This is a genomic window from Mesorhizobium sp. W067 (assembly GCF_054719525.1).
In genome coordinates, this window is sequence record NZ_JBTTII010000001.1 from 3,048,925 (window position 1) to 3,276,139 (window position 227,215).

General features: G+C 62.4%; 214 protein-coding genes, 1 tRNA gene and 5 pseudogenes (2 of these 220 running past the window's edge). 104 read left to right on the top strand and 116 right to left on the bottom strand.

Annotated elements, in window-relative coordinates; translation table 11 throughout:
* From ACYG97_RS14880 to ACYG97_RS14890, 3 genes are all read left to right on the top strand, one after another.
* Positions 1-291 carry the end of an ABC transporter substrate-binding protein gene (locus ACYG97_RS14880; RefSeq protein WP_023733232.1) on the top strand. It extends 909 nt beyond the left edge of the window, so 291 of the gene's 1,200 nt are visible here — the last part of the coding sequence; the start codon falls outside the window, past its left edge; it ends in the stop codon at positions 289-291.
* A 13-nt stretch (positions 292-304) separates the two neighbouring features.
* Entirely contained in the window at positions 305-1,018 is a 714-nt protein-coding gene (locus tag ACYG97_RS14885; RefSeq protein WP_245260769.1) for a thermonuclease family protein, read from the top strand.
* Between the two features lie 165 nt (positions 1,019-1,183).
* Positions 1,184-1,936 carry a GGDEF domain-containing protein gene (locus tag ACYG97_RS14890; protein WP_023733234.1) on the top strand — a complete coding sequence of 251 codons (753 nt, stop codon included), beginning with the start codon at positions 1,184-1,186 and terminating at the stop codon, positions 1,934-1,936.
* Positions 1,937-2,253: 317 nt separating this feature from the next.
* Here the strand turns inward: ACYG97_RS14890 and ACYG97_RS14895 are convergent.
* Positions 2,254-2,930: pseudogene (locus ACYG97_RS14895) on the bottom strand (hypothetical protein).
* A 932-nt stretch (positions 2,931-3,862) separates the two neighbouring features.
* Positions 3,863-4,084, bottom strand: a complete 222-nt coding sequence (locus ACYG97_RS14900) for a hypothetical protein (RefSeq protein ID WP_023733235.1) — start codon at positions 4,082-4,084, stop codon at positions 3,863-3,865.
* A gap of 96 nt (positions 4,085-4,180) precedes the next feature.
* On the opposite strand from ACYG97_RS14900, the pseudogene ACYG97_RS14905 reads away from it, so the two are divergent.
* Positions 4,181-4,315, top strand: a pseudogene (locus ACYG97_RS14905) (SOS response-associated peptidase family protein); the annotation flags it as partial.
* Between the two features lie 20 nt (positions 4,316-4,335).
* Here the strand turns inward: ACYG97_RS14905 and ACYG97_RS14910 are convergent.
* Complete coding sequence (locus ACYG97_RS14910; RefSeq protein ID WP_023733236.1) at positions 4,336-4,533, bottom strand: hypothetical protein; 198 nt, start codon at positions 4,531-4,533, stop codon at positions 4,336-4,338.
* Between the two features lie 437 nt (positions 4,534-4,970).
* Between ACYG97_RS14910 and ACYG97_RS14915 the strand changes: the two are divergent.
* Positions 4,971-5,305 (top strand): annotated as a pseudogene (locus ACYG97_RS14915) (sunset domain-containing protein).
* Here ACYG97_RS14915 and ACYG97_RS14920 read toward each other — a convergent pair.
* From ACYG97_RS14920 to ACYG97_RS14935, 4 genes are all read right to left on the bottom strand, one after another.
* The gene (locus ACYG97_RS14920; RefSeq protein ID WP_023733238.1) at positions 5,233-5,424 is read right to left on the bottom strand and encodes a hypothetical protein; all 192 of its coding nucleotides are present in this window, start codon (positions 5,422-5,424) and stop codon (positions 5,233-5,235) included. The pseudogene ACYG97_RS14915 and the gene ACYG97_RS14920 sit on opposite strands and share 73 nt — an antisense overlap.
* 1,146 nt (positions 5,425-6,570) lie before the next feature.
* A complete protein-coding gene (locus ACYG97_RS14925; RefSeq protein WP_023694084.1) occupies positions 6,571-6,816 on the bottom strand; it encodes a hypothetical protein in 246 nt (81 codons plus the stop codon).
* Positions 6,817-6,914: 98 nt separating this feature from the next.
* Positions 6,915-7,148 carry a hypothetical protein gene (locus tag ACYG97_RS14930; protein ID WP_023733242.1) on the bottom strand — a complete coding sequence of 78 codons (234 nt, stop codon included), beginning with the start codon at positions 7,146-7,148 and terminating at the stop codon, positions 6,915-6,917.
* Positions 7,135-7,557, bottom strand: a complete 423-nt coding sequence (locus ACYG97_RS14935) for a hypothetical protein (RefSeq protein WP_245260770.1) — start codon at positions 7,555-7,557, stop codon at positions 7,135-7,137. The genes ACYG97_RS14930 and ACYG97_RS14935 overlap by 14 nt, the downstream gene beginning before the upstream one ends.
* Positions 7,558-7,610: 53 nt before the next feature.
* Between ACYG97_RS14935 and ACYG97_RS14940 the strand changes: the two genes are divergently transcribed.
* A complete protein-coding gene (locus ACYG97_RS14940; RefSeq protein ID WP_245260771.1) occupies positions 7,611-8,123 on the top strand; it encodes a response regulator in 513 nt (170 codons plus the stop codon).
* Between the two features lie 1,075 nt (positions 8,124-9,198).
* On the opposite strand, the gene ACYG97_RS14945 is transcribed toward ACYG97_RS14940, so the two are convergent.
* Entirely contained in the window at positions 9,199-9,684 is a 486-nt protein-coding gene (locus ACYG97_RS14945; protein ID WP_155923887.1) for a hypothetical protein, read from the bottom strand.
* Between the two features lie 549 nt (positions 9,685-10,233).
* Here ACYG97_RS14945 and ACYG97_RS14950 point away from each other — a divergent pair.
* Positions 10,234-11,664: a coiled-coil domain-containing protein gene (locus ACYG97_RS14950; RefSeq protein WP_023733245.1), complete on the top strand. Its 1,431-nt coding sequence runs from the start codon at positions 10,234-10,236 to the stop codon at positions 11,662-11,664.
* A gap of 288 nt (positions 11,665-11,952) precedes the next feature.
* On the opposite strand, the gene ACYG97_RS14955 is transcribed toward ACYG97_RS14950, so the two are convergent.
* The 9 genes from ACYG97_RS14955 to ACYG97_RS14995 form a co-directional block, all read right to left on the bottom strand.
* The gene (locus ACYG97_RS14955) at positions 11,953-13,248 is read right to left on the bottom strand and encodes an HlyD family type I secretion periplasmic adaptor subunit (RefSeq protein ID WP_348524295.1); all 1,296 of its coding nucleotides are present in this window, start codon (positions 13,246-13,248) and stop codon (positions 11,953-11,955) included.
* A gap of 71 nt (positions 13,249-13,319) precedes the next feature.
* Positions 13,320-15,032, bottom strand: coding sequence for a type I secretion system permease/ATPase (locus ACYG97_RS14960; protein WP_023733247.1), 1,713 nt, complete (start codon positions 15,030-15,032; stop codon positions 13,320-13,322).
* A gap of 334 nt (positions 15,033-15,366) precedes the next feature.
* Positions 15,367-16,281: a class I SAM-dependent methyltransferase gene (locus ACYG97_RS14965; protein ID WP_245260773.1), complete on the bottom strand. Its 915-nt coding sequence runs from the start codon at positions 16,279-16,281 to the stop codon at positions 15,367-15,369.
* A 71-nt stretch (positions 16,282-16,352) separates the two neighbouring features.
* On the bottom strand, positions 16,353-17,612 hold the full coding sequence (locus ACYG97_RS14970; protein ID WP_023733248.1) for a polysaccharide biosynthesis/export family protein: 1,260 nt from the start codon (positions 17,610-17,612) through the stop codon (positions 16,353-16,355).
* On the bottom strand, positions 17,599-18,876 hold the full coding sequence (locus ACYG97_RS14975) for a hypothetical protein (protein WP_023733249.1): 1,278 nt from the start codon (positions 18,874-18,876) through the stop codon (positions 17,599-17,601). Before ACYG97_RS14975 ends, ACYG97_RS14970 begins: the two co-directional genes overlap by 14 nt.
* Complete coding sequence (locus ACYG97_RS14980) at positions 18,873-19,877, bottom strand: SDR family NAD(P)-dependent oxidoreductase (RefSeq protein WP_023733250.1); 1,005 nt, start codon at positions 19,875-19,877, stop codon at positions 18,873-18,875. The genes ACYG97_RS14975 and ACYG97_RS14980 overlap by 4 nt, the downstream gene beginning before the upstream one ends.
* Before the next feature lie 44 nt (positions 19,878-19,921).
* On the bottom strand, positions 19,922-20,596 hold the full coding sequence (locus tag ACYG97_RS14985) for a sugar transferase (RefSeq protein WP_023681043.1): 675 nt from the start codon (positions 20,594-20,596) through the stop codon (positions 19,922-19,924).
* On the bottom strand, positions 20,593-21,744 hold the full coding sequence (locus ACYG97_RS14990) for a DegT/DnrJ/EryC1/StrS family aminotransferase (protein WP_023711225.1): 1,152 nt from the start codon (positions 21,742-21,744) through the stop codon (positions 20,593-20,595). Before ACYG97_RS14990 ends, ACYG97_RS14985 begins: the two co-directional genes overlap by 4 nt.
* Positions 21,745-21,793: 49 nt before the next feature.
* Complete coding sequence (locus ACYG97_RS14995; RefSeq protein ID WP_023681041.1) at positions 21,794-22,522, bottom strand: nucleotidyltransferase family protein; 729 nt, start codon at positions 22,520-22,522, stop codon at positions 21,794-21,796.
* Positions 22,523-23,157: 635 nt separating this feature from the next.
* Here ACYG97_RS14995 and ACYG97_RS15000 point away from each other — a divergent pair.
* Positions 23,158-23,835 (top strand): LuxR C-terminal-related transcriptional regulator, encoded by a 678-nt coding sequence (locus ACYG97_RS15000; RefSeq protein WP_023670902.1) that lies wholly within the window; start codon positions 23,158-23,160, stop codon positions 23,833-23,835.
* Between the two features lie 101 nt (positions 23,836-23,936).
* Here ACYG97_RS15000 and ACYG97_RS15005 read toward each other — a convergent pair whose 3' ends face one another.
* The gene (locus ACYG97_RS15005) at positions 23,937-25,655 is read right to left on the bottom strand and encodes a PAS domain S-box protein (protein ID WP_023733251.1); all 1,719 of its coding nucleotides are present in this window, start codon (positions 25,653-25,655) and stop codon (positions 23,937-23,939) included.
* Positions 25,656-25,909: 254 nt separating this feature from the next.
* On the opposite strand from ACYG97_RS15005, the gene ACYG97_RS15010 reads away from it, so the two are divergent.
* Together ACYG97_RS15010 and ACYG97_RS15015 are read left to right on the top strand one after the other, a co-directional pair.
* Positions 25,910-26,587 carry a helix-turn-helix transcriptional regulator gene (locus tag ACYG97_RS15010; protein ID WP_023706589.1) on the top strand — a complete coding sequence of 226 codons (678 nt, stop codon included), beginning with the start codon at positions 25,910-25,912 and terminating at the stop codon, positions 26,585-26,587.
* A 160-nt stretch (positions 26,588-26,747) separates the two neighbouring features.
* Positions 26,748-27,884, top strand: a complete 1,137-nt coding sequence (locus ACYG97_RS15015; protein ID WP_081726095.1) for an NAD-dependent epimerase/dehydratase family protein — start codon at positions 26,748-26,750, stop codon at positions 27,882-27,884.
* A gap of 49 nt (positions 27,885-27,933) precedes the next feature.
* Here ACYG97_RS15015 and ACYG97_RS15020 read toward each other — a convergent pair whose 3' ends face one another.
* The 6 genes from ACYG97_RS15020 to ACYG97_RS15045 form a co-directional block, all read right to left on the bottom strand.
* On the bottom strand, positions 27,934-29,139 hold the full coding sequence (locus ACYG97_RS15020; RefSeq protein ID WP_084023711.1) for an acyltransferase family protein: 1,206 nt from the start codon (positions 29,137-29,139) through the stop codon (positions 27,934-27,936).
* Between the two features lie 215 nt (positions 29,140-29,354).
* Positions 29,355-31,523, bottom strand: coding sequence for a polysaccharide biosynthesis C-terminal domain-containing protein (locus ACYG97_RS15025; protein ID WP_031262074.1), 2,169 nt, complete (start codon positions 31,521-31,523; stop codon positions 29,355-29,357).
* A 69-nt stretch (positions 31,524-31,592) separates the two neighbouring features.
* Positions 31,593-33,794, bottom strand: a complete 2,202-nt coding sequence (locus ACYG97_RS15030; RefSeq protein ID WP_023733255.1) for a GumC family protein — start codon at positions 33,792-33,794, stop codon at positions 31,593-31,595.
* A gap of 1 nt (position 33,795) precedes the next feature.
* Entirely contained in the window at positions 33,796-35,793 is a 1,998-nt protein-coding gene (asnB, locus tag ACYG97_RS15035; RefSeq protein WP_023733256.1) for an asparagine synthase (glutamine-hydrolyzing), read from the bottom strand.
* Position 35,794: 1 nt separating this feature from the next.
* Positions 35,795-37,054 carry an O-antigen ligase family protein gene (locus tag ACYG97_RS15040; protein ID WP_023733257.1) on the bottom strand — a complete coding sequence of 420 codons (1,260 nt, stop codon included), beginning with the start codon at positions 37,052-37,054 and terminating at the stop codon, positions 35,795-35,797.
* On the bottom strand, positions 37,051-38,277 hold the full coding sequence (locus ACYG97_RS15045; RefSeq protein WP_023733258.1) for a glycosyltransferase family 4 protein: 1,227 nt from the start codon (positions 38,275-38,277) through the stop codon (positions 37,051-37,053). The genes ACYG97_RS15040 and ACYG97_RS15045 overlap by 4 nt, the downstream gene beginning before the upstream one ends.
* A gap of 1,006 nt (positions 38,278-39,283) precedes the next feature.
* Between ACYG97_RS15045 and ACYG97_RS15050 the strand changes: the two genes are divergently transcribed.
* Entirely contained in the window at positions 39,284-40,762 is a 1,479-nt protein-coding gene (locus tag ACYG97_RS15050) for a M10 family metallopeptidase C-terminal domain-containing protein (RefSeq protein ID WP_023701115.1), read from the top strand.
* An 88-nt stretch (positions 40,763-40,850) separates the two neighbouring features.
* The gene (locus tag ACYG97_RS15055) at positions 40,851-41,063 is read left to right on the top strand and encodes a DUF768 domain-containing protein (protein ID WP_023733260.1); all 213 of its coding nucleotides are present in this window, start codon (positions 40,851-40,853) and stop codon (positions 41,061-41,063) included.
* A 79-nt stretch (positions 41,064-41,142) separates the two neighbouring features.
* Here the strand turns inward: ACYG97_RS15055 and ACYG97_RS15060 are convergent, their stop codons facing one another.
* The gene (locus ACYG97_RS15060) at positions 41,143-41,868 is read right to left on the bottom strand and encodes an AAA family ATPase (RefSeq protein ID WP_023670888.1); all 726 of its coding nucleotides are present in this window, start codon (positions 41,866-41,868) and stop codon (positions 41,143-41,145) included.
* A 341-nt stretch (positions 41,869-42,209) separates the two neighbouring features.
* On the opposite strand from ACYG97_RS15060, the gene ACYG97_RS15065 reads away from it, so the two are divergent.
* The 5 genes from ACYG97_RS15065 to ACYG97_RS15085 are packed head-to-tail and all read left to right on the top strand — an operon-like array spanning position 42,210 to position 49,839.
* Entirely contained in the window at positions 42,210-44,960 is a 2,751-nt protein-coding gene (locus tag ACYG97_RS15065; RefSeq protein WP_023733261.1) for a non-ribosomal peptide synthetase, read from the top strand.
* On the top strand, positions 44,957-45,937 hold the full coding sequence (nadE, locus tag ACYG97_RS15070) for an NAD(+) synthase (protein ID WP_280790677.1): 981 nt from the start codon (positions 44,957-44,959) through the stop codon (positions 45,935-45,937). Before ACYG97_RS15065 ends, nadE begins: the two co-directional genes overlap by 4 nt.
* 6 nt (positions 45,938-45,943) lie before the next feature.
* Positions 45,944-47,971, top strand: coding sequence for an asparagine synthase (glutamine-hydrolyzing) (gene asnB / locus ACYG97_RS15075; RefSeq protein WP_023733262.1), 2,028 nt, complete (start codon positions 45,944-45,946; stop codon positions 47,969-47,971).
* Positions 47,961-49,517, top strand: a complete 1,557-nt coding sequence (locus ACYG97_RS15080) for a class I adenylate-forming enzyme family protein (protein WP_023753026.1) — start codon at positions 47,961-47,963, stop codon at positions 49,515-49,517. Before asnB (ACYG97_RS15075) ends, ACYG97_RS15080 begins: the two co-directional genes overlap by 11 nt.
* Positions 49,518-49,572: 55 nt before the next feature.
* On the top strand, positions 49,573-49,839 hold the full coding sequence (locus ACYG97_RS15085; protein ID WP_023670883.1) for an acyl carrier protein: 267 nt from the start codon (positions 49,573-49,575) through the stop codon (positions 49,837-49,839).
* Positions 49,840-49,893: 54 nt separating this feature from the next.
* Here ACYG97_RS15085 and ACYG97_RS15090 read toward each other — a convergent pair whose 3' ends face one another.
* Positions 49,894-50,586, bottom strand: a complete 693-nt coding sequence (locus ACYG97_RS15090) for a N5-glutamine methyltransferase family protein (RefSeq protein WP_023689767.1) — start codon at positions 50,584-50,586, stop codon at positions 49,894-49,896.
* Between the two features lie 486 nt (positions 50,587-51,072).
* On the opposite strand from ACYG97_RS15090, the gene ACYG97_RS15095 reads away from it, so the two are divergent.
* A complete protein-coding gene (locus ACYG97_RS15095) occupies positions 51,073-51,444 on the top strand; it encodes a response regulator (RefSeq protein ID WP_023670881.1) in 372 nt (123 codons plus the stop codon).
* Between the two features lie 371 nt (positions 51,445-51,815).
* A complete protein-coding gene (locus tag ACYG97_RS15100; protein ID WP_155921622.1) occupies positions 51,816-52,019 on the top strand; it encodes a hypothetical protein in 204 nt (67 codons plus the stop codon).
* 173 nt (positions 52,020-52,192) lie between these two features.
* Here the strand turns inward: ACYG97_RS15100 and ACYG97_RS15105 are convergent, their stop codons facing one another.
* From ACYG97_RS15105 to ACYG97_RS15135, 7 genes are all read right to left on the bottom strand, one after another.
* Positions 52,193-52,378 (bottom strand): hypothetical protein, encoded by a 186-nt coding sequence (locus tag ACYG97_RS15105; RefSeq protein ID WP_023681021.1) that lies wholly within the window; start codon positions 52,376-52,378, stop codon positions 52,193-52,195.
* A 1,064-nt stretch (positions 52,379-53,442) separates the two neighbouring features.
* Positions 53,443-54,156 carry an NAD(P)H-dependent oxidoreductase gene (locus ACYG97_RS15110; RefSeq protein WP_348626124.1) on the bottom strand — a complete coding sequence of 238 codons (714 nt, stop codon included), beginning with the start codon at positions 54,154-54,156 and terminating at the stop codon, positions 53,443-53,445.
* A 9-nt stretch (positions 54,157-54,165) separates the two neighbouring features.
* Positions 54,166-55,221, bottom strand: a complete 1,056-nt coding sequence (locus ACYG97_RS15115; protein WP_023733265.1) for an aldo/keto reductase — start codon at positions 55,219-55,221, stop codon at positions 54,166-54,168.
* Between the two features lie 20 nt (positions 55,222-55,241).
* A complete protein-coding gene (locus tag ACYG97_RS15120) occupies positions 55,242-56,189 on the bottom strand; it encodes an ABC transporter ATP-binding protein (RefSeq protein WP_023701121.1) in 948 nt (315 codons plus the stop codon).
* On the bottom strand, positions 56,167-57,165 hold the full coding sequence (locus ACYG97_RS15125) for an ABC transporter ATP-binding protein (protein ID WP_023733266.1): 999 nt from the start codon (positions 57,163-57,165) through the stop codon (positions 56,167-56,169). Before ACYG97_RS15125 ends, ACYG97_RS15120 begins: the two co-directional genes overlap by 23 nt.
* A 2-nt stretch (positions 57,166-57,167) precedes the next feature.
* On the bottom strand, positions 57,168-58,166 hold the full coding sequence (locus ACYG97_RS15130) for an ABC transporter permease (RefSeq protein ID WP_023733267.1): 999 nt from the start codon (positions 58,164-58,166) through the stop codon (positions 57,168-57,170).
* Positions 58,167-59,153, bottom strand: a complete 987-nt coding sequence (locus ACYG97_RS15135; RefSeq protein WP_023733268.1) for an ABC transporter permease — start codon at positions 59,151-59,153, stop codon at positions 58,167-58,169. It abuts the gene before it with no gap.
* 313 nt (positions 59,154-59,466) lie between these two features.
* Here ACYG97_RS15135 and ACYG97_RS15140 point away from each other — a divergent pair, with 313 nt between their 5' ends.
* The 5 genes and pseudogenes from ACYG97_RS15140 (at position 59,467) to ACYG97_RS15160 (ending at position 65,881) form a co-directional block, all read left to right on the top strand.
* Entirely contained in the window at positions 59,467-61,077 is a 1,611-nt protein-coding gene (locus tag ACYG97_RS15140; RefSeq protein WP_023733269.1) for an ABC transporter substrate-binding protein, read from the top strand.
* Between the two features lie 63 nt (positions 61,078-61,140).
* Positions 61,141-62,325 (top strand): LLM class flavin-dependent oxidoreductase, encoded by a 1,185-nt coding sequence (locus ACYG97_RS15145; RefSeq protein WP_023733270.1) that lies wholly within the window; start codon positions 61,141-61,143, stop codon positions 62,323-62,325.
* A gap of 9 nt (positions 62,326-62,334) precedes the next feature.
* Positions 62,335-63,374, top strand: a pseudogene (locus tag ACYG97_RS15150) (ABC transporter substrate-binding protein).
* Positions 63,375-63,389: 15 nt separating this feature from the next.
* On the top strand, positions 63,390-64,610 hold the full coding sequence (locus ACYG97_RS15155) for an acyl-CoA dehydrogenase family protein (RefSeq protein WP_023733271.1): 1,221 nt from the start codon (positions 63,390-63,392) through the stop codon (positions 64,608-64,610).
* An 8-nt stretch (positions 64,611-64,618) separates the two neighbouring features.
* Positions 64,619-65,881, top strand: a complete 1,263-nt coding sequence (locus ACYG97_RS15160; RefSeq protein WP_023733272.1) for an FAD-dependent oxidoreductase — start codon at positions 64,619-64,621, stop codon at positions 65,879-65,881.
* Between the two features lie 33 nt (positions 65,882-65,914).
* Here ACYG97_RS15160 and ACYG97_RS15165 read toward each other — a convergent pair whose 3' ends face one another.
* Together ACYG97_RS15165 and ACYG97_RS15170 are read right to left on the bottom strand one after the other, a co-directional pair.
* Positions 65,915-67,006, bottom strand: a complete 1,092-nt coding sequence (locus ACYG97_RS15165) for a rhodanese-like domain-containing protein (protein WP_023733273.1) — start codon at positions 67,004-67,006, stop codon at positions 65,915-65,917.
* The gene (locus tag ACYG97_RS15170) at positions 67,003-68,361 is read right to left on the bottom strand and encodes an LLM class flavin-dependent oxidoreductase (protein WP_023733274.1); all 1,359 of its coding nucleotides are present in this window, start codon (positions 68,359-68,361) and stop codon (positions 67,003-67,005) included. Before ACYG97_RS15170 ends, ACYG97_RS15165 begins: the two co-directional genes overlap by 4 nt.
* 185 nt (positions 68,362-68,546) lie before the next feature.
* Here ACYG97_RS15170 and ACYG97_RS15175 point away from each other — a divergent pair, with 185 nt between their 5' ends.
* Complete coding sequence (locus ACYG97_RS15175; RefSeq protein ID WP_050590372.1) at positions 68,547-70,001, top strand: FAD/NAD(P)-binding protein; 1,455 nt, start codon at positions 68,547-68,549, stop codon at positions 69,999-70,001.
* Positions 70,002-70,081: 80 nt separating this feature from the next.
* Here the strand turns inward: ACYG97_RS15175 and ACYG97_RS15180 are convergent, their stop codons facing one another.
* Together ACYG97_RS15180 and ACYG97_RS15185 are read right to left on the bottom strand one after the other, a co-directional pair.
* The gene (locus tag ACYG97_RS15180; RefSeq protein ID WP_023733276.1) at positions 70,082-71,677 is read right to left on the bottom strand and encodes an ABC transporter substrate-binding protein; all 1,596 of its coding nucleotides are present in this window, start codon (positions 71,675-71,677) and stop codon (positions 70,082-70,084) included.
* Positions 71,678-71,771: 94 nt separating this feature from the next.
* The gene (locus ACYG97_RS15185; protein ID WP_023733277.1) at positions 71,772-73,367 is read right to left on the bottom strand and encodes an ABC transporter substrate-binding protein; all 1,596 of its coding nucleotides are present in this window, start codon (positions 73,365-73,367) and stop codon (positions 71,772-71,774) included.
* A gap of 336 nt (positions 73,368-73,703) precedes the next feature.
* Here ACYG97_RS15185 and gcvA point away from each other — a divergent pair, with 336 nt between their 5' ends.
* Positions 73,704-74,714, top strand: a complete 1,011-nt coding sequence (gene gcvA, locus ACYG97_RS15190; protein WP_352757612.1) for a transcriptional regulator GcvA — start codon at positions 73,704-73,706, stop codon at positions 74,712-74,714.
* A gap of 6 nt (positions 74,715-74,720) precedes the next feature.
* On the opposite strand, the gene ACYG97_RS15195 is transcribed toward gcvA, so the two are convergent.
* The 9 genes from ACYG97_RS15195 to ACYG97_RS15235 all read right to left on the bottom strand — a co-directional run bounded on the left by ACYG97_RS15195 (position 74,721) and on the right by ACYG97_RS15235 (position 84,611).
* A complete protein-coding gene (locus ACYG97_RS15195; RefSeq protein ID WP_023733278.1) occupies positions 74,721-75,581 on the bottom strand; it encodes an NADPH-dependent oxidoreductase in 861 nt (286 codons plus the stop codon).
* Between the two features lie 51 nt (positions 75,582-75,632).
* A complete protein-coding gene (locus tag ACYG97_RS15200) occupies positions 75,633-76,727 on the bottom strand; it encodes an LLM class flavin-dependent oxidoreductase (RefSeq protein WP_023727407.1) in 1,095 nt (364 codons plus the stop codon).
* 74 nt (positions 76,728-76,801) lie between these two features.
* Positions 76,802-78,157, bottom strand: coding sequence for an LLM class flavin-dependent oxidoreductase (locus ACYG97_RS15205; RefSeq protein ID WP_023733279.1), 1,356 nt, complete (start codon positions 78,155-78,157; stop codon positions 76,802-76,804).
* Entirely contained in the window at positions 78,154-79,335 is a 1,182-nt protein-coding gene (locus tag ACYG97_RS15210; RefSeq protein ID WP_023733280.1) for an acyl-CoA dehydrogenase family protein, read from the bottom strand. Before ACYG97_RS15210 ends, ACYG97_RS15205 begins: the two co-directional genes overlap by 4 nt.
* Positions 79,336-79,339: 4 nt before the next feature.
* A complete protein-coding gene (locus ACYG97_RS15215) occupies positions 79,340-79,681 on the bottom strand; it encodes a DUF3088 domain-containing protein (protein WP_023733281.1) in 342 nt (113 codons plus the stop codon).
* Between the two features lie 10 nt (positions 79,682-79,691).
* Positions 79,692-81,047 (bottom strand): LLM class flavin-dependent oxidoreductase, encoded by a 1,356-nt coding sequence (locus ACYG97_RS15220; RefSeq protein ID WP_023733282.1) that lies wholly within the window; start codon positions 81,045-81,047, stop codon positions 79,692-79,694.
* Between the two features lie 13 nt (positions 81,048-81,060).
* The gene (locus tag ACYG97_RS15225) at positions 81,061-82,236 is read right to left on the bottom strand and encodes an acyl-CoA dehydrogenase family protein (protein WP_023733283.1); all 1,176 of its coding nucleotides are present in this window, start codon (positions 82,234-82,236) and stop codon (positions 81,061-81,063) included.
* A gap of 24 nt (positions 82,237-82,260) precedes the next feature.
* Positions 82,261-83,700: an NAD(P)-binding domain-containing protein gene (locus tag ACYG97_RS15230; RefSeq protein ID WP_023733284.1), complete on the bottom strand. Its 1,440-nt coding sequence runs from the start codon at positions 83,698-83,700 to the stop codon at positions 82,261-82,263.
* 835 nt (positions 83,701-84,535) lie between these two features.
* Positions 84,536-84,611 (bottom strand) — tRNA-Ile (locus tag ACYG97_RS15235).
* 134 nt (positions 84,612-84,745) lie between these two features.
* On the opposite strand from ACYG97_RS15235, the gene ACYG97_RS15240 reads away from it, so the two are divergent.
* The gene (locus tag ACYG97_RS15240) at positions 84,746-85,456 is read left to right on the top strand and encodes an SIMPL domain-containing protein (RefSeq protein ID WP_023733285.1); all 711 of its coding nucleotides are present in this window, start codon (positions 84,746-84,748) and stop codon (positions 85,454-85,456) included.
* A gap of 259 nt (positions 85,457-85,715) precedes the next feature.
* On the opposite strand, the gene ACYG97_RS15245 is transcribed toward ACYG97_RS15240, so the two are convergent.
* Positions 85,716-86,060: a hypothetical protein gene (locus ACYG97_RS15245; RefSeq protein WP_023672466.1), complete on the bottom strand. Its 345-nt coding sequence runs from the start codon at positions 86,058-86,060 to the stop codon at positions 85,716-85,718.
* A gap of 220 nt (positions 86,061-86,280) precedes the next feature.
* On the bottom strand, positions 86,281-86,727 hold the full coding sequence (locus ACYG97_RS15250) for a YcgN family cysteine cluster protein (RefSeq protein ID WP_023672465.1): 447 nt from the start codon (positions 86,725-86,727) through the stop codon (positions 86,281-86,283).
* Between the two features lie 202 nt (positions 86,728-86,929).
* Between ACYG97_RS15250 and ACYG97_RS15255 the strand changes: the two genes are divergently transcribed.
* Together ACYG97_RS15255 and ACYG97_RS15260 are read left to right on the top strand one after the other, a co-directional pair.
* Positions 86,930-89,125: an OmpA family protein gene (locus ACYG97_RS15255; protein WP_023733286.1), complete on the top strand. Its 2,196-nt coding sequence runs from the start codon at positions 86,930-86,932 to the stop codon at positions 89,123-89,125.
* A gap of 324 nt (positions 89,126-89,449) precedes the next feature.
* Entirely contained in the window at positions 89,450-89,965 is a 516-nt protein-coding gene (locus ACYG97_RS15260; RefSeq protein ID WP_023733287.1) for a TIGR00645 family protein, read from the top strand.
* Between the two features lie 132 nt (positions 89,966-90,097).
* Here the strand turns inward: ACYG97_RS15260 and ACYG97_RS15265 are convergent, their stop codons facing one another.
* The 3 genes from ACYG97_RS15265 to ACYG97_RS15275 all read right to left on the bottom strand — a co-directional run bounded on the left by ACYG97_RS15265 (position 90,098) and on the right by ACYG97_RS15275 (position 92,687).
* Positions 90,098-90,964, bottom strand: a complete 867-nt coding sequence (locus tag ACYG97_RS15265) for an SDR family oxidoreductase (protein WP_023733288.1) — start codon at positions 90,962-90,964, stop codon at positions 90,098-90,100.
* 119 nt (positions 90,965-91,083) lie between these two features.
* Positions 91,084-91,806, bottom strand: a complete 723-nt coding sequence (locus tag ACYG97_RS15270) for a helix-turn-helix transcriptional regulator (protein ID WP_156937171.1) — start codon at positions 91,804-91,806, stop codon at positions 91,084-91,086.
* An 8-nt stretch (positions 91,807-91,814) separates the two neighbouring features.
* Positions 91,815-92,687, bottom strand: coding sequence for a S1C family serine protease (locus ACYG97_RS15275; RefSeq protein WP_023713891.1), 873 nt, complete (start codon positions 92,685-92,687; stop codon positions 91,815-91,817).
* A 169-nt stretch (positions 92,688-92,856) separates the two neighbouring features.
* Here ACYG97_RS15275 and ACYG97_RS15280 point away from each other — a divergent pair, with 169 nt between their 5' ends.
* Entirely contained in the window at positions 92,857-93,807 is a 951-nt protein-coding gene (locus tag ACYG97_RS15280; RefSeq protein ID WP_023713892.1) for a S1C family serine protease, read from the top strand.
* 13 nt (positions 93,808-93,820) lie between these two features.
* Here ACYG97_RS15280 and ACYG97_RS15285 read toward each other — a convergent pair whose 3' ends face one another.
* Both ACYG97_RS15285 and ACYG97_RS15290 read right to left on the bottom strand, forming a co-directional pair.
* A complete protein-coding gene (locus tag ACYG97_RS15285) occupies positions 93,821-94,723 on the bottom strand; it encodes an arginase family protein (RefSeq protein WP_023733289.1) in 903 nt (300 codons plus the stop codon).
* A 94-nt stretch (positions 94,724-94,817) separates the two neighbouring features.
* Positions 94,818-95,243, bottom strand: a complete 426-nt coding sequence (locus ACYG97_RS15290) for a VOC family protein (protein WP_023672457.1) — start codon at positions 95,241-95,243, stop codon at positions 94,818-94,820.
* A 66-nt stretch (positions 95,244-95,309) separates the two neighbouring features.
* Here ACYG97_RS15290 and ACYG97_RS15295 point away from each other — a divergent pair, with 66 nt between their 5' ends.
* A complete protein-coding gene (locus ACYG97_RS15295; protein ID WP_023672456.1) occupies positions 95,310-95,936 on the top strand; it encodes a TetR/AcrR family transcriptional regulator in 627 nt (208 codons plus the stop codon).
* Here the strand turns inward: ACYG97_RS15295 and ACYG97_RS15300 are convergent.
* Entirely contained in the window at positions 95,869-96,825 is a 957-nt protein-coding gene (locus ACYG97_RS15300; protein WP_023683802.1) for a LysR family transcriptional regulator, read from the bottom strand. The two genes, ACYG97_RS15295 and ACYG97_RS15300, sit on opposite strands and share 68 nt — an antisense overlap.
* A 109-nt stretch (positions 96,826-96,934) precedes the next feature.
* Between ACYG97_RS15300 and ACYG97_RS15305 the strand changes: the two genes are divergently transcribed.
* From ACYG97_RS15305 to ACYG97_RS15315, 3 genes are all read left to right on the top strand, one after another.
* Positions 96,935-97,570 (top strand): FMN-dependent NADH-azoreductase, encoded by a 636-nt coding sequence (locus tag ACYG97_RS15305; protein WP_023672454.1) that lies wholly within the window; start codon positions 96,935-96,937, stop codon positions 97,568-97,570.
* A gap of 110 nt (positions 97,571-97,680) precedes the next feature.
* The gene (locus ACYG97_RS15310) at positions 97,681-99,114 is read left to right on the top strand and encodes a 3' terminal RNA ribose 2'-O-methyltransferase Hen1 (RefSeq protein WP_245260775.1); all 1,434 of its coding nucleotides are present in this window, start codon (positions 97,681-97,683) and stop codon (positions 99,112-99,114) included.
* Positions 99,111-101,687 carry a polynucleotide kinase-phosphatase gene (locus tag ACYG97_RS15315; RefSeq protein ID WP_023733291.1) on the top strand — a complete coding sequence of 859 codons (2,577 nt, stop codon included), beginning with the start codon at positions 99,111-99,113 and terminating at the stop codon, positions 101,685-101,687. The genes ACYG97_RS15310 and ACYG97_RS15315 overlap by 4 nt, the downstream gene beginning before the upstream one ends.
* Position 101,688: 1 nt before the next feature.
* Here ACYG97_RS15315 and ACYG97_RS15320 read toward each other — a convergent pair whose 3' ends face one another.
* The gene (locus ACYG97_RS15320) at positions 101,689-101,982 is read right to left on the bottom strand and encodes an HlyU family transcriptional regulator (RefSeq protein ID WP_023701148.1); all 294 of its coding nucleotides are present in this window, start codon (positions 101,980-101,982) and stop codon (positions 101,689-101,691) included.
* Between the two features lie 101 nt (positions 101,983-102,083).
* Positions 102,084-102,761, bottom strand: a complete 678-nt coding sequence (locus ACYG97_RS15325) for a PadR family transcriptional regulator (RefSeq protein WP_023733292.1) — start codon at positions 102,759-102,761, stop codon at positions 102,084-102,086.
* Between the two features lie 272 nt (positions 102,762-103,033).
* On the opposite strand from ACYG97_RS15325, the gene ACYG97_RS15330 reads away from it, so the two are divergent.
* Complete coding sequence (locus ACYG97_RS15330) at positions 103,034-103,291, top strand: DUF2798 domain-containing protein (RefSeq protein WP_023683797.1); 258 nt, start codon at positions 103,034-103,036, stop codon at positions 103,289-103,291.
* Positions 103,292-103,335: 44 nt separating this feature from the next.
* On the opposite strand, the gene ACYG97_RS15335 is transcribed toward ACYG97_RS15330, so the two are convergent.
* From ACYG97_RS15335 to ACYG97_RS15355, 5 genes are all read right to left on the bottom strand, one after another.
* Complete coding sequence (locus ACYG97_RS15335; protein WP_023733293.1) at positions 103,336-103,716, bottom strand: thiol-disulfide oxidoreductase DCC family protein; 381 nt, start codon at positions 103,714-103,716, stop codon at positions 103,336-103,338.
* A gap of 69 nt (positions 103,717-103,785) precedes the next feature.
* Positions 103,786-104,079: a GYD domain-containing protein gene (locus tag ACYG97_RS15340; RefSeq protein WP_023733294.1), complete on the bottom strand. Its 294-nt coding sequence runs from the start codon at positions 104,077-104,079 to the stop codon at positions 103,786-103,788.
* Positions 104,080-104,269: 190 nt separating this feature from the next.
* Entirely contained in the window at positions 104,270-106,294 is a 2,025-nt protein-coding gene (gene rpoD / locus ACYG97_RS15345; RefSeq protein WP_023672446.1) for an RNA polymerase sigma factor RpoD, read from the bottom strand.
* Positions 106,295-106,706: 412 nt separating this feature from the next.
* Complete coding sequence (dnaG, locus tag ACYG97_RS15350; RefSeq protein ID WP_023683795.1) at positions 106,707-108,647, bottom strand: DNA primase; 1,941 nt, start codon at positions 108,645-108,647, stop codon at positions 106,707-106,709.
* A 170-nt stretch (positions 108,648-108,817) separates the two neighbouring features.
* Complete coding sequence (locus ACYG97_RS15355; RefSeq protein WP_023672444.1) at positions 108,818-109,186, bottom strand: RcnB family protein; 369 nt, start codon at positions 109,184-109,186, stop codon at positions 108,818-108,820.
* A gap of 388 nt (positions 109,187-109,574) precedes the next feature.
* Between ACYG97_RS15355 and ACYG97_RS15360 the strand changes: the two genes are divergently transcribed.
* Together ACYG97_RS15360 and ACYG97_RS15365 are read left to right on the top strand one after the other, a co-directional pair.
* On the top strand, positions 109,575-111,239 hold the full coding sequence (locus ACYG97_RS15360) for a Na/Pi cotransporter family protein (RefSeq protein ID WP_352497543.1): 1,665 nt from the start codon (positions 109,575-109,577) through the stop codon (positions 111,237-111,239).
* Between the two features lie 95 nt (positions 111,240-111,334).
* On the top strand, positions 111,335-112,516 hold the full coding sequence (locus tag ACYG97_RS15365; protein WP_023733295.1) for an MFS transporter: 1,182 nt from the start codon (positions 111,335-111,337) through the stop codon (positions 112,514-112,516).
* 7 nt (positions 112,517-112,523) lie between these two features.
* On the opposite strand, the gene ACYG97_RS15370 is transcribed toward ACYG97_RS15365, so the two are convergent.
* Both ACYG97_RS15370 and ACYG97_RS15375 read right to left on the bottom strand, forming a co-directional pair.
* Positions 112,524-113,081 (bottom strand): GNAT family N-acetyltransferase, encoded by a 558-nt coding sequence (locus tag ACYG97_RS15370; protein ID WP_023672441.1) that lies wholly within the window; start codon positions 113,079-113,081, stop codon positions 112,524-112,526.
* Positions 113,082-113,190: 109 nt separating this feature from the next.
* The gene (locus ACYG97_RS15375) at positions 113,191-113,640 is read right to left on the bottom strand and encodes a GatB/YqeY domain-containing protein (RefSeq protein ID WP_032888139.1); all 450 of its coding nucleotides are present in this window, start codon (positions 113,638-113,640) and stop codon (positions 113,191-113,193) included.
* Positions 113,641-113,900: 260 nt separating this feature from the next.
* Here ACYG97_RS15375 and carA point away from each other — a divergent pair, with 260 nt between their 5' ends.
* The 3 genes from carA to ACYG97_RS15390 all read left to right on the top strand — a co-directional run bounded on the left by carA (position 113,901) and on the right by ACYG97_RS15390 (position 115,828).
* Positions 113,901-115,118: a glutamine-hydrolyzing carbamoyl-phosphate synthase small subunit gene (carA, locus tag ACYG97_RS15380; protein WP_081726027.1), complete on the top strand. Its 1,218-nt coding sequence runs from the start codon at positions 113,901-113,903 to the stop codon at positions 115,116-115,118.
* 325 nt (positions 115,119-115,443) lie between these two features.
* Entirely contained in the window at positions 115,444-115,704 is a 261-nt protein-coding gene (locus tag ACYG97_RS15385; protein ID WP_245260143.1) for a hypothetical protein, read from the top strand.
* A gap of 4 nt (positions 115,705-115,708) precedes the next feature.
* Complete coding sequence (locus ACYG97_RS15390; protein WP_245260145.1) at positions 115,709-115,828, top strand: helix-turn-helix domain-containing protein; 120 nt, start codon at positions 115,709-115,711, stop codon at positions 115,826-115,828.
* Here the strand turns inward: ACYG97_RS15390 and ACYG97_RS15395 are convergent.
* The 3 genes from ACYG97_RS15395 to ypfJ form a co-directional block, all read right to left on the bottom strand.
* On the bottom strand, positions 115,825-116,757 hold the full coding sequence (locus ACYG97_RS15395; protein ID WP_460221594.1) for an aldo/keto reductase: 933 nt from the start codon (positions 116,755-116,757) through the stop codon (positions 115,825-115,827). The two genes, ACYG97_RS15390 and ACYG97_RS15395, sit on opposite strands and share 4 nt — an antisense overlap.
* Entirely contained in the window at positions 116,754-118,019 is a 1,266-nt protein-coding gene (locus tag ACYG97_RS15400) for a TCR/Tet family MFS transporter (RefSeq protein WP_023733296.1), read from the bottom strand. Before ACYG97_RS15400 ends, ACYG97_RS15395 begins: the two co-directional genes overlap by 4 nt.
* 176 nt (positions 118,020-118,195) lie before the next feature.
* On the bottom strand, positions 118,196-119,131 hold the full coding sequence (gene ypfJ / locus ACYG97_RS15405) for a KPN_02809 family neutral zinc metallopeptidase (RefSeq protein ID WP_023733297.1): 936 nt from the start codon (positions 119,129-119,131) through the stop codon (positions 118,196-118,198).
* A gap of 186 nt (positions 119,132-119,317) precedes the next feature.
* Here ypfJ and ACYG97_RS15410 point away from each other — a divergent pair, with 186 nt between their 5' ends.
* Entirely contained in the window at positions 119,318-121,384 is a 2,067-nt protein-coding gene (locus tag ACYG97_RS15410; protein ID WP_031262086.1) for a hypothetical protein, read from the top strand.
* 28 nt (positions 121,385-121,412) lie between these two features.
* On the opposite strand, the gene ACYG97_RS15415 is transcribed toward ACYG97_RS15410, so the two are convergent.
* Both ACYG97_RS15415 and mntR read right to left on the bottom strand, forming a co-directional pair.
* A complete protein-coding gene (locus tag ACYG97_RS15415; RefSeq protein ID WP_023672434.1) occupies positions 121,413-121,601 on the bottom strand; it encodes a hypothetical protein in 189 nt (62 codons plus the stop codon).
* A gap of 91 nt (positions 121,602-121,692) precedes the next feature.
* Positions 121,693-122,148, bottom strand: a complete 456-nt coding sequence (mntR, locus tag ACYG97_RS15420) for a manganese-binding transcriptional regulator MntR (RefSeq protein WP_023672433.1) — start codon at positions 122,146-122,148, stop codon at positions 121,693-121,695.
* 257 nt (positions 122,149-122,405) lie between these two features.
* Between mntR and ACYG97_RS15425 the strand changes: the two genes are divergently transcribed.
* The 3 genes from ACYG97_RS15425 (at position 122,406) to ACYG97_RS15435 (ending at position 125,519) form a co-directional block, all read left to right on the top strand.
* Positions 122,406-123,764 (top strand): Nramp family divalent metal transporter, encoded by a 1,359-nt coding sequence (locus tag ACYG97_RS15425; protein ID WP_023733299.1) that lies wholly within the window; start codon positions 122,406-122,408, stop codon positions 123,762-123,764.
* A 124-nt stretch (positions 123,765-123,888) separates the two neighbouring features.
* Positions 123,889-124,746 carry a protein-L-isoaspartate O-methyltransferase family protein gene (locus tag ACYG97_RS15430; RefSeq protein ID WP_023733300.1) on the top strand — a complete coding sequence of 286 codons (858 nt, stop codon included), beginning with the start codon at positions 123,889-123,891 and terminating at the stop codon, positions 124,744-124,746.
* A 122-nt stretch (positions 124,747-124,868) separates the two neighbouring features.
* Positions 124,869-125,519: a dihydrofolate reductase family protein gene (locus ACYG97_RS15435; RefSeq protein ID WP_023733301.1), complete on the top strand. Its 651-nt coding sequence runs from the start codon at positions 124,869-124,871 to the stop codon at positions 125,517-125,519.
* 61 nt (positions 125,520-125,580) lie between these two features.
* Here the strand turns inward: ACYG97_RS15435 and ACYG97_RS15440 are convergent, their stop codons facing one another.
* Complete coding sequence (locus ACYG97_RS15440) at positions 125,581-126,450, bottom strand: LysR family transcriptional regulator (protein ID WP_023733302.1); 870 nt, start codon at positions 126,448-126,450, stop codon at positions 125,581-125,583.
* Positions 126,451-126,546: 96 nt separating this feature from the next.
* Between ACYG97_RS15440 and ACYG97_RS15445 the strand changes: the two genes are divergently transcribed.
* Positions 126,547-127,146, top strand: coding sequence for a LysE family translocator (locus ACYG97_RS15445; protein ID WP_023683785.1), 600 nt, complete (start codon positions 126,547-126,549; stop codon positions 127,144-127,146).
* A 159-nt stretch (positions 127,147-127,305) separates the two neighbouring features.
* On the opposite strand, the gene ACYG97_RS15450 is transcribed toward ACYG97_RS15445, so the two are convergent.
* A complete protein-coding gene (locus ACYG97_RS15450; protein ID WP_023683784.1) occupies positions 127,306-128,100 on the bottom strand; it encodes an SDR family NAD(P)-dependent oxidoreductase in 795 nt (264 codons plus the stop codon).
* Between the two features lie 181 nt (positions 128,101-128,281).
* On the opposite strand from ACYG97_RS15450, the gene ACYG97_RS15455 reads away from it, so the two are divergent.
* Positions 128,282-128,746, top strand: coding sequence for a MarR family winged helix-turn-helix transcriptional regulator (locus ACYG97_RS15455; RefSeq protein ID WP_023689742.1), 465 nt, complete (start codon positions 128,282-128,284; stop codon positions 128,744-128,746).
* 29 nt (positions 128,747-128,775) lie between these two features.
* Here ACYG97_RS15455 and ACYG97_RS15460 read toward each other — a convergent pair whose 3' ends face one another.
* The gene (locus ACYG97_RS15460) at positions 128,776-129,954 is read right to left on the bottom strand and encodes an MFS transporter (RefSeq protein ID WP_023683782.1); all 1,179 of its coding nucleotides are present in this window, start codon (positions 129,952-129,954) and stop codon (positions 128,776-128,778) included.
* A 199-nt stretch (positions 129,955-130,153) separates the two neighbouring features.
* Between ACYG97_RS15460 and ACYG97_RS15465 the strand changes: the two genes are divergently transcribed.
* Positions 130,154-130,510: an ArsR/SmtB family transcription factor gene (locus ACYG97_RS15465; RefSeq protein ID WP_023683780.1), complete on the top strand. Its 357-nt coding sequence runs from the start codon at positions 130,154-130,156 to the stop codon at positions 130,508-130,510.
* 23 nt (positions 130,511-130,533) lie between these two features.
* Here ACYG97_RS15465 and ACYG97_RS15470 read toward each other — a convergent pair whose 3' ends face one another.
* On the bottom strand, positions 130,534-131,004 hold the full coding sequence (locus tag ACYG97_RS15470; protein ID WP_023733303.1) for a nucleoside deaminase: 471 nt from the start codon (positions 131,002-131,004) through the stop codon (positions 130,534-130,536).
* 179 nt (positions 131,005-131,183) lie between these two features.
* Between ACYG97_RS15470 and ACYG97_RS15475 the strand changes: the two genes are divergently transcribed.
* The 3 genes from ACYG97_RS15475 (at position 131,184) to carB (ending at position 136,998) form a co-directional block, all read left to right on the top strand.
* Positions 131,184-131,960: a metallophosphoesterase family protein gene (locus ACYG97_RS15475; protein WP_023705854.1), complete on the top strand. Its 777-nt coding sequence runs from the start codon at positions 131,184-131,186 to the stop codon at positions 131,958-131,960.
* 246 nt (positions 131,961-132,206) lie between these two features.
* Positions 132,207-133,259, top strand: a complete 1,053-nt coding sequence (locus tag ACYG97_RS15480; RefSeq protein ID WP_245260778.1) for an SH3 domain-containing protein — start codon at positions 132,207-132,209, stop codon at positions 133,257-133,259.
* A 235-nt stretch (positions 133,260-133,494) separates the two neighbouring features.
* Entirely contained in the window at positions 133,495-136,998 is a 3,504-nt protein-coding gene (carB, locus tag ACYG97_RS15485) for a carbamoyl-phosphate synthase large subunit (RefSeq protein ID WP_023733305.1), read from the top strand.
* Positions 136,999-137,025: 27 nt separating this feature from the next.
* Here carB and ACYG97_RS15490 read toward each other — a convergent pair whose 3' ends face one another.
* The 5 genes and pseudogenes from ACYG97_RS15490 to ACYG97_RS15510 form a co-directional block, all read right to left on the bottom strand.
* The gene (locus ACYG97_RS15490) at positions 137,026-137,766 is read right to left on the bottom strand and encodes a thymidylate synthase (protein ID WP_156937172.1); all 741 of its coding nucleotides are present in this window, start codon (positions 137,764-137,766) and stop codon (positions 137,026-137,028) included.
* On the bottom strand, positions 137,732-138,436 hold the full coding sequence (locus ACYG97_RS15495) for a hypothetical protein (protein ID WP_023733306.1): 705 nt from the start codon (positions 138,434-138,436) through the stop codon (positions 137,732-137,734). The genes ACYG97_RS15490 and ACYG97_RS15495 overlap by 35 nt, the downstream gene beginning before the upstream one ends.
* A 382-nt stretch (positions 138,437-138,818) precedes the next feature.
* Complete coding sequence (locus ACYG97_RS15500) at positions 138,819-139,211, bottom strand: Rid family hydrolase (RefSeq protein ID WP_023683775.1); 393 nt, start codon at positions 139,209-139,211, stop codon at positions 138,819-138,821.
* 238 nt (positions 139,212-139,449) lie between these two features.
* Positions 139,450-139,913: pseudogene (locus ACYG97_RS15505) on the bottom strand (cupin domain-containing protein).
* 300 nt (positions 139,914-140,213) lie between these two features.
* Positions 140,214-140,765, bottom strand: a complete 552-nt coding sequence (locus ACYG97_RS15510; protein ID WP_023733307.1) for a DUF4142 domain-containing protein — start codon at positions 140,763-140,765, stop codon at positions 140,214-140,216.
* A gap of 325 nt (positions 140,766-141,090) precedes the next feature.
* On the opposite strand from ACYG97_RS15510, the gene ACYG97_RS15515 reads away from it, so the two are divergent.
* Positions 141,091-141,429, top strand: coding sequence for a hypothetical protein (locus ACYG97_RS15515; protein ID WP_023733308.1), 339 nt, complete (start codon positions 141,091-141,093; stop codon positions 141,427-141,429).
* Between the two features lie 287 nt (positions 141,430-141,716).
* On the opposite strand, the gene ACYG97_RS15520 is transcribed toward ACYG97_RS15515, so the two are convergent.
* Together ACYG97_RS15520 and ACYG97_RS15525 are read right to left on the bottom strand one after the other, a co-directional pair.
* Positions 141,717-142,205 carry a GNAT family N-acetyltransferase gene (locus tag ACYG97_RS15520; protein WP_023733309.1) on the bottom strand — a complete coding sequence of 163 codons (489 nt, stop codon included), beginning with the start codon at positions 142,203-142,205 and terminating at the stop codon, positions 141,717-141,719.
* 5 nt (positions 142,206-142,210) lie between these two features.
* Positions 142,211-143,140, bottom strand: a complete 930-nt coding sequence (locus ACYG97_RS15525; RefSeq protein WP_023733310.1) for a lytic transglycosylase domain-containing protein — start codon at positions 143,138-143,140, stop codon at positions 142,211-142,213.
* A gap of 177 nt (positions 143,141-143,317) precedes the next feature.
* Here ACYG97_RS15525 and ACYG97_RS15530 point away from each other — a divergent pair, with 177 nt between their 5' ends.
* Complete coding sequence (locus ACYG97_RS15530) at positions 143,318-143,899, top strand: methylated-DNA--[protein]-cysteine S-methyltransferase (protein WP_023711185.1); 582 nt, start codon at positions 143,318-143,320, stop codon at positions 143,897-143,899.
* Positions 143,900-144,061: 162 nt separating this feature from the next.
* Here ACYG97_RS15530 and ACYG97_RS15535 read toward each other — a convergent pair whose 3' ends face one another.
* Positions 144,062-144,388 carry a hypothetical protein gene (locus ACYG97_RS15535; protein ID WP_023689728.1) on the bottom strand — a complete coding sequence of 109 codons (327 nt, stop codon included), beginning with the start codon at positions 144,386-144,388 and terminating at the stop codon, positions 144,062-144,064.
* A 298-nt stretch (positions 144,389-144,686) separates the two neighbouring features.
* Here ACYG97_RS15535 and ACYG97_RS15540 point away from each other — a divergent pair, with 298 nt between their 5' ends.
* Positions 144,687-144,899 (top strand): cold-shock protein, encoded by a 213-nt coding sequence (locus tag ACYG97_RS15540; RefSeq protein ID WP_015316174.1) that lies wholly within the window; start codon positions 144,687-144,689, stop codon positions 144,897-144,899.
* A gap of 230 nt (positions 144,900-145,129) precedes the next feature.
* Positions 145,130-145,330, top strand: a complete 201-nt coding sequence (locus ACYG97_RS15545; protein ID WP_023671961.1) for a hypothetical protein — start codon at positions 145,130-145,132, stop codon at positions 145,328-145,330.
* Between the two features lie 100 nt (positions 145,331-145,430).
* Here ACYG97_RS15545 and ACYG97_RS15550 read toward each other — a convergent pair whose 3' ends face one another.
* Positions 145,431-146,291 (bottom strand): EAL domain-containing protein, encoded by an 861-nt coding sequence (locus tag ACYG97_RS15550; RefSeq protein WP_023733311.1) that lies wholly within the window; start codon positions 146,289-146,291, stop codon positions 145,431-145,433.
* Positions 146,288-147,187: an EAL domain-containing protein gene (locus tag ACYG97_RS15555; protein WP_023733312.1), complete on the bottom strand. Its 900-nt coding sequence runs from the start codon at positions 147,185-147,187 to the stop codon at positions 146,288-146,290. Before ACYG97_RS15555 ends, ACYG97_RS15550 begins: the two co-directional genes overlap by 4 nt.
* Before the next feature lie 275 nt (positions 147,188-147,462).
* On the opposite strand from ACYG97_RS15555, the gene ACYG97_RS15560 reads away from it, so the two are divergent.
* Positions 147,463-148,665, top strand: coding sequence for a pyridoxal phosphate-dependent aminotransferase (locus ACYG97_RS15560; protein ID WP_023733313.1), 1,203 nt, complete (start codon positions 147,463-147,465; stop codon positions 148,663-148,665).
* A 59-nt stretch (positions 148,666-148,724) separates the two neighbouring features.
* Here the strand turns inward: ACYG97_RS15560 and ACYG97_RS15565 are convergent, their stop codons facing one another.
* Together ACYG97_RS15565 and ACYG97_RS15570 are read right to left on the bottom strand one after the other, a co-directional pair.
* Positions 148,725-149,120, bottom strand: coding sequence for a (R)-mandelonitrile lyase (locus tag ACYG97_RS15565; RefSeq protein WP_023733314.1), 396 nt, complete (start codon positions 149,118-149,120; stop codon positions 148,725-148,727).
* Between the two features lie 48 nt (positions 149,121-149,168).
* Positions 149,169-149,720 (bottom strand): methyltransferase family protein, encoded by a 552-nt coding sequence (locus tag ACYG97_RS15570; RefSeq protein ID WP_023733315.1) that lies wholly within the window; start codon positions 149,718-149,720, stop codon positions 149,169-149,171.
* Positions 149,721-149,866: 146 nt separating this feature from the next.
* Between ACYG97_RS15570 and ACYG97_RS15575 the strand changes: the two genes are divergently transcribed.
* From ACYG97_RS15575 to ACYG97_RS15585, 3 genes are all read left to right on the top strand, one after another.
* Positions 149,867-150,727, top strand: coding sequence for an alpha/beta fold hydrolase (locus tag ACYG97_RS15575; RefSeq protein WP_023733316.1), 861 nt, complete (start codon positions 149,867-149,869; stop codon positions 150,725-150,727).
* 247 nt (positions 150,728-150,974) lie between these two features.
* Entirely contained in the window at positions 150,975-153,026 is a 2,052-nt protein-coding gene (locus ACYG97_RS15580) for an elongation factor G (protein ID WP_460221595.1), read from the top strand.
* A 725-nt stretch (positions 153,027-153,751) separates the two neighbouring features.
* A complete protein-coding gene (locus tag ACYG97_RS15585) occupies positions 153,752-154,249 on the top strand; it encodes a methyltransferase family protein (RefSeq protein ID WP_023733317.1) in 498 nt (165 codons plus the stop codon).
* A 22-nt stretch (positions 154,250-154,271) separates the two neighbouring features.
* On the opposite strand, the gene ACYG97_RS15590 is transcribed toward ACYG97_RS15585, so the two are convergent.
* The gene (locus ACYG97_RS15590) at positions 154,272-155,168 is read right to left on the bottom strand and encodes a LysR family transcriptional regulator (protein WP_023671970.1); all 897 of its coding nucleotides are present in this window, start codon (positions 155,166-155,168) and stop codon (positions 154,272-154,274) included.
* Positions 155,169-155,248: 80 nt separating this feature from the next.
* The gene (gene trxB, locus ACYG97_RS15595) at positions 155,249-156,223 is read right to left on the bottom strand and encodes a thioredoxin-disulfide reductase (RefSeq protein ID WP_023733318.1); all 975 of its coding nucleotides are present in this window, start codon (positions 156,221-156,223) and stop codon (positions 155,249-155,251) included.
* A gap of 258 nt (positions 156,224-156,481) precedes the next feature.
* On the opposite strand from trxB, the gene ACYG97_RS15600 reads away from it, so the two are divergent.
* Positions 156,482-156,961: an Lrp/AsnC family transcriptional regulator gene (locus ACYG97_RS15600; protein WP_023733319.1), complete on the top strand. Its 480-nt coding sequence runs from the start codon at positions 156,482-156,484 to the stop codon at positions 156,959-156,961.
* A 5-nt stretch (positions 156,962-156,966) separates the two neighbouring features.
* Here the strand turns inward: ACYG97_RS15600 and ACYG97_RS15605 are convergent, their stop codons facing one another.
* The 4 genes from ACYG97_RS15605 to ACYG97_RS15620 all read right to left on the bottom strand — a co-directional run bounded on the left by ACYG97_RS15605 (position 156,967) and on the right by ACYG97_RS15620 (position 160,438).
* A complete protein-coding gene (locus tag ACYG97_RS15605) occupies positions 156,967-157,614 on the bottom strand; it encodes a D-glycero-alpha-D-manno-heptose-1,7-bisphosphate 7-phosphatase (RefSeq protein ID WP_023733320.1) in 648 nt (215 codons plus the stop codon).
* Entirely contained in the window at positions 157,607-158,179 is a 573-nt protein-coding gene (locus tag ACYG97_RS15610; protein ID WP_023701614.1) for a D-sedoheptulose-7-phosphate isomerase, read from the bottom strand. Before ACYG97_RS15610 ends, ACYG97_RS15605 begins: the two co-directional genes overlap by 8 nt.
* 8 nt (positions 158,180-158,187) lie before the next feature.
* A complete protein-coding gene (gene rfaE1 / locus ACYG97_RS15615) occupies positions 158,188-159,681 on the bottom strand; it encodes a D-glycero-beta-D-manno-heptose-7-phosphate kinase (protein WP_023733321.1) in 1,494 nt (497 codons plus the stop codon).
* 124 nt (positions 159,682-159,805) lie between these two features.
* The gene (locus ACYG97_RS15620; protein WP_023733322.1) at positions 159,806-160,438 is read right to left on the bottom strand and encodes a LysE family translocator; all 633 of its coding nucleotides are present in this window, start codon (positions 160,436-160,438) and stop codon (positions 159,806-159,808) included.
* Positions 160,439-160,572: 134 nt separating this feature from the next.
* Between ACYG97_RS15620 and rfaD the strand changes: the two genes are divergently transcribed.
* Genes rfaD through waaC form a run of 3 tightly spaced genes read left to right on the top strand, consistent with a single transcriptional unit; the run spans position 160,573 to position 163,474 of the window.
* Positions 160,573-161,523: an ADP-glyceromanno-heptose 6-epimerase gene (gene rfaD / locus ACYG97_RS15625; protein ID WP_023691545.1), complete on the top strand. Its 951-nt coding sequence runs from the start codon at positions 160,573-160,575 to the stop codon at positions 161,521-161,523.
* Positions 161,496-162,503 (top strand): lipopolysaccharide heptosyltransferase II, encoded by a 1,008-nt coding sequence (gene waaF / locus ACYG97_RS15630; RefSeq protein WP_023733323.1) that lies wholly within the window; start codon positions 161,496-161,498, stop codon positions 162,501-162,503. The genes rfaD and waaF overlap by 28 nt, the downstream gene beginning before the upstream one ends.
* A complete protein-coding gene (gene waaC / locus ACYG97_RS15635; RefSeq protein ID WP_023733324.1) occupies positions 162,500-163,474 on the top strand; it encodes a lipopolysaccharide heptosyltransferase I in 975 nt (324 codons plus the stop codon). Before waaF ends, waaC begins: the two co-directional genes overlap by 4 nt.
* Positions 163,475-163,498: 24 nt before the next feature.
* Here waaC and greA read toward each other — a convergent pair whose 3' ends face one another.
* Together greA and ACYG97_RS15645 are read right to left on the bottom strand one after the other, a co-directional pair.
* Positions 163,499-163,972: a transcription elongation factor GreA gene (greA, locus tag ACYG97_RS15640; RefSeq protein ID WP_023671981.1), complete on the bottom strand. Its 474-nt coding sequence runs from the start codon at positions 163,970-163,972 to the stop codon at positions 163,499-163,501.
* A gap of 287 nt (positions 163,973-164,259) precedes the next feature.
* The gene (locus ACYG97_RS15645) at positions 164,260-164,796 is read right to left on the bottom strand and encodes a tetratricopeptide repeat protein (protein WP_023733325.1); all 537 of its coding nucleotides are present in this window, start codon (positions 164,794-164,796) and stop codon (positions 164,260-164,262) included.
* Positions 164,797-165,042: 246 nt separating this feature from the next.
* Here ACYG97_RS15645 and ACYG97_RS15650 point away from each other — a divergent pair, with 246 nt between their 5' ends.
* From ACYG97_RS15650 to ACYG97_RS15660, 3 genes are all read left to right on the top strand, one after another.
* Positions 165,043-165,468 carry a DUF3775 domain-containing protein gene (locus tag ACYG97_RS15650; RefSeq protein WP_023683751.1) on the top strand — a complete coding sequence of 142 codons (426 nt, stop codon included), beginning with the start codon at positions 165,043-165,045 and terminating at the stop codon, positions 165,466-165,468.
* Between the two features lie 687 nt (positions 165,469-166,155).
* On the top strand, positions 166,156-166,743 hold the full coding sequence (locus ACYG97_RS15655) for an extensin-like domain-containing protein (protein ID WP_460221596.1): 588 nt from the start codon (positions 166,156-166,158) through the stop codon (positions 166,741-166,743).
* A gap of 117 nt (positions 166,744-166,860) precedes the next feature.
* Positions 166,861-167,652 (top strand): extensin-like domain-containing protein, encoded by a 792-nt coding sequence (locus ACYG97_RS15660; protein WP_023733327.1) that lies wholly within the window; start codon positions 166,861-166,863, stop codon positions 167,650-167,652.
* A gap of 20 nt (positions 167,653-167,672) precedes the next feature.
* Here the strand turns inward: ACYG97_RS15660 and ACYG97_RS15665 are convergent, their stop codons facing one another.
* Positions 167,673-168,392 carry a gamma-glutamylcyclotransferase gene (locus ACYG97_RS15665; RefSeq protein ID WP_023705875.1) on the bottom strand — a complete coding sequence of 240 codons (720 nt, stop codon included), beginning with the start codon at positions 168,390-168,392 and terminating at the stop codon, positions 167,673-167,675.
* A gap of 112 nt (positions 168,393-168,504) precedes the next feature.
* Here ACYG97_RS15665 and ACYG97_RS15670 point away from each other — a divergent pair, with 112 nt between their 5' ends.
* Positions 168,505-169,212 carry an LssY C-terminal domain-containing protein gene (locus tag ACYG97_RS15670; protein ID WP_023728212.1) on the top strand — a complete coding sequence of 236 codons (708 nt, stop codon included), beginning with the start codon at positions 168,505-168,507 and terminating at the stop codon, positions 169,210-169,212.
* A gap of 70 nt (positions 169,213-169,282) precedes the next feature.
* Entirely contained in the window at positions 169,283-170,593 is a 1,311-nt protein-coding gene (locus ACYG97_RS15675; RefSeq protein ID WP_023733328.1) for a hemolysin family protein, read from the top strand.
* Positions 170,594-170,621: 28 nt separating this feature from the next.
* Here ACYG97_RS15675 and ACYG97_RS15680 read toward each other — a convergent pair whose 3' ends face one another.
* Complete coding sequence (locus tag ACYG97_RS15680) at positions 170,622-171,500, bottom strand: DMT family transporter (RefSeq protein ID WP_050588054.1); 879 nt, start codon at positions 171,498-171,500, stop codon at positions 170,622-170,624.
* Between the two features lie 258 nt (positions 171,501-171,758).
* Here ACYG97_RS15680 and ACYG97_RS15685 point away from each other — a divergent pair, with 258 nt between their 5' ends.
* A complete protein-coding gene (locus tag ACYG97_RS15685; RefSeq protein WP_023733329.1) occupies positions 171,759-173,054 on the top strand; it encodes a glucoamylase family protein in 1,296 nt (431 codons plus the stop codon).
* A gap of 165 nt (positions 173,055-173,219) precedes the next feature.
* On the opposite strand, the gene ACYG97_RS15690 is transcribed toward ACYG97_RS15685, so the two are convergent.
* Positions 173,220-173,825 (bottom strand): NADPH-dependent FMN reductase, encoded by a 606-nt coding sequence (locus tag ACYG97_RS15690; RefSeq protein ID WP_023671992.1) that lies wholly within the window; start codon positions 173,823-173,825, stop codon positions 173,220-173,222.
* An 89-nt stretch (positions 173,826-173,914) separates the two neighbouring features.
* On the opposite strand from ACYG97_RS15690, the gene ACYG97_RS15695 reads away from it, so the two are divergent.
* Positions 173,915-174,283, top strand: coding sequence for a winged helix-turn-helix transcriptional regulator (locus ACYG97_RS15695; protein WP_023683744.1), 369 nt, complete (start codon positions 173,915-173,917; stop codon positions 174,281-174,283).
* 500 nt (positions 174,284-174,783) lie between these two features.
* Here the strand turns inward: ACYG97_RS15695 and ACYG97_RS15700 are convergent, their stop codons facing one another.
* Positions 174,784-175,179 (bottom strand): acyl-CoA thioesterase, encoded by a 396-nt coding sequence (locus tag ACYG97_RS15700; RefSeq protein WP_023671995.1) that lies wholly within the window; start codon positions 175,177-175,179, stop codon positions 174,784-174,786.
* 223 nt (positions 175,180-175,402) lie between these two features.
* Here ACYG97_RS15700 and ACYG97_RS15705 point away from each other — a divergent pair, with 223 nt between their 5' ends.
* Genes ACYG97_RS15705 through ACYG97_RS15715 form a run of 3 tightly spaced genes read left to right on the top strand, consistent with a single transcriptional unit; the run spans position 175,403 to position 179,144 of the window.
* Positions 175,403-177,019, top strand: a complete 1,617-nt coding sequence (locus tag ACYG97_RS15705) for a GMC family oxidoreductase (RefSeq protein ID WP_023701603.1) — start codon at positions 175,403-175,405, stop codon at positions 177,017-177,019.
* Positions 177,016-178,230, top strand: a complete 1,215-nt coding sequence (locus tag ACYG97_RS15710) for a mandelate racemase/muconate lactonizing enzyme family protein (RefSeq protein ID WP_023671997.1) — start codon at positions 177,016-177,018, stop codon at positions 178,228-178,230. The genes ACYG97_RS15705 and ACYG97_RS15710 overlap by 4 nt, the downstream gene beginning before the upstream one ends.
* Positions 178,227-179,144, top strand: a complete 918-nt coding sequence (locus ACYG97_RS15715; RefSeq protein WP_023733331.1) for an NAD(P)-dependent oxidoreductase — start codon at positions 178,227-178,229, stop codon at positions 179,142-179,144. Before ACYG97_RS15710 ends, ACYG97_RS15715 begins: the two co-directional genes overlap by 4 nt.
* Before the next feature lie 92 nt (positions 179,145-179,236).
* Here ACYG97_RS15715 and ACYG97_RS15720 read toward each other — a convergent pair whose 3' ends face one another.
* Complete coding sequence (locus ACYG97_RS15720; protein WP_023733332.1) at positions 179,237-180,175, bottom strand: diacylglycerol/lipid kinase family protein; 939 nt, start codon at positions 180,173-180,175, stop codon at positions 179,237-179,239.
* 658 nt (positions 180,176-180,833) lie between these two features.
* On the opposite strand from ACYG97_RS15720, the gene ACYG97_RS15725 reads away from it, so the two are divergent.
* Positions 180,834-181,070, top strand: a complete 237-nt coding sequence (locus ACYG97_RS15725) for a hypothetical protein (RefSeq protein ID WP_023733333.1) — start codon at positions 180,834-180,836, stop codon at positions 181,068-181,070.
* A gap of 118 nt (positions 181,071-181,188) precedes the next feature.
* Here ACYG97_RS15725 and ACYG97_RS15730 read toward each other — a convergent pair whose 3' ends face one another.
* Positions 181,189-181,821: a hypothetical protein gene (locus ACYG97_RS15730; protein WP_023733334.1), complete on the bottom strand. Its 633-nt coding sequence runs from the start codon at positions 181,819-181,821 to the stop codon at positions 181,189-181,191.
* Between the two features lie 283 nt (positions 181,822-182,104).
* Here ACYG97_RS15730 and ACYG97_RS15735 point away from each other — a divergent pair, with 283 nt between their 5' ends.
* Positions 182,105-182,620 (top strand): hypothetical protein, encoded by a 516-nt coding sequence (locus ACYG97_RS15735; RefSeq protein ID WP_023733335.1) that lies wholly within the window; start codon positions 182,105-182,107, stop codon positions 182,618-182,620.
* Between the two features lie 100 nt (positions 182,621-182,720).
* Positions 182,721-183,215: a YegJ family protein gene (locus ACYG97_RS15740; RefSeq protein ID WP_023705888.1), complete on the top strand. Its 495-nt coding sequence runs from the start codon at positions 182,721-182,723 to the stop codon at positions 183,213-183,215.
* Positions 183,216-183,331: 116 nt separating this feature from the next.
* Here ACYG97_RS15740 and ACYG97_RS15745 read toward each other — a convergent pair whose 3' ends face one another.
* Positions 183,332-184,300 (bottom strand): DUF3137 domain-containing protein, encoded by a 969-nt coding sequence (locus ACYG97_RS15745; RefSeq protein ID WP_023733336.1) that lies wholly within the window; start codon positions 184,298-184,300, stop codon positions 183,332-183,334.
* Positions 184,301-184,346: 46 nt separating this feature from the next.
* A complete protein-coding gene (locus ACYG97_RS15750; protein WP_031262090.1) occupies positions 184,347-185,393 on the bottom strand; it encodes a CapA family protein in 1,047 nt (348 codons plus the stop codon).
* 146 nt (positions 185,394-185,539) lie between these two features.
* Between ACYG97_RS15750 and ACYG97_RS15755 the strand changes: the two genes are divergently transcribed.
* From ACYG97_RS15755 to ACYG97_RS15770, 4 genes are all read left to right on the top strand, one after another.
* Entirely contained in the window at positions 185,540-186,805 is a 1,266-nt protein-coding gene (locus tag ACYG97_RS15755) for a hypothetical protein (protein ID WP_023733338.1), read from the top strand.
* A 122-nt stretch (positions 186,806-186,927) separates the two neighbouring features.
* Positions 186,928-190,086 (top strand): excinuclease ABC subunit UvrB, encoded by a 3,159-nt coding sequence (uvrB, locus tag ACYG97_RS15760; protein ID WP_023733339.1) that lies wholly within the window; start codon positions 186,928-186,930, stop codon positions 190,084-190,086.
* A gap of 340 nt (positions 190,087-190,426) precedes the next feature.
* Positions 190,427-191,953, top strand: a complete 1,527-nt coding sequence (locus ACYG97_RS15765) for an ABC-F family ATP-binding cassette domain-containing protein (RefSeq protein WP_023733340.1) — start codon at positions 190,427-190,429, stop codon at positions 191,951-191,953.
* A 148-nt stretch (positions 191,954-192,101) separates the two neighbouring features.
* Complete coding sequence (locus ACYG97_RS15770) at positions 192,102-192,275, top strand: hypothetical protein (RefSeq protein WP_023733341.1); 174 nt, start codon at positions 192,102-192,104, stop codon at positions 192,273-192,275.
* A gap of 49 nt (positions 192,276-192,324) precedes the next feature.
* On the opposite strand, the gene ACYG97_RS15775 is transcribed toward ACYG97_RS15770, so the two are convergent.
* Complete coding sequence (locus ACYG97_RS15775; RefSeq protein WP_023695782.1) at positions 192,325-192,939, bottom strand: glutathione S-transferase; 615 nt, start codon at positions 192,937-192,939, stop codon at positions 192,325-192,327.
* A gap of 216 nt (positions 192,940-193,155) precedes the next feature.
* Between ACYG97_RS15775 and ACYG97_RS15780 the strand changes: the two genes are divergently transcribed.
* Entirely contained in the window at positions 193,156-193,584 is a 429-nt protein-coding gene (locus ACYG97_RS15780; RefSeq protein WP_023691563.1) for a VOC family protein, read from the top strand.
* A gap of 71 nt (positions 193,585-193,655) precedes the next feature.
* Entirely contained in the window at positions 193,656-194,009 is a 354-nt protein-coding gene (locus ACYG97_RS15785) for a DUF1428 domain-containing protein (RefSeq protein WP_023733342.1), read from the top strand.
* A gap of 7 nt (positions 194,010-194,016) precedes the next feature.
* Here ACYG97_RS15785 and ACYG97_RS15790 read toward each other — a convergent pair whose 3' ends face one another.
* Both ACYG97_RS15790 and ACYG97_RS15795 read right to left on the bottom strand, forming a co-directional pair.
* On the bottom strand, positions 194,017-195,651 hold the full coding sequence (locus ACYG97_RS15790; RefSeq protein ID WP_023733343.1) for a tetratricopeptide repeat-containing sulfotransferase family protein: 1,635 nt from the start codon (positions 195,649-195,651) through the stop codon (positions 194,017-194,019).
* A 203-nt stretch (positions 195,652-195,854) separates the two neighbouring features.
* Positions 195,855-196,037: a hypothetical protein gene (locus ACYG97_RS15795; protein WP_023733344.1), complete on the bottom strand. Its 183-nt coding sequence runs from the start codon at positions 196,035-196,037 to the stop codon at positions 195,855-195,857.
* Positions 196,038-196,360: 323 nt separating this feature from the next.
* Between ACYG97_RS15795 and ACYG97_RS15800 the strand changes: the two genes are divergently transcribed.
* The 3 genes from ACYG97_RS15800 to ACYG97_RS15810 are packed head-to-tail and all read left to right on the top strand — an operon-like array spanning position 196,361 to position 197,068.
* Positions 196,361-196,630 (top strand): hypothetical protein, encoded by a 270-nt coding sequence (locus tag ACYG97_RS15800; protein WP_023672014.1) that lies wholly within the window; start codon positions 196,361-196,363, stop codon positions 196,628-196,630.
* Positions 196,627-196,893 (top strand): hypothetical protein, encoded by a 267-nt coding sequence (locus ACYG97_RS15805; RefSeq protein WP_023728230.1) that lies wholly within the window; start codon positions 196,627-196,629, stop codon positions 196,891-196,893. Before ACYG97_RS15800 ends, ACYG97_RS15805 begins: the two co-directional genes overlap by 4 nt.
* Before the next feature lie 37 nt (positions 196,894-196,930).
* Positions 196,931-197,068, top strand: a complete 138-nt coding sequence (locus ACYG97_RS15810; RefSeq protein WP_023689689.1) for a hypothetical protein — start codon at positions 196,931-196,933, stop codon at positions 197,066-197,068.
* A 542-nt stretch (positions 197,069-197,610) separates the two neighbouring features.
* On the opposite strand, the gene ACYG97_RS15815 is transcribed toward ACYG97_RS15810, so the two are convergent.
* Positions 197,611-198,024, bottom strand: coding sequence for a Kazal-type serine protease inhibitor domain-containing protein (locus ACYG97_RS15815; protein ID WP_023733345.1), 414 nt, complete (start codon positions 198,022-198,024; stop codon positions 197,611-197,613).
* 473 nt (positions 198,025-198,497) lie between these two features.
* Between ACYG97_RS15815 and ACYG97_RS15820 the strand changes: the two genes are divergently transcribed.
* The 3 genes from ACYG97_RS15820 to ACYG97_RS15830 all read left to right on the top strand — a co-directional run bounded on the left by ACYG97_RS15820 (position 198,498) and on the right by ACYG97_RS15830 (position 199,893).
* Complete coding sequence (locus ACYG97_RS15820; RefSeq protein WP_006202520.1) at positions 198,498-198,710, top strand: cold-shock protein; 213 nt, start codon at positions 198,498-198,500, stop codon at positions 198,708-198,710.
* Positions 198,711-199,062: 352 nt separating this feature from the next.
* Positions 199,063-199,275: a cold-shock protein gene (locus tag ACYG97_RS15825; RefSeq protein ID WP_023672019.1), complete on the top strand. Its 213-nt coding sequence runs from the start codon at positions 199,063-199,065 to the stop codon at positions 199,273-199,275.
* 192 nt (positions 199,276-199,467) lie between these two features.
* Entirely contained in the window at positions 199,468-199,893 is a 426-nt protein-coding gene (locus ACYG97_RS15830) for a BA14K family protein (RefSeq protein ID WP_023672020.1), read from the top strand.
* A 66-nt stretch (positions 199,894-199,959) separates the two neighbouring features.
* Here ACYG97_RS15830 and ACYG97_RS15835 read toward each other — a convergent pair whose 3' ends face one another.
* The 3 genes from ACYG97_RS15835 to ACYG97_RS15845 all read right to left on the bottom strand — a co-directional run bounded on the left by ACYG97_RS15835 (position 199,960) and on the right by ACYG97_RS15845 (position 202,182).
* Positions 199,960-200,598, bottom strand: a complete 639-nt coding sequence (locus ACYG97_RS15835) for an MBL fold metallo-hydrolase (RefSeq protein WP_023695789.1) — start codon at positions 200,596-200,598, stop codon at positions 199,960-199,962.
* A 230-nt stretch (positions 200,599-200,828) separates the two neighbouring features.
* A complete protein-coding gene (locus ACYG97_RS15840) occupies positions 200,829-201,143 on the bottom strand; it encodes a hypothetical protein (RefSeq protein WP_023672022.1) in 315 nt (104 codons plus the stop codon).
* Positions 201,144-201,288: 145 nt separating this feature from the next.
* Positions 201,289-202,182 carry a branched-chain amino acid aminotransferase gene (locus ACYG97_RS15845; protein WP_023695790.1) on the bottom strand — a complete coding sequence of 298 codons (894 nt, stop codon included), beginning with the start codon at positions 202,180-202,182 and terminating at the stop codon, positions 201,289-201,291.
* Between the two features lie 243 nt (positions 202,183-202,425).
* On the opposite strand from ACYG97_RS15845, the gene ACYG97_RS15850 reads away from it, so the two are divergent.
* The 4 genes from ACYG97_RS15850 to ACYG97_RS15865 all read left to right on the top strand — a co-directional run bounded on the left by ACYG97_RS15850 (position 202,426) and on the right by ACYG97_RS15865 (position 206,414).
* Complete coding sequence (locus ACYG97_RS15850) at positions 202,426-202,959, top strand: MarR family winged helix-turn-helix transcriptional regulator (protein WP_023683723.1); 534 nt, start codon at positions 202,426-202,428, stop codon at positions 202,957-202,959.
* Positions 202,946-203,665 carry a response regulator gene (locus ACYG97_RS15855; RefSeq protein WP_023672025.1) on the top strand — a complete coding sequence of 240 codons (720 nt, stop codon included), beginning with the start codon at positions 202,946-202,948 and terminating at the stop codon, positions 203,663-203,665. Before ACYG97_RS15850 ends, ACYG97_RS15855 begins: the two co-directional genes overlap by 14 nt.
* Before the next feature lie 88 nt (positions 203,666-203,753).
* Positions 203,754-205,169 carry an ATP-binding protein gene (locus tag ACYG97_RS15860; protein ID WP_023672026.1) on the top strand — a complete coding sequence of 472 codons (1,416 nt, stop codon included), beginning with the start codon at positions 203,754-203,756 and terminating at the stop codon, positions 205,167-205,169.
* 222 nt (positions 205,170-205,391) lie between these two features.
* Positions 205,392-206,414 carry a glycosyltransferase family 4 protein gene (locus ACYG97_RS15865; RefSeq protein ID WP_023733346.1) on the top strand — a complete coding sequence of 341 codons (1,023 nt, stop codon included), beginning with the start codon at positions 205,392-205,394 and terminating at the stop codon, positions 206,412-206,414.
* A gap of 10 nt (positions 206,415-206,424) precedes the next feature.
* On the opposite strand, the gene ACYG97_RS15870 is transcribed toward ACYG97_RS15865, so the two are convergent.
* The 3 genes from ACYG97_RS15870 to ACYG97_RS15880 all read right to left on the bottom strand — a co-directional run bounded on the left by ACYG97_RS15870 (position 206,425) and on the right by ACYG97_RS15880 (position 207,909).
* Positions 206,425-206,784 carry a tRNA-binding protein gene (locus ACYG97_RS15870; protein ID WP_023672028.1) on the bottom strand — a complete coding sequence of 120 codons (360 nt, stop codon included), beginning with the start codon at positions 206,782-206,784 and terminating at the stop codon, positions 206,425-206,427.
* Positions 206,785-206,790: 6 nt separating this feature from the next.
* Positions 206,791-207,291 carry a type III secretion system chaperone family protein gene (locus ACYG97_RS15875; protein WP_006202532.1) on the bottom strand — a complete coding sequence of 167 codons (501 nt, stop codon included), beginning with the start codon at positions 207,289-207,291 and terminating at the stop codon, positions 206,791-206,793.
* 315 nt (positions 207,292-207,606) lie between these two features.
* The gene (locus ACYG97_RS15880) at positions 207,607-207,909 is read right to left on the bottom strand and encodes an accessory factor UbiK family protein (protein WP_023672029.1); all 303 of its coding nucleotides are present in this window, start codon (positions 207,907-207,909) and stop codon (positions 207,607-207,609) included.
* Between the two features lie 396 nt (positions 207,910-208,305).
* Here ACYG97_RS15880 and ACYG97_RS15885 point away from each other — a divergent pair, with 396 nt between their 5' ends.
* The 9 genes from ACYG97_RS15885 (at position 208,306) to ACYG97_RS15925 (ending at position 216,146) form a co-directional block, all read left to right on the top strand.
* Entirely contained in the window at positions 208,306-208,545 is a 240-nt protein-coding gene (locus ACYG97_RS15885) for a BrnA antitoxin family protein (RefSeq protein ID WP_023683720.1), read from the top strand.
* A 103-nt stretch (positions 208,546-208,648) separates the two neighbouring features.
* Positions 208,649-209,533 carry a prolipoprotein diacylglyceryl transferase gene (lgt, locus tag ACYG97_RS15890; RefSeq protein ID WP_023672032.1) on the top strand — a complete coding sequence of 295 codons (885 nt, stop codon included), beginning with the start codon at positions 208,649-208,651 and terminating at the stop codon, positions 209,531-209,533.
* A complete protein-coding gene (locus tag ACYG97_RS15895; RefSeq protein ID WP_031262093.1) occupies positions 209,530-210,594 on the top strand; it encodes a class I SAM-dependent methyltransferase in 1,065 nt (354 codons plus the stop codon). The genes lgt and ACYG97_RS15895 overlap by 4 nt, the downstream gene beginning before the upstream one ends.
* Before the next feature lie 151 nt (positions 210,595-210,745).
* Positions 210,746-211,540, top strand: a complete 795-nt coding sequence (gene pgeF, locus ACYG97_RS15900; RefSeq protein ID WP_023695793.1) for a peptidoglycan editing factor PgeF — start codon at positions 210,746-210,748, stop codon at positions 211,538-211,540.
* Entirely contained in the window at positions 211,540-212,691 is a 1,152-nt protein-coding gene (locus ACYG97_RS15905; RefSeq protein WP_023733348.1) for a M24 family metallopeptidase, read from the top strand. Before pgeF ends, ACYG97_RS15905 begins: the two co-directional genes overlap by 1 nt.
* Before the next feature lie 55 nt (positions 212,692-212,746).
* Positions 212,747-213,343, top strand: coding sequence for a hypothetical protein (locus tag ACYG97_RS15910; protein WP_023686118.1), 597 nt, complete (start codon positions 212,747-212,749; stop codon positions 213,341-213,343).
* Positions 213,344-213,484: 141 nt separating this feature from the next.
* Entirely contained in the window at positions 213,485-214,420 is a 936-nt protein-coding gene (locus ACYG97_RS15915) for a ribose-phosphate pyrophosphokinase (protein ID WP_023686119.1), read from the top strand.
* 92 nt (positions 214,421-214,512) lie between these two features.
* Entirely contained in the window at positions 214,513-215,028 is a 516-nt protein-coding gene (locus tag ACYG97_RS15920) for a hypothetical protein (protein ID WP_023733349.1), read from the top strand.
* A 146-nt stretch (positions 215,029-215,174) separates the two neighbouring features.
* The gene (locus ACYG97_RS15925; RefSeq protein WP_023695796.1) at positions 215,175-216,146 is read left to right on the top strand and encodes a Bug family tripartite tricarboxylate transporter substrate binding protein; all 972 of its coding nucleotides are present in this window, start codon (positions 215,175-215,177) and stop codon (positions 216,144-216,146) included.
* A gap of 35 nt (positions 216,147-216,181) precedes the next feature.
* Here ACYG97_RS15925 and ACYG97_RS15930 read toward each other — a convergent pair whose 3' ends face one another.
* Positions 216,182-217,054: an AraC family transcriptional regulator gene (locus ACYG97_RS15930; protein WP_023733350.1), complete on the bottom strand. Its 873-nt coding sequence runs from the start codon at positions 217,052-217,054 to the stop codon at positions 216,182-216,184.
* Positions 217,055-217,257: 203 nt separating this feature from the next.
* Here ACYG97_RS15930 and ACYG97_RS15935 point away from each other — a divergent pair, with 203 nt between their 5' ends.
* Together ACYG97_RS15935 and ACYG97_RS15940 are read left to right on the top strand one after the other, a co-directional pair.
* Positions 217,258-218,502 (top strand): MFS transporter, encoded by a 1,245-nt coding sequence (locus ACYG97_RS15935; protein WP_023733351.1) that lies wholly within the window; start codon positions 217,258-217,260, stop codon positions 218,500-218,502.
* A gap of 141 nt (positions 218,503-218,643) precedes the next feature.
* Positions 218,644-219,558: an alpha/beta fold hydrolase gene (locus ACYG97_RS15940; protein WP_023691576.1), complete on the top strand. Its 915-nt coding sequence runs from the start codon at positions 218,644-218,646 to the stop codon at positions 219,556-219,558.
* Positions 219,559-219,657: 99 nt separating this feature from the next.
* On the opposite strand, the gene ACYG97_RS15945 is transcribed toward ACYG97_RS15940, so the two are convergent.
* A complete protein-coding gene (locus ACYG97_RS15945) occupies positions 219,658-220,500 on the bottom strand; it encodes an alpha/beta fold hydrolase (protein ID WP_156932425.1) in 843 nt (280 codons plus the stop codon).
* A gap of 150 nt (positions 220,501-220,650) precedes the next feature.
* Here ACYG97_RS15945 and ACYG97_RS15950 point away from each other — a divergent pair, with 150 nt between their 5' ends.
* On the top strand, positions 220,651-221,082 hold the full coding sequence (locus ACYG97_RS15950; protein WP_023670043.1) for a MarR family winged helix-turn-helix transcriptional regulator: 432 nt from the start codon (positions 220,651-220,653) through the stop codon (positions 221,080-221,082).
* Between the two features lie 22 nt (positions 221,083-221,104).
* Here ACYG97_RS15950 and ACYG97_RS15955 read toward each other — a convergent pair whose 3' ends face one another.
* The 4 genes from ACYG97_RS15955 to ACYG97_RS15970 form a co-directional block, all read right to left on the bottom strand.
* Positions 221,105-221,866, bottom strand: coding sequence for a glutamine amidotransferase (locus tag ACYG97_RS15955; RefSeq protein ID WP_023733353.1), 762 nt, complete (start codon positions 221,864-221,866; stop codon positions 221,105-221,107).
* A gap of 79 nt (positions 221,867-221,945) precedes the next feature.
* Positions 221,946-222,947: a rhamnose ABC transporter substrate-binding protein gene (locus tag ACYG97_RS15960; RefSeq protein ID WP_031203833.1), complete on the bottom strand. Its 1,002-nt coding sequence runs from the start codon at positions 222,945-222,947 to the stop codon at positions 221,946-221,948.
* Between the two features lie 46 nt (positions 222,948-222,993).
* The gene (locus ACYG97_RS15965; protein ID WP_023733354.1) at positions 222,994-223,983 is read right to left on the bottom strand and encodes an ABC transporter permease; all 990 of its coding nucleotides are present in this window, start codon (positions 223,981-223,983) and stop codon (positions 222,994-222,996) included.
* Positions 223,980-226,541, bottom strand: a complete 2,562-nt coding sequence (locus tag ACYG97_RS15970) for an ATP-binding cassette domain-containing protein (protein ID WP_023733355.1) — start codon at positions 226,539-226,541, stop codon at positions 223,980-223,982. The genes ACYG97_RS15965 and ACYG97_RS15970 overlap by 4 nt, the downstream gene beginning before the upstream one ends.
* 240 nt (positions 226,542-226,781) lie before the next feature.
* Between ACYG97_RS15970 and ACYG97_RS15975 the strand changes: the two genes are divergently transcribed.
* A protein-coding gene (locus tag ACYG97_RS15975) for an ROK family transcriptional regulator (RefSeq protein WP_245260780.1) crosses the window boundary here: on the top strand, positions 226,782-227,215 show its 5' end (the start). 799 nt of this gene lie beyond the right edge of the window; the window shows 434 of its 1,233 coding nt (coding positions 1-434); its start codon is at positions 226,782-226,784; its stop codon lies off the right edge, out of view.

Genomic DNA, 227,215 nt, shown 5'->3' on the forward strand with positions numbered 1-227,215 from the left:
GACCCAACCGAAACCGGCCCGATCGCCGACCGCTTCAAGACGACCTACAATTATCCAGCCGACGCCAATGTCGCCTACGCCTATGATATGGTCGCCCTGACAGCAGGAATTGCAAGTTCGGCCGGGCCGGACGGCTTCAGCAAGCAGGTGCTCGAAAATCGGAGCGGATTTCGCGGATCGACCGGCCTGTTCCGGTTTCGGGCGGATGGCTCCAGTGAGCGATCCATGCCCTTCTATCAGGTTCAAAAAGGTGCACTCAAGCTGGTCGCCAAATCGACATCGGGGTATTGAGGGGCAAGGAACCTTGCTTGAGTTGATGGGCTGGCCGAGGCACAATCGCTTGATAGCGCTCGGAAGCCTGCTCCTCCTGGCCGGGGTCTTGTTGATCATCCGGGCCGCCGATCTGCTTCCGAACAATCGGCCGGCGCCAGCGCCACGTCAATCCATCGATCATAGCCAGCCAATGCGACCACCTGCGACCGCCGCCAATACGCCATGGCGAGGACGGGCACGCAAGATTGCTCAGGACCTTATCGCGCCGCCACAGCTTGATCCGGCGCAAATCCAACGGGTCGAGCCGCGCCCGCCGCTCAGCGACCTTGGCCTGGCCGCGCCTGCAGGGATGCGAATGCCAAAGGATTGGAAAGAGGTCCTGCTGTACCAACCGGTTGCCACCTCGTCGGCAACCTTCGAATCCATGGGGCGCAAGATAGCCATCAGCGGGATCCAAGGCATTGACCTGGATGAGACCTGTTCCTTTCGCGGCGTCGCCTGGCCTTGCGGCCAGCGTGCGCGCGCGGCGTTCAATTCCTGGCTGCGCGGCCGGGCGCTGAAATGCGTCGTGCCGCCGGAAATCGATCGTTTTGCCATTGCGGCACCGTGCAGCTTGGGCAAGCAGGATGTCGGCGCCTGGCTTGTTTCCAATGGCTGGGCGACGGCCCTGGCGAGTGGCATCTATGGCAAGGCGGAGGCAGTGGCCAGAGACGCGGAGATGGGGATATTCGGCCCGCCACAATAGCCGACAATTCGGTGTCTTTGCTTTTGCCGCCGTAGCCTTGCTTTTGAAGGCCTGATTTCAGGCCAATGGTAGGTGATTGCGCCATTACTAAAATTGTATGTTTCCTCGAAACTGAAAGTGCAGCACCTTGGCCTTATGACAGCCGATCAGGCGGGAGATTGGCTAATGATGACACCAATGGCGAATAGCTCGCCCCGGCAATGGAAAGATGTCGCATGGCTGACTGCCCTGGGATCGGCGGGAATTCTGCTCCTCTCGGTTGGCCTAAATTATCTGCTTCTGTTCTCGGAAGCCTTGACGCCGTTTGGCCGCAGCATGGTCACAGCGATCCTGTTGCCGGTCATCGTCGGTGGCCCGCTTTTGCTGTTCATTGGCCTGCAGCGGACCGAGCTCGTCCGTTATCGAAGGGAACTCAACAAGTCGGCGACCTTTGACAGTCTGACAGGCTGCCTCAACCGGACGGTCTTCACGTCGATGGTCGAAAGGAGAGCAACCAGGCCAAAATCGTCTGGTCCAAGATCTGGCGCCTTCCTGGTCATTCATCCCGAACACATCAGGTCCATCAATCTGCGCTTCGGCCTTGGCTGGGGTGACGAAGCCTTGCGGCTCATAGCCTCGACCATCCAGTCATCGGTACGCAAGGAAGATCTGGTGGGCCGGATCGGAACCTCCATGTTCGGGGTCTTTCTGCCCGGTGCGACAGAAGACGACGCCAGGGAGATCGGCGACCGTATCCGGGCGCGCGTGGCCCAAGCCTATTTCGCGCCAAAAGGAACCGCGGACACGCTGACCATCAGCGTCGGCGGCGTGGTGTTTGAAAACGAGTTGGAATTCGAGGACATGTTCCGATCGGCGGAATCGCTGTTATCCGGCGTCGAACGCCAGCCCGGATTTCAATTGTCGCACCTCCACAACTAGCTGAAACAAGTCGTTGCCGGAGGAACACCGCCGCAAATGTCTTGCCGCACGGCTGCGGCAGCGATCATCTTGGCCCTTGTTGCCAAACCGGACGATTGACCCATGGGCGGTTTCAACCCGTGGGAGGTCTGGTTCCTGACGGTGCTGACGGCATCGCCGCGCATCGCTGGCAGTATTTGCCGGACCGACCAAGTTCTGGTTGCCGCTGGTTGCAGCAACCTTGATCGCCTTGATGGCCGGCTATCGGACCATGCTGCTGCCGCCGAACTCCTGACAGGTCGAGACACCCGCCGCGCGAGTAGCATCAGGTTCGGCGCTCAGGGCACGAGCGACAAAGCTTGAGGGCGCACAGATAGCAGCTGGATCCCCACGGCTCTCTCTTCATCCGTGGGGATCACAAGCACGTCGACGTCGGAACCAGCAAGGCTGATGACCTCGTCGCCTCGTCCATTCAGCTTGTGGTCGATATTAACCGCAAGCCAGCCGGCCACAGCCCCGGCCCTCTCTCGAATATATTGGGCGTTTTGGCCTAGGCCTGCCTTGAACACCAGCGTGTCCAGTCCGCCTATCGCAGCGGCCAGCGACCCGATCTCGCGTGCGATACGATAGACGAAGAGATCGACTGTTTCGGCGGCAAGAGGATCATCGGAGTCGATTAGCGTCCGCATATCACCGGATATCCCTGACACTCCGAGCAGGCCGGATTGCTCGTAGAGAAGGGTGACCAATCGTCCGTCTGCAGCTTCCGGTCATTCAGCAAATGGAGGGTGACGCCAGGATTGAGCGCGCCGCAACGCGTGCTCATGACGAGGCCGTCCAATGTCGAAAACCCAACACTTATTCCAGCATTCATGGCGCACAGACTGGCACCGCTGCCGAGATGGGCGACGATCACCTTGCCGCCAGCTGCGGGTCCGTAGCGGGTCCGAAGCTGCGAAGCGATATGGCTATAGGTAAGCCCGTGAAACCCATAGGAAATGCCGGCATCGGTCATCGCATGCGGAAGGCCATAGATCTTGGCGATCCGAGGCCGAGCGTATTCTTATGGATGACGATCTGGATGCGCCCAGGTAGTCGTCTTCATACGTGTCCTCGCCATACGGAGTTCAGAACCCGCCTAATTGCACGTGGTTGCCGCCGATTACCGCACGCATCGTTGCAGGTTCTTTCGAGACCGGGAGGCTTAGCTACTGTGACAGGCGCCAACGAAAGACCGACAAATTGACGAACAGGCCCAAAGCCATTTCACTCTAGCGGAAAGACTTAGCCAATAACGCTCAATTCAAACTTTGAGAATTAAGCGTAATCCATTGATGTAGTAAGTTTGTGGGCCCGGAGGGTCAGCGTTTTCTACAGGAAATCAGTACGTCAGTGGTTGGTTCGCCAAGCCGTTTCTCTCGTATTCTCTCGTATGGTCTGGCGAACCAAAGGCCAAGAAGACAACTAGTTCCATGAGAGCTGTATTTGACCATGGTAGTATGAGCGCTGCCGCATTTGGCCGGAAGCTGACTGGCCGCTTCTGGCGCAAAACGATAACGGACGTTTAACCTGGTCTGGTTCAAGCACCGTTGTCGGGTTCAAATCGCGTGACCACGCCAATGCTACTCCAGTATGGCGCTTCGGAACCTCCAGGTTGCGGGGCCTTGTGATCGCAAGTAAACAGTCGCGGAATTTGGTCACACGAAATGGCCAATGACCGGTTTCGAACGTCCGCAATTCGTGGCGTCAACGATATATTGCACACCGACGGGACCTTACTGACCGATGCCGGCCTGCTCGCCTGGAGGCTGGGGAGGAGCGGCCCGGGGAGTCTCTGGGCCGGCATCGGTCACCGCTGGCATTACGCTGTTGCCGGCGGAAGCTGAGAGTCATTGTGATAAGGGCAATTCGCCCACCTCGTCGTCAAACTGCGCGGCCGTGAATGACCTACTGCATTCCGCGGAGGGAATTCACGTCGGCGCAGAACTCGGCGTAGGGCTTGCTCATTGCCGCGTCATTGCATTCGCGCATGATCATTTCGCGCATGGGCTTTGGCTCGGCCATGAAGACCGCCTTGAACTCGGGCATGGACTTCAGTGTCTTCATCGAGGCATCGGTGTAGAATGGCACGATATTGTCGACGACATCAACCGCGCCGGCAACTGCCATGCTCCCTAGATTGCCGGCCGAGCACCCGCCGCGTGAACGTGCTGCTCAGGGAGAACAATAGCGAACGCGCTCATTGCCTCTCCTTCGCTGCGCGTTTTGCCCCAGCCAGGCCACGCGCCTTTCTCGTTCGCCGGACTTTGGGCTTACAATTCCAATCTCGACATAACCAGCTGCACCATCATCACAAAGCCTGCCGCAGAACCGATGAAGCAGTTGCATGATCAACAGCCTCTCATTCTCTACCAGGCATACTATGACGCCTGGCTGGACCAGGGGACCAAAGGACCAGCCTCAAGGACATTCTCAGCCACGACATCGACGGTCAGCTGCAGTTCAACCGCGTTGGACGTGAAGTGAACACGAGCGCCGTCAACAAATTTCCCAACGACCATCCCGGCCTGGTCGGGCGGAGCCGGCGACTTTTTCTGTTCGCCGAAATCGTCAAGCATGCCCCTGCTGGGGCGAAGCTTTCTAAAGCACGCTCCGACCACATATTTAGGAGGGCGGGATGACAGAGCGTCAGCAAGAGATCGTCGCGAATGCATGGGCACTGGCTACGGGCGCACAACAAATCCTAGAGGCGCTTCTCATCATGCTGAAAAAGTCGGGAACGTCGCGCGACCTTCGATTGCCGGGTAGCCGGGAAGTGGACCATCAGTTAGGGTCCGTAGCCAGAGCGTGATAAAGCAGCAAACACACTATCATAGAAACGGCGCTGCCTAGCAGCTGGTCTGCCGTCAGGCCGGAAAAATAGACAAGATGAAACGCCACCAACGCTCTACCAATCACGGTTCGGAACACTGCCGAACTAACCGTTAGTCGGCGCTAATGTTCCGGTCTGGACTCGCTACCGCTTTGGAAGCATTCTGCACTCGGGGGAGAGGGCGTGGGCAAAGTCCAGCGTCATCAAGGTGCGGATCAGGCCGACCGCTGGCGCAAAAACGCAAAGGGGCGGTGGATGTGGCGACGGCAATATCTGCCGGCGCTGGTGATGGTTCCCTGACCGGCTCATCCCAGCTGGCTGGCTGAGTGGCACCCGCACGGCCGGCGCGGGGAGCTGCGATATCAAGGGCAACATTTCCACCAGTACCGATGAGCGATTTATCACGTTCCAGGGCAGGAGCATTACTGGAAGACGACGATCAGTTTCAGTACAGCGAGCGCTGGCTGTGCAGCGAGGCAGAGGCATGGGCCGCCGGCTGGCGCAAAGCAAGGCGGTAGCGCGGTAGCCACCACCATGTGCAGGCCAACCAGCCCGTCATCATGGTCCGAACCTGATCGCACCCGCCGACCTTGGTCTCAACGTCGTTGATTGGCACTGCCACGCGGCTTTCCTTCATTCGCATGGTTCGCAGACATTATCATGATCGCATACTCTCATCATCCGGCGTCGTCTCCCTCACAAAGCAGCGCCGGTAAGGCTCGGCGCCCTTCTTGTTTGTCCCGTGTGCCAAAGGAGGTCGCCGGGCCTGCCGTTGCTCATCTTTGCGGGTTGCTCCTGATGGCTCCGCTTGGCGCCGTGGCCCTGCGTCTTCCTTCGGGTAAGGCCGGCGAGGCGCTTGTCAGACGGCCTGGCATGTAGGATTATGGTCCTCGTTGCGGCGACGCCCTCAATGGAGAGCGCCAATGGCCAGAACAAACCTTCCGAACAGCTTTCCCGGGCTGAAATCGAGCGCTTCCTGGCGGCAGCCGAAGCGCTGCACAAGAGCATCGCCGGGCCGCTCCTGGCGTACCACAGGGAGCACTGCCAAGCTCTACCTGAGGCCCATGGACCCCTGTTGAAGTCGATTGAGACGGTCACCGGCCAGAAGGCGCAGTTCATCCGCTGGAACGGGACAGGACCGGCACAGCCCCGGAGAAGCCTCCGGGCTGGTTCTCCTCGCGCAACTCTCGCGCCGCATCACCTCTAAGAGCAGTTCGAAGACGCTTTCGATTTCGCCGTTGATTTGGTCGGCAGGGATGCCAGGCTTCTCGGCCGCTGTCGTCAATTGGTCTGCTAAGTCGCTGGCGGCGATCGGATCGCCCCGCGTCACAATCGCGGCGCGGAGGGGTTTTATTAGCTCCCCCTCATCTTGACGCCGGTGCCGGCTGCTCCAAAGTGTTGGGCATGGCTCGGGGAAGTATCAAAGTTGGCGACGAGGTCGCAGTCACGGCGATTGTGCGCAGCCGGGTGACGCCCGATCGCATAAGCGTGACGATCCCCTCCTACGACTTCCCGCATTCTGTTGTCGATTCGACTTCGAAGGCTGTAATTGGCCAGCATATGGAATTGATCGGCCCTGTCACACGCATCGACGGGGACAAGGTAACCGTCAGCCTCCGGCCATTGGTGACTGTCGACGCCGAGCACGTGCGCCTGGTCGAAAGCCACGTGGCACTTCCGCGAGCGCGAAAAAGGCCGCTCGTTGACAAAGTTTAACTTGCCTGCCCACCCAAGGAACGGCCAGTGAAACTTTCCCCATCACATCGGCTCTGGTCGCCTCCCGCTAGCTGCCGGCGCGTTGCGATATCGGCGCAGTAGACGGGTCGGCATTTTCCGAACTTTCCGACATCTCGTCGCGATGACGTTGGCGAAGGCGCTTCAGCAGTTCGCGTGAGGCTTGGATCGCCCTGCGCGATTGATCCATGTTCTGGCGAAACGTGGCGCGTTCCTCCATGGACTTCTGCCACTTCAGCAAGGTGGCCGTAGTCGCAGTAGCGGCTTGAGCGATTTCTATGGGCGTTGCAACCATCGCATTCTCCCTAAAAAGGCAATGGTAAACGCAATCTTTATAGGCCCAACGAAACCCTTCTCCAATTAAAAACGACCATACGGCATACGGCAAAATGGCTATTCGTCGGGGCGCTCGACGGCAGCTTCGTCGACCTCGGCCTCCATCTCGTCGTTGACGGTTTTGGTCTTGCCAAAACCGTCCATCGCCACACCGTCAAAGCCCCGCTGCCACGCGTCGGCATGTTCCTGCCAGTAAGCTGGCACCTCACGCTCCTTGCCATCCTTGCGCGCTTGGGCGCCGTACATCCAGGCGTAGGTGGCGCGTTCCTGATCTTTCTTAGGCATGGCCATTTGCATCATCCTCCCGGAAATCCAGCAGCCTTGCGTGCCGCAGCTTCTCTTCGCCTTTGAGGGTCTCGACCCAGCCAACCAGTCCGGGCTTCAGCCACTCGGCCTTTTCCTTTTTATGTCCCTTCGGGACCGGGCCGCCAACCTTGCCCTGGACACGATCCCAAAGCGCTTGCCGCTCAGCGGCATTGAAGTTGACGAGTGCGCCGCCTTTGTAGAGGCCCTTTTCAGCCATGATCACGTGGGTAGCTTTGCCGCGCTCGCGCTGTGCACCGATGATTTGCATTTCCTTTTCCTCAAAGCACTTGATCTTGCGCCAAGCGCTCGTTTGCCGCTGCGATATGGACTGCCCTTGAGCTTCGAGACCATGCCTTCTAGCCCGTCTCGTCGACCAGGTGGCAAACGGCGTCACCAGTGCGGCATCGCTCCGCTGAATTGAATGCGCCCGCCGGCAGGGATCATTTCGTGCAGGATCTCGCCGCGATCTTCGGTCGGCATCCCGCGCAGGTCATGATGCGTGGAACCCTGCCGGTTGCTGACCGTTCTCCGTCAATGGAAGCCCCGGACCAACAGAGCCAAACGATCCTCGTGGTTGACGGCGACGTCATCGCCCGATGCGTCATCGCGGACTATCTCCGCCACTGTGGCTACAGGGTGATTGAGGCCCATTTCGCACGTGAGGCGCAACAAGCGTTGAACTATGCGGAGTTCGGTGTGGACACCGTCTTGTGTGACGTTGACCTGCCGGGCAACATGAACGGGTTCCAACTGTCGAAGTGGGTTCGCGAGAACAAGCCCGAGGTCAAAATAGTGCTTTCTGCCGCAGTAGAACGAACTGCGATCGCGGCGGGCGACCTTTGTCAGGAAGGCCCGCACCTTGCGAAGCCGTATGAGCCGGCCAACGTAGTGGACCATATTAGGCGACTGCAGCGTGTTTGGAGCTTACGATCCAGGAACCCTGGTGCAAAGCGCAATTGATCTCTGTCCAGACGCCGAGAGGCTCGTCTGCATACCAATGGTGATTTAGCCCTGCGAACTGGACGCCGCTCAAAGGAAGAACGGCGTATAAGCCGCAGTCCTGCGTGCGGCCGCAACAGTGGACGGTTGTCCCGCGCAGGACGGAGGAAATTCGCCCTCCTGCCGCGGGCGGTGAACGGGATACCGTAGGAGCGTCAGCATAGCGCCGGCCACAGGACGGGACGCGGCACCGACTGTCCCCGTCCGGTAGTCCGCATGTTTTGGTCGAAGCCGACCGGCTGAGATCGTGCGCATTTTGGTTCTCGACGGTACGGCCGCTGATCGGCGATGATGCGAGGACCGAGTTGCCCGGAAGAAATCGATCTGGTCTTGCACCTTTTTTGCTTCCTCATTCGCGGGGCAGCTTGTGATTTTCCAGCCTGACAGACCCTCCCCTGTCTATAAGAAATTTCCCGACGCATGAGCGCACGTCCAACACAGTGCGGGCTCCAATGCTCACCGGCAGCGCGAGAATGGTAACCACCTATCTTGAGGGGAGCGCCACGTGCGTAATCAACGATGCAGGCGCTGCCAACCTCGGCATCCCCGGGAATAGCAGGCTTATAAATGAATATATCGTTGATCAACGCTATCGCCGCAGCCGCCGGGAGATGGACAGACCGCGTTCCAGCTAGGGGGATCGATGTTCCAGGCTAAAGGCATTGGCATGCCCGAATTAGAAAAAAGACCTGAATCCCGTAAAGCAGCAACAAAATGCCGAAAGCTATCCAGAAGCCCGGTCGCGTAAGCAATGCCAGATCTTTTCTTAGCTGCTCCATTCACATCAACTAACATGGCCAAGCGTCGTTCCCGTCCGCTGGGGACAAATTTCAACTAAGCTGATCGGCTTCGTCGCATAATGGCCGTGCCACTGCGGATCGAGACACCTCAGCGCCCCGCATGAGCACGCGCAACTCGATCGGAGGCGCAAGGAGAAAGTTCGGAACGGTTCCAAGAGCCCCATGCAAACTGAGCGCCGCAGCGGACGATAAGGTTCACGGATATCCCGGCGAACATCCGCACAGCAATGGTCAAATCAGCGGCAGAAGGGCGTCCGAAAAGGGCTGCCGGCGGCTCTGTCGTCGGAACTAAAAAAGAAAAGAAGCAGAACTTTCGTGTGCGATCGCGCACATGATCGCGTCTGCGCTTCAGTTCGCTTGAGAAAAACGCATCTCTTCGTCACCGCCTCATCGAGAGCCACCGCTGCGGCATCCTGAATACAGGTCGGCGATCCGAAAAGCATGCATTGCGCAAGAGTTTCCAAACTGATGCCAAGACCGGCCCAAGCGTCCATCCTAGCCTGCAGATGCTGTTGAGAGGAACTCGCCGTTGAATATTGTGCTGCGGTAAACCTCATCGCTGATGATCCATAGATTGTGCCGCTCGGCAATGTCGCAATGGTTTCCAGATCCTCCTTGCCGAACACATATACGCCGGGATTGTTTGGGAGTTCAGCAAGATCGCCCGCCTTCGATCTCATACCGCTGATTGGACAATATTCTCGGATATCTCTGCCGCGCATTTTGCAGCGCTAGTTTGACGGGTCGGGCCACTGCTCCGCCGGCGCGTATTGCCGCTTCGTATGTAGCATACCAAGGCTCAAGGCAAAGCACCTCGTCGCCAGCTCCGGCAACGGAAGCTTAGTGTGATTGAGCGGCCAGGCGGCCGGTCCCCAATTCGTTCGAATGATGCGCTTGCCTCGCCAATGTCGCATGGTGAGTCAGCCGGCAAACCAAAACACTCAACCGCCGGTTAGGCCCGGCCGCCTGATGCGCCCCACAAGAGGCTGTGCCGGGCCGTTCGTCGGGGCTTCTGCACCTGAGCGTTAATGTGCCCAGGCAACACACCATTGACGCCAAGACGATGGCAAGAAGGGGAGCCGCGCAGTCCTCAAGTCAGCAGGCACCTAGACCGATGTAGGGCCTTCCAATCGCAGCTCTCGGCTCCTCGCGGCGCCGGCGCCCTGGCATCGTTTGATTGAACGAAGACGCTGAGTTGAGCTCTCGATACAAAAGCATCTCAGTCCTCATGCCTCAATCGTTCCGGGCATGCGGCTGCAGGGGATGAAGTCATGAAGTTCAGGGATTTGATCAGACGCGCCGAGGACAATGTGGAGAGGTCGTTCGACGATCTCGAAGCTGACTTGGCTAACGCTGTCGACCAGTGCCTCGATTTGGAGGATGTCGCCGACGTGCCAAACATGGCAGGCGACAACAACGAACAGGATGACAGCGTACCAAGCGAGGACGGTGCCGGCGACGACGATGATAGCTCGCCGATACCAGCGCATCGGATGACCTCACACACGCAGAGCCGAATTGCTGCCGTGAGCTCGTTTAACGGCTTGTTCCACGATGCCAAGCTCCATTTCGAGGAGATCAACGCAAAAATCTCCGAAATTACAAGCACATGTCAACTGACGTTCGAGTTTTTTCACATCCTTCACGCGGACATTCTCCGTGCGAACGAACTGGAGTTGGCGAATCAAAATCTGATCGCAGATCAAAGGAGCTTGTCGGAAACACTCAATGACCTGAACAGACGGTACTGTGAGCGTCAAGGCACGGTCGAGACATTGCAGCAGCGCCAGGCAAGCCTTGTTCAGGAGTGCGAAGTGCTCCGTGGCGCATTGGCCGCGGCAAGGCTGGAGCTGGTCGAAGCGGCGAACAACACCACAAAGAACGAAGCGGAATTTGGCGACCTCACGAACATGCTTGCCGCCGCAAATGTCGAGGCCGACAGGCGCTCCCGAGAGAACAAACAGCTGCGTGAAAAGAATGTGAGCCTGTCTATTGACCTGGAAAAGGCCATGAAGCGGGAGGAAGAGGCACGGCATAGGCTGGATGCATTCTCGACGATCCATGCCAACGAAGCTGCGCGAAATTCCGAAATGCTGAGTGCGCTCGGCAAGAGCGAAAAAGAGGCAATCAAATTGCACACCTCACTCGAGGTTGCGCAGGCGAAGTTATGGGAGGTGACCGAAGCAGCCAGGATTATGCAGGCGGACATGGATGGCGAGCTTAAACGCTGCCAGGCTGAGAACCGAGGATTGCGCTCAGAAGTTCAAAGCCTCCAATCGCGCTTCGAACTCGCCTCAATCGCAAACAACGAGGCCGCGGCCGAGATCGCCAGGCTCCAGCTACAATGGAGCGACGCCCTGGCGGAAAAACAGGTGACCGACGAAAGGTTGGCCGCACTCACCGAGGAGGCCGAAATCAACAAGGTGAACCTTTCCAAGATCGCCGCAGATTTTGCACAGCTGTCCATGCAGCAGGCGTCCGATCAGATTGAACTCGATGTGAGACGGCAGGAATGCGAGGACTTGCGGGTCGAAATTGCCTCGGTCAATGCTCGGGTCAGGGAATTGCTGCCCTACAAGAGGTCGCATGGAAGCGCGAACGCCTTGCCGCATACGTCTGACGTGGCAAATGTAGCGGTGACTGCAGACCGAACGGTGCATGCCGCACGCCGTGTCCGCCGCAGGGCCCTCGCCGCGTCGTAGGAAGCAAAGAACCTCTCCTCGTGAGGCAATTGCCCATGTTGATGATCGTGGAACGGTATGCGCTGTTTGTTGCGCAAAAGATGACAGGACCCTAACGCTGTTGTCGGGGCAGGACTTGGTGAGGCGGCCAGGAAAATCCTGTTGGGGCCTTGTAGCCGGGACAATGTCCCAGACGAGCCTCGCGCGTCGGCCGCAGGCGTCACCCCTGTCGGCATCACGTCGCCTACCCTAATATGTCAGCAAGCACGCCTGCCGTGTTCCCGCGGTCGACCGCTCACAGCCGCCATGTCATTGCCGGAAAGCCCTCGACATCTGGTCGGTAAGCGGCTTCAGCAGATAAGACCAGACGCTGTGTTCGTCCGTACTTATGTGAACCTCCGCTGGCATACCGGGTTTGAGCACTTTGGCATCGGTCAGACAGGTGGACTTGTCTTCGACATTGATGCGCGCCGAGAAATAAGAAAGCTGGCGCTGTTGATCTTTTATCAGGTCCGCCGAGATGCGCTTGACAGACCCTTGGCAGGCAGGCGTGGTGCCGGCGTCGAAAGCCGGAAACCGGATCGAGACCCGCTGACCTGGACGAACGTCATCTATGCGCGACGGCGCAATCAGCGCGTCGACCACAAGGTTGCCGGTGTCAGGGACGATCATCATCAGAACTTCGCCCGCGGCAATCACGCCGCCGATCGTGTGAATGGAAGATTCCTGTACCGTTCCCGATTGCGGAGCGCGGATGGTGGTTTTGGCCAGTTCGTCTTGTGCCACAACCTTGCGCTCGCTGAGTTCGGTTTGCTTGGCTTCCGTTTCACGAAGTTCGCTCGTTACGTCACTACGCCTTTGTTCATCGAGCTGAAGAATCTGCAATTCGGTCTCGCTGATCCGGGCCTGCGCCTCGGCAACTGCCGCTGCGAGGCGCCCCGATTCTCCGTGCGCCCGGGTGGCATCCAGCCTGATGTTGCTAAGTCGCTCTTTGGACACCAGCTTCTTTGTAAAAAGCGCCTGTACATCGACAAGATCGCCATCCAGCAGGACCACGGATTGTTCTTCCGCGGTCTGTTGCGCCTTGAGGCCCTCAACTTGGCGTTCGAGTTGCTTTGAGCGGCTTTGCAATTGTGCCTTCTGCCCGTTGAGGGCCGTAGCGCGGCTTTCGAACAGCGTGCGCTCACCGTTCACCAGGGCAGCCAGTTCCGGCTCGCCCATTCGCGCTTGAAGGCTGAACGGAAGCTGCATCTCCGACAGGCCTTGCCGCTCTGCCTCCAGCCGCACAAGCCGAACCGTTGCCCGATCAAGATCCTTGCTAATTATCTGCAGATTGGCCCGTGTCAGTGTGTCGTCCAACCGTGCCATCACATCGCCGGCCCGTACATGATCCCCGTCTTGCGCGAAGATGCCACCTATCGTGCCGCCCGTCAGATGCTGCACCTTCTTTATGTTGCTCTCGACCACCACGGTCGCCGGCGCAATTACCGCGCCAGCAATCTTGGTCAGACCGAGCCAGAGCCCGCCGCCGGCAATTAACGTAACCGTGACCGCCGCCCCCAGGATCAGGTTGGCCCTGATTCCATCGCGCGTGCCCGAAATCATCGCGTTGCGCCGGCTCCCATTGCCGATCGGGGCCGATGGAGCCATCGTCGCCTCAGACAAAAAAATATCCCTCATGCATGACCGCTCACCCCTTTGTGCATCGCGACGGCCGCTGCCGGGCGTTCAACAGGCGCAGCAAAGGGGCGGATGACGTTGGCCAGGACCTCCTCGCGTGAGCCGAAGGCGTGAAGCATCCCATTGGACATTACGAGTACCCTGTCGATGTTGGTAAGGGCAGAAGGACGGTGCGCAACTACGATGACGATGCCTCCACGTCTGCGCACTGCCAGGATCGCGCCGGCCAAGGCGGTATCGCCATCGACGTCCAGATTTGAATTCGGCTCGTCCAGAACGACGAGAAACGGATCGCCGTAAAGTGCCCTGGCAAGCCCTACGAGTTGCCGCTGTCCAGCCGACAACGCTGTTCCTCCCTCGCCCATGCGAGTTTGAAAACCGTTCGGCAATCGCAGGATCATTTTGTCGACGCCCGCTGCCTTGGCAGCTGCAAGCACGCCCTTGGCGTCGCCCTTCCCGCCAAATCGCGAAATGTTATCGGCAACCGTTCCATCAAACAGTTCGACGTCCTGGGGCAGGTAGCCAATATGTGCGCCAAGACGTTCTTGGTCCCATTGGTCAAGCGAGGCGTCGTCCAGCCTCACCGTGCCGCGAAGTGGCTGCCAGACGCCCACCAGCGCGCGCACAAGCGTGCTTTTGCCAGAACCGCTCGGGCCGACAACGGCCATTCCCGTCCCTGCAGCCAGGCGGAAGCTGACATTGGCTACCGTCGGTTTTTGCTGGCCCGGTGGCGCTATAGTCAGGTCCTCGACCGCAAGCTCCGCTTGGGGGCGCGGAAGTTCCATATGTTCGTCCCGGTCAGGAAAAGCGGCCAGGGCCGTTGCCAGTTGCGAATAGCTTTGCCGGAACGCGGCGAAGCCTCGCCAGTTCGCGATAGCGGCGTCAACAGGAGCCAATGAGCGGCCCAGCAAGATGGAGGATGCGATGATCACGCCTGGCGAGGCTTCGCCTCCTATCACCAGGTAGGCACCCAGTCCAAGAACGCAGGACTGCAAGGCCAAACGCAGTGCCCTAGAGAGTGCCCCGGTGGCGCCGACGACGTCGGAAAGCTTCTCTTGGTGCCTCAGATATGCGTTATTGATCTCGCCCCAGCGGTGGGCAAGCCGTGCGGAAAGGCCCATCGCGCGTACGATCTCCGCGTTGCGGCGTCCGGATTCGGCGAGATTGCGCTGCGACACCAGCGTCTCGGACGCGCGTGTCACCGATGTGCGGCCAAGAACTTCCGCCATGACCGTGAGCAGCACGACAATGATCGCACCGCTTGTGGACAACACACCGAGCGCGGGATGCAGGAAATAGATGATCAGCAGGTAAAATGGAATCCACGGCGCGTCGAAGATGACAGTCGGCCCCATTCCGGAAAGGAAGCCGCGTAGCTGATCGAGATCACGGAGGGGCTGTATCCGGTTCGCATCCTGCCCGCCAATGAGCGGCAAGGACAGCGAGAGGCCGAACACCCTCTGCTTCAAATTCCTATGGACACGATTGCCCACTCGAACCAGCAGGCGCAGCCGCACGAAATCCAGCAGCCCGTAGACAGCGTAAAGACCCAGCATTCCGATGGTGAACCCGACAAGCGTCGGAACGCTCTGCGAAGGTAAAACGCGATCGTAAATTTGCAGCATATAGACCGAGCCGGTCAGGGCGAGAAGGTTTATGACTGCCGAGAAGACGCCGACGCCTACCAGGCCAGGCACGGTCCCAAGCATTGCGCCTCGCAGATCCGACGAACTCCTTCCACCAGGGTTCATGGGTTTCGACCTCCCGTGAGAGATCGTTGCGCAAGCTCACTGGCCCCACTGGGCACGGACAATCTCTTGCTGTTCAGGAGCGTATCCCCTTAGCCTTCTAATATTACGCCCCACTAACATGATTGGACTTTAGTCAAAATGTAGCAAAATCGTGGCGCTGACCCGAGAAACCCGGAACCCACATATTAAATCGGGGGAAAACTGCCGTTCCACCGTATTTAGACGGGGTTTCATGCCGGGCGAGCCACCCCAAGAAAACCGCTGCCTGCCGTTTTCGGGGCTTTCTCGGGATTTAGCGCTTCCTCGCAACAACCAGGAAGTGTTGCGCCAGCTGGCCAGGAACGCAAAGCCTTCTGCAGGCCTTCTCGACAGGCTGCATCATCATTTCACAGAACCCTGGCAACAGGTTTCCCGGCCGAGGCAGGTAACCGTACGGTATCGTCTGCTCGACGGTGAATCCCGAGGCAGTCAGGAGGGCCTTGAACCTCGCTGCGCTCAGCGTGTGGCGAATTGTGCGTCCAGACACTCGATTGAGCAGCCGGCACGCCAGGCCGACGGGCGACGTCGCATTCATGTGAACGTTGCACACAAGCCGCCCGCCATCTTTCAGGTGCTCATTGATCGCTTTCAGTGCATGCCATTTCAGTTCATCCTCTGCGTTCAGGAAAAAACGAAATGCGGTTACCACATCGAACGTCATACCCAAATTCTCCCTTGTCACGTCGACGTGACGCAAACTCACATTGGGCGGTACTTGAGCGCTGTCGAGCATAGTTCTGGAAACGTCGGCGCCAACCACCTCGCTGAAGAGGCCGGCGGCTACCTCGGCGATGCGACCTGTTCCGCATGCGAAATCGAGGCAGTTTCGGCTCGCTCCGCTCAAGGGGCGAAGAACGTCGAGGATCAGGGGCTTTTCGATGTTCTCCCAAAGCGCGCCATAATAGCCGAAACTGTGCGTTTTGTTGTAATGTAGGCCGTAGCCGGGCGCGCAATGGCTGGTCCTATAGCCGTCCGACACCCAGCCGCCCTGCGCATTGCTCTCCTTGCTGGACGTAAATTCCTGCCAATTTCCGGACTCACCGGCGCGCGACCTGGACCGCACAATTCGCGCTGACGGCATATGGGAAGCATAACTTGCAGACTGCGTCATCTGATCCGCGTTCGTTGAGGGTGTCAGGGTCGCTCCCTGGTTGAAAATGCGCCTCACCTTGGATCTCCGTTCAGTTGGGTTCGCCCCCCCGATAGAACAGTAAGCTCCGCACGGACTGCGCTGACGCCCTATTGGACTGCCACACTTTGCAGTTCACTGCTGAATCTGGCTTCGAGAGTATCCCCCGGCAGCACAATCGCATCTTCGTCAACCAACAGCTTGCGCCATTCATTGCCGATCTTGCGCACGATGGTCACCTGGGCCCGTACCGTTTCGCCGGCAATCGGCAATGGCTGTGTGGATGCTCCGGTCGGCTGCAGCTTCTCGCTGGCGGCATGGAGCCTGGCGGTGACATCCGCTAGCCGAGCGTTGGTGTCCTTCAGATCCGTCAGCAAGCCAATCCTTCTTTGATTGTCGTTGCGTTCGTGCTGTCTGACAAAGTCCTCCTGCTGGCGTCGCGCCCTCATCAGTTCGACCGAGGTTTGAAGCGCGCCGCTTGAAGATAAAAGCAACGCGCGCCTGACATCCGCGAGCCGGGTGTTGGTCAGATTGCCTGCATCGAATGCCTTCGTCACTCGCGCCAAATCTTGCTCATCCGCCTTCACGCTCTCGCCCTCGACTCGTTCGCGTTTCTGCAAAACGCCAATTTGCTCGGCAGCGTCCGTCCGGCCCTTCTCCAGAAAATCCTGCTCTTGCCGGAAATCACTCAGCGCAACCTTCAGCGCCTCTGCTTCAGCCTGTGCCATCGCGGCTACAACGCTCGGCGAAAGAGGTGATCCCTGTGGTGTCTTCTTGTCGAAATCCGCCTGGCCCTGAAGCTCGGCGCGAATGCGGGCGGCGTGAAGGTATTCTTTCGTGTAATCTCCCCAGAGCATTTCGTAATCGCGCTTGAGATCAACCGGATCAGGCCCGGCCTGGCCTGCCCGTGATCGCAAAAGACTGAAGCCGCCGGAAACGGCCAGCGCCTGCCGTACAGTCATGAGCGGACGGTAGGCCTGTTGTCCCGGGGTGAGCACATCGCCCGTTACATAGATCGGGCGATAGTCCGCTATGATCGCTGTGACATCGTCGGGCTCGACAGTAACTGTCTGCTCCCGCCCATCAGTCAGACGCACGTGAAAAATCTTGCTTGGCAAGACCTCTTGCATGCGCCTTTGCAGTTGGGACGCCGTCAGGCCTGCGACCATGATCATTCCAGCCTCCGGAAGGGCGATATTGCCATCCATCTGGACTACGGCGCGCTGCGTCCGATCAGGGATCGGCGCTATTCCTATCTCGACCGTATCGCCAGGTGAGAGTTGATAGGGCTCGACCTCGCCTGCGCAAGCCATCGAGGTTAGCGACATCATCACGACTGCGCCAAGAACGTATCGTCTACTGAAGGTCATTTGCGACAATCTCCTTCCGGTCGAACACCGGCTTCAAAGGCCATTCAACACGACTAACGAAATCGTATACCGGGCCACCGGGCACGCCCCAGTTGCTGGACCAGACCACCTGGGAGCCGTCCGGAGAGGGAGAGGCATGCGTCTCGCTCCAGTAGTCGAAGGGCGCGTTGTGCGTGTCTGCGACACGGCGGACCTCTCCACTGCCGTCTAGACGCAGAGCAATGACTTGCTGAGCGTAAGGCGCCCAATCCGGGTGCTGCGATAGTTCGGCTGGCGTGCCGCCATAACTCAGAAACACCCAACCGGGCCTGCCGAGCGACCTGAGTGACGCATGCATGGCCTCGCCATATTTCATCAGCGAGGTAGCCTTGCCATCAGCCAAGCGGCGCTTGATCACCTGATATTTGTCAGGATCCGATTTGCTGATCCCGACATAGATTTCGCTTCCGTCGGAATCGACCGTCATGTCGCCATGGCCCGGTCGATGGTGCTCCATCCACTTCTGGCCCAATATGCCGTCGATGGAGAAGACGAAACTCGCTTCGATTCCGTCCGGTAATTGCTGGGAACACACTATGTTGATTCCGAGAGGTGAGATCGAGCAGGAGCCGGTCGTTCCCGGGAATTCGGCAAGATCGATATCCGGGAATTTCCGCCGTTGCTTGAGATCGTAGCCAAAAACCACCGCTCGGCCGTCATTGTTCGTTGCACGCACCGCAATCCGGCTGCCGTCGCGGCTCGGATTGCCTTTGTTGGGTCCAAATTTGAGGTTGGAGTACGCTCCGGAGGCGAACACGACGTCCTCATGATCGGTACGTGGGGCCCATGTCGCAATCTGCCGGCCCCCGACGCAGATCATCAACTCGGGATCAGTGGGATGCCATTCGCATTCGGTCGCGCGGTTGCGGTGGAACAAAGGCAAGTAGGTTTGTCCGTCGAGAAAGCACAGGCCACCGCAGCCATTGGCGATCAGGAGCAGGCTCTGGTCGGCATTCCAAGCCTGTGCGCTTGAGTAACGGTGGGTGCAGTACTTCTTCCCGCATACACCCGCCCGGCCGAGAACGCCCGGTCTGGTGATCCGTGCGAAAACCATGCCAGACCAAGGATCCCTTGTTTGGCGCACATAGCCCGGCAGGTTGTTCACGACCGCTGTGGCCGCCACCTCCGCTGCCTTGCTTTGACGGCCGCCGGCAACATAGATGTTGGGAGATATGGCACCGGCAGCCAGCAACAGCGCCAACGCATGACGGCCGCCCAGGGTCATGTCATGTAACCCACTTCGCGCCGTACCCGGCCTTCACTAAGGCGCTCGCGCCACCACGTGATTGTTCGCTCCAGCCCATCGCGCAGGCTGGTCTGTGTCCGCCATCCAGTCTCGCGTTCAAAGCGCGAGGAGTCGGCGAGCAAGGCGCGAACTTCGGAATTTTGCGGCCTCAGGCGCCTTTCATCACGACGGACCGGCTTTTTGCAATCGGTCAACTCAAGAACAATGGCCAATACGTCCGAGACGGTCGCAGCGCGTTGGCTGCCAGCGTTGTAGGCGTGGCCGAACTCGAGCTGGGCGAGACCTGCGGTCAGGAACGCTGTCGCGGTATCTTCGACATAGGTCAGGTCGCGGATCGGGCTGGTATCCCCGATCATGATTGCAGGACATTTCGGGTCGAGGACCTGCCGGATAATGGTCGGCACGATGGCGCGTTCACTCTGGCGCGGGCCATACGTGTTGAAGGGTCGCATGATGACCACAGGGACATCGAACGACCTGGCGTAGGACTCCGCCATCATGTCAGCGCCGATTTTGGACGCCGAATACGGTGACTGTCCCTGCAGGGGGTGTGTTTCGCTGATCGGCATGGTTTGGGCAGTTCCATAGACCTCGCTCGTCGAGGTATGGATCACCCGCTCCGTCTCCCATAGGCGCGCCGCTTCGAGGACGTTCACCGTGCCTAGGATGTTGGTTTCCACATAGGATTGTGCAGCGGCGTAGGAGTATGGAATCGCAATAAGCGCAGCCAGATGAAAAACCGCGGCTTGGCCGCGCATGATCCGGTTAAGGAACGCACTGTCGCGGACGTCACCACGGACGAGCCTCAACTGGCTGCTGATGGTGTCTGGCAGATCGTCTAGCCATCCATGGCTGTCAAAGGAATTGTAAAGGGCAAGGGCTGTGACATCTGCCCCGTTGCGAACGAGCGCCTCGGTGACATGCGAACCGATGAATCCGTCCGCGCCCGTCACCAGGACTTTTTTTCCGTTGTAGCTCATCACTGCGCATTCCCTTGGCTGTTTGGAACGCTTCCCTTGGATATTCAAACGTCGATCGGCGGTACGGGAACCCAACCGACCACTGCCAGCACTCCCCGCACCATCCACGCGAGGTCGGAGACGATGGTGCGTCGCGGATAATATGAGAGGTCCAGTGTTGCCTTGGCGGGGAACATGACCTCCCGGTAGAACACGATCGGATCCACGGATTGGGGGAAGTAATGTGCTTCGTGCCGAAAAACGACCTGGGCTGGACCCAGCAGGCCTGGCTTGTATTGCAGCACGGCCCTAAGCTCGCCCCGGAAACAATCGGCGAAAGCCAGGCTCTCGGGTCGTGGACCGACGATCGCCATTTCGCCTTTGAGGACATTCCACAGCTGCGGTAGTTCGTCCAGCTTCGTCGCTGCGAGAAAGCGGCCAACGGTGGTCATGCGTGTATCGCCCACGACCGTCAGCGCAAGGCCTTGAGAGCCGCAGTTCACACCGAATTTGCGAAATTTGTACATGCGGAAGGTTCGGCCGCCGGCCCCGATGCGGGTCTGAGCGAACAAGATCGAGCCACCGCCCTCGAGCAGAAGCGCTCCGGCGATCAGCAGCATCAATGGCGCCAATGCGACGGTAGCGATGCCCGCCACCGCAAGATCGATTGCGCGTCTCGCAAAGCCGTGATCAGGATTTGGAACGAACATCCGGTGAAAGGCAGGGTCTAACGCATTCATGCAGCAGTTCCTCTTTGGGCGCCTGCTTTGAGCGCGCCTGTTTTGAGCGCGGCTGCCAGGGCAGCCACGACTGATTCGGCGGCGGCGGAAGTGACCTGGGGGTGCAGCGGAATTGTGAGCTCTCGCTGAGCGAAATCCTCTGTGTGGGGCAAACTCACGCCGGGAAGGCGCTCGCGGTAGAACGTCATTTGGTGCACCGGCGGGTAGTGGATGGTGGTTTGTATGCCCTGTGTCCGCAACTCGTCGATGACATCCTGCCGGCTCACGTAGCGCGGCAGGACGATCGGCATGATGTGGTAAGCCGACGTCCGGGGTTCGCTAAATGGAATGACAATAGCTGGGCAACGGTCCGCGATCAGGCGTCGGTACAAGACAGCTATGATACGCCTGATTTCGTTCCACTCTTGCAGGTTCTGCAGCTGAACCAGGCCTATAGCCGCTCGCATCTCGTCCATTCGGTAGTTGAACCCAAGCATCGTGACATCATATTGCGGCGTACGACTGTTCAGCCGCTGATGCGTCCCCGTGGTCATTCCGTGCCCGCGAGCCAGGCGAACCCTGTCGAGCAGATCGGGGTCACGTGCAATCACGGCGCCCCCTTCGGCCGTTGTCATGTTCTTGTTGCCATAGAAGCTGAACGCGGCCGCGGCGCCGAAGGTCCCGACTTCCCTAAGCCCGGGCGCGTGCGCAGCGTCCTCGATGATATGCAGCCCGCGAAGCCGGGCGAACCGCTGCCATTGTTCCCGATCGGGGAGATACCCGGCGAAGTGAACGAGAATGACCGCTTTCGTGCGCGTCGTGCACCGCGCTTCGGCTTCCGCAACCGAGATCAACGGCACGTCGACGGACTCGATATCGACGAAGACCGGCGTCGCCCCTACATACAGCACCGCATTCGCCGTCGCCACGAACGTCAGCGAAGGAACCAGTACTTCGTCGCCAGGGCCGATGCCCAAAGCATGGAGGAGAAGATGGAGCGCTGCGGTGCAGGAACCAACCGCGACGCAATCTCGCGCGCCATGCATGCTGGCAAAGGCCTGTTCGAACTCTCGTACCCTGTCCCCCATCGTAAGCCAGCCGCTATCAATCACCTGCGACAGGGCTGCCTTCTCTGGCACGCCTAGGATCGGGGCGCTCACCAAGAGCATCTTGACCTCCTGAAAGCCTTGTTAGTGGCTAGACCTCTGCATCAGACTTTCATGCGGCTGCAGCGGCAGCCGCGACCTCGATTGAGGACGACTGATCTTCCCAGGCAATTGCCTGTGCATTCTGGAAGTCATCGACACGACCGATGTCGAGCCAAAGACCGTCATGCTTGTAAACATGCACGGTCGTGCCGCCCTGCATCATCTGCAGCATCAGGTCATCGAACCCAAATGGGATCCCGGACGGAATGAACCGCAGGACATCTGGGTTCATGCAGTAAATCCCCATGCTGACGAGATGGGAAAGCGTCGGCTTTTCCCGGAAGAGCTGGACGGTATTGTCGATCTCGTCGATGACCCCGAAGTCCATCTTGATATGACGGCACGCCGTGGCGATCGTAACGGGATCTCTATGCAAGCGGTGCGCGGCTACAAACCGGCTCAGGCTTAGATCTGTGAGGACATCGCCGTTCAGAACGACAAATGTTTCGTTCAGTTCATCCCTAATCAGAGAGAGAGGTCCGACGGTGCCGAGTGGCTCCATTTCCTGGGTATATTTGATCTTCAAGTTCCATTGCGATCCGTCGCCGCAGACGCTCCGGATCAAATGTCCTAGATACCCTGTCGTAATATATACCTCTTCAATGCCGTTGCGCCGCAGCCACTTCAAAAGCAACTCAAGAACAGGCCGGGCCCCTATCGGCATTAATGGTTTCGGCAGGACCGATGTAAACGGTCGAAGGCGCGTACCCATCCCACCACATTGAATCACCGCTTTCATTCGATCCTCCTGATCTGCAGTTGGCTTTGTTCGGGATCGGTGTTCCATTGTCCGGCCAGGGCACACCCTCAAATCCGGCCAAACCTCGGCGGCAATCCGAACATCATATGCGAAAAGGTATGTGACAGCCGGGGCGGCTGTCGTCGTGCATTCGAATGGTAGGGATCCAAAACGTTCAAGGTATTAGATGGCCACGAGATCAACAGCCGATAGAAGCGCGATTGGGCACTGATCATGACGCCGATAAAAACGAAAGCAGTTGCTTTCAAGAAAGCTGCGATCCGCCAGGGCCGGACCGGCCTACAGGTCCGGCGACAGCGGGTGGCGACATAACAGATGCCACATGATTACGATGGTCCTGAACAGCTGGCTTTGGACCCAGAGATGGGAAACCGGCATCGTTTTGCCGACAGGCACCGCACGCCAGGGTTAAAAATCTATGGATGAGCTTCGCAATTTAGTATTATATTAGACGTTCTGGATGTGCGTGGATGGGACGCTGCGGACATCACTGTGATGCGTTGACCAGTGGATGGCCGCCATTTTAGGACCACCACGGATTGTCGATCATAGGCGAATGGGAGGTTCCAGCGGGTTTTCTCGTCGGGAACCGAGTAACGCGTTGGGGTAGTTGCATGGCTCGGATCGTCATTGCCGACGATCACGGCTTATATCGGCGTGGTCTCCGGCTGGCACTCATGGCTGGAATTCCAAGCGCCGAAATATTCGAAGCTTCGTGTTTCGATGCCGCGGTCAATCTTTTAGAGGAGCAGGCGTCCATCGATCTTGCGATCCTCGATCTGAACATGCCTGGGCTGTTCCATCAGGAAGTGCTCAGCGACTTTATGGCTGCCTATCCTGACACTCGCTTTGCGATCGTTTCCGGGGATGATTCCCGCTCGGAGATACTGACCGCGCTTTCGATCGGACTTCACGGGTATATCGTCAAATCGCAGAGCGACGAAGAAGTCGTGCTGGCTGTAAACGAAATCCTCGCTGGCCGGATCTATGTGCCATCTCTGCTATCTCGAACGTCTGCCGACCAGAGATCGCATGCCCCCCCACCTCCGGTTCAAAATCCCAGCCGCCGGCACGAGGGCTCGGGCGACGTCGCTAGGCTGACGTCTAGACAGAAGGACGTCCTCAAGCTGATGGCAGAGGGGTACTCGAATAAGGAGATTGCCCGTAATCTGGACATTGCCGAGGCGACAACGAAAATCCATGCCGCAGCCGTGCTGCGTGAGCTTGGGGTTAGAAACCGTACCGAAGCAGCTGTGTTGCTCCAAAGCTGGCTGACGAGACAGGCGAGTTGACGTATGCCCCTCGGACCGGCCCGAGTTTGCTTGCAGGAAATCGCAGCAAAGGGCCCACACCATCGGTTAATTGGCCAATTCGGCTTCGACTTGTAGGGGCTCTATTGCAATCCAAATTCCTCAATTTCTTTGCGCGATACACGCAGCGAATATCGAAGGCCATCTTCGGTTATTTCCATATTCGGGGAATGCCCGACAAGCGGCGTGCTGTCCACACCGATTATCAGTGACCCGAACCCGCGGCGTACGACTTTTGAACTCTTCCGTCGGCCCGATTCCACCCAATCGAACACGAGGTCGTCACCTTCGTCCTCGGATGCAAATCGCCACTTAACTTCGACCTTGCCATTCGGGTCACCCAGCGCACCATGTTTCACCGAGTTTGTCGTCAACTCGTGAAGGATCATCGCCAAGCCCTCGGCGGCGCCGCTTGGCACAGTGAGGGAAGGTCCACTGATCGTAATGTCGCGTGTCTCCTTGAAGGGCTGCAATTCCCGGTCCACGAGTTCATGGAGCATCCCTGACAGGTTGGCATGACGAGAAAGGATGCGATGGGTCGCCTCCAGTGTTCGAATCCAATCGATCAACATCTCCTTGTATTTGGCAACATCATTGTCGGGAATATCGATCATGTTGACCAGAGCTCTAATCACTGGAAACACATTGCTGAACCGATGGCGCTCTTCGCGCATTATGCGCTCGCGTCTCTTTACGGCGGCGCGAAGCAAAGTTGTTTGTCGACGTTCGGTCAGATCCGCCGCCACCCCGATGCGCATTTTGCGGTCGCCGTGCTCTTCCTGCCGTCCACGCAATGCAATCCAGCGTGTGTGACCATCCACTTGCCGGACGCGAATCTCGACGTCAAAGTTCAATGCCGATGAAGGCTTTGCCGAGGCGGACAACTTCGGCCAGTCGACGGGATGGATTACGGCCGAGAGTTCTTCCAAGCGGCGGACTGGGGCCGGAGGCAGACCAAGGATGTCCCAGAACTTGCCGGAGCCGGCGACTGTCCCATCCTCAATGTCTATTTGCCATGTGCCCAGGCGCCCGGCAGATACGGCGAGATCGAGCCATTCCTTCTGAGCCCGAAGGGCCTCGCGTGCCGCTTGTCGCTCGGAAATATCGTCAACCACCACGAATACGCTCTCATTTGGCGCCTCGTCCGGCCGCGACGAAGACAGGGCCAGGTGAGCCCAGAATGCCGTGCCATCCTGGCGCAAAACGCGGATATCCGTCGCAGACGCGGTCCCATTGCCCAAATCTTCCAAAAGTTTCCGCACAGTACCTCGATCGTCGGGGACAATGAGTTCCTGCAACTCGAGTTGGGCAAGTTCCTTGTGCGCGTAGCCGGTCATCTCCAAAAGCCGTCTGTTCGACTGCAGCAGTTCGCCATGGCGATTGGTATTAGCAAAGCCCAAGGCGGCAGCGTCGATGGCAGCGAGCCTCGCTTCTGCCACCCTGAGCGCACCGTGCAGATCTTGTCGCAGGCGGTGGAACACAGCTGCGATCAGGCTACCCGAACCCAGGAGGAAGACGGCCCCGGTCCAGTCTCCACCAGTGAGGTGACCGTCCAGCAGGTGTCGCATCCACAAGCCGGCGACCGCCATCAGAAGCGTTGCTGCGATGGCAACAAAACGGCCCTCAAGATACACGATGACAACGGTTATGGGGATAAACGCAACAAGCGGCAACGGCTGGCCGCCATATACCGTACTTATCGCCTCGAATGCTATCGATGCTGCAAACACCAACAGCGAAGCTAGATGAGCCAACGTAGTGCTCGACACATTCGATTTGAGCCAGCGCAGGTCCGAACCCATGCGCAAAGACTACAACTTTCGGTCTAGTCCGTCGAGACTAGGCCGAAGGGGTGGCACCTAATCCCAATGCCCGATTGCCATGACTTTGCCGGCGAATAAAATCATGTGTCAGGAGCGCTCTTCAGAAAGGTATATCCAAAGAGACGCTGCGGAAAAACCATTCGCAGATTTCTCGCAGTATGTGGAAATTCAAGTTGAAGCAGCAACTTCAACCGATTTGATTTGCGTCAGTAGCAATGGGTTGGGTGGAAGCGATGACACTGATTGAAACGCGAAACGATACGCTCGCAGGCAGGCAATACATTGTATTGAACGATACCCGCCACGAACGGCCGATAAGCCTTGTGGACCGACCGGACGCAAGGGTCGGCGGATCTCGACGACGCAGCCTGGAATCCATCACCGGCATGCTTGATCGTATGGGTTGCGGCTATCTCGTCCTGGACCGAGACAAGAAAGTAATAGAATGGAACGCTGCCGCTCGGGACACCCTCGCACGCCAGGGCGAAGCAACTGATACAGCCGTCGAGCTTGCCGCCGGGTTGAGGCGGCTGGTCGCGAATGTTCCGGTCCACCTCCAGCCGGGCTCACTCTCATGGGTAGTGATCCACAGCAGAGGCGACAGGCCGGTGACCATGAACGAGACGGGCGTCGTTACACCGGACGGGACAACCGTCGTCGCATTGCTGGACCGGGATAACAAATCGGCGGCCAACCCTCGCACGTTGCAAAGGATGTTCGGTTTGACCAGCGCGGAAACGCAGTTGGCGCTACGCCTCGCCCATGGCGACGCGCCCCTGGAGATCGCCCGCAGTTGGCATCTCAGTCGCACGACTATCCGCTCTCAGCTTGCCTCACTGTTCGCCAAGACCGACACGAGGCGTCAGGCGGAACTAGTGGCTCTTTTGGGGCGCATTTCGGTTTTGCCATGAGAAATCGACTGCTGTCTGCATCCGCTTTGATTCAGACGGCGGCGGCCCGCATTGAGCGCGCTGTCGCGTAGATCACAAGGCCGGCGGCGCCATTTCCGATCGTTCAAGGCGCTGCCGAGATAGCGCAGAACGCGGAACCTGGAAACGGGAGTGACTTGCCATGGCCGAAGCAGATTCGAAGGTCAACAAGCTGGCGGATATCGTTCACGCGCTGCAGGATGGTGCTGCGTCGAACCTTACGCACACGGGGCCGATCATCGTCACGGGCGCCGCTGGGTTCATCGGATTTCATGTTGCGTCACGCCTTTTGCGGCTCGGCGCCGAGGTCATCGGCGTCGACAACTTCACGCCTTACTACGACCTGAAGCTGAAGGAGGCGCGATTTACACGGCTCTGCGCCGAGCCGAGGTTCACGCCGATGCGCTTCGACCTGGCGGACCGGTCGCTGGTGAAAGCGCTGTTCTGCGAATTCCAGCCATCGCACTTCGTGCATCTGGCCGCCCAGGCCGGGGTACGTCATTCGCTCGTGGACCCGCATGCCTATGTGGAGTCAAACATAGTCGCGTTTCTCAACGTTCTGGAGGGCTGCCGACACGCCGGCGTCAGCCATCTCGTTTATGCCTCGTCGAGCTCCGTATATGGTGCCAATCGACGCATACCCTTTTCCGAGCATCATGGTGCCAATCATCCGGTGAGCTTCTACGCCGCCACCAAGGCCGCCAACGAGTGCATGGCGCATTCCTACAGCCATCTGTTCGGCTTGCCCGCAACCGGACTGCGCTTCTTCACCGTCTATGGTCCCTGGGGCAGGCCCGACATGGCTGTCTATACTTTCACCCATGCCATCGCCGAGGGCCGAACGATCGAAATCGCCAATGCCGGGCGCGTATGGCGGGATTTCACCTATATCGACGACATCGTAGAGGGGGTTGTTCGCGTGCTCGCCAAACCACCGTGTCAGGATCCCGATTGGGACGGTCGCGCTGCCGATCCTGCCACCAGCTCGGCGCCGTATCGGCTCTACAATATCGGCAATGATCGGCCTGAAGAAATCAACCATCTGATCGCGCTCATCGAGACGGCCCTTGGCCGCCGCGCCCTTCGCGTCAACGTACCTTTACCACCAGGTGACGTCCTGGAAACCCGCGCCGATGTCAGGGACCTGCGCCGCGCCGTTGGCTTCGCACCGGCGACAACACTGGAGGACGGCGTGCAACGTTTCGTGGAATGGTATCGGGAATTCCATGCATGCCCCGTCGGACAGGTGCGACCAGCCGGCCTTACGGCAACGGCATAGTGAGCACAACAGCGGCATTTCCTTGGTGTGGCAGGGTCGCGGCTCGCCTTCAATCTGTCTTGGGATACGCCGGCAATGGAAGGGACCCAAGCTGCCGCCCTGTGCTGTGCCCGACCCCCAAAAGGCGCCGCGCATAGCGGGTGAGCGGCTTCTCGAACAGACGGTGGGTGATAAATGCCACGCCCAGGGTTATCGCCAAGGCCGAACCGATGAAGGCCCACGGGCCGAGCACAAAGATCAAGCCTGTACGCCAGAAAATTATGCGCATGGCGCGGATCACGAATGGATGCATGAGGTAAAGAGCGTATGACGCATCGCCAACGCCAGCGGCCCACCTCGCCGCCAGGCTGTCATGCCTCAGTTTACCCGGCTCTGCCAGGGCAGCACTCCAAACAATTAGAGACGCCGGAATGCCATACACGACAGGGCGACCAAGGCCGGCCGAGATATCGGGAAACGCCGCCGCAAGCATCAGGGCACCCAGTCCCGTTGCGGCGACACAGGCCCTGATTGGGCCGGAAGGCCGCAGGCCCGAGGCGCACATGACCCCGATCAACGCGCCGAAAGCGAATTCGAGGATGATCGGATTGGTCCAGAAACCCCAAGGCTCTGGCAAAGGAGCCGCAAGAGCGCCCGAGAGCACCATCCCAACCAGGATCGTGAGCAGGACCGTAACTGCCCACCGCATGGGCAGCACGATCGTCGCCGTGAACAGCACGTAAAACAGCATCTCATAATTGAGCGTCCAACCCAACTCGTAGACCGGCTGAACGACGCCGTCAGGGCGACTGGCCGGAACGAATAAGTAGGATTCGACTACAAACCTGAAATCGACGTAGCTCTGGTTGAGAAGATTTGGGGCGGCCACCGCTACCGCAATGTAGAGCGAGGTGAGCGCCCAATATAGCGGGACAATTCGCGCGATCCGGCGGGAAATGAAGAGACGCGCGCCCCCGGGCTTTGCGAACAGCTGTCGCGACGTATGCACCATGATAAGGCCGGAAATCACGAAGAAAATATCGACTCCAGCGCTCCATGGTATCGGATTCCAGCTCTGAAAGGTGCGGCCGGCCTGTAATTCCAGGGTGGCCGCATCATGCTGGGCGTGTCGCAGCGCGACCGAACTAGCCGCGAGGGCGCGCAGGACCTGGACCTGGGTGAGGGTTTCGCGTTGGCTGCGCTCGACAGGCGTCGATCTCTCCGAGCGACGGCGCACTGCAGGCGCCGAGGCGCTCGCCATTCGGGCTTGTTCCATGGATGCTCCGCAGATTGTGAGCACACCCTGGGGCGCCTCCGAAACTGATGCATCCTTCAAATGACGGACACAGCCCGCGAAGTATCGGCTGCCCGCGCGGGTGTCCGGAACAGAGATACGCCGAAGCGTCTGTGCAGCCCTATGGCCTTTGTGCGATCCGGGCTTCGTGACTTCCTGCCCGAACGACGGCGATCACCGTAGCCAAAACAGTGCTCTCATTTGCTCGCCCTCAAGAACCAATGCCATTGACGGGCATCGACCGCGCTCGGCCTCATCGACAGCAAGGCAAAAACCAAGCCTGGCATGATTTTCAGTCGCTTGCGGATATAGACGGCCATGGCAATGCTCCAGATGCTCAGTGCAAGTGCCACACCCACCGCAGCGCCAAGCAGGCCGTACACCGCAACTCCGGCTGCACAGGCAATTATATTGGCCACAGCACCCGCTACCATCGTCGTTGCCGCAGCCCATTCATTTCCAGTCATGGTCAGGAGATTCTGTTGGGGCCCGCACAGCGCGACAAAGACATATCCCAAAATCAGAACCCGTGCGATCGGCGCTCCCGCGCTATAACCCTCACCGAAATAGCTCAAGAACGGCTCGACTATCACCATCATTGGGACGGCCACCAGGATGGCACCGCCAGCAGAAAGCAGGGTTGCGCGCGCGAACAGTTGTTGTAGGCCTCTGCGATCGCCTCTGACGTAGAGATCGGCTGCTGTTGGCGAAAACATGGTTGCCACGGCGATACGGGACAGGCCCACGAGCATCGCGACATTCAAGGCCAGCGCGAAAATACCCGCTTCAGCAATATGGCTTGTCCAGCCCAAAACCAGGACTCCTGCCCGACTGACGAAAACATCGAGCCCAGTGATGAGCATGAGCGGGGGGACGGCAAGCCACCATTCCCTCGAGGCATAACTTGGCTTGGCGTGTCCCAGGCCGGGTGGTTCAAACCTCCTCGCGATGATGAACACCAGCGCCGCTGTGAAAGCGGAACTCACAAGCACCGCCATCGTCACCGAGGGCGCATCCACTGTTCGAAATCCCGACAATGCCAGGAGCGCTACCAACACGAGCAGGAGTCCGTCTCGCATGATGCGCTCCGGCAACAACGCCGAGACAACGCCGCCGAAAGCACGCACAAGCGTGGCTCCGAGAGCATAGGCCGTAACCAAGGGCACAGCCATCATGCCGAGCACGATGCTTGTCTCAAGCCCTCTTTCCGTTGGATCTGAAAGGAACAGGACGGACGCAGCGCCGATCATCCCGAACAAGGTTGCCGCTATCAGCGATCTCTGCAGCGCAAATCTTATCACCCCGCGGGCCAGATCAAGCCTGCCACTGGCCCTATAGGCCGGGAGGAAACGCAACAATGATACATTAAAGCCAAGCGTTGCCAGATAGGCGAGCACTGACGTCCAAGCCTGAACGTAGGAATAGATACCGTAGTTGTGAGGTCCGATAAGGCGTGCAATTGCCAACTGTGCAAGACTGGTCAAACCAGCGCCACCAATATAGATCAGCAAGGCGAATATGCTTGCCCAAGCCAGCCGCGAGCCCATGTCCTTGTTGCGCGGCGGTGCGGTTGCTGAACCAGTTACATCTGCGCGATGAGCCGGCAACTCAATTTGCTTTTCGCCGACCGACCTATCGAAGCGCGACAATGCAGAAAGTATTTGTCTCTCAATCCGACAAATACTTTTAAAGGTCGATGGACCATCGGTGTTTTCGACGGAGATGATTTCCCGGCCAGATGTTGTCAGGAGGTCATGCATCGCTTCAAAAACGGCGAATGAGCGCATGTTAACGCTCAAGTCGGCCTCGAAAATCCGTTCCGCCGGCGGCTCAAGCTCCATCCGCCGACGAAGGCGACTTTCCACGACCGCAGCTGGCACCAAGAGCCTGACGGTGAGATCGGCCGCCGGTGCGAGGCTGAGCGCCTTTTCCAGCGCTCTGGGGTTGGTGCTCCCATTGAACATCGCAAGCGAACCAATCGCTTGAACATATCCTTGATCGAAAATTATAATTTCGGGCGATTGCTCCGCAGACTTCCAGCAACGCGAAAGGTGCAGGATGTATCGCCAGATTCGCGCGCGCCATATTCGGTTTTTTGGCGGTATCATCCTCACCATTGCAAAGGAACTGGAAATATCATCGGCTCGCCCTGCCGAAAAAAGCAGTATTCTGGCTGTTGAAAACATCGCCGATACGATCCGTGATATGAACAGAAAGATTCCGAGATCATATTTGGCGGCCCTGGTGCTTGGCTTGTAGCTGAGAGCGACCTTGGCGTGATAGCCTTTCCCGCGCAGCTGCTGCGCAAGCGCATGTGCGAAGGTTGTTTTGCCGGATCCTGGAGGTCCGAAAAATTCAATGATCATCGTGTATCTGGCTCGATTTAGGGGCTCGATCGCTCCCTGGAGCTTCTGTTGAAGATCGCACACGCATCTTCAAACCCTCTCCAACAGAAGATCGGCGTTGTCTCCGAGCCTGGAGCCGGCTAGCCTCTTCAGGTTCACCCGGGTGAGCACACTCCCTACTGGAACGGTGGCGGATCCGCCGGCCCCTATTGCATCCAGAGCACCACGGGCAATGCTGCGCCTCGTCCTTGCCCAGCGAACGGCAAAAAGCACCGAATCGGCCCAGCGCTTAAGCAGCCTGGTTTCAGGCCCCCCGAGGCCCAGGGGACCGTTCATGATGACCACGTCGTAGGCCGAACGCAGCTCCTCGGTGAACTGGCATTTGTCGACGGTGGACAGAAGCGTCAGGAGATCATCGGAAGGTGCTGGAGCGGCCATGAGGTCGATACCGATTTCCGGCATCCTCGTAATTGCATCCTTCAGCACGCAACGTTCATTCACATAGTCGCCGAAGGAGTTCCGGGCCTTGTCGGTGCTGAATTCACCACGAAACCCGTTCGTGAGCCGTACATCCTTGCGATCGAGATCGAGGAAAAGCACTCTTCCTCCCAGCCGCGTTGCCGCCAGCGCCAGGCTCCATGCCAACTCGGTCTTGGCATCGTCCTGGATGCTGGACGTCACGAGAATGATATGCGGCGGCTGCCCCTTCCCCTGAGTTGGCGCCGCAGTGACGAGCAGCGAAGTCACGGCGCGGCTGAACGGCAAGTTCTGCTGGCTCAGAACCAGATGCCGCAGCTTTCTGGCGTTAAGTCCCGCAACCCTGGGAAGCAGTCCTACGCACGGGACCCCAAGCTCGGCCTCGGCTTCGGCTTCACTGCGCAAGGTTTGGTTGAAACCGTTGCGGACCAGGACAATGACCGCCCCCATGAGACCAAAGACGACCATGCCGGGGGGAATCAGGAAAATTGGCGACAATGTCATGGGGGTCGACGGCGGCCAGGCGGTCGAAAGGACCGCTACGCCTGGCGAAGGAGCGGCGATGCGACGTGTCAAGTCCTGCTGCCGGCTCAGGAGTTCGTTGTAATGCTGCGTCACGATGGCTACCCGAGGCTCAAGGGAACGCAGCCCCGAAAGTTGGCTCGCCGTGTCGGCCACGGCCGCGTCGAGCATCGCTTTGCGACTTTCAAGAGCCGTAGCCTGGGACCGGTAGACATTTGCCTCGGCAGCGATTCGGGCAACGCTTTGCTCCATTTCGCGGGCGATCGCGTTGCGCAGATCGCCGTCGGCGGCGGCACCCGACTGGCGTGTCACCAGGTCCGTCAACACGGGCGACCCGATTTCTTCAGCGATGGCCGTGACCGGGGCGCCCGCCTTGCGCAGGTCCTCAATACGGCGAAGGCGCGCTTCCGACGCGGAAAGACTGGCTTTCGATAGGAATATCTGCCGGCCGAGTTCCGCTGTCTCACTGGCTGCGTTGTTGGCCGCAGTCTGATCGACGGCGCCATGCGTGAGCCGGTATGTCTCCAGCCGATCTGTCGCTTCGACAAGATCCCTTTGTACTTGCGGAAGGCTGGCGACTATCGAATCCAGATGAACCTGATCCGATGCTCGGCTTTTTTGTACCAGATCTTGAATGTAGACCTGGGCGAACGTGTTCGCGACAAGTGCCGCACGCGCCGGACTTGGATCGGTGAACCCGATGGTGATGACGCGCGATCGCAGCTCTTGTCCGACCCTCATTCCCTTGCGTAGCGCCTTCAGCTCGGGCGCGTCCGCTGCGTCCGGATTTTCCGCCACTGTCTTATCCTGTCTCCAGGCCCTGTTCAGGAGGTCGATGAGGAACGAGCCAGCCGCGGGCGGGACGGCATTGACGACGCTCTTTCCGTTACCGTCGACTGGTTGGGCTTTGCGCAGTGCTGCCAGGACCCGACGCAGGTGGCCTTGCGAGGAGAGCATCGTCAGATGATCATCGATGTTCGATTCCAGCGAGTCCTGGGCGGATGCCACGCCACCCGAAGCACTGCTGCTCGGGGCGTCGATAATGACCTGCGTCGTTGCCTCGAACAGCACCGGGCGGGTGAAGCCTGCCAGTCCGGCCAGGATGCCGCCCAGAAGGGCCATGGCAAGCAAGAACCATTTTCGCGTCGTCAGGATGATGACGAGCTGGTGGAAGGGTGACGATTGCGTTGGCTCGCGTGGCGGCCGCATCAAGCGCAGATTGGTTTCAAGTGTCCCAGCTTCCATCTGCTTGGCGCGCGGACGCCGGGCGCGGTTGGCTATGGAACCTTCCATCTCAATCCCCTGTCAGTTCGATATGGTAAGAAGGGTGCGTGGCGACCGTCGATGGCCGCATGGCTTCGTTGCGCCACGCCTGAAACATGAGCACCGGCCACAGGTCGCGGAAATTATCTTGGCTTCCATGCAGATGATTGCGCCAGCATGCGTCGACCTTCTCACGGTCGATGACCCCGTCCCCGGAGCGGCCGATCGTGGCAATTATATCGGTTGCCCAGCCGCGCAAGGGCCCTTTCAACCAAGTCCCGACCGGAACGTCGAAACCTTGCTTGGGCCGGTCGACCAGTCGGCGTGGTACATAACGATCAAGCAGTCGGCGAAGCAACCATTTGCCCTTCCCGTTTCGGACTTTGGCACGGGCTGGCAAGCGCCAGGCGAATTCAACGACGCGATGGTCCAGGATCGGGCATCGCCCCTCGAGGCTGCTGGCCATGGTGGCTCGATCGAGCTTCACCAAAATGTCGCCCGGTAGGTAGCCTGTCATGTCGGCGAATAGGAGACGCGAGAGCAGGCCGTCGAGCTTTGTCGTGTCGGTAGGTGCTGTCGACGGCTTGCGATGAACAAGGTCGTTGGCTGAAGATTTGGTCAGTTGCAGAAGGAGTTCGTCCTCATCTCGCGCCGCGAGCAGGCGGGCAAGGCGAGCCAGGCGGTCACCGCGCAAGCCATGCCGCATATTCGATGAAAGCGGCAGATTGCCGAAGATATCTTTCTGAGAGGCTTGGGCCAGCAACCCAGCCCCCGATGCCAACAGCCGGCGAAATGACAATGGCAGCTCATGCTGCTTTGTGAGGCGGGTTGCCAGGAAGTGTCGAGAATAGCCTGCGAAGCACTCGTCGCCACCATCGCCTGAAAGCGCCACGGTTACATGTTGCCGCGCGAGCCGCGACACCAGCAGCGTCGGTATCTGCGATTCATCGGCAAACGGCTCGTCCCAAATCCGGGGCAGCTCCGGAATGACCTCAAGCGCGGCGGCCGGCGAGAGATGAAGTTCCGTATGATCGGTGCCCAGATGCCGAGCCACCGCGGCCGCATGGGGAGCTTCATCAAACCCACCTTCGCCGAACGCTATGGTGAACGTACGAACGGGGTTTCGGGACTGTGCCTGCATCAGCGCGACGACAGTCGAGCTGTCGATTCCGCCCGACAGAAAGGCGCCCAGCGGCACATCTGCAATCATTCGTTGCTTGACGGCCAGGCGGAGCAGGCTGTCGAGCTCGGTCGCGAGGTCCTCGTCGCTGGCGGCTATCGGATCGCGCTGTCCCTTGCTGGCGACATCGGCCAGCGACCACCAAGGGTGAATGCGATGCGCAAGCGAACCGGTGCCGCGGGCGTCGGCGAATTGCGCCGCAGTGACCGACAGGATTGAACCAGGCGGCAGCTTGAACACGCCTTGCCAAATGCAACGGTCATCCGGCACCCAGCCGTTGGAAACCATCGTCGTCGCCGCATCGACATCGAGTTCCGGAGTGAAGCCTGGGAAGCAAGTGATCGCCTTCAGCTCCGAGGCGAAGACAAGCGCGTCACGTGTCAAGGCGACATAGAGTGGCTTCTTGCCCATTCGGTCGCGGGCAAGCTGAAGCGTTCGGTTCTCCAGGTCCCACAGCCCGAAAGCAAACATGCCAGCGAAGCGCGCGAGGGCTGCATCAAGGCCCCAGCTTTCGATCGCGCACAGCATGACCTCCGTGTCGCTGGCGCCGCGGAAATGATGGCCCGCCCCTTCCAGTTCACGGCGCAGATCGCGAAAGTTGTATATCTCGCCATTGAAGGTGATGACATACCGACCGCTCGCGGAGAGCATTGGCTGGCGACCCGCTCCGGACAGATCGACGATGGCCAGTCGCCGGTGGCCGAAGGCTACCCCCCCTTCACGGCTCACCCAGAAGGCCTCACCGTCAGGTCCGCGATGACGAAGCGCCGTCGCCATCGGTCCGATGGCCCTAAGCGCACTTGCGTTGGGTGCATCGGGCGCCAACAAAATTCCGGCGATCCCACACATTCTAGCATCTCCTCTGGCGAACAATCGCGGGGATCGCTTCCGGCGTCCCAGCGACAAGGCAGAGGGTCAGACAGAACCACACGATCGGATGGCGGATGACCAAATGCGGAGCACTGAAGACGGCGATCGATGCCACGAGCGCCACCAGAGCATCCAGCTTCGCCCGCCAGGCGGACAACGCAGCCGAGCCGAAGATCCACATCAGGGCTAGAACCGAAATCAGGCCGCCCTGAGTGTAGAGATCCAGGATGGTGCTGTGCGCCTCGAAGGGCCGCGGCAAAAACTGTTGATTGACCACGGGGGGACTATCTAGGTGCGGGCCCGGACCCAGTCCAAGCGATCCCGATCGTGCCCCCTTCTCCAAGGCTGCATTCCAGAGGTAGAGGCGAAGCGCCGCGGTTTGGGCAGTCGCTTCCCCGCCCTTGTCTTTGGTCAGGCTCTTGGCGAAGTCTTCGGCGCTGGAGGCCTCGCTGAGGGCATAGGGCGCTATAGACAGGGCCAGCGGCAGGAAGCCAACGGCCATCAGGACGGCAAGCTGCCTTGAAAGGCTCGCCTTATTGCCGTCGCTCGCCAGCCAGGCCCGGACCCGCAGCCCGAGAAGGATCAGACAAGCCAGGACCGTGGTATAAAGGTAGGTATCGCTTTTTGTCAGCCTTCCGACGTAAACGGTGAATATGAGGCTGCATAGGGCAAGGCATCTTCCCCATTTATTGCTGGTGGTTGTGGCAAGATGCAAGGCCAGTGGACCGAGCAGGGCGCAGTAGAGCGCAAGCTGGTTCGGATTATCGGACCACCCGCAGAAGCGGTCCCAGTACCAGGGTTCGACCCCAGCCTGATGGAGCCAGCCGAAACCAAGCCCTACCTGAACGATGAAGCCCGCATTCGCGACAGCAACCATCCACCAGGCGATACGACGCAAACGGAAGGACGCGTTGGGCTCCGCAGCGGCCAGACAGGTGACGCACGCCAACAGCACATAGGCCAGCGTGTCGTGCAACAACGGATCCAGGAACAACGTGGTTGTCAGAAAACCGATGATGTAACCCACGCCCATGGCAAGCGCCAGGATCAGCCAGAAAAGCCCAAGCTTAGCCAGTGCCGGCGTAACCTCCAGTTGGCCGCCAGCAAGGATTCGCGTCATCGACAGCATTATCCAGAGCGTGAGGCACAGTTCGCTGTAGCCGAAGGGCAGCCCTGGGATGCTGAGTTGCGCCGCGTAGGACATCGCGACGCCGAAGGCCAGAAGCGCATCACGCATCATTGCCGCGCCTCACCCAGTCGATGGGGGCTCGGCACCGCCTCTTCCCTCGGATTCGCCTGCGCCGCTTGAACAAGCCTGCTGCGATATCTGCCACCCAGGATTGTCTTATACAGGTCGCAATACTGGTCGATTACCCACGACAGCGAGAACCGCTCCCGCACGAATCCGACGGAACGGCTGCCCATGGTCTTGCCACGGGCGGGGTCGGAAAGAAGATCGACTATCCGGGAGGCCAAGCCATCCGCGTCGCGCGGCGCCACGAGATAGCCGTTCCAGCCATCCTCAACCACATCGTTGCAGCCCGGCATGTTCGAGGCGACGATCGGCAATCCGGACAATCCCGCCTCCAGCAGGACACGCGGAATTCCCTCGCGATATTGCGTCGGAAACGCAAAGATATCCGCCATGCCAAGGAGGGCTGGAATGTCGCGCCTTGGCCCCAATGCGACAACGTGGGGAACATGGCGCTCGATATCGGCTCTGCTGACGGCAAACGGACCTTCGGAGTCTTGCGGGCCGACAAGTACGAAACGCGCGTTGGGCCTCTCGCGGATAACGCGAGGAACCGCCTCGATGAGGGTTGGAATCCCCTTCTGCCGCGTGAGCCGGCCGACAAATATTATGACCTGGGCCGATTGTAGGCCAAGTTCCTCGCGCATCGTGGCAGCCGAAGGACCACGATACCTTGCCATCGAGAATGCATCGGGGTCGATGCCAGAACTCCGGATCAGTCGCCCTTTGCCGCGAGTCACCAGCCGGTAGCGCTCGAAGAAGGCCTGATCATCACTATTCTGGAAGACGGTCATGGCTGTCCAACGAGACGCCACCCCCTGAAGGCCGCAAAAGAAAGGACGCAATGCCAGGGCCCGCGGCTCCCGCGACGAGAATGTCCAACCAAGCCCGTTGATGGTGCGAACGACGGGAACGTGCCCGCGCACCGCCAGTGGAGTTAGGATATTGGGCTTGGTGTCGAAACTTTGAATGATGTCCGGACGCAGTTCGGACATCAGTTCACGGATCGCGCTGACAGCACCCCATTCTGCACCGCCGCTGCCAAAGCGGTCGAACCCGAATCGGCGATGGGCAATGCCATGGGGTGAGAAGGCGGCTCCGAGATCACTCGAAACGGCAGTGACTTGAAAACCCCTTTCGCGAAGCGCCAAAAGAAACGGGATTCTTAGTCTATGATCCTCGCCTCCAACGCAAACCAGATGCGGACTCATCCTGTCGCTCCTGGATGCGATACCAATCGCGTAAAACAGCTGATCCTATCCGCGGTTTCCATGGCCGGTTTCATCGCCCCTGAACACACAACAGCCAGTCCCACGCTAGGAGCAGGCTTTCGTGCTGTCCTCGTCTGTTTGCATGAAGCAAGCTGATCAACGATGCGGCAATGCAGCCACAATCGCTGTCGCCTCGGTCAGTGCGTTGGATCATCCGGTCTGACCGTGCAACGACGACACGTTCGCGTACGACACGGCGGGCCGGATATTTAGAAAAAGAGGGCTGTGTTCGAAGGTCCGCGCGCTCGCGTTCAAAGCAATCTCCGCCCGCCTTCTCACGCCGGATCAACATCGCGCCCAGATGGTGTGATGACTCGCACCGCCAGTTCTCCCGACCGCTTCGTCTGGAACAGGCTTTCACCCGGTCTCTGGATATGGTCGGACCACCAGCCGCCCCTTCCCGCGGATGGGCGACCGCGTTGCCATGCTCGCCGTCATTCGGACCGGCACGCCCGCCTTTCCGTTGAACCCGGTGGGATCCAGTTCAGTGCCTCTCCGCAATTGCCAGCGGCGCGCGCCTCGCATGACCTTGTGGAGTACTGCCTTGCTCATTTTGGCGCCGAGGCTTTTCACGAGGAGCATTGAGCGGCTGCAATGGGAGGGCTTCGCCAGGACGCGATTCCTTTGCGGTCTGAGCTCGAAGAAATCCTGCGGGAGCGCGCATTTGGGCGGTGGCTCAACCGAAGCGCGCATTGGCCGATTGCCGCCACTGCAAACGCACAAGGCGCTCCGGCAGACTTCGCTGCAATGCTTTCGTTGCAGGCTTGAGCACCCCATACTTGGATCATCTACATACCTCTGAGGCAAGCGTAGCATCGAGGCTGTTGTGTTTTTCGGACGCTGATCAAAGATTCTATCAAGGGGCGCCGGTATTTGATTTGTCGCTAATGGATCCTTTCCCTAGGCAGGTGTGGGGCGCCTACCGAATCGGACGAAGGGTATGTCAATGACAACACTCCATTACGCCTCGGGCGGGTCGGCCTCCGAGGTCGCGAAAGCCGGATTCAATCTTGTTGATGTATCTTCCTTGGACCAGCTCAACGCCTTGCCGGCCGGCCAGAAAGGCCTGGTGTGGCTCAATGAAGCCGATGGTGCAACCTCCTCCTTTATCCAGAAGGTCACGCCCTTCATCGGCAATCCGAAAGTGTTTGGCTTCTTCCTCGTCGATGAGCCGGACCCGACCGGCAAATGGGGAACTTATGCCACCGCCGCTGATCTGAAGGCGGAGTCAGACTGGATCCACAGCCACCTGCCCGGCGCCAAGACCTTCATAACAATGATGAACATGGGGTCTTCCGCTAACCCCGACTTTTCAAACACATTCAATCCTGCCAACACGCATATCGACTATTACGGCTTGGATCCCTACCCGGTACGGACCGGAACAAGCACGATTGACTACAACATGATCGACAGGACTGTGGCGGCGGCCGTCGCCTCGGGCATCCCGCTCAGTCAGGTCGTTCCCGTGTATCAGACCTTCGGCGGCGGCGACTGGACGACCGACACGGGCGGTCGCTATGTCCTGCCCAGCGTTGCTCAGGAAAAGACTATGTTGGACCACTGGGCCAAGGTAGCGCCTTCGCCCGCCTTCGACTATGCCTATGCTTGGGGTTCTCAACAGGGCGACACGGCGCTTGAGAGCTCGCCGACGCTGCAGGCTCTGTTCCTTCAACACAACCAGAGCACCGCAAGCGGTCCTTCGGCCAGCGAACCGACGCCGCCGCCTACCAGCACAGTGCCTCCGCCCACAAGTGTCCCTCCGACCAGCACCGGCGATCACATTTTCTACGGCACGGGTAGCGCGGATGTGCTTCGCGGCACCGCTGGCGCGGACACGATGATGGGCCGCGGCTACAACGACACCTACTATGTCAACAACGCCGGCGACAAGGTGGTGGAACTGCGGCACAGCGGCAACGATAGCGTGCTGGCATCGGTCAGCTACGCGCTGTCGGCCGGTTCGCAGGTCGAGCATCTTGCGACCACCAGCAAATTGGGAACTGCCGCCATCAAGCTCACGGGAAACGAATTCGCCCAAACCATTGATGGCAATTCCGGGAGCAACACTATCAACGGCGGTGGCGGGAGAGACGTTCTGACGGGACATGGCGGCAACGACGTCTTTGTCTTCGATTCGGCTCTCAAGGTCGGCAATATCGACAAGGTCACCGATTTCAAAGTGGGCCACGACAAGATCCAACTCGACCACACTGTGTTTGCCGGCCTGCATACCGGCGCCCTCCCCTCTTCGGCGTTCTACGCCGGCAGGGCCGCGCACGACAGCGGCGATCACATCGTCTATAACAGCACGACCGGCGCGCTTTCCTTTGACAGCGACGGCTCCGGCGGCGCACATCAGATCCAATTTGCCACTCTATCGCCACACTTGGCTCTGACGGCGTCCTCGTTCATCGTGACGTGACCGCGGGAACGTCAGCCTGAGCAAGATGGTCTGACGTTCTTGAATATGGCTGACGGAACCAACAAGCCCCGCCGAGCTTGTAGTTGGTATGAGCGCGCGCGGCATCGAATTCCTGCAGAAATGGATAGAGGATAAGATCCCGCTCTACACCAAGGCCGATCCGGCTCTTGCGGCGAAACTTGCGGACCAAGCAACGGCGGATGCCATCAGAGCGGGAATCCGCCCCGAGGAAATCTCTGAGGAAGTCGGAAGCATGTTGACGACCATGCTCGAAGTGCTCGATCAGCACGATTCGACATGATTGCGCGCTTGGCGGCAGATGCTGCCCGGCTTGGCGCCAAATGCATAAATGTGTCATGGATCATAGGTCATGGGCCAGCCTAGGCAGCATGACCAACATGCTCTCCCAGAACGCGCGCGACGACCCCGTCCACGTCGTGAGGTTCAGCACCATTGACTTGTATCAACGGCCATCGGTCCTGGCGCAGGCACTCGCCGACCTCTCTTGAGATTTCGGCCTGCCTTAATCCTTTGTCCACGCCAAGTTCGAACAGCATAACCTCGAGGAGCGGTTGCTGCGCATGCCTATCCACAAGACGGCGGCGTAACGTTTCCTGGGGCGCGTCGAGTTGCACAACGAGATCCGGCCGCGGCAGGAACGCCAGGCACTCGCGGACCGCGTCGAGGCTTGGAGTTCTAGCCAGCACACCCAGCGCACACAAAGCCTGAATCATGCCCTCTTCGAAGATGAAGCAACCGGGCGACTCCCGCGCTTGGCGCCAGGACTGGCACAGTTGGGCGATGTCGACCTTCATTCGCCATGACCACACGCGGCTTCGAAGAGGGATCGATGCCAGAAGCCGGGCCGCGACACTGTCCTTTGGCAAGGTCGACAGCAAGATAGGACCGGATGTGGCAATCTTTTTGCCAATTCTTCCTATGCCATGGCGGATTTCCGGAGCGTCATCCTGAGCCGATCCAGGTTCAATCAGGCGATACCCATTTACTGTCTTCACATTGATGCCGTGTCTCGCCAGCCCTTGGCAGAGGCCGCGAAGCAGCGTGGTTTTACCCGCGCCAGGCGGCCCAAACAACTCGATGATCATATGCTCAAGCGTCTCCGAACGAGCAGTCATTCCCCTACGGATCAAGCTTAGCCGGATTTCAGATCACACCAACGTTCATTTGAATGATTGTTCCAGTCAGTGAATCTGGGCACCGAGCCCGGATTCTAGCGGAGATGCCGATCGCTCCGTTCGCCTGGGCAAGCCGTCTTGCGCTCGACGGAGCTTGCAAGGAAAAACGACCGGTGCTGGACACAGATGGCAAAACTTCTGAAGGACGCTCGGGAAGCGCTGGCTAGGCAAGATCGAGGCATCATCCGAATGATTGATGAAAAGATCTCCGCGGCGAGCGATGTTCGACCGTCAGCTTGGCGGGGCCCTGAATGTCCTCAGTGTGTTTGCATTCGGAAGTGGCAAATCAAAACCTACAGGTGGATCTGCGACCCACCCGAAAGTGGTCAGTCGTTCCCGAATATGATCTTGACCAAGGGGGGCCAGTCTGGCGCCGTTACCGACAGATGGGTGCCAAATTTGCGGACACTCCAATCTTCGACCACCTTGGAGATGTCGCCAGGCGGTATCCTGACAAGCTCGCAATCAGCGACGGCGCGAACCGCCTGACTTTTTCTGAGCTTTTCCGGGCGGTCGAGACGCTGGCAACTCATATCGCTGCCGTCGTCCCCGAAGGGCAGGCCATCGGCATCCTGCAAGCAAACTCCGCTTGGTATCCTGTGGCGATGTTGGCGACCATGGCGGCGGGACGGCCTTCGGTCCCGCTCAACACAAGAGATCCCGCCTCTCGCATTTTCGATATAGTCAGTGCCGCGGGGCTCGGCGCGATTATAGGCGCCGAAAATGTTCGCCCGGTCGAATTGGCCCAAGAGATCGTCTGGATCGAAATTGCGGCCGCCGTGGCGTCCAACGATCAACACCCAGAACAGCAGCATAAGCCCCCTATGGTTTCGGTCGATGCGCCCGCATTGGTGCTTTACACTTCGGGCAGCACCGGGCGCCCCAAGGGAATCGTCAACAGCCAACGCAGCCTGCTATGGCGGGTCCGGCAATATGTCGATGCGTGCCATATCAGCGCGGATGACGTTTTCCTGCCGCTGACCGGGCCAGCCACGATCGCCGGTTGCCGGGAGATCTTTGCGGCGCTGCTGACGGGCGCCACGTTGCATCTTCTCGAGGTGGAGGCTGTCGGCCTGCGCGCTACGCGCGCTCGATTGCAGTCCGAAGGTGTGACGATCGCCTATCTTGTGCCGGCACTGCTTCGAGCCCTCCTGGCTGAGGCGCCCGCCGACGCTTCCTGGCCGCTCAGAGTGGCCCGGATCGGTGGGGAGAAAGTGTCATGGATGGACATCGCTTTGCTGCGCAAAGCCGTTTCGGACCAGTGTCTGATCCAGATCGGCTACTCATCGACTGAAACCATCGGTTCGCAATGGTTCTTGCCGCCTGACTGGCCCGAGCAAGACGCGTCGGTTCCCGTCGGCAGGCTGCTCCCTGGTATGACATTCGCTATCGTCGACGAAGCGGAGCGCAATGTAGGGCCAGGCGAAAGTGGAGAGCTTCTGATCAAAAGCCGCTATGTCCTGCTTGGTCATTGGGAGAACGGTGTGGTCGTTCCCGCGCAGCCGGACCCCGACGATCCCGAGGCTCGGCTTTTTTCGACCGGGGACCTCGTTCGGCTCGACGATGATGGCATCTTGAGGATCGTCGGCCGCAAAGGGCGCCAGATCAAGATCAATGGTCGACGCATCGAGCCCGCCGAACTCGAACGGGTCTTGCGTTGCGCGCCTTCGGTGGCGGATGCCGTGGTGATGGTAACGGCCGCGCAGGAACTCATCGCCTTCGCGGTTCCCCAGCGCTTCGCAGGCGGCGCTTTTGCAGACGACCTTCGCCAGCTCCTCAGAATGACCTTGCCGGCACCATTGCGTCCCTTGCGATTGCACCCCGTTGACGCAATCCCACGCCTGTCGGGAGGTAAGGTCGATTTGGCAACACTGGCCGAGATAGATCGTTCGCACGGAAGGAGGGCGCGAGCCGCCCGGTCGTCCACTCTCGATGCTCCGCCCGCCGGAGGAGCAAAGGACACGCGTCAAATAGTGCAGCACGCGTGGACGCAGGTTCTCAACACAGGCACTGCCACGGGAAACTGGGATGATGCTGGAGGAGATTCGCTGCAGCTGCTGCACTGCGTCATGGCAATCGAAAACGCCATCGGGCAAGAGCTGGGCCTCGAGGCATTCACCGTCGGCATGAGCTTGGACGAGATGGTTGAGGCGGTCGTCTCTGCACGGTTAGGCGAAGGGCGCGAAAAGAAGCACCACCCCCCGATTCTTTTCCTGTTTCCAGGGTCCGTTGGCTATGGTCCGAGCCTGGCTGCGTTCGCAGCCGCCATGGGGAAAGTCGCCCGTGTAAACCCCATCCGATATCCGAGCCTTGCGGCGATACTGGACGGACACAACACCCTCAGCGCCATGGCTGGCGCCGCACTCGAGCAGATAAGCCGCATCCAACCTGCGGGCCCCGTGCGACTTCTCGGCCATTCTCTGGGTGGCGCGGTTGCATTCGAGGTTGCCGCACGGCTCATGAAGGCCGGGCGAACGGTGCGGTTCCTGGGCATCCTCGACACGAGCCTTCTGGACGAGCCGAGCAACCGTTGGGAGACACTTACCCGTACGTTCTATCGTATTCGCACCAACCGCATATCCGCGCATCGGATGGCTTGCAGAGCCCTTGCGAAGATCACCGTCGCCGTGGGCGGCGAAGCGCGTCTGGCCAGGATTCTGGACAGATTTGCCAATGGAGAGTTCAACCCGACGATCTTCAGGACCAAACTGGAACTGCAGGAGGTTTTAAGGGCGAAGTCATTCTTCCAATGGCTTGAGGCACCGAAACCGGCTCTGCCCCTCTCCGGTACCTTGTTCCGATGTCGCAGGGAGGGAATGCCGCGGGCCTTGGGCTGGGACAGCGTCTTGGCACACCTGGACGTCATTTCGATCACGGGCAGCCACATCGACCTTGTCGTCGAACCAAACCTTGCCACCAACCGTCCGCTTATCGAGACGGCCATCGTGCAGACCTATTCCCCCGCCGAATCTCGCAAAAGGGAGGACTTGTCATCGACATAATTCCGGAATTCAGCAAGGACATGCTGACGCTCGATGCCCGCGCGGAGGTCGATCGCATCGTTGACACCTTGCGCACTCAGGTTCTCGGCACCCTGCATCGTCGCGGCGTGGTTGTCGGTCTTTCCGGCGGTATCGACAGCTCCGTCGTCGCGACCTTGTGCATGCGCGCGTTCGGGAAAGACAAGGTCCTGGGACTGTTCATGCCGGAGCGGGATTCTTCCGGCGACTCCCTGAGACTTGGCCGCCGCGTCGCGGCACAGCTTGGCATTGAAAGCGTCCTTGAGGACATAGCACCGGCACTGGAGGCCATTGGGGCCTACCGCCGGCAGATCGATGCGATCCAGACCGTCGTTCCCGACTATGGGGAAGGGTGGAAATGCAAGCTGGTGATCGCGTCGGTTCTGGAGAGCAGCGGGCTCAATATAACCCGCCTCACGGTCCAGGATCCGCAGGGTAAAGTAGATACCGTGCGTCTGCCGCCAGCTGCCTATCTGCAGATCGTTGCTGCGACAAACTACAAGCAGCGCCTGCGCAAGATGACGGAATACTATCACGCCGACCGCCTCAAATACGCGGTTGTCGGCACTCCAAATCGCCTCGAGTACGACCAGGGCTTTTTCGTCAAGCAGGGCGACGGAGCCGCCGACGTGATGCCGATCGTTCACCTTTACAAAACCCAGGTTTATCAACTCGCGGAATATCTCGAGGTGGATGATGAAATCCGGCAGCGGCCACCGACCACCGACACCTTTTCCATGACCCAAAGCCAGGAAGAATTCTATTTCGCGCTGCCCTATCACCTGATGGATCTATGCCTCTACGGCCTGAACCACGGGGTCGCCAGCAATGAGCTCGCGGCGGTTGCTGGCCTCACCGAGCCCCAGCTTCAGAAAGTGTTCAAGGACATCGAAGCGAAACGAAGGGCGGCCCACTATCTTCACGCGCGGCCTTTGCTGTCCGCGGAAGGCGGAGATTGACCGAGCATGTGCGGCATCGCTGGAATCGTGGCGCTGAATGCCACAGCGGCTTCTCCTTCGCGGCAGGCGCTGATGCAGATGATGGGCGCGCTGGCGCATCGCGGCCCCGACGGGCGCGGTCTCTACCGGGACAGACGCGCGGGGCTGGCGCATGTGCGCCTGTCCATCGTCGATCTTTCCAGTGGCCAGCAACCGATGGCGGACACAGGCGATACGACGTGGATCGTGTTCAACGGCGAGATATTCAACTACGTCGAATTGCGTGAAAAACTCACGGCGCTCGGCCACCGCTTCCGAACCCGCAGCGACACGGAGGTCGCGCTACACGCCTATCGTGAGTGGGGAGCAACGGCCTTCGAGCGGATGAACGGCCAATGGGCAATTGCGATCTGGGATTCAGTGGCCAATCGTCTTATATTGTCGCGCGACCGCTTCGGCATTTGCCCGCTGTATTTCAGCGAGCATGCGCACCGGCTTTATTTCGCCAGCGAAGTGAAAGCCATTTTCGCGGCCGATCGAACCATACCTCGCGCCCTTGATCCAGCCGGCATCGATCAGACGTTCACGCTCTGGACGGTCGTTCCGCCGCAAGGAGTTTTCCACGGAATCAACGAACTCGAGCCGGGTCGTGTCCGCATCTATCAGGATGGCACCGTTCGTGAGCGGATTTTTTGGCAGCCTTCCTATCCCGACAATTTCGGATCGCGGCAGGGCGAGTTCCCCGGGTCCTCCAACGACGCGGTGGACCGCGTGTCTAGCGCTCTTGAGGCCGCGACGGCGCTCAGAATGGTGCGCGCCGACGTGCCTGTCGGGTGCTACCTCTCCGGAGGGCTGGACAGTTCGCTTGTGGCCGCGCTCGCGAGGCGCTTCGCGGGCGATCGCTTCCAAACCTTCTCCTTGCGTTTTGCCGACGCCGAATATGACGAGACCCGCTTCCAGCGAATGGTTGCCGAGGCGACCGGCAGTGAGCACCATGAAGTGGTCGTTTCGCGCAGAGATATAGCCGGAATCTTTCCGGAGGTAATCCGACACACCGAACGCCCGATACTGAGGACTGCCCCGGCGCCACTCTTCCTGCTCTCGCGCCTGGTGCGCGAGCGTGGAATCAAGGTCGTGCTGACCGGCGAAGGCGCTGACGAAATGTTCGCCGGCTACGACCTGTTCCGCGAAGGCAAGGTCCGCCGCTTCTGGGGGCGCCACCCGACTTCGACACGACGCTCTCGGCTCCTGGAACGCCTTTACCCCTATCTCACCCGCTCGCCGGTGCAACAGCAGGCGATGGCGCGTCAGTTCTTCGGGCGAAATATTCAGGCTTACGACGCGCCGGGCTTTGCTCATGAAACCCGCTGGCAAACCACCAGGGCCATCAAGCGCTTGTTTACGGCCGATATGCGGGCTCGAACGCAGGGCCGCGACGCCGTGTCCGAGTTGCTCGCCCGTCTGCCCGCGCAGTTTGCCCGTTGGAGTCCCCTTGCGCAGGACCAGTATCTCGAGGTGCAAACACTGATGTCGGGCTATCTGCTCTCCTCGCAAGGCGACAGGATGCTGATGGCTCACTCCGTCGAGGGGCGCTTCCCGTTCCTGGACGATGAACTTGTGAGGCTCGCGAATTCGCTGCCGCCCTCCTTCAAACTCCGCGGCCTCGACGAAAAGCACGTGCTGAAGCGCATGGCGGCACCCATCCTGCCCTCCGAGATCGTAGCCCGCAAGAAGCAGCCCTTCCGCGCGCCCAACGCGCTTTGCTTCGTCGGCGCAGACGCTCCGGATTACGCTCGCGAGGCGGTTTCGCAGAAGGCCCTGCGCGAGGCGAATGTCTTCGATCCAAAGGGGGTCACGCACCTGCTTGCCAAATGCCAGGCCAGAACTGGCGATGGCGACCTGTCCAATGCCGACAACATGGCGCTGGTCGGCGTGTTGTCGACCCAACTTCTTCATCAGCAGTTCGTCGCGGGTTGTCCCAGTGCAACGCTCGAATGCACGCTCAGCGTCGACGTCGACTGCGAACATCGGGAAGAGCGCCTGTATGTTGCATGATGCCGTACCATTGCTGCATGACTACCTCGCCCATTCCGCCGTCCGACACGGAAGTAAGGTGGCGCTGGTGTGCAACAGGCAGCGTGTCACCTACCTCGAACTCGAAACGCGAGCCAACGCGATCGCCTGGGACCTGTCCGCATCCGGAGTCGTTCGCGGTGATCGCGTGATGATCTTCGCCGACAACACCGTCGAGACGGTGGTTAGCTTCTGGGCGGTGCTAAAGGCGAATGCGGTGGTGTGCATCGTCAACCCGCTCACCAAGAGCGACAAGCTCGACTATCTGCTCAACGACTGCCGGCCGACGGCGCTCATCACGGACGGCCATCTGCAAGCGATCTTCCGCGAGCCGGCGCGCGGCTGCCCGTCACTTCTGCGGGTGATCGTATCGGGACCGATCGACGACGTCGAACTCGCCCAGCTGCCGTTTGCCGTGCGCTGGGACGCCGCCCTCGCCAATGGCGCGGATACGCCGCCGGCACGGCAGTGCATCGATGTTGATCTGGCAGCCATCATCTACACGTCCGGGTCGACGGGCGAACCCAAGGGCGTGATGCTGACGCACAGAAACATGATGGCCGCGTGCGCGTCTGTCGCTTCCTACCTGGCGATTGCCGAGGACGAGGTGATCCTCAATGTCCTACCCCTCGCCTTCGATTATGGACTGTACCAGATGATCATGGCTTTTCGTACCGGCGCCCGGCTGGTGCTCGAACGCTCGTTCGCTTTCCCGGCACAGATCCTCGGGTTGATCAGGCAGGAGGGAGTTACGGGCTTTCCCGGCGTGCCCACAATCTTTGCCGCACTCTCCGAACTCAGGTCCCTCAAAGACCAGGATTTCTCGAGCATCCGCTACGTCACAAACACTGCGGCAGCCCTACCCCTCAAGCATATTTTCATGCTTCGCGAGCTGTTTTCGAGTGCACGCATCTATTCGATGTACGGTCTCACCGAATGCAAACGTTGCACCTATTTGCCGCCAGAGGACCTCGAGCGAAAGCCATTGAGCGTAGGGATCGCAATCCCGAATACGGAGATGTGGATCGTTGACGAGCATGACAGGCGGATAGGCCCAGGCGTTGTCGGCCAACTCGTCATTCGCGGCGCAACGGTGATGAACGGGTATTGGGGCAAGCCCGAGGCAACGGCCAGGAAACTCAAACCCGGCCCGCTGCCCGGCGAGCAGGTCCTATACACCGGCGACTACTGCCGGATGGATACGGAGGGTTACCTCTACTTCGTTGGCCGTGGGGATGAGATCATAAAGTCGCGAGGCGAGAAGGTGGCGCCAAGGGAAGTGGAAAATGTACTGATGGACATTCCAGGAGTCCGAGAAGCGGCTGTCATAGGTGTTCCCGACGAGCTCCTCGGGCAAGCGGTGAAAGCTTTTGTGGTGATGGAGCATGGAAGAGCCATTGGCGAAAGGGAACTGCAGAAGGAGTGCCAGAAGCGTCTGGAAAACTTCATGGTCCCGAAATCCATCGTCGTTGTGGCGAACCTGCCGATGACGGACACGGGAAAACTCAAGAAAACGGCGCTGTCATGATACGGGGCCAGAACCAAGTCGCTGATTTAATGGTGACGCCACGGAGGACGAATTCATGTTGACCATCAAGGAACGCACCGGAATCTACAGCGAGCAGATTCGTAGTTTCTTGGTTTCGAATTTCTACGTCAGCGACGTCAAGGCATTGCTGGATGACGCATCCTTGCTCGATCAAGGCATTGTCGACTCGACGGGTGTGCTTGAGATTATCGGCTTCATCGAGGAGACCTTTGGCATTACCGTCGAGGATAGCGAACTTCTGCCTGAAAACCTCGATTCCATCCAGGGGATCGAGCAATACATCATCCGCAAAATGAACTGATGGGTAAGCGTAACGCCCAGAGCAGCCCCGTATTTGGTCTGATTGTCGCAGGATTCATGCCTGCGTCTTGACTTGCCCCAGAACCACCCGGCCCTCGCCCGCTTCGTTCGAGACCGAACGGATGTTCTCGAATGCCTTGCTGCGTTCCAGCAGACCCGCTACCTGTCGGTCTTGGCCAAGCCCGACCTCGAAGAGCAGGATGCCGCCACGCCGCAGGTATCGCGGTGCGTCTTTCAGTACGCGCATATGAATGCTCAGGCCGTAAGGGCCGGCTGCAAACGCCTCGCGCGGCTCAAGCTCGATCAGATGGGCGCGGTCGCCCTCGAGCCGCTTTTCAGAAATGTAAGGCGGATTGCAGACGATTACGTCGATAGTTCCGTCTAACCCAAGGCCGATGAGAGAGTCGAACAAGTCGCCCTGAAGCACCGAAAGACGCTCAGCCATGCCGTGATGTGAGGTGTTGCGGCGTGCCGTTTCGACGCATTCATCGGTGAGATCGCTTGCCCAGACAAGGGCGCTGGGCACATGGTAGGCGATCGCGCACGCCAGATTCCCAGTGCCGCAGCACATATCAACTATGCGCGGAGCCGGCAGGTTCATCTGATGCAACACACCAAGCGCGGTCTTGCCGAGCAACTCGGTCTCAGGTCTGGGGACGAGCGCACCGGGCGAAACCAGCAGTTCAAGTCCCATGAACATGGCGCGGCCGGCGCCATAGGCATCAGCTACACTGAACTCTTTGCTCATGGCCGACCCCATCGCTTGATCTCCCCAGTATAGATCTGCGGCGCTCATGCGCCAGCCAAACCTGCTCCGAAATCATGAATTCTCAAGCCTTTCCTTCGAAAAACTGCAGGCACAAACTCGGTGCATCGCACTTCTGACGCTCATTGACCGATTGCAATCTCAGGTCGCCAAAGATGGAGAGAGAGGTGCTGCTCATGCTTTGAAGAGCCAATGGCGCGGTACGGCGGCTTTTAGATTTTGTGGATGGTGGAGAGGGGTAAACGCCTATCCAACTCTGATGGAGCGGAGGCGCGGACCGCAGCTCCATTGACGCGCTAATCTTCGGCTCCGGTAATTCAGCAAGTGGTCGGTGGAAGCGCCTCCGCTCCAGCATCAGCCTCACCTTGCTGCATGGAGAGGTTACCTATAGGTTTGCGGACATGTCGAAACAACTGTCCGAAGGTCTCGGATCGACATCTCATTTCCGGTCAATCGCAGAGAGGGGCCGTGAGCGAAAGCGTGAGTGTTCTGATTGTTGAGGATCAATGGCTAGTCGCGCAGGACACTGCCGCGCGGCTGCGTCGCGCCGGTTATCAGGTGGTCGGACCTGTGCCGTCGGTATCCGCCGCTCTGCGTCTTGTCGAATCGGACAAGATTGACGTGGCGTTGCTAGACATCCAGCTGAACGGTGAAACGGGTCTGCCGGTGGCGAGGATATTGCAGGCGCGAGGCATCCCCTTTGCCTTCTTGTCGGGATTTGGCCCCGCCGACGTTCCCGCGGCTTTCCGCGACTGCAGATTCCTGCCGAAGCCGGCAACCGATGCTGTCATCCTTGCTGCTGTCAGCGAGTTGGCGTCCCTGCGCACAGCTTCGCGCTGACATTCGCTCCGCCGCATTATTACCGGAGTTGCGCCCTGGCGACCTGGTAGGCCGGACGAGGTCAGTCTCACAAAGGGCAACATTGGCGCTTTGGCCATGAGGACGGCGGACTACGACCGGCGAGGACGGAAATTCAGCGTTCAAAAAGCATCCGCCGGGGTTCCACTTCTCGGCCTGTTGGCGGCGATTTGGACTTAGGTCCGATCCCGGTCGCCAGAGGTCGGATTGCGGAACATCTGCCAAGGACCCACGTTCGGGGTTTGAGCACGGAGGTGCCGGCCGATCTCGAAGCGCAAGTTTCACGGGCAACTGTTGGGGAGTGTCGTAGTGCCGATTTCAAACGATATGGGGGACGAGTACCTGGAACTGGAATGTCCAAACTGTTCTCATGTCATCATAAAAAAGGGATCGTGGTTGAAGGTGATATCCAACTTCAACTGCACCCAATGCCATGCAAAAATCAGAATTGGTTATATGACCAAGCTCGCGCTTTTCGAGAAAAAAAGGCAAAGCATGAACCCGGCTGCGCAGTGAGCGTCCTGGCGGCCCGACAGTCGTTTGGGGTGGTGCGTTGAACCGTCGGGCCTGACCGGCCCGATGGCGGGGGAGCCAGGCCGGCTGGGTGAATCGTATACATTAGATCGTGCTTATCAAGCCCAAATACGCGGCGCGACATCGCCTGGTGACGCAACGGTGAACCCCGCGCCCGTATACGCGCTAGCAGGAACGTCGGCGGTCAACATGCCGCTCATTCGTAGAGAGTGCGAACAGCTTCATCAAACAGCTCCACCTCGGCTTCAACCTTTTCAGCCGCTTTATCGACCTTGTCGAAACGCTTCAGCATTCGATTGTGGAGCATGGACAAGCGTGCCGCATGGTAGACCACGCTGCGCTTGTAACCTTCAGAGTCGAGTGGTTCGAACAACATTGTCATGGCAGAAATCCTCAATGTTTTTCGTCCTGCAATCCTTCCCTAGTAAACCGCCAGTTAACTCTTTCGTTCCGCTGGTGATGCGAAGGCGCCCGAATGAATAACTCGTTGCGCTGTCTCCAGACTGCACGAGCGTGCTTCGTCTGTCTGAGGTTGGGCCCCAAGGCTTGCGCTTGCCTCGCCTGTTCGGCTCATGCTGCGTCAGTCACGACATCGACGGCCAGCTTCAGTTCAATCGCTTTGGGCGTGAGTTGAATACCGGCGCTGCCAAAAATTGCCGAATGATCATCCTGCTGTGGTGGGACCGCCGAACCCGTCAGGAGCGACGAACCGAGCCGGCTTGGATAGTCGCCCCGCCGCAAGGACGCGAGCGATCGAAGATCACGTCGGCAGGTGCTCTGCCCTCTCTGGGAAGCCGGCGCCGCGCGCACTTACTGAAAAAACCCAAACAGAATAAGAGCGAGAAAGGCAAACAGCAGCGCTGCAGCCGCTAGCAACACACCTTTGTTGGAGCCGCGCCGAGGTTGAGGGTCAGGCACGAGTTTTTTCCGGTTTGGGAGTTCATTCATTGGACATTAATTTGCGGCTGCAAATTAGGTTCCGCTCATGCTTGGATGCCTACAATGCCGCCCCACAGCGCCCTACAGGCGCACGACCTTCGCTAGCCCTAGGCGTATCCGCTGGCCTTCTGCAAAGGATAACGCGAACGATTCCTGATTGAATGACCGGGCAATTTCCTGATCTTTCTCAACCACGCGGACGAACCATTCGCCCCAGGTTTCTGTCACTTCGACGCATGGCGAAGCTTCTGAAGGGGTTTGTCTAAACCGACTGTCTAACCAGGTTGTCTACCCTCGACGCAAAGCCTTGTGCATCAAGGCGACTGGTAGGCCCGGAGGGCGAACGAAAATCGTCGATTTTGTTGGGTTTTTCGCGGGCAAGAATCAGAAATCTTCCCGCATCGTTCCGTATGGTTCCGCGGACGGCCAAAGCACCGAACGCTCGGTGTTTCGCCTTCAGATGGAACACGAATAGCGAAACTTCCAGGCAGCCATCGCCCTACTACACTAAAAGATGTTCACGACCTTCCCGAACCCCTTAGTTCCGTTTGCCGAGGCAGCCGGCACCTGGCCGAGCCCGATACCCGTCAGCCTGAAGCCAGCCTGACCGGGTTGGCTCTTCGGCTGCCGCGCTGAAAGCAACGTCGCGAACTGGTCCACGGCCTGTGCGGCCAGCCCAGGACCGTGGATCCAAAAGCTTGCCGTCGGCAAAATCGCTGTCGCATAGACGGCGCTCGGCACCCTCAGCGCCGAATAGAAGCCCAACGGCGGGCGAAGCTGGTGTTCGACCACCAGCGCGTGGCGCTGGCCGCCTCCCGTCGCGCCGATCAGGACTGGGCGATCGACGAGTGCCAGCGGATCGATGAGGTCGAACAGGCCAGCATAGGGACCATTATAGACCGGCGTCGTCACGATCAGCGAGTCGGCTTGTTCGACCGCGGCCACCACATCCAGCGCCTCCGGCATCAATTCCTTTCGCGTGAACGCAGCACCCAGACCGCGGCCGGCATCGACGAGATCGAGGAAATTCACTGTGACCGACAGTTTTTCGCGCAGTGCCTCACCAAGATGATGCGCCAGCCTCCGTGATTTCGACGGCCTATGGGTGTTGCCTGACAACACGACGATGTTCGCAGCCGTTCGACATGGAAATTCGTGGTCTCTCTCATCTGTGCGAAATGATTGGAGACTCTGTGGGGGCCGCCGGCCCCGCCAGTCCACAGCTGACCGTCAGGCGGCGCGCAGAGGCCGCGTCAGCGGGATCGGTGCGGCCGGCTCGGAACGCGGCACACGGCCTTCGACCGGATGGCTCGGATCGTTGAACCCATGCGTCGAGGCATGGCCGGCGGTGACGAGGCGGTCGACAAAGGCCTCGTCCTCGGCGGTCAGCCTGAAGTCCAGCGCCTTGGCGTAGCTGTCCCACTGTTCCTCAGTGCGCGGACCGGCGATCGCCGCCGTGATCAGCCGGTTGTTGAGCACCCAGGCCAGCGCGAAATCGGCGGCCGAGACACCGCGCGACTTTGCGTGCGCCGCGATCTGCCTGGCGATCTCGATCGATTCCGGGCGCCACTCGGTCTCGGCGATACGCTTGTCGCCACGCCCGGCCCTAGTGTCGGCGGCTGGCGCCTGGTTGGGCTCGTATTTGCCGGTCAGCACGCCGCGCGCCAGCGGGCTGTAGGAGACGACACCAAGACCAAAATAGGCTGCCGCCGGCAGTTGCTCGGCCTCGGCGGTGCGGTTGACGATGTTGTAGAGCGGCTGGCTGGCCACCGGCCGGTCGATGCCGAGTTCATCGGCGAGATGCGCGACTTCGGCGATGCGCCAGCCACGGAAGTTCGACACGCCGAAATAGCGCAGCTTGCCCTGGCGGATCAGGTCGGCGATGGCCCGCACCGGCTCCTCCAGCGGCGCATCGAAGACGGCGCGGTGGAAATAGAACAGGTCGATGTAGTCTGTTCCCAGGCGCCGCAGACTGTTCTCGACGGTCTGGATCACCCATTTGCGTGAATGGCCGCCGAGATTGGGACCCTTGTCATGCGAGTTGACGAATTTGGTCGCCACCACCCAATGATCGCGCGTCGCCTTGATGCCGCGGCCAACAACTTCCTCGGACTTGCCATTGTGGTAGACGTCGGCGGTGTCAATGAAATTGACGCCTTGCTCGCGCGCCTTGTCGATGATGCGGTGCGCGACCGTCTCCTCGGTCGGCCCGGCGAACATCATGGTGCCAAGGCTGAGCGGGGAAACCTTCAGGGCGCTGCGGCCGAGATAGCGGTAATCGGACATTGTTTTGCTCCGTTGAACTTTCAGTTGAGGGTTGGTTCGGCGTAGTGGCAAGCGACGTGATGCCCCGCCGCGATCGCCCGGAATGCAGGCTCCTGCGAACGGCAGAGATCGGTCGCCAGCGGGCAGCGCGTGTGGAAACGGCAACCGCTGGGGATGTTCTGCGGGCTCGGCAGATCGCCATGGATCGGCGCTGCCTGACGCCGGCGCGCCGGGTCCGGCACGGCGTCCATCAGTGCGCGCGTGTAGGGATGTTTTGGCGAGGTCCACAGCGTCGCATTGTCGGCGCTTTCGACGATGCGTCCGAGATACATGACCAGCACCCGGTCAGCGAAATAGCGGACCACCGACAGATCATGCGAGATGAACAGGTAGGACAGGCCGAGCTGCCGTTTCATGTCGACCAGCAGGTTGAGGATCTGGGCCTGGATCGAAAGGTCGAGTGCCGACACCGGCTCGTCGCAGACGACCAGTTCCGGATTGAGGATCAGTGCCCGGGCGATGCCGATGCGCTGGCGCTGACCACCGGAAAATTCATGCGGGTAGCGGCCAAGCGAATCCTTGGGCAGACCGACGCGCTCGATGATATCCTCTACAATCTTGCGCCGCTCGGCCTTGTTGCCGATGCTATGGACTTTCAGCGGCGCGGTCAGGATGTCGCCAATCGTGTGGCGCGGGTTGAGCGACGCGAACGGATCCTGGAAAATCATCTGGATGTTGCGGCGCGCCGCCTTCAGCCGGCGGGCGTCGAGAACGGTGATGTCGGTGCCGTTGAACTCGATCTTGCCGCTGGTCGGATCGACCAGCCGCATGATCGTCTTGCCGAGGGTCGATTTTCCGCAGCCGCTTTCGCCGACGAGGCCAACCGTTTCGCCGCGTCCGACCTCGAGCGAGACGCCGTCGACGGCGCGCAACGCACCACCCTGAGCATGGAAATGCGTAGAGAGGTCAGAGACCGAGAGCAGCGCCATGCGCAACCTCCGGAATGAAGCTGTAGGGGCAGGCGACGAGGCGATCCTCGCTCACCTCGACGAGGTCGGGCACGAAATGGGCGCAGCTATCGCGCGCCACCGCGCAGCGCGGCCGGAACGGGCAGCCTTTCTCGCCAGCGGCCGAGACGATGCTGCCGGGTATCTCCGTCAGCCTGGCGTCGCGGTAGTGCAGATTGGTCTTCAGCCTTGGCGAAGCGGCCAGCAGGCCGCGCGTATAGGGATGGAGCGGGGTTCTGAACAGCGCGCCGGGCAGCGCCTGTTCAACCTTGCGTCCTGCATACATGACGACGACCTTGTCGGCCCACTGCGCGACGACGCCGAGATCGTGGGTGATGAGCACGACAGCCATCGACAGTTCGCGGCGCAGCGTATCGAGCAGGTCGAGCACCTGCGCCTGGATGGTCACATCCAGCGCCGTCGTAGGTTCGTCGGCAATCAGCAGGCGCGGACGGCAGGCAACGGCAATGGCAATCATGACTCGCTGGCGCATGCCACCGGAAAGCTGGTGGGGATAGTCGTCGATGCGCCGCTGCGGATCGGGAATACGCACCAGATTGAGAAGCTCGATGGCACGGTTCCGCGCTGCCTTGCCGCGCATGCCTTCGTGCAGCGTCAGTACCTCGGTGATCTGCCGGCCGATGGTCAGCACCGGGTTGAGCGACGTCATCGGCTCCTGGAAGATCATGGCGATCTCGCGCCCGCGCAGGTTCCGCATCGCCTTCTGGTCGAGACCGAGCAGATCCCTGCCGGCGAACTCGATCCTTCCATTGGGGATCTTCGCCGAGCGCGGCAGAAGCTGCATCAGGGCAAGTGCTGTCAGCGATTTGCCGGAGCCCGATTCGCCGACGATCGCCAGCGTCTCGCCTTCGCCGACCTCGAAACTCAGCCGGCTGACCGGCTCGGTGCTCGAGAAGCGAACCGTCAGATTGTCGAGCTTGAGCAAAGCAGCGGCCATCTCTAGCGCTCCTGCGAGAAGCGCGGGTTGAGCGCGTCGTTGAGGCCGTCGCCGATCAAGTTCAGCGCCAGCACGGTGAAGACGATCGCAAGCCCCGGCAGTGCTGTCAGATACCAGGCGGTGCGGATCAACTCCCTGCCCGCTCCTATCATCGAACCCCAACTGACGACATTGGGATCGCCGAGGCCCATGAAGGACAGCGCCGATTCCATCAGGATTGCGGTTGCCACCATCACCGACGAGGTCACGATCAAAGGCGGCAGCGCGTTTGGCAATATCTCCCGAAAGATGATGCGGGCATGGCCATAGCCGAGGCTGCGCGCGGCCATGACGAAATCCTTTTCGCGAATGGCGCGGAATTCGGCGCGGGTCAGCCGCGCCACCGTCGGCCAGGTGATGACGGCGATCGCCACCGTCACGACAAGCGCCGTCGGTTGCGCGATCGCCACCATGACGACCAGAAGCACAAAGCTCGGTATGGTCTGAAAGATCTCGATCAGGCGCACCAGCACGTCATCGATCCAGCCGCCGAAATAGCCGGCGGTGGCGCCGACAAGGATGCCGAAGCTCAGGCCAAGTGCTGTCGCCACCAGGCCGACGAACAGCGAAATCCGCGCACCGTGCAGAATGCCGGAAAGCACGTCGCGGCCCATGGAATCGGTGCCCAACGGGAAGGCAGGATTCTGGCCTGGCCACAGGAAGGGCCGCGCCACCATCGACAGCGGATCGGCCGGATAGAGGACGGGCGCCAGCAATGCCGCCAGCACGACCAGCGACAGGAACACCACGCCGAACATGGCGTTGGGATTGCGCAGGAAAATCCTCAGCGCCCGGCCGCCGGCTGCAATCGGTACCGACGCCGCAGAGGCGGAGCGCGCGTCGGGCGCGTGAAGATTGCTCCAGCTCTTCGCCTCGGGTTCAGCCGGTGCCGCAGGCTCGCGAGCCTCGGCATAGGCGCGGCGGGAGCGGGCGTCGCCCGTGACGAAATCGGTGGAAGCCATTCAGCGCACTCCGATGCGGGGATCGAGCCAGGCGTGCAGCAGATCGACCGTCGCATTGGCGACGATGACCAGCAGCGACGACAGCAGCAGGATGCCGAGCAGCACCGTGAAATCGCGGCCCATGACCGCCTCGAAGGCGAGGCGCCCGAGGCCGGGCCAGGAATAGACGGTCTCGACAACCACGGCGCCGCCAAGCATGCCGCCGACATGCATGCCCGCCATGGTGGTGATGGGGATCAGCGCGTTGCGCAGGACATGGCGGATGGTGATGATGGTCGGCGACAGGCCCTTGGCGGCGGCGGTTCGCACATAGTCCTGCGACTGGACTTCCAGCATCGCCGCCCGCGTCAGCCGCGCATAGATCGCCACGTAGAACAGCGCCAGCGACAGCGCCGGCAAGATCATGTAGCGCACCTTGTCCCACACGCCGGCAAGGCCGGTCAGATTGCTGCCTATGGTTCCCGAACCGCCGCTCGGCAGCCAGCCGAGCTTGACCGAGAACAGCACGATCAGCATCAACCCGATCCAGAAGCCCGGGATCGAATAGAACAGCAGCGAAACGACCGAAAGCAGACGATCCGGCAGGTGTCCCGAAAACACCGCCATCAACGATCCGAGGACGAGACCAAGTGCGATGGCGATGGTCAGCGCCACCGCCATCAGCAACAGTGTGCCCGGCAGCCGCTGGCCGATCAGGTCGGCGACCGGCATGCCGTAGCGCGGCGAAAAGCCGAGACTGAAATGCGCCAGGTTGTAGAGATAGTTGAACAGCTGGACGAGCAGCGGATTGTCGAGCCCGAAGCGCTCGCGCAGCGCAGCCATGGTTTCCACCGTGGCCGAGCCGGCCTCGCCGGCCATGACGTCGGCGGCGTCGCCGGGCGCAAGCTGCAGCAGAAAGAAGTTCAGGATCACAATGCCCAGAACGGTCGGCACCGCCTGGATCGCGGTGCGTCGAAACGTTCTGCCAATGCGCGTCAGGGTCGACATCATTTTCGCTATCCCGGCCGTGGCTGACGATGCGGGTTTACTGTTTCCCGGAAGTTCCGAGCTTTTTAGTTGACAAGATTTATAGACATTGTCAAATCTGATCTAAGAAATTTTGTTCTGCAAATGGCGAAACTGCAGAATAGAATTTTATTTCATGCTACAAAAAAAGCCATTTGAAGTATGAAATCTTACGTGCGGGAGCGGATCGGCCAAATCTTTTTACAAACGGCCCCGCTCTTGGAACGACGGATTTTTCACCCGGCGGCCGACAACCGGTCGATCGGGGTCGGCAGCAAAAAAGGACCAGGGCGCGATGTCTCATTTCCTCATTCCGAACCGCCGCAGGTTCCTCGGCCTTTCGGCGACAGTGCTCGGATCCACCCTGTTGCCCGCATCGCGCAGTGCCTACGCAGCCGAGCCGAAGCAGGGCGGGACGGCGACATTTCTGCTGTCGGCCGAGCCACCGGTGCTGACGACCATCGCCCACACCGCATTCAATTCGGTCTACGTCTCGGCAAAGACCACCGAGGGCCTGCTGACCTATGATTTCGATCTCACGCCGCGGCCATCGCTGGCCAGGCAGTGGTCGGTCAGCGACGATGGCCTGCAATACACATTCAAGCTGCGCGAAGGCGTGAAGTGGCATGACGGCCAGCCATTCACCGCTGCCGACGTCGCCTATTCGATCGCCACGATCAAGGAGGTTCATCCGCGCGGCCGCAACACCTTCCTCAACCTTGTCGATATCCAGACGCCGGATCCGCTGACCGTGACGCTGGTTCTGTCGAAGCCGGCACCTTACCTGATCACGGCGCTGGCCGCGGCCGAAACGCCGATCGTGCCGAAGCATCTTTATGACGGCAGCAAGGCCGCCGAGAATCCGGTCAACACGGCTCCGATCGGCACCGGCCCATTCGTCTTCAAGGAATGGGTCCGCGGCAGCCACATCGTCTACGAACGCAACCCCGGCTATTGGGATGCACCGCGCCCCTATCTCGACCGGCTGATCGTGCGTTTCATTCCGGACGCCTCGGGACGCGCACTGGCGCTCGAGACCGGCGAGATCGACCTGGCGCCGGCAACGCCGATCCCGTACAGCGATTTGCAGCGCTTCGAAACGCTGCCGCATATCGGCTTCGAGAAGCAGGGTTACCAGTATTCCAACGGCATCAGCCGGGTCGAGTTCAACCTGGAGAAACCCTATTTCCAGGATGTTCGCGTCCGCCGCGCCTTCGCCCATGTCATCGACCGCGACATCATCCGCGACACCATCAACTACGGCTATGGCGCGACCATTCCGGGCCCGATCAATCCCAATCTGAAGAAGTGGTTCGTCGCCGACCTGAAGACCTATCCGGTCGACATTGCTGCCGCTGAGAAACTGCTCGACCAGGCAGGCTTGCCGCGCGACGCCGACGGCATCCGGCTCAAGCTTGTCCACGATTATGTTCCGAGCGGTGAGACCTACAAGCGTGGCGCTGAATACATCAAGCAGGCGCTGTCGGCGGTCGGGATCGCGGTCACCGTGCGCAGCCAGGATTTCGCCACCTACACCAAGCGCATCTACACCGACCGCGATTTCGACTTCACCTTTAACGGCATGAGCAATCTGTTCGACCCGACGGTCGGCGTGCAGCGCCTCTACTGGTCGAAGAATTTCAAGCCGGGCGTGCCGTTCTCGAATGGCTCGAAATACAGCAACCCCAAGGTCGATGAACTTCTTGAAACGGCCGCTGTCGAGGTCGACCACGAAAAGCGCTTCGAGCAATGGGCCGCGATCCAGCAGATCCTGGTCGAGGACCTGCCCGACATCGGCATCGTCAGCCAGCCGGAAATCACCCTCTACAACAAGCGCATCGCCGACCACACGGTGGGCGCCGAGGGCAATGCCGGCTCCCTCGCAACAGCCCACATCGTCGCCTGATCCGCCGAACCCGTGCGCGGTCTTCGCGCACAGGTTCCCTGCCTCCATCCGAGAAAGTTCGCCATGACGCTCGCCCATAAGCCTGGTTCCATTGTCGGCACGCCCTTCTTCAGGGCGCCGACCGACTATCCCGACAGCCCGCTGTCGAAAGCGCTTCAGCAGCCGGTGCTGCTCGGGCTGTTCCTGCCGATCCAGGCCGGTGGTTGGACCAACTCGACCCTGGAGCGTTCGACCGACTGGCGCTTCGACTACAATCGCGACCTGACGCTCAGGGCGGAAGAGCTTGGCTTCGACCTTGTCTTTGCGCTCAGCCAATGGCTGCCCAAGGGTGGTTATGGCGGTGTCTTCAACGGCCAGGCGCTTGACAGTTTCGTGTCCATCGCAGCCATGGCCGCGATCACCAAGAGGATCATGCTGATCTCGACCATGCATGTTCTCTACGGCCCGTGGCATCCGCTGCATCTGGCGAAATTCGGCGCTACTCTCGACCACATCTCCGGCGGCCGCTGGGGCATCAATGTGGTCACCGGCCATCGCGCCGTCGAACACGAGATGTTCGGCTGGAACCGCATCGAGCATGACCGCCGCTACGAACTTGCCGCCGAGTTTGTCGAAGTGCTGCAGCGGCTGTGGCAGGACGACGAGAATTTCTCCTTCTCCGGAGAATCGAGCTGGAAGCTCAATGGCGGCTTTGTCACGCCGAAGCCGAATTACGGCCGGCCGATTCTGGTCAACGCTACCGGCTCCGACGCCGGCATTTCCTTTGCCGGCCGTTACTCCGACATCGTCTTCGTCACCAGCCCGGCCGGCTCAGACATAGCCAGCGCGCTGGAGGCGCTGCCGGCGCATACCAAGAAGGTAAAGGACGCGGCCCTCGGTGTCGGCCGCACCGTGCGCACGCTTCTCAACCCGCTGGTCATCAGCCGTCCGACCGAGAAGGAAGCCTGGGCGGTCGCCGACCAGATCGTCGCCCATGCCGACAGCCGCACGCCGAAAGGCTTCCAGACCTTCAACAGCGACGCCCAGGCCTGGAAAGGTCGAGAAGGCCGTGACGATCCCTACGCCAAGGTCGGCGGCAACATCTATCTCATCGGCACGCCCGAGCAGATCGTCAACCAGTTCGTCAAGCTCAAGGACGCCGGCATCGACGGACTGCAACTGTCCTTCTTCGACTTCAAGCCGGATCTCGAATTCTTCGGCGAGAACATCCTGCCGCTGATGAAGCAAGCCGGCCTGCGCAACGTCTGAGGAGCAATCATGACCACGACTGCGATCTCCGAAATCTGGTACACACGCTGCCCGGTGCCGACGCCTGTCGGACTTGCGGCACAACTCGGGCTTCTCGACGAAACCTTCCGCAAGGAAGGGATCGAATTGAAGTCGATCATCTACTCGCCCAACCGCGATATCCGCCAAAGCCATTTCAACCACACGCTCGACTGGTCGTTCCGCCACGGCGGCAACGTGCCGCCGATCCGTGCCCGTTCCGAAGGGCGCAAGACGCGTCTCGTCGGCATCACCTGGACCGACGAGTTCCAGGCCATCATCGCCTTGCCCGGCTCCGGCATCAAAACGACCAGAGACCTGAAAGGCCGCCGCTTCGGCATCGCCCGGCGTCCCGAAGGCATCGTCGACTTCATGCGGGCGACGGCGCTGAAGGGCCTGGTATCGGCGCTGTCGCTCGAGGGCCTCAGCCATGCCGACGTCGAGATCGTCGACATCGCGCTGACCGACAGTGTGCTCGACAGCCAGGAAGGGCCATCGTTGTTCGGCCTCAAGCGCAAGCAGGCCTATGGCGAGGAGGCAGCAGCCCTGATCCGTGGCGAGGTCGACGCCATCTATGTCAAGGGCACGGCCGGCATCAATGTCGCCAATCTGATCGGCGCCATCCAGGTCGCCGAATTCGGCTTCCACCCGGAGCCCAATATCCGCATCAATTCCGGTTCGCCGCGCGTGCTGACCGTCGACGATTTGCTGGCCGAAGAACGCCCCCCGATCTGGTCGCTCGGCTGATCGAGACGATCCTGCGCGCCAGCGCCTGGGCCGAGGCGCATCCGGAAGAGACGCGGCGCTTCGTCGCTCGCGAATCCGGCGCCACCGAAGAGCAGGTGCTGGCCGCAAACGGCCCGGATGTTCACAAGCATCTGGGCCTTGGACTGCAGCCCGAACTCGTCGCGGCGGTTTCCCACTACAAGAATTTCCTGCGCGACTGGGGTTTTCTCGCCAGCGATTTCGACGTCGAGGCCTGGGTCGATCGCCGGCCACTCGATCTGGTGAACATTCGCGCCGCCGCCTGAAAGGATGCCAACTTCATGACCTCGACAATTGCTGAGTTCCCACAACTCCTCGACACCGTAGCGAGCCTTGCCGACGACTTCGCGCTGACCGCCGCGCATCACGACGCGACCGGAGAATTCCCCTTCGCGAATTTCGACCGGCTTCACCAGGCCGGGCTGCTTGGACTGGTCACGGCGCGCGAGCATGGCGGCTTTGGCGGCGGGCTGACGGAAGCACAGGCGGTGATCGCCGAGATCGGCCGCGGTGAGCCGTCGACGGCGCTGGTGCTGGCGATGCATTACAACAGCCAGTACGCGCTGCGGAAATCCGGGAAATGGCCGCGCCATCTGGTGCAGCGGATTGTCGAGGCCGGCCGTCTCGGCCCTGCGTTGATCAATGCCGCGCAGGCCGAGCCGGGGATCGGCTCGCCCGCCCACGGCAAGCCGCCGGAAACCATTGCCCGGCGTGACGGCAATGTCTGGCGGATATCCGGCCACAAGAACTACGTCACCGGCATTCCGATCCTGAAATGGGTGAACTTGCTGGCGCTGACCGACGAGCCGCAACCGCGCCTCGCCTCGTTCCTGGTGCCGACCAATGCGCCGGGATTGCGTATCGAAAAGAAGTGGAACGCCGCCGGCATGCGGGCCACCGCCAGCGACGATATCATTCTGGATAATGTTGCTGTTCCTGCCGAAGACATTACCGAGGCACAGCCGGCGTCCGAACCGCTGAGGCGCGAAGAGGGTTCGACGGCGTTCTTCTTTTCGCTGATCGGCGCCGTGTACCACGGTGCGGCCCGCGCTGCCCGTGACCGGCTGGTCACCTTTGTCACCACGCATGCGCCGGCAAGCCTCGGGGCGCCGTTGTCGACCGTGCCGCACATCCAGGCAGGGCTGGGCGAGATCGAGGTCCGGCTTGCGACCAGCACGCGGTTGCTGCGTTCGCTTGCCGAAGATGTCGATGCCGGCCGACCGGTTGGCACTGACGGCATGACGGTCAGGCATGTCGTCATCGACAATGCCGTTGCCGTCACCTCGCTGGCGCTGGAGCTTGCCGGCAATCCCGGCCTAAACAGAGACTTCCAGCTCGAGCGTCACCACCGCGATACGCTGACCGCCCGCTCCCACGCACCGCAGAACCACATGATCCGCGCGATCGCCGCCAAGGCGGCGCTCGGTCGCCACGTCGCCGGCCAAGTGGCCGAGAAGCCGGCTGTTGCCGCCGTCAGACCCAGGTTCGCGGCGGTCGGGTGAGCAACGTCATGGCATCCGAACATGTCGACGTCGCCATCATCGGCGGAGGTCCCGGTGGCCTGACACTGGCGCAGGGCCTGAAGAAGAACGGCATCAGTGTCGCGGTCTTCGAGAAGGATCGCGCCCGCACCGATTATGTCCAGGGTTTCCGCCTGCGCATCCGTCAGCGCGGCATCGATTCGCTGATCGCCAATTTGCCGCCAGAACTCTACGAGGCTTTTGTCGCCACGCTCGGCCAGGCGCCTGATCGCAACATCCTGCTCGGCGAGAATTTCGAGACCTTGGGCGAGGATGCCTGGGGCGGCGGCAACGCGCCCGGCGAGCCCGACGATACGCATATCGAAAAATCAGTGAGCCGCATCACGTTGCGCCAGGTGCTGCTGTCCGGCCTCGACGGTGTCGTGCGCTACGGCAAGGTCTTTTCACGCTACGAGGAGCAGCCGGACGGTTCGGTAACGGTGCATTTCGAGGACGGCTCGACAATCCATGCCGATGTGCTGGTCGGTGCCGACGGCGCCCGCTCGCGCGTTCGCCAGCAGTTGGTGCCGCATGCGGGGAGCTTCGACACCGGTGTCAGGCGCCTGGCCGGCAAGATGACGCTGCATGCGGCAGCCCTTCACCAGATCTCGCCGCTGCTGCTCGACTACAATGCCAGCGTCAGGCCGACAGAAGGTCATGGGCTGATGGTCACCAGCCACCGCGTCAATGTCGAAGCCTATCATAGATATGGGCTGATCGGGCTGGACGACGACACCCACAAGGACATTGCCGGTTTCCATTTCAACAACACCACCAGCTATGTCTGGTGGAACACCGCCTATGAGAAGGACGAGCTTGCCACGGATGACGCGCTGGCAAAGCTCTCCGGCGCCGAACTGCTCAGCCTGCTGATCTCGAAGATCGGCCACTGGCATCCGGAGCTCCTCAACCTCATCCGCTATACCGATCCGTCGACGGTGGCGCTGCTGCATGTCCATAGCTCCGAACCAGTCGATCCGTGGCCGACGAAACAGGTGACGCTGCTGGGCGACGCCATCCACGCCATGACCTATTTCCGCGCGCTTGGCGGCAACACCGCGATCTACGATGCCGGGTTGCTGGTGCCCGAACTCGTGGCCGCCAAACGCGGCGACAAGCCGCTTCTCCAGGCACTGTCGCACTACGAGGCCAGAATGCTGGAGCACGGCGCCAAAGCCGTGCGTTCTTCGCTGACCGCGATGCAGAAGAACGTGCTCTCAGGCCGCCGCCGTCAACAGGAAGCCGCCGAATAGCGCCTCGAAGAATCGGCTGACAACGCTCCTGCTCTACGCCGCTTCCACCAGGCTGGCCGATCGGAAATCATGCAGGAGGATGGCGATCTCGAAGCCGCGCCGCTGCAGCCAGTGCGCCGTCGTCGCCGCGCGGACACCAAGCAGATCGTCGATCAGCACGATGCGGGCGCCGCGCACGGCGATGGTGCGATAGGCGACGCCGAGCAACTGCCCGCCCTCCGACGCGATCGACCCGGCAATGTGCGCTTCGGCGAATTCCTCCGGTGTGCGCACGTCAAGCAGGTAGGTCGTCCGCTTCTCGTCCTTCGCCCAGGCTGCCGCGGTCGCCGCATCGATGCGCGGAAAGCTGTCGCCTTCGGCGAGTTTTGCGATGTGCTCTCCGGCGAAGCGCTTCGCGTCCTCGCTGGCCGAACCATACCCAGCAGTCCTGCCGGTCTCGAGCGCAAGGCCGGCCTCACGCCACGCTTTGGTGCCGTCGTGCAGATAGGCAACCCTGTTGGGCACACCGGCGTCGATCAGCGTCTGCGCGCCGATGATTGCGCGCGGCAGGCCGGCACAGGAGACAACCACCTGCGTCTCCGGCGACGGCACCAGGTCGGCGAAGCGCAGCACCAGTTCGGCGCCCGGCACGCTGATGGCGCCAGGCACATGGTCCTTGTCGAACTCCGCTACCGTCCGGCTGTCGAGGATCACCACGTCGGCGACTTGGCCTTTGAGCGCTTCAAGTTCGTCGACGGTGATGACCGGCGTTCCTTTCTCGTCGCGGATCGCCAACGAAAAATCGACGCCCGGCGTGTCGAAGGTCGGCAAGCCGTCCAAGCCGCCTTTCGTCCATTCCGGAATTCCACCGGCCAGTGCGAAGAGCTGGCTGCGTCCGCGCCCGGTCAGTCGTTCGACAAGTCGCTCGGCAACGCCGCTGCCGTCATCGGCCAGCACGGTGCGCACCGCTTTGCGCGGGATGAAGCGGTCGATCTCCGCCTCGACCTGATCTGCGGGCAGATTGGTGGCGAACAGCGGCGATGCATATCCGACAGCCGCGCTGTCTCTGATATCCAGCACCGCCAGTTCCTCGCCGTCCGCCAGCCATTGGCGAAACGTTGTCGAGTCGATCGTCGTGTCGCTCATGATGCTTTCCTCTCTTGCTGTTCGGCGGCGCCACGGACCGGACGCGCAAGGCCGAGATTCTCGCGCAACGTCCTGCCTTCGTAAGCAGTGCGAAACAGGCCGCGCCGCTGCAGCTCCGGGATGACGAGGTCGACGAAATCGGTGAGGCCCGTCGGCAGGATCGGCGGCATGACGTTGAAGCCGTCGGCCGCCCCGCCGGCAAACCACTCCTCCATCATGTCGGCCACGTCTTTTGGCGTGCCGACGATCTGGAAATGGCCACGTGCACCGGCAACGGCGAGGTACAATTGCCGGATGGTCAGGTTCCGGCTTGCGGCCAATTCGGAAACGACTTTCAGGCGGCTCTTCACCGAATCTGAACTGCCGAGTTCCGGCAACGGCCCGTCGAGCGGATAGCCGGAAAGATCGACGCCACCGAGCAGTCCCGAGACCAGCGCCACGCTGACCACCGGATCGACGAGGCGCTGGATGGCGTCGAACTTGTCCTCGGCCTCCGTGCGTGTCGGCGCGACGACCGGGAAGACACCGGGCATGATCTTCAAGGAATCGGCAGAGCGGCCAAAGGAGCCCAGCCGGCCCTTCAGCTCGCTGTAAAAACCGCGCGCCGATTCGATGGTCGGATGGGCCGTGAAAACCACCTCCGCCGTGCGCGCCGCCAGGTGCTGGCCGGCATCGGACGAACCGGCCTGGACGATGACGGGATGGCCCTGCGGTGGGCGGGCGACGTTGAGCGGTCCTTTGACGCGGAAATGCCTGCCGACATGGTCAAGAGCATGGATGCCGTGCCGGTCGATGGCGATCCCCGAAGCCTTGTCGGCGACGAAGGCATCGTCGTCCCAGCTGTCCCACAGCTTCTGCGCCACGGCGACGAACTCTTCGGCGCGGTCGTAGCGATCGGCATGAACGGGGTGCTGGTCGCGGCTGAAATTGGCGGCCGCGGGCGCATCGGCCGAGGTGACGACATTCCAGCCTGTCCTGCCGCCGCTCAGATGGTCGATCGAAGCGAATAGCCGCGCCAGATGGAAAGGTTCCCAATAGGTGGTTGACGCTGTCGCGACGAGCCCAATCCTTTGCGTGATGGTCGACAGTGCCGACAACAGCGTCAGCGGCTCGAAATGCACGACATGGCCGGTGCGTTCGAAAGTCTCGATCGGCTGCTCGCCATTGCGCGCGCTGAGGCTGTCAGCGAGGAAGACCATGTCGAAGAGACCGCACTCGGCAGTGCGCGCGGCGTCCGCATAGTGTTGAAAACTCAGGCCCGGATTGGCCGGCACATCGGGATGGCGCCAGGCGGCGACATGATGGCCGGGTCCGCGAATGAAGGCTCCAAGCCTTATCTTTCGATCTTCAGTCATCAGTGGTTCTCGGGCTGGTCGCAAAGGGCTCTCCTATCTAGCGCCTGCCAAACGCGCTGAGCGAAAGAATGCCTTTCGCCAGCTGGCAATTATTGTTTTTTGACATCGGGTTACGGGGAAGCACGATGGTCGCCGCCGAGGCGATGGGCTAGAGCCACGCACCGTCGGCGTCGCAAAGGTCCTTGATGCTTCATACCCCCTCCTCCCCGCCTTCGATCATCCCTCCGCGTTCGACCCCGCGCTCGATCATCATCGTCGGCGGTGGCTTTGCCGGCGCCCTTACCGCGATCAAGCTGCTCGATCGTTCGACTGAGCCGCTGGCGATCACCATCATCGAACGCCGGGCCCAGCTTGGTCGTGGCGTTGCCTACGGCACCGCCGATCCGCAACATCTCGTCAACGGCGCGGCGCGCATCTTCTCGCTGCATCCGGAGGACCCCGATCACCTCATTCGCTGGCTCGAGGCGAATGGGCCGGAGCACGGCTGGACGCCGCCCGAGGATGTCCATGACTCCAGCCCGCCGCGTTGGCTGTTCGGCAGTTATGTCCAGTCGGAACTGACCAGGGCTGTCAGGGAAGCAGATCCGCGTTCCTTGCTGCGCCACATCAAGGCATCCGCCGTCGACATGCTGACCGGTCCGTCCGGAGTCTGCGTCGGCACCAGCGACGGCCAGCAATTGCTGGCCGATGAGGCCGTGCTGGCGACAGGTGTTTTTCAGAGCGAGCCGTCGGCCACCGAAGCACCAATCATCAACGATCACCGCTATGTCGCAAATCCCTGGGATTCGGCAGCACTGGATCGGCTCGCTGGCAGCAGGCAATTGCTGCTGATCGGCTCGAGTCTCAGCATGGTCGACTTCGTCGCCAGCATGGAGGCGCGCGGCTTCAAGGGCAGCTATCGCGTCGTGTCGCGGCGCGGACAGATCGTCGAGCCTCGGCGCAATACCGAAGCGTGGCGCGATTTTCTTGCCGGGCGGCCGCTGCCGAAAACCACGAGGGCGCTTCTTGCCTTGGTAAAGGCCGAACGCCGGGCCATCGAGGCCGCCGGGCTGGACTGGCAAGGGCTGCCTTTGACGATCCGGCCGTGGATCCTGGCTCTGTGGCAAGGCGCCACCGACAAGGAGCGCCTGAAGTTCGCACGCCATCTGCGCGCTTTCTGGGACGTCACCGCGCATCGAGCGGCGCCGCCGAGCTTTGAGCGCGTCGCACTGGCGCAAAGCCAAGGCCGTTGGGCGGGCGGCGCCGGACGGGTGCTGGCACTGCATCCGCGAGCCGGCGGCATTGTCGCCGAGATCCGCTGGCGCGATAGCGGCGCGGTCGAACGGCTGCGTTTCGACGGTGTCGTCAACTGCCGGGGCCATCAGGAGCATGACTGGCGGCGGATCGCCGATCCGTTTGTCCAGAGCCTGCTGGAGAACGGCATCGTCAGGCCGCATGCGACCGGGTTCGGCATCGACGCCACGCATGACGGCCAGGTGATTTCCGGCGACGGCAGGACCCACGGCAATCTGTTTGCCATCGGCCATCCGCTGCGCGGCGTCGCCTGGGAATCGAGTTCCATCGGCGAACAGCTGGCGCAAGCCATCGCCCTTGCCGGCCTTCTGGTCGGCTCCAGCCCAAGGCTGCGTGCTCTGGCCTGACCGTTCTGCACCTCAAGACCATAGAAACGAAAAGGGCCGCGTCGAGACGCGGCCCCTTTTCTTGCTGATGTCCGCCGGGTTCAGGCGTTCGGATCGATATATGCGTCTGCGAAACTGGCCGACAGGCCTTCAGCACCCGGCGCGTAATTCTTGACGGTCTTGCGGGCAATGATGATGGTCGGCGGTGCGATCAGATTGATGATCGGCAACTCGTCGGCGATGATCTCCTGGAACCTGAAGAACAGCTGCTTGCGCTTGGCCTCGTCAAGCTCCACCGATGCGGCCTCCAGCAGCCGGTCGACCTCAGGGTTCTCGTAGTGCGCGCCGTTGGAGAATGGCAGCCCGATCTTGATGTTCTTCGACCAGTAGAGCCGTTGCGCGCCGGCGCTGGGGTCAAAGATGTTGCCGCAGGATTCCGTCGACAGGTCCCAGGTGCGATCGGTGTAGATGGTTTTGACATAGGTGCCGAAGTCGAACTTCTGGATCTCGGCGTCGATGCCGATCTTGGCTAGCGCCTGTTTGAGGAAGTCAGCATAGCCCCATGGGTTGTAGGGGTTGTTGGTGAGCCTGAGCTTGAAGCGGATGCCGTCCGCTCCGCGCTTGAAGCCAGCCTCGTCGAGCAGTTTTTCCGATAGCGCCGTATCGACGGTCGCCGCCTTCACATCGGGATCGAAATACTTCTTGTTGACGACGCTGATCGGTGTCGGCGACACTTGGCCATAGCCGTAGAACACGATGGCATTGATCGCATCGAGATCGATGGCATGCGCGATTGCCTGACGGACCTTCTTCTCCTTCAGGATCGGGTTTTCCAGGTTGATGATCAGCTGGTGCAGCGGGCCGCTATAGGCAAAGACGGTGCTATCGACGACGAACTGCGGCAACGCCTTGAACCGCTCCAGATCGGCAAACGCCACCGGGTTCGGGCCGATGTCGACTTCACCCGTCTCGAGTGCCGCGGCGCGCGCGCCGGGATCGGTGATGAAGCGGAAGATGATCCGGTCGAGATAGGGTTTTGGCGCATCCCAATAGGTCGGGTTCTTCTCGACGATGATGTGGCTGCCCTTGACCCATTCCTTGAGCACGAACGGTCCACTGCCGATGATCTGCTCGAAGGACGGATCGTCCGCCGGCTTCAGCTTCTCGTAGATGTGCTTGGGCACGACGGGCGATTCCGTCGCGGCCAGCCCCGAGATCAGCGCGGCGGACGGTTTAGACAGTTTGATTTTCACCACATGCGGATCCGACGTGTCGACGTCGGTGACATTCTGGAAGGTGATGCGTCCACGCGGATGCGCTTCACGCAGTCGCGAGATCGAAAAGGCCACGTCTTGCGATGTCAAATCATGGCCGTCGCTGAATTTCACCCCCGGCCGCAGCTTGAAGACATATTCGAGCCCGTCATCGCTGATCGACCATTCGGTGGCCAGTTGCGGCCTTGGATTGAGGTCGTAGTCGTAGGCGAGCAGGCCGTCGAAAATCTTCGGCCCGATGGTGGCCGGTCCACCGGCGCTGGTGTTGATGGAAACGATCTGGTTGGGCTCGGGATAGTAGACGAAATTGAGCGTGCCGCCCGCCACCGGCTTGGCGTCTTCGGCAAAGGCCCCGGCAGGTAGGGCGGTACTCGCGCCGGCCAGCAGCAGGAACTGATTGAACAAGCGTCGGTTGATGGTCATGGTCGGTACTCCGCGTTTGCGCGATTTGTCTTTATGGGGAAAAGTCGGGATCGGTGGTTTCACGCACCGATCCAAGGCAAGGCAATCCGAGCGCCTATGCGTTTGGCGCGAGCCAGATCTGCGCGAAGCTGTTGTTGATGCCTTGCGCTCCGGGTGCGAAATCCCTGACCTTCTTGTTGGCAACAATCTGGGCACCGGCCGCAACGAGGTCGACCGACACCACGTCGTCATGGATGATGTGCTGGAACTTGTACCAGAGCTCGCGCCGTTTCGTTTCGTCGGGCTCGATTGCGGCGGCTTCGAGGATCTGGTCGACCTCGGGGTTCGCATAGTGGCTGGCGTTGGAGAAGACGAGGCCGATCTTGAAATTCTTCGACCAGTAGGCGCGCTGGACGCCGAGCGTCGGATCAAAGGTGTTCGACAGCGACTCAACCACCAGGTCCCAGGCGCGGTCGGTGTAGACGGTCTTCAGGAACGTCGACAGATCGAGCTTCAGGATCTCGGCGTCGATGCCGACCACTGCCAGCGACTGCCTGATGAAATCGGCATAGGACGCCGGCAGGAACGCGTTGTAGGCGAGCCGGAGCTTAAAGCGCGTGCCGTCGGCGCCGCGCGGATGGCCGGCATCGTCGAGCAGTTTCTCCGCCAGTTTGGGGTCGGGTTCGCGCGCCTTGATGCTGGGGTCATACCATTTGGGCAGTGCCGTGCTGATGGGACTTGGCGATACCTGCGCATAGCCATAGAGCGCAATGTCGACCAGCTTCTGCAGGTCGATCGCGTGGGCGATGGCCAGACGCACGTCGCGCTTGGTCAGGATTTCGTTCTCGTAGTTGAAGAACAATTGCTGCTGCGGGCCGGAATAGGCATAGGTGTTGGTGTCGACGACCAAAGCGGGGTTGGCCTTCAGCCGCTCGATATCGGCCAGCGGCACGGGATTGGCGCCGATATCGATCTCGCCGGTTTCAAGAGCCGCCGAGCGTGCCGCCGGGTCGAGAATGACATGCAGCACGACGCGGTCGAGGTAAGGCCTTGGCGCATCCCAATAGTTCGGATTGCGATCGAAGATCAGATGGCTGCCGGGCACCCATTCCTTGAGAACGAAGGGGCCGGTGCCGATCGTCTGTTCCAGCTTGGGCTGTTCTGCCGGCTTGAACGTTTCGTAGACATGCTTCGGCACGATCGGTGATTCCGAACTGCTCAGCGCCGTGATCAGATAGGGCGCCGGCTTCGAAAGCACGACAATGGCGGTGTGCGGATCGGGCGTCTCGACCGCTGTCACGTTCTGGTAGGTGATGCGGCCGCGCGGATGCGCCTCCTTCAGCCGGAAGATGGTGAAGGCAACATCTTCCGAGGTGAAGTCCTTGCTGTCATGCCACTTGACACCCTGGCGCAGCTTGAAGGTGTAGCGCAGGCCGTCATCGCTGATCGACCACTCCGTGGCCAGCAGCGGTTTCGGGGTGAGGTCGTAGGCGAAATCAAGCAGGCCTTCATTCACCTTGGGGCCGATCGCCTGGCCGGTGCCTGACGAGGTGTTGATGGCGATCAGCGACGTCGGATCGGGATAGTAGGCCCAGTTGAGCGTGCCGCCCTGAACGGGCGTGCCTTCGGCTGCAAAGGAAAAGCCGGGCAATGCGAAGCTCGCACCGCCAAGCAGCAAGAGCTGGTTGAAATGACGACGATTGACAGACATGGTCTTGGGCTCCGGAAAACGGATTGCATCCGGCGGCCGAACGCACTCCGGCGCCTCGACGCAATGATCCCTGCCGTCGCGCAAAACCGGAAGAATGATTTTCTATCGTCGGCCGAAAGCGCCGCTTTGCACGACTGGTTCATTCCAGGCCTGCGAAGCCGACCGACACCCAAATCGGTGCTGCCCGTCTTATTTCTACAAGAATAGTAGACATTGCGATTTTTTAGATTTCCGTTCCCGCTGGCGCGACGCTGCGGCAAACGAAATTTTCCGCCGCGCGCTTTGGCGCAAAGCCCGCCCTCGTCGCGCCGGGTCCGAACGTGTTGAATGCGCCTCATGGTTGATCTCATTCGCGCCAAACCGAGGAAGCTACGACCGACGCTGGCGAGACTTCCGCCGCTGACCTCGCTTCGCGCCTTTGTCGCAACCGCCCGCCATCTGAGCTTTACGCGAGCGGCGGAAGAACTCCATGTCACGCCCGCCGCCATCGGCCAGCAGATCCGCCTGCTGGAGGATCACCTGGGGCAACCGCTGTTCCAGCGCAACCGGGGCGAGCTTTTGCTGACCTCGGCCGGTCAGGCGCTGATGCCCGGGCTCACCGAGGCTTTCGACGTCGTTGTCGAATCGGTCGCGCGTATTTCCGGCGACGAGGAGGATGCGCCGATCAAGGTGTCGGTCGCGCCCTCCTTCGCCAGCAAATGGCTGATCCCGCGCCTCGACGCGCTGCGTGAGGCGGTGCCCGGACTCGAAGTACTGGTCGATGCATCGACAAGGCTTGCCGACTTTGCCAGCGAAGATATCGACTGTGTCATCCGCTACGGCTCGGGCGCCTATAGCGGCCTCATCACGGAACGGCTGTTCTCGGAAGCGGTGCTGCCTGTCTGCAGCCCCGAATTTGCCCGCACGCACGGCCTCTTCCGTGGACCGGAAGGGCTGCGTAACGCGCCGATCCTGCATGAGGACGGGCCGGAGCGCGATCCAAGTTGCCCCGACTGGAAGGGCTGGCTGCGATCCAACAGCCTGTCCGGCCGCCTTGTCGACGGCGGCATACGGCTTAGCCAGTCCTCGCTGGTGCTCGACGCCGCGGTTGCCGGCAAGGGCATCGGTCTCGGCAAATTCCGACTGGCCGAGCCCGACCTTGCCGCAGGGCGGCTGGTCAGCCCTTTCGGCTCGCCGCAGCCGGTCGAGTTTTCCTATTACTTCGCGACGACGCCACACAAGGCGAAGCTCGCGACCGTCGAGCGCTTCCATGGCTGGCTGAAGGCTGAGGCGCGAAGGGTTGGCGCACTCGACTTCACACCGCCGGCAGCACTGCCGGCGCGCATCGCCATCGTTGCTGCCGAATAGCCTTGGCTATTTAAGCTTGAAGCCCAGCGCCTTGAGCGCATCACCCAGGCGTTCACGGCCTTTCAGCGCCGCAGTGCTGCCGATGCGGTTCGACATCAGTTCGGTCCAGTCGACAACGGGCATCGACTGCTCTTGCTGAAAGGTGCGAAGCGTCAGGTTGTACGCTGCGAGATCGTCCTGATCGACGCCTGACTGATAGCGCTCGCGATGCAGCACAACACGCTGCGGCAGTCTGGGCTTGATGTCGGTCGCAGCCAGGAGATCGGGATAGCCAACGGTCAGGCCGAACACCGCCACGGTTTCCGGCGGCAGGCCGAGCTCTTGCGCCACGGCCTCAGGATGATTGCGGATGGCGCCGATGTAGCAGGAGCCGAGCCCGAGCGCATCGATTGCCACCACTGCATTCTGCGCGGCAAGTGCTGCGTCGATCACGGCCAGCAGAAAACTCTCCTGATAATCGAGCCCCTCGCCCGCCCGGCTGTTTGCCTCGGCAATGGCGCGCAGCCGTGACAGGTCGGCCAGCCAAACCAGCAGCAACGGCGCGTGCTCGATATGGCGATTGACCGCCGCCAGTCCGGCAAGCCGCGCCTTGCGCGCCGGATCCTCGACGGCGATGACGCTCCACGCCTGCAGATTGGACGAGGTCGGCGCCGACTGGGCGGCAGCGATGATCAGTTCGAGCGTCCCTTCGGGCAGAGGCCTGGCGAGATAGTTGCGGACCGAGCGATGTGAAAGGATCGCCTTGAGGGCTTCGTTCCAGTTTGCAGTCTTCGCCTCTTGCGGCGCCCGGTAACGCCGCCTTAGTGCTGCTTCACCGCGCAGGTCGGCGTCGGAAGGGCGGATGCTGAAAGCGGCCGGCTGTGGCATTGTCGTCCCTCTTTGGCGATCTGGCTCGTTCGGTGTTCTGACAACCCCACGTCATTCAACAAACGCGGCTTGGACCCTATTGCGCAATAGCGGGAGCAACTGGTCGCCTTGCCGCTTGATCTCGGAAAGATACGGCGTGTCCGAGAGCACGAAATGCGTGATGCCCAGATCCCGGTACTTGCCGAGCGAACTGGCCACGTCGGCGGCCGAGCCGACCAGCCAGGTGGTGCCGGCGCCGCCGCCGCCATATTTGCCCGGCGCAGTGTAGAGATTGTCGTCCAGCACCTCGCCGCGCGTGTGCAGATCGAGCAGACGCTGCTGGCCTACCGCTACCGCCCGACCATGATCATTCCAGCCGGCGCCCTGGCCCTTTGCCATTTCGGCGACCTTCGCCTCGGCGTCCGCCCAGGCCTGCCCGGTGGTGTCGCGGACCAGCGTGGTGACCCGCAACCCGAATTGTAGAGGTGGGAGGTCCCGGTCAAGTTCCCGGCTCAAGGCCTTGAGCCGCTCGATCCGCTCCCGGACGCCATCGAGCGGCTCGCCCCAGAACAGCTGGACATCGGCCTCGCTGGCCGAGACGCGCTCGGCCGCCTCCGACGCGCCGCCGAAATAGAGCCTGGGATGGCGACGGTTTCCACGGACAGGGATGCGGGGCATGACGGTAGACCCGGTGACCTTGAAGTGCTCGCCGGCAAAGGTGACGTTCTCTTCGGTCCAAAGTCTGCGAACCAGCCGCATGAACTCTCTGGTGCGGGCATAGCGATGGTTCTGCTCGCCTTCGCTGTCGCCATAGGCAGCGAGGTTGTCCTTGCCCGACACTATGTTGATACGCACGCGACCGCGGGTCAGCTGGTCGAGCGTGGCGACCGCGGATGCGAAGTGCGCTGGCCGCCAGTAACCCGGGCGGATCGCGATGAGCGGCTCGAAGGAGGTGGTCCGCGCGGCGAGCGCGGCGGCGACGGTAAACGTGTCGGGCCGGCCCCAGCCGGTACCGATCAGCGCGCCCTTCCAGCCGTGTTCCTCAAGCGCCTTTGCGTGGCTGGTCAGCGTCTCCAGGCTGTTGTGGTCCTCGACGGCCGGCTCGCCGCGGTGACCGGGATCGACCTGGTTCGGGATGTACCAGAGAAATTCGGGATCAGCGCTCATTGTCGGGCCTGTATTTTTGTCGGGCGTGGAGGTCAATGGCGGTACCTTCCGCGCCGTTATCGTTTGATGATCGTTCAATGGGTGGCCCCGAGCAACCCTGACGCCTTGTGCGGCTGCGGCGCGAAACGGCTTTCAGGCCTGATAAGGCCGAGATGGTCGCGCAGCGTGCGCCCTTCATAGTCGCTGCGAAACAGGCCGCGCCGGCGCAGGATCGGCACGACCGTATCGACAAAGACTTCCAGCCCGGTCGGCAGCACGTCAGGCATCAGGTTGAAGCCATCGGCGGCGCCGGCGACAAACCATCTTTCGATATCGTCGGCGATCTGCTCCGGCGTGCCGACAACGGTGCGGTGGCCGGTACTGCCGTTGAGCGCCCGGATCAGTTGGCGAACGGTGAAATCGTTGTTGCGGGCAAGTGCCAGCGTGGCCTTGAAGAAGGTGTGGCCGCCGTTGGGCGGCAGCGGGATGACGTCAGGCAGCTTCTCGTCGAGCCTCAGCCGCTCGCGGTCGATGCCGAGCACGCCCGACAGCCGCGTCAGGCTGTAGTCGAGCGGGATGCGGTCCCACAGTTCTTCCTGCCGCCGCTCCGCTTCCGCCTCGGTGCTGCCGATGATGGTGGCCAGACCGGCGAGGTTGAGCGGCACGCCGCCGCTTCTGCCATAGGCGACAGCCCGGGCCTTCAGCTCCTTTGCGTAGGCGAGCGCCTCCTCGAACGATTGCGACGCGGAAAACACCGCTTCGGCGTGGCGCGCGGCGAGCTCCTTGCCGTCATCGGAACCGCCGGCCTGGATGACCACCGGATGCCCTTGCGGCGAGCGCGGCACATTGTGCGGCCCATGCACCGAAAAATGCGCGCCCTCGTGCTCGATGGCGTGAACCTTGGCGGCATCGACGAAGCGCCCACTGGCGACGTCGCCGATGAAGGCATCGTCCTCCCAGCTGTCCCACAGCGCCTTGACGATTTCGGTGAATTCGGCGGCCCGCTCGTAGCGCCGGCCATGATCTATCGCGCCGGTCAGGCCGAAATTGCTGGCCGAGGCGGGATCGGCCGTGGTCACGATGTTCCAGCCGATGCGCCCGCCGCTGACATGGTCGAGCGTCGCGAAACGACGGGCGATGTTGTAGGGCTCGTTGAAGCTGGTCGATGCCGTCGCAATCAGGCCGATGCGCTCGGTCGCGGCGGCTATCGTCGCCAGCACGATGGTCGGTTCCAGCGATGTAATCGGCCGATAGTCGATGCGATCCGAAATTGCCGCCTGATCGGCAAGGAATATAGCGTCGAGCTTGGCGCGCTCGGCGATCTTCGCCACCTGCACATAGTGGTCGACGGTGAAGGCGGCATAGGGGTCGACCCCATCCATCCGCCATGCCGCCGGCGAGAAGCCGGCGTGCAGGATGTTGACATTGAGGTGGAGCTGCCGGTCGCTCATCGAAAGACGCCGGGCTCGGGATAGGCGCCGGTCAGATACCAGGTGCCGACGGTGCGGGCCTTGTATTCGGCGGGGTTGTGCAAGGTGTGGATGCGCGCATTGCGCCAGAAACGGTCGAAGCCGTATTTGCGCACCGCCGAGCGCGCGCCCATCACCTCGAAGATCTCGGTGGTGACTTCGAGCGCGACATTGCCGGCCAGCACGTTGGCCGCGGCAACTGCAACCGCCGCTTCCCCGCGCTCTTGCTCGGTCAATGCCTTGCCGCGCGCGATCGCATGATCGATTGCCGCCGCAGCGCGATCAGCCAGCACTGTTGCCGCGCGCGTTTTGACCAAAAGCTCGCCATACTGCCGCTTGATCCATGGATCGTCGATGTGGCGCTCGACGCCGGAATACATCCACGGTCGCGAGCTGTTGAGCGTGTAGTCGCGTGCCGCTAGCAGTGCGCCCTGGGCGGTGCCGATGAAGACATTGAGCAGCACGCTTTGCTGCTGCAGCGGGCCGATGGTGCGGATCGGCAGCGACGCGTCCACCCAGCCGCGCACCAGTTCGTTGTCATGGACCCTAACATCCTTGTAGGCGACCTTGCCACTGCCGGTCTGCGTCTGGCCGATGCCATCCCAGTCGTCGAGAATGGTGATGCCCTCACGATCCGCGGGGATGGCCGCGAACTTCCGCTCGCCGCTGACCTCGTCTTCCCAGGAGGTCGAAAGATAGTCGGCGACATGCGAGCCGGAGGCGAAGGGCTTGAAGCCGCTGACGATCGTCCACTCGCCATCCTTGCGGCCGAACAGCGTCTTGGAAAAGCTGTTGCCGGTGTTGCCCCAGAACCAGTCGCCCGCAGCCGAACGCCGCAGCAGATCGGCTGAGCGCGGTTCGTCCGAATTGAGCCTTGCGGCGATCAGCGCGCTGAAATGGTAGCCGTAGATGTGGCCGATCGAGCCGTCGACCTTGGCGAACTCGCGGCCGATCTTCAGCGCCGTCGAATAGGGTTCGCCGGCGCCGCCGAATTCCTTGGGAATGACGATACTGAGCAGGCCGCTCTCCTTGAGCAGGCGGATCTGTTCGACGGGCCTGCCGCCAAGCTGATCGCGCTCGACCGCGTCGCGGGCAAAGATGTCGCGCAGCTCGACCGCCTTGGCGATCCATGGATTGGAGGTATCGGGATCGAAGCTCATCAGGTCACTCATGCAGATGCGGGAAGCCGTGGCGCTCGGCAAGCAGCGCAAGAATGCGCCTTGTGTCGTCGGCAAAGACCTTGCCCTTGGCGGTCGGTAGGTCGGCTGGCGGATCACTGCCGACGACCAGCACCGGCAGCGACTGGTGGCGTTCGCCGAGCGTATCGATCACCTTACCCCTCGGCCTTGCGAACGGCACGCGCTCGACGTCCAGCCTGGCAGCAAGATCGGGAAAGGCTGCGAGCAGCCCTTCGACCTTGTTGGAATAGGGGCAGACGAAGGTCTGGCCCGGATGCTTTGGGTCGGCGAAACCCGGCTGGATGAGAAAGAGCGTGTCGCGCGCCATCGGCTCATTCCTATTCCGCCGCCGCCGCGGCATGCCGCGAAAAACGGTTTGCCGGCCGCTTCAGGCCGAGATTGTCGCGCAAGGTGCTGCCCTCATACTCCCGACGGAACAGGCCACGGTGGCGCAGTTCCGGCACCACCAACTCGATGAAATCCTTCAAGCCGCCGGGCATGATCGGTGCCATGATGTTGAAGCCGTCGGCGCCGTAATTCTCAAAGCGCTCTTCCATCGTGTCGGCGATCTGTTGTGGCGTGCCGACCACCTGCCAGTGGCCGCGAGCGCCGGCGATGCGCAAATAGAGCTGCCGGATCGTCAGCTTCTCGCGCCGCGCCAGATCGATGACCAGCGCCTGCCGGCTCTTGCCGGCATTGGTCTCCGGCAGTTCCGGCACCGGCCCGTCGAGCGGATAGGCGGTGAGATCGAAGCCGCCGGCCAGCGCCGAGACCAGACCGAGGCCCACTTCCGGCTGGATGAGATCCTGCAGCTGTTCGAACTTTTCCTGCGCCTCGGCTTCGCTGCGGCCGACGACCGGAAAGATGCCTGGCAGGATTTTCAGATCATCCTCTGAACGGCCGTACTTACCGAGCCTGCCCTTGACGTCGGCATAGAAGGCGGTGGCTTCATCGAGCGTGATCTGCGCGGCGAAAATCGCTTCCGCGGTGCGCGCCGCCAGCTCCTTACCGGGGCCGGACGCGCCCGCCTGGACGACGACCGGATGGCCTTGCGGCGTGCGCGGCGTGTTCAGCGGACCGCGCACCTCGAAGTGCTGGCCCTTGTGGTTCAGCACATGCAGCTTCTCCTTGTCGAAATAGCGCCCGCTCACTTTGTCGCGCGAGAAGGCATCATCCTCCCAGCTGTCCCACAGCCCAAGCACGACATCGGCGAATTCCTCGGCGCGATCGTAGCGGTCTCCGTGCTGGATATGCGTATCGTGGCCGAAATTGAATGCCGCATCCGGATCGGACGAGGTGACGAGGTTCCAGCCGGCGCGCCCGCCGCTCAGATGGTCGAGCGACGCGAACTGGCGGGCCAGATTGTAGGGATCGGAATAGCTGGTCGAAGCCGTGGCGATCAGGCCGATGTTGGTGGTCACCGCCGACAGCGCCGACAGCAGCGTAATGGGCTCGAACGGATAGACGCCGCTATGCGCCTTGCGGCTGGCAGCCTCGAGATTGCTCAGCCGCGCCGCGACGCCATCGGCAAAGAAGATCGCATCGAATTTGGCCGCTTCCGCGAGCCTGGCCAGTTCGACATAGTCGCCGAGGCTGTTCCCCTCGGCCGCCTGTGGATGGCGCCATGCCGCCACATGGTGGCCGGTGAAGAGAAGAAACGCTCCAAGCTTGAGCTTGTCCTTGCGCCTGGCCATTTTCCGCGCCTCCTCAGCGATACAACCCGCCGACCGGGAATTCCCCGGTCAGCAACCAGGTGCCGATGGTGCGCTTCTTGTATTCGGCCGGGTTGTGCAGCGTGTGCGTGCGCACATTGCGCCAGAACCTGTCGTAGCCATTGGCCTTGGTGGCCGAGCGGGCGCCCATCACCTCGAAAACCTCGCTCGATGCGTCGAGACCGATTTGCCCGGCATAGACATTGGCGGTGGCAAGGTCGATCGCCGTCTGTCCGCGCTGCTCCAGGGTCAAGGCCTCGCCCTTGCCATAGGCGGCATCGAGGCTGCGCGCCGCCACATCGGCGAGTTCGGCGGCAGCCAACGTGCGGATATAGAGATCGCCATATTTGCGCTGAACGAACGGATCGTCGGTGTGGTTCTCATAGCCGGAATAGACCCAGGGTCGCGATTGCGAGACCGTATAGTCGCGGCCTTCGCTCAGCGCTCCTTGCGCGCTGCCGACGAAGAGGTTGAGCAGGACCGCCTGCTGGAAGAGTGAAATCAGCGTCTGGAACGGCGTCAGCGGCACGGCGGGCGAGCCGATCAGTTCGTCATCACCGATATGCACATCCTTGAACGTGACTTTACCGGAACCCGTCTGCCGCTGGCCGACGCCATCCCAGTCATCCTCGATGACGATACCTTCACGATCGGCCGGGATCGCAGCTGCCAGGCGGTCCTGGCGGTCTTCCCATGCCACCTGGATATAGTCGGCGATGTGCGAGCCGGAAGAGAACGGCCGGAAGCCGTTCAGGATCCAGCCCGAGCCGTTGCGCCTGGCCGTAGAGGTCTTCGACATCGCGTTGCCGGAATTGCCCCAGACCCAGTTCTCGCGGGCCGAGCGTGTCAGCAGTTGGTCCTTCTGCGCGTCCGTACCGCGAAACAACACGCCGTTGAGCGGCAGATGATGGTAGCCGTAGAGATGGGCTAGCGAACCATCCGTGCGGGCAAATTCGCGCACGACGCGCAGCACCGACAGCCAGGGCGCGCCCTTGCCGCCATAGTTTTTGGGAATCTGCGCCGACGGCAGTCCACTTTCCTTGAGCAGGCGGATCTGCTCGACCGGTCGTCCACCGGCCTTGTCGCGCGCCACCGCATCGCGATCGAAGATGGTGCGCAGCTCGACCGCCGTGGCGACGAACGGGTCGGAAAGGTCAGGGCTGAAGGTCATCGGCGTTTGTACATGGAAATGCGTCTATTCCGCCGCAATGGTCTGTGCCGGCCGCCAGACGGCAGAGGCGTAGGCCTCCTCCCCGAACTCGGCCGGATGGCTGCCGGTTATGCGGCTCTCATGGCTGTCGAGATCGGCAAGGAAGAGATCGCGGCTGATGCGGGCGACGACAGCCGGCACGTCGCGCCTGATCGAGGGAACATCGCCGATCGGCAGGCCGAAACTGACGAAGCCGCCTGGATTGAAGACGTGGATGTTCCTCAGGAACGGCGCCTCCCCCAGCGCTTTCTCGGGGAATTCATGGCCGAGGCCGAGATAGGGATGGGCGCCGAAAAATTCATCCAGTTCGCCTTCCGCCGGCGCGTATTGGTCACGCCACAGCCGGATCGAGGCGGCGAAATTGCTAAATTCCGGCTTGCGCGTCGGGTCGGCGAAATAGCCGGTGCCGGCGATGACGAAGTCGAAAGCGAACGTCTCGGCGCCGATGTCGGTGACGACCTTGCCGCCGTCGATATCCGCATTCGTCCAGGGGGCACCGAGATGCAGGTGGAAATTCTTGTGCCGCACTACCCGCTCCACGGCATCGGGCGGTGGCGTCGAACCGGCCTCGCGGAAGCGCAGTGCCTGGCGCCAGCGCACCGGATCGGGCAAGCGCGGATAGTTGTCATAGGCGCCGGGATAACCCCGCACGCGGTTGATCGGCACGCTGGCGATACTGGTGCGCCGCGCGAACAGGCGCACCGATTGCGCGCCGGCCTCAAGGGCTGTCCCCGCCGCATCGAATGCCGAAGCCGCCGACCCGACGACAGCGACCGCTTTGCCCTTGAGCGAGGCAAAATCGATTGCCGCAGAACTGTGTGCGACAAAGCCCTGGGGCAGAGCAGCGAGCACCGCCGGTATCATTGGACCGCCGCTGCCGCCAAAGCCATTGGCCAGAATGATCTTCCGCGCCGTTTCGATCAATGGCGTGCCGCCGGCATCGAGGTGGAGGCGAAGATACCCGTCAGCCGGCTCGATGCGAAGGAGACGCGTGCCGTAGCGAATGCCAATGCCGAGAAAGTCGCGATACCATTTCAGGTAATTCGCCCAATCCGTCCGCGCGATGCGGTCGAAGCCGGCATAGGCTTCGGCACCATGGCGCGCTTCGTACCAGGACTGAAAGCTCAGGCCCGGCAGGCCGAGTTCCGGTCCCGGCAGGCCCTTTGGTGTTCGCAGCCGGTTCATCCGCGCATGCGTGAGCCAGATGCCGGCCTTGCCCTCATCCGGCGCCGCATCGATGACCGTGACCTTGCCGATGCCGGCCCGCCTCAACGCGAAGGCGAAGGTCGCGCCCGTCTGCCCGCCGCCAACGACAAAGACATTGTGGTCGATGCCCTCCCGATCCGGCACCCAATTTTGCGGATCGGGACCGATCAGTCGAAGTGTTTCGCGGGCGTCGTGATCTGGATCGGACGGTAAGGCCATTTCGGTCCTGGCTGAAGTTCAAGCGTTACACCAAACTCCGCCCCGGTCGGCAAACAGTCCAGAAATGTCTGCTTTGATTGCCCGGTAGTTTTTTTCACTTGCATCCAACGGCACAATCGGAGCGTCACCGGGCTGCTGCCGGATATTCGGCACCACCTGCAATCCGTGATGACAAGCGAACAATTGGCGCGCAGGACTGACACAATCTGAACGCTAGGTTGCCCGCGTCGGATTCCGCTGCAATTCTTGCCCGTTGAAAGGAGTACGCTGCGTTTCCGACACTCACCCAAGTAGGGGTCGAGTCCACGTGTGGAAAAACGCGTCATGCACCCGAAAGGAGACCTCGAAGACTTCGATTGGTGGCGGCTCTCACCACGCCTTGAGCCTGCACCGGCGTCAAGTACACGGCGCCGTCGCGGTCGCGATTGAGATCTATCTCAAAGCACGACCGATGGAAAACGATGCGGTTGGGGACATTAACGATTACCATTCTCCTGGTTGCCTCAGCCTTTACCTGTCCGGGCTGGGGAAGAGAATTCTGTCGGAATTGGCTGCCAGATCCGCACAGATCAACCGAACTGGCAAGCGCATTTTGAGACTGCGGCCGAGTTCAGAACCCGCCTAATTGCACGTCGTTGCCGCCGGATTGCCGCACGCATCGTTGCAGGGTATTTCGAACCAGGGGGCTTGAGCTAGGTGTGACAGTGCCATCAACGAGACGGAGAAAATTGACGAACGGGCCCCAAAACCATTTTGCCCAGAAGCCATAGATTTACGCGATAACGCTCAATTCAAACTCAAATAATTAGGCGTAAGATATTGATACATAATGAACTGGTGGGCCCGGAGGGACTCGAACCCCCAACCAAGCGGTTATGAGCCGCCGGCTCTAACCATTGAGCTACAGGCCCCACGCGCGCTGGATTAGTGTTTTTCCTTGCGCGGCACAAGGCTTTCCGGACGGGCTGGCCGAGATCGCCCAAATCAGCCCATATTCGCGCCCTAGTCGACAGGCGCGACTGGATCGCACACCGAGGAGATTTTCATGACCAGACATATTTTGCCGCTCGCACTTGCCGCCGCGATCGCTTTTCCGGCGATGGCAAGCGCTGCCGATTCGCTGCCCCCGCCCCGCATCATCGTGTCGGGTGAAGGCCAGTCGACCGTGGCGCCTGACCTGGCGCTGCTGACGCTCAGCGTCATGCGCGAGGCCAAGACCGCACGCGCGGCACTCGACGCCAACAACGACGCCATGGCCGCCGTGATCGCGGCAATGAAGTCGGCAGGGATCAAGGACCGCGACCTGCAGACCGCCGGCATCCAGATCAACCCACGTTACACCTACACCAACAAGCCCGACGGCAGCCAGGAAGCCGAGCTTGTCGCCTACCAGGTGACCAACACACTCTCGGTGCGCATCCGCGACATCGACAAAACAGGTGAGATTCTCGACAAGGCTGTGTCGCTCGGCGTCAACCAGGGCGGCGGCATTTCGTTCTCCAACGAGGATCCGAAAGCTGCCGTCACCGAAGCCCGCAAGAAGGCGGTCGCCGATGCCATGGCCAAGGCCAAGACGCTGGCTGAAGCCGCCGGCGTCAGCATTGGCCGGGTGCTGGAAATCACCGACCAGAACGTTGCGCCGGCGCCGATGCCGATCAATGCCAAGGCCTTCGATGCGGCAGGCGCCGCGGTTCCCGTGCAGGCCGGCGAGAATGCCTACGCCGTGCAGGTAACAGTGACATTCGAGCTTAAGTAGCAGGCCGCGGGGCCGGGCGCGGTTCTGCTGAACCCGTCGGCCGGAACCGCAGATTTCCGACATGAAAAACCCCGGAGGGCTGGCCTCCGGGGTTTTTTCGAGCCGCACCTTTCCGCGGAGGGAAAGGGGCTCCTGGCTAACCCTAGAAGGGTCATGCCGCTACTCCAGGCTGATCCTCGCAGACGAACATGCCTCCGGATCGACCTTCGCAGAAGGTCGTATCCCAGACTGATCTTCGCAGAAGATCAGTCTGGTTCTCTTAGCGATAGATAACCGGGCAGCCGCGCTCATTGGCGAACACGACCACTACGCGATCGCCATACTGGCGGCCGGCGACCTTCACCACGCGGCGATTGACATCGACGATGCGGACGCGGTGCAGGCCCATGCGCTCGGCCTTGTCGAGGGCGCGGTCCGGCGAGCAGCGGCGCCAATTGCGGTCACGGCGAAAGCCGTCCTCATCGTCGCCGGTGTAGACGCCGACGCGGCGGTCATGGTTGTTGCCGAAGCCGAGATAGATCGAGTCCGCCTGAGCGGGCACTGCGGCAAGGGTGCCGAGAGCTACGAGACCCGAAAGGGCTGCCGTCTTGAATGAGTTGAACATTGTCTTCTCTCCTTGTTGAGGGCTTGCGCCCGTCTTGGTCGAACCGATGGGGGGAGAATGCTCCTTGCAATCTGAACTCTTCGCGAACCGGCCGTTCATTTTCGGTTAATCTGCCCGACAGGTTGAAAGCAACCGCCCCTTCCACCGCTGCAAACGATCCTGACCGTCAAAAACGTCCAATGGCGCAGAACGCCCTATGGCAGCGTCCGTTCCAGAATGCTCAGGGCTCGTCATCGAGCATATAGTCGAAATAATCGTCCGGCTCGGCCAGATCGGTCTCACTGGCGCGGACGCGGCCGCGCATGGAGATGCCGGCATCATGAACGGTCTCGGCACTTCCCGACACCAGCCTGTGCCACCAATAGAGGTCGTGCCCCTCGGCAACCAGCCGGTAGGCACAGGTTTTCGGCAGCCACGTGATGGTGCGCACATTCTGCGGCGTCAGCCCGACACAGTCCGGCACGCGCGCCAGCCGGTTGGCATAGTCCGAACAGCGGCAGCTTTGTCCATCGAACAGCCGGCAGCCGACTGATGTCCAGTAGATCTCGCCGGTATCCTCGTCCTCGAGTTTAGACAGGCAGCATTTTCCGCAGCCGTCGCACAGCGATTCCCACTCGGTGGGCGTCATCGCTTCCAGCGTCTTGGTCTTCCAGAACGGCGTTTCCATTATGGGTCGAGATGTGGCCTCCGCATGCGGCAAGGTCAAGCTGTTGTGTGACTTCAAGTTCCGGCCGCACCATAGGAAAAACATGAAGTTGCCTTCAAAACGCCGGTCAATCGTCCTTGGGTGCGGGTAATGCCTGCAAACCGGAACCAATCCGGTCAAGGACAGTTTGGGCAGGGATGGGACCCCACAAGGAGAATTTAAGATGAAACGCCAACCACGGGTACTGGCAGGTACGGCACTTGGCCTGCTTATGGCATCCGCGCCGTTGGGCGCATCCCCGTTGCAGGGCAACGCCGTTTTCGGCCCCTTGCAGCACACGGCCGCGCCACTGATCCTGGTCCAGGACGACCCTGCTGCAGATGGTCAGCAGACCGACCAGGAACTGCCGCGCAAAAAGAAACGCCAGCAGGCCGAACAGGCAGCGCCGGCCGCCGAGCAGCCTGCACCGGCTGCAGAGCAACCCGCCCCTGCCGCCGAGGAACAACAGCCGCGCAGGAAGAAGCGGGATCAGCAGCAGACCGAGCAGGCCCCGGCCGAACAGGCCGCACCTGCCGCCGAGGAACAGCAGCCGCGCAAAAAGAAGCGCAATCAACAGCAGCAGATCGAGGCGGCGCCTACGGATGAGGGCGGCGCCCAGGCAGCGCCGGCGACCGATGAGCAGCCGCTCAAGCCACGCAAGAAGAAGCGTGACCAGCAGCAGATCGAGGCAGCACCGGCTGAACAACCGGCCGAACAGGTAGCTCCGGCAAATGAAGAACAGCCGCTAAAGCCGCGTAAGAAGAAGCGCGACCAACAGCAGATCGAAGCGGCGCCCGCTGAACAGCCGGCCCAGCAGCCTGCCGAGCAGGCAGCGCCCACCGAACAGGTGGCGCCGGCAAACGACAACAAGTCGGGCAAGAAAAAGCGCAAGCAGGATCAGCAGATTGAGGCCGCGCCTGCCGACAAAGCGCCAGACGTCAAAGTTGCGCCTGCCGGAGAGCCCGCGCCGCAGGCCGAGCCGATTCAGCCCCCGGCCGATCAGCAAGCGGCTCCCGCCGAAGGTGAACAGCCGAAGGATCAGGCGAAAAAGCACGGCAAAAAAACTGTCGGCGAACAGCCGGTGACGGGCGAACAGCAGCCTGCGACCGGTGAACAACAGCCTGCGGAGCAACCGGCCAATGCCGAGCAGCCCGCGCAAGGTGAGACGCCGGCGCAGGGCGAAGCCACGGCCAACCCCGACGAAGCACCCATTCTGGACAGCCAGAAGGATGCCAGGCGCAAGCACCGCAAGGACCAGGGCGGCAACAGCCAGAATGGCGACGGCCAAAATGGGAACGGCCAGAATGCTGGCGGCCAGACGGGCGAGCAGCCCGCGCAGGGCGGCACCGAAGCGCAAGCCCCAAAGCCGGCTCCGGTCGACCAGGGACCGCCGCCCACCGACGACAAGTCGGCTCAGCAGGCAATTCAGCCAGAAAAGATCGCCCCGGTGACGGAGGAAAAAGGCAAACGCGTCGAGCGTGCACCCGATGAGAACATCCGCGACCGCCGGCGTCCGAAAGGCGTCGACGTCGTCCGGGAACTCGGCGACCGCGTCATCCTGCAGTTCAACAACCAGACGATCGTGCAAAGCAATGACGCCCCGCGCATGCACCGCGGCGCCAGGAATGTTTACTACGAGGATCTGTCGGGCAACCGCACCCGCGAAATCGTCGAGCGCGACAATGGCATCCAGATCGTCACCATCCGCAACCGCAATGGCGACGTCATCAGGCGATCGCGCATCACGCCGGATGGGCACGAATATGTGCTGAGCTATGTCGACGAGCGCAGCTATGACGACGACAATGACTGGCGCGATCCCGGTGACGACCTGCCGCCGATGCGGCTCACCATCCCGCGCCGCGAGTACATCCTCGATTCGGAAGATGTCGAAAGCCCGGACGATTATTACGAGTTCCTCGAACAACCGCCGGTGGAGAAGGTCCAGCGCCTCTATTCCATCGACGAAGTGAAGCGTTCGGCGCGCGTGCGCGACATTGCCCGTCGCGTCGACCTCGACACGCTGAACTTCGAGTTCGGCTCGGCGTCGATATCCGACACCGAAGTGCAGAAACTGGAAGGCGTCGCCACGGCCATGGAGAAACTGTTGAAGAAGAACCCGGCCGAAACCTTCCTGATCGAAGGCCACACCGATGCGGTTGGCACGCCGGAGGCAAACCTTGCTCTGTCCGACCGGCGCGCTGAGTCTGTCGCCGAAGCGCTGACCAATGCCTTCGGCATCCCGCCGGAAAACCTGACCACTCAGGGCTATGGCGAGGAATACCTCAAGGTCAACACCACGGCGCCCAACCGCGAGAACCGCCGCGTCGGCATCCGTCGCATCACCTCGCTGGTGGCACCGGTGGCGAGTAACAATTGATCTGCTTTCCAATGGCTTGAGCAGCTTTCTGGAATCAGATCGACAACAAGGACCCATCCCGGCAGACCGGGATGGGTCGAGCTGCGGACAGCAATCCCGGTTCAACAAGAATTGTACTGGTATTAGAACCGGCTCATTGAATAGAGCGGCCGCCCTCCCCAGATTCAAGCCTGGGCGTTCCCTGCCCCGTCCCGACTCCAGCGGGATGCATTGAACCCCGCCGGCCCTCCCGGCGGGGTTTTTTTGCGTCGCAATTTGCCTTGCAAACCGCGGCAAGCTGATCGAAATACCCCAGTCGACATCAAAGCTGACCGGAACCGCTGCATGAAACGTCTCGAACTAGCCATCGAATCGATCATCCTCGCCTCACGCTGGCTGCTGGTGGTTTTCTATATCGGGCTGGCCCTGGCGCTCGCCGTCTATGCGCTGTCCTTCGGCAAAAAACTCTACGAGTTCGTCATGGTCGCCTTCACACTCGACGACACCGACACCATCCTGAAGATGCTCGGCCTTATCGACGCCGCACTTGTCGCCTCGCTGGTGGTGATGGTGATCATCTCCGGCTACGAGAATTTCGTCAGCCGTTTCGACGACCAGGATGGCGGCGTACACTGGCTGGGTACCATCGATGTCGGCTCGCTGAAGGTCAAGGTCGCCTCGACCATCGTCGCTATTTCCTCGATCCACCTGCTGCAGGTGTTCCTGAATTCGTCTTCCTATACGATCGACCAGCTGATGTGGCTGACCATCATCCATCTCGCCTTCGTCGTCTCGGCGCTGATGCTGGCCTATATCGACCGGCTGATGGGACTGAGCAAAGGCAAGAAGGGCGAGGCGTGATGAGCCCCTTTCTCCCCGTTCATGGGGAGGTGAGGCTGGTCCGCACAGCGGGCGAAAGGCAACTGCTTGGTTTTTCGAACGACCAACGCCGGCAGGTGGATGAGGGGCAGCGCCGGCGGCCCGTGATTTCCGTCAATAGACGCTTTTGACGTTCGTCGGCGAATTGGCAAATACCGCGTCCGGCACGAAAAAGTCGCCGGCCAGCGGCCCGGTCGCGCCCGGCGCATAGACCGCGAAATCGGTCACGCCCTCGGCGCGCAGCACCTCTTCATCGATGTAGAAATTGCCCGATGTCTCGCGCGATGGCCGCAGGAAGATGGCGTGTGCGGCATCGGCCATGATGTCGGGTAAGCGGCTCATCGCCGCCACCGTCGCGCCGCCGAGCAGATTGCGCACCGCAGCCGTGTCGATGGTCGAGATCGGCCACAGCGAATTTACCGCGATGCCGTCCTTGGCAAACTCGGCGCTCATCCCCAGCGTGCACATCGACATGCCGAACTTGGCCATGGTGTAGGCGACGTGGTTCTTGAACCATTTGGCCTTCATATCGAGCGGCGGTGCCAGATTCAGAATATGAGGATTCTCAGCCAACTTCAGGTGGGGAACGCACATTTTCGACACCAGGAAAGTGCCGCGCGTGTTGATCTGGTGCATCAGATCGTAGCGCTTCATGTCGGTCTCCAGCGTGCCGGTGAGCTGGATGGCGCTGGCATTGTTGACGCAGATATCGATGCCGCCGAACTTTTCGACGGTCTTGGCAACCGCCTCGGCCACCTGCGCCTCCTCGCGGATGTCGCACAAAACAGGCAGCGCCTTGCCGCCGGCCTGCTCGATCTCCTCAGCTGCCGAGTAGATCGTGCCCGGCAGCTTCGGATGCGGCTCGGCGGTCTTGGCCGCGATCGTCACATTGGCGCCGTCGCGCGCCGCCCGCAACGCTATCGCCAGCCCGATGCCGCGCGACCCGCCGGAGATGAACAGCGTCTTTCCCTTGAGCGACATGTCTTGGCACCTCCCTTGCTACATCACTGACGCGAACCATTGCGCGGCGGCAATGCACTGCGCAAGGCCTCGGCAGCCTGCAACGGGTTACGCAACGTAGGCTCAAACGGATAAGGGGGTTAGACCAGCACCAGGCCCTGCCGCATCGCGATCGCGATGGCATCCGTGCGGTTCGCAGCACCCAGCTTGATCAGGATCGCGGCGACGTGGAACTTTGCCGTGTGCACGGAGATGTTCAGCCGCCGCGCGATCACCTTGTTGGGCGCGCCTTCGGCCAGCAGCGCCAGCACTTCGGCCTCGCGCGGCGACAGCGCCGGACGGGCGGTAGCGCCATCGTCCAACGGCTCCTCGCCGAACAGCCCGCTATGGCTTCCGCCGTTGGCGGCGCCATCGAAATCGTCGTGGCGAGCGGGCGTCGAACGCCCATCCCTGGACACCCGGTAGCCGGCCGCCGCCAGTCTGACGGCAGCCGCGATCAGATTCGCATCCGACGCCAAAGGCAGCACGGCAAGCACCCGGTTTTCCGGCCGGCCAGCGCTCGCGGATAGCAGCACCCGTGGGATTGCGCTGTTGCCACCATCGGCTCGATCGAGCCAGGCCGCACTGTTCGCAACAGCGTCATCGAAGACAGCGACGTCGGCAATCCCGCTGCCGGCTACGACCGGAAGCAGATCGTCCGCCATGGCAAGCGAAGCTGACAGGCGCTCGGCACGCGCGGCATCGTGCAGCGCGATCAGCACCACGAGCTGGCGTCCGCCGCCCGCCACCTCCGGCCGACCCACCTCCGGCCCACCCACCTCCGGCCCACCCGCCTCCGGCCTTGTCAGCGTGTCGCTTTCCATCGGCCCTCTCAGCTCAGCGGTTTTTCACCGACGGTCAGCGCGACGTCGCGCTGCTCGCCGCCGCGCACCACGCCGAGCGTCACCGCAGCGCCCGCGCTATCCGGCCCAAGCTTTCGGATCAGTTCGCGCGGGCCGTGCACGGCCTCGCCATTCCACGCCACGATGATGTCGCCCAGCGCAAGGCCGGCGGCTTTGGCCGGACCGTTGTCGTCGAGGCTCATGACCATGGCGCCGCGCGCCGCGCCGTCACGGATCGGGTGCAGGCCGGCGCCGAGATAGCCGCGCGCGACATGGCCCTTTTCACGCAGCGTCGCCACGGCCCGCTCGATCGTCTCATAAGGCATGACCAGCGCACGACCACGTGGCCCAAACAGCAGCATGCCGATCAGCGCGCCCTTGGCGTCAAGCACCGGCCCGCCCTCGAAACGGCCGCCGGCATTGACGGCGAGATTGATGCGCCGATCGATGGTGCCGCCGCGCATCGAGCGCCAGGCGGGGCCGACCTCGCCGACCGAGCCCGAGACAGCCAGCGCCGAGCCCGGACTGCTGCCGACAGCGATGGCGACGTTGCCCGGCCGCACCCCATCCGCCTTGGCGAGCGCAGACGCCGCGGCCGCGCCGGCCGGCTTCAGAAGCGCTACGCCGGTCGACGGATCGCGACCGACCAGTTCGGCCTTCACCGCTTCGCCCGAAGCCAATGTCAATTCGATCTCCTCACCGGCCTCGACAGCTTCCTCGGCGGTGACGAAATAGCCGTCACGCCAGTGGAAGGCGCTGGCGGTGCGATGGTGATGGGTGGTGAAACTTGCCGTTGCGGGCGCAGCCTTGGCGGCGAGATCGGCGATGGCGTCGGAAAATGCATTAAGGTTGAAGTCACTCATGATGATCTCCTGGGTTTTCTCATGCCCCAGATATCGCTCGGCAGTGCGCCCGGAGGTACTCGTCTGACGGCTAGTTACTGATGTGACTGGCCATCTGGTCAGGTCGCGGCAGTTCGAGCCGCTCCGCACATATAGTCATCATCGCGCCTGAAAACACGGAGCCCCGCCAATGGCCCTCGCCGCCCACAAATTCGAAACCGACGACACACTGCTCGACGCCTATTCGACGACAGTCGCCGACGCCGTCGACCGCATCGGCCCGGCCGTCTGCCGCATCGAGCGCGTCGGTGGCCAAGGTGGCCATGGCTCCGGCTTCGTCATCGCGCCGGACGGGCTGGTCGTTACCAATTTCCATGTCGTTGGCGATGCCAAAACGGTGCGCGTCTCTATGCCCGACGGCGCCTCCAGCGAAGGCAGCGTGCTAGGCCGCGACCCTGACACTGACATCGCGCTGGTGCGCGCCGATGGCAGCTTCACCGAAGTCGCGCCGCTCGGCGATTCCAAGCGGCTGCGGCGCGGCCAGATCGCCATTGCCATCGGCAATCCGCTCGGCTTCGAATGGACCGTAACGTCAGGCGTGGTCTCCGCACTTGGCCGTTCGATGCGCGCCTCGACCGGGCGGCTGATCGACGATGTCATCCAGACCGATGCCGCGCTCAATCCCGGCAATTCCGGCGGACCGCTGGTATCGTCGGCAGGCGAGGTCATCGGCGTCAACACCGCCATGATCCACGGCGCGCAAGGCATCGCCTTCGCGGTCGCTTCCAACACCGCCAACTTCGTCATTTCGGAGATCATCCGCTTCGGCCGCGTGCGGCGCGCCTTCATCGGCATCTCGGCCGACACCACCAGTTTGCCGCGCCGCGCAGCGCTCCTGTCGCAGGTGACCACCAGTACTGCGGTGCGGCTGCGCAGCGTCGAGAAAGACGGACCCGCGGCGAAGGCCGGCCTCAGGGAAGGCGACATCATCGCGGCGATAGACGGTCGCCCGGTCACCGGCGTCGACGACCTCGTGCGCATGCTCGACGCCGAACGCATCGGCCGCGAGACGCTGTGCACAGTGGTGCGCCGCACCGGCGTCAGCCAGGTGACGGTGACGCCGGTAGCAAGGGCGAGCTGAGCCTTTATCGAGGCTAGAGCACCCGCCCGAGCAGCGACACCAGCAGTCGCGCAAGGTCACCAGTCGGGTCGAGGTCGGGATCGTAGATCGTCATGTCCAAGCCGGTGCAGCGCTGGTCCGCTGCCAGCGCCGACAGAATGGCAACGAGTTCATCGGGGTCGATGCCGGGGCTGCCGGGCGAATCCACCGCCGGCATCACCGTCTGGTCGAGCACATCGACGTCGAGATGCAGCCAGTAGGGACAGCCGGCGCGCGCCAGCGTCGCTCTTGTCTTTTGCAACACTCCAGCCGCGCCGAGTTCCTGCGCGGCAAAGACGTCGATGCGCGTCACGGCGGTCGCATTGATGTCGGGCCAGGCAAAATCGGCATCGCGGCTCTCGCGTTCGCCGATCTGAACCACCGCCTCGTCGGCGACGAGCGGACCGACAACACCTGGCCATTGCGCCAGCAAAGCCTCGCCGCGTCCGGTGGCAAGTGCCAGATCCATGCCGGCAACCGAGCCGAGTGAGGCATTGACATCGTAGTTGCCGGGATGGCGGAAATCGCTGTGGCCATCGACATGGACCAGGGCGACCGCGCCCGAGCGCCGCGCGGCGACCAGTGCGCCAAGCAGGATCGAGCAGTCGCCGCCGATGATCAGCGGGAACTCGCCTTGCCCAAGCGCACGGGTGACGATCTCGGCAAGATCGAGGTTGAAGCGGCGGATCGCCGGACCATTACGCAGCCTAGTGCCCGGTTGCGGTTCGGTACTGTAGGCGGGTCTGTCGAGATCGACCACCCGCCCCGGCGCCAGCGACTCGATCAAACCAGCTTCGCTCAGCGCCTGCGGCGCACGCCAGGTGCCGGGCACATGGCCCGGCTCCAAGGGCCGAAGGCCGAGATTGGATGGCGCACGAACAAGGCAGATGTCACGCATGCGGCAGGCCCAGCTTCAACATCACCAACATAGACCGCATGGTGCGGGTCCGGCCACAGCGGCCGGAGCCGCTGCCGACATTTGCTGCCATTGTTCAGGCGCCCGCCGCGCCCGCCGCGAATTGCGCCTGAAATTCCGGGCTGAGCGGGATCGGCTTGATGACGTCGATCAGCACGCCATTGGGATCCCTGGTGATGAAATGGCGCTGGCCGAAGGGTTCGTCGCGCAGCGGGCACAGGATCGGTAGGCCGGCCGCAACGATCCGTTCATAGACAGCATCAGGATCCCTCACCTCGAAATTGATCAGCAGCCCCGATGTGCGGCCGCGCCCCCCCTCGGGGATCGTCTCGTGGTCGCCCTGGACGATACCGAGATTGACCCGGCGATCCTCGGCAGACTGCAGATGCACATACCAGTTGCTCGCAAACAGCGGCTTGAAGCGGAAGTGATTGATATAGAAGGCTTTTGTGCCGGCTACGTCGCCCGTCATCAGCACCGGATAATAGCTCGTCGTCTTCATCTTTCTTTCTCCCGTTAGCCAACATACAGTTTGCATGTAATTCGAAATAACATACAGGCTGCATGTATGCAACGAGAAACCCCGCGCCGCTCCAACCGCGACCGCACCGAAGCGACGCGCGCCGACCTGATCGCTGCGGCGCGCAAACTGTTCATCGAAAAGTCCTATGCCGAGACCGGCACGCCGGAGATCGTTGCGGCCGCCGGCGTCACCCGCGGCGCGCTCTATCACCACTTTGCCGACAAGCAGGCGCTGTTTGCCGCCGTGGTCGAGCAGGAGGCGGCGGCGGTGGCGCAAGAGATCGAGCGCGCCTCGCCGCCTTCTTTGTTTGCCCGCAATGCGCTGATTGCCGGCTCGGACGCCTATCTCGCCGCCATGCGCGCGCCCGGCCGCACGCGGCTTTTGCTGCTCGACGGGCCGGCCGTGCTTGGCCGCGCCGCCATGGATGCGATCGACAATCGCCACGGCAACCGGTCGCTGCGCGAAGGCCTGGTTGCGGCAATGCGCGAACAGTCGATGACCAGACTGCCGGCCGATGCGCTGACCGCTTTGCTCGCCGCTGCCTTCGACCGCGCAGCACTTGCCGTCGAGGCCGGCGCCTCGGCCGAAGACTATCGCGCCGTGCTCATGGCTCTGATCGATGGGCTGTCTCCGGCTCATCCTCAGGCAGGTCGTCCGGGTCGAACTCGTTGAAGCAGCCGAGCTGGCGTTTGAACTGGTCGATCAGCCAGGCCGCCGCCGGTTTCGGGCTGCGGTCGGCGCGGTGCATGGCATAGAGCGATGAGCGCACCTCGCTAAAGGGTTCAAGGTCGAGTTCGACCAGCCTGCCGCTGGCCAAATCGTCCGCGATCAGCCAGCGCGGCAACCCGCCCCAGCCCAGCCCCTCGCGCATCAACGTATGCTTGATACGCACATCTGTCAGCCGCCATGTACGATAGGCAAAGACGCCGAAGTCGCGTCCCTTGGTGCGTTCCGACTGGTCGCTGACAACCAGCTGGGTGTGCTCTCGCGCATCCTCGAGCGCCACCGGTTTCGGCAGCAGTGCCAGAGGGTGGGTGGGGGCGGCAGCCAGCACGATCGACATGAAGCCGATGCGCACGAGATGCACGTCGACCTCGCCCAGCAAGCCACCGATGCCAAGATCCGACTGTCCGCTGACGACATGGTCGGGGATCAGACCGAGCGTGCCGATATGCAGTCGCATCATCACGGTCGGGAACTGCGCCTCGAACGCCTTCAGCACCCGCACCAGCACCGGCGAGGGCAGCGCCGCGTCAACCGATAGCGCAACTTCAGCCTCCAGCCCCTGATGGTGACCGTCGGCACGCGAACGGATGCGCTGCAGCACGCCGACCATGCGCCGGGCGTCCTCCAGCATCGCCCGGCCGATTTCGGTCAGCTGCGGCTCGCGCGTGCCCTCGCGCTCGAACAGTTTCAGGCCAAGCTGCGCTTCAAGATTGGCGATGCCGTAGCTGATGACGGACTGCGCGCGGTTAAGCTTGCGGCCGGCGGCTGAGAAGCTGCCGGTGTCGGCGACCGCAACCAGGATCTGCAATTGGTCGAGCGTCGGATTGGGCTGCACGGCATACCTACTTTATGGATGGATCGTATAGAAAATATACCAGTATTTTGAATGGGTCGGTAGGCCCATATCAGGCGGGAGAAATCAATTCCCACTGGAGAGAACCGCTATGTCTATCCTGCTTGTAACCTCGAGCCCGCGCGGCGCTGCCTCGCACTCGACCCGTATCGCTACCGAATTCGCTGAAAAGCTCGTCGCCGCCGACCCGTCGAATACGCTCGTCGTACGCGACCTCGTGGCCAACCCGCTGCCGCATATCGACACCGATTATGCGACCGGCATCTACACCCCCGTTGAAGCCCGCACGCCGCGCCAGGCCGAAGTCGTCGGCGTCTCCGACATCGTGCTTGACGAACTGTTCGCAGCCGACACCGTGATCCTGGCCACCGGCTTCATCAACTTCAACATCTCCTCGACCCTGAAGTCCTGGGTCGATCACATCTCCCGCTCCGGCAAGAGCTTCTCTTATGGCGAGGGTGGTCCCAAGGGCCTCGTCACCGGCAAGAAGGTCTATATCGTACTCGCCTCGGGCGGCATCTATTCCGAAGGTGCGGCCGTGCAGTTCGATCACGCCATCCCCTATCTGCGCGGCGTGCTCGGCTTTCTCGGCATGACCGATGTCGACGTCATCCGCATCGAAGGCGTCGGCATGGGCCCTGATGCCGTCACCGCCGCGCTCGCCAATGCGACGGCCAAGGTCGATGCCGTGGTGGCCAAGACCGCGAGCGCGCAAATCGCCGCGTAAGCACACCCCGTCATTCGCATTGAAAAGGCAGGCGCTTCGGCGCCTGCCTTTTTCCTTGTCAGGCGGCGCGATAGGTTGCGTGTCGAAAACGGATCTATCGCGTTACTAGATTGCCGCGCAACGCCATTGGTTATTCGGCCTGTCTGCGTTATCGGTCGCTGATGTTCCTTTCCGTCGCGACAACCCATCATCCAGCCACAGATCTCGGCTTCTTGCTGCACAAGCATCCCGAACGTCTGCACGAGACTGACCTATCCTTCGGCAAGGCCTGGCTGTTCTATCCGGAGGCGACCGATGAGCGTTGTGAGGCTGTGCTTCTGCTCGATGTCGATCCGATAGGGCTCGTTCGGGGCAAAGGCCAGGCAGAGGGCTTGCTGGATCAATATGTAAACGACCGACCTTATACGGCATCGTCATTTCTGTCTGTGGCTTTGAACAAGGTACTGCGGACAGCGATGACCGGCATCTCGAAGGAGCGCCAGCAACTGGCCGATAGCGACCTCCCGCTCGAAGCTGTGGTGACCCCGCTGCCGATGCGTGGCGGCGAGGCCCTGGTTCGAGATCTATTCGAACCGCTGGGATGGACCGTCAACCTGGCGCCGGTCGAAACTGTCGGATCTGGCGCGGGTGGACCACGATACGGTCATCTGAGGCTGACTGGCACCGGCCGCCTAAGCAGCCTGCTCAACCACCTTTATGTCCTGATCCCGGTGATGGACGACACCAAGCACTACTGGGTGGGCGAGGCCGAGATTGACAAGCTGCTGTCCAAGGGCGAGGGCTGGCTGGAAAACCACCCAGCCAAAGACCTGATCGTGCGCCGTTATCTGCGCAACCGAGGTGCGTTGGCCCGCATCGCCCTGGAGCGGCTGGCTCCGGAGACGGCCAATGAGGTCCTACCCCCCGAGGCCTGGGCTGCACCTGAGCAAGCGCTGGAGGCGCCCATCCGGCTGAACGACCTGCGCATGGACGCCGTGGTGCAAGCCATTCGGGCGACCGGAGGGACCAGTGTTGCAGATTTGGGGTGTGGCGAAGGCAAGCTGCTCTATCGGCTCGTGCGCGAAAAATGGGTCCACAAGCTGTTCGGGCTCGACCCCGCTATTCGTGAACTGGAATGGGCCGCCAAGCGTCTCAAACTGAACGAGTTCGGGGGACCGCCTGAAGACCGGGTCACGCTGCTGCACGGATCGCTGACATATCGCGACAGCCGATGGGCGGAAGCCGACGTCGCGGTGCTGGTCGAGGTCATCGAACATCTCGACGAAGACCGGCTGCCAATGATCGAGCGTATTATCTTCGGCGAGACAGCGCCAAAATTCGTGATCGTGACTACGCCGAACGCTGACTACAACCCCTTGTTCCCCAGTCTGGCCGCCGGCGCTTTTCGCCATCCGGATCACCGTTTCGAATGGGGCCGGGTTCGGTTTGAAGCCTGGGCGGCCAGGATCGGCGAGATCTATGGCTATAGCGCCGCCTTAAGTGGCATCGGAGCCGTGGACCCCGTGCTCGGCGCGCCGACGCAGATGGCGGTGTTCACCCGATGAGAGAGCCAGACAAGACCGACCTCACCATCCCTGACTTCGCCCTCGTCGTGCTGATCGGCTCGACGGGATCGGGCAAGTCGACCTTCGCCGCCAGGCACTTCCTGCCGACCGAAATCATCTCGTCGGATCGCTGCCGCGCGTTCGTCAGCGACAACGAGACTGATCAGGATGTCTCGGCCGACGCTTTTGATTTGGTGCGCGAAATCGCCGGCAAACGGCTCAAGCATCGAAAGCTGGCCGTCATCGACGCGACCAATGTGCGACCCGCTGATCGCAAGGCGTGGGTCGAGCTGGCGCGCAAATGGCACGCTTTGCCGGTCGCCGTGGTCATCGATCCGGGTGTTGATGTTTGCGTCGCCCGCAACGCGCTACGAGCCGATCGTCCCTTCGGCGCCGGCGTTGCCCAGCGCATGACGAACGAAATTCGCAAGGGCCTCGGCGGCCTGCAACGCGAAGGTTTCCGTCAGGTCTGGAAGCTCACCGGCGAGGCCAGTATCGACGCGGCCAAGGTCTCGCGTCAGCCATTATGGACCGACAAGCGCGACGATTGCGGTCCTTTCGACGTCATAGGTGATGTCCATGGTTGCGCCGACGAACTTCAGACCTTGTTCTGTCAGCTCGGTTACAGCATCGCCTGGTCCGACGGCCATGGTGATCGGACCGTCACTGTAACGCCGCCAGAAGGCCGCAAGATCGTCTTTGTCGGCGACCTCGTCGATCGTGGTCCCAACGTGCCCGACGTCTTGCGCATCGCCATGAGCATGGTCGCGGCGGGAACCGCCTACTGTGTCCAGGGCAATCACGAACGCAAACTCAGCCGCTGGCTGGAAGGCCGCAAGGTCACGATCGCCCACGGCCTGCAGCAAACCATCGACCAGTTGGACGCTCAGGATCGCGGCCTGCGAGAGGCTTTGCCGGCCTTCCTCGACAGCCTGCGCAGCCACGTCTGGCTGGACGGCGGACGCCTCGCCGTGGCACATGCCGGACTCAAGGAAGAGATGATCGGGCGCGGTTCCGGCGCGGTGCGCGAGTTCGCCCTCTATGGCGAAACCACGGGCGAAATCGACGAATTTGGCCTGCCCGTCCGTGCCGACTGGGCAGCCGCCTATCGGGGCAAAACCAGCGTAGTATACGGGCACACGCCGGTGCTGTTGGCGGAGTGGGTCAACAACACGCTTTGCATCGACACCGGCTGCGTGTTCGGCGGCAAGCTGACTGCCTTGCGCTGGCCGGAACGCGAACTGGTCGACGTGCCGGCAGTCGAGACCTGGTCCGAACCCGTGCGTCCCCTCGGCGGACCGGGCCTTGGCAAATCGGCACAGGCCGATGCCGACGGCGTGCTCGACTATCAGGATGTCTCTGGGCGACGCTGGATCGAGACCGAACTGAAAGGCAGGGTTGTCGTGGCCGAGGAGAACGCGTCGGCGGCACTTGAGGTGATGAGCCGCTTCGCGCTGTCGCCGCAGTGGCTGGTATATCTGCCGCCGACAATGTCGCCATCCGAGACCAGCAGCCAAGCCGGCTGGCTGGAACGCCCCGAGGAAGCTCTCAGTCATTTCCGCGAGCGTGGCGTCACCCAAATCCTGTGCGAAGAGAAGCACATGGGTTCGCGGGCAGTCATCGCTCTGTGCCGAAACGCGCAGACGGCGCGCGACCGGTTCGGGGTATCTGGCGACGAGACAGGCGCGATCTGGACCCGGACCGGACGCTCCTTTTTCAGCGACAGCGGCATGACGGAGCGCCTGCTCAATCGCCTGCGCGCCAGCGTCGACGCTGCGGATCTATGGCAGGAATTGAACAGCGACTGGTTGCTGCTGGACACCGAGATCATGCCATGGTCGGCCAAGGCAAGCAGCCTGATTGAAAGCCAGTACGCCCCAGTGGCAACGTCTGCGGCCGCTGGGCTCCAGGCCAGCCGCGAAGCGCTGGCCCGTGCGATGGCACGCGGCGTGGATACGGCCGCGCTCAAGGCTCGCATTGAGGACCGCGCCGCGCGTGCCGCCAGATACGCCACTGCCTGGGCGCCTTACGTGTGGCCGGTCTCGGGCGTCGACGACCTGAAGGTCGCGCCGTTCCACCTGCTGGCAAGTGAGGGATGCGTCTGGTACGACCAGAACCACGTTTGGCACATGACGCTTGCGGACCGTCTGGCTGCCGGGGGCGGCGTGGTAACGCGAACGCAATGGCGGATGGTTGACCTGGCCGATGCCGGTTCTTGTGCGGAGGCCGTCGCCTGGTGGGAGACGCTGACCGACTCAGGCGGCGAAGGGATGGTAGTGAAGCCGCACGACTTCGTCAGCCGAAACAAGAAGGGGCTCATGCAACCGGCGCTGAAAGTGCGCGGCCAGGAGTATCTTCGCATTATCTATGGCCCCGAATACGATGCGCCGGACAATCTCGTGCGCCTGCGCGAACGAGGCTTGGGTGGCAAGCGCAGCCTGGCGCTCAGAGAGTTCGCGCTCGGTCACGAGGCACTGAAGCGGTTTGTCGCCAAGGAACCGCTGCGACGTGTTCACGAGTGTGTTTTCGGCGTCCTGGCGCTGGAGAGCGAGCCAATCGATCCGAGGCTGTAGGCTACCCGAACATCCTCTCGCCTTGCTCGTCGACCAGTTGCATGCCCTTCTTGATCGAGATGTCGACGGCGTCGCCCAGTCCGGCAAAGCGATCGGCGCGGATGAATTTGTGTTCCTTCATCACGCCGTCGACTTCCTTCGAAACCACGCCGCAGGTCTGGTATTGGCCCCCCTCCGCCTTGTAGGGCGTGGCACTGATCAAAAATCCCTTGTGCTCAACCTGCTTTGCCGGTGCTGCGCTCTTGGGCTCGCCCCCCTCACCGCCACCACCGAAAAGACGCTTCAGAAAAGACATGGGGCTTCCTCCAACGGCAATCATCCTGCACCACGTCTCGCGGTGCAGGATGATTTTCAGTACCGTTCCTCAGTCGAACGGGCAAGCGTTCTCGCCAGGGGTCAACCGCGCGATAGCGCTTCCAGGGCTTCAGCGGCGGCTTCCAGGACTGCAATCGCCTCGGCCTGCTTTTCAGCCGACGCGTCGACGAGATCGCCGAGCGCGGCACGCAGCCGGTGACGCACGGCGCGGAACTCCTCGCGGGCTTCCGAGCGACCCCGTCCACCACGCCGTCCGCCTTCCTCGCCGTCGTCGTTCCAGCCGAACCAGTCCCGCGCTTTCGCCATCTTGCGGCCGAAGCGCTCGAGATGCTCCAGCACGCCGTCGATCATCTCGCGGTTCTCGGCGAGATGCGCCTGGCCCGCCTCGGTGATCGAAAACACCTTCTTGTTGCCGTCGGCGGCTGAAGCCGCATAGCCGGCCTCTTCCAGGAAGGTCAGCGTCGGATAGACGACGCCCGGGCTCGGGCTGTAGATGCCGCTGGTGCGCTCTTCCAGCGCCTTGATGATGTCGTAGCCGTGGCGAGGCGCCTCGGCCAGCAGCGACAGCGTGATCAGCTTGAGATCGCCGTCGGCCAGCATGCGCCCGGCGCGAAACATGTCGCCCGGGCCGCCGCGTCCACCGCCACGTCCGCCGTGGCCGAACGGACCAAAGCCGCTGCCCCCTCTTCCACCAAATTTGCCTGCCATGTGCAGGAATGCGCGCTCGGCGCGCTCGCCAAAGGGATGATGTCTGTGCATGAATTGCTCCTTGAGTTATATCTTACGATACATCTTAATTAGGCTTGCCCCGCCGACGAGTCAAGATATATCTTACGATGTATCTAAAGGCGGCGCCAGAAGGTTGATTTCGCCGCCGCCGGCAGCTAGAAAGCGCGTGAGGGCCAAAACCTCTCCGTAAGCGTCTGACGTCAAGCAACGCATCCACCCCGGTCTTTCCGGGCAGTTCCGCCGGAAACCCGGCGCAATGGATGCCAAATGCGACGGACCGGATGTTTCAGGAAAATCCAAAAATGACCACGAACCGTAAGCGCGGCAAGCTGCCGGCGCGCTATGCCGCGATCGTCAGCCCGCTGGTGCTGTCGCTGCTGATGACCTTCATCGTCTCGTTCATATCGACGCTGAAAAGCCTTGGACTGCAACCTGATTTGCCGGCTGTCTGGCTCACTGCCTGGGGCCTGTCCTGGCTGGTAGCGTTCCCAACGTTGCTCATGGTGCTGCCGGCGGTGCGCCGCATTGTCGGCTGGCTTTGCGAGCCGGCGTCCCGGTAACGCCCATGACGGTAAGGCCCGCAGATTCTTCGGGCCTTGCCTCGCTACCAGCGGCCCTTGCGCCGGTTCCAGGCATAGAGAAGATCGGCGAAACGATCATAGGCCAAGCGCGTCAGCGGCAGCGCGACCGGATTGCCGAAGAGCGTCGCCAGCCAGCCGTCGCCCGGCGTCGCCCGCCAGACGGCAACCGCGACATCGGCGCCGACCAGCAGCCTGCCTTCGGCATCGGTGGCATGCAGCCGGCGGCGTATGTCCTCCAGCGAGGCGCTGTAGCCAGAGAGCGCCGCCGGTTCGAGGTTGATGTCGCGGAATTCGATCCGCCCGGCCTTGATCGCCTCGATCAGCCGCCGTTTCTGCCGGGTGATGCCGCCATCGCAAACCGGGCAGCGTGTGTTGTACCAGACGGTCAGCGCAGGCTTGGACATGGCGCGACTATCACCCTGACGGCACGGCCCCGCAATATGACGCCGAGCCGCACGGACCCGCGCCCAGCGCTATCCAAGCGAGGCGACGATCTCGCGATAGGCAAATTCCGGGAAAGCCTTGAGCGTTCGCGTCTTGACGCTGCCACCCGTTGCCAGCATCAGGGCGAAACGAGCAAGCACAGCATCGTCGGGCGCCTCGATAATCGCCACCATGTCATATTCGCCCATAGTCAGGTAAAACGCCTTGAACGAGCCGCCCATGTCGGCCAGTTGCTTCTTGGCGGCATCGAGCCGCTTCGGCGACTCTCGGATATTTCTGGCGCCCTGTTCCGTCCAGTTCATCAGCAGGATGTAGGTTGTCATCACACACCTCCCTCCGGCGCCACGGAGCACGGCTGAGGACATCAGCCGGGGCGGACATCCGGTTTTTCGCCCAGAACATGCATCCGACCAGGCAAGTATCCTCCCGACGGAGATGGGCGACAAGAGCCTTCACCCGGCAACAAAAAGGGCGCCATCGGCGCCCTTTTCGAATTCTGGTCTGTTGCCGGTATCAGCTGTCGAGGAAGCTCCTCAGCTTGCGGCTCCGGCTCGGGTGCTTGAGCTTGCGCAGCGCCTTGGCTTCGATCTGGCGGATACGCTCGCGCGTCACCGAGAACTGCTGGCCGACTTCTTCCAGCGTGTGGTCGGTGTTCATGCCGATGCCGAAGCGCATGCGCAGCACCCGCTCCTCGCGCGGCGTCAGCGAGGCGAGCACCCGCGTGGTGGTCTCGCGCAGATTGGCCTGGATCGCCGCATCGATCGGCAGGATCGCCATCTTGTCCTCGATGAAATCGCCCAGATGCGAATCCTCTTCGTCACCCACAGGGGTTTCGAGCGAGATCGGCTCCTTGGCGATCTTCAACACCTTGCGCACTTTTTCGAGCGGCATTGCGAGCTTTTCTGCCAGTTCCTCCGGCGTCGGCTCGCGGCCGATTTCATGCAGCATCTGGCGCGACGTGCGCACGATCTTGTTGATCGTTTCGATCATGTGCACCGGGATGCGGATGGTGCGCGCCTGGTCGGCAATCGAACGCGTGATCGCCTGCCGGATCCACCATGTCGCATAGGTCGAGAACTTGTAGCCGCGGCGGTATTCGAATTTGTCGACCGCCTTCATCAAGCCGATATTGCCTTCCTGGATCAGGTCGAGGAACTGCAGGCCGCGATTGGTATATTTCTTGGCGATGGAGATGACGAGGCGCAGATTGGCCTCGACCATTTCCTTCTTGGCGATAGCGGCTTCGCGCTCGCCCTTCTGCACCTGGTTGACGATCTTGCGGAATTCCAGGATCGAGATCGCCGTCTCGGTGGCGAGGTTCTGGATTTCCGAACGCAGATCCTTGATCGCGTCCTTCTCGTTCTTGGTGAATTCCTTCCAGCCGCGCGAGGTCAGGTTGCCGATCGAGCGCGTCCAGTTCGGGTCGAGCTCGGAGCCCTGATATTCCTTGAGGAACTCCTCGCGGCGCACGCCATAGCTTTCGGCTAGGCGCAGCAGCTTGCCTTCGTTCTGCACCAGGCGCTTGTTGATGTCGTAAAGCTGCTCGACCAGCGCCTCGATGCGCGCCGTATTGAGCGACAGCGACTTCACCGCCTTGATCAGCTGGTCCTTCAGCTCCTTCAGGCGGCGGTCCTGGCTGGGCGACAGCGTGCCGGTCGCGGCCAGACGGTTCTCGACCTGCTGGTCCTGCAGCTTGCGCAGCTTCTTGTAGGTGTCGGCGATGACGTCGAGCGTCTCCATCACCTGCGGGCGCAATTCCGCTTCCATCGCCGCCAGCGACAGGCTCGCCTCGTCCTCGTCTTCCTCGTCGTCATCGACCAGGCCGCGCGTGTCGGCGCCGACATTGGTGATGTCGTCTTCCTCGTCGCGTCCACGCCTCGGCTTGTCCTCGGCCTTGGGCGCCTCCTCGATGCGCTCGACCACCGGCGCCTGCTTGGCTTCGGGGCCCGCATAGGTGGCTTCGAGGTCGATGATCTCGCGCAGCAGGATCTTGGATTCGTTGAGCTCGTCACGCCAGATGATAATGGCCTGGAAGGTCAGCGGGCTTTCGCAGAGGCCCGCGATCATCGTCTCGCGGCCGGCCTCGATGCGCTTGGCGATCGCGATTTCGCCCTCGCGCGACAGGAGCTCGACCGAGCCCATCTCGCGCAGATACATGCGCACCGGGTCATCGGTGCGGTCGGTCGGCTCTTTCTTGGTGGTCGTGGCGGCGACGGCGGTGCCGGTCTGCTCGGCCAGCTCGTTGGCGTCTTCCTCGGCGTCGGCATTGCTGTCGGCGGCCTCGGGCTCCTCGCTCTGATCGTCGTCCTCGACCACGTTGATGCCCATGTCGGACAGCATCGCATTGATGTCTTCGATGCGATCCGGATCGGTCTCTTCCGACGGCAGCACCGCGTTCAGTTCGTCGAGAGTCACATAGCCGCGCTTCTTGGCGGCCTTGATCATCTTCTTGACAGCATCATCGGAAAGGTCGAGCAGAGGCCCATCGGTGGCGCCTTCACGTTCGGTCTCGACCTCTTCCTTTTCCTTTGTCGCCATAGTCTTTATCTTCTCCTAGCGGCCGAGCATCGAAGCCGCGTAGCTGCCGCACCGGTCAAACTACATGCGCTGGTGGCGCATAACCGGGCCGGTAACCGAATCAACTCTTTTGTTTGTTCATATCGTGCCCCCAAAACCGGTTTTCACTTTTGGGCGATATGCATTAAGTCCAGATTAACCCTGATATCTGTGGCAGGCTGTCAGCCTGTCCAGTGATCAGCACCTCGCGTCAGTGCATTTCCATCGACGCCGGCGCGGGTTAAGGTTTCGAATCGTCCTGATTCCGTCATTCTGCCAGAAGGTCAAGCGCCTCTCGCATGATTCGCATCAAAAAAGCGAATCAATTACCCGACTTAGAGGCGTCGATTCGACGCGCAGCACGTACAACATTCATTCTTGCGCAGGTTTCGACCTAGACGCGCCCACCCCTGCCCGAGGACACACCGAAGCCTTCGATCAGCGCTTCCGTTGCTTGTACATCACGGAATTGCGCCTGAATCTCGATGAGGTGCCGGTAGTTTTCGTCAGTGGGATCGCTGGCGAGCGCTGCTTCCGCCTGTTTCAGCTCCTTATGTAAGGTGCGCGCGCTGCGCTGCAAGTGCAGCGCCTGGTTGAAGGCGTCGCGGGCATCGTCAAGCGCTGCGGTTTCCAGCGCGGGCCATTGCCTGGCCCGTTGGATGAGCGCCACGGCGCGCCCCCAGATATCGCTGCAGCCGGCACGTTCGATGGTGGCGATCACCGCGCTACGGTCATTGGCCATGTCGTGCGCCATCGCATCGAGGATGGCGGCGTGCAGCCGCTGCAGATCGGTGTTGGCGAGATCGAGGAACTCGACATGGGCGAAGTTCTCGTCGATCAGCGCCGGATGGTTGACGAGGGCTACGATGATCGTCGCCTCGCGCACCGACATCATCTCGCCACCGCGTTTGACCATGGCGGAGCGGCCGAGGCTTTCGGTGATCGCGGCGCGCGCGCCTGCCCCGCTGCCTTTGGCGAACTGTCCGCCGGGTGCGGGCGTTTTGCCCTGCCCCGGTTTCCAGTCCTGGCGACCTTGGCGCACTTCGCGCTGGGCGCTGAAGAAGGTCAGCTCCCGCTCGCGCATCCACTGCTGGTAGTGGTAGCGCTGGCTCTCATCGCGGATGCGGCTGGTCAGTTCGCGCAGCGTCTTTGTCAGCCCCGCCCGCCGCTCCGGCGTGTCGAAGACGCCACCGGATGTCTCACGCATCCACAACAAATCAGCGAGAGGCCGCGCTTCCGCCAGCACGGCACGAAACGCGTCCGGCCCTTCTGCCTTGACCAGATCGTCGGGATCCTTGCCCTCCGGCAACAGCGCAAAGCGCACCGACCGCCCGGCCTGCACCGACGGCAGCGCGAGATCCGCGGCCCGCCACGCCGCCTTCAGCCCGGCCTGGTCGCCGTCGAAGCACAGCATCGGCTCAGGCGCCATGCGCCACAGAAGTTCGAGCTGGTTTTCGGTGAGCGCGGTGCCGAGCGGCGCCACGGCATTCTCGAAGCCGGCCTGCGCCAGCGCAATCACGTCCATATAGCCTTCGACGGCAATCACCGTGCCGCCTTTCGCCAGCGCTTTGCGGGCGCGGGCGAAATTGTAGAGCACGTTGCCCTTGTGGAAGAGCTCCGTGTCGGGCGAATTCATGTATTTGGCCAGCGCATCGGGCGCCAGTGCGCGGCCGCCAAAGGCGATGATCTTGCCGCGCGAATCCGGGATCGGGAACATGATGCGATCGCGGAACCAGTCATAGGAGACCGGGATGTCGTCGCCATGACGCACCAGCCCGCAGGCCTCGATGTCGGCCTTGGGCACACCCTTGGCGGCAAGATGTTCCTTCAGCGCATTGCGGCTGTCGGGCGCAAAGCCCAGCCGGAACGATTGCTGCGTCGCCGGCGTCAGCCCGCGATCCCTGAGATAGGCGCGGGCTTTTGCACCCTCCGGTCCTTGCAGCCGCTCCTGGAAGAAGGCAGTCGCCATCTCCATGACGTCGGTCAGGCTGGCGCGTTCCTTCTCACGCTGTTCTTCCCGCTCGTCGCGCACCGGCATCGGCACGCCGGCCATGTCGGCGATCTTCTCGACCGCTTCGGGAAAGCTTAATCCGTCGAGCTCGGTCAGGAACTTGAAATGATCGCCCGACACCGAACAGCCGAAACAGTGATAGCGGCCCTTCTTGTCCTCGCAGTGGAAGGAGGGGCTCTTTTCGCCATGGAACGGACAACAGGCCCAATAGTCGCCGCGCGAGGCGTTGGTCTTCTTCCTGTCCCATGCGACGCGCTGGCCGATGACCGATGAAATCGGCACACGGTCGCGTATCTCATCGAGAAAGGCGGGCGGAAAGCGCATTGGGGAACTCGTTTGTCCCTCATATAATCATGCTCGCGGAATCCGACGACCCTTATTGCGGACCATACCCGGTTTCCACAGCCAAAAAGCCCGGTTCTACAGCCAAAAGAAAGGCGGCCCTTTCGGGCCGCCTCCTTTCAAGTCTCTGCATTGCGCCGGCGAGGCCGGGCTTAATGCGCGGCAATGGCGCCGAAGATGATGCCGGACAGGACGCTGACCAGCACATAGTCGTTGCCGACGCGGATCCATTCCTGGCCGCGGCCGGGGCGATGCAGGCCGTAGCGGCCATAATCGCGGATCGGCTGGTGCCGCTTCCAGCTGGAATATTTCTGGCCATTGCGCCAATGGCTGCGCTTGACGACCACCGTCTTCTTCACGACGCGCTTCCTGACATCGACATGCTTGCCGGGCCTCTGCCAGTCGACCCGCGTGTAATTCGACTGCGGTGCGACCGGTGCGTTCACCGGTGCGGCCTGGCCGGTAAGCGAAGTGGCGGCCAGCATCGAGAAAGCGAGGGCGGAAAGAACAACACGTTTCATAGCGGGGCTCCTTGGTTGTCGATGCCTAGGGAATAGCGCCCGAAGGATGAACCGAAACTGAACACTAGCATTACATTTACGCAATGAAATCCGGCGCTTATCCTGGATATTTGAACATCATCGCAAAGGCGATTGCCGGGAGTCCGGCAAACCGGGACGATCCGCTGCCATCACCAGGGATCCGCCATGCAACCATTTGCGCATCCGTCCATTTTCCGACACGCCCTGTCGCGCCGCGACGGCTCTTGAAATCGACAAGATTTTATTACCCGGCTAAAATATTCCGGATATTGTTCAAGACTGTCATGACCATGATTCGCAGCCCCGTTTTCATCCCTGCACTGCGCGCCCTCCGCGTCGCGGTAGCTGTCTGCGTGCGGGTTTCGAAATGAGCGGCTCCGTCGTTCTGCTGCATCTGGCGGGCTCGGTGGCGCTGATGCTGTTTGCCACCCGCATGGTCAAGACAGGCGTCGAGCGCGCCTATGGCGACGTGCTGCGTCACCGGCTGCGCTCCACCATGCGCAATCCGATCATGGCGGTGCTGGCCGGCTGCGGCCTGTCCATCGCGCTGCAGAGCTCGACCGCCGTCACGCTTCTCGTCGGCTCCTTCGCCGGCGCCGGCATCGTCTCGGGCATGTCGGGCCAATTGGCTGTGCGCGGCGCCGAGATCGGCTCGGCGCTGGTGGTCAAGCTCTTGACCTTCGATCTGACGCTGCTGGTGCCGATCTGCCTCGTCGCCGGCACGGTCATGTTCATGGCCACCGAGCGGCGCGACTGGCGCCAGTTCGGCCGCATCCTGGTCGGCATCGGCCTTTTGGTACTGTCGCTGGAGATGATCGGCCAGGCCTCGGAGCCGCTGCGCCAGAGCACGCTGATGCCGCTCATCATCGAATATTTCTCCAGCGACTACGTCACCGCCTATCTGCTCGCCGCGCTCGTTACCTGGCTCTTCCACTCCTCAATCGCCGCCGTGCTTTTGATGGTCACGCTGGCCGGGCGCGGCTTCATCCCGCCCGAACTCGGCATCGTGCTGGTGCTCGGCGTCAATCTCGGCTCGTCGATCATCGCGCCGCTGCTCACCCGAAGTGCCGAACCTGGCGTGCGCGTCGTGCCGATCGGCAATCTGTTGATGCGCGGCATGGGCTCGCTGGTGATGCTGATCCTGTTCATGACGCTGAAGCCACCGGTCGCCTTCCTCGGCGCCACCGTGCCCGACCAGATCGTCAACGCCCACATCCTGTTCAATGTGCTGATCCTGCTCGCCGGCCTGCCGCTTGCCAGCCTGATCTATCGTGCTTCCGAGAAGATCGTCGCAATGGGCACCAAGCCGGCGCCGGCTACAGAGCTCGATGTGGTCGAACTCTCCGCCCTCAACGACGGCGCGCTCGACGTTCCGAGCCAGGCGCTGGCCAACGCCACCCGCGAGGTGGTCCGCGTCTGCGAGACGGTCGAGATCATGCTCAAGCGTATCATCGAGCTGTATGAAAGCGCCGACGGCGACAAGATCAAGGCGCTGGCCGCCCTTGACGACCGCGTCGACAGGAAGCACGCGGCGATCAAGCTCTATCTGGCCAAATTGACCAGGAACTCGCTCACAGAGGACGAGGCGCTGCGCTGCCAGGAGCTGATAGGCGCCTGCGTCAAGCTCGAGCAGGTCGGCGACATCATCGTGCGCAACATGCTGGTGCATGTGAAGAAGAAGTTCGAGCGCGGGCTGGAGTTCACGCCCGAGGGCTGGAGCGAGCTGCTCGCCTTTCACACCTCGGTGCTGGCCAATGCCAGGCTTGCCTTCAACGTGCTGGTGTCGCGCGACCCTGAGACTGCCCGCCAGCTGGTGCTGGAAAAGGACCGGCTGCGCGACCGCGAAAAGGAAACCAGCGCCAGCCATTTCGTGCGCCTGCGCGACGGCACCGCCAAGAGCGTCGAGACCAGCTCCATCCACCTCGACACCATCCGCGACCTGAAGCAGATCAACTCGCTGCTGGCGTCGATGGCCTACCCGGTGCTGGAAGAGCGCGGCCTGCTCGGCGGCTCCAGGTTGAAGGCGAGCTGATCAAGAAAACCTAAACCGGCCGCAAAAATTTCTGCATTGCCGGCAAGCGCCATCCATGATTTGAGGCCAACTCGTTCAAGGATCGCTTCCGCGCCATGCTTCCGCTCATTGCCCTGTTCATCGCCGCCTTCGCTTTCGGCACCACCGAATTCGTCATTGCCGGCGTGCTGCCGCAAGTGGCCGACGGCCTTGGCGTTTCGATCCCGACCTCCGGCTATCTCGTCTCAGGCTATGCCGGCGGCATCGCGGTTGGCGGGCCATTGCTGGCGCTCGCCACCAAGGGCATTCCCCGCAAGACGCTGCTGCTTTGCCTGACCGTCGCCTTCACCATCGGCCAGGCCGCTTGCGCGCTGGCGCCCGATTTTGCCTCGATGCTGCTCTTGCGCATTGCGGTCGCCGTCGCACACGGCGCCTATTTCGGCGTCGCCATGGTGGTGGCTGTCGGCCTCGTGCCCGAGGACAAGCGCGGCATGGCCGTGGCTGTGATCCTCTCCGGCCTCACCGTATCCAATGTCATCGGCGTCCCGGCCGGCACCGCAATCGGCAATCTCTGGGGCTGGCGCGCCACCTTCTGGGTGATGTGCGCGCTTGGCGTGGTAGCCTTTGCCGCCATGGCTGCGCTTTTGCCGCGCACGACAGGCGCATCAAGGCCATCCGCCAGTCTTGGCAGCGAGGTTCGCGTGCTGGCGCGCCAGCAAGTCTGGACCTCGCTGATCCTGATGCTGATGTTGATGATCGGCCAGTTCGGCCTGTTCACCTACATCACCCCGACCCTGCTTGAGGTGACCCATCTCGACGAGGGCCTGATCCCCTGGGTGCTGCTGCTCAACGGCGTCGGCGCCACCGTCGGTGTGTTTCTCGGCGGCAAGCTTTCCGACTGGAAGCTGATGCCGTCGCTGATCACAATGCTTGCGCTGCAAGCGGTGATGTTGGGCGTGATCTATGCCGTCAGCCCCTACCCCGTGCCGATGGTCATCGCCATCGTTATCTGGGCTGGCCTCAACTTCGCCATAGGCACGCCGATCCAGACCCGTATCCTGGCCTGGACGGCGGACGCCTCCAACCTCGCCTCCTCGCTCATCCCGTCCGGCTTCAATGTCGGCATCGCGCTCGCCGCGTCGCTGGGCGCTGCCATGCTCAATGCCGGCTACGGCTATCGCAGCCTGCCGGTTGTGGGCGCTGCCGCCATGCTGGTGGCGGTGGTGGTGGCACTTGCCTCCTACATCTGGGAGGGGCGCAGCCGGGCAGCGCCGCCGCTGCCAGCAGCGGCCGAATAGCATCGGACTACAAATCGATCCGGAACAACAAACTCTCGGCGCCGCCATACGCGGCGTCCTTGATGAACGGACCGACCACACGGCCGCCATTGGCCAGCACCACCTTCTGCGAGGCCGGATTGTCGAGGTCGGTGGTGAGCTCGACATATGGCAAACCAACAGCCCTCGCCTCGTCCAGCATCAGCCGCAGCGCCTCGGTCGCATAGCCTCGTCCGCGCTTCCACGGCACCACGGCATAGCCGATATGGCCGAGCACATGCGACGGCAGTGCGGCCGTACCCGGCTGCCAGCGAAAGCCGATCGAGCCGGCGGCCTCGCCGTCCCAGATCCAGCGCCGGAAGCCCGGCAGCCGCGGCACGGTCGTGCCGTCCGGCAAGGTAATCGGGCCTCCTTTGGCCTCGGGATCGTCGAGGCTGGCAAGGAACGCCGCGGGATCCTCGTCGATCGCCGCAAGTTGCTCGCGCGTCGCTTCCATCAGCCGGACATTGTCCGGCGACCAGCCACGCTCGAGCGCCGCCTTGTAGGAGGGCAGATGTTCGAGCGTGGGTTTGACGATTTCGATTATGGTGGGTCTCTCCGGCAGGTCAACGCTTGCTCGCTTAAGCCGGTGCGGACCGTTTCTTGCCCAGAGGTAATGCCCCTGCTCTCCTTCGCCATTGAAGCGGTGTCGGCTCCTACTGCAGCAGGCCTTTGACGATGCCGCTGGCCTTGCCGAAATCCATCTGGCCGGCATATTTCTGCTTCAGCGCGGCGATCACCTTGCCCATGTCCTTTTGGCTGGCGGCACCGGTCGCAGCGATCGCCTCGCGCGCCGCAGCTGTTACGGCGGCCTCATCCAGCTGCGTCGGCAGGAAGCCGCGGATGATCTCCATCTCGCCACGCTCCTGCGCGGCCAGATCCGGGCGCTTGCCGTCCTCGAACGCCTTGGCCGATTCCTCGCGCTGCTTCACCATCTTGGCCAGGATCTGCAGGATCTCCTCGTCGCTGGCGGGGTCCTTGGTCGAGCCGCGATTGGCGATGTCGCGGTCGTGGATGGCGGCCTGGATCAGCCTGAGCGTCGGCAGCCGGTGCTTGTCCTGCGCCTTCATCGCGCTTTTCAGGGATTCGGCGATTTTTGCGCGCATGATGCTTTCTCCTTCGAACGGCGCGGACAATAACCGCGGCCCATCCGCAAAGCAAACGCGCCAAAGCCCTGATATCGTTCGACGAAACAAATGCTCGCCGTTTTTGGCACGGGCATCATTGACCGCTCTGGCGCCTTCCCCTATGTACTCGGCCTTGCACAAGACAAAGAATTGATGCGCGCAGGCTCGAGAGATCGGCCGCGCCGTTTGCTGCGCAGATGGCCCGCCATCGAAGCGCGCAGCGTGACAGGAGCGTCGCCATGGCCGAGATGACCCCCGAACTGACCCCGCCTTGGGCAACCGAAAAGCCGACCGCCGTCCTGGTGCTGGCCGACGGCACCGTCATCGAGGGTCGCGGCCTCGGCGCCACCGGTTCCGCCGTTGCCGAAGTCTGCTTCAACACCGCCCTCACCGGCTACCAGGAAATTCTCACCGACCCGTCCTATGCCGGCCAGATCGTCACCTTCACCTTCCCGCATATCGGCAACATCGGCACCAATGACGAGGACATCGAGGACTTGAACCCGGTCGCCCGTGCCGGCGCCGTTGGCGCGGTGTTCAAGGCCGATGTCACCAACCCGTCCAACTACCGCGCCGACACCGGGCTGGACCAGTGGCTGAAGAAGCGCGGCATCGTCGCGCTGTCGGGCATCGACACCCGGGCGCTGACCGCGCTGATCCGCGAAAAGGGCATGCCCAATGCCGTCATTGCGCACGCGCCCGACGGCATCTTCGACCTCGACGATTTGAAGCGGCGGGCCGCCGCCTGGTCGGGCCTGATCGGGCTTGACCTCGCCAAGGAAGTCACCTCCGGCCAGTCCTCGGTCTGGCGTGGAACGCCCTGGGTATGGAACGAAGGCTTTGGCGAACAGGCCGAGCCGTCGATGCACGTCGTCGCCATCGACTACGGCGTCAAGCGTAACATCCTTCGCCTGCTTTCCGGCCTCGGCGCCAAGGTCACCGTGGTTCCGGCCGGTACTGGTTCGGAAGAAATCCTGGCCATGCAGCCCGACGGCATCTTCCTCTCCAACGGCCCCGGCGACCCGGAAGCCACCGGCGAATACGCGGTGCCGGTCATCCAGGACCTGCTCAAGACCGATATTCCGGTGTTCGGCATCTGCCTCGGCCACCAGATGCTGGCCCTGGCGCTGGGCGGCAAGACCGCCAAGATGCACCAGGGCCATCACGGCGCCAACCACCCCGTCAAGGATCATACCACCGGCAAGGTCGAGATCGTCTCGATGAACCACGGCTTTGCCGTCGATGCCGACTCCTTGCCCGAGGGCGTCGAGGAAACCCATGTCTCGCTGTTCGATGGCTCGAACTGCGGCATCGCGCTGACCGGACGTCCGGTGTTCTCGGTCCAGCACCACCCCGAGGCCTCGCCCGGCCCGCAGGACTCGCACTATCTGTTCCGCCGCTTCGTCAACCTGATCCGCGAAAAGCGCGGCGAGGAACTGCTGGCCGAACGGGCCTGAGCCCTCTGTGTAGCAGCGATAATATCGCTTAGCCTCGAGCGATAAATCTGCGATATTGCGCGAGTCAAGACGATCATCCTCTCGGTGTCGGCAGCTCGCGATCTCGACAACCTGCCGGCCGATGTCCGCGAGCAGGTTACCGAGGGTTTGAACACTTATGCCATCAGCGGGCGTGGGGATGTAGAACGTCTTGCCGGCCGAGACGGTTACAGACTTCGGATCGGTCGCTACCGCGTTATATTGATGAAGATCGCACGACAATCCTCGCGATCTACATCGGCAAGCGCGAAACGACGACCTACAGCCGGCCATAGGACAGCACATCATGAACGCTCCGCAAATCATAAGGACTTCAACCGGGGAAGAACTGGTCGTCATCCCGAAGGCTGACTACGAGGCATTGCTGCATGCCGCCGAAGAAGCCAGAGAAGACGCTGCGGATGTGGCGATCTACGATGAGCGGAAGGCCGAGTTCAAAACGGAAAAGCCTCTGCCCGCCGAGGTGACCATGGATATTTTGCGAGGTTCCAGCCGGGCTCAAGGCGCTGCGCAACTGGCGCAAGCTGACGCAGGGCGAGTTCGCTGATGCCATCGGTGTCAGCCAGGGCTTCCTGTCGGACCTTGAATCCAATCGCCGCAAGCCATCGGCGCAAACCAGCACCATGCTGTCGAAGGCATTGGACGTGCCCAGCGAATGGATCGAAGCCTAGTATCTAACCTTACGCCACCGGCCGGCCTTCGCTGGCCTCCAGTATGGCAAACCATTGCTGGGGTCGAGGTCGATCTCCAGCGCCTTGACCATGACGGCCAGCCGCTCGGGCTTCATCGTGCCGAGCACCGGCGCCAGCCGCGCCGGATGACGCAGCAGCCAGGCGATGGCGACGGCGGCGAGATCGCCGGCGCCGATCTCGGCAGCCACCGCCGCGATTGCCGCCCTGACCCGCGCCTCGCGCCCTTCCTTGCCGGTGAACAGCAAGCCGCCGCCGAGCGGCGACCAGATCATCGGCGCATAGCCGAGGCGTTGCGCGTGATCGAGGCTGCCATCCACCAGCGCATTGGTTTTCAGCACCGACATCTCGATCTGGTTGGTGGCCAAGGCAAACGGCAGCCGCGAAGCCAGAAGGTCGAACTGCGACGGCGTGAAATTGGAGACCCCGACCGCTCTCACCTTGCCCGACTTGACCAGCCCGGCAAGGGCCGCCGCCGTCTCGTCGGCATCCATCAGCGGATCCGGCCGGTGCAGCAGCAACAGGTCGAGATAGTCGGTGCCGAGATTGGCGAGCGAACGGTCGACCGAGGCGGCAATGTGGGCCGCACTGGTGTCGTAATGCTTCAGCCGGTTCTGAGGCCGGTTGGCCGATGCCAGAATGATGTCGCATTTCGAGATCAGCTCGATGCTGTCGCGCTTGCCCTTCCAGCGCGACAAGCCGGCGCCAAAGGCAGCTTCCACCTGGTAATGCCCGTAAATATCGGCATGGTCGAAGCTGGTAAGGCCGAGATCGACCGCAGTGCCGATCAGCCGCGCGATCTGGTCGGCGTCCGGGCGCGCGGCGCTGTCGAGCAGGCGCCAGGCGCCGAACACCAGCCGCGACAGCGACAAACCGTCCTTGGTCAGCTCTATGCGGCTGTCATGGCTCATATCTGGGCTCCATCTTCCGCAGCGCCGGTGGCAACGCTTCTCACCGCCGTCGGCCTCGCAACTTTCGTCACAAAGACAATGACGGCAAGCGTCAGGAAGCACGCGCCAACCAGATAGGGGGCGCCGCCGAACACTACGGGCGCATTCGGTCCGGTGAACCAGGAAAAGATCGCGGTGTAGAGCAGCGGCGTGATGATCGAGGTGATCGAGAAGATCGACGTCATCGCACCCTGCAATTCGCCTTGCGCCGATGGCGGCACCTTGGCGGCGGCAAGGCTTCTCAGCGGCGGATCGGCCAGTGCTTCGAGGCAGCCGACGACGATCACCGCATAGATCATCCAGCCTTGCGAGGCGAAGGCGTAGCCGAAGGCGCTGGCCGCCGTAAATGTCAGGCCGATCACCGCCGTCCTCCATTCGCCAAGTTTGGGGATCACGCGCGGCAGCACCGTCGCCATGACGATCGCCCCACACAGGCCGAAGGCGCCGAGCGAGAAGCCGATCTGCTGCTCGCTCCAGCCATAGCGGTAGTTGGACACGAACGACCACACCGCAGGATACATCATGTGGCCGAGCGTCATCAGGAAGAAGGCGAGCCCGATCCAGCCGATGCCCTGATATTGGCGCATCTGCAGCAGCGTGCCGACCGGGTTGGCGCGTTTCCACTCGAAGCGGCGGCGGTGCTTTTCATCGAGCGTTTCAGGCAGGAAGAACATGGCGATGAGGAAGTTCACGAAGGCAAGCCCGGCGGCAAAGTAAAACGGCACTCGCGGCCCGAACGTGCCGAGCAGCCCGCCCAGCACCGGCCCAATGACGAAGCCGACGCCGAAGGCGATGCCGAGCAGACCGAAATTCTTCGCCCGGTTGTCGTCGTTCGAGATGTCGGCAATGAAGGCCGACGTCGTCGAATAGCTGGCGCCCGAAACGCCGGCCAGCACGCGGCCGATGAACAGCATCGGATAGGACCAGGCGATGGCGCAGATCAGATTGTCGATCGAGAATGTAAGCACCGAGGCAAGCAGGATCGGCCGCCGCCCGAAGCGGTCGCTCAATCCACCCATGATTGGCGCGAAGAAGAACTGCATCGCCGCATAGACGAAGAACAGCCAGCCGCCTTCGATCGCCGCTTCGCTGATGCCGACGCCGGAAAGCTCCCTGAGAAAGGCCGGCAACACCGGCATGATCATGCCGAAGCCGATAATGTCGAGCAGCAGCGTGGTGAAGACGAGCGCAAGGCCCCGCCTGGCGGTTTTGGGGTCGATCATGATGGCGTCTGCTCCCTGAGACCGCCCTTGGGCGGGCGCCCGTTATAGGCGAGGCGCCACTTTGGAACAATAGGAGAACGCCTCAGGCGTTCTCCTCCTGACATCTGTTGCCGGTGGTGAATCGGCCCGCCGACGGATGCGCTTTGAACCGCGGTCGGCTGGAACTTGCGAGCGCCTCAAGCCGGACCGGTCAGCGTGTTGCAATCCGACAGCTTGCCGCTCTTGTAGCCGCGCGCCAGCCAGGTCTGCCTTTGCTGCGACGTCCCGTGGTTGAAGCTTTCCGGAACGACATAGCCCTGCATCTTCTTCTGCAGCGTATCGTCGCCGATCTGCTTGGCGGCGTTGAGCGCCTCTTCGATGTCGCCCTGTTCCAGAATGCCCTTCTGCGCGGTGAAATGCGCCCAAACGCCGGCGAAGCAGTCGGCCTGCAGCTCGATGCGCACCGACATCTGGTTGGCTTCCGCCTCACCCATCGACTGCCGCATCTGGTTGAACTTGGGCAGGATGCCGGTGAGGTTCTGCACATGGTGACCGACTTCATGGGCGATCACATATGCCTGGGCGAAATCCCCCGAGGCGCCGAACTGCTGGTCGAGTTGCTGGAAGAAGGTGGTGTCGAGGTAGACCTTGTGGTCGCCGGGACAATAGAACGGTCCGGCTGCCGTCGAGGCGGAGCCGCAGGCCGAGCGGATCTGGCCGCTGAACAGCACAAGCTTCGGGTCCTCGTATTTCAGGCCCTGCGACTGGAAGATGCCGGTCCAGGTCTCTTCGGTCTCGGCCAGCACGGTCGCCACGAACTGCTTCATCTCGTCGGAAGCAGGCGTGCCGGCGCCGTCGTCCTGGCCGCCGCTGTTGTCGGTAATCTGGCCACCGCCACCCGGCAGCACGCCGCCGCCGTCGCCGCTGCCCAGGATCTGCGACGGGTCGAAGCCGAAATACCATCCGGCCAGCACCACGAGGACGACCAGCAATATGCTGCCGCCGCCGCCGGTGCGGCCGCCGATCGGGATGCGGAACTGGCCAGGGCTGCCGCCGCCGAAACCACCACCGCCGCCGCTGTCGCTGCGCTCGTCCTCGACATTGTCACTCTGACGGCGGCCCTTCCAGAGCATGGCAACTCCCCGTATGCAAACTTCGGCTGGCGTGGCCGATGTCGTGGCCCAGTCCGACCCAACAGACAATTATCGCAATGGTTGCGCCAAGTCACAGTATTTTTCGTGGCAGCGGCATCGTGTTCGCACTCTGGTCGAGGCGGCATGCGCGCTGTAGCATCCGGTTCGAACGGGGGTGTCGGGGACTTGCGGACAATCGGTCGATTTCTGCTGCTGGCGGTGGCGCTATGCCTCGGCCCGTGGCCGGCGCGCGCCGTGACGCTCGATTCCAGCGTCGCCGTAACCGATCCCGAGACATTGCAGGCGCTTGAGCGTGGCGGCCTCTCGATCAGCCGCCTGCTCGGCCCGGCGCTGGGTCTCACGCGCGAGGTCGACAATCGGGGCCTGTTTTCGGTGCGCGCGCTGACCCCTGTCCGCAACGCCGTCAAGCAGGAGATCGCCGACGAGCCTGCCAATAGCCCCGATCCTTACGTCGCGGCCATGGCCAAGTCGAAGGACACCAGCCAGAAATTCAACCCGAAATACATCGACGATGACGGCTCGACGCTCGACCTGACCGGCGTCGTCAACCGCATGGACCGCGGCTATCTCGGCCACACCGAATGCGGCGAGATCAGGCTGATCTACCGCTTCCACTATTCGGTGGCGGAGAAGCCCACGAAGGGAAAGACAGCGCAACGCATCTCGTCGCGGCTGCCGCTGACCATGGGTCTGGTCTTCAACGCCAGGCCCGGCGAGGCTCGCCCCCGCGCTTCGAGAGACCGTCCAAGCGCCACCGCCGTTTCCTGTGCCGAAATCGCCAAGCGCTGGCTCGCCGCCGGCCAGAAGAACCTTGCGCCCGAGCAACTGGCAGCCTGGCTGCGCTCCGACGAAGGGCCGCTCTCCAACGCCATGCTGAATTCGTCGCAGATCATGCGGCTTGAGCTGAACATGCAGGTTCTCCGGCTGTCGGCCTCGAGCCGCCGCGACTTCGGTGGCCACGCCGAATATCTCCTCAAGATTTTCAAATGGGACCCAACGACGTCCACCTTCCAGGAATCGAAGATGGAGAACCAGATCGACCGGAAAGTGGTTCTGGCCGACCGGCCGGCCTTCGCCAAATGGCTGCTCACCGACCGCAACCTCTACGACCTCGATCGCGGCCGGCTGGTCATCGACGACAAGTTCCTGGCGACCAGCGCCGTCTCGGTCGCACCCGGCGGCATGGCCAGGTCGCAAAACAATATCGCCTATGGGCTGCTCGACGATGCCGACATCGACAAGGCACTGCAGGACTATGTCGCCAGGGGCAACACGCTGCGCAGCGTGAAATCGGTGGCCGGCTTCAATCTGCGTCTCAACGAAATGACCTGCACCGGCTGCCACCAGACGCACGGCATTGCCGGCTTCCATTACACCGGCGCCGATCCGGCCAGCGAGCCGCGCCGCAACGCCGTCTTCGTCCCCGGCTCGGCGGTGTTCTTCGCCGACCTGCCGCGCCGCCGCGCCATCGTCGAGGACTTCGCCGCCGGCGGCCATCCGGATTTCTCACGCGGCTTCGCCGCCCGTCCGGACGCCAAACTCGCCGAAGCGCTGAAAGGCACCGATCTCTACAATGGCTGGGGCTCGATCTGCTACAGCGGCAAGGATGCCAGCTTCAAGGACTGGAGCTGCGGCGAAAGCCTGCGCTGCGCCGGCGTCCATGAAAGCGACATCCATCCGGGCTTCGGCACCTGCGTCAGCGAGGCGGCCACCGCAGTCGGCGACCCCGTCGAGTTCGGCGAGATCAAGATGTCGAGCTGGGGCAGCGACAAATATTGCCGCCTGTCGCCGGCCACCGCAAAAGCCTGCGCCATCGATCCGGCGCGCGACAAGAAACCGGTAATCAAGCTCGCCGGCTATGGCGCGGCGCGCCAACGCTATGACAACCCCGAGCAGAAGACCGGTGGCTTTCCCGGGGGCATGCTGCGCAAGGCAAGCTGCGACAAGCTTCCCGACGAGGCGACTTGCGGCCGCCTCGCCAAGACCGGTTTCAACGACTGCATCGCGTCGGGCAAGGACCACAAATTCTGCACCAAGGAATTCACCAAGACCGCCGGCCTGCGCGCCTGCGACAAGGCGCATCCCTGCCGCGAGGACTATATCTGCACCGCCGGCTACGACGATCTGGCCGCAGCCAAGCCTGGCAAGGGCTCCTGCATTCCGCCCTATTTCATATTCCAGTTCCGCGTCGACGGCCATCCGCGCAGTTGGGTGCAGGACACCGAGGAATGAGCGGCAGGTTGCCGCTTGCGAACAGAACTCAGATCTTCTGCTTGGTGCCGGCGCTTTTGCCGTCCGAGCTTTTGGAGCGTTCCTCGAAACGCGCGGCGCCCTTTTTCAGCGCATGGCCGGTTTCGACCTCGGTCTTGCGTTCGTCCTTTGCCGCTGCCTGCCTCAAACCCTCGGCCGCCTGCTTGCCCTTCGCGGTCGGTGCCTGTTCGACGCCCATGTTTTCCTCCTTGGCGCGCGACAACCACGCGCAACGTCAGGAGCAACGAGCCTGACGTGCGGAGGTTCCAGTGGTGCGGCCCCGGCACCCCTCAGCGCGGCGCGATCATCGCCTTGCGAAAGGCTTCCAGCGTCTCGGCGCTGACATGATGCTCGATGCCCTCGGCATCGATGCGCGCCGTCTCGGCGCTGACACCGAGCGAACGCAAAAACGCTTCTACCGTCTGGTGGCGGATGCGGCTCTCTTCCGCCACCTTGCGCCCGGCGTCGGTCAGGAACACACCGCGATAGGGTTTTCTGGAAACGAGCCCGTCGGCGCACAGCCTGGTCAGCATCTTGGCCACCGTCGGCTGGGCGACACCCAGCCGCGCAGCAATATCGACCTGACGCGCCTCATTGCCGTCCTCGATCAGGTCGGCGATCAGCTCGACATAATCCTCGACCAGCGCGCCGCGGCGCGCTTCGCGCTGCTGCCGGAACCCTTTCGAATGAATCTCGGCGTCAGGCAGCGGCTCCTCGCGTCCAACCGGTCTGTGCTTCAGCGCCAACACGCGCTCCTTCCTATCTTTTGACAAGAATCGGCTTTGGGCAAAGCAATCGCCCTTTGCCATTCATAGCACGGGCTTAACTGTTCCAGCCGTTTATTTCCATTCCATGGCAGGCGCAACCGGCGTTTGCGATCCCCTGCCGGCCTGCCGGTCGGCGCAACAGGAAGCACATACAATGAAATATAGCCTATTGCATAATGTTGAGCCCTGGCATAGATAGGATGACGTCAACCGATCCACCCAGTGGAAAGCCCTCCATGTCCGAAGCTGACGCTACCTTGGGATCATCCTGGCGATTTGACAGGCCGGAGGACAATCCTCCCAGCCTGCGCGAGGTGAACTCCACGATCGCGGTGCCGCAGTCCGGCGTCTGGTTCCGTCGCCTGTTCGCCTTCATGGGACCGGGCTACATGGTCTCGGTCGGCTATATGGATCCGGGCAACTGGGCCACCGACCTCGCCGGCGGCGCCCAGTTCGGCTACACGCTATTGTTCATCATCATGCTGTCCAACCTGATGGCGATCCTGCTGCAGGCGCTTGCCGCCCGGCTTGGCATCGCCACCGGCCGCGACCTCGCCCAGGCCTGCCGCGCCTATTATCCGCGTCCCGTCAGTTTCGTGCTGTGGATCGCCTGCGAACTCGCCATCATCGCCTGCGACCTCGCCGAGGTGATCGGCACGGCGATCGCGCTGCAGCTTCTGTTCGGCATTCCGCTGATCGGCGGCGCGTTGCTGACGGCGCTCGACGCCTTCATCGTGCTGCTCTTGATGAACAAGGGTTTCCGCTATCTCGAAGCCTTCGTCATCGCGCTTCTGATCATCATCTTCGGCTGTTTCGCCATCCAGATCTCTGCCGCTGCCCCTCCGGTCGGCTCGATCCTGCATTCGATGTTCGTGCCGTCGACGGAGATCGTCACCAATCCGGCGATGCTCTACATCGCCATCGGCATCATCGGCGCCACGGTGATGCCGCACAATCTCTACCTGCACTCCTCGATCGTACAGACACGCGCCTATGAACGGACCGAAAAAGGCAAGCGCGACGCCATTAAATGGGCGACGACGGACTCGACCATCGCGCTCGTCCTGGCGCTGTTCGTCAACGCCTCGATCCTGATCGTCTCGGCGGTGGCCTTCCATGGCACCGGCCATCAGGATGTCGCCGAGATCGGCCAGGCCTTCGAGCTCTTGTCACCGCTGCTTGGCCTCGGCATCGCCTCGATCCTGTTTGCGGTGGCGCTGCTGGCCTCCGGCCTCAACTCGACGGTTACGGCAACGCTTGCCGGCCAGATCGTCATGGAAGGCTTTTTGCGCCTGCGCATTCCGCAATGGGCGCGCCGGCTGCTGACGCGCGGCATCGCCATCGTCCCGGTGGTGGTCGTCACCGCGCTCTATGGCGAAAAGGGCACCGGCCAGTTGCTGGTCTTCAGCCAGGTGGTACTGTCGATGCAGCTGCCCTTCGCAGTCATCCCGCTGGTGCAGTTCGTCTCCGACAAGAAGAAGATGGGCAACCTTGCCATTCCCCGCGGCGTGGCGGTCCTCGCCTGGGTCGTCGCGGCGGTCATCCTGGTGCTCAACTTCAAGCTGCTCTACGACACCGTCTTCGGCGTCGGCTGAGTTTCTTCTTGAACTGCTCTATCTCTTGTTTGACGCAATTCCGGGCGGAAAGCCGCCTCACACTTTTCCTGGAATTGCTCAAGACGGCGACAAACCGGCGGCTTGCGCTATCTTACCGGCCATCATGACAAGTGTCGAAGACGCCAGGAAATTTTACGCGCAGCTGATGGCGGCCAATGCCGGCTCGGCCGATCCGCGCCTCGAAGAGGCGTTCGCCACCGTTCCGCGCGAGGCCTTTCTCGGTCCCGGACCCTGGGCGGTAGTCGCCGGCAGGGCGCTCACCACCGGCAACGGCAAGATCATGACGCCGAGCGCCGATCCTGTTCACATCTATCAGGACGTGCTGGTGGCGCTCGATGCCGACAAGGGCATCAACAATGGCGAACCCTCCTTGCACGCGATGTGGATCGGCAGGATCGCCCCCAGACCGGACGAGGCCGTCACCCATATCGGCGCCGGCACAGGCTACTACACCGCCTTGCTGGCGCGGCTGGTTGCGCCCGGCCCGGTGACCGCCTTCGAAATAGAGGCAGATCTTGCTGCCAGAGCAACAAAGAATCTCGAAACCTACGGCAATGTAAGCGTCGTCCACGGCGATGCCGTCACCGGCGATCTGCCGCCGTCCGACATCATCTATGTCAATGCCGGTGTCGTCGCACCGCCGGCTCCTTGGCTTCGGGCGCTGAAAGCGGGCGGCCGCATGATCTTTCCCTGGCGTCCGTCCCAGGGCGTCGGCCTGGCCGTGATGGTAACCCGCAACGACAAGGGCTTTGCCTGCGACCCCTTCATGCGCTCGTGGTTCATCCCCTGCGTCGGCGCCTCGGCGGCCGGTTCGGCGGCCAAAATCCCCGACCTCCAGAAGGCGGCGCGCAGCCGTTCGATCTGGCTGACGTCAGACAGGGCGCCGGACCGGACCGCCACCGCCATCATCGGCGACGTCTGGTTTTCGTCGCAGGCGCTTGGCGGCGGGCGACGGCGGTAGGTACCCTTGTCGGCCGGCAGCGTTTTTTTGCCAACGCCTGTCGGGCGGCCGCCGGCCTGTCCGTCCTTAGTTTAGATCGAAATCCGGCCCTGACGGCGCGGATCCTGGAAAAGGAAAATCCAATGCGAAAGATCATCGCTTCCACCTTCGTCAGCCTCGACGGCGTCATGCAGGCGCCAGGCGGCCCGGAAGAAGACCCGGTTGGCGGCTTCGAGTTCGGCGGCTGGACGTTCCACTACTTCGACGAGGTGGCGGGGGTGGCCATGGAGGAATTGTTCTCCAAACCCTTCGCCCTGCTGCTCGGCCGCAGAACCTACGACATCTTCGCCGCATACTGGCCGCACCAGAAAGATGCGATCGGAGACGTCTTCAACCCCGCGATCAAATATGTGGCGACACATCGGCCGGATTCGCTCACCTGGGAGAACACGCAATGGCTTGGGGAAGATATCGTCGCGGCGTTGCGCCGCCTCAAGAAGGAAGATGGGCCTGACCTGCTCATCCAGGGTTCGAGCGAACTGATCCAGACCTTGCTGGCCAACGGTCTGATCGACGAAATCCGGCTGATGATCTTCCCGCTGCTGCTGGGCAAGGGCAAGCGGCTGTTCGATGGTGGTGCGATGCCGGCCGCTTTCAAGCTGGTGAAGTCGCAGGCTACCACCACCGGCGTCATCATGGCGACCTACGAACGCGGGGGTGAGGTCAAAGTCGGGTCGTTCGCCACGCAAGAGCCGTCAGAGGCCGAGCTCGAGCGGCGTAAGAACTGGAAGTGACAGGGACAGGCTTGGCACCTTTCCTCTCCCTCCGGAGGGGGGAGAGGAAATCCAAGTTCTGTCAAGCCGCCACAGCCCGCCGTGCCAACCCATCCCGGATATACCGCGCGAACTCCTGCGCTGCCGGCGCCGCGCCATACTTCGGCAAATGCAGATTGATGGAAAAATTCGGCAGCGGCGGCAGCCCGGCATCGAAAGGCAGGATGTCGAGGTCGGCGGGAACGGTGGAGGCCAGCCAGGCGGTGACGGCAAGGTCGGAGCGCACTGTCGCGGTCGTCGCGTCGATGTTGCCGTTCTCGAACACGGTGCGCCATTCCAGCCCGTGCTCGTTCAGCGCCGACAGCACCACCGGTCGGAAGGCGCAGGTGTCGGCGACGATCGACACCGGCAGCGGCCGCTTGGCACGGGCGACGCCGCCCTTGGCCCCCACCCAGACCAGCCGGTCAATGGCCAGGCATTCGCCGGCCGACGGGCCAACCCGTTCCTCGATGACGGCAAGATCGATAGTGCCGGCCGCAAGGGCCGCGGCAAGATCCGGCGAGGCGGCGCAGAGTAGGGATATCTCAACCTGCGGATAGGTCTCGGCATAGGCTTTCAGCACCGGCGCCAGCAAGGTGCCGACAAGGTCATAGGGAACACCGAGCCGCACCTGGCCGGCGACCTCGGTGCCCGCCATCTCGGCCCAGATCTCGTCATTGAGGCCAAGCAACCGTTTGCCCTTGCCGAACAGCCGCTCGCCGGGCCGCGTCAGCCGCAAGCCACGCCGGTCGCGCTCGAACAGGCTGCAGCCCAGCGCCTCCTCCAGCCTTTTGATCTGCTGGCTGACGGCGCCTTGCGTCAGATGCAGCGCGTTCGCCGCCGCCGTCATGCTGGCCTTGTCGGCGACAGTGACGAAGGTGCGGATCAGCGCTGTGTCGAGGTTACGGATCATGGTTGGCATTATACCTACTAATGCCAACCATCGCAAACATTGCATTTACTGAAGTATGCAGAAGTCTACCGTAGGGCCTTCGATGGAGGACGCCTCATGTTGCAGCCCATCTTTCCGCTCATCCTGTTTGCCTTCGTGGCCACCGTCACGCCGGGAATCGCCACCACCCTGTCGACTGCTTCAGGTGCGCAGTTCGGCTTTCGCCGTTCCGTTCCCCTATTGATCGGCAGCGCTGCCGGCCTCGCCACCGTGACCGCTGCTGCCGCCGCCGGGCTCGCCGGTCTGCTGCTGGCCATGCCGTCGCTGCAACTGGCGATGAAAATCATCGGCTCGCTCTATCTCATCTGGCTGGCAATCAAGATCGGCCGCGCCGGGCCGCCTGATCTCGATGTGGCGATGGCAAAACCCAACAGCTTCTTCGGCGGCGCCGGCATTCAATGGATGAACCCGAAGGGCTGGGCGATGGGACTGGGTGCGGCGGCCTCGTTCGCAGCCCTTGCCGACGGTCCGGGACAACTCGCGCTGCTGCTCGGCTCGACCTTCGGCTTCACCGCAGCCATCTCGCTGTCGATCTGGTGCGTGGCGGGCATGGTGCTGGCACGGCTGCTCAAGACCGAATGGCAATGGCGCGCGCTCAACATCGTGCTGGCGCTGGTGCTGGCTGCGTCGATCATACCGATGTGGCGGGGAGCGTAAACGCAGAGGTCGGCGCCAGTACCGCACCCGGACCTGCGGTCCGACCTCCCCACAAAGGGGAGGTAGGGGAGCGCGCACTTTATCCTCCCCCTTGTGGGGAGGGCCGCGAACGAAGTGAGCGGGGTGGGGGTCCTGGTTCGCGAAGCGAACCAGCTACTCTCAAGCCGCGTAACGCGCCGCCGGCTTGTCGGCGTGCAGGCTGCCGTAGAAGACTTGCCTTGCGCCGAGGAAGGTGTCGAGCTTGGCTGTGTCGGCAAGTGCCGGCACGGTGACGGCTTCGCCCCTGGATAGGCCCACAAGCGCGGCATCGACCATATCGTCGGCGGACATGATGATCTCCTTCGGCAGATTGTGGATATCGCCACCGGCGAGCTCCCAGAAATCGGTGCGGGTCGCGCCCGGCAGCACCGCCTGCACCTTCACATTGGTGCCGGCGACTTCGCGGTGCAGGGCCTCGGTGAAGTTGACGACATAGGCCTTGGTACCGCTGTAGATGCCGCCGAACGAGGTATCATAGGCGAGCACAGAGGCGATGTTGACGATGGCGCCGCGGTTGCGCGCAAGAAGCCCCGGCAGAACGGCGCGGGTCAGGCGGGTCAAGGCGATGACGTTGACCTTGATCATGCGCTCGGCCTCGTCGGCGTCGGCCGTTGCCACCACGGCCTGGCCGCCAATGCCGGCATTGTTGACCAGCAGCGTGACGCTATCGTCGGCTGCGATCGCCTGCTCGACGCGGCGCACATCATTGTCGTCGGCGAGGTCGGCTGATATCACGCTGACCTTGCGCTTGTAGGCATAACGCAGCTTTTCAGCCAGTTCCTGCAGCCGGTCGGCGCGCCGCGCCACCAGCACCAGATCGTAGCCTTGCCCGGCCAGCCGGTCGGCATAGACAGCACCTATGCCGGCCGATGCACCAGTGACGACTGCGGTACCCTTGTTGTCCTGTCCACTCATTGTCCTGTTCCTTTTTTCTGCCCGGCGAGACAGGTCGATGAACCCTTGTCCCGCCCTGATCTCCAATTAGTGGCATATACCACTTTCCGGGAAGTAGGCATATACCACCATCTTGTCAACGGAGGCGGCAGAAACTATTTCTGCGACAGGCCGGCAGCGGTTTTGCCGGCAAGGAGTCGTGATGAGCAAGACCGCGCTGCCGGGATTCAGCCTTTGCAACAACGCCACGCTGCGGCGCGCCGCGCGCAAGCTCGGCCGCTTTTATGACGATGTAATCTCGCCTTCGGGTCTGAAGGGCACACAGTACGGCCTGCTCTACCAGATCCATGTCAGCAACGAGCCGGCGATGGGCACGATAGCCGAAGCGATGGTCATGGACCTGTCGGCGCTCGGCCATACGCTGAAGCCGCTGATCCGCGACGGCTATGTCGACACCTTCGCCGACAAGGACGACCGCCGCGTCAAGCGGGTGCGGCTGACGCCGCAAGGCCAGGCCAAGCTCGAGGAGACGACGAAATTGTGGACCATTGCCCAGCAGCGCTTCGAGGCGCTGGTCGGCCAGCAGCGAGCGGCAGATCTGCGCGCTATGCTGGATGAAGTCGCGGCGCTGGAGTACGACGTGCCGGCGGCCGCCCCTTCAAGCTGAAAGAGCGGCCGCCGGTCCTTTGCAAAGATCTATTCGGCCGGCATGGCGACCGGCCGGGCCGCCCAGCGGCCGGCCAGCACCACGCCAAGCCCGATCAGCGGGAAGATGGCGGCGACCAGGCCGAGATCGGCCGGCACGCCGTAGCGCAGCACGGCGCCGCCGACCACAGCACCCAGCGCCACGCCGAGATAGAGGGCCGAAGCGTTGAGCGACAGCACGATCGGGGCGGCGTCGGGCGCCAGCTTGATGATGCGGCTGGCCTGCGCCGGCGGAAATGCCCAGCCGACCATGCCCCACGGCACCATCATGGCCATCAATGCCGGCCCGGCGAGATGCTGCGGCAGGAAGGTCGGGATGACCGAGAGCATCACCAGCATGACGGCGCTCAGCGCCAGAGACCAGCCGACGGTGCGCGTCGCACCAAAACGGTCGGCCGCCTGGCCGCCGGCTATGTTGCCGATGACGGCGCCGACACCGAAGGCGAGCAGCATGCCGGGCAGCGCAATCGGGCTGAGGCCGCCGCTCTGGATGGCCAGCGGCGCGATATAGGAAAACACCGAGAAGGCGCCGATCAGGGCAAGAGCGGTGGTCAGCAGGATCGGCATGACGCCGGGGCGCAGCGCCGCAGCCAGCCGCCGCCTGAGCGGCAGCTTGGTACCGACAATGCCGCGCGGCAGCCGGTACCACAGGATGGCGCCGACCAGCGCGCCGAGCCCGGCAATGGCAAAGAAGGTCCCGCGCCAGCCGGCTATCGTGGCAACCAGCGCGCCGAGCGGTGCACCGAGCGCAACCGCCACCGTGGTTCCGCCGACGACGACGGCAATGGCCCGCGCCCGGTGGTGGTCATCGACCAGCGCCACCGCCGTGCCTTGAGCGGTAGCGGCAAACAGGCCTGACGACAGCGCCATGATGATGCGGGCAATGAGCAGCAGCTCGAAGGACGAGCTCAGCGCCGCCACCACATTGCCGATGACGAAGAACGCCAGCGTCCACAAGATGACGCGGCGCCGGTCCCATTCGCCGGTCAGCGTTGCCAGGATCGGCGTGCCGATGGCGTAAGCCAGCGCGAAGGCGGTGATCAGCGTGCCGGCGAGCGGAATGGAAATGCGGGCGTCGGTGGCGATATCAGGCAGCAGGCTGGAGATGACGAAGCCTTCGGTCGAGATCGTGAACGATCCGAGCGCAAGCCAGAAGAGGCGCTTGTCCATAGGGCGTGTCCTTAGTTCAAAACTTATTGAACAATTGGACATAACAGGACATGATGTCAATGAAGCCAGACGAAAATAGCTGAAGCCTGCTGACAGCCCTGTGTCAGGACAGCCATTGGGCCAATCGCGAAACGGACTGTGCATGCCCGCGAAAGATCGACGCGTTGAAATCGCCACCGACTGTGCTTAGTTTCGGGCCATGACTTTGCCGCACCCCAATACAGACCAGATCAGCCTGCCGGTTGTGCTCGGCGTGCTTGGCGACCCGACCCGGCTCGCCATCGTGCGCTATCTCGCCAGCAAGGAAGGCGTGCCGCTGAACTGCAGCCGGTTCCTCGACCTCGGCTCCAAGACCAATCTCAGCTATCACCTGGCCAAACTGCGCGAGGCCGGCGTCACCCGCGCCGAAGTGGCCGGCACCAACCGGATGATCACGCTGCGCCGCGCCGACCTCGACGCCCGCTTCCCCGGCCTGCTCGACAGCGTGATTGCGGCGGCCGGAGATGACCCGGCTCTACCCATCGTCGGCGGCCACGACATCGAAATGCCGGCGTAGCTGGTGCCGAAGTCAGGCCGCTCCTAGCGCTGCCAAAAACCGATATGCGGGGCGAGGAGCTCCTCGTCCATCTCGGGGAAAGGGCCGTGGACATCGACCGGCTTCTGCCCGGAGCCGAGGACTGTGCGCGACGAGAGGTTCATCGTCGGATTCTCGGCGTGGTTGCCAGTCAGCGCGAGAAGCTTGGTCTCCTCGAAGCCGTAGACCAGCCGGCCGATATTGGCCCAGTACAGCGTTCCCGTGCACATCGCACAGGGCTCGCCGGTTGTGACCAGCGTGCAGGACCAGAGGAATTCCGGCGGATAGGCGTCCGCGGCACGCCGGGAGAGCTCGGTTTCGGCGTGGCGCACGGTGTTGATGTTTCCTTGCCGCATCAGGATGCGATCGTCGGGGCCGACGAGCACGCAGCCGAAAGGATGGTGCCCATGCGCGGCAGTCTCGCGCGCGACGTCATTGGCGGCGCGGAGGTGGGCAACCATCTGGTCGCGGGTCATCGCCTGGTCCCTCCCCAGATGAACTCTGGAACGGCGTGGACGCTAGCAGATGGAGTGCTTCCGCGATAGCCAGCTCCCGGCTGTCTCGAACGATCTCAAAGGCTTGATAATGAAGGCAGCGCCTTGATAGGAAGACGGGCCGCAAGCCTCCAACGGGGCTGCACCAAGGAGCCCGCCGCATGCGCATTGCCGTTCTCGCCGACATCCATGGCAATGTGCTGGCGCTGGATGCCGTGCTCGCCGATCTGGCGCGGCGCGGCGGCGCCGATCTAACCGTCAACCTGGGCGACTGCGTCTCCGGTCCGCTTTGGCCGCGCGAGACGTTCGAGCGGCTCGAAGCGCTCGACCTGCCGACTGTGCGCGGCAACCATGACCGCCGCGTCGCCGTCGATCCGGCCGACGATACGATGTGGGCTTCTGACCGGTACGCCCAGGAGCGGCTGACGGAGACGCAGCGCGAGGCGCTGTTCGCCCTGCCTTTCACGCTGGAGATTGTTCCCGGCGTGGTCGCTTTCCATGCGCGGCCCGACCATGACGAGAAATACCTGCTCGACGCGATCGTCGATGGCCAACTGGTGCGCGCGCCGCTTGCCGCTATTCAGCGGCGGTTGCAGGCGCTGGACCCGGCCTGCCGCATCGTGCTGTGCGGCCACAGCCACCGCGCGGAACTGGTCCGTATCCCCGGCGGCCCCTTGCTCTTCAATCCCGGCAGCGTCGGCGCCCCCGCCTATGAAGATGACACGCCCCCGGCGCATGTTTCGGAGCAAGGCAGCCCGCATGCGCGCTACGGCATCCTCACCTTGGATGGCGATGGTCCAGACCGTTTCGAGACCATCGCCGTCGACTACGACCACGAAGCGGCGGCGAGACAGGCCGCACAGGCGGGCCGACCGGAATGGGCGCATGCGCTGAGGACCGGCTTCATGCCCAAACCCTCTTGGCAAGGCTCCGCTTGACCGTGGCTGCGCCCTGCTTCCGCCTCGCGGCACCAAACATCGGACGCATTTTCAGACTTACATGGCCGCGTATCGTCCCTTATAAAACCGCCTTGGCATACGGCAGGACTGCTGCCGCAAGGGTAATCGGCGCACGGCCAAATGATGAGGCGCACAATCCGAACCATTTTGCATCGACTGACTGGCGCTCCGCTCCTGCGGGCAGCCCGGTTGTTGGCGGGTCCGTTGGTGGTGGGCCCGTTGTTGGTGAGCTTGCCGGCCAATGCCGAGGACGCGCCTGCCGACATCGTTTCCATAGTGACCGAGCTCGGCCCAGGCGATCTCCTCAACATCCGCGCCACGCCGTCGCCGGTCGGCAGAACCCAGGCGCGTCTGCCGATCGGCTCGAGCGTCAGGAATTTCGGCTGCAACGAAGTGGACGGCCACCGCTGGTGCAAGGTCGAGGAGATTGACAATCCACTGGTCAAAGGCTGGGCGCCCGCGCGCTATCTTATCCCCGACAATCCGACCGTGGTCGAAGTTGACGCCGCGCCGCCCCAGGTGACCGCCAGCGCTGAAGCCGGCGGCCCGACGCTCGCGCCCGACATGTCGACGCAGCCGGCCGACGTGGCCGCAGCGCCCCGGACGACTGCACCTGCCGCCTCTGCCGCTCCGGCTGCACCCACTCAGGCTCTACCCACCCCGGCTGCACCCGCGCCGGCTCCACTCGACCTGACGGAGCGCCTTGGCGGCACGAATCCAGGCGCGCCGAAGTCCGCCGCCGAGATCGGCAGGACCGCCATGCAGGATGCTTACGGCCTTGCCTTCGCAGCGAATGAAAGTCCGCCGACGGATGAAATCCCTGCCACAGAGGCTCCGGCAACGGAGGCCACAGGGACGCCGGAACTCGCCGCCGCCGCGTCTGCGGGAGCAGCGCCGGATACAGCGTCCGCGCCGGGGGTACTATCCCCGACGCCACGGCCAGACCAGGCCAAAGCTGCGACCGCTACGCAAACCATTGCACGGCTGGAACCCCCGCCCGCCCTCGGCGCCACCGCCGAGATCCCCTGCGCCCGCTATGTCGGACAACCGATGACCCGCTGCGCCGTCAACATCGTCCACAATGGCGCCGACAAGGCAGACATCACCGTGACCTGGCCCGATGGCGGCACCCGCGTCATCTCCTTCTCTGCCGGCATGCCGGCCAACTCGGATTTGGGCAAGGACTTCCGCTTCACAAGGGAAGGCAGCCTCAACATGATCCGCGTCGGGGTATCCGAGCGGTTTGAGATTACGGATCAGCTCGCGCTGGGGGATTAGGTGTCAGGCAGTAGGGAATGGGCAATAGGCGCCTTAACCTTGCTCCTGCCTAATCCCCACTGCCTGATCCCTACTGCCTGATCCCTACTGCCTAGCCTCATTTTCGGGGTTACATCTCCCAAAACTCTTCCCTATAAGGCCCTCCTAGCCTGATACCAGAATCGCAAGCACAACCGGCCGGGTCTTCCCGTCCCGGTTTTTCGTGCAAGCCGCTCGCCGAACGGAACTCACAACGATGCCAAGACGCACCGACATCAAGTCGATCCTGATCATCGGGGCCGGCCCCATCGTCATCGGCCAGGCCTGCGAGTTCGATTATTCCGGCACACAGGCCTGCAAGGCGCTGAAGGAGGAGGGCTTTCGCGTCATCCTGGTCAATTCCAACCCGGCCACTATCATGACCGATCCGGAACTGGCCGACGCCACCTATATCGAGCCGATCACGCCTGAAGTCGTCGCCAAGATCATCGCCAAGGAGCGGCCCGACGCGCTGCTGCCAACCATGGGCGGCCAGACCGCGCTCAACACCGCTCTGTCGCTCCGCCGCATGGGCGTGCTGGAGCGGTACAATGTCGAGATGATCGGCGCCGACGCCACGGCCATCGACAAGGCCGAGGATCGCGCGCTGTTTCGCGAGGCGATGAAGAAGATCGGCCTGGAAACGCCGAAGTCGATGCTGGCCAATGCCACCGATGTCAAGAATGCCGACCGCAAGACGCACGAGGCCGAGCGCGCCGCCGTCAAGGCCGAGGCGCCTGCCGACCTCGATGCCGCGCTCGACGCGCTGGAAACCCGCTGGAACCTCGGCGAAGGCGACCGCAAGCAGCGCTACATCAGCCATGGCATGGCGATTGCCGCCCAGGCGCTCGACCATGTCGGCCTGCCCGCCATCATCCGCCCGTCCTTCACCATGGGCGGCACCGGCGGCGGCATCGCCTACAACCGCGCCGAATTCTACGACATCGTCCAGTCCGGCCTCGACGCCTCGCCGACCACCGAAGTGCTGATCGAGGAAAGCGTGCTCGGCTGGAAGGAGTATGAGATGGAGGTCGTCCGCGACAAGGCGGACAATTGCATCATCGTCTGCTCGATCGAGAACATCGACCCGATGGGCGTACACACCGGTGACTCGATTACCGTTGCCCCCGCGCTGACCTTGACCGACAAGGAATACCAGATGATGCGCAACGCCTCGATCGCGGTGCTGCGCGAGATCGGCGTCGAGACCGGCGGCTCCAACGTGCAGTTCGCCGTCAACCCGGCCGATGGCCGCCTCGTCGTCATCGAGATGAACCCGCGAGTCTCGCGCTCGTCGGCGCTGGCGTCCAAGGCGACCGGGTTCCCCATCGCCAAGATCGCGGCCAAGCTCGCTGTCGGCTACACGCTGGACGAGCTGGAGAACGACATCACCGGCGGCGCCACACCCGCCTCCTTCGAGCCAAGCATCGATTACGTCGTCACAAAAATCCCGCGCTTTGCCTTCGAGAAATTTCCCGGCGCAGAGCCGGTGCTGACCACCGCCATGAAGTCGGTCGGCGAAGTCATGGCCATCGGCCGCACCTTCCAGGAGTCCCTGCAGAAGGCTTTGCGTGGACTGGAAACCGGCCTGACCGGCCTCGACGAGATCGAAATCCCCGGCCTCGGCCACGGTGCCGTAGCTGCCAACCACGCCGACGACCGCAACGCCATCCGCGCCGCGCTCGGCACGCCGACGCCCGACCGGCTGCGCATGGTGGCGCAGGCGATCCGCATGGGCACCTCGCTCGAAGACGTGCACGCCATGTGCAAGATCGACCCGTGGTTCCTCGAACAGATCGCCGGCATCGTTTCCATGGAAGCCCGCATCCGCGAGCACGGCATTCCGCAAGACGCCGTCAATCTGCGCATGCTGAAGGCGATGGGCTTCTCCGATGCCCGCCTCGCCTCGCTGACGAAGAACGACGCCGAAGTGATTGCGAAGATTCGTGAAAAGCTCGACGTTCATCCGGTTTATAAGCGCATCGACACGTGCGCCGCCGAGTTCGCCTCGCCCACCGCCTACATGTACTCGACCTATGAAGTGCCCTTCGCCGGCGCGCTGGCCAATGAAGCGCAAGTGTCGTCGCGAAAAAAAGTCGTCATCCTCGGCGGCGGTCCCAATCGCATCGGCCAGGGCATCGAGTTCGACTATTGCTGCTGCCATGCCGCCTTCGCACTGCGCGACGCCGGCTATGAAGCGATCATGATCAACTGCAACCCGGAGACGGTGTCGACCGACTACGATACCTCCGACCGGCTCTATTTCGAGCCGCTGACGGCGGAGGACGTGCTGGAGATCCTGCGCGCCGAACAGGCCTCGGGCGAACTGGTCGGCGTCATCGTCCAGTTCGGCGGCCAGACGCCGCTGAAGCTGGCCGATGCGCTGGAGAAGGCCGGCATCCCGATCCTGGGCACGTCACCCGACATGATCGATCTCGCCGAAGACCGCGACCGTTTCCAGAAGCTGTTGCACAAGCTGAACCTCAGCCAGCCGAAGAACGGCATCGCCTATTCGGTCGAGCAGGCGCGTCTCGTCGCCGGCGAGCTCGGTTTCCCGCTGGTGGTGCGTCCCTCCTATGTGCTCGGCGGCCGCGCCATGCAGATCATCCATGACGAGGGCATGCTGCAGAGCTACCTGCTCGACACCGTGCCCGGCCTGGTGCCGGAGGACATCAAGCAGAAATACCCCAACGACAAGACCGGCCAGATCAACACGCTGCTGGGCAAGAACCCGCTGCTGTTCGACACCTATCTCTCCGGCGCCATCGAGGTCGATGTCGACTGCCTCTGCGACGGCAAGTCGACCTTCGTCTCAGGCATTCTGGAGCACATCGAGGAGGCCGGCATCCACTCCGGCGACAGCGCTTGTTCGCTGCCGGTGCATTCGCTGCCTTCCGATCTGGTCGACGAGCTGGAGCGACAGACGGCGGCGCTTGCCCGCGCGCTCAATGTCGGCGGGTTGATGAACGTGCAGTATGCGATCAAGGACGGCACGGTCTATGTGCTGGAGGTCAATCCGCGGGCATCGCGCACCGTGCCCTTCGTCGCCAAGACCATCGGGCGTCCGATTGCGAAAATCGCCGCACGCATCATGGCCGGCGAGAAGCTGGAAGACGCCTTCGCCCATTACGGCGCCATGCCCGACCCGCGCAACCCCGGCCACATCGCGGTCAAGGAAGCCGTCTTCCCCTTCGCCCGCTTCCCCGGCGTCGACATATTGCTCGGCCCGGAAATGCGCTCGACCGGCGAGGTCATGGGCCTCGACCGCGACTTTGCGCTCGCCTTCGCCAAGAGCCAGTTAGGGGCCGGCGTCGACCTGCCGCGCTCCGGCACGCTGTTCGTCTCCGTGCGCGACGAGGACAAGGCCGGCATCCTGCCGGCGGTCAAGCGTCTGGCCGGCCAGGGCTTCAAGGTGCTGGCGACATCCGGCACCGCCCGCTTCCTCGCCGAAAACGGCGTCGACGCCCAGAAGATCAACAAGGTGCTGGAGGGCCGCCCCCACATCGAAGACGCCATCCGCAACCGCCAGGTCCAGATCGTGTTCAACACCACGGATGGCCAGAAGGCGGTGTCGGACTCGAAGTCACTGCGGCGGGCAACGCTGATGCAGAAGGTGCCGTACTATACGACGCTGTCGGGGGCGGCGGCTGTGGCTGAGGCGATTGCGGCGCTGAAGGCGGGGAGCCTGGAGGTGAGGCCACTGCAGGAGTATTTTGCGTAGGGCATCGCCGAATGCCAGCTAGTGGTTCTAACAACGTGCCAGAAATTCCTTCGTACTATCTATAACCTCAACCAAGTTCTGGATTGGGGTTATCTCCCAGGTCTGAATGAACGCTCGCGAGAGAAACAGGTTCAACGGGCCTGGTTGTGTCGTCGGCGGCAGCTTTGAACCATCTGCTTCTTTAGCTTTTCTAAGAATGGAAAATTGTATCTGACGAAGATAGTATATGTCATTGTAAAGAAAGTTTAATATATCGCAAGATCGAAACATGACGTTCAGCGACAACTTTCCGTCTCTATATTTAAAATCTCCGCTTGTAGGACAAGGGACGTAGCCAGGCCATCTTTTATTGTATAAGTCAGAAGGCCTAAAGAAAGTAAAAACGTGGGTACTAGCACGCGGAAACGCTGAGACTTCGCTTACTATTTTATCGATTTGGTTGATGGCATTTAGCGGGACAGGTCTAGAAGCTGTGTCGGGAAAATTTTCTAGCCGGCTGCGATAGCTAGGTTTGCTAACTCGATTCTTTTCCGAGGTATAGACACGAGCCGTTCTTTCGATCGCCTTTAGTCCCCGAATACCAAGCAACTCGCCGTACTCATAGCGTCGCTCAGCGAAATATGTGAAATTTTCCGGTGAATATGGTATAAATATAACTAGAGGGCTTATCTCTAGCGATCTTTTAACCCGCTTGCCTTGTAAAAAAACTTCGGAGATCGCCCTGCAACAGGCATCAGTTTCCGATTTTGACGTTATTGCGTAAGTCATTAATTATTTCTTTTGCGGGTGAACACATCAGAACCGCCAACGCCAAACCGAAGAAAAACATCGACGTGACGGTTCCCTTTTTTGTGACACTATACATCTTCTTCAGATTGGTTTGCCGATAATTCTGCAGAAGGTACAAAATGAATACCTGCTGGAGATCTTCTTTTAGCATGACTTCACGATCTAAAGATCCGGAAATAGCTTTCAAGAAATTTCTAAAATTTCTCCGAACATCTTCAACCGCCGCCTCCTTGTCGTCGTGCCCGAACAGATCGTCGAGATCGTCTATAACATCGCCGGAAACCGTATACCTGTAGTACCAGCTTTTGATGTCAGCGGCTTTTCTATGGGGATGATTTTTCTCAGAAACGTGAGTGTACATCACGATCAGGCGGCACGCCGTAATTCCGAGTACTATCAAGCCCAAGCCAAGAAAGAGAACAAAATATCTAGATCCTCCAACCGAATTAACTATCGCAGCCGCAGCAGCAATAAATGATAGCATGCCTAGAGCGGCTTGAAACAACTTACCACGCTGATCTTCATACCAATCGTGGCGCCCAACGGCGTACTCGATCATACGATACGCTCTATCTTGCAAATCGCCGTTTTCGCCAAGTTCGTATTCGGCAGCGACCTCCGATAATTTCTTGCGAATTTGGGGCTGCATAGTTGGCCTTTGGTGCGAGCGTATGGATGAGTCTCACCGTCGATTAGAGCATATAACGCGCTACTACATCCACGTGTTGTTATCGACCCACGGCAACGAATCCGAAAATAAGACTTTCAGAATAGCCCCTCACCCCTGCTCCGGATACGGCATCCCATGCTTTGTGCAGGAACCACCAGCCGACTAGGCTTATCATGTCGATGTCGGAGCAAGTGATGACATCGTCGGGGTCGCGCGAACCGACCTCCAGATAGCGCGTCCTCATCGACGAGCGGTTGATCATGTGGTGGCCGTTGCCGCTGTTTCCGGCGAAGGCGGCGGTAGCTTGCCTCGAGCAGCGTCTCACCGCTGTCTTGGACCAGTCTCAACTCGACAGGGAAGCTCACGCCACCGCCACACACTCGATCTCGATATCGAACTCCATCGGCCACGACGCCACCGGCACGAAACTCCGCGCCGGCGGGTTCGTGGAAAAGTACCTGGCATAGACCCGGTTGATGGCGTTGTAGAAGCCGGAATTGACGGCGTAGATGCGCACCATCACCACATTGTCCAGCGAGGTGCCGGCCGCTTCCAGGCAATGCTTCAGCGCCTTCAGCGACGCCTCGGTCTGGGTTTCGATGTCGCCGCGCACCATCTCGCCGGTCACCATGTCCACCGGCGGCGTCGCCGAGATGAACACGAAGCCATTGGCCCTCACCGCCGTCGAGCAGGGCAGCCCGAGCGCCCGCACCTTGGCCGACATGACGGGCACTTCGATGACTTCTTTTTTCACGGTGATGCTCCCTTTGTTTGCCAAGCTGGCGCCAAGGCCCCCTCACCCAGCCTCCGCTTCGCTCGGCTGACCTCTCCCCGAGGGGAGAGGAGCCGGTCAGCGCCAGCGCTTCCCTCTTCTCCCCAGCGGGGAGAAGGTGGCCGCGAAGCGGTCGGATGAGGGGGCCGGCGCCACCTTTAATCGTGAGGAACTTATCCCCCCACCCAGCGAACACCAGCGCCGAAGCATGGTCCAGCCCTCACCCCTGCCCCGGATACAGCGTCCCGTCCTTGTGCAGAAACCTGCCATCCGAACTCGGGCTCATCATGTCGATGTCGGAGCAAGTGATGAGATCATCCGGATTGCGCGAGCCGACCTCGAGATAGCGCGCCGTTGTGGACGAGCGGTTGATCATGTGGTGGCCGTTGCCACTGTTCTTGGCAAAGGTCGCGCAGTCGCCGGCCTTGAGCAGCGTCTCGCCGCCATCCTCGACCAGCACCAGTTCGCCTTCCAGCACATAGACGAGCTCGTCCTCATGGCTGTGCCAGTGCCGCTGGCTCGACCAGCCGCCTGATGGCAATGTCATCAGGTTGACGCCGAAATCGGTGAGGCCGCCGGCATCGCCGAGGCGGTGGCGTGTGCGCTCGGCGCAAGGGGCGTCGAAGGGTGCGGGTAGCCGGAGCCCTTGCGGACAGGCACGGTGGACAGGTCGAGCTTGGGCATGGGAGCTCCATTGAATTGGTGGCGGCAGTGTATGTCACTGCCGGCGCAGCCACAGAGCCACTTTGCCGCGTTGCCTTGCCAACGGCAGGCATCGGCCGTCGCACTCTACGGCGCCCCCTCTGTCCTGCCGGACATTTCCCCCACAAGCAGGGAGATTGGCTGTCGCCTCAGCCTTCGCCAATTTTCACCGTCGGTAGAAAAGCACGGCGCCGACGCTGCTGATCTCCCCACTCGTGGGGGAGATGTCCGGCAGGACAGAGGGGGCGCCGTAGAATGCTATTGCTGGCCAGTCACCAACCCTCAACCCTGATGCGCGGCCGCGAGTTCCTTCACGTGCTTCTCGTGCATCTGCAGCGTCGGCAGCGTCTTCTTGGCGAATTCCTTCATCGCCGGGTCGTCGCCCGAGTTGGCATAGGTGCTGAACAGGGCAACGGCCTCCTTGTGCGCGTCCGTCTGCATCTGGATGTACTTGGCGTCAAAATCCTTGCCGCTTGTGCTCTTCAACTCGTCGAGCATTGCCTGCTCCTTCGGCTGCAGGGCCGGTCCCGCGGCTTTGGTCGAACCGGTGGTCTGGCCCTGGCTCAGCGCCGCCTTGAACTCCTTGCCGGCTTTGGTGTGGTCCTTGACCATCTGCTTGGCGAATTTCCTGACGTCAGCCGCCTTGGATTTCTCCTCGGCGAGCTTGCTCGACTGGATTTCGAATTCGTTGGAGCTAGGCACGGTCTTGACGAAGGTTGGGGTATCGACCTTGCTGGCGGCCATGGCAGGCGCGACCGCAGTCGAGTTGGCCGCAAAGGCGGCAGGGGCACCGGCGAACAAGGCGACGGCGGCAATGGTGAGAAGCGTTTTCATCTGAGGTCTCCGATTTGAAAATTTCCCTCGGCTAATCAAACGCGGCATTGGCGGCAGGGTTGCGTCCGGAGAACTATTCGTCAGCGACCATCTGCCGAAGAGCCGTCCCGAGCCCCTGGCGGACAAACCTCAGGACAGCACGCCTCGCCATATTGCAGCTGTTCGTTCCAGTTCGGCCGACCCTCAGGCGTGAAATCCATAAGGTTCCACAGGATCTCGCAGATGCCGATGGCGCGCTGATCCTAATGGACGGCGCTGCATTGGGAGCCGGTTGCACTTCCCTGTATTGCGTCTGCAGGTTAGATTTCCGGAGCTGGGGAGACACATGCAAGAGGATGAAGAGATCGATCTGCGCTGCCCGCAAGTGGTGGCCGACAATGCCGCCAAGGGGTTGAGGCTGCGAAGAGAATTCGGCCGGGGCGGCACCGAGATCGGCGTGGCGCGGGCGACGGAACTCAAGAACCGCGAAAAGCTGGCGCCATCCACTATCCGCCGCATGGTCAGCTACTTCGCCCGCCACGAGGTCGACAAGCGCGGCAAGAATTACGGCAATGAAGACAATCCATCGGCCGGCCATATCGCCTGGCTGCTGTGGGGCGGCGACGAGGGCCGCGCCTGGGCGCTTGACCTCAAAAAGAAGATCGGCAATGCGCCCGATATCTGAGGGCTGCCGTAAAACGACTGGCGGGCCCCAAACCCCCGCCTGGGACCCGCCAAGGAGTGGCTGAACACATGCCGGTGCAGCCCCTCCACATCTGCCAGTCGTCGATCCGCCATCGGTCGAAAGGCATGGATGGTGAGGTAGCATCCGGTTGCGGCGGCCTATGTGAAGCAGTTCACAATCCGAAGGATTTCAACAGCGCTCGAGCAATTCCAGGAAAAGTGGGAACCGGTTTTCCCGGGAAAAGCGCGTAGCGTTTTCCCCAGGGAATTGCGGCAAGAAAAAAGCCCTTACCCTTCCCAGGCGACAGGCACCATTCCCAGCCGCTCGTAGAGCCTGAGCGCGGCGGCGTTCTCGACCGTGTTGGTCTTGAGGTCGACATGGGCCGCGCCTCGATCGCGAAAGGCGTTGAAAGCCTGCCACATCAGCGCTTCGCCAATGCCTTTGCCGCGCGCTTCGGGATGGACCGCGAGGTCCTTGACGAAGGCCCTGGTCCAGCACAGCGCTGCCGCCGCCAGCCGTCCCTTGGCGTCGATGACCAGGAAACACAGCGCCGGGTCGAATTCGGCATCGCTGGATATGCGCGGCCACCATTCGTCGAACGGGCCGTCGGTGCCGTCGTCGAACACCTCGCTCAAAAGCGCATGCAAGGGCTGCGCGTCACCATGTTCGAAGCAGCGCATGGTAAAGCCGGCCGGCCAGTGCGGTGCAACGAGCGTCTCGTCGAGGATTTTGCGCAGCCGGATGTCGTTTGGAGCCGGCGGGCGCGGTTCAGGCATCGCGCTCAGGCGTCGGGCTGCAGCCGGCGGCGCTTGCGGTCGACACCGAGGCCGGTGGCCTCGAGCAGGCCTTTGCGCTTGGCGTCGAAATAATAGCCGGTCTGGTAGAGCCAATCGGCCTTCTTGGCGTTGCCACCCGCCACCAGCCAGGCGCCACGCAGATATTTGACCGCGTATTTCAGATTGGTTTCGGCGTCGAACAAGCCCTTGGCCGGCCCGTCATAGCCCATGCCGCGCGCCGTCGCGTGCTTGATCTGCATCAGCCCCCAATGGCCGTTGTTGTAAGCCTTGGGATTGTAGGTGCTTTCGCGGTTGACGACGTGGCGCACCAGATCGACCGGCACCTCGTAGAGAGCAGCGTATTTCTGGATCAGCCGGTCGACGTCGCCGCGCATGCCGGTCGCATGCTCTTCTTCCGGGAGACCGAGCGGCGCGGCGGGGAACTGGCCCAAGGAAGCCGGGTTCTGCGGCACGACATAGGCTACCTGCTGCACGCCGGGCATGGCGTTCTGGCCGCCCTTGGCGGTCGCCGGCATGACAAGGCTGGCGGTCGTATATTGCGCCGCGACCGGCTGTCCGGCGTTGGCGGGCGCAGGTGCCTGCCAGGCATTGGCGGCCATCACCGCAGGCACGGCCGGGGCCGTGGGCGTCGCGCCGGCAAAGGCCGCGGTCGCGGCAACCGGCTGCGCAGCGGCATCGAGCGCTGGCGTGGCCGGCGTCGCTTCGGCCGCCTGAACGGGTGTTATGCCCGAGGATTGCGGCAGCACCGAAACCGTATCGGGCAGCGGCACGGTAAAGCCGGCATCGCTGCCGGCAGCGGTCGCGGTTTCGGTCAGCGCAGGCGTGGCCTTCATCTGCGAGGTCGATTGGCAGCCGCTGAGGGCAGCTGCGCCGACGATCACAGAGATCGCGAAAAGGTTGAATTTTGCTGGCAAGCCGCGCGGGTCCGATTTGTCGGTTGTTAAGAAGTCCTTACACCAGCGATTCCTGGTGGGCAATCGGGACCATCTGGTGGTTTTCGGGTGGCGAGAGCCGGGCTCAGATGCCATATTGTTCTGCATATGTACCGGTCGGTATCCCGGTTTTCGCCGCTTTGCGGAAAGGAGCGCATCATGGAAACGGCATCTTCGATCACAGCCGGCCACGCAGTGTTAGAAACAGTGATCGGCTTCATGGGCATCGCCTGGAGCGAAAAGGGCCTGATCCGGCTCTGCCTGCCCGAAAGGAGCCGCGAAGCAGTGGAGCGCCGGCTGATGCGGCATGCCGGTGTTGCCGCCAATACGACTGCGAACATTGGGCAGCCGCAATGGGTGGTCGAGCTGATCGCCTCGATCAAGGCGTATGCGTCAGGCGAGGACGTCGATTTCTCCGGTGTGCCGGTCGATCTCGACGACGTCGACGACTTCCGTCTCGCCATCTACGACGCGGCGCGGAAACTGCATTACGGCGAAACCACCACCTATGGCGAACTGGCCAAGCGCGCCGGCCAAGCCGGCCTGCCGCGCGAAACCGGGGCAGCGCTGGGCGCCAACCCGGTGCCGCTGGTCATCCCCTGCCATCGGATACTAGCCGCGGGCGGCAAGATCGGCGGCTTCTCGGCGCCCGGCGGCTCGGCCACCAAGGAAAAGATGCTGGCCATGGAAGGCGTGCGCGTCGGCCCGCCGCCGGCGGCGCAGGTCTCGTTCGGGTTCTAAGAGCTTGAATGGTATGCCGGCTGGGTATGTTGAGATTCAGGTCAGGCCGCACCGAGAACTATGGTCTTCGAGAACCGGAGCGGAGCGTACTTAATGTACGTGGGCGCCGGAAGCGCAGAAGACCATCGTTCGCAGGCCGGCCTCACCTGAATATCAATATGCCTAATGACGGCGCAGGAAGCGGCGGTGAAAATGGTCGTTCTCGATCCGCTTGCAGAGATAGACCGGGCAGGATTCGGTATCGGCGCTCGGCACATAGGCGCGCTTCCTGACCTCGCCGACATTGCAGAATTGCTGGCTCTGCACATAGCGGTCGAAGAGCGGCAGCCCCGGCACGCGCCTGGACTGATAGCGCAGGATGACCGCGCCCTGGCGGGCGATCGTGCCTTGCACCCTGTCGCAGCTCATACGAGTGGGGTCGTAGCGCGAGATCGCCTGCGCCTCGGCGGCCGCCAGCGTCAGGCAGGCGGCAAGCAGAATGGTTTTCACAACCGTTTTCATGACAGTCTCCCAAAACCGGACTAACGCCGTCGGGCGTCCCGATCTTCCCGATTGCTCGACGCTTTCATGCGATTGGGGCGGCCTTTGGGCGGCGCCACCGCAACGCCATTTTTCGAGCCATCTTGTTTTTGGTGCGAAACCCGCCTATATCAGCTCCATTGATATTTCGGCCGATCGATCCGGGCCTCGCGATCTTCGCGTTTGCTGACGTCTATCTCCAAAATCTCGATACAAACCGGCTGAACCTCGGTTCGGTCAAACCAAAGCAAATGCGAGGACTATTCATATGGCAACTGGTACGGTCAAGTGGTTCAATGCCACCAAGGGCTTCGGCTTCATTCAGCCTGATTCGGGCGGTGCGGACGTTTTCGTTCACATCTCCGCTGTCGAGCGCGCTGGACTGTCGACCCTGGTCGAAGGCCAGAAAATCAACTTCGAGATCGAGCAGGACCGCCGCACAGGCAAGTCGTCCGCTGGTTCTCTGAGCAAGGCAGCCTGATTTTGCGATAGCGCGCGCCGGACGAGAGTTCGGGGCGCGCGGCAAGTCACGGATGTACTGACGGTCGCGCGAGAAGCGCGCTGGAGCAGAAAGACCCGACAAGCTGGATCAGCAGATAGCTGCCGGCCCGGACTTAAAGCTCCGATCAGGCTACCGAAAATGGGAAGGCGGGATTTATCCCGCCTTTTTGTTTATCTGGAATTGGACGATGGCCATGCTAGTTTCGCCCCATGACCAAGCTCGAACAGATTGAAAGATCCATCGCAGCCCTGAACACCAAAGAACTAAAGGCCTTTACCAAATGGTTCGCAGCGTATCAGGCAGAGGTGTGGGATATGCAGATCGAGGCGGACGCCAAGGCTGGCCGGCTGGATAAGTTTGCCGAGCAGGCTTTGGCTGAACTTCACGCGGGCCGAGTTCGCCCTCTTTGAATGCGCGCTACGGCCGAAGGCCGCAAGCCCAACCGGGCATCGCGCCCGTTGGCGTCCGGTCCGGAACGAGCCGCGAAGCGGCGGCAAGCGCGAGTACAAATCAGCGCCGCAGATGCAGCGGCACCACCTTGTTGTCGGCGCCAAGCAGCGCCTCGATCGACAGCGGCTCCCGGTTGAAGATCGTGCCGGCCAGCGCCGGGCGGCCGAGATGGAACCCCTGTAGCAGGTCGACGCCGCCATCCAGCGCGACGCGCAGATGCACGGATTGCTCGATGCCTTCGACCAGCACCTTGGCGCCGCGATCGTGTAGCGACGAGACGAGCGGCCGGAAGAAGCGCTCGGCGGCAGTGTGGCGGCAGAATTCGGCGAACCAGCCGCCGTCGATCTTCACGATATCCGGCTGGAGCAGGCTCATCCGCTCCGCGGTCGAGTGGCCGGTGCCGAAATCGTCGATGGCGATGCGGATGCCGTGGCGCCGCATCTCGCGCACCAGCGGGGCCAGCACATTATCGTCGGCCGCCTGTTCGGTGATCTCGCAGACCAGCATGGCGGCATGCAGGTCGAGATCGCCGAGATGCCGCGTCATCAGCCGGATCTCGGCCAGCGCCCGCCCGAGATGATCGTTGATCATCGGGTTGTAATTGAAGAACAGGTCGAGCCCGTCGACGCCGATGTTGCGGAAGTTTTTCAGATGCAGCATCCGGCACATCGTCTCGACAAACAGGCGGTCGCCCGGCGCAACACTGTCGAAGAACATGGCCGGTGCAACCGGCATGGAAGCGCGCTGCGGTTCGATCAGCGCCTCGACGGCAACCACGGCCAACGCGCCGCCGCGTGGCGCAAAGATCGGCTGGTAGGCGCTCTTCAGCCGGAACGCGCCGTAGACGCCGTATTCGATGCCGACCTCGTCGGCAAAGATCGCTTCGCCGATATCGCGACGCCTCTCGCGCTGCCCGGTCATGGCCCGGTCCTGCGCCCGAACACCCTGCCCGGCCGCGCCGGAGGCGCTGCAGTCGGGCCGGCAGGCGTCTTGCCAGGCTCGGCCGCCGCGACAGACGGCTGCCCATCCTTGCCGAAAGCGCGAAAGCTGGTCGGCGCCAGTTCCGGCTTCGCCAGCACGAAGCCCTGCACCATCGATGCGCCGGATTTCTCGGCCAATTCAAGCTGCCAGCCTTCCTCGATGCCTTCGAACACGGTGCGGATGCCCTGTAGTTCGAAGTTCGTCACCATGGCAGTCAGCAGGGCAAAGCCGGCCCCCGATTCCATGAGTTGCGTGATCCAGTGCGCATCGAATTTGACGATGTCGGGCTTGAGCTCCTTGATGCGGCTGATGTCGGATTCATCGGCGCCGTAATCGTCGACGGCAATGCGAAAGCCATTGGCCCGCAGCGCCTCGACAAAGCTGTAGAGCGTTTCCTGCGACGCCGACTTCTGCTCGGTCACCTCGCACACGATGCGGCGCGGATCGATCCCGGCTTCGTGCAGCACCAGCCGCATGTCGCGCAGCGCGTTATCGGCGATGGAGCGCTCGGTAAACACCGACGGATCGAAATTGACGAAGATCGAAGCCTCTTGCGGCAGGCAGGCGCCGGCATTGAGCAAATGCAGCGTGCGCGTCAGCGCCTCGATATGCAGGCGGTCGCCGGCCGGACAGGTGCGGAAGAAGTTCATCGGCGATTGCGGCTCGCCGTCACGAAACGGCCGGATCAGCCCCTCGAACGCTGCGATCGAGAGCTTGCCGTCCTTGAAGGCGAAGATCGGCTGAAAGGCGCTCTGCAGCGTGTAGGGACCCCAGACACCTGAAGCGGTGCCGTCATCGTGACGGATGATGTGGGCAAGCCCGGTGCTGCGCGACAAGGGTCCCTCGCTCCGCGAGACAGGCGAAATGGCTGGCGATCCTGCCGTCAAAGGTTTTAGCGGCCGTTGATGAATTTAGTCTTGCCGGGGGATAGGCGTCGATTGCAGAGCCCGCAACGCAGAGTGAAACCGTCATGCACGCGCTCCAAAAAGCCGATCTCCACGAGTCCTTGACCCTGGCTCATCCGACAATGCTTGCACTTGCCGGGTCGATGCGACATGAGAGGCGCCGCAGCTGTTTGCGGTTGCGCCGACCCCTCTGGAGATATCTGGCCATGGCCTTTCTTGCCGACGCCCTTGCCCGCGTAAAGCCTTCCGCCACCATCGCGGTGACGCAGAAAGCCCGCGAGCTGAAAAATGCCGGCCGCGACATTATCGGCCTCGGCGCCGGCGAACCGGATTTCGACACGCCCGACAACATCAAGAATGCGGCGATCGAGGCGATCCGCCGCGGCGAGACCAAATACCCGCCGGTTTCGGGCATCGCGCCGCTGCGCGAGGCGATCGCGAAAAAATTCAAGCGCGAGAACAATCTCGACTACAAGCCCGAGCAGACCATTGTCGGCACCGGCGGCAAGCAGATCCTGTTCAACGCCTTCATGGCGACGCTGAACCCAGGCGACGAGGTCATCATCCCCCGCCCCTATTGGGTCAGCTATCCCGAAATGGTGGCGATCTGCGGCGGCACCTCGGTGTTCGCCGATACTTCGATCGAAAATGGTTTCAAGCTCACTCCCGCCGTGCTGGAAAAGGCGATCACGCCGAAGACCAAATGGCTGTTGATGAACTCGCCGTCGAACCCGTCCGGCGCCGCATACACGGAAGCCGAGCTGCGCGCGCTGGCCGACGTGCTCTTGAAGCATCCGCATGTCTGGACACTGACCGACGACATGTACGAGCACCTGACCTATGGCGACTTCGTCTTCAGGACAATCGCCGAGGTCGAGCCGAAACTCTACGAGCGCACGCTGACCATGAACGGCGTCTCGAAAGCCTACGCCATGACCGGCTGGCGCATCGGCTATGCCGCGGGTCCCGTCCAGCTGATCAAGGCGATGGACATGATCCAGGGCCAGCAGACCTCGGGCGCCTGCACCGTCGCGCAATGGGCCTCGGTCGAGGCGCTCAACGGCCCGCAGGATTTCGTCGCCAGGAACAAGGCGATCTTTCAGGGCCGTCGCGACCTCGTCGTGTCGATGCTCAACCAGGCGCGCGGCATAACCTGCCCGTCGCCGGAAGGCGCTTTCTACGTCTATCCGTCCTGTGCCCAGCTGATCGGCAAGAGGACCAAGGCCGGCAAGGTCATCGACACAGACGAGACCTTCTGCTCGGAACTGCTCGAGGCCGAGGGTGTCGCGGTGGTGTTCGGCTCTGCCTTCGGCCTCGGCCCCAACTTCCGCATCTCCTACGCCACGTCGGAGACGCTGCTGGAGGAAGCCTGCACGCGCATCCAGCGGTTCACGGCATCGCTGACCTGAACTGGCGGCACCGAGACATGAAACCCGGCTTCGAGCCGGGTTTTTGTCAGGAGCAGACCTCAGCCGCCACACTGCTCGCTGGTGACCGCTTCCATCCAATCGGCATGGACGCCGTCCAGCGCTTCCTGCATGGCGATGTGGGTCATTGTCGTCTTTGGACCCGCGCCGTGCCAGTGCTTCTCGCCGGGCTCGAACGAGATCACGTCGCCCGCCTTGATCTGCTGGATCGGCCCGCCCCATGTCTGCGCAAGGCCGGCCCCCGCAGTGACATAAAGCGTCTGGCCGAGCGGATGCGTGTGCCAGTGGGTACGCGCACCGGGGTCGAAGCTGACCAACGTGGCTCTGAGCCGGGCCGGCGCTTCCTTCTCGATGATGGGCGTCTGCAGCACGCGGCCGGTGAAATACTGGTCCGGCGCGATGATGGTCGGCACGCTGCCGCAGGCAATGATCTTCATCTCTGGTGATCCCTAAGTTTGGCAGAACCTACCCTGCCCCGGTGCCGGCTACCACCCCAGCCGGGGCCAGAACAGGCCGGCACGTACGCGATAGTCCGCGTAGGCTCCGGCCAGCGGCGTGCGCGAAAATTTCTTCTCTTCGTCCAGCGCCGCAAACACATAGAGGATAGCGAGTCCGGCGACCGGCACCACCGCCCAGATCGACCAGGTCGCGATCCCCCACCCGATCCAGAAGACGATGTAGGACGTATAGAAGGGGTGGCGGACATGGCCGTAGGGGCCGTCGGTCAGCAGGCTGTGTGGATCGTCGGGTGCGAAGGCGAAGCGCAATCGCGCCTTGCGCGACGTAACAATCGCCCACCAGAACAGGGCAGAGCTCGCCAGTTCGACGGCAAGTCCGGTGAGCTTTGCCGAACCCGGCTGCGATTGGATCCAAAGGATGGCGAGAAAGAACAGCGCCGTGGCGATGACCGCCGCCGAAATCACCATGGCGCCTGGAGACATCGCCTGCGATTGGAAATGCGCCCGCATCGACCAGACATATTGGCCAAGCGTCGCGATGCTGCAGATCGAGACAAGAAGATCGAGGACTGGTTCCATTGTCGGGATTCCGCGGGTTGCGATGGAGCCGGCGGTCACGCCGATGGTGGATTTCTAGAAATCGATTCTTAACCACATGTTTAAAGAACATATAGAGCCAGCGATGCGATGTTGGCGGTCAGGCAAATCTCAAGGTCTAATCCAGCATGAGCATCACTCACCGCACCATCCGCACGCCGCAGGCCGACTTGCGCCTCAGCCAGTCGTCTGGGTCCGGCATGCCCATCGTCATGATCCATGGCTCGGGCAGTTCGCGCGCCGTGTTTGCCCGTCAGTTCGACAGCCCGCTTGCCGATGCCCATCGGCTGATCGCCTTCGACCTTCCCGGCCATGGCGAGTCCTCCGATGCCCGCGACCCCGCGACCGCCTATACGATTACCGGCCTTGCCCAGACCTCAGCCCGGCTTCTCGACGCTTTGGGCATCGGCCACGCCATCATCTTCGGCTGGTCGCTCGGCGGCCATGTGGCGGTCGAACTGGCCAGCTTTCACCATGCGGTCAGCGGCCTGGTGCTGACCGGAGCGCCGCCGGTGTCGCGGGGGCCGCTTGGCATGCTGCGCGGCTTTCACGCCAACTGGGACATGCTGCTCGCCTCCAAGAAGGTCTACTCCGAACGCGACATCGAGCGTTTTGAGGCTCTGTGCTACGGCGACACCGCCAGTCCGTCTTTCCGCGAAGCCATCAGGCGCACCGACGGCCGGCTTCGCGCCGGCGTGGCGCGCTCCATGTTTGCGGGCAAGGGCGCCGACCAGAAACAGGTGGTCGAGCACGCTCCGTTCCCCGTTGCGGTGATCAATGGCGAGCATGATCCGCTGGTGCGGCTGAGCTATTTCGAGACCGTCGCCTACAGCTCGCTGTGGGAACAGTGCCATGTCATACCAGGCGCCGGCCATGCGCCCTTCTGGGAACGTCCGGACCTGTTCAACCCGTTGCTGTCGCGCTACGCCGAGATGGTGGTGAAGCAGAGTGCAGCCGCCACGCCCACGCGCCGCACCCAGGCAAGCTGAAATCGCCGGACGGTTCTGATCCCGGGGTCTTGCCTCGGCCGCCTGACGGCGCACCGGATTCCTATTTTCCTTGCCCTGCCGGCTAACCCGTGGGACGATGGGCTTGGGCAGGTGGCTAAGAGAAACAACCCCGCCCCGCGACGGTCGAACAGGCCGGCCGCCGCTCACGACAGGGTGCGATCGGCGCAAAACCGTTTCCACTTTTGCTGATCGCACTCCAAGGGCCAAGCCTGAGTGGAGGTCAGCCATGGGTACTCGCGCCGGAGGACGACGCACGGGACCGAAATGCATTGCCATAGTCGGTCCCTTTGCAAGCGGTAAGACGACACTTCTCGAAGCCATCCTCGCCCGTACGGGCGCCATCCCCCGCCAAAATCCCGTTTCATCGGGAAGCACCGTTTCCGATCATTCGCCCGAGGCGCGGGCGCACGCCATGAGCGTCGAGGCGACCTTTGCCACCACCGAATTCATGGGCGAGCAGATCACCTTCGTCGACTGTCCCGGATCGATCGAATTCTCCTTCGAGGCCGAGCCGGTGCTGGCAGCCTGCGATCTCGCGGTGGTCGTCGCCGAGGCCGACGAGAAGAAGATCCCAGCCTTGCAGCTCATCATGCGCAAGCTCGACGATCTCGGCGTGCCGCGCATCCTGTTCCTCAACAAGGTCGACAAGGCAATTGCCGGCGTACGCGATACGCTGAAGATGCTGCAGCCGACGAGCGCGGCGCCGCTGTTGCTGCGCCAGATCCCGCTGCGCAAGGACAATGTGGTGATCGGTTCGATCGACCTGGCGCTGGAGCGCGCCTACATCTACCGCGAATATGCCGAAAGCCAGGTTGCCGAAATTCCAACTGACGACAATGCGCGCGAACTGGAGGCTCGCTTCTCCATGCTGGAGACGCTTGCCGACCATGACGACCAGTTGATGGAGCAGTTGCTGGAGGAGATCGAGCCGCCCAAGGACGCGGTCTTCGACGATCTGTCCGCCGACCTGCGCGCCGGCGCCATAACGCCGGTGCTGATCGGCACCGCCGAAAAAGGCAACGGCGTGCTGCGCCTTTTGAAGGCGATCCGCCATGATGCACCGGATGTCGAGGCGACGCGCAAACGGCTCGGCGTCCCCGACGGCAATCACACCGTGGTCCAGGTGATGAAGACCATCCACACCGCGCACGGCGGCAAGCTGTCCGTGTCGCGCGTACTCTCTGGCCAGATCGCCGATGCAGCCGAACTCTATTTGTCGAATGGCGAGACGGCGAAGGTCTCCGGCATCTACAAGATGCTCGGCAAGGACCAGTCCAAGCTCACCGCTGCCAAGGCCGGCGACACGGTGGCGTTGGGCAAGCTGGACGAGGTCAAGACCGGCCAGACGTTGAGCTCCACGAAGGGCGGTATCAAGCCGCTGGTCACGCTGACGCCGCCGCAGCCGGTCTTTGCCTTTGCCCTGCGGCCGAAGGAGCGCAAGGACGAGGTCAAAATGTCGGCGGCCATCCAGCGCCTGGCCGAGGAAGATCCCTCGCTCACCTTGCGCCACAACCAGGACTCGGCCGAGACCGTGCTGTCCGGCCATGGCGAGATGCATCTGCGGGTCGTGCGCGAGCGGCTGGAAGGCAAGAATCAGATTCCGGTCGAAGGCCATGCGCCTGCCGTCCCCTATCGCGAGACGATCCGAAAGACGGTGCAGCAGCGCGGCCGCCACAAGAAGCAGTCCGGCGGCCATGGCCAGTTCGGCGATGTGGTGATCGAGATCAAGCCGCTGCCGCGCGGCTCCGGCTTTCAGTTCTCGGACACCATCACCGGCGGCGTCGTGCCCAAGACCTACATCCAGTCGGTCGAAACCGGCGTGCGCGATTATCTGAAATCCGGCCCGCTCGGCTTCCCTGTCGTCGATGTCGCCGTCAACCTCTCCGACGGCTCCTACCACGCCGTCGATTCCTCCGACATGGCTTTCCAGATGGCGGCCAAGCTGGCCATGAAGGAAGGCATGGCGGCCTGCTCGCCGGTGCTACTCGAGCCGGTCATGAAGGTCGAGATCGTCACGCCGTCCGAAGCCACTTCGAAGATCATCGCGCTGATCCCGCAACGGCGCGGGCAGATCCTTGGCTACGACGCGCGGCCTGACTGGCCGGGATGGGATGTCGTGGAGGCGACCATGCCGCAGGCCGAGATCGGCGACCTGATCATCGAACTGCGCTCGGCGACCTCCGGCGTCGCCAGCTATCGTTGCGCCTTCGATCACATGGCCGAGCTGACCGGACGGTTGGCCGACGAGGCGATGAACGCCAACGGCAAGGCTGCCTGACAGGCCGAAGGATGATCCGCACAAAAAACGGCGCCCGGGTGACCCGGACGCCGCTCTTATTGCGGACCGTCTTCTTGGGAGGAAAACGGCAGGTCCGCCGCACGTATCCGCCGCGCCATACGGCACTGACAGACGAATAGGTTCGGACGCGGTAGCTGCCTGAGCCCGGATCTTCCGAGTGATGCCCCCATCTCCCGGTCGAACCACACCGCGTCCTATGATCTGCTTAAACGATGAATCGCGCCTGCGGCATGTTACCTGAGGTTACATGTCACTGTTACGCGGCGATTTTGCTCGATTTTTCGCTGGCTACGGCAGGCCCGGAAACAAAAAAGCCGGATCAATGAAGATCCGGCTGAGTTTGATTGGAAGTGCCTGTTAAGGCTAACCTCCAGAGGGGAACACTCGAGGGCGCTAATGGGAGGAGAACGCGCCCAGGAGATGATCTATATATGTGCTGTTCATGCCCAAGAAACAAGCATCTATTTTGCAACACACGCATGCAAAAAGGTACAGGCTGTGGACTAACCCATGTCTAGGGGCCATAAGACCACGAAAAGTTGCCAAATGAATGGCGCGACCGTGCTGTTGCCTTCGCAGAACCGCAAGTCGGGCTGATTCTCGCGCTCGCGGGCAAAAAGCCGAATGACGTTGAATCGGGCAACAGGCGTTTATTTTTGCGGCAGCGGGATGGGAAGGGTCGGCCGGAAGAAGGGAGACCTGACATGCGGACACCCCAGGCGATCGCCGGCAGCGCGGTCTTCTTCATCGCCGCACCTTGTGTCGTCGCCGGGCTGGTGCCCTGGCTGCTCACGGACCGCTACCGTCTGCCGCTGTCGACGGTGCCCGGCTTCGTGCCGGCCGGCTCCATCCTGATTGTCGCGGCCATCGCCCTGCTCGTCCATTCCTTTGCCCGCTTCGCGCTCGAAGGCCTGGGCACGCCGGCGCCTGTAGCACCCACCGAGAGACTGGTGATCGGCGGCGTCTACCGCCATGTCCGCAACCCGATGTACGTCGCCGTGCTGTCGATCATCCTCGGCCAGGCGTCGCTGTTTTCAAGCTGGAGCGTCGCTGCCTATGCCGCCATCGGCGCGATCGTCATGGGCTCTTTCGTCAGGTTCTATGAGGAGCCGACTCTCGCCCGCCGCTACGGTGGCGAATACGAGACCTACCGCCGCAATGTTCCCGGCTGGCTGCCACGGCTGACGCCTTGGCGGGGGTGACCAGCACCTCCCAAGGGCATGTTTAAAATGACCAGCTGCGCGCTTTGGCGATGATGAAGTCGCGGAAGACGTGCAGCTTGGCCTGGTTCTTCATTGCATCGGGATAGGCGAAATAGGTGTCGAAGGACGGCACCTCGGTCTCCGGCAAAAGCTGCACCAGATCCGATTCCTTGGAGATCACGTAGTCGGGCAGCATGGCGATGCCGGCGCCGCCCTGCACGGCGCGCTTGATCGACAAGATGTCGTTGATCTGCAGCGTCGGCACCCTTTGCCCACCGTCGAAATCGCCGATCGTTTCCAGCCAGTTCAGCTCCGACAGATGCGACGGCACCGGCACACCGAAAGTGACGATGCGATGGTTCTTCAGATCGGCGACCGAGGTCGGCTTGCCGTGCTTGCCGACATAGGACGGCGAGGCATAGAGGTGGAAATGCACGGTGAACAGGCGGCGCTGGATAAGGTCGGGCTGCTGCGGCTGGCGCAGCCGTATCGCGCAGTCGGCCTGGCGCATGGTGAGGTCGAGTTCCTCATTGGCCAGGATCAGCTGCAGGCTGATTTCCGGATAGAGCTCGATGAATTCCTGCACCCGCTCGGTCAGCCAGCCGGCGCCGAGCCCGACCGTGGTCGTTACCCTCAGCACGCCTGAGGGACGGTCCTTGGCCTCGGTCAGCTTCGACTTGATGGTCTCCAGCTTCATCAGCACGTCATGCGCCGTGCGGAACAGCATTTCGCCCTGCTCGGTCAGCACCAGGCCGCGGGCATGGCGATTGAACAGCGGCACCCCGACATCATGTTCAAGCGCGCTGACCTGGCGTGAAATCGCCGATTGCGACAGGTGCAAAGTCTCGGCGGCATGGGTAAACGACCCAGCCTCCGCCGCTGCGTGAAACACGCGAAGCTTGTCCCAGTCCAACGCCATTGAGTTCCCCTCGTTCTGTTTTTGGCGTCTGAATGAAAAATCAGGCTTTTGAACGGCTTGCGACGCCGTCTTGATAGATTTTATTCCGCCGCTTCGCGGTGCACCTCGATGCCGGCCAGGTATTTTTCCGCCTCGAGCGCGGCCATGCAGCCGAGCCCGGCGGCGGTCACCGCCTGACGGTAGATATCGTCGGTCACGTCACCGGCGGCGAACACGCCGGGAACGTCCGTGCGGGTCGAATTCGGCGCCGTCCACAGATAGCCGTTCGGCTTCTGCTTCAGCTTGCCGACAAACAATTCCACCGCCGGCGCATGGCCGATCGCCACGAACACGCCGTCCACCTGGAGATGGCTGACCTCGCCGGTCACCGCATTTCTGAGCTTCAGCCCTTCGACCGAAGGCGGCAGCGGCGTCTTGCCGGGCCGGCCGGTGATCTCGTCGACGATCGTGTCCCAGATGACTCGGACATTGTCCTTTTTCAACAGCCGCTCACGCAGGATGCGCTCGGCGCGGAAATCGTTGCGCCGGTGGATGACGGTCACGCTCTTCGCCAGATTGGAGAGATAGAGCGCCTCCTCCACCGCCGAATTGCCGCCGCCGATGACAGCGACATCCTTGCCGCGATAGAAAAAACCATCGCAGGTGGCGCAGGCCGACACGCCGAAGCCCATGAAGGTCTGTTCGGTGGGGATGCCCAGCCATTTCGCCTGCGCGCCGGTGGCAATGATCAGCGCGTCGGCCGTGTAGGTGGTGCCGGAATCGCCCGTGGCGCGGAACGGCCGCACATTGAGGTCAACCTCGGTGATGATGTCGTTGATGATATCGGTGCCGACATGCTCGGCCTGCTTCAGCATCTGCTCCATCAGCCACGGGCCCTGGATCGGATCGGCGAAGCCCGGATAGTTTTCGACATCGGTGGTGATCATCAGCTGCCCGCCCTGCTGCAAGCCTGCTACGAGCATCGGCTTGAGCATGGCGCGCGCGGCGTAGACTGCGGCGGTATAGCCGGCCGGGCCGGAACCGATGATAAGGACAGACGCGTGCTTGGTGGTCATCTAAAGCCTCTGCGGGGCAGACAATCGAGTGTGCCTTGGAAAACGACGTGAAATGTTGCTGGCAATGTAAGGGTTGCCAACCACACCAGCAAGACGATCAGGCCGTCGTCCCCGGAAAGCTTCGGGGCCTACAGGCTTATTCGCGCAATGGCCGCTTTCGTTACGGTTGCGAAATCGCCCGACCAAAGGGCTGGCATCGACACAAAAGTCGTTTAAGGACGAGAGCGCGAAAGATTCTTGCGCTAAGCCGAGACCGCCATGCCCCTGAAAGCCGACCTCGACGCCATCGACTGGAAGATTCTGCGCGAGCTTCAGGCCGACGGGCGCATGACCAATGTCGAACTGTCGAGCCGTGTCGGCATTTCCGCCCCGCCCTGCCTGCGCCGTGTCCGGCGGCTGGAGGAAACCGGCGTCATCAGAGGCTATCGCGCCTTGCTCAACGCGCCGGCGCTCGGCATGGATGTCGTCGCCTTCTGCCTGATCGGCCTGCATCACCAAGCCGACGCGGAGCTCAAAGCTTTCGCCGAGCGCACTCGCGGCTGGCCGATCGTGCGCGACGCCTGGATGGTCTCGGGCGAATCCGACTTCCTGCTGCATTGCGTGGCGAGCGATCTCGGCACGTTCCAGACCTTCGTCATTGAAGAACTGGCCTCGGCCCCCAATGTCGACACGGTGCGCACCGCGCTGACCATCCGCCGCGTCAAGGATGAGGGGCTGGTTGCGTTCAACGCCCCATGATCGTCCTAGATTCGGGCGAGCGACTCGATAGCCCCCAAAAGCCCTACCAGATCATCGGGGTTGCGCAGCGGCAGAACCTCGAAGCCCGGCTCATTACTTCCCTCGCCATCCACCAGCCAGCCGCGCGGCAGGCCGGCACGTTGTCCGGCCTGCATATCCGCGGCCTTGTCGCCGACTATCAGCGAGCGCTTGAGATCGAGGCCGAGGCGCTGCCGGGCCTGTAGCAGCATGCCCGGATTGGGCTTGCGCATTGGATGGTCGGCGACCGCCAGTGGCCCGCTGCCCGCCTCGTGGTAGGCGCAGGCCAGAACCATGTCGACGAAGGCATCGCCGGCGGCAAGCAGCTTGAGAACCCGGCCGTTGACTGCGGCAAATTCCTTCCAGCCGAAATAGCCGCGCGCGATGCCGGACTGGTTGGTGACGATGACCACCGGGATGTTGCCCCGGTTGGCCGCCGCGATGACCGGCACGATGCCGTCGCGCAGCACCATTTTGGCGGGATCGTCGGGATAACCCGTATCGACATTGATGGTGCCGTCGCGGTCGAAGAACAGCGCCGGCGTCCCAGCGAGAAAGGACTGCAAACCCACCCGCTCGACCCACAGGCCGGGTTCAGCCAGCGGGTATGGGCCGTAGGCCCCGGTGTCAGCCATTCGACAGACGGTCTTCCACCACCTCGCAGAGATAGTGGTAGAGGCAGAGATGTCCCTGCTGGATGATCGGCGTCGAGGTCGAGGGCACGTTGAGCAGGATGTCGGTGAGCGGCTTGAGTTTGCCGCCGCCGTCGCCGGTGAGGCTGACCACCGTCATGCCCATCATGCGCGCCTGTTCGGCGGCAGCCAGAATGCTCGGCGAATTGCCGCTGGTCGAGATCGCCAGAAGCACGCCGCCGGCCGCGCCATGCGCTTCGACCTGTCGCGAAAACACGGTGTCGAAGCCATAGTCATTGCCCCAGGCGGTCAGCATGCCCGCGTTGGCCGGCAGCGCAATCACATTGTAGGCCTTGCGCTCCTTAAGGAAGCGGCCGACCAGTTCGGTGGCAATGTGGATGGCGTCGCTGGCCGAGCCGCCATTGCCGCAGACCAGCAGCGCCTTGCCCGAGGAAAGCGCGGCGACGACCGCACTCACAGCACGTTCCATCTCGGCGGTCAGGTCACGCTCGACTGTCGCGGTGATCGCGGCCGCCGAGCGGACCAGATAGTCATTCAGTCCGGACATGAAATCCCTCAGTTGGTACCGCCGCCGGCGCGCAATTTGCCGATCGTGCCGGTGGTGCTCTTGCCGGCGACAAGGTCGACCAGGACGACGCGCCCGCCCGCCTTCTGCACCACATCGGCGCCCACAACGGTTTCGACCGTGTAGTCGGCGCCCTTGACCAGAATGTCGGGCAGAAGCGCCTCGATCAGCGCCAGCGGCGTATCCTCTTCGAACACCACGACCGCATCGACCGAGGCCAGGGCGGCGAGCACGCAGGCACGATCATGCTGATCGTTGACCGGGCGCCCGGCGCCTTTCAACCGACGCACCGAGGCATCGCTGTTGAGGCCGAGCACCAGCCGGTCGCACTGGCTGCGCGCCGCGTGGAGAAGACTGACATGGCCGGCATGCAATATATCGAAGCAGCCATTGGTGAAGCCGACGCTCAGGCCCTCGTCCTTCCACGCCGCCACCATGCGCGCGGCCGATGCGGCATCGAGGATGGCGTCCTTGTGGGCGGTGGGGCCGTGCGAGCGGAACAGCGCGCCGGTGAGTTCCTCCACGGTCAGCCGCGCGGTGCCGCGTTTGCCCACCACCACACCGCCGGCGGCATTGGCGATGGAGGCGGCCATGACGCGATCGGCGCCCGCGGCCAGAGCCAGCGCGAAGCTCGCGATTACCGTATCGCCGGCGCCCGAAACGTCGAACACTTCGCGCGCCTGGGTGGCGATGTGGCGCGCCTCATCCGCGCCGACGACGCTCATGCCCTTTTCGCTGCGGGTGGCGACGACGAAGTCGAAGCCATGTGCCGAAATCAGCTGGCGTGCCGCCGCGACGATCTCGTCGTCGGCGAAAACCGGGCGACCGACAGCTTCGCCAAGCTCCTTGCGGTTGGGCGTGATGGCGGTCGCGCCGGCATAGCGCGCATAGTCGCGGCCCTTGGGATCGACCAGCACCGGTTTTCCCGCCTCGCGGCAGATGGCGATCAGGTCGGCGGCGACGCCGTCGAGCAAGATGCCCTTGCCATAGTCGGACAGAATGACGATGTCGGCGCGCGTGAGTGCGGCGCAAAAATGCCGGACCAGGTCCGCCCGTCCCTTGTCGTCGAGCGGCTTGATCTCTTCCTCATCGAAGCGCAGCACCTGCTGATTGAGCGCGCTGAAGCGGCTCTTCGACGACGTCATGCGACCGCGCTCCTGCGCCATATCAGCCGTATCGGCGCCGAGTTCGCGCAGCATGCGCACCAGATTGTCGCCGGCCACATCGGTGCCGATCACCGATATGGGAATAGCGCTGGCACCCAGCGAGACGATGTTGGCGACAACGTTGCCTGCGCCGCCCATCGTCGAGGTCTCGCCGCGCCCGTGCAGCACCGGGATCGGCGCTTCCGGCGAGATGCGCTCGATGACGCCGTTGACGAAACGGTCGAGGATGAAGTCGCCGACCACCAGCACGGCAACGTCGCCAAAGCGGGCAATGGCGCGGTGCAAAGGTTCGGGCGAAGGCGGATTGTGCTTGATCATGTCACTGGCAATGCGAGGGAAAGGCCGACCTCAATCACGCTGAAAATTGTCAATTTACGGGCCGGATCGTTCATGGCGGAGCCGATATACCGCAAATCCGCGCAGCGCAACGTCAGGGCGGCCGTCAGCTCTTCTGCAACGCGACGTGGACGCCCAGTCCGACCAGCACCGCCCCGCCCGCCCGCTGCATGATGCGCTGCGCACGGCTGGAGCGCTTCAGCCGGGCGATCACCATGCCTGCCAGCAACACGCAGACAATATCTGCCGAAGAGAACATTAAATTGACGATGGTGCCCAGCACCACGAATTGCAGCCACACCGGGAACCCCGCCGAGGCATCGATGAACTGTGGCAGGAACGCCATGAAGAAGATCGCCGTCTTCGGATTGAGCACTTCGACGGTGATGCTCTCGAAAAATGCCCGGCGCGCCGATTTGCGCTCGATCGCCGGCAGCGCCGTGTCACCGCCCCCGCGCTTGCGGAACAAGGACACGCCAAGCCAGATCAGATAGAGCGCGCCAATGAGCTTGACCGCCATGTAGAGCGGCGGCACCGCATGGAAGAGCACCGACAGCCCGGCGGCAGCCGCAAAGACATGGAAATAACCGCCAAGATGGATGCCAAGTGCCGCCGTCAGCCCCGACCAGCGCCCGCGCGCCATGGTCTGCGCGGCGGCATAGAGCATCGCCGGTCCTGGAATATAGGCAAAGATCGCCGTGGTGGCGAAAAACGCAATGAGCAGTTCGGTCGACGGCATTTTTTGTCCCCTAGCTTGCGGGCCTCGAATAAAGCGGGCCGCTTCGCGGTCTCACTGTGGCGTCGTGGTGCTTCATCGACAGTACGCTTGGCCTCCCTTATAAGGACCGGAATCGCAAGCAACCAGAGGCATTCATGATCATCGTCACGGGCGGGGCCGGCATGATCGGCTCCAACATCGTCGCCGCACTCAATGCCGAAGGCCATGATGACATCCTCGTCGTCGACGACCTCACCGACGGCCACAAGATCGCCAACCTGGCCGATTTGCAGATAGCCGACTATCTCGACAAGGACGAATTCTTGGCCACCTTGGAAGCTGGCGACCTAGGCCGCGTCGAGGCCGTCTTCCACCAGGGCGCCTGCTCGACCACCACGGAATGGAACGGCAAGTTCATGATGGACGTGAACTACGCCTTCTCAAAGCGCTTGCTGCATGGCTGTCTTTCGCTGCGCATACCGTTCCTCTATGCCTCCTCGGCTTCCGTCTACGGCGGCGGTTCGGAGTTTCGCGAGGACCCCGCACTTGAGCGGCCGCTCAACGTCTACGCCTATTCGAAGAAACTATTCGACGACTATGTCAGGCGCACTGTGTTCGACACCGATCATTCGCAGGTCGCCGGCTTGCGCTACTTCAACGTCTATGGCCCGCGCGAGGCGCACAAGGGCGCCATGGCCTCGGTCGCCTTCCATCTGTTCAACCAGGTCGGGCGCGGCGAAAACCCAAAGCTGTTCGGCGCCCATGACGGCTTCGGGCCTGGCGAACAGAGCCGCGACTTCATTCATGTCGGCGATGTCGCCGACGTCAATCTGTGGCTGTGGAAGCGCGGCTCGAGCGGCATCTTCAACTGCGGCACCGGCCGCGCCCAGCCGTTCCGCGCCATTGCCGAGACCGTGATCGATACGCTGGGCAAGGGCGAGATCGAGTTCATCGAATTCCCCGATCACCTCAAGGGCAGCTACCAGAGTTTTACCCAGGCTGATATGTCCCGCTTGCGCGCAGCCGGCTATAATGGGCAATTCCGCAGCGTGGAAACCGGCGTCAGAGACTATGTCGAATGGCTGAAAGCCCAACGATCCTCGTGATCGGCCCACGCTGGGTGGGCGATATGGTCATGGCTCAGTGCCTGTTCTCGGCGTTGAAGGAGCTCCATCCCAACGCCGCCATCGACGTGCTTGCCCCGGCCTGGGCGGCCCCGCTGGTCAAGCGCATGCCCGAGATTCGCCAGCAGATCGATTTCCCGCTGCAACCCGGCGCGCTCGAATTCATCATTCGCCGCCGCTTCGGCCGCCTGCTGCGCGGCCGCTACGACATGGCCTACGTCCTGCCGGGCAGTTGGAAATCGGCGCTGATCCCGTTCTTTGCCCGCATTCCGCGCCGTTTCGGCAATCTCCGGGAAATGCGCTACGGCCTGCTGACCGACATCGTGCCGCTGCCCGATGCCGTCAAACGGCGCACCGCGCAGGCCTATTTCGGTCTTGCCCAGGGTGGCCATTTCCGGGCGCCGCACCTGACCGTCGATGGCGGCAATCAGAAAGAGTTGCTCGCCCGCTTCGACCTGCAGCCGGGAAAATTCGCCGCCATGATGCCCGGCGCCGAATTCGGTCCGGCCAAACGCTGGCCTAGCGAAAGCTATGCCGGCCTCGCCGGAGAGATGATGGCGAAAGGATTCGAGGTCGCGTTGTTCGGCTCGAAGAACGATCGCGACGTCACCGCCGAGATCGCAGCACTCGCGCCCGGTGTCGTCGATCTGGCAGGAAAGACGCGGCTGGAGGACGCCATCGACCTGATCGCCGCGGCCAGGCTGGCGGTGTCCAACGACAGCGGGCTGATGCATGTCGCGGCCGCCGTCGGCACACCGGTCGTTGCCGTCTACGGTTCGACCTCGCCGGAAAACACGCCGCCGTTGGCTGAACAGCGCGAACTGATCTGGTTGCATCTGTCCTGTTCGCCCTGCCACCGGAAGATCTGCCCGCTCGGCCACCTCAACTGCCTGAAGACGCTGGACGTTGCCCAAGTGGCAGCGGCGGCGGACAGGTTGCTGGAACTCCCGGCCGCCGCATGAAGGTTTTGATCGTCAAGACCTCCTCGATGGGCGACGTCACCCACACCTTCCCCGCCGTCGAAGATGCACGCCGCAAGCGCCCCGATATCGCCTTCGACTGGTGCGTCGAAGAAGCCTTTGCCGCCATCGTCGCGCTGCATCCGGCGATAGCAAAGATCCATACCGTCGCCATCCGGCGCTGGCGCAAGCATCTGCTCAACGCCCGCACATGGCGGGAGGCGACAAGCTTGCGCCGCGCTCTGCAAGCAGGCGAGTACGACCTCGTCATCGATGCTCAGGGGCTGCTGAAATCGGCCCTGGTGGCGAAACAGGCAGCGGCACCAATCGCAGGTTTCGACCGCGCGAGCGCGCGGGAGCCCTTGGCAACGTTGTTTTACCAGCGCAAATACGCCGTGCCGCGCAACCTGCACGCCATCGAACGCACGCGCCGGCTGTTCGGGCTGGCGCTCGGCTACGAGCCCGACCTTTCGACCCTGGCATCCGGGATTGTGCCGCCTCCGGGCCGCCTGGCCGGCATCGACGGCAAGACGGCCTTCCTGCTGCACGGCACCAGCCGCGAAGACAAGAAATGGCCCGCCGAAGACTGGATCGAAACCGCTCGCCTGCTGGTTGGTACCGGAATGACGCCGGTCACCACCTGGTCGAACGAGCGTGAGAAGGCGGTCGCCGAGGCAATCGCGAAAGCCGTGCCGTCAACGATCGTGGTGCCGAGATCGCCGCTGGCAGACATTGCCGCGATCCTTGGCCGCTCGACGCTGGTTATCGGCGCCGACACCGGTCTGACCCACCTCGCCAGCGCCTTCGGCCTGCCGACGGTCGCGGTGTTCCTGGCGACCGAGCCGGGTTTGACCGGCCCGCGCGGGCAATATGCCTCAACGCTGCTGGCCGCATCGGGGGAGCGCCTAACGCCGGCGAAGGTGGTGGCGGAAGCTAAGAAGCAACTGGCGCTCAAATCACGAGCACCAGCTTAGAGCCTTTCAGAAGTATCTGAGGTGCTAGATAAATTGCACCTGGACGATCTCATAACCCCTGGCGCCGCCAGGCGCGTTGACCTCGATGGCGTCGCCGACTTCCTTGCCGATCAGCGCGCGCGCGATCGGCGATGAGATCGAGATACGGCCCGATTTCACGTCCGCTTCCTGGTCGCCGACAATCTGGTAGGTCTTCTTTTCCTCGGTGTCCTCGTCGACCAGCACCACCGTGGCGCCGAACTTGACCTTGTCGCCGCTAAGCTTGGTGACGTCGATTACCTCGGCCCGAGCAATATAGTCTTCCAGTTCGTTGACACGGCCCTCATTGAGGCTCTGCGCCTCTTTGGCGGCATGATATTCGGCATTTTCGGACAGGTCGCCATGCGAGCGCGCTTCGGAGATCGCCTCGATGATGCGCGGCCGCTCCTCCTGCTGGCGCCAACGCAGCTCTTCCTTCAATGACGCGAACCCCTCGCCTGTCATCGGGACCTTGTTCATGATGCCTGACCTTTCCTGCCGCCACCCCCGCATTTCGGGGAAAGCCTTGTCGATGGTATAAAAAGAAAACGGGTCCGGCAGCCTCGGGCTAACGGAACCGTTTCACCGCAATTTTCCCCAATATAGCGATCCTCGCGCGTTTTTCACGCTGAAAAAGCAGGCTCTTTGAAAAATCATGAGCCGACTTGCGCAATTGCCGTCACGGCATGTGCAGCGTGTTGCAGTTGCGACAACAAAAACCGGCTGCGATTGCTCGCAGCCGGCCCAGAGAAGCCGTTGGGGTGGGGTCAGCTTCTCATGAAATGGTAGATCTGTTCGGCCAGCATGCCGTATTCGCGGGAACCTTTGCCGGTCCGCTTCTCGATCTCGGCCAGCTGCTCCTGGGCGCCGGCCAGGTCGCCGATCTGCAGATGGGCCTCGCCGAGATATTCGCGCACCAGCGTGTAATCCGGGTTGATGCGCAGCGCTTCCTCGTAATAGCCGAGGCCGACGGTGACACGGCCGGAATGGCGATGCGAATAGCCGAGATAGTTGAGGATGCGCGGATCCTGCTTGTTGGCGGCAAGGCTGAGTACGGCGATCGCCTCATCATAACGCCCGGCCATGGCCAGGTCGTGACCAGCATCATAGATGTTGTCGTCGTCCAGCATGCCGTACTTCGGCGCGACGCATTTCTGCTTTTTCTTGTCCCAGACCTGCCCCTTCTTGCACTGGGTGGTGGTCTCGGTACCACCGCCACCGCCGCCGGCCGCAAACACCGGAACCGCAAAGAACTGCAGCGCGACAACCGCCGCAGCCGCCTGGATCAACACTCTTTTATGCATCGAAGCCTCCTTGAGGGATAATGACGATCTTGAGGGAAAATGACGATCTTGAGGGAAAATGACGATAATGAAAAGCTAACGCCGGGATGCAGACTTTTCATCCCGGAAACCCGCAGCCGCCGAAACTATTTGTGCGGCCGTGCCTAACCTGAATTCCGTCAAGGCGGGAGCCAGGGATCAGAACATGACGTGACGCGCGCTGCAAATCAGCTATCATTCGGGAAGATCAGCGGGGGTGCCCCGAGAGTGCAACAGCGTCGTGAGCGGGAATGGGAGCTATCTATCGGCCCGGACACCGTGCGCCTGTTCATTCTCAAGGCAAAGGGACTGAGTGCTGCCGTCAACGAAGACTATGCCGACGGTGCCGAGCATGAGGTCGAGCTCGATGGTGAATCACATGCCAATCACCACCATGACGGTCTGGCGGAGGAAAGCGCGGAAGACCTAACGGAGGAAGAGCTGCGCGAGCTGATCAACGACCTCAACGTCGACGAAGCGGCCGAGTTGATCGCGCTGGCCTGGGTCGGCCGCGGCGACTATGACGCTGCGGAATGGTCCGATGCGGTTGCCGCCGCGCGCGACCGCGCCAACAAGCGCACGGCGAAATACCTGCTCGGCATGCCGCTTTTGGCCGACTGGCTGGAAGAAGGGCTGGAAGCGATTGGCGCGTAACGGCGTGGTTACCGTTCGTGATGGGCCGCAGGCAACCTCCGGGCGCTCGCGCCGTTGAGGACGATGGGGTCTGTTGTACTTTCCCGAACATGCAGGGTTGCACTGGTCATGGTCGTCACGGCTCTGCTGCTGGCGCCCCTGCTGACGCAAGCTGACGCCAAACAGCGCAAAAAGCATTACACGCCGCTGTCACAGCGGTTGGAGCAGCTGTTTTCACCGCGGGTCGACTCGCATCCTAAGCCGCGCAGCAAACACCGCCAGAAGCCCAGGCCACAGCGGCACATCACGCCAAAGCAGGTGGAACAAAAGACCCCGGATAAAGAGCCCTCGCCCGCCGATGTTCCGGTGCAGCCCTCGCGCGTTGTCCCGCTGCCCGAGGCGCGTCCTTCAGAGGCGCCGAAGACCGGCGCGGCACCGATCGAAAAGCAAAAGGCCGAAGGTCCGAACCCCCTTGGCGCGCCCAACCGGTCCAATGACGATCGATTCAACGAAGAAAAGTCCCGTGTTAGAAAGCAGGCGCGGCCCGGACCGTCAGCCCCGAAGCCGTCGACCGATAAGCAAAGCGAGCCCGAGCCGCCGGCCGCGGTGCCGATTCCGACACAAAAGCCAGACACTCCGGAACCTGAAGCTCAGCCGCCGGCCGTTGCTCCGCAGCCACCTGAAAAACCCGATGCCGGCGACAAGAGGATGCTGCCTGATCCGCGCTCGGCCGATTTGCCCGATGCAAAAATGCCGGCGGCGGAAGTCGCCTGTCGCGAGCGGCTGACGGCCCTTGGTGTCGAATTCGAGGAGCATAAGGCGGAAAGCAATCCCGACATCGGCTGCTCGATTCCCTATCCCCTGGTGCTGAAGTCGCTCGGAAAATCCATCGCCATCGGCCCCGCGACCGAACTCAACTGCCCGATGGCCGAGGCGGCAGCCCGCTTTGCCGCCGAAATCATACAGCCGGCGGCGAAAGCCGAGTTCGGAGCCGACCTGAAATCGATCAACCAGGCATCGGCCTTTGTTTGCCGGCCGCGCAACGGCACGCGCCATCTGTCGGAACATGCCTTCGGCAACGCGCTCGATATTGCCAGCTTCACGTTGTCGGATGGCAGAAAGGTCGAAGTCGGTCCAACGCCGCCCGAGAAGGACGGCAAATTCCTCAATGCGGTGCGCAAGGCCGCCTGCGGACCGTTCAAGACCGTGCTTGGGCCGGGCGCGGACCCGGACCATTCCCTGCATTTCCATCTCGATCTCGAACCGCGCCGGAATGGTGGCACTTTCTGCCAGTGATGGCCCTTCAGTGATCGTCGGCCTGCCGCATTTCGGCCGCAGGCATGAACGCGGACGCTGAGTTTTCCTTTACCCTTGATCGTTAAAATCCCACCGATCAAGGACAGGATTCCGCCCATGGCCGCAATATTTCGCGCCGCGAAGGCAAAAAGCGCAGCGATACTGGCCGCCGGTCTTGCGCTGGCTGCCGTTTCGGCTTGCAACACTGGCAGCGTGCTGTCGCTGCAGCCGGCCGTCGATGTCGGCTCGCAGACCGCGGCCGTGCCGCAATATGAAGGCATGCAGAAGCTCGTCCCGTCCAATCCCTATATGACTGCCGCCTATCCGCGCATGGACGAGCCGATGTCGGAGTCGGAGCCGCAGCAGATGCCGGCCAGCGAAACCGATTGCCGTGGCGAGTTGAAGCGCCTTCGCGTCGTCTACACCGATGTCCAGCCGATCCATGAGGGACAGTGCGGCATAGACTGGCCGGTCAAGGTCTCCGCCATCGGCGGCATCCAGATGAAGCCCGCCGCAACATTGACCTGCGACATGGCCGCAAGTTTCGCCGCCTGGACCAGCAACGAACTGGTTCCCTCCGCCCGCTGGCGCTATTTCTCGGGCGTCAAGACCATCCACCAGGGCTCGAGCTATTCCTGCCGCAACATCGCCGGCGAAGGTGTCCTGTCCGAGCACGGCAAGGGCAACGCCCTCGACGTCATGAGCATCGAGCTCAACAACGGCGACGACATCGACGTGCGCAAGCCCGGCCTGTTTGCCTTCCGCACCCGCGGCTTCCTCAACAATGTGCGTGCCGACGGCTGCCAGTATTTCACCACCGTGCTCGGTCCCGGCTACAATTACGATCACCGCAACCATTTCCATTTCGACATCAAGAACCGCAAAAGCGGCTACCGCGCCTGCCGCTAAGGCGTTTCACCGTTCAGAAATCAGTCGGGATTGGCGTTCCTGGTGGAAGCGATGATTTGCTGGGCCACCAGATCCTGGATGCGCCAAAGGTTCCTGTCGCGGATACCGCTCTCTTCCAACTTGCTGACGGTTCGGAACAGGTATTGAGCCGACGAGCCCCAATGCCCGGCAGCCCGCGCCAGCGTGTCGGCAACCTGCTCCAATGGCAGCCGGCCGGCATAGGCCCTGCCGTCTGGCGCGGCGACGAAAGCCAAGGCCCGCAACGGCCCATCCTTGGTCTTGACCTTGATCCAGCATGGCACGTTAGTCGGCGGATTGGCATCGATCTCGCGGCGCATCAACTGGCCAAGTTGCCCGACATGGTCTTCCGCGGGCAGCCGATAGACGATGCCGTTGCAGCTGCCGCCTCGATCGAGCGCCAGCATCAGCGCCGGCAAATCACGGGTTCCGCGCCAACGGGTCAGCGTCAGGCAGAACGAGCGGTGCCATCCTGGCGCCGTGGCCGGGCGCTGCTCGACATGGGCAAATTCGGGGTTCCAGATCAGCGACCCGTAGGCAAAGACCCATAGCGCTTCAGGCCGATGCTCCGACAGAAGTTGCTCGACAAGACTATCGAACTCCGCGTCTGTATGCTCGGTTGTTCCGGGCTCGGGACCCGGATCCGGTTCGACACGCTCGACCCTTGCGACAAGGTCCGCGGTCAATGCCATCGAGCTGCGACCCACCGGCTTCTTATCCATTCCTGCTCACCCCCCGCAAAAACGATGGCCGACGATAGAACGGCTGCTCGCCGCTGGCCATTGATTTCCAGGGCCCGTCAGGCACAGATACCGCACGGATCGAGCCGCTTTCATGAGCCGACGGAGCCTGCAACGACGCGCATTGACCTGGCTCGCCGCTCTTCTGGCGGTCTGGCTGGCCCTCGCCTATGTCGCTGCGCCGGAATTCTGGACGGTTCGCGACCGCGGCTTTCGCACGCAGACTTTCGAGATGGTGACACACACGCCGCAAGGCATTCCGGGCGACCCGATCAATATCGGCCTTGTCGGTACCGAAAAAGAGATGGTCCATGCCTTCGCCATGGCCGGATGGGATACGGCCGATGGCGTGACGCTGAAGACCGCGATCGAAATCGGTGAGAGCGTGCTGTTCGACCATCCCTATCCTGACGCCCCGGTCAGCCGGCTGCTGTTCGAAGGCCGCGCCCAGGATCTCGCCTTCGAAAAGCCGGTCGGCGGCAGCGCCGACCGGCGCCATCATGTCCGCTTCTGGCGCAGCGATGCGACCGGCGACGACGGCCGAACGCTCTGGATGGGCTCGGCCAGCTTCGACCGCGGCGTTGGTCTCAGCCACGATACCGGCGCCATCACCCACCATATCGCCCCTGACATCGACGCCGAGCGCGATCTCGTGATCCACGACCTGTCGGCGGCCGGCATGGTGACCTCGGCGAGCGACATCCCGGGCATCGGCGCCACCAGGACCGGACGCAACGGCGGCGGCGATCCCTATTTCACCGACGGCAAGGCTGTTGTCGGGGTGCTCAGGCAATTCCCCTGAACCACCGTCATTTCCCAAAAATCATCGCGGACTATTTTCCTGCGGCCCGCCGCAATGCTATTGAGCCCTGATGCTATACGTCGAAATCGCCACCGTGGTCGTCCTCATCTGTGTGAACGGCCTTCTGTCGATGTCCGAGCTCGCCATCGTGTCGTCGCGCCCGGCGCGGCTCAAGGCGATGATCGACCGCGGCGTCAATGGCGCCGGGCGTGCGCTGACGCTCGGCTCCAATCCCGGCAAATTCCTGTCGTCGGTGCAGATCGGCATCACTCTGGTCGGCGTGCTGTCGGGCGCCTTCTCCGGCGCCACGCTGGGCGACAGGCTTTCGGTGTACCTGGCCTCGACCGGCATCCGCGAAAACATCGCCGACCCGCTCGGCGTCGGCATTGTCGTTGCGATCATCACCTATTTCTCGCTGATCGTCGGCGAGCTGGTGCCCAAGCAGATCGCGCTGCGCGATCCCGAGCGTGTTGCAGCCCGGGCGGCGCCTGCGATGACCATCCTCGCAACCGTCTCGGCGCCGCTGGTCTTCCTGCTCGACATTTCCGGCCGCGCCATATTGTGGTTGCTCGGCCAGCGCGGCGAGAGCGAGGAGAAGGTCACCGACGAAGAGATCAAGATGCTGGTCGCCGAGGCCGAGCATCACGGCACCATCGAATCCGACGAGCGGCGCATGATCGCCGGTGTCATGCGGCTCGGCGATCGCGCCGTGCGCGCCGTGATGACGCCGCGCACCGAGGTCGACTGGATCAATTTGCAGTCCGATGAGGGCGCCATCCGCAAGCTCTTGATGGAGACCCAGCATTCGCGCCTCCCGGCCGGCGATGGCGGCGTCGATGTCATGGTTGGCGTTGTTCAGACGCGCGACGTGCTGGCCGCCCTGCTCGCCGGCCGCGCACTCGATCCGCGCAAGCATGTGCGCGCCGCCCCCATCGTCTACGATCAGGCCGACGCGCTGGATGTGCTGCAGAAGCTGAAGGAATCCGACGTGCCGATGGCGCTGGTGCATGACGAATACGGCCATTTCGAAGGGATCGTCACACCTGCCGACATTCTCGAGGCCATCACCGGCGTCTTCCGCGCCGACCTTGATGCCGGCGACGAGGAAAACGCCGTCAAGCGCGAGGACGGCTCATGGCTACTCGCGGGATACATGCAAGCCGACGAGATGGCTGACGTTCTCGGTATCGACCTGCCGGAAAACCGCGACTACGAGACCGTCGCCGGTTATGTGCTGTCGCACATGCACCATCTGCCGGCGACCGGCGAATGCGTCGACGCGCAAGGCTGGCGTTTCGAGGTCGTCGACCTCGATGGCCGCCGCATCGACAAGCTGATCGCCACCCGGCTGCCCAGCGGCCATCGCGAAGTGGTGCGTTGACGCTCTGCCGTCAAAGCGAATAGCGCCCTCAGACCGCGGCTTCGATCGGTTCGGCAAGCTTCGGATTGGAGCGCGAGGCGATCAGGCAACTGGCCACGATCAGGGCCGCTCCAGCCAGCGTGGTCCAGGTCGCCGCCTCGTCGAAGAACAGCCAGCCAAACACGATCGCCCAGATGAAGGCAGAATACTCCGTCGGGATCAGATATTGCGCTTCGGCCCGCGCGTAGGACCAGCTCATCAGGAACTGGCCGGAGAGCGACAGCGCCGTCACCCCGGCCAGCGGAAGCCAGAGATTGCCCGGCAGGGCAACCGCGAGCCAGGGAGCGGCGGGGAGAAGGACGGCGGCAACGCACAGGTTCTGGAACAGCATGATCTCGACTGGCTTGGCCACCAGCGCCTGCCGCCGCGAGAGGATCAGATTGTAGGCGTAGAACACCGTCGATGCGAGCACCGCCACCGTGCCAAGCAGGGCATCCCCGGTATAATTCCCTTGCCCGAACTGTCCGGCCATGATGATGACGACGCCGGCGATGCCCGCCAGCGACGCCCAGATCGCCTGGCGCTGTATGCGTTCGCCCAAAAGCAGCGCCGCCAGCAGGAGAGCGAACAGCGGCGCGACGAAACTAAGCCCGATCCCATCCGCCAGCGGCAATCTGGCAAGGCCCCAGAAGAACGACAGCAGAACGATGCCCACGACCACGGCGCGCAGCGCGTGTAGCCGCAGCACGGAAGGCGTGGGAAGGGAACGCGGCCCCGCCGCCCAGGCCGTGCCCGCGACCACGCTCGCAAGCATGCTTCGCCACAGCACCGTGTTGTAGACACCGACGGCGATCACCAGGATTTTCATCGCCGCATCCATGGCGGACAGAAGGAAGATCGCAAGTGCACAGACCAGCACCGGGGTCATGGGGGAAACGACGCCTGACGGGCTGGGTAACTTCACGGGGCATGCTCATGTGATGGATCGCAGCCGGATATATCAGGGGAGGACGGCCAGGCCAGATGGCAGGGCCGTGCATATGGCGGTCCAACCGATCTTCGCAGCCCCTCGATTTGAATTCGGTGCGTCGGCAGCGCCTTTCGCTATCGGCCCCAGCCTGCCCTCACCCATGATTGATCCGCTGGACGAATGGCAAAAGCAGCCAAAGCCTCTATATCGATTGTCATGGATGCATCGAACGAACACGCGCTAAACGACGAGCTTCTCCAAGATATCCAGCGCCTGTCCTTCGAGTATTTTCTCAACGAGGCCAACCCTGCCAACGGCCTAGTCGCCGACCGCAACACGCAGGCGTCGCCTGCCAGCATAGCCGCCGTCGGGCTCGCTTTGTCGTCCTATCCCGTCGGTGTCGAGCGCGGTTTCATGACGCGCGATGCCGCAATCGAGCGGACGCTCGCCACGCTTCGCTTCTTCTGGAACGCCCCGCACGGGCCGGAGCCCGATGCCACCGGCTACAAAGGTTTCTACTATCATTTCCTCGACATGAAGACCGGCCGCCGCGTCTGGAATTGCGAACTGTCCACGATCGATACCGCCCTTTTGCTTGCCGGTGTTCTGGCCGCCGGCGCTTATTTCGACGAGGACGATGAGCTCGAACTGGAAATCCGCCAGCTTGCCGATGCGCTCTACCGCCGTGCCGACTGGCGCTGGGCGCAGAACGGCGGCGCCACCGTCACCCATGGCTGGCGGCCTGGAAAAGGCTTTCTCCGCTACCGCTGGGAAGGATTTGACGAGGCGCTGATCCTGTACGTCCTGGGTCTCGGTTCGCCGACCCACTCGCTAACTCCCGAGAGCTACGCGGCCTGGCTGTCCACTTACAAATGGAAGACCATCTACGGCCGCGAGGTGGTCTATGCCGGCCCGCTTTTCATCCACCAGTTCTCGCATATCTGGATCGATTTTCGCGACATCCGCGATGCCTTCATGCGCGATCACGACCGGGACTATTTCGAAAACAGCCGCCAGGCGACTTATCTGCAGCGCGATTACGCAATCCGCAATCCGAGGGGGTTCGCGGGCTATGGCGAGAATTGCTGGGGCGTCACCGCCAGCGACGGCCCAGGTCCGATCGCGCGGCGAGCCGATGGACGCCGCTTCTTCGGTTATCTCGCCCGCGGCGCACCGTTTGGCCCCGATGACGGCACGCTGTCGCCATGGGCGGCAATCGCCTCCTTGCCTTTTGCGCCGGAAATCGTGCTGCCGGCGCTGCGCCATTTCCACGAGATGGACCTGCGCGACGGCAACCCTTACGGCTTCACCGCGAGCTTCAACCCGACGATCGCTGCCGACGACGGCCGCGCCTGCGGTTGGGTATCGCCGGACCATGTCGGCATCAACCAGGGGCCGATCGCCCTGATGATCGAGAACTACCGGTCCGACTTCCTGTGGCGATTGATGCGCCGCGTGCCGGCCATCACCACAGGACTGCGCCGGGCCGGGTTTTCCGGCGGTTGGCTGTGACAGGCGGCGATCCTTCGCGCGGGATCGTCAAGGCATCAGCGCGACCTTGCCGGTCCGACTCCACCATCCGGCCAAGGGAGCCGAGAGCGCCTCTTCACGTGAATGAAAAAGGGCGGCGCAAACGCCGCCCTTTGGAAAAATCATCGGTCCTTGGGAGGATAAGGCTCAGGCCGCCTGGGCTTCGCCGGCAATCGCGTCGGCCTGACGCGCTGCCTTGAGCACGCGGGCCCACCAGGCAACGTCGTTGACCAGCGCCGTGGCAGCCTGGTTCAGATGCTCGATCTCCTCGAGCTTCTTCTCGCCCTGGCGCACCGCCAGGAAATCGCTCCAGGCAATGTGAACGGCGGATTTGACCGGCGCCATCTGCAATTCGACCGCGGCAAGACGCAAATGTTCGACAGCGCGCGAGCCGCCGACGCTGCCATAGCCGACGAAACCGGCCGGCTTCTTGTTCCATTCATTGGCGGCGTAATCGATGGCGTTCTTCAGCACGGCCGTCGGGCCATGGTTGTATTCGGCGGCGGTGAAGATGAAGCCGTCGAATTCGGCGACCTTCTTTTGCCAGCGCTGGGCAACTTCGTTCTGCGACGGCGCCCAGGCGGACGAGGCGACCTCGTCGAAGAAGGGCAGCGGCCAGTCGCGCAGGTCGACGGTCTCGACGTCGATGTCGGCATGGGATTTCGCGATCTTGGCGATCCACTGGGCGGGCACATCGGCGAAACGCGCGGCGCGTGTCGAACCGACGACGATGGCGATTTTGGGCTTGGACATGGGGCTCTCCATATATGCAAAAGCTGGTATCGTTTGGATACCGGCGCTATATGAGATACTGACAAATGGCAGCGCAAGGAGGCACCGTTATGTTACTGAGGCACCCGCACAACACCGAAGACTGCCGCGCCGTCTCGGAAATCCTGCAGCGCGTCGGCGACAAATGGACCGTTCTGGTCGTCGGCAAGCTGGGCGGCGGACCGCTGCGTTTCAATGAGTTGCGCGCCGCTGTCGGCGGCATTTCGCAGAAGATGCTGACCACCACCTTGCGCGGTCTTGAGCGCGACGGCTTCGTCACCCGAACCGTGTTCCCGACCATCCCGCCACGCGTCGACTATGAGCTGACGGAGCTCGGCCATGAGCTGCTGGTGCCGGTCGGCGCGCTCGGCGAATGGGCGCGGAAGAACACCTCGCGGGTCCAGGCGGCGCGTGAAAGATTCGATGGCGTGCACGCCTGAAAACCGTTGCCCAGCAATAGTTTACGGATTTTGCCGTCGACGACGCGTACCCGGGTTTAACTGGATCCGCCCTGGCATCGTTGGTCGCGCCATCGCGACATAGCTGCAGCGTTTCGTTCGCCGGCGCATGATCATTTTGAGGCTGACGAGGTCTTCCGCTGACGGGCCCTCAGGCCTTTGACGCAGGGTTGCTGCAACACACTGCGCCGCACGTCTCTACCCTTGCAGACCGCTGGGCAGTCCGCTCGTTGCCAACGGTCCGGTCGTGCGTGCAGGCAACGCTTGGAAGCTCTTTCCTGATCTCGGTATAAGCGGTCGTGCCAAGCAGCCAGATCACCGCGACGAGGGCCGCCACGAGCCAGCCGTTCAGCATGTGTTGACGCATTGTCTTCCCTCCGCCGCCCGCAGAATCGGATGTGAAGGCAACCATTGGATGTCGCGCAGCGCATCGCCCGCGCGGGGGATGTTACATAAGCGCAAGCTTGGCAGAATCGACGATGTCAACTTTCGGTTGGAATCGGCTTCGGCTTGCCGTCGCTATCCAGCGCCACCATGACGAAATCGGCGTGGGTGACCTTCTCCATCAGGTCGGAGAGGTAGCGTTGCGCCCAGGCCTCGACCTTGAGCGTCATGGAGGTGCGGCCGACGCGCTCGACATGGGTGTAGATGCACAGCGTGTCGCCGATCTTCATCGCCTTGGCGAAGGACATTTCCTTGACCGCCGCCGTCACCACGCGGCCCTTGGCCCGCTCGGCCGCACGGATGCCGCAGGCAAGATCCATCTGCGCCATCACCCAGCCGCCAAAGATGTCGCCGGCCGCATTTGCATCGGCCGGCATGGCGAGCGTACGCAAGGTCAGATCGCCGATCGGCCGTCCGTCCGCGTAATGCACCATCCGAGATTCCCCTAAAGCGATAGCCCTTGATCCCGTAGCGTCACGGGCCCAAGAGGTCAACGCGACGGGCGAGGCTCCCGGCGCAATGTCGGTTCCATGGTGGCTTTTCCGACCAGGCGTCTCACGGTCGCTTTTTTCACAAGCCATGCCGGAAGCCGCAGGGGCGCGGCCAAGCCGTCGCGGATAGGCTGCGCTCAGTTTTGCGGAGCCGCCAACACCAATCATGCAGACTTATGACTTCATCATCGTCGGCTCCGGCTCGGCCGGCTCGGTTCTGGCCGACAGGCTGTCGATTTCGGGCCGCTTCTCCGTGCTGGTGCTGGAGGCCGGCGGCAGCGACCGCCGCTTTTATGTCCAGATGCCGCTCGGCTACGGCAAGACCTTCTTCGATCCGGCGGTCAACTGGAACTACAAGCCCGAGCCGGACCCCGGCCTTGCCGGCAATGTCGACCATTGGCCGCGCGGCAAGCTGCTTGGCGGCTCCAGCTCGATCAACGCCATGGTCTGGATCCGTGGCGCGCGCGAGGACTTTGACGACTGGCGCGATGCCGGAAATCCCGGTTGGGGCTATGACGATCTGTTGCCGGGCTTCAAGGCGCTTGAGGACAATGAGGCCGGCGCCGACAGATGGCGCGGCACCGGCGGGCCGCTGCATATCACCGACACGACGAACGCCGTCCATCCGCTGACCAGGCGCTACCTCGCAGCCGGCCAGCAGGCTGGGCTGCCGCTCAACCCTGACTTCAACGGCGCCGCCCAGGAAGGCGTCGGCGTCTACCAGATCTCGACCAGGAATGGCCGCCGCATGTCGGCCGCGCGCGCCTTCCTGCGCCCGGCGATGAAGCGCGCGAATGTGCGCGTCGAAGCCAATGCGCTGGCGACCAGAATCCTGTTCGAGGGCAAGCGAGCCGTCGGCATCGAATATCTGCAGAACGGCGAGACCAAGACGGCGCGGGCCGGCCGCGAGGTGATCCTGTCCGCCGGTTCGATCAACTCGCCGCAGCTGCTGCAACTGTCCGGCGTCGGCCCCTCGTCACTGCTCAAGGGGCTTGGCATCCCGGTCGTCCACGGCAACGAAAATGTCGGCGCGCATCTGCAGGACCATGTCGGCATCAACTATACCTTCAAGGGAAACGTGCCGACGCTCAACCAAATCCTGCGGCCCTGGTGGGGCAAGCTGCTGGTCGGCATGCGGTACATCCTCACCCGCTCCGGCCCGCTGTCGCTGTCGATGAACCATGGCGGCGGCTTCTTCCGAACCGACCTGGCGTTTTCGCGCCCCAACATGCAGCTTTATTTCCAGGCTTTCTCGACCGTCATTCCGAAGAGCGGCGAGCGGCCGATCCTGACGCCGGATCCGTGGCCGGGCTTTTCCATCGGCCTCTCCAACTGCCGCCCGTCCAGCCGCGGCGAGATCATGATCCGCTCCAGCAATCCGCTGGACTATCCCAGGATCGTCGCCAACGCCTATTCCACCAACGCCGATGTCGACGAGATGCTGGCGGCGGTGAAATTCGTGCGCAAGATAGCCTCGATGCCCGCCATGGCCGAGATCATCACTGAGGAGGTTTTGCCGGGCCCATCGATCCAATCGGATGCCGATCTGATCCAGGATTTCAGGAAGCGCTCAGGCACCGTCTATCACCCGGTCTCGACGTGCCGCATGGGGCCGGGCGCCGGGGCCGCCGTCGTCGACCCGCGCCTGAAAGTGCACGGGCTCGCAGGTCTGCGTGTCATCGACGCCTCGATCTTTCCCGCCAACATCACCGGCAACACCAACGCCGCCTCGGTCATGACCGGATGGAAGGGCGCCGAACTGGTTCTGGAGGACCAAAAATGAAGATCACCGACGTCAAGACCTGGGTAGTCGGCAACCCGCCGCCCGGCATCGGCGGCAAGTATTTCATCTTCGTCAAGCTGACCACCGATGGCGGCGTCGTCGGTTACGGCGAGGCCTACAACGCCACCTTCTCGGCTCACATAACAGCGAAGCTGGTCGAGGACATGGCCGAGCGTTACCTGATCGGCCACGATCCGCATGACATCGAGACCTTCTTCCGCCGCGCCTATTCCTCAGGATTTACCCAGCGCCCCGACGTTACCGGCATGGGCTGTTTCTCGGCGCTGGAAATGGCCTGCTGGGACATTGTCGGCAAGGAAGCCGACAAGCCGGTCTACAAACTGCTCGGCGGCCAGGTGCACGAGACGCTGCGCTCCTACACCTATCTCTATCCGCACACCGGCAGCGTCCATTCGGAGGACGCGCCGGACGGCCGGAACGTCTACAATGACCCCGAATTGGCGGCCGCCTGCGCGCTCGAATATGTCGAGCAGGGGTTCAACGCCGTCAAGCTCGACCCGGCAGGCCCCTACACCGCCTTCGACGGCCACCAGCCGCGCCTGATCGACATCGATGTCTCCACCCGCATGGTCAAGGCGATCCGCGAAGCCGTCGGCACCCGCGCCGATATTCTGTTCGGCACGCATGGCCAGTTCACCGCGTCGGGTGCGCTGCGCATGGCACGCGCCATCGAGCCCTATGATCCCTTGTGGTTCGAAGAGCCGGTGCCGCCCGACATGCCCGAAGTGATGGCTCAGGTGGCGCGAGGCACGTCGATCCCGATCGCCACCGGCGAGCGGTTGACGACCAAGTTCGAATTCGCCCGAATCATCGAGAACCGCGCCGCCACCATCCTGCAACCGGACCTTGGCCGTTCCGGCGGCATTCTCGAAACCAAGAAGATCGCCGCCATGGCCGAGGCATACCACATCCAGATCGCGCCGCACTGCTATTGTGGACCGATCGTTGGCGCCGCCAACATCCAGCTGGCGGTGACGCTGCCCAATTTCCTCATCCTGGAATCGCTGAAGCAGTGGGACGGCTTCCACGCGACACTGCTCAAGAAGAAGATCGAATGGCAGGACGGCAATGTCATTCCATCGAAGGAGCCGGGCCTCGGCGTCGAGCTGGACGAAGCGGTCTGCGACGCGCATCCCTACACCGGCAAGGACCTGCATTTGCAGATGATGCAAACGCCGCTGATGCCGTGAGCGAACGCTACGCCTTCATCGGCCTTGGCCATCTCGGCGGCAACCTTGCCGCCAGCCTGTTGCGCAACGGTTTTGTCGTCATCGTCTTCGACCGCGACCCCGCCGCCGTCGAGCGCCTCGTGGCGCTCGGCGCCACGGCCGCGACCAGCCCGGCCGAAGCGGCGGCACAGGCCGGCAATGCCATTACTTGCCTGCCCTCGCCCAAGGTCAGCGAAGCGGTGCTGGCGAATGCCGGCGGCCTGCTCGAGGGTCTGCCCAGGGGCGGCTCCTGGATCGAGATGTCGACCAACGGCCGCGACGAGATCCTGCGCCTCGCCGCCCTCGCCGCGGCCAAAGGCATCGAGACGCTGGAGTGCCCGGTCACCGGCGGCGTGCATCTGGCCGCGGTCGGAAAGATCACCGCGCTTGTCGGCGGCGATGCTGCGCTTTACGAGCGCCATCGTCCGGCCATCGAAGCGATGTGCGCAAAGTCGTTCCTGATGGGTCCGGTCGGCTCGGCGGCGGTGATCAAGGTGATCACCAACATGCTGGCCTTCATCCATCTCGTCGCCGCCGGCGAGGCGCTGATGTTGGCCAAGCAAGGCGGCCTCGACCTGGCGCAATCCTACCACGCCATCGTCGCCTCCTCCGGCAACAGCTTCGTCCATGAGACCGAAAGCCAGCTCATCCTCAACGGCTCCTACGACATTGGCTTCACCATGGACCTGGCACTGAAGGACCTCGGCTTTGCGCTTGCGATGGGCAGGGAGTTCAGACTGCCACTCCAACTGGCGCCGCTTGTGAGTGAGATTTTCCTGATGGGCAAACAGGAATATGGCGGCGGTGCCTGGTCGACCCAGATCGTCAAACTGCTCGAGGATGCCGTCGACATGGAGCTGCGCGCGCCCGGTTTCCCAGCCAAGCTGGAAAGCTAAGCCGGGTAAATATGTCCTGCGATTTCAGGCCCTTGGCCGGTTCGCCGGAATCGCCGCTCAAACCACCTGAATCAATCCCTCAACGCCTTGATTCAATATCTCAGCGTCAGCGCTCCGGGCAGGATCTCAAACGTCGCGGGTATACGCCCCGGCGACTCGCCATCTATGTCGACCAGCGCGCCGTTCTTCTCGACATCGCCGATAGGTTCGACCACCACTTTCCGGCCACGCAATATGGTGATGGCCGGATGGTTGCGGTGCCGGCCGCCATAGAGCAGCCGAATATCCCAGATCAGCTTCAGCTTGCCGGCCGCGCGCAGGATGACGATGTCGAACTGGCCATCGGCGAGTTCGGCGTCCGGGGCGATCATCATGCCGCCGCCGAAGAACTTTCCGTTGGCGACCGCCACCAGCGCCATGCGCGCCTCGACCGGGGTGCCATCGTCGACGGTGATCCGGACATCCTGGAAGCGGTAGCGGATGAACTCGACCACGGTGCGCCAGAAAAACAGCGCCTTGGCCGACATCCTGCCCTTGCGCTTGTCGGCATTGACCGCACGGTCCGTGGCGCCGGACAGGCCGAGGCTGGCGATATTGATGAAGTGCCGGCTGGCCAGCGCGCCATGGTCGTCGATGTAGCAGATGCGCCCGGCATCGACCTTGCGCGCCTTGGCTTCGGCGATCCGCTTCAACGCCGCATCCACCTCTTTCGGCAGGCCAAGTCCGCGCGCGAAATCGATGCCGGTGCCGCAAGGCAGCAAGGCAAGTTCGGTTGTCCGGCCGCTCTCATCGAATGCCTGCAGCAATCCGTCGGCCACCTCGCTGGCGGTGCCGTCGCCGCCGGCCGCGATCACCAGCCCGAAGCCGCTTGCCGCGAGGTCGAGCGCCAGCCTTTCGGCGTCGCCCTCGGCCTGCGTCTCGCGCAGCTCGAATTCGCCGAAATGCTTTTTCAGCGATGCGGCGACCTCCGGCCAATGCCGTTTCAGCCGGCCGCCGCCGGCAATCGGATTGAGCACCACCCCGACTTTCAATGCGCACCCTCCCCGCACCGAGCCGATAGGCTCGATGCTTTGCCTGCATTGAAGCCCGCGCCAGCCGGCGGAGCAAGGGGCACAGCCGATCAGGCGCCAAAAAGCCGGCGGGCTGTCTAATGCAGCTGGAGTCGAAATTCCGAGCTTTGTGGCAAACGATCCCCGATAATCCCGTTATCCACAGGCTCACGCCCATTCCCCAAAACCCTTACCCGGCGTAAGTTTAACCATCTCAGGCGGCTACCGATCGCCACGCCGAAAGGCAAAGCGAAAAGGCGGATTTCCTGAGGCCCGTACGGCCCGAAGCGAGAGCAGGCTTGCTTGTTTGAGGGACGGATGCCGAGACCTACGGGGCCGCGGAAAGCGTGCGAACGCCAACGGCGGACCGATGCTGCCATGAAGGACGGCGAAAACCTTCGATGGCGCGCCGAACGAAGCTCGCAAGGGTGGAGAACGGCGTGGTCTGGAACGGGCACTGCCTTCGGGCGGTGACTGGCAGGACCGTCAAAATCAAGGCCGGCATGGCGCGACGACTTTGCGGAAGTTGCTGCCGCGACCGTGTCCTGATCTGACAGGGAGGCGCTGGGAGAAATCCCGGCGCCGACTGTCTTTTGGGCCAAGGTCCGGTCGGCGAAGCGACGCGTAAGAAGCCGATACTTTGCTGGAACGAGATTTCGGCGCTGACGGAACCATCTTCATCACCAGGCGCGATCAGCAATTCACCGACATGATCCCGCGCCTGATCGACAGAGGCGTGTCCTTCGTCGAGATCGGTGGCAATGACGCGATCATGCTCACCGTGCTTTCGGCGGCAGACTTCGCTCCGCCCGAAGGCGCCCGGGCGCTGTTCAGCCAACCGTTCCGATCGATCCGGCCACCCGTCGCACCGGGCTGATCGTCGCCGTGCGCAAGCTGCACATCGTGCTGCCGGCGCTGTTCGAAGCAGGCGCGAGGCTGGAGCGCGTCTACAACTGAAGCCGCGCCCTGCACCGCGGCCTGCCCGGCGGGCCAAGCTACTTCTTCGGGCCGATGCCCGGGATCAAATTGAGGCCAGCGTTTATATATTCCGGCCGTATGGCGCCGCTGATGAGCGTGAAGGTGGCGAGCATGATGCTGGCCAGCGCACCGTCATGCCATGGCCTGAGGGCCAGCGCGTTGACGGCATAGGCCCAGAATGGGAAGGCGAGCATCGACATGACGATGTTGGCTCCCGGAGCCTCCGCATTGTCGGCTGAATCGCTGACCGATTTCAGATACACCGGCGTCATCGCCAGCGCGACGATCAACATGATCCATGAAATGGTCCAGACGCTGATACCGGCCATTTCAATCTTATAGATGGCTGCCTGCACCTTACCCGGAATGTCCCCCGGATTGCCTTTGGTCTCTTCCGCCACCGCATCGGTCAACGCCTTGGCAACCGGCTGCTCAGTGGCATTGACCAGGATGGAGTTGACGAAGATGAAAAATGCCACGACTTCGGCAGGCACGTACTTCGCAACCCGGTCGAGATAGCCATCGCCGCCTTTCGATCCTTGATCTTCTTGCTTGTCATCGTCGACGCCGAGCGGAGCATCGCCTGGAATACCCTCGAGCGTTGATTCCCTTTTCGGCACAGGCTCGGCGGACCGGACAATTCTTCCCATGACAAACCCCTCCTATATTGTTGTATCGCCCCGTGAGTATCGTAGTAGAAAACCGGGCCAAGAAACAGTTGTCGCGGCCATAGCCGACAAGATTTATTCAGGCTTCTTACTGCAAATGCATCACGCCCCCGCCCTATTGCTACCGGGTGTCTCGAATCCACCTGTAGTGAGCGGTACCCAAAAACGCATCCCCCGGCTCATCGCGTGATCGCGGCCAAAATCCCGCCTTGTTCGCGCGCGATGGAAGGACTGGCTGCCGGGGGGCAATCCGAAGGACAAGACCGTGCTCAAGACCGCCCTTGTCGCCATGACCATTGTCGGCTGCGACTGCGACGCCAAGCTTTGCGAATATATCGGCGAGACGCCGGCGAAGTGGGCGACCATCGCCGACTGCGAAGCGGCGATGAAAAGCCAGATGCTGCACCAGAAGAACTTCGACTATCCGCTGGTCTCCGGCATATGCCGCAGCAAGGGGTCGGCGTCTTCTTCGCAACTGGCGGCGGCCGCATCCCGCCCGGAACTGAAGCCGGCCAGCCGGAATGTCCAAACCCCGTTGCCGCCGGAACTGAGCCATCGGCCGAGCGTTTCCGTCGGCTCCCCGACGACGGCCATGGAGGCAGCAGCGGCACGGCCGGTCGCCTACGAGCAAGTGGTCGATGGCGGAACAGGCGTGCTCTACCGCACCAGGAACGGCTACGCCGTGGTGAAGACAGATCTCGGCCGCGTCGCGTCGGCAACGGTCGGCATGGCCAAGCGGTCCGCGAACTGGCTGGCGGGCCTGGTGCCGAGCGGGTTGTGAGCGGCCTGCCGGTCGGACCGTACCACGCTGTCGCACTGCCGTGGAAAACTCCAGATAGATGCATGATGGTGTCAGCATCGACACGCAGGAGCGCCATTTCATGAAGCATGCAGTTCGAACCATGCTGTCCCTGGTGCTGGCGTTGGCGCCGATTCCGGCCGGTGCGCAGGATTCCGGCCAGGGCGGCGACAAGGTTGTAGGCGTCGCCAAGGACGATCCGGACATGGCGGCGGCCATTGCGCAGGCGCGCGCCAGCCTCGATGAATTCCTGTCCTTGTCGGATGCGCCGCCAGCCGGGACAACCAGCTACAAATTGAAGGTCGAGGTCAGGGACGGAGACGCCTCGGAGCATTTCTGGATCATCCCCTTCCACAAGACCGCGACCGGCTTTGCAGGAACATTGGCCAATGAGCCGCAAGCGGTGCACAATGTCGTGGCCGGCCAGGAACTCGAATTTAACCGGGACGATATTTCCGACTGGGGCTACACCAGAAACGGTCGCCAGGTCGGCAGCTTCACCGTCTGCGTGATGTTCAAGACGATGGCGCAAGAAGACGTCGAATATTATCGCCAGAACTACGGCTTCGACTGCTGACGAGCGGCAGCCTGGCTAATGCATGCGCCCAAACAGGACCGCCGTTTTGGCGCAACGATATGCATGAAAACAAGACCTGAAGCGCGTCGCATGAATTCGTTTCGACGCGCGGCGCTTTAGGCCTCGCCATCCGTCGCGCCGATCTTGCGCACCAGCGCCGCGGTCGCCAGGATCGCGCCCATATCGGCGATCATCGGCGCGATGTGCTTGGTGTAATCGAGCGGCACGGAAATGGCGGGCAGTTCGAAGAAATTCTTCGGCTGCGGCAAGAGCAGGAAACCATCGCTGCCATTAAGCGCCACCCGCGCCGGATCATCGCGCCATGTCTCGTGCAGCCATTTCAGCGCCTGCGCCAGCCGGCCGCTCACCAGCGGCTGCGCGGCGGCGACATTGTCGGTGCGAAATTCGTAGTCGCCGTCGAGCAGCGGATCGCCGCTGGACAGTTCCTGCATCTTGCCGGCGAAGATGCCGCGGAAGAAACCGACCACCGCGTTGCTGCGGCGCGTCGCGACCAATATGCCGGGGAACGGCGCGATCGTCTCGAACGCAACGATGACGCCCTTGAAGACCGTCGACGAGCCTTTGCCCGAACCTTGGCGCAACTCCGCCTCGTAGAGCTCGAACGGAAAATCCTCGTAGCGGCCTGACACGATGTCGTCGAAACTCTGCCGGTTGAAGGCGCCGACCACGGCTCGCGGCAGCCGGTCGAAGGAATTCGGCGTCACGCTGTGCTGATAGCGCACATCCCTGATGAAGCCGAAGATGATCGGCAGCAGCGTGTCACGGAACGATTGCTGCACCCTCGTCGCCGGCCTGATCGCCAGGAAGTACAGCAGCAGCGCCGCGAAGAAACCGCCGGCATAGAGGAACACATGCGGCGTCGAGAACCATTGCTCGTTCAAGTCAGCGACCTTGTTGAACAGCCAGGCCACCAGCACGACAAAAACCAGCAGCAGCCCCAGAAACACCGGCACCCGCCAGCGCACCTGGCGGTAGGCCGAAGCCCGTCCAGCCTCATAGATCTCGATATTCTTCCTGATGCCGGCGACCACCGCTTCATCAGGCATGAACTCAGCTGCTTCCATCGCCCCCTCGCAAAGTCCGTTTATGCCTATAATAGCGGGAAAGTCGTCAGTCGCCAAAGATCGCCTTCAGCCTGGCTTCGACCTTGCCCTTCATCCGGCCAGTCAGCGCCTCGACCGGAACCAACCGCTCATGCCCGCCTGAGCGCAGCCGCATGAAGGGATGCATCCGGTAGCCGGCGATCGCGCCGCGCTTGCCGAGATCGGCGCTGACATCGACGACGAAAATGCCGCCGATGCGGCCGGGCCAGGGCTGTCGCGCCAGCGCCGTGCCGAGGAAGTCGCCAAGCCCGTAAGCCACGAGCGTCTTGCCGACCCATTGCACCGGCTGCACGACATGGGCGTGGTGCCCGGCAATCAGCCCCACGCCGTGACCGGCCAGCAACCTCGCCAGCGTTTGCGTTTGCGGCTGCGGAAAATGCCGGAACTCCCAGTCCCAGTGCGGCACCGCACAGGTAAGATCGATGTTCTTGTCGGCCGCGCCTCTCGGCCATGCCGCCGGATCGCCTTGCATCGAGACAAGCTCGGTGAATGGCCCGGCGTCACCATTGCGCCACAGTGTGAAGGCGGCAAAGCCGATCGACAGCGGCCCGGCCTTGACCTGCTCGACCGATCCTTTTTTCGCGGTGCCGATGGTGCGGATTCCAAGCCGCTTCAACGCCGCAACGGTCTCGTCGAAACCGGCGACGCCCTGGTCGAGCACATGGTTGTTGGCCAGCGACAGCACGAGCTTTTCACGCGCGATGCCTACGGCAGCAAGCGCCGCGGCAAGAAACCGCTCGCTCATCGCATGGTGAGTGCCAAGCCGCGTGCCAAACGCCACGCTCGGCCGCTCGACGACCGGACTTTCGCAATTGCCGATCACCAGATCGGCTGAGCCCAAGAGCTTTGCGATTTCCGGATCGCACTCCGGCGCACTACGGTTGGCCACCGCCGAAATATCGCCGACAAAGGCCAGCCGCACCTTCCGCCCCGGCGGCGGATCGATGATCGTCGTCGCCGCCCTCGGTGCGAGATCCCTGACATCGCCGCCGAGAGACGGTTTCAGGAAGCGCGGCAGCCATGACAGTTTGTAGGAAAGCGGATAGTTCGACACGCGACGCCCAATCGTTTGCCCAATCGGTTAGCTTGTGTAGACGGTCTGCCCGGGGAGTGTCGACCGTCAGTCCTTGAAACACTGCCGCCGGCAGACACGGCGCCAAATGCGTGTAATGTCTGCGCATCACATAGTGGAGGGATGAGATGACACGTTTTGCAGGCCTGCTGGCGTCCGCCTTCCTCCTGTTGCTGCCGCTATCTTCGGCCCGCGCCGCCGCGCCCAAAGCGGCAACCGCTTTGGTCGAGGCCAAAACGGTGACCGAGCGCAACCGTGCGCTCACAACGCTTGAGTCTGCAGCGAAAGGCGATCCGGCGTCAGCCTACGCCGCCGGCGCCGGCGAATTCTTCACCGCCCTGGAAATCCTGGCCGGCGGCCTGCACCGCCACGGGTTCGAAAGCCCGCAATCCTTCATGCTGCCGCTGATGCGGCTGCCGATTCCGGACAATCCCAATCCCGAACCGCTGACCTATGAGCAGTTCCGCGCCATCCTGGTCGCCTTTCGCGACCGGTTGGAACGGTCGGCGGCGACACTGGGTTCGGTGCCCGCGGGAGCCGATATCGGCATGGTCGTCGACCTCACCCATGCCGGGATCGATCTCAACGAGGACGGTGCCATCGCGCCGGATGAAAGCATGGCCGCGATTATGGCCTCGCTGTCGCGCGGCGGTATCTCGTCGGACGGCGCCGCTCCCTCGCTCACATTCCGCTTCGACCGGGCCGACGGTTTCTGGCTGCAGGGCTATGCCGAGTTCCTGATGGCGCAGGCCGATTTCTGGCTGGCGCATGATTTCAGGACCATGTTCGACGGCTCGTTCCACATGCTGTTCCCGCGCGCCAAACTGCCGCTGCAGGACGTTCTGGTGCCTCCCGCCGGGGACATGGGCAGCAGCATCTTCTCATCGGAATGGCGCATCGCGGATTTCATCTCCATGGTTCACCTCGTCAACTGGCCGGTGGTCGAGCCCGAGCGACGTCAAGCGGCGCGCCGCCATCTGCTCGAAATGATCCGGCTGTCGCGCCAGGACTGGAAGGCGATCCGCGCCGAGACCGACAATGACCGCGAATGGCTGCCGGGACCGCAGCAGAAGGGCGAGAACCCGCTCACCGGGCTCGAAGTCGGCGAGGAGCAGGTCGAGGCCTGGCTCGCCACTCTGACCATGGCCGAAGACCTTTTGGAAGGCCGCAAGCTGCTGCCGCATTTCCGCATCACGGCCAGCACCGGCCAGGGCATCAACATGAAGCGTTTCTTCGAAGAACCGAAGCCTTTCGACCTCGTACTGTCGATTACCGGCCCGGCCATCGCGCCCTACCTCGAGAGCGGTGAGATCGTGACCAGCGGCGAGTTCGACCAGATCCAGCGTCAGTTCGGTGGCGGTGGGTTTTTGACCTTCGCGCTGTGGTTCAATTGAACAGGTGGGCCGGCTTTGCGTGACACAGCTCCTGACACCCTTGTGTCAGGAGCTTCGACCCGCTTAGTGTCCCTTGCCACTGCACTCTTTCCATTTTGGCGGACTCTGCCCATATTTGGGGCATGGCCAAACTTCCCGAGAAAAAGACACCGTCTCCGGCGGGTGACAACAGCGCTTCGCCGCCCAAGCGGCGCAGCCCGTTGACCGATTTCCTCGATGCTTCGGAGCCCTTGCACAAGGGTGGCTTCGCCGAGGCGCCGCAGGCTGACTTCACCGGCACGCCGCTGAGCGGCTCGATTGCCGACTGGGCAGAGCAGATAGAGCAGGAGGCCGAGAAGGAAGGGCGTAGTTCCGGCGGCGCCAAGCCGCCGAAGGTGGCGAAGAAGATTCCGGAACGCTCAACCTCCCCCGGCCGCAGTTCGCGCGGCACCTCGATGGGCGGCGCGGCCACGGCCCGCGAGCGCACCGCCGCCGGCCTCAACCCGGTCGCCGGTCTCGACATCTCGCTGGAAGACGCCGAGACGATGGCCTCGGGCAGCGTCACCGCGACGGTCGCGGCGCTGTCGGCGCTGATCGAATCCGGCAACCCGCTGCACAAGGACGGCGTGCTGTGGACGCCGCACCGCCCTGCCCGCCCGGAAAAATCCGAAGGCGGCATCGCCATCAAGATGGTGTCGGATTTCGAGCCGGCCGGCGACCAGCCGACCGCCATCAAGGATCTTGTCGAGGGCGTCGACAACAATGATCGCACTCAGGTGCTGCTCGGCGTCACCGGCTCCGGCAAAACCTTCACCATGGCCAAGGTGATCGAGCAGACGCAGCGCCCTGCTTTGATCCTGGCGCCCAACAAAACGCTGGCCGCGCAGCTCTATTCCGAGTTCAAGAAATTCTTCCCCGACAATGCGGTCGAGTATTTCGTCTCCTATTACGACTACTACCAGCCCGAAGCCTACGTCCCGCGTACCGACACCTTCATCGAGAAGGAATCCTCGATCAACGAGCAGATCGACCGCATGCGGCATTCGGCGACCCGCTCGCTGCTCGAGCGCGACGACGTCATCATCGTCGCTTCGGTGTCCTGCATTTACGGTATCGGCTCGGTCGAGACCTACACGGCGATGACCTTCCAGATGCAGATCGGCGACCGGCTCGACCAGCGGGCTCTGCTCGCGGATCTGGTCGCCCAGCAGTACAAGCGCCAGGACATCAATTTCGTGCGCGGCTCGTTCCGCGTGCGCGGCGACACGATCGAAATCTTCCCGGCCCACCTTGAGGACCGCGCCTGGCGCATCTCGATGTTCGGCGACGAGATCGAGGCGATCACCGAATTCGATCCGCTCACCGGCCAGAAGACCGGCGAGCTGAAGAGCGTCAAGATCTACGCCAACTCGCACTATGTGACGCCGCGTCCAACGCTCAACCAGGCGATCAAGTCGATCAAGGAGGAGCTCAAGCACCGGCTGGTCGAGCTCGAGCGCGCCGGCCGCCTGCTGGAGGCACAGCGGCTCGAACAGCGCTGCCGCTTCGATCTTGAGATGCTGGAAGCCACCGGCTCCTGCGCCGGCATCGAGAACTATTCGCGCTATCTCACGGGACGCCAGCCGGGCGATCCGCCGCCGACTTTGTTCGAATATATCCCCGACAATGCGCTGGTCTTCATCGACGAAAGCCACGTCACCGTGCCGCAGATCGGCGGCATGTATCGTGGCGACTTTCGGCGCAAGGCGACACTGGCGGAGTATGGTTTTCGCCTGCCCTCCTGCATGGATAATCGCCCGTTGCGCTTCGAGGAATGGGACGCCATGCGTCCGCTCTCCGTCGCGGTTTCTGCGACACCCGGCGCCTGGGAGATGGAACAGGCCGGCGGCGTGTTCGCCGAGCAGGTCATCCGCCCGACCGGCCTGATCGATCCGCCGGTCGAAGTCCGCCCGGCGAAAAGCCAGGTCGACGATGTCGTCGGCGAAATCCGCGACACCACGGCCGCCGGCTACCGCACGCTGGTCACCGTTTTGACCAAGCGCATGGCCGAAGACCTGACCGAATATTTGCATGAGCAAGGCGTGCGCGTTCGCTACATGCACTCCGACATCGACACGCTGGAGCGCATCGAGATTCTGCGCGATCTCCGCCTCGGCGCTTTCGACGTGCTGGTCGGCATCAACCTGCTGCGCGAAGGCCTCGACATTCCTGAATGCGGTTTCGTCGCCATCCTCGACGCCGACAAGGAGGGCTTCCTGCGCTCCGAGACGTCGCTGATCCAGACCATCGGTCGCGCCGCCCGCAACGTCGACGGCAAGGTCATCCTCTATGCCGACCAGGTCACCGGCTCGATGGAGCGGGCGATGGCCGAGACCAACCGCCGCCGCGAAAAGCAGATGGAATGGAACGCGGCCAACGGCATCACCCCGGAATCGGTGAAGTCGCGCATCTCCGACATTCTGGACTCGGTCTACGAGAAGGACCATGTCCGCGCCGATATCTCGCAGTTCACCGACGGCGCCGGTGCGATGATGGGCAACAATCTCAAGGCTCATCTCGACGCCATGGAAAAGCAGATGCGCGACGCCGCCGCCAATCTCGACTTCGAGAAGGCCGCCCGCATCCGCGACGAGATCAAGCGGCTGCGCGAGATGGAACTGTCCATCTCGGAAGACCCTCTGGCCAAATACGCCGACATGGAAAGCCCGGTCTCCGGCCGCGAGAAGGGCAAGCACAACAAGGGCGTGGCCAAGCACCGTACGGCTGAGGAACAGGAGCGTTTCCGCAAGTTCGACGACGCACGCGCGGCTGAAGAGGCGGCCAGGGCTGCCCGCTCCAACCTCTTCCGCAAGCCGGCGCTCGACGAAATGGGTGCCGAGGGCGCCGTGCCGGTGAAGAAGCCGCTATTTGCCAAGCCGTCGATCGACGATATGGGGCCTGGTACCGACATGCCGACGCCGTCAGGCGCGGTGTCGCGCTCGCTGTTCAAGAAACAGTCGGCGCAGGAAGCGCACGGCTCCGACTTCGGCATCCCGGGCGACGCCACCAAGCCGCTGTTCAAGAAGAACTCACTGGACGAGATGACGGTTCGGCGGACCGAAAAGCCGATCGAAGGAAAACTGCCGGCCAAGCCGCAGCCAATCTCCCCCCAGCTGGGGGAGATGTCCGGAGGGACAGCCGCGAAGGATCGCGACGCCAAGCCAATCATTCGCCAGCGTGCCGGCATCGGCTCCTATGAGGACCCAGGCGACGCGCGTCGCGAGAAACGACGGCCTGGCAAGACGGGCAGGCCGGGAAAGTAGCACCTCTTTCCTTCTCCCCTTGTGGGAGAAGGGAAGAGCGCTCCACCGCGGCCGCATCCGTCGCCCACTTGCCTCCACCCCCGCCTTTGGTGTAATCGCTCCACACACTCAAAGTTTTGTCTTGAAAGGAGGGCTGCGTGTCTATCGATCACCATCATCAGCGTGGCCCGATTTCTGCCCTGCGAGTTCGCTTGCAGGGTTGACCAGGGACATTACGGGTTTTTTCCCGTTTCGATTTTTTGGTCTGCCCTTCGTGGTGCGCAAAGCTGAGCCTGATGGCCGGCAAGCACACCGTCAAAGTGCATCCGGAGTTGTCTCCGGCGAGACCAGAGAAATCACAATGGCCCTGATCAGCCTCAAATCCTTCGGCGTCACCATGAGTGCGCCGCTGTTTTCCAACCTCGACCTCACCATCGGCACCGGCGACCGGCTCGGCATCGTTGCCGCCAATGGCCGCGGCAAGTCGACCTTGCTTAAATGCCTGACCGGCGCGCTGGAGCCGACCTCGGGCGACATTTCTCGCACGCGCGGCCTGCGTGTCGGCCATGTCGAGCAGTCGGTTCCACCTGCCCTTCTTAGCCGCACCTTCCATCAGGTGGTGGCCGATGCCTTGCCGGCCGAGCAGGCCGACAGCGAGATGTGGCGCGTCGATGTGGTGCTGGATTCGCTCGACGTGCCCGAGCCGATGCGCGAACGGCCGATGCAGGCGCTGAGCGGCGGATGGCAGCGGCTGGCGCTGATCGCCCGCGTCTGGGTCACCGATCCGGATGTGCTTTTGCTCGACGAGCCGACCAACCATCTCGACCTCGCCAAGATCAGCCAGCTGGAAAGCTGGCTGAACGCCCTGCCGCGCGAGGTGCCGGTGGTCATCGCCAGTCACGACCGCGCCTTTCTCGACGCTGTCACCAACCGCACGCTGTTCTTGCGCCCGGAGGACTCGCCGGTGTTTGCACTGCCCTATTCCAGGGCGAGGCAAGCGCTCGACGACCTGGACGCTTCGACGGCGCGCCGGTTCGAGCGCGACATGAAGGTGGCGCAGCAGCTGCGCAAGCAGGCCGCCAAGCTCAACAACATCGGCATCAATTCCGGCAGCGACCTTTTGACGGTGAAGACCAAGCAACTCAGGGAACGGGCGGAGAAGCTGGAAGACGCCGCGGTATCGGCGCATCGCGAGAAATCAGCCGGCGCGATCCGGCTGGCCAACCGCGGCACCCATGCCAAGGTGCTGATTACGCTGGACGACGCCACGGTGGAAACGCCGGACGGCATGCTGCTGTTCAAGACCGGCAAGCGCCACATCTGCCAGGGCGATCGCATCGTGCTGCTCGGCCGCAACGGCGTCGGCAAGTCGCGTTTCGTCGATCTGATCCGCAACGCCATCGCCGAGCCGGACACGGTGCCGAACGTCAAGGTGACGCCGTCGACGGTGCTTGGCTACAGCGACCAGGCGCTGGCCGGCATCAGTGGCGACGACACGCCGCTGGCCCTGGTCTCGCACCGCTACGATGTCGGCGAGCAACGCGCCCGCTCGCTGCTTGCCGGCGCCGGCGTGGTCATCGAGATGCAGGAGAAAAAGATCGGCGTGCTGTCCGGTGGCCAGAAGGCGCGGCTGATGATGCTGGCGCTCAGGCTCGCCAACCCTAACTTCTACCTGCTCGACGAGCCGACCAACCATCTCGACATAGACGGCCAGGAAGCGCTGGAAGCGGAACTGCTGGAACATCAGGCGAGCTGCCTGCTCGCCTCGCATGACCGTTCCTTCATCCGCGCCATCGGCAACCGCTTCTGGCTGATCGACAAGCGGAAGCTGACCGAAGTCGAAGACCCCGAGGATTTCTTCCGCTCGGTGGCTGAAACGGCGGGCTGAGGAACTACCACCATGGGCCGTACCGTGTTGCGGCCCATGCTTTCGCATCTCCCGCAAATATTTTCAGCGTTCTGTCGGATCGGCTGAACCTGCTGCGTCCTTGGGATGCCGACACGATGATGCCGGCTTCATCTGAGGAGAACGCATCATGTCCATTTTGTCATCCATAGGCCGCGTCGCCGCCCGTTACGCACAGAACCGCGCCGGCTATCGCAGCGAGCGCGAGCTTCTGGCCCTGCCGATCGAACTGCGCAAGGATATCGGCTGGCCGGAAATCCTCATCGACGCGCAAAACGGCCCGCGGATCTGCAGGGCGCCCTGACCATGCGGTCGGGAAAGATCGATGCAGGCCGCCGCGGGGCGACCGTAGCTCAGTCATGCGTATCGCCCGACAGCGGCGTCGCCTGCATCGATCGACGCTTTTCGAACGCCTCGAACCAGCGCGTCAGCCGCGCCCGCGCGCGAAAGGACGGCAGCTGGCGGAACGCCATCCAGGACAGCGTGGTGGCAAGCGCTATATGGCCGACATGGAGCGGTGTCTCGTCGTCCAGCGCGCTTTCGATCCAGTCATAGCTGGCCTCGATTTTTTCCCGGTAGCCTTCGGCAAGCGCTGCATAGCGCAACTGTTCGGGCCGCCTTTCCGTCTCCCAGCGCAGGCCTATGCCCGTCTGCGCCAGGCCTTGGGCGACCGCCTGCAGCCGCAACGCCTGCCAGCGCGCTTCGCCGTCCTGCGGCAGCAATTTGCGGCCGTCATGCAGCGTATCGAGATAGGCGCAGATGACATCGGAATCGAAGAGCGGCGGCGCATCCGGCCGCAGCAGCACCGGCACCTTGCCGAGCGGGTTTTCGGCGCAGACACGGGCATTGCGCAAGGTCGGGCTGGTCTCGTGATGAATGACCTCGAGCCGGTCGGCAAGCCCGACCTCATGGGCGAAGACGAGCGCCTTGCGCGCAAAGGGCGAATGGGTCTGGTAATAGAGGATCATTGTCGTCTCAGCGGGTTGGAGAAGCGGTCCCCTTTCTAGCCTGCTGACAGCGAGGATTGCGCTCTGATTGGGCGCCGCCGACGCAAGTTCGTTTCGCCAGAAAATCGCATCGGCCCAGAAAATCGCATCAGACATGTAGGATCGCCGCCGCCTCGTTCGTCCTAGGGTTCGCAAGGCCAACCAAGCGCCCAGACCAAACCCAAAGAGGAACAAGACATGACCGACCAGACCCCCATTCAGCCGGCCGCGAAAGTTCTCGGTGGATTGACCCCCTATCTGCAGCTGGACGGCGCCTTCAAGGCCGCCGAATTCTACAAGAAGGCTTTCGGCGCCGAACAGGTGTTCTTCTATCCGCCCGATGAGCAGGGCCGCACGATGCACATTCATCTCCACATCAACGGCTCGACGCTGATGATTTCCGATTTCTACCCCGAAAACGGCATGCCTGCCGTCAAGCCGCAGGGCTATACCATGCAGCTCCATCTCGGCGCCGACGAGATCGATGGCTGGTGGAAGCGCGCAGTCGGTGCCGGCTGCGAAGTCGCAGTGCCGCTGCAGCTGATGTTCTGGGGCGACCAGTGGGGCAACATGCGCGACCCCTTCGGGGTCGAATGGGCGATGAACGCGCCGGCGAAGAAAGACTGACCACCGCTGACAAAGCTCCTCACCGGCTGACGCCGGTAAGGAGCTTTGTGAGATACTCCAAGGAAAACCCAATGTCCTATGTCGATGGTTTCGTGCTCGCCGTGCCGAAGGCAAATATCGATGACTACAAGAAGCTGGCCAACCTCGCAGGCCCGATATGGAAGGAACACGGAGCGCTCGCCTATGTCGAATGTACCGCCGACGACGTGCCCTATGGCGAGTTGACCTCGTTTCCGCGTGCCGTTCAGGCAAAAGACGACGAGATCGTCGTCTTCGCCTGGGCCGTCTATTCGTCCAGGCAAAGCCGCGACGCGGTAATGGCCAAGGTTATGGCCGATCCGCGTTTGACGCCCGATTCGGGGCCTATGCCCTTCGATATGAAGCGCATGATCTTCGGCGGCTTCCAGCCCTTCATCGAGCTTTAGCCGCTGCTCAGGCCAGCTTGTCCAGCAGCGGCTTCAACCTGTCGCCATAGCGCTTCCAGAGATCGACCGAACCCTGATACATCGGCTGGCGCACCTGCGCGGCCGAGGCCGTGCGCACCGGACGGTCGGTCTCGTGGAACGACAGCGCCTTGTCGTCCCAGGACAGGCCGAGATGCGCGATCAGCGCCCGCGTCTGTCCCTCTTGGTCGGCCACGAAATCCTCGTAACGCACGTCATGGACGACGCCCGGCAGAACATCGTGCCAATGCGCCATGATGTCGGTGTAGATGTTGTGGAAGTCGGCGAGCTCGCCCAGATCATAGCCGTAGCGGTGGTTGTCGCCGCGGAAATGCACCTTGTAGATCGAAAGGCAGGTCGCCGCCGCATCGCGCGCGCAATGGATGATCTTGGCTTTCGGCAGCATCATATGGATGAAGCCGATGAGCAGGAAGTTGCCTGGCATCTTGTCTGTGACATGCCTGAAGTTGGGATAGCGCTCATGCAGCATGTCGAGATAGGCTTGGCCCGCTACGGCAAACTCCGCGTCGGATACATCGACCAGTCCCCAGGGGAAACCTCCGGGCATGGTCAGCGGAAATTGCTTGCCGACCGCGGTTTTCAACATGCTGAGCTCGCCCGCGCCATAGACTTGTGGATGGCTGGCGATGATCTGTTCGACCAGCGTGGTGCCGGAGCGCGGCATGCCGACGACGAAAATCGGCGTGTCGTCGGAGATTGCACTTGGCTTGTGCTTTTCGAAAAAGCCGGCGTTGAACACCGTCTTCATCGCCTCGAATTCGGCCCGCGTCCTGACCGGATCATAATCGATGCCCTTGCGGCGGATCGCATTGCCTTCAGCGAAATAGTCGAAGGCCCTGTTATAGTCCTTCAAATCGTCATTGGCCTTGCCGAGACCGAAGGACAGCTGCATGCGTGCCAGGCTGTCGGCCGGCGCCTTGGCATGCTGGGCCTCCATGCCGGCGAGTTCGGCGTCGCGCTCCTTCTGGCGCTTGACCTGCGTCAGCATCAGCCAGGCCTTTGCCATGCCTGGCGTGATCGCCAACGCCTGCCGAAACAGGTCTGCCGCTTCATCGAGCTTGCCTTTTTCCATCAGCCCGACGCCGAGCCCATGCAACAGGTCGGCATCCCTGGGCCGGATCGTCAGCGCCTCGCGAAAGGTCGCCAGCGCCTCATCCAGACGACCGGCTTCCTGCAACGTTTCGGCAAGCCCGATGCGGGCGCGGACATGGAAGGGATTGCGCCCGATTGTGCCGCGATAGATGTCCTCCGCAGCCTCGAACTGGCCGAGCTGTTTCAACGCCGAACCCAGATTGTCGCGTGCCGCGAGCTGGTCGGGCTTGAGATCGACCGCGCCGCGGAAGAAATCGGCGGACGCGGCAACGCGGCCGAGATCGCGCATCACCGTGCCGAGATTGTTGAGGAAATCGGGATTCTTCGGCTGCAGACGCACAGACTGCTCGATCAGCTCCAGCCCTTCGGGGCTGCGCCCGGTCTGGTGCAGCAACAGGCCCAGGAAATGCGCCGCTGCCGGGTGTTTGGCCTTGCGCGCCAGCACCTGCCGGTACAGCGTCTCGGCCTCCTGCCGGCGCCCGGCCTGATGCAGCTGCAGCGCCTGCTGCACATATTGGTCGAGGCCCAGCGGCGGCTGTCCGCCAGCTCCAGCACCCGCCGCTCTTCTCTGATCTCTGTTGATGGGAAACCTGCCGTGTTTTGTCCGCTTGCCGCGATCTAGGCCATCGGCGCTGCAGGTTCAAGGGAAGAGTGGGCTCGCCAAGGGCGCGGACCTCTTCGAAACTCTAGAGGAATTCCAGGAAAATGTAGCGTTCAAATCAGCCGGTTGCTCTCGGCGAGCCGGCGCTCCCGCCGTAGCGTGCCGTCGGTGTCGGCAATCTTGCGCCGTGCCGCTTCGTCGCTTCTTATCGTCAGGCGCACTGATATTGCCTTGGGGAAGGGGACGATTGGCTCGATTGTTGCGGTCGGACGATCCGGCGTTTTCATGAATCTCATATATTTTTGCCTTTCGTAAAAAATAATCTTAGGGGCACCGGAATAATTATTCCGATGCTCTCTAAATAAGAAATTGGCTGATATTGTTCCACGATAGCAGATTTATTAGGGGTTTATACGAGAAATTTTTTATACCGGTCGAGCCGTGGCGGAAATCAGCTTGAATAACCAACAATTTCGGATTATTGATCTGAGATCGTTTTTTGGGTCAAGCTTGGCATATAGCGGCGTCGGAGATACTCGACCCGCCAAACTCATTCCAATCGCCGATGGTTGAGTTCCCGGTTGATGCCGGAAAGCATCGACGAACCAGAGCCAAGCCAATGCCGGATCGCACCACCCGTTCCATCGCCCATTTCGCGGCACCCTTCGTGCTTGGCGGGCTGGAAGGGCAACTGCCGGCCGGCGACTATGACATCGATCACGACGAAGAGCTGATCGAGGGCATGTCGCGGCTTGCCTGGCGTCGCGTCGCCACCTTCATCCATTTGCCGGCAAGGGCGGTGAAGAACCCGGCCACCAGCCAGCTTGTCGCCATCGACTACCTCGAACTCGAAACAGCGCTGAGGCGCGACCAGGAGAACGCAGCATGATCCGCTTCCAGCAGAATGCGCGTCCGCGCACCGATACGCCCTCGCACCTCTTCGCCATCGGCCAGACCGTGCGCATGAAGAGCCGCAGCGGGCTCGCCCAGCAGACCGCCGAGCTGTTTCAGATCAAGAGCAGATTGCCGGTCAAGGATGGCTCGCCGCAATATCGCATCCGCAGCGAGGAGGAGACCTATGAGCGGGTCACCACGGAAGACAACCTCGAAGTAGCGGACGCCCCGGCTGTCCCCGACAGCCAGGCCGTCTGACACCGCACCCACCCAGCACGTACGAAGGAGCAGACAGATGGCCAAGGGTCAGCAGCGCAGCAATCGCGAAACGCGCAAGCCCAGGAAAGACAAGGTGGTGGCCAAGGCCGCCTCCCCGTTCGGTTCCTCGGTCAAGCAAGCCGAGAGCGGCCTGAAGCCGAAGTCGAAGGGCTGACCAGCCAGGGGCGCGCCTGGCGCACCTGCCTGAAATGGACTGACGATCTCGCGCAAAACTCTGCAACGGAGGCTTGCTTGACGTTCTTCGTCGAGCCGCTCGCGCGACGCCGACGAAGCCACGCTCGACAAGGTATCGCTGGACGCGCCGAACCTGCGCGCCGCCCTGCAGGGCGCCACCGCGCTGTTCCACAGCCTCGCCATGCCGCAGATCCCCGACCGTCTGCGCATTTGCGACGAGGACGGCGCAGAGCTTTATCCCGGCCCGGCCGACGGGGCGTATTCGGCGTAGGCAACCACTCCGATACGCGACCTTGCCTTCTTCCCTTGGAGGTGAGAAGCCGGTCCGCGCAGCAGACGAAAGGCCAATTGCTTGACTTTTCGAGTTTCGAGCGCCCTGAGCCTGCGAAGGACCGAGGGTGGCCCGGTCCACCTGCGGGGTCCCCGCTGCTTCGCAGCGTCCCGGCGTTCGCCAGCCTTTCATCGTGCTACAGAGACGATGGATACTCCTCCGGCGGACTCACCCGACAGGGGAGAAGAAAATCAGCAGGGGCCGTCCTCGACGACGCGGTAGTCGGCGGCACGGGCCTCGCAGGCGTTGGGAAAGGTGCGCAGCTCGCCATGGCGGCGGGCGCAGACCGGGGCGTATTCGCGCGTGCAGAATGTCGGCTCTTCGCCGCCACCACCGCCACCACCGCCGTCGCGGCAAGGGCCGTCGCGAACGATGCGGTAGCCTTCCCGTTCGGCAAGGCAGGCATTGGCGAAGGTCTGGCGGTCACCGCCGCGCCGCGCGCAGACCGGCTCGTATTGCCTGGTGCAGAATTCCGGTTCCGGCCGTGGCGGGCGCGGACGTGGTCCCGGCCCGTCATCGACGACGACGGTGCAGGCCGCAAGAAGACCCGACAGGAAGAGAATGGCAAAACCCTGGCGCGAGAAGATCGCCGCAAGAAATCTCATGAATATGCCTCCCTCGAGCCGGCGCAAAACGCGCCTGTCGATCCTCGCCATTCCCTTGCCAAATGCAACCCCCGTTTGCGGCGCGGGAGCCATGCGATGCTCGCCCCCGCATTGGTCTGGCCCTGGACCAGACCGCTGGACCATGCGTGGCCGGGCTCTGGCTGATGAACTCTTAAGAACCCAGGTTTATCGAAGCGCCTTCGTTGGGATGCGTCGATGGACGCGGCCCGCGGCGCTATCTTGCAACGATCACGTTTCCGTGCGATAAATTTTGTGTTCGGGCATTTGCGACCCGGAGAGCGGAACGTTTTGGACGACCTTTCCCCGATACTGTGAATCTCTGACGGCCCCATTTTCGGCGGGGGGTTTTACCATGCGCAAATGCAGGACTGCCGAAGCAACCACCGGGACTTGCCCACGATGCCAGGCGGCGGGCAAACCACAAGACTGACACGGGTGAAGGAGTTTCCCCAATGGCCCAGACCGGCACCGTTAAATTCTTCAACGCGACCAAAGGCTTCGGCTTCATCACGCCCGACGGCGGCGCCAAGGATGTGTTCGTCCACATTTCCGCGATCGAGGCCTCGGGCCTGCGTACCCTCGTCGACGGCCAGAAGGTCACCTTCGACGTTGAACCCGACCGCATGGGCAAGGGTCCGAAGGCGGTCAACCTCCGCGCGGCCTGAACCGGCGGTGCCCGCGCGCCCGTCAGGGCGCTCGAAAAAGCACCTCAAGCGTGTTTGAACCGGCTTTGTCAGCCGTCCAGAGTTTCGAAGGCGCGACGTTTCCCGTTGCGCCTTTTTCATGACCGCCGTCGCCGGAGGCAAAGGACGCTTTATCGGTCAATGCCGTGGCTGATCGCCGGAGCAATCGTCTGGCGCGAATTGCCTTCGGTGCCACGATCTATTTGAGCAGCCTTCAGCGTTGCCGCCGTCGCCAAAACTTTCTCTTGCCGATAGCGCTAAAATAAAGGACAAATTTCCCTTCGGGCATTTGCCGGCCCGAAACTGGACTTTATGGGATCAAAGGGAGCTTCCCATGCCGCAGACCGGCACCGTCAAATTCTTCAATCATGCCAAAGGCTTCGGCTTCATTACGCCCGACGACGGGCAGAAGGATGTCTTCGTTCATATTTCGGCCGTGCAGGCTTCGGGTCTTTCCGGTCTGGAGGATGGACAAAAAGTGACATTCGACACCGAGCCGGACAAGCGCGGCAAGGGGCCGAAGGCCGTCAACCTGTCGGTCGGCTAAGCCGGCTCAAGACAGTCCGGACGGAGATTGACGAGGCGGAGCGCCTTGCGTACGCGCTTGGTTTTGCCGCAAGAACTGGATCGTATCAGCCAATTCCGTTCAGCCCCCGTTCAGCCACGGTCTTCTATTAATCGTCCCCTAGGCTGGACCGCATCCCCGAAAACTATCCGGGCCGGCACGAAGGAGACCAAAATGAATCGCATTTTCAAGACCGCCATCCTGGGCGCCGCTCTCGCCGCGACCACCCTCGCCACCTTGCCTGCCGCCAATGCCAAGGACTGGAACCGCTGGCATCATGGCCATGGTCGTCATCATAATGGCGACGCGCTTGCGGCCGGTGTCGTCGGCCTTGCGGCCGGCGCTCTGATCGCCGGTGCGCTGAGCAACCCGCAGCCGCGCTACAGCAGCTATGACGACGATTACGACTACCGCGAAGTGCGGCCGGCGCCGGTGCGCCGTTACTATGCCGAACCGCGGGTCGTCTATGCCGACCGCTATGCCGAGCCGTGGACCCGCGACTGGTACGAATACTGCTCGGACCGCTACCGGAGCTTCAATGCCCGCAGCGGCACGTTCACCGGCAATGACGGTGAGCAGCATTTCTGCGTCGCGAATTGAGCTTCCCTGTGCCACAAAAAGCGCTGACCGCAAGGCCAGCGCTTTTTTTTTGGCAGAAAGACATCGCTAAGTCAGGAAGGGATTGGTCCGCCTCTCCTCGCCAAAGCGGCCACCCGGGCCGTGGCCGCAGATGAAGCCGATCTCGTCACCGAGCGGCAAAAGCTTGTTCTTAATCGAGGCGATCAGCGCCGCATGGTCGCCGCCCGGCAGGTCGGTGCGCCCGACCGAGCCGCGAAACAGCACGTCGCCGACATGAGCGAACTTCGCCGCGCGATTGTAGTATACGACATGGCCGGGCGCATGGCCGGGGCAGTGCAGCACCTCGAACATATGTGAGCCGAACGAAACCGTCTCGCCCTCTGCGAGAAACCGGTCGGGCACGCAGTTGCGCGCCCCGGCAATGCCGTAGCGCTGGCCCTGGTTCTCGAGATTGTCGAGCAATAGCTTGTCGGCTTCGTGCGGGCCGATGATCTCGATGCCGAGTGCTTCCTTCAGCTCCATGGCGCCGCCGGCGTGATCGATGTGGCCATGGGTGATCCAGATCGCAGCGGCGGTGATCGCATTGTCCTTCAGCACCGCCAGCACCTTGTCGATGTCGCCGCCCGGATCGACGACGACGCCATGCTTGTCATCCATGTCGAACAGGATGGTGCAGTTCTGCTGGAAAGGCGTGACCGGCACGATGCCGGCATTGAGCTGACCCATGATTGTCCTTTCGCTGTTCCAGCGTGATGTAGAGGCGCGGGCGAAGGCCGTCCACTGCTGAAAGGCAAACAGTCCGTCCTAAAACAGAAATGGGCGGCCCAACGGCCGCCCATTTGACGAAGCCTGAGTCTCTAGCAATTCCAGGAAAAGTGTAAAGCGGTTTTCCGTCCGGAATTGCGTAAAACAACAAACTAGATCATTCGCCGTGAAACGGTGAATGATCTAGAGGCTTACTTCTTCATCGCGCCCATGACCGCACCGATGATGCCGGTCAGGATGGCGCCGCCGCCGGCGCCGCCGAGCAGGTTTTTGAGGTTCAGCGTATCGCCCAATCCGCCCGCTGCCGTTGCAGCCGCTGCCGGGTCGGCCGTGCCGCCGAGCAGGCTGCCGAGGATCGCCGCCCCGCCAACGCCGCCAACCGCGCCGCCGAGGATTTTGGTCAACTGGCCCATCGCCGCATTCTTCAGCGCAACGCCGACCGCCTGACCACCGACAACACCTGCAATTACCTGTACAACGAGCGCAATGAGCGTATTCGTATCCATGTACCTAGTCCCTCCATAGCTGCCAGCCTCCCGGGCCGACACCATCATGAGACGCTGAATTGTACGAAAGTCAAATGCACAGATGCTGAAATAAAGGGGCCGGCCTCAAAACCGCCCCTGCTTGCGAAAAAAGCTGTGACTTTCGTTATTCTGCGGCTATCGCATGCTTAGGTTGCACCGCAGCAGAATAGTCGTTCATCAAAGTCTTGGCGATCTCGCCGACCTCGAATCGGTAGGGACCGATCTCGGAGACCGGCGTCACTTCCGCTGCCGTTCCGGTGAGGAAGCACTGTTCCAAGCCTTCGAGTTCCTCAGGCATGATGGCGCGCTCGACGACTTCAAGGCCGCGGTCCTTGGCGAGGCCGATGACGGTGCGGCGGGTGATGCCGTCGAGGAAGCAATCGGGCTTCGGCGTGTGGATCTTGCCATCCTTGACGAAGAAGATGTTGGCGCCCGTTGCTTCGGCGACCTGGCCGCGCCAGTCGAGCATCATGGCATCGGCATAGCCCTTGGCCTCGGCGGCATGCTTGGACATGGTGCAGATCATGTAGAGGCCGGCGGCCTTCGACTTCGACGGCGCGGTGCGCGGATCGGGCCGGCGCCATTCCGCCAGATCGAGACGGATGCCCTTGAGCTTCTGCGCCGGGTCGAAATAGCTCGGCCATTGCCAGATGGCGATGGCGCAGTTGATGCGGCTGTTCTGCGCCGACACGCCCATCTGTTCGCTGCCGCGCCAGGCGATCGGCCTGACATAGGCATCCTGGAAACCCTGCTTCTTCAGAAGCGTGGTCGAGGCGTCATTGAGCTCGGCCACGGAATAGGGAATATTGAAGCCGAGCAGGCGCGCCGATTCATGCAGACGCTCGGTGTGCTCATTGAGCTTGAAGATGGCACCGCCATAGGCGCGCTCGCCCTCGAAGACGGCGCTGGCATAGTGCAGGCCGTGGGTCAGCACGTGGATCTTGGCGTCGGCCCATTTGACGAACTCGCCGTTGATCCAGATGAAGCCGTCCAGTTGGTCGAAGGGAACGGATGCCATGGAAACCTCCCGCGGGCGGCGACCCGCATATCATTGGTGTTGTTTTTGTTGCGCGACAGCCGCGTCGGGCGGCCCTTGAAGCGTAAGCGGAGAATCGAACTCTGGCAAACTCAGGAAGTTCCGGAAAAACCGCACTCCCTTCCCTTTTCGTTCGCAATCCGCCCAAAAGCTTGCCAAAAATTACCATTGCAGGGGAATTACGTCAATAGTACTGACATATTTCCCTCTATGGACGGAGAAATGATGACGGATCGAAGCCCAGCTGCCGGAAAACCGATCAAGACGCCGATCACCGACGAGGACGGCATCGACTTCGCCATCATCGAACTGTTCTTCTTTGCGTATCGCGATTTCACTTCCGATCCGGACCAGATCCTGGCCGATTACGGCTTTGGCCGCGCCCATCACCGGGTGCTGCATTTCGTCAACCGCCGGCCGGGACTGACGGTCGCTGAACTGCTCGACGTGCTCAAGATCACCAAGCAGAGCCTGGCGCGGGTGCTCAAGCAGTTGATCGACACCGACCATATCGTGCAATTGCAGGGTCCGCGCGACCGCCGCCAGCGGGAGCTCTATCCGACAGCCAAGGGGCGCGCCCTGGCGCTGGCCCTGGCGCGGCCACAGTCACGCCGCATCCGTGCTGCATTGGAAGATTCCGGAGCCAGCGAGCGTCCCTTGATCGAACGATTCCTGGAAGCCATGGTCAATCCGGAACTAAGGGCGCAGATCGACATTGTGCCTGCAAACATGTCAGGGAAAAGCCATGGAGACCATTGAGAGGGTGGACCAGCCGACGGCGCCGGACGATGACGCGCCGCATCTGCTTGTGGTCGACGACGACACCCGCATTCGCAATTTGCTCAAGCAGTATCTGACCGAAAATGGTTTTCGCGTCACAGTCGCCGGAAATGCCGGCGAGGCCAGGCGAAAGCTTGCAGGACTCGACTTCGACCTCCTTGTCCTCGACGTCATGATGCCCGGAGAGACCGGCGTCGACCTCACCAAGGCGCTGCGGGCGGAGAAGAACGTACCGATCCTGATGCTCACCGCGCTATCGGAAACCGACAGCCGCATCACTGGGCTCGAGGCCGGCGCCGACGACTATCTGCCCAAGCCCTTCGACCCGCGCGAACTGATCCTGCGCATCAATAACATTCTGCGCCGCGGCGGCCCGGCGACGACGCCCAAGGTCGAGCAGCTGGTCTTCGGCCCCTACACCTTCCAGATCGCCAGGCGCGAGCTGAAGCGGGGCGGCGAGGCGCTGAAGCTGACCGACCGCGAGCAGGAGATCTTGGCGATCTTTGCCGCGCGGGCCGGCGAAACGATCCCGCGTCACGAGCTTGTCGGCGACGATTCGGAAGTCGGCGAGCGCACCATCGACGTCCAGATCAACCGCCTGCGCCGCAAGATCGAGCGCGATCCGTCCAATCCGGTCTGGCTGCAGACGGTGCGCGGTATCGGGTATCGGCTCAGCGTGGAATAGAATGCCGCTGACGGCCGCCCTTGGCCATAGATGTGTGGCCATCGACCAGCGGCATCGACCAGCGGCCATTGACCCAGCGAAAGGACAAATGGCGACCACGCAACTGGAACGGCCGGAACAGGGCGGCTTTGGCGCGCGCGTATCACGCGCGCTGAAAGCAATGCCGCGTGCCTGGAAGCGGTTCTGGCGGCTGGTTGCGTTCTATATGCCCAAGCGGCTTTATGCCCGCTCGCTGATCATCGTCATCGCGCCGATGATCCTTCTGCAGTCGGTCGTCGCCTTCGACTTCATGGAACGCCACTGGGCAACCGTGACGCAGCGCCTGTCGCAGGCCACCGTGCGCGACATCGCCGCGATCATCGACATGATCGAGACCTATCCGCACGATGGCGACTACGCGAACATCATCCGCATCGCCCAGGACCGCATGCAGTTGAAGGTCGACCTCTTGCCGCCCGACCCGTTGCCGGCGCCTGGACCCAAGCCCTTCTTCTCGATCCTTGACGACGTCCTTTCCACCGAGATCACCCGCCAGATCAACCGCCCGTTCTGGATCGACACGGTCGGCAATTCCAACATCGTCGAGGTCCGCATCCAGCTCGAGGGCAAGGTGCTGCGCGTCTTCGTGCGCCGCAGCCAGGCCTATGCCTCCAACACCCACATCTTCCTGATCTGGATGGTCGGGACGTCACTGGTGCTGCTGACGATTGCCATCCCCTTCCTTCGCAACCAGATCCGGCCGATCCTGTCTCTGGCCGAGGCCGCCGAAAGCTTCGGCAAGGGCCGGCCGATGCCGCGCGATTTCCGCCCACGCGGCGCCGAGGAGGTTCGCCGGGCCGGCTTTGCCTTCATCCAGATGCGCGAGCGCATCGAACGCCAGCTGGAACAGCGCACCGCCATGCTGACCGGCGTCAGCCACGATCTCAGAACCATCCTCACCCGCTTCAAGCTGCAGCTGGCGCTGGCCGGCGGCAAGCCCGAGACCAAGGCCGCGCTCAACCAGGACATCGACGACATGCAGTCGATGCTGGAAGGCTATATCGCTTTTGCCCGCGGCGAAGCGTCGGAAGATGCCGGCCATTTCGATCTCGAGGCCTATTTCCAAAAGCTCGGCGAGGAGGCGTCGCTGCACAAGCGCAAGCTATCGACCGTGCTTGCCGGTGATCCGGACGTGCATGTGCGCCCGCACGCTTTCGCCCGGCTGTTGTCCAATGTCGCCGGCAATGCCTTGCGCTATGCCAAGACGGTGGAGATCAGCGCCGATCACGGCCGCGGCTCACTCGTCGTCACCATCGACGATGACGGTCCGGGCATCCCGCCGGAAAAGCGCGAGGACGTGTTCAAACCGTTCGTGCGGCTCGACGAGGCGCGCAACCTCGACGCCAGCGGCACCGGCCTTGGTCTCTCTATCGCCCGCGATATTGCCCGCAGCCATGGCGGCGACATCATGCTGGAAGACAGCCCGCTCGGCGGCCTGCGGGCGGTGATCAAGGTGCCCGCCTGACCAAAGCATGATCTGGAAGTCGGGCTCGGCCAAAAACCACCTTCATCCGCGCGTCATGAAACCATGGTCAAGAGCGCGCATGAAGCGCGCGACCTCAGTTGATTCGGCTCAGCCGCCTTACTTCGACCTCGTGCCTGCCCGGGTGCGGTGGAGCGAAGCGAGGGCAGCCGGCCCGTACCGCTATCGCATCAAGGCAACCGTCGACCCGAGCAAAGGACCGCCATGCGCATCCTGATGATCACCGACGCCTGGCGGCCGCAAGTCAACGGCGTCGTCCACACGCTGGAGCGGCTCACCGAAACGCTGAAAACCTTCGACGTTGCGGTCGACTTCCTGACCCCGAACATCTTTCGCACCTTGCCGTTGCCGACCTACCCCGACATCAGGCTGGCGCTGACCACGCCCGGCCATGTCGCGCGGCTGATCGAGGCTCGCAAGGCCGACCATATCCATATCGTCACCGAAGGCCCGCTCGGCATCATGGCGCGGCGCTATTGCCGCAATGCCGGCCGTCCCTTCACCACCAGCTATCACACCCGCTTTCCCGAATATCTCAGCGCCCGCCTGCCGGTGCCGGAGAGCTGGGCCTATCGCTGGCTGCGTGATTTCCACAATTCGGGACAAGGCACGCTGGTCGCCACCCAGTCGCTGGCGGAGGACCTTGCGTCGCGAGGCTTCACCAAGCTCAGGCCGTGGACGCGGGGCGTCGACACCGATCACTTCCGCCCGGACAAGAAGAAGGACCTCGGCTTTCCCGGCCCGGTATTCCTGTGCGTCGGCCGCGTCGCCATCGAGAAGAACCTGAGCGCCTTCCTCGATCTCGACCTGCCCGGCAGCAAGGTGATCGTCGGCGAAGGACCGGAACTGGCCAGGCTCAGGGCGAAATACCCGCAGGCGCACTTCCTCGGCCATCGCCCGAACGATGAGCTGGCCGAGATCTACGCCTCGGCTGATGTTTTCGTTTTCCCCAGCCGCACCGACACGTTCGGCAACGTCATCATCGAGGCGCTGGCCAGCGGCACGCCGGTGGCCGCCTATCCGGTCACCGGACCGATCGACATTGTCGGCGACGGCATCGGCGGCGCGGTGTCGACCGATCTGCGCGAGGCCTCGCTCGCAGCGCTCAATGTCGACCGCGCCGAGGCGCGCGAACGCGCCATGCGCTACAGCTGGAAAGCCTGCGCCGAAATGTTCATGGACACGGTCGAAGAGGCGCTGGGAACGAAGCGCAAGCTGGCGGCCTGACGCAATCTTCCTAAAACAACCTGCCGCCGTCCGGCACCTTGCGCTCGATGGCGCCAAGGACCACGGCGCCTTCCTCATCAGGGAAGCCGAGCGTGAGCACTTCCGACATGAACGGACCGATCTGGCGCGGCGGGAAATTCACCACCGCAAACACCTGCCGTCCCACCAGCGTTTCCGGCGCATAGTATTTCGTGATCTGTGCCGAGGATTTCTTCACGCCGATCTCAGGGCCGAAATCGATCTTCAGCTTGAAGGCGGGTTTGCGCGCCTCGGGGAAAGGCTCGGCCTCGACGATCGTGCCGGCACGGATGTCGACACGATCAAAATCGGCAAAGCTGATCTCGGGCTTGCGCGCGCTGCTCGAACTCATGGAAGCTCAAGCGTTGCCATAGGTCTCGAACAGGACACCGGCCAGCGCATCCTTCGCCGAGGTTCCCGACCAGACAACGAACTGGAAGGCCTGGAAATAGCATTCGCAGGCTTCAAGCGCCGACGACAAAAGCACCTCGACCTGCTGGCTCGACGGTTCGACCCCGCCGGCGAGCAGCAGTGACTGGCGAAACATGATCGCGCCCTCCTGCTCCCAGAGATCGAAATGGCCAAACAGCATCTGCTCGTTGATCAGCGACAAAAGCCGCATCACTTCCAGCGCGCGGGCTTCCGGCACCTTGATGTCGAAAGCACAGGCCAGATGCAGCGCCTCGAAGTCCTCCATCCATGAGAAGGAGACGTGATAGTCGGTCCAGCTGCCGGCAACCGAGATCGAGATTTCGTCATCGCCGGCCCGTTCGAAGGACCAGTCATTGTTATGGGCGACCTGCTCGATGACATCCACCGGATGGATTTCGCGGGAGAATTCGAGTTCGAGAAGTTCCATGGAATGCTTCCTGTGTTCAGGGGAGCGCCACACGCTCCGCGGGGCACACACGACGAACAATCTTGTCTTGAACTCGGACGGCCAGGACTTCACGACACAAAGACCCCGGACCGGACCCCACCGCCCGGCCGCATGACCCTGCTCGAATCATGCAACAAATTCAGTCTATTGATCGGGAGTCGCGTGAACAGCCTAATTTTTCGCACTGCGTCATCAGCATGTGGAAAGGCGCTGTCACAAAGATTCATGCATCGCCGGTAAACGATTCACGGCAAAGCATTTTTTCGGATTGTGCTTTGTGGAAAAGTTCAAATTTTATTTTTTTGCTTTGGGCTTTGCCGCAGCCACAGGTGCGGCCTGTCCGGTCAATTCGGCAAGCCTGGCCTCGAGCGCATCGATGCGGGCGGCCAGCCTGGTGTTTTCTTCGCGGGCCTTGGCAGCCATGTCGCGGGCAGCCTCGAACTCCTCGCGCTGCACCACATCCATGGTGTTGAGGATGCGCTCGGCCTGCCCCTTGAAGGCAGTCTCCACCTCGCGGCGCACGCCTTGTGCGGCACCCGCGGCATCGGTCATCAGCTTGGCGAATTCATCGAGAATGCGGTTCGGTCCGGTCGACATGGCAAATCCTCGCTTGCTGGAATTGACGTAGTGGCACTGCCTGCGGAATGCAAGAACGTTGAAGCTGGTGCGGCTTCATGTCGGACGCGATTTGGCTCACGGTCCGGGCGACAGATGCTATTATCCCAAATGGATTCTTGGAACGACGGTTGCCGTGACGGACAGTGCGGACTTGGAGAAGCGCTTTGCAGCACTCGATGCAGCACTCGCAAAGGGCATTTCGGATGCCAGTGCGGGCCGGGTCTAGCCTGGCGACGAGGTGCTGGACAGGCTTGAAGCCAAATACAGGGCAATGGCAGAGAGAACCAAGTGAAGTTACTGGTCTTCACAGACCAGCGGCCTAGTTTTCCTCACGACTTGCTCCAGGCAAGAGTCACTCTCATTCAGGATCAACCAATGGCAACGCCCCCGCGCCGACCGACCAATCCGATGGAAGCCGCTGAAGCGGCCTTCAAGCCGGTCAAGAAACCCGCGCCTCCCATTCGCGAACCCTCCGCCGCACCAAACGTTCGCGAGCTTGTCTCGATCAGGATCGATCGCGCCGTGCTCGACCATTTCCAGGAAGATGGCCCCGGCTGGCAAGACAGGATCAACGATGCGCTCAGGCAATTGGTCGCCGGCAAGCCGCAGGGTTGAGCCCATTATCTCTGACGATCAGGCTGTCGTCACCTTGCCTTGACCCCGCCAAAACCCTGCCGCATGGTCCGCGCCCTAACGCGAGCCCTCCCAGGAGATCCTGTTGAACGACTATTTCCCGCTGCCGATGGCGTCGCTGTCCTTCCCCAACATCGACCCGATCCTGGTTCAGATCGGCCCGCTGGCGGTGCACTGGTACGGCATCGGCTATATCGTCGGCATCCTGTTCGCCTGGTGGTACGCCAAGCGGCTCGTCACCAACACAAGGCTGTGGCCTGATGGCGTCTTGCCGATGAAGCCGATCGACCTCGACGATTTCATCGTCTGGGCCGCCGTCGGCGTCGTGCTCGGCGGACGCACCGGCTATGTGCTTTTCTACGATTTAAAGCGCTATATCGACCACCCGCTCGACATCTTCGCCGTCTGGCAGGGCGGCATGTCGTTCCATGGCGGCCTGCTTGGCGTCATCCTCGCCATGACGCTGTTTTCCCTCAAGCGCGGCATCCGCACCTGGACGCTGTTCGACGTGGTGGCAGCCGGCGTGCCGGTCGGGCTCGGCCTCGTCCGCATCGCGAACTTCGTCAATGCCGAACTCTGGGGTCGCGTGACCGACGTGTCGTGGGGCGTCGTCTTCTGCAACGAGCGTCTCCAGCAGACCGTGGCGGGTTGTGTCGCGGGCCTGGAGCCTCGCCATCCGAGCCAGCTCTACGAAGCGCTGCTCGAGGGCGCGGTGCTGTTCCTGGTCCTGCGCTTCCTCACCCATTCGCGGCTGAAGCTGAAGACGCCGCGCTTTGTCGGCGGCGCCTTCATTTGCGGCTACGGCCTGTCACGCATCTTCGTAGAGTTCTTCCGCGAGCCCGACCAGCAGCTCGGCTACCTCCTCGGCGGCTGGCTCACCATGGGCATGGTGCTGTCGCTGCCGATGGTGCTGGCCGGCATCTGGGCGATGGCCACAGCCAAACCGGCGCCGCAACCACAGCCGGCATGACACGGCTGAAGACCCGCATCGTCGACCTGATCGGCGCGCTCGGCCCCCTCCCCGTCAACGAGTACATGGCGCTCTGCCTGTTCGATCCCAGCGACGGCTACTACACCACGCGCGAGCCGTTCGGCGCCGCCGGCGACTTCGTCACCGCACCCGAGATCAGCCAGATGTTCGGCGAACTCGTCGCCGTCTGGCTCTATCAGGCCTGGCTGGCGATCGGCCGACCCCTGCCGGTCACCATCGCGGAGATCGGGCCTGGCCGCGGCACGCTGATGAAGGACATGCTTCGCACCCTGACGCGGCTCGATCCGGCTATCGCCGCCCGAGCCTCCTTCGCTCTGGTCGAGACCAGTCCGCGGCTGACCGAAATCCAGAAGCAGACGCTTGCCGAAACTTCGGTTGAGCTCGGCTGGCACGAAACCATCGCCACACTACCGCAGGCGCCGTTGCTGATTGTCGGCAACGAATTGTTCGACGCTGTGCCGATCCGCCAGTTCATCCGCGCCGGCGCCGGCTGGCGCGAACGGGTGATCGGCCTCGATGTCTCAGACGAGTTGAGCTTCTTCGCCGGCGCCGGCTCGGTCGAGGCGATGCTGCTGCCGGAAGACGCCGCCGAGGCGCCACAAGGCTCTATTTTCGAAATAGCACCGGCCCGCGCGGCACTGATGGCGACCATTGCCGAACGCATGGCCGACCACGGCGGCGCCGGGCTGTTCCCTGATTACGGCCATCTCCAGCCCGGTTTCGGCGACACATTGCAGGCCGTGCGCAGGCACGCCCCAGAAGATGTGCTGGCCAATCCCGGCGAAGCCGATCTCACCGCCCATGTCGACTTCGCGGCACTGGCCGCCGTCGTGCGGGCGCATGGCCTCGATGTGGAATTGGCGACGCAGGGCGACTTTCTGCTTGGCATGGGATTGCTTGAGCGAGCTGGCCAGTTGGGCAGCCAGGCAAGCCAAGAGGCACGACAAACCATTGCCGATGCCGTCGAGCGCCTGGCCGGACCCGACGGCATGGGCACGCTGTTCAAAATCCTGAAAATCCTGCCGCATCAGCCAGTCTGACCCTCAGAGATCGTTACAAGCCGTCCCGCCATGTCGCTTGTGGTCGCATGCCTGCTTTTGGCCAATGCAAAGTCGACGCAGCAGCACTGTCGCAATCACTCGGCCGAACTTCGCCTTGACGAAAACGCCGGCGCGGACAACAAACCCATCCATGCTGAATCAGACCAAACCGGATCCTGTTCGCTCGCCGCTGCTGGAAGCGGCCAAGCCGCGAGGTATCCGCCATGGCTATTTCACCCGTATCGGCGGCGTCTCCGGCGGCATCTATCAGGGACTTAACATCGGCACCGGGTCGGATGACGATCAGATGCTGGTCGCCGAGAACCGCCGCCGCGTCGCTGCCTGGATGGGTGTGCCGGCCAGCCATCTCCTGACCGCGCATCAGGTCCACTCGCCCGATGTCGTTATTGCCAGGGAACCCTTTCCCGGCCCGCGGCCCAAGGCCGACGCCATCGTCACCGACCGGCCGGGCATCGCCATCGGCGCCTCGACGGCCGATTGCGGCCCGGTGCTGTTCGCCGATGCGCAAGCGCGCATCATTGGCGCTGCACACGCCGGCTGGAAGGGCGCTTTCACCGGTGTGCTTGAAAACACCATTGCCGCGATGGAAAGCCTCGGCGCCCGCCGTGAGCGCATCATTGCGGTTCTCGGTCCTTCGATCGGCCCCGACAATTACGAGGTCGGGCCGGAATTCGTCGCCCGTTTCGTCGAAGCCGATGCCGAAAACATCGGCTATTTCGCGCCTTCGGCCAATCCGGCGCATGCAATGTTCGATCTCAACCTCTATACGGTCGACCGGCTGAAGAAGGCTGGCGTGACCGCGCAGGGGCTTGGCCGCTGCACCTATGCCGAGGAGGATCTCTTCTTTTCCTACCGGCGCGCGACGCATCGCAAGGAACCGGACTACGGTCGGCAGGTTTCGGCAATTGTTTTGGAGAACGGATAATGGCGCTGCATTTCGAACGGTCGGAATTTGACGCCCGGCGTGACCGGTTGATGATCGAGATGACGGAAAAGAAGCTCGATGCTGTACTGCTTTTCGCCCAGGAGAGCATGTACTGGCTAACCGGCTACGACACGTTCGGCTTCTGTTTCTTCCAGTGCCTGGTTGTGAAGGCTGACGGCTCGATGGTGCTGCTCACCCGCTCGGCCGATTTGCGCCAGGCGCGCCACACATCGATCATCGACAACATCGTGCTGTGGACCGACCGCGACGGCGCCAACCCGGCGGTCGACCTGCGCAACCTGCTCAACGACCTCAATCTCCTCGGCGCCCGCATCGGCGTCGAATACGACACCCATGGCCTGACCGCCTTCAATGGCCGCCGCGTCGACGAGCAGCTGCAGACCTTCGGCCAGATCGCCGACGCCTCCGGTATTGTCGGCCGTCTGCGCCTGTTCAAGAGCCCGGCTGAAATCGCCAAGGCCGAAAAGGCCGCCAACCTTTCCGACGACGCGCTCGAAGCGGCCCTGCCGCTGATCAAGCAGGGCGGCGACGAAGCGCTGATCCTTGCCGCCATGCAGGGCGCGGTGTTTGCCGGCGGCGGCGACTATCCGGCCAATGAATTCATCATCGGCTCGGGCATCGACGCGCTGCTCTGCCGCTACAAGGCCGGGCGCCGCAAGCTGACCAAGAACGATCAGCTGACGCTCGAATGGGCCGGCGTGTTCCATCACTATCACGCGCCGATGATGCGCACCGTGCTGACCGGCAAGGCGTCGAAGCGCCATCAGGAGCTGTTCGACGCCGCCCGCGCGGCTCTTCTGGCGGTCGAGAAGGCGATGACGCCCGGCAACACCTTCGGCGACGTCTTCGACGCGCATGCCCGCACGCTGGAGGCGCACAGCCTGACCAAGCATCGGTTGAACGCCTGCGGCTATTCCGTCGGCGCCCGCTTCACCCCGTCCTGGATGGACATGCCGATGTTCTACCAGGGCAATCCCGAGCCGATCGCGCCCAACATGACATTGTTCGCGCACATGATCATCATGGACTCCGAAACCGAGACGGCGATGACGCTTGGCCGCACCTACCTGACCACCGAATCCCAGCCGAAGCCGCTTTCACGCCATGATCTCGACTTGATCGTACAGTGAATCCATAATGGTTGGTCCACGCGGGGGCGTTCGCGACTAAGGAGTTTTCGGGCAGATGAGACGATCGCATGTGACGACCGTGTCATTGCTCGCAGCGCTTGTGCTGGCCGCTTGCACCAATGCCAAGGACGTCCTTGAGCCGTCCGCCATCACGCCGCCGGCAGCCTCGGCCCAACCGGCTCAGCCCTTGGCTGCCCCGGGCATCGCGCCCGCCGCCACACCAGCGCCGGCCGTCGGCGCCACGACACCCGCCAACCCCGCGCAGAGCGCCGCCGCTTTGTCGAAGACCCGGCTGCAGATCGCGCCGATCGTCGGCGCCTCCGTGGAAGCGGCAACGCCGCTGACGGCCGAACTGCAGACACGCGCCAAGCAGCGCGGCATCACCCTTGCCGGCAGCGCCGACCAGGCCGCCACCCATGTGCTGAAGGGCTACTTCTCGACCATGACGGAAGGCAAGGATACCACCGTTATCTATGTCTGGGACGTCTATGACCCCGCTGGCAACCGGCTACACCGCATCAATGGCCAGCAGAAGGCGCCCTCGGTCAATGCCGCCGAAGGCTGGCCCGCGGTTGCACCCGCTACCATGCAGGCGATCGCCGACCAGACGATCGACCAGTTCGCGGCCTGGCTCGGCGGCAGCGCCGGCTGATCCGCCTGTTACCGGCTTCCGTTCACTGTTGACGTTTTTGAGATTAGCCGGCGGATTCCCGTCAACGAGGCTTGCAATACCGGCACGGCTCGCTACAAGCCCGATTAAGAGGACCTCCCCATCCTTCGCCAGGAACGGTGCATGAAGCTTTTCGCGGGCAATTCCAACCGGGTGCTGGCCGAAGCGGTCGCCCGCTATCTCAATGTCCCGCTGGGCAAGGCCAGCGTCAGACGCTTCGCCGATCAGGAAATCTTCGTCGAAATCCAGGAAAACGTGCGCGGCGAGGATGTCTTCATCCTGCAGTCGACCTCGTTCCCGACCAACGATCATCTGATGGAACTGCTCATCATGATCGATGCCTTCATGCGCTCCTCGGCCAAGCGCATCACCGCGGTCATCCCCTATTTCGGTTACGCCAGGCAGGATCGCCGGGCCTCGGGCCGCACACCGATCTCGGCCAAGCTGGTCGCCAACATGATCACCCGCGCTGGCGTCGACCGCGTCTTGACGCTCGACCTCCATGCCGGCCAGATCCAGGGTTTTTTCGACATTCCGACCGACAATCTGTTCTCGGTGCCGGTGATGGCCCGCGACGTGAAGGCAAAATACAAACAGCTTGCCAATGTCGTCGTCGTCTCGCCCGATATTGGCGGCGTGGTGCGCGCCCGCGCGCTCGCCAAACGCTTCGACGCACAACTGGCCATCGTCGACAAGCGCCGCGAACGTCCCGGTGAATCCGAAGTGATGAACATCATCGGCGCGGTCGCCGGCAAGGATTGCCTGCTGATCGACGACATCGTCGATTCCGGCGGCACGCTGTGCAACGCCGCCGATGCGCTGCTCGCCAACGGCGCTACCAGCGTCACCGCCTATATCACCCACGGCGTGCTGTCGGGCGGTGCGGTCGCCCGGATCAGCGGCTCGAAGCTGCAGGAACTGGTGATCACCGATTCCATCCAGCCGACGCAAGGCGTGCTCGACGCCCCGAATATCCGCGTCATCTCCATCGCCGACCTGATGGGCGAGGCGATTTCGCGCACGGCGACCGAAGAGTCCGTGTCGAGCCTGTTCGATTAATCCATGTTGCCCAAAAGCGTGCCCACGGGCCTGGCTCGGGGGTAATCTCCTTTTTGGAATCTGCCCCAAACCGTCGTGAAAGGAGCCAGCTGATGCGCAATCGAATCAAGGCTGCAGGCATCGCAGGAATGCTTCTCGCAATCGGCATCGCCAGCGCGGCCTATGCGCCGACAATCGCTCCGGTTTCGACCGCGCAGGCGCAAACGGAATATCTTCCCACCGAAAAGGATTTCATCGGCAAATGGAGCATCGCAGGGTCCGCAATCCGGCCACCGCGTGATCTGAAAGAGCCGGCGAAGCCCGACCAGGAAGCGTCTGCGACCGAATTTCAGCAGACTGTGACCGCCTTTTATGGCGCCTTCGACTATCTGGAGATCACGGCGGACGGCCGCTACAATTTTCACCAACCGGGTGACCCGGCATCGGGGCCTTGCGTCTGGTGCGGGACATGGTCGTTCAAGAACGATTCCGTGTGGCTCGAACTGGACACGGCACCCAGGCTCGACATCTACACCGAGGGCGGCGACATGCAGATGACCTACACGGCCGAGCCTGAAGAGACGTCACGATACAAATGGCTTGTTTTCAGCTGGACCAAGGCTGATTGAACTGAGGGGTGAGGCGTTCTCGCGCACGCCAACCGAAGCATCGGTGTCAAGCCCGATCTCCTGAGGCGGGCAGTCAGTCCATGGTTGCATTGTGCGAGGAGTTCACCATGGCCATACTGCCCCTCCAATCAACGGAGGAGTAGCAGATGCGGCGTAGGACTTTGCTCGGGCTCGCGGTTTCCATTGCAGCCACCCTTTCAGTACCGGCGGCCTGGGCCGCCGATTTTCCGGACCGGACCATCACCATGGTTGTCCCCTTTTCCGCCGGTGGCTCGACGGATCTGGTCGCGCGCCTAGTCGCCAACAAGATGTCCGAAAAGCTGGGCCAGCAGATTGTCGTCGAAAATGTCGGCGGCGCCGGGGGCAGCATCGGCGCTGCCCAGGTCGCCCGAGCCGAACCGGACGGCTACACGATCCTGATGGGCACGGTCGCAACCCACGCGCTCAACCCGCTGATCCTGAAGACAAAGCCCTACGATGCGGAGAAGGATTTTGCGCCGATATCGTTGCTCGTGCTGGTGCCAAACGTCCTGGTCGTGAACCCTGAATTCCCTGCCAAGGACGTCAAGGAACTGATCGAGATGCTGAAGAAGGACCCGGACAAATATGCCTACGCCTCATCAGGCAATGGCACCCCGCTCCATCTCTCCGGCGAGCTTTTCAAGACGATGGCCGGCGTCAGCATGCAGCACATTCCCTACAAGGGCGCCGGACCGGCCTTGAACGACGTTATCGGCAATCAGGTGCCGATGATGTTCGACAACCTCCCCTCTTCATCGGGCCATATCAAGAGCGGGACGCTGAGAGCGCTTGGCGTCACCACCAAGGAGCGCGTTCCCTCCTTCCCCGACATACCGGCCATTGCCGAAACCATTCCCGGCTATGAAACCTACAGCTGGAACGCTCTGTTCGCGCCCGCAGGCACGCCGCCCGAGGCCGTCGCCGTTCTTCAGAAGGCGGCAGTTGAAGCCCTGAAAGACCCTGATGTGATCGCCCGCATGGCCCAGTTCAGCGCCTCGATCGTGGCCTCCACCCCGGAAGAGCTTGGAGTGCATGTGAAGGCCGAACTCGCCAAATGGGAACCGATCGTCAAGGCCAGCGGCGTTCAGCTGGACTAGGGCCTACGGCAAAGTACTGCGGGCTTTTCCTGGCGCTACGGCGCCGGGGCCTCAAGTCGAGGCTGAGCCCGCCGCATGCCTTCGTCGCGGGCGCCGCGCATATAGCCGCGCGGCGAGGCGCCGAGCATGCGCTTGAACATGGTTATGAATGCCGGCACGCTGTCATAACCGAGGTCGAGCGCCACCCTGGTGATCGGCTCGCCATCGGCGAGCCTGGGCAGGGCCGCAAACAGGCAGGCCTGCTGGCGCCAAGTCGACAAGGACAGTCCGGTCTGGCGCTGGAAGGCGCGGGTGAACGAACGGCGGCTCATGCCTGCGGCATCCGCCCACTCGTCGATCGTGGCGTGCGGCGAAGGTGCCGCGACAAAGCGTCGGCAGAGCGCCGCCAGCTTCGGGTCGGACGGGAACGGCAGCCCGAGCGGCCGTTCCGGCAAGGTCGGGATCTCGTGCAGCAACAGGTTCATGATCAGCCCGCCGCGGCCTTCCAGTTCGCCGCCTTGCGGCAGCTTTTCCGATTCGACGATCAGGCTGTGCATCAGCTCGGTGATGCCGACGACGCGCAAACCTTCCGGCAGGCCGGGGATAGCGCCCGGCATGACATAGACCGAGCGCATCGAGACATCGCCCAGCATTTCGACAGAATGCTCGGTGCCGGCCGGTATCCACATTGCGTGGTCGGGCGGCACCATCCAGCGCCCGTACCTGGTCGTCACCAGCACGACACCGACCAGCGCATGCAGCAGCTGGCTGCGGCTGTGGCGGTGTTGCGGCACGAGGTAACCGTCGGGATATTCGGTCGGCAAAGCCACCGCCGGCCCGGAAACCTCCTCCAGCCACTGCCAGCGGCTTTCGTGCAATCGGCCGAGATCGGCATTGCCGGCGCGGAAGATGTCCCTGCCATGTGGCATCGGCTATGGCCCACTTGCGAAACTATTGGACCAAACCACGAAAGAAGTCGCCTCGCAAGCGGCTTATAAGGCAGCCATCCCCAAGGCGCTCCGCAGGGGCGTCGCCCAAGCGCTTCAGACGAGCGTCCTTAAGGCGGTCCGCGGGAGCGGCCGCCAAGCCTGCCCGCGGGCAAACACCCGCCAAAAAGACCTCGGAGCCTGCCTTGACCGATACGACAGCCACCAGCATTGCACCGCAGCCAAGCGCCAGCCTCCCTTCAGCCCAGGCGACCGCCTTCACCGTCATTCTGGCGGTGAGCTTTTGCCACGGCATCAACGACATCATGCAATCGCTGCTGCCGGCGATCTATCCGCTGCTGAAAGAGAATTACGGTCTCGATTTCTGGCAGATCGGTCTTCTGACCTTCACCTTCCAGGTCACGGCGTCGCTGCTGCAGCCGGTCATCGGCATGATCACCGACAAGCGGCCAATGCCCTATTCGCTGCCCTACGGCATGGCGTCCTCGCTGATTGGCCTGATCGTTCTGGCCTATGCCGGCCACTATGCGCTGCTTCTGGTCGGCGCCTCGCTGATCGGCATCGGCTCGGCGATCTTCCATCCGGAATCCTCGCGCATTGCCCGCTTTGCCTCCGGCGGCCGCTTTGGCCTGGCGCAATCTTTGTTCCAGGTCGGCGGCAATTTCGGCCAGTCGATGGGGCCGCTGCTCGCTGCCTTCATCGTTGTGCCCTTCGGCCAGACCAGCATTTCATGGTTCGCTGTCGGGTCTCTGATCGGCATCATCGTTTTGTCGCGGGTCGGCGGCTGGTACAGCCGGATGCGCGCCGCGCAGGGCAATCGCAAGGCGGCAAGCTTCGTCTCCCCCTTCCCGCGCAAGAAAGTGATGGGTGCGCTCATCGTCCTGACGTTGCTGGTGCTGACCAAGAATGCCTACATCGCCTCGCTCTCCAGCTACTACACCTTCTATTCCATCCATAAGTTCGGCGTGTCGGTGCAGATGAGCCAGGTCATGCTGTTCCTGTTCCTCGGCGCCTCGGCGCTGGGCATCCTGCTCGGCGGACCGTTCGGCGACCGCTACGGCCAGAAGGCGATGATCTGGTTCTCGATCGTCGGCGTGCTGCCGTTCACGCTGGCGCTGCCCTACGCCAATTTCGAATGGACGATGGTGCTGACGGTGCTGATCGGCCTGATCCTGTCCTCGGCCTTCTCCAACATCGTCGTGTTTGCGCAGGAGTTGGTGCCGGGACGTGTCGGCACCATCGCCGGGATCTTCTTCGGCTTCGCCTTCGGCATGGGCGGCATTGCAGCCGCCGTGCTCGGCGTCGTCGCCGACATGAAGGGCATCGATTTCGTCTTCCAGATCTGCTCGTATCTGCCGCTGCTCGGCCTGCTGACGGTGTTCCTGCCCAACATGAAGGAAGCCAGGAAGGCGCAAGCGGCGGCCAGATAAAACCGGTCGATTTTGCGGATTTGACGCAGGGCGCGGCATTGCTGCGCCCTCTGTGATTCTTTCACCATGCGCTGGTTGAAAAGCCTGCTAGAGATAGTCATCAACGAAGGCTTGGGGCCTTCGACGTCTCTGGGGGATGACATGCGCAAGATCGTATTGGCCGTATTGGGTGTGCTTCTTGTTACCTTGCCGGCGACGGCACGCATCGTTCCCTTTCCGCCGGGTTTCAAGACGCAGTCCGTCGAAACCAACGGCACCAAACTCTATGTGCGCGTTGGCGGCAAGGGTCCCGCCGTCGTGCTGCTGCACGGCTTTGCCGATACCGGAGACATGTGGGGCGCCGCGGCCATCGCCCTCGCAAAGGACCACACCGTCATCGTGCCGGACCTGCGCGGCATGGGTCTGTCGGCCCACCCGGAAGCGGGCTACGCCAAGAAGAACCAGGCCGTCGACATCGCCGGCGTGTTGGATGCCCTGAAGATCGACAAGGCAGATCTCGTCACCCACGACATCGGCAACATGGTCGGCTATGCGCTCGCCGCTCAGTATCCCAAGCGCATCACCAAATGGGTTATCATCGACGCGCCGCTGCCCGGCATAGGCGACTGGGAAAAGATCAAGCAAAGCCCGCTGCTTTGGCACTTCAACTTCCGCGGCCCTGATATGGAGCGGCTGGTCGCGGGGCGCGAGCGCATCTATCTCGACCGCTTCTACAACGAGTTGTCGGCTGACCCCAAGAAGATCGACGAGGCGACGCGCAGGCACTACGCCAAACTCTATGCCCGCCCGCATGCGATGCATGACGCCTTCGAGCAGTTCAAGGCGTTTGACCAGGACGCGATCGACAACCAGGCGATGCTTGCCGCCGGCGGCAAACTGACCATGCCGGTACTGGCTGTCGGCGGTGAAAAATCCGCCGGCACTACGCAGGCCGATCTCCTGCGGCTTGTTGCGACCGATGTAACGAGCGGCATCGTGCCCGACTCCGGTCACTGGATCATGGAGGAAAATCCCGACGCGACCGTCAAGCTGATCACTGGTTTTCTCGATAAATAAGGCACCGCCTCGCTGACATTTCGATGAAAGCAAAGGCACCCGCCCGGCGGCGGGTGCCTTGCTTATCCGACTGGACGATGTCTATTCAACTGAACGGTTCTACGCCTTGAAGAACGCCAGCAGGTCGGCGTTGATCACATCGGCGTGGGTGGTCGCCATGCCGTGCGGAAAACCCTTGTAGACCTTGAGCTCGCCCTTCTTGAGGAGCTTGACAGCCAGCAGCGCGGAGTCGGCGATCGGAACGATCTGGTCGTCGTCGCCATGCATGACCAGCACCGGCACGTCGATGGCCTTCAGATCGTCGGTGAAGTCGGTTTCCGAGAACGCCTTGATGCAATCATAATGCGCCTTGGTGCCGCCCATCATGCCCTGGCGCCACCAATTCTCGACGACAGCCTGCGATACCTGGGAGCCGGGGCGGTTGAAGCCGTAGAACGGGCCGGCCGCAATATCGTGGAAAAACTGGGCGCGGTTGGCTGCCTGGGCGGAGCGGAAACCATCGAACACCTCGATCGGCAGGCCACCCGGATTGGCCGCCGTCTTCAGCATGACCGGCGGCACCGCGCCGAGCAGTGCGGCCTTGGCGACACGGCCACCGGAACCGTACTTCGCGACATAGCGGGCCACTTCGCCGCCACCGGTGGAATGGCCGACATGGATCGCGTCCTTGAGGTCGAGATGCGCCGCAAGCTCCGCGACATCAGCGGCGTAGGTGTCCATCTCGTTGCCGGTATCGGTCTGGGTGGAGCGGCCATGGCCGCGCCGGTCATGGGCAATGACGCGATAGCCCTTGGACAGGAAGAACAGCATCTGGGCGTCCCAGTCGTCGCTGCTCAGCGGCCAGCCGTGATGGAAGACGATGGGTTGTCCCGTTCCCCAATCCTTGTAGAAAATTTCGGTGCCGTCCTTGGTGGTGATCGTGCTGCTGCCGGGCTTGGTCATCTCGCTCTCCATTGATTGCTTCCGCGATAATCAATATCGCGATAACCATACGACTAGCGCAGGTCCAAATCCTTGTCTACAGAAAATATGTATCGCGATATCATTTTTCGTGGTACATATTGATGTGCTCAGTCGGCAAAGGAATGCCTCGTGCCTCTCCCGTTGGACAACCAGCTCTGCTTCACGCTTTACGCCACCAGCATGGCAATCAATCGCACCTACAAGCCCATGCTGGACGAGATGGGCATCACCTATCCGCAATATCTCGTGCTGAACGCACTTGCCGAAGCCGGCGGGATGTCGGTCGGCTCGATTGCGCACAGGCTCGCTTTGGAATCGAGCACCATCACGCCGCTGGTGAAGCGCATGGAACAGGCCGGTCTCGTCACCCGCCAGCGCAGCCAGACGGACGAGCGCCAAGTGCAGGTCGACCTGACGCCTGCCGGCCGCGCGCTGCTCGTCCAGTGCAACTGCCTCAACGAAACCCTGATCGAACGCTCGGGCATGACGATGGCTGATCTCGATGCCTTGAATCGGCGGATCCAGGCGCTGCGCGAAGCGTTGAGCAGCAAGCCGGACTAGCTGCCCTACAAACACGCCAGGCTTAATCCTTGCCGGCCAGCCAGCGCATGATGTTGGCCATCAATATGCCGTAGAGCGGCCATCCCAAAAAATCCTGCGACAGCCAGTGCGGGCCGATGTCTGTCGCCCACGCGACGGTGCGGCCACGGCCATGCTCACGAACCGCCAGCAGCGGCCAGTCGGTGCCGCGATACTGGCAGGTCGCCAGAAGCTGGGACGAGCCGTCGCGCCTGAAATCGAGTTTGTTCATGCCGAGGATCGGCGGCAACGGACCCGCGACACCGGCAAGGATCGGATGCGACGCCTGAAGGATCGACGGCTGCAGGCCTTGCGGCACTTCCAGCCCGTCCGAGAATGGCAGGCAGCGCACGGGCAGGATGTCCTCGACCGGGGTGTCGTGGAAACGCGCCGTGCCGAACATACCCTGGAATCCCATATAGCCTCCGGCCAGCATCAGCCCGCCGCCGCCTTCGACATAGGCCTTGAGGACCTCGAGGCGGTTGACGCCAATGCGCCCGGCGCGGGCCTCCGGCGTGACCAGCAAGGTCAGCGCGCCGACATCGGAGATCACCACCGCCTGGTATTCGGCCAGCGCGTCGAGGTCATACGGAAATTCGGCCGCGCAGCGATCGCCACCGATCTGCGTCACCGCTATGCGCTCTGCGGCAAGGGCGGCATTGAAGGCCGTCGCGCCATTCACCCATGTCGCACTTGTCAGAACGTCGCCGCCGGCAGCGACCGACGTCGTCGCCGCGAAGGTCTCGCCTGCCAGCAAGAGTTTCATCGTCGCCCTCACGCTTTTCGACTGACAATTGAACGAGCGGGCGCCGGCTTGAACCGGCGCCCGCCGGGCCTTGGGAGGCTTAGAACTTAAACTCGGCCAGGTTTTCCGGCGTCACGATCTTGGCCGGGCCAAGGATCAGTTCGCCGCTGGCCCCGATCGTGTATTCGCCGAGCCTGCCCGCCGTGAACTTCTCACCTTCCTTGCCGGTGATCTTGCACTGCGCCAGCGCCTGGGCCGCCTGATAGGTCAGGTAGCCGAGATCGGTGACATTCCACCAGATATCCTGGGCAGAGCCATCCTTGATGTATTTCGAAATCAAAGTGGCCGGCGCAAGGCCGGTCAGCTTGACCTTGCCGATCATGCCGGCTTCCTCGAGTGCGCGCGCGGCCGCCGGAAGGCCAATGCCTGCCGGCACGATGATCACCTTGAGATCCGGAAACGCCTGCACCAGCGCCAAGGCCTGCTGCTGGTTGACCTGCTCGCTCTCCTCGCCATAGGCGACCTGCACCAGTTTCATCTTGGCGTATTTCGGCTCTGCCGCCATCTTCGCCTTCATGAAGTCGATCCAGGCGTTCTGGTTGGTCGCCGTCGGCGTCGACGACAGGATGGCGAACTCGCCTTCGCCGCCGCTGAGGTTGAATGCGCTTTCCAGCATCATTTCGGCCAGACTGTCGCCCTTCACCTGGTTCACGAACACCGCGCGCGCATCGGCCGCGACGTCGGAATCGTACGAGATCACCCGGACGCCTTGCTGAACGGCGCGCTTCAGCGCAGGCGCAACCGCATTGGCGTCGTTGCCGGCGATAGCGATGACCCCGACCTTCTGCGACACAAGGCTGTTGATGAATTCGATCTGTGCCTCGGCCGTCGCTTGCGAAGGGGCAACCTGGGTGGCGGTGCCGCCAATTTCCTTCGCCGCCTCTTCGGCGCCGCCGAAAGCCACCTTGAAGTAGGGATCGGTGTCGAGCTTGGGCAGGAAGCCGACGGTCACCGGTTCCTTGGCGCATTCCTGGCTGTAGGCCAGCGAGGCCGGCGCAAGCAGAACCGCGGATGCGAGCAGGGCTATTCTAAACGCTTTCATTGTGTCTCCTCCGTCAGAATTCGGGCTTGAAGAAAGGGGCCCGAGATCACCCCTTGGTTTCGCGCAGGACGCGCGATCTTGACAGCCGCTCCTCCAGGGAGCGCCAGTAATTGCCGACCAGCAGCGAGCCGATCAGGAGCAGGCCGATGATCATGCCTTGGGCGTCGCCGCCGATCTGGTTGAGCGCCAGCACATTGCGGATGATGGCGATCAACAGCAGCGCCAGCATGACCCCCGTGAGCCGCCCCTTACCACCGAAGACGCTGACGCCGCCGAGCAGCACGATGGTGATGACGTCGAGTTCCATGCCGAGCGCATTGTTGGCGCGGGCGTTGGAAAGGCGCGCGGTGTAGACGATGCCGGCGATGGCCGCGACGAGGCCCGAAACGACGAAAAGCTTCAGCACCATTTGGCGCGTGCCGATGCCGGAATAGCGCGCCACTTCGGGGCTGCCGCCAAGCGCATAGATGCGCTTGCCGGTCGGCGTCTTCTGCAGCACCACCGCGAAGATCGGCGCCAGCAGCAGGAACGGCACGATGGTCCACGGGATTTGTGTGCCCGGCAGATTGCTGATGCCGAAATCGACAACCGCCGGCGGCAATATGTTGACCGAACCGGTGCCGAGCAGGATGTAGCCAATGCCCCGATACAGCGCCATGGTGCCGAGCGTCACCACCAGCGACTGCAACCCGAGGCCCGACACCAGATAGCCGTTGAAGGCGCCGAGCAGGCCGCCGAAGACGAGCGTCAGCGGAATGGCGGCCAGCGTCGGCACGCCGCCCTGGACGAGCAGGCCAAAAATCACGGATGTCAACGCCAGCACCGAGGCGATCGACAGGTCGATCTCGCGGGTGATGATGAGCAGCGTCATCGGCAGGATCAGCAACGCCTTTTCCGAGGCGCTCGCCCCCAGCTGAGAAAGGTTAAAGCCGGAAACGAAATTCGGCACGAAGGCCGCCGCATAGATAAAGACGGCGAGGCAGGCGGTCGCCAGCAGCAGATCCCAGAAGTCGATCGAGCGGATAAACTTTCTCATCTCGCCCTCGCCTGTCTTGCCTGTTCGGCACGCCGCGCGATGAAGGTGTCGATGCCGATGGCAACCAGGATCACCAGGCCATAGACGCCCTGCAGCCAGAGCGGGTCGACACGCACCAGCGTCAGCCCGTTCTTGATGACCAAGAGCGTGAGCGCGCCAAGGATGATGCCGAGCAGCGTGCCCGAGCCGCCGCGGATGGCGACGCCGCCGACCACTGCAGAGGCGATCACCGTGAGCTCGAAGCCGAGCGCGACGCGGGCATCGATGGTGGCATAGCGCGATGCCCACAGCGCCCCGCACAGGCCGCCGAGCAAGCCGGCCATGCCGAAGGCCAGCAGGATGCGCCGGTCGACCGGAATGCCGATCAGCCGTGCGCCGTCCGGGTTGGAGCCGGTGGCAAACAGCTCGCGTCCGGTTGCGGTGCGATAGAGCAGCACATAGCCGGCGCACAGGATGAGAATGGCGATGACGACGATCAGCGGCACGCCGGCGATCTTCAGCCCGGTCATGTCGAGCCAGGCTTGCGTGACTTCGTCGGCGCTGACCTGGTCGCCCGCCGCCCAGATCGAGTTGAAGCCGCGGAAGATCGACATCGAAGCCAGCGTAACGACGATGGCCGGGATCTTTCCCCTGGTAACGACAAGGCCGTTGAGCAGTCCGGCAAAGCCGCCGACCGCGCAGGCGGTGATCAGGCCGATGCCGATGTCCAATCCGGGATAGGCCTGAACCATGCTGGCCGCCATATAGGCGGAGAGGCCGATCACAGCTGCGATCGACAGGTCGATGTTGCGGGTGATCAGCACCAGCATCTGCGCCAGTGCGGCGACAATCAGCAAGGCCGCGTCCATCGACACAGCGGTGAGGTTCGCCGCGCTCACCATGCGCGGGTTGATGATGGTGACCGGAATGGCGACGGCGAGCATCGCCGCAAGCAGGCCGAATTCCCGCCGCTTCAGAAAATCGAACGGTCCTTTTGCCTTTTCCTCCTCGGCGGCGCGTTCTATCTGCGCTGCCTGGCCGGCACGTTCATCGGTCCTGGTCGCCGCTTCCAGTACCTTTTCCTGCGTGGCTTGTCCGCGCGAAAACTCGGCAGTCTGGCGGCCTTCGCGCAGCACGATAATGCGGTCGCACATGCCGATCAGCTCGGGCATCTCTGACGAGATCAGCAGGATCGCCATGCCTTGCGCGGCAAGGTCAACGATCATTGCATGCACTTCCGCCTTGGTACCGACATCGATGCCTTGCGTCGGCTCGTCGAGGATGAGCACGCGCGGCTCGGTGCGCAGCCATTTGGCCAGCACCACCTTCTGCTGGTTGCCGCCGGATAACTCTTTCACCGGCTGCCCATAGCCGGAAAAGCGCAGCTTCATGCGCTTCAGCCAGTCCGCCACCAGACCGATGGCGCGGTCGGTGCCGTAGAGACCGCGTTGTGCGGCCTTGTCGAGAACAGGTAGCACCGCATTGTCGAGGATGGAGAAATCCATCACCAGGCTCTGGCCCATGCGATCTTCCGACACATAGGCGATGCGCGCATCCATGGCGTCGCGCGCCGAGGCGAACTGCACGGGCTTGCCGTCGATCAGGATTTCGCCGGCGTCGGGCCGGTCGATACCGAACAGCACGCGCGCAATCTCGGTGCGTCCGCTGCCGACCAGACCGCCAAGGCCGAGCACCTCACCTGCGTGAAGCTTGAGGTCGATGCCGGTAAAGCCGCCGGCGCGCGAAAGTCCCTTCCCCTCCAGCACCAGCGCGCCTGAGGCATGGCGCCGTTCGGGATAGAGGTCGGTGACTTCACGCCCGACCATCATGCTGATGGCGGCAGCGCGGCCAAGCTCGGCCTTCGGCTTGACGCCGATCAGGCGCCCGTCACGCAGCACGGCGATGCGGTCGGCGATGCGGAAGATTTCATCCATGCGGTGGCCGACGAACATCATCGCCACGCCATGCAGCCTGAGATCGGCAACGACGGAAAACAGCCGCTCGACCTCGCGCTGTGACAGCGCCGCCGTGGGCTCGTCCATGATCAGCACGCGGGCATCCAGCGACAGCGCGCGGGCGATCTCGACCAGTTGTTGTTCAGAGGTACGCAGTGTTCCCAGCCGCGTTGCCGCCGGCACGTCGAGCCCGACGGTAGCCAGCACCTTGCGGGCGCCGGCCAGCATGGCGGCATTGTCGATGCCGCCAAAGCGGTCGCGCGGCATGTGGCCGAGATAGATGTTCTCCGCCGCCGACAGATCGGGAAACAGGCCAGGATGCTGGTGCATGACCGCAATGCCGGCCGCTTGCGCGTCATGCGGCGAATGGAAGACGGCTGATTTGCCGTCAACCTCGACATGACCGCTGGTGGGAGAATGCACACCGGCCAGAAGCTTCACGCAGGTGCTCTTGCCGGCGCCGTTTTCGCCAAGCAGCGCCAGCACCTCGCCGGAGCGCAATTCGAAGGAGGCGTCCTTGAGCGCAATCGTGCCGCCGAAAGCCTTCGCCGCCTGAACCAGCGCAACGGGAACAGCCCGCACCACCGCAGCGTCGGCTTCGCTTTGTGTGCCCGAGTGCAGCACGTCTCCTCCCGGTCTAGTTATTTTTTCAATTTGCTATATTAAATAGCGCAAGGGCGCAACGGCAAAATTGACTTCCATGGCTCCGACGCGCACTGTCGCCGCCAACATAGGCACCGCAGGGTGCGCTCGGCCGCAGGTGGTTTGCGGGCTTCGCGCCGGGAACGGGACATTTGGGGAGTGCGGGTTTTGTCAGGGAAAGGTAGCAATTCTGTCAAAGTTCGGCACTATAATGAGCGTTTCGTGCTCGACGCCATCCGCCGCCTCAAGGAAGCGTCCAAGTCCGATCTGGCGCGCGCGGCAAGCCTGACGCCGGCGGCGGTTGCTGCCATCGTCGACGGCTTGGAATCCTCCGGTTTCGTAAAGCAAGTGGGGAAAAGGTTCGGGCAACGCGGATCGCCCTCCACGCTTTACCGGCTGACACCGGAACGCATCTACAGCGTCGGCATCAAGATCGGCCGGCGTGCGCTGGAAGCCGTTCTGGTCGACTTCGCCGGTGAAATCCGCGCAAGAGAGTCGCACGAATACCGCTTCCCCGATCCTGATCTGGTGCTGAAGGCCGGCAACATGGCGCTGGCCACCTTCGAAAAGCTGGTGGATGGGCTTGGCGATGCCAGCATCGTCGGCGTCGGCATTGCCTCACCCTATTTCCTCGGCGGCTGGAGCGAGGAACTCGG

Coding starts and splice junctions, on each gene's coding strand:
- ACYG97_RS15520 (WP_023733309.1), bottom strand. CDS start 142,205: ATGCCTGAACCGCGCCCGCCGGCTCCAAACGACATCCGGCTGCGCAAA.
- ACYG97_RS15185 (WP_023733277.1), bottom strand. CDS start 73,367: ATGTCTGTCAATCGTCGTCATTTCAACCAGCTCTTGCTGCTTGGCGGT.
- ACYG97_RS15475 (WP_023705854.1), top strand. CDS start 131,184: ATGCGCATTGCCGTTCTCGCCGACATCCATGGCAATGTGCTGGCGCTG.
- ACYG97_RS15165 (WP_023733273.1), bottom strand. CDS start 67,006: ATGAGCGACACGACGATCGACTCGACAACGTTTCGCCAATGGCTGGCG.
- gcvA (WP_352757612.1), top strand. CDS start 73,704: ATGGTTGATCTCATTCGCGCCAAACCGAGGAAGCTACGACCGACGCTG.
- pgeF (WP_023695793.1), top strand. CDS start 210,746: ATGCTGAATCAGACCAAACCGGATCCTGTTCGCTCGCCGCTGCTGGAA.
- ACYG97_RS15530 (WP_023711185.1), top strand. CDS start 143,318: ATGGAAACGGCATCTTCGATCACAGCCGGCCACGCAGTGTTAGAAACA.
- ACYG97_RS15745 (WP_023733336.1), bottom strand. CDS start 184,300: ATGGAAGCAGCTGAGTTCATGCCTGATGAAGCGGTGGTCGCCGGCATC.
- ACYG97_RS14925 (WP_023694084.1), bottom strand. CDS start 6,816: ATGGTTGCAACGCCCATAGAAATCGCTCAAGCCGCTACTGCGACTACG.
- ACYG97_RS15215 (WP_023733281.1), bottom strand. CDS start 79,681: ATGGCGCGCGACACGCTCTTTCTCATCCAGCCGGGTTTCGCCGACCCA.
- ACYG97_RS15320 (WP_023701148.1), bottom strand. CDS start 101,982: ATGTCTTTTCTGAAGCGTCTTTTCGGTGGTGGCGGTGAGGGGGGCGAG.
- ACYG97_RS15785 (WP_023733342.1), top strand. CDS start 193,656: ATGTCCTATGTCGATGGTTTCGTGCTCGCCGTGCCGAAGGCAAATATC.
- ACYG97_RS15355 (WP_023672444.1), bottom strand. CDS start 109,186: ATGAAACGTGTTGTTCTTTCCGCCCTCGCTTTCTCGATGCTGGCCGCC.
- ACYG97_RS15690 (WP_023671992.1), bottom strand. CDS start 173,825: ATGTCCAAGCCCAAAATCGCCATCGTCGTCGGTTCGACACGCGCCGCG.
- ACYG97_RS15570 (WP_023733315.1), bottom strand. CDS start 149,720: ATGGAACCAGTCCTCGATCTTCTTGTCTCGATCTGCAGCATCGCGACG.
- rfaD (WP_023691545.1), top strand. CDS start 160,573: ATGATCATCGTCACGGGCGGGGCCGGCATGATCGGCTCCAACATCGTC.
- ACYG97_RS15770 (WP_023733341.1), top strand. CDS start 192,102: ATGTCCATTTTGTCATCCATAGGCCGCGTCGCCGCCCGTTACGCACAG.
- ACYG97_RS15865 (WP_023733346.1), top strand. CDS start 205,392: ATGCGCATCCTGATGATCACCGACGCCTGGCGGCCGCAAGTCAACGGC.
- ACYG97_RS15495 (WP_023733306.1), bottom strand. CDS start 138,436: ATGCAGCCCCAAATTCGCAAGAAATTATCGGAGGTCGCTGCCGAATAC.
- ACYG97_RS15825 (WP_023672019.1), top strand. CDS start 199,063: ATGCCGCAGACCGGCACCGTCAAATTCTTCAATCATGCCAAAGGCTTC.
- ACYG97_RS15315 (WP_023733291.1), top strand. CDS start 99,111: ATGAGAGAGCCAGACAAGACCGACCTCACCATCCCTGACTTCGCCCTC.
- ACYG97_RS15025 (WP_031262074.1), bottom strand. CDS start 31,523: ATGATCATTGAATTTTTCGGACCTCCAGGATCCGGCAAAACAACCTTC.
- carB (WP_023733305.1), top strand. CDS start 133,495: ATGCCAAGACGCACCGACATCAAGTCGATCCTGATCATCGGGGCCGGC.
- ACYG97_RS14950 (WP_023733245.1), top strand. CDS start 10,234: ATGAAGTTCAGGGATTTGATCAGACGCGCCGAGGACAATGTGGAGAGG.
- ACYG97_RS15040 (WP_023733257.1), bottom strand. CDS start 37,054: ATGATGCGTGATGCGCTTCTGGCCTTCGGCGTCGCGATGTCCTACGCG.
- ACYG97_RS15655 (WP_460221596.1), top strand. CDS start 166,156: ATGCTGCCTGATCCGCGCTCGGCCGATTTGCCCGATGCAAAAATGCCG.
- ACYG97_RS15015 (WP_081726095.1), top strand. CDS start 26,748: ATGGCCGAAGCAGATTCGAAGGTCAACAAGCTGGCGGATATCGTTCAC.
- ACYG97_RS15705 (WP_023701603.1), top strand. CDS start 175,403: ATGCAGACTTATGACTTCATCATCGTCGGCTCCGGCTCGGCCGGCTCG.
- uvrB (WP_023733339.1), top strand. CDS start 186,928: ATGGCCAAACTTCCCGAGAAAAAGACACCGTCTCCGGCGGGTGACAAC.
- ACYG97_RS15445 (WP_023683785.1), top strand. CDS start 126,547: ATGTTGCAGCCCATCTTTCCGCTCATCCTGTTTGCCTTCGTGGCCACC.
- ACYG97_RS15330 (WP_023683797.1), top strand. CDS start 103,034: ATGACCACGAACCGTAAGCGCGGCAAGCTGCCGGCGCGCTATGCCGCG.
- ACYG97_RS15290 (WP_023672457.1), bottom strand. CDS start 95,243: ATGAAGACGACGAGCTATTATCCGGTGCTGATGACGGGCGACGTAGCC.
- ACYG97_RS15435 (WP_023733301.1), top strand. CDS start 124,869: ATGCGAAAGATCATCGCTTCCACCTTCGTCAGCCTCGACGGCGTCATG.
- ypfJ (WP_023733297.1), bottom strand. CDS start 119,131: ATGCTCTGGAAGGGCCGCCGTCAGAGTGACAATGTCGAGGACGAGCGC.
- ACYG97_RS15545 (WP_023671961.1), top strand. CDS start 145,130: ATGACCAAGCTCGAACAGATTGAAAGATCCATCGCAGCCCTGAACACC.
- ACYG97_RS15340 (WP_023733294.1), bottom strand. CDS start 104,079: ATGACAACCTACATCCTGCTGATGAACTGGACGGAACAGGGCGCCAGA.
- greA (WP_023671981.1), bottom strand. CDS start 163,972: ATGAACAAGGTCCCGATGACAGGCGAGGGGTTCGCGTCATTGAAGGAA.
- dnaG (WP_023683795.1), bottom strand. CDS start 108,647: ATGCGCTTTCCGCCCGCCTTTCTCGATGAGATACGCGACCGTGTGCCG.
- ACYG97_RS15600 (WP_023733319.1), top strand. CDS start 156,482: ATGCCCCTGAAAGCCGACCTCGACGCCATCGACTGGAAGATTCTGCGC.
- ACYG97_RS14930 (WP_023733242.1), bottom strand. CDS start 7,148: ATGGCCATGCCTAAGAAAGATCAGGAACGCGCCACCTACGCCTGGATG.
- ACYG97_RS15260 (WP_023733287.1), top strand. CDS start 89,450: ATGAAACGTCTCGAACTAGCCATCGAATCGATCATCCTCGCCTCACGC.
- ACYG97_RS15610 (WP_023701614.1), bottom strand. CDS start 158,179: ATGTCCGGACTGAATGACTATCTGGTCCGCTCGGCGGCCGCGATCACC.
- ACYG97_RS15965 (WP_023733354.1), bottom strand. CDS start 223,983: ATGAGAAAGTTTATCCGCTCGATCGACTTCTGGGATCTGCTGCTGGCG.
- ACYG97_RS15440 (WP_023733302.1), bottom strand. CDS start 126,450: ATGATCCGTAACCTCGACACAGCGCTGATCCGCACCTTCGTCACTGTC.
- ACYG97_RS15005 (WP_023733251.1), bottom strand. CDS start 25,655: ATGGGTTCGGACCTGCGCTGGCTCAAATCGAATGTGTCGAGCACTACG.
- ACYG97_RS15765 (WP_023733340.1), top strand. CDS start 190,427: ATGGCCCTGATCAGCCTCAAATCCTTCGGCGTCACCATGAGTGCGCCG.
- ACYG97_RS15425 (WP_023733299.1), top strand. CDS start 122,406: ATGTCCGAAGCTGACGCTACCTTGGGATCATCCTGGCGATTTGACAGG.
- ACYG97_RS15455 (WP_023689742.1), top strand. CDS start 128,282: ATGAGCAAGACCGCGCTGCCGGGATTCAGCCTTTGCAACAACGCCACG.
- ACYG97_RS15020 (WP_084023711.1), bottom strand. CDS start 29,139: ATGGAACAAGCCCGAATGGCGAGCGCCTCGGCGCCTGCAGTGCGCCGT.
- ACYG97_RS15360 (WP_352497543.1), top strand. CDS start 109,575: ATGAGCGGCTCCGTCGTTCTGCTGCATCTGGCGGGCTCGGTGGCGCTG.
- ACYG97_RS15135 (WP_023733268.1), bottom strand. CDS start 59,153: ATGTCGACCCTGACGCGCATTGGCAGAACGTTTCGACGCACCGCGATC.
- ACYG97_RS15305 (WP_023672454.1), top strand. CDS start 96,935: ATGTCTATCCTGCTTGTAACCTCGAGCCCGCGCGGCGCTGCCTCGCAC.
- ACYG97_RS14890 (WP_023733234.1), top strand. CDS start 1,184: ATGATGACACCAATGGCGAATAGCTCGCCCCGGCAATGGAAAGATGTC.
- ACYG97_RS15160 (WP_023733272.1), top strand. CDS start 64,619: ATGGCATCCGAACATGTCGACGTCGCCATCATCGGCGGAGGTCCCGGT.
- ACYG97_RS15155 (WP_023733271.1), top strand. CDS start 63,390: ATGACCTCGACAATTGCTGAGTTCCCACAACTCCTCGACACCGTAGCG.
- ACYG97_RS15180 (WP_023733276.1), bottom strand. CDS start 71,677: ATGACCATCAACCGACGCTTGTTCAATCAGTTCCTGCTGCTGGCCGGC.
- ACYG97_RS15125 (WP_023733266.1), bottom strand. CDS start 57,165: ATGGCCGCTGCTTTGCTCAAGCTCGACAATCTGACGGTTCGCTTCTCG.
- ACYG97_RS15895 (WP_031262093.1), top strand. CDS start 209,530: ATGACACGGCTGAAGACCCGCATCGTCGACCTGATCGGCGCGCTCGGC.
- ACYG97_RS15120 (WP_023701121.1), bottom strand. CDS start 56,189: ATGGCGCTGCTCTCGGTCTCTGACCTCTCTACGCATTTCCATGCTCAG.
- ACYG97_RS15250 (WP_023672465.1), bottom strand. CDS start 86,727: ATGGAAACGCCGTTCTGGAAGACCAAGACGCTGGAAGCGATGACGCCC.
- ACYG97_RS15620 (WP_023733322.1), bottom strand. CDS start 160,438: ATGCCGTCGACCGAACTGCTCATTGCGTTTTTCGCCACCACGGCGATC.
- ACYG97_RS15090 (WP_023689767.1), bottom strand. CDS start 50,586: ATGAGCAAAGAGTTCAGTGTAGCTGATGCCTATGGCGCCGGCCGCGCC.
- ACYG97_RS15000 (WP_023670902.1), top strand. CDS start 23,158: ATGGCTCGGATCGTCATTGCCGACGATCACGGCTTATATCGGCGTGGT.
- ACYG97_RS15860 (WP_023672026.1), top strand. CDS start 203,754: ATGGCGACCACGCAACTGGAACGGCCGGAACAGGGCGGCTTTGGCGCG.
- ACYG97_RS15780 (WP_023691563.1), top strand. CDS start 193,156: ATGACCGACCAGACCCCCATTCAGCCGGCCGCGAAAGTTCTCGGTGGA.
- ACYG97_RS15775 (WP_023695782.1), bottom strand. CDS start 192,939: ATGATCCTCTATTACCAGACCCATTCGCCCTTTGCGCGCAAGGCGCTC.
- ACYG97_RS15080 (WP_023753026.1), top strand. CDS start 47,961: ATGTTGCATGATGCCGTACCATTGCTGCATGACTACCTCGCCCATTCC.
- ACYG97_RS15175 (WP_050590372.1), top strand. CDS start 68,547: ATGCTTCATACCCCCTCCTCCCCGCCTTCGATCATCCCTCCGCGTTCG.
- asnB (WP_023733256.1), bottom strand. CDS start 35,793: ATGTGTGGGATCGCCGGAATTTTGTTGGCGCCCGATGCACCCAACGCA.
- trxB (WP_023733318.1), bottom strand. CDS start 156,223: ATGACCACCAAGCACGCGTCTGTCCTTATCATCGGTTCCGGCCCGGCC.
- ACYG97_RS15540 (WP_015316174.1), top strand. CDS start 144,687: ATGGCAACTGGTACGGTCAAGTGGTTCAATGCCACCAAGGGCTTCGGC.
- ACYG97_RS14985 (WP_023681043.1), bottom strand. CDS start 20,596: ATGAATGCGTTAGACCCTGCCTTTCACCGGATGTTCGTTCCAAATCCT.
- ACYG97_RS15490 (WP_156937172.1), bottom strand. CDS start 137,766: ATGACTTACGCAATAACGTCAAAATCGGAAACTGATGCCTGTTGCAGG.
- ACYG97_RS15365 (WP_023733295.1), top strand. CDS start 111,335: ATGCTTCCGCTCATTGCCCTGTTCATCGCCGCCTTCGCTTTCGGCACC.
- ACYG97_RS15060 (WP_023670888.1), bottom strand. CDS start 41,868: ATGATCATCGAGTTGTTTGGGCCGCCTGGCGCGGGTAAAACCACGCTG.
- ACYG97_RS15130 (WP_023733267.1), bottom strand. CDS start 58,166: ATGGCTTCCACCGATTTCGTCACGGGCGACGCCCGCTCCCGCCGCGCC.
- ACYG97_RS15960 (WP_031203833.1), bottom strand. CDS start 222,947: ATGAAAGCGTTTAGAATAGCCCTGCTCGCATCCGCGGTTCTGCTTGCG.
- ACYG97_RS15100 (WP_155921622.1), top strand. CDS start 51,816: ATGTCCAAACTGTTCTCATGTCATCATAAAAAAGGGATCGTGGTTGAA.
- ACYG97_RS15915 (WP_023686119.1), top strand. CDS start 213,485: ATGAAGCTTTTCGCGGGCAATTCCAACCGGGTGCTGGCCGAAGCGGTC.
- ACYG97_RS15255 (WP_023733286.1), top strand. CDS start 86,930: ATGAAACGCCAACCACGGGTACTGGCAGGTACGGCACTTGGCCTGCTT.
- ACYG97_RS15470 (WP_023733303.1), bottom strand. CDS start 131,004: ATGACCCGCGACCAGATGGTTGCCCACCTCCGCGCCGCCAATGACGTC.
- ACYG97_RS15920 (WP_023733349.1), top strand. CDS start 214,513: ATGCGCAATCGAATCAAGGCTGCAGGCATCGCAGGAATGCTTCTCGCA.
- ACYG97_RS14995 (WP_023681041.1), bottom strand. CDS start 22,522: ATGAAAGCGGTGATTCAATGTGGTGGGATGGGTACGCGCCTTCGACCG.
- ACYG97_RS15930 (WP_023733350.1), bottom strand. CDS start 217,054: ATGCCACATGGCAGGGACATCTTCCGCGCCGGCAATGCCGATCTCGGC.
- rfaE1 (WP_023733321.1), bottom strand. CDS start 159,681: ATGATCAAGCACAATCCGCCTTCGCCCGAACCTTTGCACCGCGCCATT.
- ACYG97_RS15055 (WP_023733260.1), top strand. CDS start 40,851: ATGAGCGCGCGCGGCATCGAATTCCTGCAGAAATGGATAGAGGATAAG.
- ACYG97_RS15815 (WP_023733345.1), bottom strand. CDS start 198,024: ATGAGATTTCTTGCGGCGATCTTCTCGCGCCAGGGTTTTGCCATTCTC.
- ACYG97_RS15240 (WP_023733285.1), top strand. CDS start 84,746: ATGACCAGACATATTTTGCCGCTCGCACTTGCCGCCGCGATCGCTTTT.
- ACYG97_RS15245 (WP_023672466.1), bottom strand. CDS start 86,060: ATGTTCAACTCATTCAAGACGGCAGCCCTTTCGGGTCTCGTAGCTCTC.
- rpoD (WP_023672446.1), bottom strand. CDS start 106,294: ATGGCGACAAAGGAAAAGGAAGAGGTCGAGACCGAACGTGAAGGCGCC.
- ACYG97_RS15510 (WP_023733307.1), bottom strand. CDS start 140,765: ATGAAAACGCTTCTCACCATTGCCGCCGTCGCCTTGTTCGCCGGTGCC.
- ACYG97_RS15195 (WP_023733278.1), bottom strand. CDS start 75,581: ATGCCACAGCCGGCCGCTTTCAGCATCCGCCCTTCCGACGCCGACCTG.
- ACYG97_RS15465 (WP_023683780.1), top strand. CDS start 130,154: ATGACTTTGCCGCACCCCAATACAGACCAGATCAGCCTGCCGGTTGTG.
- ACYG97_RS15580 (WP_460221595.1), top strand. CDS start 150,975: ATGGGTACTCGCGCCGGAGGACGACGCACGGGACCGAAATGCATTGCC.
- asnB (WP_023733262.1), top strand. CDS start 45,944: ATGTGCGGCATCGCTGGAATCGTGGCGCTGAATGCCACAGCGGCTTCT.
- ACYG97_RS14920 (WP_023733238.1), bottom strand. CDS start 5,424: ATGAAGGAAAGCCGCGTGGCAGTGCCAATCAACGACGTTGAGACCAAG.
- ACYG97_RS15755 (WP_023733338.1), top strand. CDS start 185,540: ATGACACGTTTTGCAGGCCTGCTGGCGTCCGCCTTCCTCCTGTTGCTG.
- ACYG97_RS15010 (WP_023706589.1), top strand. CDS start 25,910: ATGACACTGATTGAAACGCGAAACGATACGCTCGCAGGCAGGCAATAC.
- ACYG97_RS15840 (WP_023672022.1), bottom strand. CDS start 201,143: ATGGATACGAATACGCTCATTGCGCTCGTTGTACAGGTAATTGCAGGT.
- ACYG97_RS15030 (WP_023733255.1), bottom strand. CDS start 33,794: ATGGAAGGTTCCATAGCCAACCGCGCCCGGCGTCCGCGCGCCAAGCAG.
- ACYG97_RS15430 (WP_023733300.1), top strand. CDS start 123,889: ATGACAAGTGTCGAAGACGCCAGGAAATTTTACGCGCAGCTGATGGCG.
- ACYG97_RS14945 (WP_155923887.1), bottom strand. CDS start 9,684: ATGCGCGGCAGAGATATCCGAGAATATTGTCCAATCAGCGGTATGAGA.
- ACYG97_RS15925 (WP_023695796.1), top strand. CDS start 215,175: ATGCGGCGTAGGACTTTGCTCGGGCTCGCGGTTTCCATTGCAGCCACC.
- ACYG97_RS15680 (WP_050588054.1), bottom strand. CDS start 171,500: ATGACCCCGGTGCTGGTCTGTGCACTTGCGATCTTCCTTCTGTCCGCC.
- ACYG97_RS15845 (WP_023695790.1), bottom strand. CDS start 202,182: ATGGCATCCGTTCCCTTCGACCAACTGGACGGCTTCATCTGGATCAAC.
- ACYG97_RS15835 (WP_023695789.1), bottom strand. CDS start 200,598: ATGGGTCAGCTCAATGCCGGCATCGTGCCGGTCACGCCTTTCCAGCAG.
- ACYG97_RS15515 (WP_023733308.1), top strand. CDS start 141,091: ATGCAAGAGGATGAAGAGATCGATCTGCGCTGCCCGCAAGTGGTGGCC.
- ACYG97_RS15880 (WP_023672029.1), bottom strand. CDS start 207,909: ATGTCGACCGGACCGAACCGCATTCTCGATGAATTCGCCAAGCTGATG.
- ACYG97_RS15450 (WP_023683784.1), bottom strand. CDS start 128,100: ATGAGTGGACAGGACAACAAGGGTACCGCAGTCGTCACTGGTGCATCG.
- ACYG97_RS15280 (WP_023713892.1), top strand. CDS start 92,857: ATGGCCCTCGCCGCCCACAAATTCGAAACCGACGACACACTGCTCGAC.
- ACYG97_RS15875 (WP_006202532.1), bottom strand. CDS start 207,291: ATGGAACTTCTCGAACTCGAATTCTCCCGCGAAATCCATCCGGTGGAT.
- ACYG97_RS15285 (WP_023733289.1), bottom strand. CDS start 94,723: ATGCGTGACATCTGCCTTGTTCGTGCGCCATCCAATCTCGGCCTTCGG.
- ACYG97_RS15460 (WP_023683782.1), bottom strand. CDS start 129,954: ATGGACAAGCGCCTCTTCTGGCTTGCGCTCGGATCGTTCACGATCTCG.
- ACYG97_RS14955 (WP_348524295.1), bottom strand. CDS start 13,248: ATGATTTCGGGCACGCGCGATGGAATCAGGGCCAACCTGATCCTGGGG.
- waaF (WP_023733323.1), top strand. CDS start 161,496: ATGGCTGAAAGCCCAACGATCCTCGTGATCGGCCCACGCTGGGTGGGC.
- ACYG97_RS15105 (WP_023681021.1), bottom strand. CDS start 52,378: ATGACAATGTTGTTCGAACCACTCGACTCTGAAGGTTACAAGCGCAGC.
- ACYG97_RS15605 (WP_023733320.1), bottom strand. CDS start 157,614: ATGGCTGACACCGGGGCCTACGGCCCATACCCGCTGGCTGAACCCGGC.
- ACYG97_RS15550 (WP_023733311.1), bottom strand. CDS start 146,291: ATGACCGGGCAGCGCGAGAGGCGTCGCGATATCGGCGAAGCGATCTTT.
- ACYG97_RS15710 (WP_023671997.1), top strand. CDS start 177,016: ATGAAGATCACCGACGTCAAGACCTGGGTAGTCGGCAACCCGCCGCCC.
- ACYG97_RS15590 (WP_023671970.1), bottom strand. CDS start 155,168: ATGGCGTTGGACTGGGACAAGCTTCGCGTGTTTCACGCAGCGGCGGAG.
- ACYG97_RS15830 (WP_023672020.1), top strand. CDS start 199,468: ATGAATCGCATTTTCAAGACCGCCATCCTGGGCGCCGCTCTCGCCGCG.
- ACYG97_RS15065 (WP_023733261.1), top strand. CDS start 42,210: ATGTCCTCAGTGTGTTTGCATTCGGAAGTGGCAAATCAAAACCTACAG.
- ACYG97_RS15740 (WP_023705888.1), top strand. CDS start 182,721: ATGAAGCATGCAGTTCGAACCATGCTGTCCCTGGTGCTGGCGTTGGCG.
- ACYG97_RS15645 (WP_023733325.1), bottom strand. CDS start 164,796: ATGCATAAAAGAGTGTTGATCCAGGCGGCTGCGGCGGTTGTCGCGCTG.
- ACYG97_RS15045 (WP_023733258.1), bottom strand. CDS start 38,277: ATGAGTCCGCATCTGGTTTGCGTTGGAGGCGAGGATCATAGACTAAGA.
- ACYG97_RS15585 (WP_023733317.1), top strand. CDS start 153,752: ATGCGGACACCCCAGGCGATCGCCGGCAGCGCGGTCTTCTTCATCGCC.
- ACYG97_RS15870 (WP_023672028.1), bottom strand. CDS start 206,784: ATGAGTTCGAGCAGCGCGCGCAAGCCCGAGATCAGCTTTGCCGATTTT.
- ACYG97_RS14900 (WP_023733235.1), bottom strand. CDS start 4,084: ATGGCAGTTGCCGGCGCGGTTGATGTCGTCGACAATATCGTGCCATTC.
- ACYG97_RS15225 (WP_023733283.1), bottom strand. CDS start 82,236: ATGACCTTCAGCCCTGACCTTTCCGACCCGTTCGTCGCCACGGCGGTC.
- ACYG97_RS14970 (WP_023733248.1), bottom strand. CDS start 17,612: ATGACCTTCAGTAGACGATACGTTCTTGGCGCAGTCGTGATGATGTCG.
- waaC (WP_023733324.1), top strand. CDS start 162,500: ATGAAGGTTTTGATCGTCAAGACCTCCTCGATGGGCGACGTCACCCAC.
- ACYG97_RS15335 (WP_023733293.1), bottom strand. CDS start 103,716: ATGTCCAAGCCTGCGCTGACCGTCTGGTACAACACACGCTGCCCGGTT.
- ACYG97_RS15230 (WP_023733284.1), bottom strand. CDS start 83,700: ATGGCCTTACCGTCCGATCCAGATCACGACGCCCGCGAAACACTTCGA.
- ACYG97_RS15565 (WP_023733314.1), bottom strand. CDS start 149,120: ATGAAGATCATTGCCTGCGGCAGCGTGCCGACCATCATCGCGCCGGAC.
- ACYG97_RS15265 (WP_023733288.1), bottom strand. CDS start 90,964: ATGTCGCTCAAGGGAAAGACGCTGTTCATCTCCGGCGGGTCGCGCGGC.
- ACYG97_RS15270 (WP_156937171.1), bottom strand. CDS start 91,806: ATGGAAAGCGACACGCTGACAAGGCCGGAGGCGGGTGGGCCGGAGGTG.
- ACYG97_RS15210 (WP_023733280.1), bottom strand. CDS start 79,335: ATGAGCTTCGATCCCGATACCTCCAATCCATGGATCGCCAAGGCGGTC.
- ACYG97_RS15140 (WP_023733269.1), top strand. CDS start 59,467: ATGTCTCATTTCCTCATTCCGAACCGCCGCAGGTTCCTCGGCCTTTCG.
- ACYG97_RS15810 (WP_023689689.1), top strand. CDS start 196,931: ATGGCCAAGGGTCAGCAGCGCAGCAATCGCGAAACGCGCAAGCCCAGG.
- ACYG97_RS15085 (WP_023670883.1), top strand. CDS start 49,573: ATGTTGACCATCAAGGAACGCACCGGAATCTACAGCGAGCAGATTCGT.
- ACYG97_RS15670 (WP_023728212.1), top strand. CDS start 168,505: ATGAGCCGACGGAGCCTGCAACGACGCGCATTGACCTGGCTCGCCGCT.
- ACYG97_RS15220 (WP_023733282.1), bottom strand. CDS start 81,047: ATGGCCAGGCGCAAGGACAAGCTCAAGCTTGGAGCGTTTCTTCTCTTC.
- ACYG97_RS15685 (WP_023733329.1), top strand. CDS start 171,759: ATGGATGCATCGAACGAACACGCGCTAAACGACGAGCTTCTCCAAGAT.
- ACYG97_RS15885 (WP_023683720.1), top strand. CDS start 208,306: ATGGCAACGCCCCCGCGCCGACCGACCAATCCGATGGAAGCCGCTGAA.
- ACYG97_RS15665 (WP_023705875.1), bottom strand. CDS start 168,392: ATGGATAAGAAGCCGGTGGGTCGCAGCTCGATGGCATTGACCGCGGAC.
- ACYG97_RS15695 (WP_023683744.1), top strand. CDS start 173,915: ATGTTACTGAGGCACCCGCACAACACCGAAGACTGCCGCGCCGTCTCG.
- ACYG97_RS15050 (WP_023701115.1), top strand. CDS start 39,284: ATGACAACACTCCATTACGCCTCGGGCGGGTCGGCCTCCGAGGTCGCG.
- ACYG97_RS15205 (WP_023733279.1), bottom strand. CDS start 78,157: ATGAGCGACCGGCAGCTCCACCTCAATGTCAACATCCTGCACGCCGGC.
- ACYG97_RS15730 (WP_023733334.1), bottom strand. CDS start 181,821: ATGGGAAGAATTGTCCGGTCCGCCGAGCCTGTGCCGAAAAGGGAATCA.
- ACYG97_RS15415 (WP_023672434.1), bottom strand. CDS start 121,601: ATGGGCGTCGAACAGGCACCGACCGCGAAGGGCAAGCAGGCGGCCGAG.
- ACYG97_RS15850 (WP_023683723.1), top strand. CDS start 202,426: ATGACGGATCGAAGCCCAGCTGCCGGAAAACCGATCAAGACGCCGATC.
- ACYG97_RS15400 (WP_023733296.1), bottom strand. CDS start 118,019: ATGATCGACCCCAAAACCGCCAGGCGGGGCCTTGCGCTCGTCTTCACC.
- carA (WP_081726027.1), top strand. CDS start 113,901: ATGGCCGAGATGACCCCCGAACTGACCCCGCCTTGGGCAACCGAAAAG.
- ACYG97_RS15795 (WP_023733344.1), bottom strand. CDS start 196,037: ATGAGATTCATGAAAACGCCGGATCGTCCGACCGCAACAATCGAGCCA.
- ACYG97_RS15905 (WP_023733348.1), top strand. CDS start 211,540: ATGGCGCTGCATTTCGAACGGTCGGAATTTGACGCCCGGCGTGACCGG.
- ACYG97_RS15395 (WP_460221594.1), bottom strand. CDS start 116,757: ATGAGCCATGACAGCCGCATAGAGCTGACCAAGGACGGTTTGTCGCTG.
- ACYG97_RS14975 (WP_023733249.1), bottom strand. CDS start 18,876: ATGACCCTGGGCGGCCGTCATGCGTTGGCGCTGTTGCTGGCTGCCGGT.
- ACYG97_RS15945 (WP_156932425.1), bottom strand. CDS start 220,500: ATGACCAAGCCCGGCAGCAGCACGATCACCACCAAGGACGGCACCGAA.
- ACYG97_RS14980 (WP_023733250.1), bottom strand. CDS start 19,877: ATGAGCTACAACGGAAAAAAAGTCCTGGTGACGGGCGCGGACGGATTC.
- ACYG97_RS15200 (WP_023727407.1), bottom strand. CDS start 76,727: ATGAGCGCTGATCCCGAATTTCTCTGGTACATCCCGAACCAGGTCGAT.
- ACYG97_RS15940 (WP_023691576.1), top strand. CDS start 218,644: ATGCGCAAGATCGTATTGGCCGTATTGGGTGTGCTTCTTGTTACCTTG.
- ACYG97_RS14910 (WP_023733236.1), bottom strand. CDS start 4,533: ATGCTTGACGATTTCGGCGAACAGAAAAAGTCGCCGGCTCCGCCCGAC.
- ACYG97_RS15560 (WP_023733313.1), top strand. CDS start 147,463: ATGGCCTTTCTTGCCGACGCCCTTGCCCGCGTAAAGCCTTCCGCCACC.
- ACYG97_RS15275 (WP_023713891.1), bottom strand. CDS start 92,687: ATGAGTGACTTCAACCTTAATGCATTTTCCGACGCCATCGCCGATCTC.
- ACYG97_RS15800 (WP_023672014.1), top strand. CDS start 196,361: ATGCCGGATCGCACCACCCGTTCCATCGCCCATTTCGCGGCACCCTTC.
- ACYG97_RS14990 (WP_023711225.1), bottom strand. CDS start 21,744: ATGCTCTTGGTGAGCGCCCCGATCCTAGGCGTGCCAGAGAAGGCAGCC.
- ACYG97_RS15145 (WP_023733270.1), top strand. CDS start 61,141: ATGACGCTCGCCCATAAGCCTGGTTCCATTGTCGGCACGCCCTTCTTC.
- ACYG97_RS15805 (WP_023728230.1), top strand. CDS start 196,627: ATGATCCGCTTCCAGCAGAATGCGCGTCCGCGCACCGATACGCCCTCG.
- ACYG97_RS15820 (WP_006202520.1), top strand. CDS start 198,498: ATGGCCCAGACCGGCACCGTTAAATTCTTCAACGCGACCAAAGGCTTC.
- ACYG97_RS15385 (WP_245260143.1), top strand. CDS start 115,444: ATGAACGCTCCGCAAATCATAAGGACTTCAACCGGGGAAGAACTGGTC.
- ACYG97_RS15855 (WP_023672025.1), top strand. CDS start 202,946: ATGGAGACCATTGAGAGGGTGGACCAGCCGACGGCGCCGGACGATGAC.
- ACYG97_RS15325 (WP_023733292.1), bottom strand. CDS start 102,761: ATGCACAGACATCATCCCTTTGGCGAGCGCGCCGAGCGCGCATTCCTG.
- ACYG97_RS15675 (WP_023733328.1), top strand. CDS start 169,283: ATGCTATACGTCGAAATCGCCACCGTGGTCGTCCTCATCTGTGTGAAC.
- ACYG97_RS15115 (WP_023733265.1), bottom strand. CDS start 55,221: ATGTCCGATTACCGCTATCTCGGCCGCAGCGCCCTGAAGGTTTCCCCG.
- ACYG97_RS15910 (WP_023686118.1), top strand. CDS start 212,747: ATGAGACGATCGCATGTGACGACCGTGTCATTGCTCGCAGCGCTTGTG.
- ACYG97_RS15295 (WP_023672456.1), top strand. CDS start 95,310: ATGCAACGAGAAACCCCGCGCCGCTCCAACCGCGACCGCACCGAAGCG.
- ACYG97_RS15575 (WP_023733316.1), top strand. CDS start 149,867: ATGAGCATCACTCACCGCACCATCCGCACGCCGCAGGCCGACTTGCGC.
- ACYG97_RS15170 (WP_023733274.1), bottom strand. CDS start 68,361: ATGACTGAAGATCGAAAGATAAGGCTTGGAGCCTTCATTCGCGGACCC.
- ACYG97_RS15375 (WP_032888139.1), bottom strand. CDS start 113,640: ATGCGCGCAAAAATCGCCGAATCCCTGAAAAGCGCGATGAAGGCGCAG.
- ACYG97_RS15660 (WP_023733327.1), top strand. CDS start 166,861: ATGGCCGCAATATTTCGCGCCGCGAAGGCAAAAAGCGCAGCGATACTG.
- ACYG97_RS15700 (WP_023671995.1), bottom strand. CDS start 175,179: ATGGTGCATTACGCGGACGGACGGCCGATCGGCGATCTGACCTTGCGT.
- ACYG97_RS14960 (WP_023733247.1), bottom strand. CDS start 15,032: ATGCTTGGGACCGTGCCTGGCCTGGTAGGCGTCGGCGTCTTCTCGGCA.
- ACYG97_RS15955 (WP_023733353.1), bottom strand. CDS start 221,866: ATGAAACTCTTGCTGGCAGGCGAGACCTTCGCGGCGACGACGTCGGTC.